Source organism: Paenibacillus paludis (genome assembly GCF_042610515.1).
Lineage (GTDB): Bacteria > Bacillota > Bacilli > Paenibacillales > Paenibacillaceae > Paenibacillus_AQ.
Window position 1 is genome coordinate 1 of the sequence record NZ_JBGJZP010000006.1, and the last position, 230,686, is coordinate 230,686.

Annotated in this window: 182 protein-coding genes, 7 tRNA genes, 2 rRNA genes, 1 other RNA gene and 2 pseudogenes (1 of these 194 cut by a window edge); 162 read left to right on the top strand and 32 right to left on the bottom strand. The window is 50.8% G+C overall.

Annotation, left to right across the window (positions count from 1 at the left end; all coding sequences use genetic code 11):
- From ACAN56_RS12880 to ACAN56_RS12925, 10 genes are all read left to right on the top strand, one after another.
- Positions 1-99, top strand: a 23S ribosomal RNA gene (locus ACAN56_RS12880); the annotation flags it as partial.
- Between the two features lie 146 nt (positions 100-245).
- Positions 246-362: ribosomal RNA gene (rrf, locus tag ACAN56_RS12885) — 5S ribosomal RNA — on the top strand.
- Between the two features lie 95 nt (positions 363-457).
- Positions 458-985 carry an AAA family ATPase gene (locus tag ACAN56_RS12890; protein WP_379143255.1) on the top strand — a complete coding sequence of 176 codons (528 nt, stop codon included), beginning with the start codon at positions 458-460 and terminating at the stop codon, positions 983-985.
- Between the two features lie 141 nt (positions 986-1,126).
- Positions 1,127-1,198, top strand: a tRNA-Glu gene (locus tag ACAN56_RS12895).
- 81 nt (positions 1,199-1,279) lie between these two features.
- Positions 1,280-1,355: transfer RNA gene (locus tag ACAN56_RS12900), tRNA-Val, on the top strand.
- A gap of 67 nt (positions 1,356-1,422) precedes the next feature.
- Positions 1,423-1,496 (top strand) — tRNA-Met (locus tag ACAN56_RS12905).
- A gap of 6 nt (positions 1,497-1,502) precedes the next feature.
- Positions 1,503-1,580, top strand: a tRNA-Asp gene (locus tag ACAN56_RS12910).
- Between the two features lie 46 nt (positions 1,581-1,626).
- Positions 1,627-1,701: transfer RNA gene (locus ACAN56_RS12915), tRNA-Gly, on the top strand.
- 6 nt (positions 1,702-1,707) lie between these two features.
- A tRNA-Arg gene (locus ACAN56_RS12920) sits at positions 1,708-1,784 on the top strand.
- A gap of 25 nt (positions 1,785-1,809) precedes the next feature.
- Positions 1,810-1,888 (top strand) — tRNA-Leu (locus ACAN56_RS12925).
- A gap of 492 nt (positions 1,889-2,380) precedes the next feature.
- On the opposite strand, the gene ACAN56_RS12930 is transcribed toward ACAN56_RS12925, so the two are convergent.
- On the bottom strand, positions 2,381-3,988 hold the full coding sequence (locus tag ACAN56_RS12930; protein ID WP_379143257.1) for a response regulator: 1,608 nt from the start codon (positions 3,986-3,988) through the stop codon (positions 2,381-2,383).
- Positions 3,981-5,810, bottom strand: coding sequence for a sensor histidine kinase (locus tag ACAN56_RS12935; RefSeq protein WP_379143259.1), 1,830 nt, complete (start codon positions 5,808-5,810; stop codon positions 3,981-3,983). Before ACAN56_RS12935 ends, ACAN56_RS12930 begins: the two co-directional genes overlap by 8 nt.
- Before the next feature lie 318 nt (positions 5,811-6,128).
- Here ACAN56_RS12935 and ACAN56_RS12940 point away from each other — a divergent pair, with 318 nt between their 5' ends.
- The 3 genes from ACAN56_RS12940 to ACAN56_RS12950 are packed head-to-tail and all read left to right on the top strand — an operon-like array spanning position 6,129 to position 9,265.
- Positions 6,129-7,490, top strand: a complete 1,362-nt coding sequence (locus tag ACAN56_RS12940; RefSeq protein WP_197073621.1) for an ABC transporter substrate-binding protein — start codon at positions 6,129-6,131, stop codon at positions 7,488-7,490.
- A 54-nt stretch (positions 7,491-7,544) separates the two neighbouring features.
- On the top strand, positions 7,545-8,420 hold the full coding sequence (locus ACAN56_RS12945; RefSeq protein ID WP_038595646.1) for a carbohydrate ABC transporter permease: 876 nt from the start codon (positions 7,545-7,547) through the stop codon (positions 8,418-8,420).
- Positions 8,421-8,440: 20 nt separating this feature from the next.
- Complete coding sequence (locus ACAN56_RS12950) at positions 8,441-9,265, top strand: carbohydrate ABC transporter permease (protein WP_081965943.1); 825 nt, start codon at positions 8,441-8,443, stop codon at positions 9,263-9,265.
- Positions 9,266-9,558: 293 nt separating this feature from the next.
- Here the strand turns inward: ACAN56_RS12950 and ACAN56_RS12955 are convergent, their stop codons facing one another.
- Together ACAN56_RS12955 and ACAN56_RS12960 are read right to left on the bottom strand one after the other, a co-directional pair.
- A complete protein-coding gene (locus ACAN56_RS12955; RefSeq protein WP_379143262.1) occupies positions 9,559-13,245 on the bottom strand; it encodes a CBM35 domain-containing protein in 3,687 nt (1,228 codons plus the stop codon).
- Positions 13,246-14,270: 1,025 nt separating this feature from the next.
- Positions 14,271-15,146: a LysR family transcriptional regulator gene (locus tag ACAN56_RS12960; RefSeq protein ID WP_379143264.1), complete on the bottom strand. Its 876-nt coding sequence runs from the start codon at positions 15,144-15,146 to the stop codon at positions 14,271-14,273.
- Between the two features lie 133 nt (positions 15,147-15,279).
- Between ACAN56_RS12960 and ACAN56_RS12965 the strand changes: the two genes are divergently transcribed.
- The 4 genes and pseudogenes from ACAN56_RS12965 (at position 15,280) to ACAN56_RS12980 (ending at position 18,893) form a co-directional block, all read left to right on the top strand.
- Positions 15,280-16,134 (top strand): alpha/beta fold hydrolase, encoded by an 855-nt coding sequence (locus ACAN56_RS12965; RefSeq protein WP_038595642.1) that lies wholly within the window; start codon positions 15,280-15,282, stop codon positions 16,132-16,134.
- 430 nt (positions 16,135-16,564) lie between these two features.
- The gene (gene murI, locus ACAN56_RS12970; protein WP_379143266.1) at positions 16,565-17,350 is read left to right on the top strand and encodes a glutamate racemase; all 786 of its coding nucleotides are present in this window, start codon (positions 16,565-16,567) and stop codon (positions 17,348-17,350) included.
- A gap of 16 nt (positions 17,351-17,366) precedes the next feature.
- A pseudogene (locus ACAN56_RS12975) lies at positions 17,367-18,463 on the top strand (NAD(P)H-dependent flavin oxidoreductase).
- Between the two features lie 37 nt (positions 18,464-18,500).
- A complete protein-coding gene (locus ACAN56_RS12980; RefSeq protein ID WP_342436913.1) occupies positions 18,501-18,893 on the top strand; it encodes a tautomerase family protein in 393 nt (130 codons plus the stop codon).
- 200 nt (positions 18,894-19,093) lie between these two features.
- Here the strand turns inward: ACAN56_RS12980 and ACAN56_RS12985 are convergent.
- From ACAN56_RS12985 to ACAN56_RS13000, 4 genes and pseudogenes are all read right to left on the bottom strand, one after another.
- Positions 19,094-19,279, bottom strand: a pseudogene (locus ACAN56_RS12985) (YxeA family protein); the annotation flags it as partial.
- Between the two features lie 15 nt (positions 19,280-19,294).
- Positions 19,295-20,026: an ABC transporter permease gene (locus ACAN56_RS12990; RefSeq protein ID WP_379143268.1), complete on the bottom strand. Its 732-nt coding sequence runs from the start codon at positions 20,024-20,026 to the stop codon at positions 19,295-19,297.
- A 12-nt stretch (positions 20,027-20,038) separates the two neighbouring features.
- On the bottom strand, positions 20,039-20,791 hold the full coding sequence (locus ACAN56_RS12995; protein WP_379143270.1) for an ABC transporter permease: 753 nt from the start codon (positions 20,789-20,791) through the stop codon (positions 20,039-20,041).
- Positions 20,788-21,723 (bottom strand): ABC transporter ATP-binding protein, encoded by a 936-nt coding sequence (locus tag ACAN56_RS13000; protein ID WP_379143272.1) that lies wholly within the window; start codon positions 21,721-21,723, stop codon positions 20,788-20,790. The genes ACAN56_RS12995 and ACAN56_RS13000 overlap by 4 nt, the downstream gene beginning before the upstream one ends.
- Positions 21,724-21,862: 139 nt before the next feature.
- On the opposite strand from ACAN56_RS13000, the gene ACAN56_RS13005 reads away from it, so the two are divergent.
- The 6 genes from ACAN56_RS13005 to ACAN56_RS13030 all read left to right on the top strand — a co-directional run bounded on the left by ACAN56_RS13005 (position 21,863) and on the right by ACAN56_RS13030 (position 28,474).
- Positions 21,863-22,576, top strand: a complete 714-nt coding sequence (locus ACAN56_RS13005) for a response regulator transcription factor (protein WP_038595627.1) — start codon at positions 21,863-21,865, stop codon at positions 22,574-22,576.
- Positions 22,576-24,000 carry a sensor histidine kinase gene (locus tag ACAN56_RS13010; RefSeq protein ID WP_379143274.1) on the top strand — a complete coding sequence of 475 codons (1,425 nt, stop codon included), beginning with the start codon at positions 22,576-22,578 and terminating at the stop codon, positions 23,998-24,000. Before ACAN56_RS13005 ends, ACAN56_RS13010 begins: the two co-directional genes overlap by 1 nt.
- 46 nt (positions 24,001-24,046) lie before the next feature.
- Positions 24,047-24,751: a response regulator transcription factor gene (locus tag ACAN56_RS13015; protein ID WP_379143276.1), complete on the top strand. Its 705-nt coding sequence runs from the start codon at positions 24,047-24,049 to the stop codon at positions 24,749-24,751.
- Positions 24,748-25,743, top strand: a complete 996-nt coding sequence (locus tag ACAN56_RS13020; RefSeq protein WP_038595622.1) for a sensor histidine kinase — start codon at positions 24,748-24,750, stop codon at positions 25,741-25,743. Before ACAN56_RS13015 ends, ACAN56_RS13020 begins: the two co-directional genes overlap by 4 nt.
- 108 nt (positions 25,744-25,851) lie before the next feature.
- On the top strand, positions 25,852-26,619 hold the full coding sequence (locus ACAN56_RS13025) for an ABC transporter ATP-binding protein (RefSeq protein WP_038595620.1): 768 nt from the start codon (positions 25,852-25,854) through the stop codon (positions 26,617-26,619).
- Positions 26,591-28,474, top strand: a complete 1,884-nt coding sequence (locus ACAN56_RS13030; protein ID WP_379143278.1) for an FtsX-like permease family protein — start codon at positions 26,591-26,593, stop codon at positions 28,472-28,474. The genes ACAN56_RS13025 and ACAN56_RS13030 overlap by 29 nt, the downstream gene beginning before the upstream one ends.
- A gap of 81 nt (positions 28,475-28,555) precedes the next feature.
- Here the strand turns inward: ACAN56_RS13030 and fabV are convergent, their stop codons facing one another.
- Complete coding sequence (gene fabV, locus ACAN56_RS13035; RefSeq protein WP_379143280.1) at positions 28,556-29,746, bottom strand: enoyl-ACP reductase FabV; 1,191 nt, start codon at positions 29,744-29,746, stop codon at positions 28,556-28,558.
- 204 nt (positions 29,747-29,950) lie between these two features.
- On the opposite strand from fabV, the gene ACAN56_RS13040 reads away from it, so the two are divergent.
- The 8 genes from ACAN56_RS13040 (at position 29,951) to yajC (ending at position 37,822) form a co-directional block, all read left to right on the top strand.
- Complete coding sequence (locus ACAN56_RS13040) at positions 29,951-30,721, top strand: BofC C-terminal domain-containing protein (RefSeq protein WP_052092264.1); 771 nt, start codon at positions 29,951-29,953, stop codon at positions 30,719-30,721.
- A 200-nt stretch (positions 30,722-30,921) separates the two neighbouring features.
- Positions 30,922-31,425 (top strand): crossover junction endodeoxyribonuclease RuvC, encoded by a 504-nt coding sequence (ruvC, locus tag ACAN56_RS13045; RefSeq protein WP_038595613.1) that lies wholly within the window; start codon positions 30,922-30,924, stop codon positions 31,423-31,425.
- Positions 31,422-32,039 carry a Holliday junction branch migration protein RuvA gene (ruvA, locus tag ACAN56_RS13050; RefSeq protein ID WP_341095693.1) on the top strand — a complete coding sequence of 206 codons (618 nt, stop codon included), beginning with the start codon at positions 31,422-31,424 and terminating at the stop codon, positions 32,037-32,039. Before ruvC ends, ruvA begins: the two co-directional genes overlap by 4 nt.
- A 54-nt stretch (positions 32,040-32,093) precedes the next feature.
- A complete protein-coding gene (gene ruvB, locus ACAN56_RS13055; RefSeq protein ID WP_038595609.1) occupies positions 32,094-33,101 on the top strand; it encodes a Holliday junction branch migration DNA helicase RuvB in 1,008 nt (335 codons plus the stop codon).
- A gap of 44 nt (positions 33,102-33,145) precedes the next feature.
- Positions 33,146-35,248: a SpoIID/LytB domain-containing protein gene (locus ACAN56_RS13060; protein ID WP_038595608.1), complete on the top strand. Its 2,103-nt coding sequence runs from the start codon at positions 33,146-33,148 to the stop codon at positions 35,246-35,248.
- A 9-nt stretch (positions 35,249-35,257) separates the two neighbouring features.
- Positions 35,258-36,286, top strand: a complete 1,029-nt coding sequence (gene queA, locus ACAN56_RS13065) for a tRNA preQ1(34) S-adenosylmethionine ribosyltransferase-isomerase QueA (RefSeq protein WP_038595607.1) — start codon at positions 35,258-35,260, stop codon at positions 36,284-36,286.
- Between the two features lie 21 nt (positions 36,287-36,307).
- Positions 36,308-37,444, top strand: coding sequence for a tRNA guanosine(34) transglycosylase Tgt (gene tgt, locus ACAN56_RS13070; protein WP_076109167.1), 1,137 nt, complete (start codon positions 36,308-36,310; stop codon positions 37,442-37,444).
- Positions 37,445-37,504: 60 nt separating this feature from the next.
- Complete coding sequence (gene yajC, locus ACAN56_RS13075; RefSeq protein WP_379143285.1) at positions 37,505-37,822, top strand: preprotein translocase subunit YajC; 318 nt, start codon at positions 37,505-37,507, stop codon at positions 37,820-37,822.
- A 110-nt stretch (positions 37,823-37,932) separates the two neighbouring features.
- Here the strand turns inward: yajC and ACAN56_RS13080 are convergent, their stop codons facing one another.
- Together ACAN56_RS13080 and ACAN56_RS13085 are read right to left on the bottom strand one after the other, a co-directional pair.
- Entirely contained in the window at positions 37,933-38,772 is an 840-nt protein-coding gene (locus tag ACAN56_RS13080; RefSeq protein WP_379143288.1) for a phosphatase PAP2 family protein, read from the bottom strand.
- A 96-nt stretch (positions 38,773-38,868) separates the two neighbouring features.
- A complete protein-coding gene (locus ACAN56_RS13085) occupies positions 38,869-39,261 on the bottom strand; it encodes a TIGR04086 family membrane protein (RefSeq protein ID WP_038595602.1) in 393 nt (130 codons plus the stop codon).
- A 228-nt stretch (positions 39,262-39,489) separates the two neighbouring features.
- Here ACAN56_RS13085 and ACAN56_RS13090 point away from each other — a divergent pair, with 228 nt between their 5' ends.
- Positions 39,490-40,254, top strand: a complete 765-nt coding sequence (locus ACAN56_RS13090; RefSeq protein ID WP_038595600.1) for a YetF domain-containing protein — start codon at positions 39,490-39,492, stop codon at positions 40,252-40,254.
- 7 nt (positions 40,255-40,261) lie between these two features.
- On the opposite strand, the gene spoVB is transcribed toward ACAN56_RS13090, so the two are convergent.
- Positions 40,262-41,866, bottom strand: a complete 1,605-nt coding sequence (gene spoVB / locus ACAN56_RS13095) for a stage V sporulation protein B (protein WP_379143291.1) — start codon at positions 41,864-41,866, stop codon at positions 40,262-40,264.
- A gap of 224 nt (positions 41,867-42,090) precedes the next feature.
- Here spoVB and ACAN56_RS13100 point away from each other — a divergent pair, with 224 nt between their 5' ends.
- The 6 genes from ACAN56_RS13100 (at position 42,091) to ACAN56_RS13125 (ending at position 48,828) form a co-directional block, all read left to right on the top strand.
- Positions 42,091-42,342 (top strand): post-transcriptional regulator, encoded by a 252-nt coding sequence (locus tag ACAN56_RS13100; protein ID WP_038595596.1) that lies wholly within the window; start codon positions 42,091-42,093, stop codon positions 42,340-42,342.
- A 215-nt stretch (positions 42,343-42,557) separates the two neighbouring features.
- Complete coding sequence (gene secD, locus ACAN56_RS13105; RefSeq protein ID WP_379143294.1) at positions 42,558-43,811, top strand: protein translocase subunit SecD; 1,254 nt, start codon at positions 42,558-42,560, stop codon at positions 43,809-43,811.
- The gene (gene secF, locus ACAN56_RS13110) at positions 43,801-44,703 is read left to right on the top strand and encodes a protein translocase subunit SecF (protein WP_052092263.1); all 903 of its coding nucleotides are present in this window, start codon (positions 43,801-43,803) and stop codon (positions 44,701-44,703) included. The genes secD and secF overlap by 11 nt, the downstream gene beginning before the upstream one ends.
- Before the next feature lie 118 nt (positions 44,704-44,821).
- Positions 44,822-45,784, top strand: a complete 963-nt coding sequence (locus tag ACAN56_RS13115) for a cation diffusion facilitator family transporter (RefSeq protein ID WP_038595593.1) — start codon at positions 44,822-44,824, stop codon at positions 45,782-45,784.
- A gap of 29 nt (positions 45,785-45,813) precedes the next feature.
- Positions 45,814-48,216: a single-stranded-DNA-specific exonuclease RecJ gene (recJ, locus tag ACAN56_RS13120; protein ID WP_379143298.1), complete on the top strand. Its 2,403-nt coding sequence runs from the start codon at positions 45,814-45,816 to the stop codon at positions 48,214-48,216.
- A gap of 93 nt (positions 48,217-48,309) precedes the next feature.
- Positions 48,310-48,828 carry an adenine phosphoribosyltransferase gene (locus tag ACAN56_RS13125; protein ID WP_038600521.1) on the top strand — a complete coding sequence of 173 codons (519 nt, stop codon included), beginning with the start codon at positions 48,310-48,312 and terminating at the stop codon, positions 48,826-48,828.
- A 280-nt stretch (positions 48,829-49,108) separates the two neighbouring features.
- On the opposite strand, the gene uraA is transcribed toward ACAN56_RS13125, so the two are convergent.
- Complete coding sequence (gene uraA, locus ACAN56_RS13130) at positions 49,109-50,419, bottom strand: uracil permease (protein ID WP_379143300.1); 1,311 nt, start codon at positions 50,417-50,419, stop codon at positions 49,109-49,111.
- Between the two features lie 341 nt (positions 50,420-50,760).
- Here uraA and ACAN56_RS13135 point away from each other — a divergent pair, with 341 nt between their 5' ends.
- The 10 genes from ACAN56_RS13135 (at position 50,761) to ACAN56_RS13180 (ending at position 63,483) form a co-directional block, all read left to right on the top strand.
- Complete coding sequence (locus tag ACAN56_RS13135; protein ID WP_038595588.1) at positions 50,761-52,941, top strand: RelA/SpoT family protein; 2,181 nt, start codon at positions 50,761-50,763, stop codon at positions 52,939-52,941.
- Positions 52,942-52,962: 21 nt separating this feature from the next.
- On the top strand, positions 52,963-53,406 hold the full coding sequence (gene dtd / locus ACAN56_RS13140) for a D-aminoacyl-tRNA deacylase (RefSeq protein ID WP_038595586.1): 444 nt from the start codon (positions 52,963-52,965) through the stop codon (positions 53,404-53,406).
- A 182-nt stretch (positions 53,407-53,588) separates the two neighbouring features.
- Positions 53,589-53,744, top strand: a complete 156-nt coding sequence (locus ACAN56_RS13145; protein WP_156130950.1) for a hypothetical protein — start codon at positions 53,589-53,591, stop codon at positions 53,742-53,744.
- A 158-nt stretch (positions 53,745-53,902) separates the two neighbouring features.
- The gene (locus ACAN56_RS13150; RefSeq protein ID WP_076109157.1) at positions 53,903-54,409 is read left to right on the top strand and encodes a type 1 glutamine amidotransferase domain-containing protein; all 507 of its coding nucleotides are present in this window, start codon (positions 53,903-53,905) and stop codon (positions 54,407-54,409) included.
- A gap of 48 nt (positions 54,410-54,457) precedes the next feature.
- A complete protein-coding gene (locus tag ACAN56_RS13155; protein ID WP_038595583.1) occupies positions 54,458-54,907 on the top strand; it encodes a hypothetical protein in 450 nt (149 codons plus the stop codon).
- 809 nt (positions 54,908-55,716) lie between these two features.
- Positions 55,717-56,970 (top strand): histidine--tRNA ligase, encoded by a 1,254-nt coding sequence (gene hisS, locus ACAN56_RS13160; RefSeq protein WP_038595581.1) that lies wholly within the window; start codon positions 55,717-55,719, stop codon positions 56,968-56,970.
- Positions 56,971-57,068: 98 nt separating this feature from the next.
- On the top strand, positions 57,069-58,847 hold the full coding sequence (aspS, locus tag ACAN56_RS13165) for an aspartate--tRNA ligase (RefSeq protein WP_038595579.1): 1,779 nt from the start codon (positions 57,069-57,071) through the stop codon (positions 58,845-58,847).
- Between the two features lie 65 nt (positions 58,848-58,912).
- Positions 58,913-59,668 (top strand): tRNA threonylcarbamoyladenosine dehydratase, encoded by a 756-nt coding sequence (locus ACAN56_RS13170; protein ID WP_379143305.1) that lies wholly within the window; start codon positions 58,913-58,915, stop codon positions 59,666-59,668.
- Between the two features lie 158 nt (positions 59,669-59,826).
- On the top strand, positions 59,827-61,128 hold the full coding sequence (locus tag ACAN56_RS13175; RefSeq protein ID WP_038595576.1) for an NCS2 family permease: 1,302 nt from the start codon (positions 59,827-59,829) through the stop codon (positions 61,126-61,128).
- A gap of 159 nt (positions 61,129-61,287) precedes the next feature.
- On the top strand, positions 61,288-63,483 hold the full coding sequence (locus ACAN56_RS13180; RefSeq protein ID WP_379143308.1) for a HelD family protein: 2,196 nt from the start codon (positions 61,288-61,290) through the stop codon (positions 63,481-63,483).
- Positions 63,484-63,557: 74 nt separating this feature from the next.
- Here ACAN56_RS13180 and ACAN56_RS13185 read toward each other — a convergent pair whose 3' ends face one another.
- Positions 63,558-65,576: a methyl-accepting chemotaxis protein gene (locus tag ACAN56_RS13185; RefSeq protein ID WP_379143310.1), complete on the bottom strand. Its 2,019-nt coding sequence runs from the start codon at positions 65,574-65,576 to the stop codon at positions 63,558-63,560.
- Between the two features lie 501 nt (positions 65,577-66,077).
- Here ACAN56_RS13185 and ACAN56_RS13190 point away from each other — a divergent pair.
- From ACAN56_RS13190 to ACAN56_RS13230, 9 genes are all read left to right on the top strand, one after another.
- Entirely contained in the window at positions 66,078-66,359 is a 282-nt protein-coding gene (locus ACAN56_RS13190) for a CD3324 family protein (protein ID WP_038595570.1), read from the top strand.
- Positions 66,360-66,506: 147 nt separating this feature from the next.
- On the top strand, positions 66,507-67,811 hold the full coding sequence (locus ACAN56_RS13195; RefSeq protein ID WP_342436879.1) for a replication-associated recombination protein A: 1,305 nt from the start codon (positions 66,507-66,509) through the stop codon (positions 67,809-67,811).
- Between the two features lie 379 nt (positions 67,812-68,190).
- A complete protein-coding gene (locus ACAN56_RS13200; protein WP_038595564.1) occupies positions 68,191-70,923 on the top strand; it encodes a glycoside hydrolase family 9 protein in 2,733 nt (910 codons plus the stop codon).
- Between the two features lie 31 nt (positions 70,924-70,954).
- Entirely contained in the window at positions 70,955-73,939 is a 2,985-nt protein-coding gene (locus ACAN56_RS13205; RefSeq protein WP_379143787.1) for a glycoside hydrolase family 48 protein, read from the top strand.
- 346 nt (positions 73,940-74,285) lie between these two features.
- Positions 74,286-75,302 carry an ABC transporter ATP-binding protein gene (locus ACAN56_RS13210; protein WP_076109149.1) on the top strand — a complete coding sequence of 339 codons (1,017 nt, stop codon included), beginning with the start codon at positions 74,286-74,288 and terminating at the stop codon, positions 75,300-75,302.
- Positions 75,289-76,224 carry an ABC transporter ATP-binding protein gene (locus ACAN56_RS13215; protein ID WP_379143314.1) on the top strand — a complete coding sequence of 312 codons (936 nt, stop codon included), beginning with the start codon at positions 75,289-75,291 and terminating at the stop codon, positions 76,222-76,224. The genes ACAN56_RS13210 and ACAN56_RS13215 overlap by 14 nt, the downstream gene beginning before the upstream one ends.
- Positions 76,225-76,229: 5 nt before the next feature.
- Entirely contained in the window at positions 76,230-77,192 is a 963-nt protein-coding gene (opp4B, locus tag ACAN56_RS13220; protein ID WP_342436876.1) for an oligopeptide ABC transporter permease, read from the top strand.
- Between the two features lie 27 nt (positions 77,193-77,219).
- The gene (locus ACAN56_RS13225; RefSeq protein ID WP_076109146.1) at positions 77,220-78,125 is read left to right on the top strand and encodes an ABC transporter permease; all 906 of its coding nucleotides are present in this window, start codon (positions 77,220-77,222) and stop codon (positions 78,123-78,125) included.
- Positions 78,126-78,145: 20 nt separating this feature from the next.
- Positions 78,146-79,987 carry an oligopeptide ABC transporter substrate-binding protein gene (locus tag ACAN56_RS13230; protein WP_379143317.1) on the top strand — a complete coding sequence of 614 codons (1,842 nt, stop codon included), beginning with the start codon at positions 78,146-78,148 and terminating at the stop codon, positions 79,985-79,987.
- Positions 79,988-80,154: 167 nt separating this feature from the next.
- Here the strand turns inward: ACAN56_RS13230 and mnmA are convergent, their stop codons facing one another.
- Positions 80,155-81,276: a tRNA 2-thiouridine(34) synthase MnmA gene (gene mnmA / locus ACAN56_RS13235; protein ID WP_379143319.1), complete on the bottom strand. Its 1,122-nt coding sequence runs from the start codon at positions 81,274-81,276 to the stop codon at positions 80,155-80,157.
- Positions 81,277-81,589: 313 nt separating this feature from the next.
- Between mnmA and cymR the strand changes: the two genes are divergently transcribed.
- The gene (cymR, locus tag ACAN56_RS13240; protein WP_038595549.1) at positions 81,590-82,009 is read left to right on the top strand and encodes a cysteine metabolism transcriptional regulator CymR; all 420 of its coding nucleotides are present in this window, start codon (positions 81,590-81,592) and stop codon (positions 82,007-82,009) included.
- Positions 82,010-82,453: 444 nt separating this feature from the next.
- On the top strand, positions 82,454-82,906 hold the full coding sequence (locus tag ACAN56_RS13245; protein WP_379143321.1) for a hypothetical protein: 453 nt from the start codon (positions 82,454-82,456) through the stop codon (positions 82,904-82,906).
- A 216-nt stretch (positions 82,907-83,122) separates the two neighbouring features.
- Here the strand turns inward: ACAN56_RS13245 and ACAN56_RS13250 are convergent, their stop codons facing one another.
- Complete coding sequence (locus tag ACAN56_RS13250) at positions 83,123-83,470, bottom strand: hypothetical protein (RefSeq protein WP_038595544.1); 348 nt, start codon at positions 83,468-83,470, stop codon at positions 83,123-83,125.
- Positions 83,471-83,642: 172 nt separating this feature from the next.
- Here ACAN56_RS13250 and ACAN56_RS13255 point away from each other — a divergent pair, with 172 nt between their 5' ends.
- On the top strand, positions 83,643-84,329 hold the full coding sequence (locus tag ACAN56_RS13255; RefSeq protein WP_038595542.1) for a hypothetical protein: 687 nt from the start codon (positions 83,643-83,645) through the stop codon (positions 84,327-84,329).
- A gap of 334 nt (positions 84,330-84,663) precedes the next feature.
- Here ACAN56_RS13255 and ACAN56_RS13260 read toward each other — a convergent pair whose 3' ends face one another.
- Positions 84,664-85,479, bottom strand: a complete 816-nt coding sequence (locus ACAN56_RS13260; protein ID WP_379143324.1) for a DUF2935 domain-containing protein — start codon at positions 85,477-85,479, stop codon at positions 84,664-84,666.
- A gap of 204 nt (positions 85,480-85,683) precedes the next feature.
- On the opposite strand from ACAN56_RS13260, the gene ACAN56_RS13265 reads away from it, so the two are divergent.
- Positions 85,684-85,788, top strand: a complete 105-nt coding sequence (locus tag ACAN56_RS13265; RefSeq protein ID WP_218642507.1) for a YjcZ family sporulation protein — start codon at positions 85,684-85,686, stop codon at positions 85,786-85,788.
- A 122-nt stretch (positions 85,789-85,910) separates the two neighbouring features.
- On the opposite strand, the gene ACAN56_RS13270 is transcribed toward ACAN56_RS13265, so the two are convergent.
- Positions 85,911-86,579: an SOS response-associated peptidase gene (locus ACAN56_RS13270; protein WP_038595537.1), complete on the bottom strand. Its 669-nt coding sequence runs from the start codon at positions 86,577-86,579 to the stop codon at positions 85,911-85,913.
- A 139-nt stretch (positions 86,580-86,718) separates the two neighbouring features.
- Between ACAN56_RS13270 and ACAN56_RS13275 the strand changes: the two genes are divergently transcribed.
- The 9 genes from ACAN56_RS13275 (at position 86,719) to ACAN56_RS13315 (ending at position 100,565) form a co-directional block, all read left to right on the top strand.
- A complete protein-coding gene (locus ACAN56_RS13275; protein WP_038595535.1) occupies positions 86,719-87,198 on the top strand; it encodes a 2-thiouracil desulfurase family protein in 480 nt (159 codons plus the stop codon).
- A 147-nt stretch (positions 87,199-87,345) separates the two neighbouring features.
- The gene (locus ACAN56_RS13280) at positions 87,346-88,497 is read left to right on the top strand and encodes a cysteine desulfurase family protein (protein WP_379143327.1); all 1,152 of its coding nucleotides are present in this window, start codon (positions 87,346-87,348) and stop codon (positions 88,495-88,497) included.
- Between the two features lie 92 nt (positions 88,498-88,589).
- Positions 88,590-89,111, top strand: a complete 522-nt coding sequence (locus tag ACAN56_RS13285) for a PRC-barrel domain-containing protein (protein WP_038595530.1) — start codon at positions 88,590-88,592, stop codon at positions 89,109-89,111.
- Between the two features lie 14 nt (positions 89,112-89,125).
- On the top strand, positions 89,126-89,335 hold the full coding sequence (locus tag ACAN56_RS13290; protein ID WP_020428077.1) for a hypothetical protein: 210 nt from the start codon (positions 89,126-89,128) through the stop codon (positions 89,333-89,335).
- A 233-nt stretch (positions 89,336-89,568) separates the two neighbouring features.
- On the top strand, positions 89,569-94,122 hold the full coding sequence (locus ACAN56_RS13295; RefSeq protein WP_379143330.1) for a carbohydrate binding domain-containing protein: 4,554 nt from the start codon (positions 89,569-89,571) through the stop codon (positions 94,120-94,122).
- A gap of 133 nt (positions 94,123-94,255) precedes the next feature.
- The gene (locus ACAN56_RS13300; RefSeq protein WP_052092261.1) at positions 94,256-95,653 is read left to right on the top strand and encodes a sugar ABC transporter substrate-binding protein; all 1,398 of its coding nucleotides are present in this window, start codon (positions 94,256-94,258) and stop codon (positions 95,651-95,653) included.
- A gap of 75 nt (positions 95,654-95,728) precedes the next feature.
- Positions 95,729-96,709, top strand: a complete 981-nt coding sequence (locus ACAN56_RS13305; RefSeq protein ID WP_379143333.1) for a carbohydrate ABC transporter permease — start codon at positions 95,729-95,731, stop codon at positions 96,707-96,709.
- Positions 96,706-97,563 (top strand): carbohydrate ABC transporter permease, encoded by an 858-nt coding sequence (locus ACAN56_RS13310; protein ID WP_379143335.1) that lies wholly within the window; start codon positions 96,706-96,708, stop codon positions 97,561-97,563. The genes ACAN56_RS13305 and ACAN56_RS13310 overlap by 4 nt, the downstream gene beginning before the upstream one ends.
- A 32-nt stretch (positions 97,564-97,595) precedes the next feature.
- The gene (locus ACAN56_RS13315; RefSeq protein ID WP_379143337.1) at positions 97,596-100,565 is read left to right on the top strand and encodes a GH36-type glycosyl hydrolase domain-containing protein; all 2,970 of its coding nucleotides are present in this window, start codon (positions 97,596-97,598) and stop codon (positions 100,563-100,565) included.
- A 5-nt stretch (positions 100,566-100,570) separates the two neighbouring features.
- Here ACAN56_RS13315 and ACAN56_RS13320 read toward each other — a convergent pair whose 3' ends face one another.
- A complete protein-coding gene (locus ACAN56_RS13320; RefSeq protein ID WP_379143340.1) occupies positions 100,571-102,178 on the bottom strand; it encodes a response regulator in 1,608 nt (535 codons plus the stop codon).
- Positions 102,156-103,901 carry a sensor histidine kinase gene (locus tag ACAN56_RS13325; RefSeq protein ID WP_052092260.1) on the bottom strand — a complete coding sequence of 582 codons (1,746 nt, stop codon included), beginning with the start codon at positions 103,899-103,901 and terminating at the stop codon, positions 102,156-102,158. Before ACAN56_RS13325 ends, ACAN56_RS13320 begins: the two co-directional genes overlap by 23 nt.
- 116 nt (positions 103,902-104,017) lie before the next feature.
- Here ACAN56_RS13325 and ACAN56_RS13330 point away from each other — a divergent pair, with 116 nt between their 5' ends.
- Positions 104,018-105,598: an extracellular solute-binding protein gene (locus ACAN56_RS13330; RefSeq protein WP_038595523.1), complete on the top strand. Its 1,581-nt coding sequence runs from the start codon at positions 104,018-104,020 to the stop codon at positions 105,596-105,598.
- Between the two features lie 65 nt (positions 105,599-105,663).
- Here ACAN56_RS13330 and bglS (ACAN56_RS13335) read toward each other — a convergent pair whose 3' ends face one another.
- Positions 105,664-106,371, bottom strand: coding sequence for a beta-glucanase (bglS, locus tag ACAN56_RS13335; protein WP_489685700.1), 708 nt, complete (start codon positions 106,369-106,371; stop codon positions 105,664-105,666).
- A 217-nt stretch (positions 106,372-106,588) separates the two neighbouring features.
- Positions 106,589-107,305: a beta-glucanase gene (gene bglS, locus ACAN56_RS13340; protein WP_038600501.1), complete on the bottom strand. Its 717-nt coding sequence runs from the start codon at positions 107,303-107,305 to the stop codon at positions 106,589-106,591.
- A 203-nt stretch (positions 107,306-107,508) separates the two neighbouring features.
- Between bglS (ACAN56_RS13340) and ACAN56_RS13345 the strand changes: the two genes are divergently transcribed.
- The 6 genes from ACAN56_RS13345 (at position 107,509) to leuS (ending at position 115,835) form a co-directional block, all read left to right on the top strand.
- Positions 107,509-108,576, top strand: a complete 1,068-nt coding sequence (locus ACAN56_RS13345; protein ID WP_038595522.1) for an AI-2E family transporter — start codon at positions 107,509-107,511, stop codon at positions 108,574-108,576.
- Positions 108,577-108,626: 50 nt separating this feature from the next.
- The gene (locus ACAN56_RS13350; protein ID WP_379143343.1) at positions 108,627-109,640 is read left to right on the top strand and encodes a helix-turn-helix transcriptional regulator; all 1,014 of its coding nucleotides are present in this window, start codon (positions 108,627-108,629) and stop codon (positions 109,638-109,640) included.
- Positions 109,641-109,766: 126 nt separating this feature from the next.
- Entirely contained in the window at positions 109,767-110,516 is a 750-nt protein-coding gene (locus tag ACAN56_RS13355) for a CPBP family intramembrane glutamic endopeptidase (RefSeq protein ID WP_379143345.1), read from the top strand.
- 70 nt (positions 110,517-110,586) lie between these two features.
- Positions 110,587-112,035 carry a serine hydrolase domain-containing protein gene (locus tag ACAN56_RS13360; protein ID WP_379143347.1) on the top strand — a complete coding sequence of 483 codons (1,449 nt, stop codon included), beginning with the start codon at positions 110,587-110,589 and terminating at the stop codon, positions 112,033-112,035.
- The gene (locus tag ACAN56_RS13365; RefSeq protein ID WP_379143349.1) at positions 112,032-112,784 is read left to right on the top strand and encodes a CPBP family intramembrane glutamic endopeptidase; all 753 of its coding nucleotides are present in this window, start codon (positions 112,032-112,034) and stop codon (positions 112,782-112,784) included. The genes ACAN56_RS13360 and ACAN56_RS13365 overlap by 4 nt, the downstream gene beginning before the upstream one ends.
- Positions 112,785-113,384: 600 nt before the next feature.
- Positions 113,385-115,835, top strand: coding sequence for a leucine--tRNA ligase (leuS, locus tag ACAN56_RS13370; protein WP_379143351.1), 2,451 nt, complete (start codon positions 113,385-113,387; stop codon positions 115,833-115,835).
- A gap of 127 nt (positions 115,836-115,962) precedes the next feature.
- On the opposite strand, the gene comER is transcribed toward leuS, so the two are convergent.
- Complete coding sequence (comER, locus tag ACAN56_RS13375) at positions 115,963-116,814, bottom strand: late competence protein ComER (protein WP_038595512.1); 852 nt, start codon at positions 116,812-116,814, stop codon at positions 115,963-115,965.
- A 192-nt stretch (positions 116,815-117,006) separates the two neighbouring features.
- Between comER and ACAN56_RS13380 the strand changes: the two genes are divergently transcribed.
- The 6 genes from ACAN56_RS13380 to ACAN56_RS13405 all read left to right on the top strand — a co-directional run bounded on the left by ACAN56_RS13380 (position 117,007) and on the right by ACAN56_RS13405 (position 122,918).
- On the top strand, positions 117,007-117,684 hold the full coding sequence (locus ACAN56_RS13380; protein ID WP_052092259.1) for a ComEA family DNA-binding protein: 678 nt from the start codon (positions 117,007-117,009) through the stop codon (positions 117,682-117,684).
- A gap of 106 nt (positions 117,685-117,790) precedes the next feature.
- A complete protein-coding gene (locus tag ACAN56_RS13385; protein ID WP_038595511.1) occupies positions 117,791-118,309 on the top strand; it encodes a deoxycytidylate deaminase in 519 nt (172 codons plus the stop codon).
- Positions 118,310-118,421: 112 nt separating this feature from the next.
- Positions 118,422-121,091 (top strand): ComEC/Rec2 family competence protein, encoded by a 2,670-nt coding sequence (locus tag ACAN56_RS13390; protein WP_379143355.1) that lies wholly within the window; start codon positions 118,422-118,424, stop codon positions 121,089-121,091.
- A 129-nt stretch (positions 121,092-121,220) separates the two neighbouring features.
- Positions 121,221-121,427, top strand: a complete 207-nt coding sequence (locus tag ACAN56_RS13395) for an RNA polymerase sigma factor (protein ID WP_379143357.1) — start codon at positions 121,221-121,223, stop codon at positions 121,425-121,427.
- Positions 121,428-121,499: 72 nt separating this feature from the next.
- Positions 121,500-121,733 (top strand): hypothetical protein, encoded by a 234-nt coding sequence (locus tag ACAN56_RS13400; RefSeq protein ID WP_379143359.1) that lies wholly within the window; start codon positions 121,500-121,502, stop codon positions 121,731-121,733.
- 165 nt (positions 121,734-121,898) lie between these two features.
- On the top strand, positions 121,899-122,918 hold the full coding sequence (locus ACAN56_RS13405; RefSeq protein ID WP_379143361.1) for a LacI family DNA-binding transcriptional regulator: 1,020 nt from the start codon (positions 121,899-121,901) through the stop codon (positions 122,916-122,918).
- Between the two features lie 132 nt (positions 122,919-123,050).
- On the opposite strand, the gene ACAN56_RS13410 is transcribed toward ACAN56_RS13405, so the two are convergent.
- Positions 123,051-124,004 (bottom strand): sugar kinase, encoded by a 954-nt coding sequence (locus ACAN56_RS13410; RefSeq protein WP_038595506.1) that lies wholly within the window; start codon positions 124,002-124,004, stop codon positions 123,051-123,053.
- A gap of 343 nt (positions 124,005-124,347) precedes the next feature.
- Here ACAN56_RS13410 and ACAN56_RS13415 point away from each other — a divergent pair, with 343 nt between their 5' ends.
- From ACAN56_RS13415 to holA, 5 genes are all read left to right on the top strand, one after another.
- Positions 124,348-124,989, top strand: coding sequence for a bifunctional 2-keto-4-hydroxyglutarate aldolase/2-keto-3-deoxy-6-phosphogluconate aldolase (locus ACAN56_RS13415; RefSeq protein ID WP_038595505.1), 642 nt, complete (start codon positions 124,348-124,350; stop codon positions 124,987-124,989).
- Positions 124,990-125,157: 168 nt separating this feature from the next.
- Positions 125,158-125,391, top strand: a complete 234-nt coding sequence (locus ACAN56_RS13420; protein ID WP_038595504.1) for a hypothetical protein — start codon at positions 125,158-125,160, stop codon at positions 125,389-125,391.
- A 289-nt stretch (positions 125,392-125,680) separates the two neighbouring features.
- Positions 125,681-126,232, top strand: coding sequence for an RNA polymerase sigma factor (locus tag ACAN56_RS13425; RefSeq protein ID WP_038595503.1), 552 nt, complete (start codon positions 125,681-125,683; stop codon positions 126,230-126,232).
- Complete coding sequence (locus tag ACAN56_RS13430; protein WP_379143366.1) at positions 126,229-127,449, top strand: anti-sigma factor family protein; 1,221 nt, start codon at positions 126,229-126,231, stop codon at positions 127,447-127,449. The genes ACAN56_RS13425 and ACAN56_RS13430 overlap by 4 nt, the downstream gene beginning before the upstream one ends.
- 326 nt (positions 127,450-127,775) lie before the next feature.
- Positions 127,776-128,795, top strand: coding sequence for a DNA polymerase III subunit delta (holA, locus tag ACAN56_RS13435; RefSeq protein ID WP_379143368.1), 1,020 nt, complete (start codon positions 127,776-127,778; stop codon positions 128,793-128,795).
- Positions 128,796-128,977: 182 nt separating this feature from the next.
- Here the strand turns inward: holA and rpsT are convergent, their stop codons facing one another.
- Entirely contained in the window at positions 128,978-129,250 is a 273-nt protein-coding gene (gene rpsT, locus ACAN56_RS13440) for a 30S ribosomal protein S20 (protein ID WP_038595494.1), read from the bottom strand.
- Positions 129,251-129,522: 272 nt separating this feature from the next.
- Between rpsT and gpr the strand changes: the two genes are divergently transcribed.
- The 11 genes from gpr (at position 129,523) to tnpA (ending at position 142,443) form a co-directional block, all read left to right on the top strand.
- Positions 129,523-130,533, top strand: coding sequence for a GPR endopeptidase (gene gpr, locus ACAN56_RS13445; protein ID WP_038595493.1), 1,011 nt, complete (start codon positions 129,523-129,525; stop codon positions 130,531-130,533).
- A gap of 190 nt (positions 130,534-130,723) precedes the next feature.
- Positions 130,724-132,115, top strand: coding sequence for a stage II sporulation protein P (locus tag ACAN56_RS13450; protein WP_379143371.1), 1,392 nt, complete (start codon positions 130,724-130,726; stop codon positions 132,113-132,115).
- Positions 132,116-132,196: 81 nt separating this feature from the next.
- The gene (locus ACAN56_RS13455) at positions 132,197-132,691 is read left to right on the top strand and encodes a hypothetical protein (protein WP_340896919.1); all 495 of its coding nucleotides are present in this window, start codon (positions 132,197-132,199) and stop codon (positions 132,689-132,691) included.
- 203 nt (positions 132,692-132,894) lie between these two features.
- Positions 132,895-134,709, top strand: a complete 1,815-nt coding sequence (gene lepA, locus ACAN56_RS13460; RefSeq protein ID WP_038595489.1) for a translation elongation factor 4 — start codon at positions 132,895-132,897, stop codon at positions 134,707-134,709.
- Between the two features lie 183 nt (positions 134,710-134,892).
- Positions 134,893-136,065, top strand: coding sequence for a radical SAM family heme chaperone HemW (gene hemW / locus ACAN56_RS13465; protein ID WP_038595488.1), 1,173 nt, complete (start codon positions 134,893-134,895; stop codon positions 136,063-136,065).
- A gap of 92 nt (positions 136,066-136,157) precedes the next feature.
- Entirely contained in the window at positions 136,158-136,649 is a 492-nt protein-coding gene (locus ACAN56_RS13470; RefSeq protein WP_052092669.1) for an N-acetyltransferase, read from the top strand.
- A 255-nt stretch (positions 136,650-136,904) separates the two neighbouring features.
- Complete coding sequence (hrcA, locus tag ACAN56_RS13475) at positions 136,905-137,936, top strand: heat-inducible transcriptional repressor HrcA (protein WP_038595487.1); 1,032 nt, start codon at positions 136,905-136,907, stop codon at positions 137,934-137,936.
- 49 nt (positions 137,937-137,985) lie between these two features.
- Positions 137,986-138,576, top strand: a complete 591-nt coding sequence (grpE, locus tag ACAN56_RS13480; protein ID WP_038595485.1) for a nucleotide exchange factor GrpE — start codon at positions 137,986-137,988, stop codon at positions 138,574-138,576.
- Between the two features lie 103 nt (positions 138,577-138,679).
- Positions 138,680-140,515: a molecular chaperone DnaK gene (dnaK, locus tag ACAN56_RS13485; protein WP_038595484.1), complete on the top strand. Its 1,836-nt coding sequence runs from the start codon at positions 138,680-138,682 to the stop codon at positions 140,513-140,515.
- A 120-nt stretch (positions 140,516-140,635) separates the two neighbouring features.
- Positions 140,636-141,760, top strand: coding sequence for a molecular chaperone DnaJ (gene dnaJ / locus ACAN56_RS13490; protein ID WP_379143376.1), 1,125 nt, complete (start codon positions 140,636-140,638; stop codon positions 141,758-141,760).
- A gap of 248 nt (positions 141,761-142,008) precedes the next feature.
- Positions 142,009-142,443: an IS200/IS605 family transposase gene (gene tnpA / locus ACAN56_RS13495; protein ID WP_379143792.1), complete on the top strand. Its 435-nt coding sequence runs from the start codon at positions 142,009-142,011 to the stop codon at positions 142,441-142,443.
- 258 nt (positions 142,444-142,701) lie between these two features.
- Here the strand turns inward: tnpA and ACAN56_RS13500 are convergent, their stop codons facing one another.
- Positions 142,702-147,237 (bottom strand): S8 family serine peptidase, encoded by a 4,536-nt coding sequence (locus tag ACAN56_RS13500; RefSeq protein ID WP_379143378.1) that lies wholly within the window; start codon positions 147,235-147,237, stop codon positions 142,702-142,704.
- A gap of 273 nt (positions 147,238-147,510) precedes the next feature.
- On the opposite strand from ACAN56_RS13500, the gene ACAN56_RS13505 reads away from it, so the two are divergent.
- From ACAN56_RS13505 to ACAN56_RS13595, 19 genes are all read left to right on the top strand, one after another.
- Positions 147,511-147,870 (top strand): hypothetical protein, encoded by a 360-nt coding sequence (locus ACAN56_RS13505; RefSeq protein ID WP_379143380.1) that lies wholly within the window; start codon positions 147,511-147,513, stop codon positions 147,868-147,870.
- 40 nt (positions 147,871-147,910) lie between these two features.
- Positions 147,911-148,090, top strand: a complete 180-nt coding sequence (locus ACAN56_RS13510; protein WP_038595479.1) for a YfhD family protein — start codon at positions 147,911-147,913, stop codon at positions 148,088-148,090.
- Positions 148,091-148,335: 245 nt separating this feature from the next.
- A complete protein-coding gene (locus ACAN56_RS13515; RefSeq protein ID WP_038595478.1) occupies positions 148,336-149,442 on the top strand; it encodes a GntR family transcriptional regulator in 1,107 nt (368 codons plus the stop codon).
- Positions 149,443-149,592: 150 nt separating this feature from the next.
- Positions 149,593-151,554: an ABC transporter substrate-binding protein gene (locus ACAN56_RS13520; RefSeq protein ID WP_379143383.1), complete on the top strand. Its 1,962-nt coding sequence runs from the start codon at positions 149,593-149,595 to the stop codon at positions 151,552-151,554.
- A 147-nt stretch (positions 151,555-151,701) separates the two neighbouring features.
- Positions 151,702-152,673 carry a FecCD family ABC transporter permease gene (locus ACAN56_RS13525; RefSeq protein ID WP_231578511.1) on the top strand — a complete coding sequence of 324 codons (972 nt, stop codon included), beginning with the start codon at positions 151,702-151,704 and terminating at the stop codon, positions 152,671-152,673.
- Entirely contained in the window at positions 152,670-153,683 is a 1,014-nt protein-coding gene (locus ACAN56_RS13530) for a FecCD family ABC transporter permease (RefSeq protein ID WP_379143385.1), read from the top strand. The genes ACAN56_RS13525 and ACAN56_RS13530 overlap by 4 nt, the downstream gene beginning before the upstream one ends.
- Positions 153,684-153,892: 209 nt before the next feature.
- Positions 153,893-154,582: an L-ribulose-5-phosphate 4-epimerase gene (araD, locus tag ACAN56_RS13535; protein ID WP_038595473.1), complete on the top strand. Its 690-nt coding sequence runs from the start codon at positions 153,893-153,895 to the stop codon at positions 154,580-154,582.
- A 27-nt stretch (positions 154,583-154,609) separates the two neighbouring features.
- Positions 154,610-156,283, top strand: coding sequence for a ribulokinase (locus ACAN56_RS13540; protein WP_038595471.1), 1,674 nt, complete (start codon positions 154,610-154,612; stop codon positions 156,281-156,283).
- An 80-nt stretch (positions 156,284-156,363) separates the two neighbouring features.
- Positions 156,364-157,854 carry an L-arabinose isomerase gene (gene araA / locus ACAN56_RS13545; RefSeq protein WP_038595469.1) on the top strand — a complete coding sequence of 497 codons (1,491 nt, stop codon included), beginning with the start codon at positions 156,364-156,366 and terminating at the stop codon, positions 157,852-157,854.
- Positions 157,855-157,996: 142 nt separating this feature from the next.
- Positions 157,997-159,175 carry a sn-glycerol-1-phosphate dehydrogenase gene (locus tag ACAN56_RS13550; RefSeq protein WP_379143389.1) on the top strand — a complete coding sequence of 393 codons (1,179 nt, stop codon included), beginning with the start codon at positions 157,997-157,999 and terminating at the stop codon, positions 159,173-159,175.
- 458 nt (positions 159,176-159,633) lie between these two features.
- On the top strand, positions 159,634-162,066 hold the full coding sequence (locus tag ACAN56_RS13555; RefSeq protein ID WP_379143391.1) for an EAL domain-containing protein: 2,433 nt from the start codon (positions 159,634-159,636) through the stop codon (positions 162,064-162,066).
- 329 nt (positions 162,067-162,395) lie between these two features.
- Complete coding sequence (locus ACAN56_RS13560; RefSeq protein WP_379143393.1) at positions 162,396-162,956, top strand: RNA polymerase sigma factor; 561 nt, start codon at positions 162,396-162,398, stop codon at positions 162,954-162,956.
- Positions 162,916-164,577 (top strand): DUF4179 domain-containing protein, encoded by a 1,662-nt coding sequence (locus ACAN56_RS13565; RefSeq protein WP_379143395.1) that lies wholly within the window; start codon positions 162,916-162,918, stop codon positions 164,575-164,577. The genes ACAN56_RS13560 and ACAN56_RS13565 overlap by 41 nt, the downstream gene beginning before the upstream one ends.
- A 191-nt stretch (positions 164,578-164,768) precedes the next feature.
- Positions 164,769-165,347, top strand: coding sequence for a DNA-3-methyladenine glycosylase I (locus ACAN56_RS13570; RefSeq protein ID WP_379143397.1), 579 nt, complete (start codon positions 164,769-164,771; stop codon positions 165,345-165,347).
- 146 nt (positions 165,348-165,493) lie between these two features.
- Positions 165,494-166,552, top strand: coding sequence for a 50S ribosomal protein L11 methyltransferase (gene prmA, locus ACAN56_RS13575; protein ID WP_379143399.1), 1,059 nt, complete (start codon positions 165,494-165,496; stop codon positions 166,550-166,552).
- Positions 166,553-166,554: 2 nt separating this feature from the next.
- Positions 166,555-167,238 carry a site-2 protease family protein gene (locus ACAN56_RS13580; protein WP_038595457.1) on the top strand — a complete coding sequence of 228 codons (684 nt, stop codon included), beginning with the start codon at positions 166,555-166,557 and terminating at the stop codon, positions 167,236-167,238.
- Positions 167,239-167,392: 154 nt separating this feature from the next.
- Entirely contained in the window at positions 167,393-168,157 is a 765-nt protein-coding gene (locus tag ACAN56_RS13585; RefSeq protein WP_379143402.1) for an RsmE family RNA methyltransferase, read from the top strand.
- Between the two features lie 3 nt (positions 168,158-168,160).
- Positions 168,161-169,507 (top strand): tRNA (N(6)-L-threonylcarbamoyladenosine(37)-C(2))-methylthiotransferase MtaB, encoded by a 1,347-nt coding sequence (gene mtaB, locus ACAN56_RS13590; RefSeq protein ID WP_379143404.1) that lies wholly within the window; start codon positions 168,161-168,163, stop codon positions 169,505-169,507.
- A gap of 304 nt (positions 169,508-169,811) precedes the next feature.
- Positions 169,812-172,046 carry a hypothetical protein gene (locus tag ACAN56_RS13595; protein WP_379143406.1) on the top strand — a complete coding sequence of 745 codons (2,235 nt, stop codon included), beginning with the start codon at positions 169,812-169,814 and terminating at the stop codon, positions 172,044-172,046.
- Between the two features lie 197 nt (positions 172,047-172,243).
- Here the strand turns inward: ACAN56_RS13595 and ACAN56_RS13600 are convergent, their stop codons facing one another.
- On the bottom strand, positions 172,244-173,233 hold the full coding sequence (locus ACAN56_RS13600; RefSeq protein ID WP_379143408.1) for a Na/Pi cotransporter family protein: 990 nt from the start codon (positions 173,231-173,233) through the stop codon (positions 172,244-172,246).
- Positions 173,234-173,331: 98 nt separating this feature from the next.
- Between ACAN56_RS13600 and ACAN56_RS13605 the strand changes: the two genes are divergently transcribed.
- The 11 genes from ACAN56_RS13605 to ACAN56_RS13655 all read left to right on the top strand — a co-directional run bounded on the left by ACAN56_RS13605 (position 173,332) and on the right by ACAN56_RS13655 (position 192,880).
- Positions 173,332-174,732 (top strand): class I SAM-dependent rRNA methyltransferase, encoded by a 1,401-nt coding sequence (locus ACAN56_RS13605; protein WP_379143410.1) that lies wholly within the window; start codon positions 173,332-173,334, stop codon positions 174,730-174,732.
- A 402-nt stretch (positions 174,733-175,134) separates the two neighbouring features.
- Positions 175,135-178,656 (top strand): helicase-exonuclease AddAB subunit AddB, encoded by a 3,522-nt coding sequence (gene addB, locus ACAN56_RS13610; protein ID WP_379143412.1) that lies wholly within the window; start codon positions 175,135-175,137, stop codon positions 178,654-178,656.
- Positions 178,653-182,840 carry a UvrD-helicase domain-containing protein gene (locus ACAN56_RS13615; RefSeq protein WP_379143414.1) on the top strand — a complete coding sequence of 1,396 codons (4,188 nt, stop codon included), beginning with the start codon at positions 178,653-178,655 and terminating at the stop codon, positions 182,838-182,840. The genes addB and ACAN56_RS13615 overlap by 4 nt, the downstream gene beginning before the upstream one ends.
- Before the next feature lie 112 nt (positions 182,841-182,952).
- On the top strand, positions 182,953-184,134 hold the full coding sequence (locus ACAN56_RS13620; protein ID WP_038595441.1) for an exonuclease SbcCD subunit D: 1,182 nt from the start codon (positions 182,953-182,955) through the stop codon (positions 184,132-184,134).
- Positions 184,135-187,563, top strand: coding sequence for an AAA family ATPase (locus tag ACAN56_RS13625; RefSeq protein ID WP_379143417.1), 3,429 nt, complete (start codon positions 184,135-184,137; stop codon positions 187,561-187,563).
- A gap of 888 nt (positions 187,564-188,451) precedes the next feature.
- Entirely contained in the window at positions 188,452-188,811 is a 360-nt protein-coding gene (locus tag ACAN56_RS13630) for a histidine triad nucleotide-binding protein (RefSeq protein ID WP_038595438.1), read from the top strand.
- 138 nt (positions 188,812-188,949) lie between these two features.
- The gene (rpsU, locus tag ACAN56_RS13635; RefSeq protein ID WP_005547957.1) at positions 188,950-189,123 is read left to right on the top strand and encodes a 30S ribosomal protein S21; all 174 of its coding nucleotides are present in this window, start codon (positions 188,950-188,952) and stop codon (positions 189,121-189,123) included.
- Between the two features lie 15 nt (positions 189,124-189,138).
- A complete protein-coding gene (locus ACAN56_RS13640; protein ID WP_036683862.1) occupies positions 189,139-189,582 on the top strand; it encodes a GatB/YqeY domain-containing protein in 444 nt (147 codons plus the stop codon).
- Positions 189,583-189,860: 278 nt separating this feature from the next.
- Positions 189,861-191,192, top strand: a complete 1,332-nt coding sequence (locus tag ACAN56_RS13645) for an NfeD family protein (RefSeq protein ID WP_341119153.1) — start codon at positions 189,861-189,863, stop codon at positions 191,190-191,192.
- 61 nt (positions 191,193-191,253) lie between these two features.
- The gene (gene floA, locus ACAN56_RS13650; RefSeq protein ID WP_076109091.1) at positions 191,254-192,255 is read left to right on the top strand and encodes a flotillin-like protein FloA; all 1,002 of its coding nucleotides are present in this window, start codon (positions 191,254-191,256) and stop codon (positions 192,253-192,255) included.
- Positions 192,256-192,271: 16 nt separating this feature from the next.
- Positions 192,272-192,880, top strand: a complete 609-nt coding sequence (locus tag ACAN56_RS13655; RefSeq protein ID WP_379143423.1) for a hypothetical protein — start codon at positions 192,272-192,274, stop codon at positions 192,878-192,880.
- 107 nt (positions 192,881-192,987) lie between these two features.
- Here the strand turns inward: ACAN56_RS13655 and ACAN56_RS13660 are convergent, their stop codons facing one another.
- Positions 192,988-193,119, bottom strand: a complete 132-nt coding sequence (locus ACAN56_RS13660; RefSeq protein WP_379143425.1) for a hypothetical protein — start codon at positions 193,117-193,119, stop codon at positions 192,988-192,990.
- Between the two features lie 205 nt (positions 193,120-193,324).
- On the opposite strand from ACAN56_RS13660, the gene yqfC reads away from it, so the two are divergent.
- The 19 genes from yqfC to rnpB all read left to right on the top strand — a co-directional run bounded on the left by yqfC (position 193,325) and on the right by rnpB (position 212,820).
- Positions 193,325-193,618, top strand: a complete 294-nt coding sequence (yqfC, locus tag ACAN56_RS13665; RefSeq protein WP_038595431.1) for a sporulation protein YqfC — start codon at positions 193,325-193,327, stop codon at positions 193,616-193,618.
- Positions 193,615-194,805: a sporulation protein YqfD gene (gene yqfD, locus ACAN56_RS13670; protein WP_379143427.1), complete on the top strand. Its 1,191-nt coding sequence runs from the start codon at positions 193,615-193,617 to the stop codon at positions 194,803-194,805. Before yqfC ends, yqfD begins: the two co-directional genes overlap by 4 nt.
- A gap of 6 nt (positions 194,806-194,811) precedes the next feature.
- Positions 194,812-195,783, top strand: coding sequence for a PhoH family protein (locus ACAN56_RS13675; protein ID WP_038595428.1), 972 nt, complete (start codon positions 194,812-194,814; stop codon positions 195,781-195,783).
- A gap of 17 nt (positions 195,784-195,800) precedes the next feature.
- Positions 195,801-198,056, top strand: a complete 2,256-nt coding sequence (locus ACAN56_RS13680) for an HD family phosphohydrolase (protein WP_379143430.1) — start codon at positions 195,801-195,803, stop codon at positions 198,054-198,056.
- Positions 198,053-198,550, top strand: a complete 498-nt coding sequence (gene ybeY, locus ACAN56_RS13685) for an rRNA maturation RNase YbeY (RefSeq protein WP_379143432.1) — start codon at positions 198,053-198,055, stop codon at positions 198,548-198,550. The genes ACAN56_RS13680 and ybeY overlap by 4 nt, the downstream gene beginning before the upstream one ends.
- Entirely contained in the window at positions 198,550-198,945 is a 396-nt protein-coding gene (locus ACAN56_RS13690) for a diacylglycerol kinase family protein (RefSeq protein ID WP_038595423.1), read from the top strand. Before ybeY ends, ACAN56_RS13690 begins: the two co-directional genes overlap by 1 nt.
- A 449-nt stretch (positions 198,946-199,394) precedes the next feature.
- Positions 199,395-199,814 (top strand): cytidine deaminase, encoded by a 420-nt coding sequence (locus ACAN56_RS13695; protein ID WP_038595422.1) that lies wholly within the window; start codon positions 199,395-199,397, stop codon positions 199,812-199,814.
- A gap of 747 nt (positions 199,815-200,561) precedes the next feature.
- Complete coding sequence (era, locus tag ACAN56_RS13700; protein ID WP_231578510.1) at positions 200,562-201,392, top strand: GTPase Era; 831 nt, start codon at positions 200,562-200,564, stop codon at positions 201,390-201,392.
- Between the two features lie 107 nt (positions 201,393-201,499).
- Entirely contained in the window at positions 201,500-201,643 is a 144-nt protein-coding gene (locus tag ACAN56_RS13705; RefSeq protein WP_076109086.1) for a YqzL family protein, read from the top strand.
- A gap of 36 nt (positions 201,644-201,679) precedes the next feature.
- On the top strand, positions 201,680-202,435 hold the full coding sequence (gene recO, locus ACAN56_RS13710) for a DNA repair protein RecO (RefSeq protein WP_038595420.1): 756 nt from the start codon (positions 201,680-201,682) through the stop codon (positions 202,433-202,435).
- 471 nt (positions 202,436-202,906) lie between these two features.
- Positions 202,907-203,794, top strand: a complete 888-nt coding sequence (gene glyQ, locus ACAN56_RS13715; RefSeq protein ID WP_038595418.1) for a glycine--tRNA ligase subunit alpha — start codon at positions 202,907-202,909, stop codon at positions 203,792-203,794.
- Positions 203,787-205,868, top strand: coding sequence for a glycine--tRNA ligase subunit beta (glyS, locus tag ACAN56_RS13720; protein WP_038595417.1), 2,082 nt, complete (start codon positions 203,787-203,789; stop codon positions 205,866-205,868). The genes glyQ and glyS overlap by 8 nt, the downstream gene beginning before the upstream one ends.
- Positions 205,869-206,048: 180 nt before the next feature.
- Positions 206,049-206,522, top strand: coding sequence for a YaiI/YqxD family protein (locus tag ACAN56_RS13725; protein ID WP_038600475.1), 474 nt, complete (start codon positions 206,049-206,051; stop codon positions 206,520-206,522).
- A 39-nt stretch (positions 206,523-206,561) separates the two neighbouring features.
- Positions 206,562-208,382 (top strand): DNA primase, encoded by a 1,821-nt coding sequence (gene dnaG / locus ACAN56_RS13730; protein WP_038600472.1) that lies wholly within the window; start codon positions 206,562-206,564, stop codon positions 208,380-208,382.
- A gap of 40 nt (positions 208,383-208,422) precedes the next feature.
- Positions 208,423-209,556, top strand: coding sequence for an RNA polymerase sigma factor RpoD (rpoD, locus tag ACAN56_RS13735; protein WP_038595416.1), 1,134 nt, complete (start codon positions 208,423-208,425; stop codon positions 209,554-209,556).
- Between the two features lie 95 nt (positions 209,557-209,651).
- Complete coding sequence (locus tag ACAN56_RS13740; protein WP_038595414.1) at positions 209,652-210,476, top strand: hypothetical protein; 825 nt, start codon at positions 209,652-209,654, stop codon at positions 210,474-210,476.
- Positions 210,473-211,252, top strand: a complete 780-nt coding sequence (locus ACAN56_RS13745) for a tRNA (adenine(22)-N(1))-methyltransferase (RefSeq protein ID WP_379143438.1) — start codon at positions 210,473-210,475, stop codon at positions 211,250-211,252. The genes ACAN56_RS13740 and ACAN56_RS13745 overlap by 4 nt, the downstream gene beginning before the upstream one ends.
- A complete protein-coding gene (locus tag ACAN56_RS13750) occupies positions 211,228-212,343 on the top strand; it encodes a Nif3-like dinuclear metal center hexameric protein (RefSeq protein WP_038595412.1) in 1,116 nt (371 codons plus the stop codon). Before ACAN56_RS13745 ends, ACAN56_RS13750 begins: the two co-directional genes overlap by 25 nt.
- A gap of 62 nt (positions 212,344-212,405) precedes the next feature.
- Positions 212,406-212,820, top strand: an RNA gene (gene rnpB, locus ACAN56_RS13755) — RNase P RNA component class A.
- A gap of 499 nt (positions 212,821-213,319) precedes the next feature.
- Here rnpB and ACAN56_RS13760 read toward each other — a convergent pair.
- Positions 213,320-214,552 (bottom strand): aminotransferase-like domain-containing protein, encoded by a 1,233-nt coding sequence (locus ACAN56_RS13760; RefSeq protein ID WP_038595411.1) that lies wholly within the window; start codon positions 214,550-214,552, stop codon positions 213,320-213,322.
- 92 nt (positions 214,553-214,644) lie between these two features.
- Between ACAN56_RS13760 and pdxR the strand changes: the two genes are divergently transcribed.
- Complete coding sequence (pdxR, locus tag ACAN56_RS13765; RefSeq protein ID WP_379143441.1) at positions 214,645-216,084, top strand: MocR-like pyridoxine biosynthesis transcription factor PdxR; 1,440 nt, start codon at positions 214,645-214,647, stop codon at positions 216,082-216,084.
- Here the strand turns inward: pdxR and ACAN56_RS13770 are convergent.
- Complete coding sequence (locus tag ACAN56_RS13770) at positions 216,081-217,970, bottom strand: S8 family peptidase (RefSeq protein WP_038595409.1); 1,890 nt, start codon at positions 217,968-217,970, stop codon at positions 216,081-216,083. The genes pdxR and ACAN56_RS13770 overlap by 4 nt on opposite strands.
- A gap of 225 nt (positions 217,971-218,195) precedes the next feature.
- Between ACAN56_RS13770 and ACAN56_RS13775 the strand changes: the two genes are divergently transcribed.
- The 6 genes from ACAN56_RS13775 (at position 218,196) to thiI (ending at position 223,161) form a co-directional block, all read left to right on the top strand.
- Positions 218,196-218,693 (top strand): YpuI family protein, encoded by a 498-nt coding sequence (locus tag ACAN56_RS13775; protein ID WP_038595408.1) that lies wholly within the window; start codon positions 218,196-218,198, stop codon positions 218,691-218,693.
- 304 nt (positions 218,694-218,997) lie between these two features.
- The gene (locus ACAN56_RS13780; RefSeq protein WP_038595407.1) at positions 218,998-219,219 is read left to right on the top strand and encodes a DUF1540 domain-containing protein; all 222 of its coding nucleotides are present in this window, start codon (positions 218,998-219,000) and stop codon (positions 219,217-219,219) included.
- Between the two features lie 11 nt (positions 219,220-219,230).
- Entirely contained in the window at positions 219,231-219,632 is a 402-nt protein-coding gene (locus tag ACAN56_RS13785; RefSeq protein ID WP_038595406.1) for a hypothetical protein, read from the top strand.
- A 202-nt stretch (positions 219,633-219,834) separates the two neighbouring features.
- Positions 219,835-220,545, top strand: coding sequence for a lytic transglycosylase domain-containing protein (locus ACAN56_RS13790; protein ID WP_379143447.1), 711 nt, complete (start codon positions 219,835-219,837; stop codon positions 220,543-220,545).
- A gap of 174 nt (positions 220,546-220,719) precedes the next feature.
- Positions 220,720-221,871, top strand: coding sequence for a cysteine desulfurase family protein (locus ACAN56_RS13795; protein ID WP_038595404.1), 1,152 nt, complete (start codon positions 220,720-220,722; stop codon positions 221,869-221,871).
- A 3-nt stretch (positions 221,872-221,874) separates the two neighbouring features.
- Positions 221,875-223,161, top strand: a complete 1,287-nt coding sequence (gene thiI, locus ACAN56_RS13800) for a tRNA uracil 4-sulfurtransferase ThiI (protein ID WP_379143450.1) — start codon at positions 221,875-221,877, stop codon at positions 223,159-223,161.
- Between the two features lie 72 nt (positions 223,162-223,233).
- Here the strand turns inward: thiI and ACAN56_RS13805 are convergent, their stop codons facing one another.
- Complete coding sequence (locus tag ACAN56_RS13805) at positions 223,234-223,929, bottom strand: TerC family protein (protein WP_340896949.1); 696 nt, start codon at positions 223,927-223,929, stop codon at positions 223,234-223,236.
- 169 nt (positions 223,930-224,098) lie between these two features.
- Between ACAN56_RS13805 and ACAN56_RS13810 the strand changes: the two genes are divergently transcribed.
- From ACAN56_RS13810 to ACAN56_RS13835, 6 genes are all read left to right on the top strand, one after another.
- The gene (locus tag ACAN56_RS13810) at positions 224,099-224,758 is read left to right on the top strand and encodes a TerC family protein (protein WP_038595402.1); all 660 of its coding nucleotides are present in this window, start codon (positions 224,099-224,101) and stop codon (positions 224,756-224,758) included.
- 213 nt (positions 224,759-224,971) lie between these two features.
- On the top strand, positions 224,972-225,484 hold the full coding sequence (locus ACAN56_RS13815; RefSeq protein WP_076109027.1) for a hypothetical protein: 513 nt from the start codon (positions 224,972-224,974) through the stop codon (positions 225,482-225,484).
- Positions 225,485-225,735: 251 nt separating this feature from the next.
- Positions 225,736-227,580, top strand: a complete 1,845-nt coding sequence (typA, locus tag ACAN56_RS13820) for a translational GTPase TypA (protein WP_038595399.1) — start codon at positions 225,736-225,738, stop codon at positions 227,578-227,580.
- A gap of 248 nt (positions 227,581-227,828) precedes the next feature.
- The gene (locus ACAN56_RS13825; protein ID WP_038595398.1) at positions 227,829-228,125 is read left to right on the top strand and encodes a YlaH-like family protein; all 297 of its coding nucleotides are present in this window, start codon (positions 227,829-227,831) and stop codon (positions 228,123-228,125) included.
- A gap of 83 nt (positions 228,126-228,208) precedes the next feature.
- The gene (locus ACAN56_RS13830) at positions 228,209-229,300 is read left to right on the top strand and encodes an LCP family protein (protein WP_379143454.1); all 1,092 of its coding nucleotides are present in this window, start codon (positions 228,209-228,211) and stop codon (positions 229,298-229,300) included.
- Between the two features lie 98 nt (positions 229,301-229,398).
- Positions 229,399-229,854: a PNPOx family protein gene (locus ACAN56_RS13835; RefSeq protein ID WP_038595395.1), complete on the top strand. Its 456-nt coding sequence runs from the start codon at positions 229,399-229,401 to the stop codon at positions 229,852-229,854.
- A 36-nt stretch (positions 229,855-229,890) separates the two neighbouring features.
- Here the strand turns inward: ACAN56_RS13835 and ACAN56_RS13840 are convergent, their stop codons facing one another.
- Positions 229,891-230,460, bottom strand: a complete 570-nt coding sequence (locus ACAN56_RS13840) for a YhcN/YlaJ family sporulation lipoprotein (RefSeq protein ID WP_379143456.1) — start codon at positions 230,458-230,460, stop codon at positions 229,891-229,893.
- Between the two features lie 105 nt (positions 230,461-230,565).
- On the opposite strand from ACAN56_RS13840, the gene ACAN56_RS13845 reads away from it, so the two are divergent.
- Positions 230,566-230,686, top strand: partial view of a PhoH family protein gene (locus ACAN56_RS13845; RefSeq protein WP_076109033.1) — the 5' end (the start) only. It continues 1,211 nt past the right edge of the window; 121 of the gene's 1,332 nt are visible here — the first part of the coding sequence; it begins with the start codon at positions 230,566-230,568; its stop codon lies off the right edge, out of view.

Sequence of the window (230,686 nt, forward strand, 5' to 3'; positions counted from 1 at the left end):
TAGTAAGACCCCTTGAAGACGACGAGGTAGATAGGTTGGAGGTGGAAGTGCAGCAATGCATGGAGCTGACCAATACTAATCGGTCGAGGGCTTATCCAACAATTTAAAACGCAGATTTGTTTCGGATTCAGTTTTCAGGAATCAAGTTCTGATTCATGAGGCCCAAGTGGCCAAGTGATGAAGATTTGTTTTCAGCATTTGGCGATGCTGAGACCTGAATTTAGCATTTGTACCGCAAATGCCCGTTTGGTGGCGATAGCGGAGGGGTTCCACGCGTACCCATCCCGAACACGACCGTTAAGCCCTCCAGCGCCAATGGTACTTGGACCGAAGGGTCCTGGGAGAGTAGGACGCCGCCAAGCACAGAGACCACTGTTGATTTAATCAGCAGTGGTCTTTTGTTTATGCTACGCTTTGCCAATACTAGGAATGGAAAGAACTCAAGGGGAGACTTTTAATGATCATCTGGATTAATGGTGCATTTGGATCTGGAAAGACGGAAACGGCTTATGCACTAAACCGCAGAATACCACAATCTTTTGTGTTCGATCCGGAGAATACAGGATATTACATCCGAGATAACATTCCGCACGAGATATCCCAAGATGATTTTCAGGATCATCCTCTTTGGCGCGAAATAAACTATTCCATGCTAAAATACATAGAATCTCAGTACAGTGGAACTATTATTGTACCTATGACCATTACGGATTCCGGCTACTTTATGGAGATTGTTGGCAGACTAAGGCAAGAAGGTGTAGAGGTTCATCATTTCACCTTATGTGCTTCCCAGGAGACGCTGCTTAGAAGATTGAATAGCCGGGGGGACTCTAATAACTCTTGGCCCGCCCAACAGATTGAGCGATGTCTCAAGGGCCTTGGCCAGGAGATATTTCAATGCCACCTGGATAATGACCAGTTGACAGTTGAAGAGGTAGTAGAGGCTATAGCGTTGCAACTGGGTATCACCCTGTTACCCGCATAATTTCAGCTCTAATTATTGCAGATTAGCTAGCTTGAAGATCTTACTGAAAGAAATAAAATTATAAAATCCTTATAAACTATTGCTATATAGTCTTATAATTGATATAATACTTTTTGTTGTCACAAAAGACAACTTTATTGTGGCCCGTTGGTCAAGGGGTTAAGACACCTCCCTTTCACGGAGGTAACATGGGTTCGAATCCCATACGGGTCATCAACTTTTTATCGAATTCCGCTGATAAAGATTGCTTTTATCAGAAGAATGTGTTAAGATCATTAAGTTGCTTCTTTCATTGGAGGCTTAGCTCAGCTGGGAGAGCATCTGCCTTACAAGCAGAGGGTCGGGGGTTCGATCCCCTCAGCCTCCACCAGAGGATTCCTTAAATAGCGGAATGTTGTGCTTCTGGGAAGATCAAAGAAATAAACACTTTTTACTGACGCGGGGTGGAGCAGCCCGGTAGCTCGTCGGGCTCATAACCCGAAGGCCGCAGGTTCAAATCCTGCCCCCGCAATTATTTGGAACCGTGGTGTAGTTGGCCTAACATGCCTGCCTGTCACGCAGGAGATCGCGGGTTCGAATCCCGTCGGTTCCGCCATTTATGGCAACGGGTTAGAATCTCAGCAATATCATACATACTGTGTGCGGACGTGGCTCAGCGGTAGAGCATCGCCTTGCCAAGGCGAGGGTCGCGGGTTCGATTCCCGTCGTCCGCTCCATAATATGCGCCCTTAGCTCAGCTGGATAGAGCGTTTGACTACGAATCAAAAGGCCGGGAGTTCGAATCTCTCAGGGCGCGCCATTTTTAATCTAATAATTAAATATACGCCGGCGTGGCGGAATGGCAGACGCGCTCGACTCAAAATCGAGTGGGAAACCGTGGAGGTTCGAGTCCTCTCGCCGGTATTAGCTAAAAGGCTTATGAAATTGTGGTTTACACAATTTCATAAGCCTTTTTTATATATTTTGATTGTCTGACTTATCGTTTTTGCAAAAGAAACTTTTGGTCTCAATTTGAGATGGGCTTAAGGTTTGCAATTGTTAAATAATCACTATGACCGAGCCATTCCTGAACATCCTTAATGCAGACCCCATTGCATCATATTGAGATAGTCCAGGTAGTCCTTACAGTAAGAATCCTTGCAGAAGTGTCATCTTATCCTATTGTTGTTTAAGACGCAGTAGCAGTTCGTAGAAAGCGTCTACCAGTGGCAGCGCCAGCCGGCTTGCCTTATTCTTTGATCGACCCATCGCAATCGTGATTAACTTTCCATTAAGCTACCTTTCACAAATGCGCTGGGCAGGGCACCCGGAATAATCACCGGCGCATCCGCAGTCCTGTGGGTGCACCAGTGATTGACTGGAAAGCAGGAAGATGATAATGAGCAGCGGCGGCTTTTATCCCAATTCTGTCTGTGAATAATTCAGCTTGTATTCCTTGGGACTCATCCCTGTGTATTTGGAGAACACATGGGTGAAATAAGCAGGTGTCTCAATACCGACTGCTTCCGCGACTTCAAATACTTTACTCGCCGGATTCCTGAGTAATTTCTTGGCCATTTCAATCCGGTACTTGTTGATCGCGTCGATGATGGACTCGCCGGTTACTTTCTTGTAAAGGCGGCTGAGGTAGCTGCTGTTGATATGGATATGGTTCGCAATAATCTGCAGATTCAGGTTCTGGTTGTAATGCTCTCTTATAAATTTCTGGCATTCTATAACAATGTAATTGGGCTGCTTGTCATTAAATGCCACTGCCCTCGAGCAGCTTCGAATCAAGCGCTTTAAGGTGTCTGCCAACAACTGAATGCTCTTGCTCTCCTGGATTTGCTTATAAACCATGGATTGGCTTTCTTCCAACTCCGGTGCGAAGGGGTGGCTGGCGCTTAGCAAGCGGAAACAGTATGAACCGATAAGCAGACAAGCCACCTTTACATTCTCAATCGGCTCTTTGATACTCCTGTAGCTCTCAAGTAACTGATCCAGTTGTTTAATTGCCAGATCACTTTGTCCTTGTTGCAGATATTCAACAATTTGCTCTGCGGCATGATGGGGAGGAGCTCCGGGAGTGAGTGTCTGGTTAGTATGAGGCATATAAACAGCCACATAATTATCGCTGTAAAAGCTGCCTTGCAGCGCTTCTCTTGCCTCACGGTAAGCCTTTGACAGCGTCAGCACATCCCGGTGTATCAAACTGATGCCGATATTGAGATGGAATCGTCTAAAGTTCTCTGCCATGGCGAGAACTTCATTGCAAATCGTGAGCAAGGCTTGTGTGGAGACTGCTGCGTTGCCGCCGCCCATGGAGACAATAGCCAGCAAGGAGTTTTTTTTCATTGGCATTATATAAGAGGGCCGTTTCTCGAAGGCTAGCACAAGGAATTGGCGAATGGAAGCCAAGAACTGGTGATATTCATTCGTTGGGGGGGAGCTGAGCGTATCCTTAACCTCCAGATGGACCCCGAAATAGTTCTCCAATTGTAAACCAAGCTCTCTTGAGCGGCTGAACAAACTCGCTTCATCGCTGATCAAGCCTTCAACGGCCTCCTTCAGAAATTTCTCACTGATTTCAGAAAGATTGTCGTTGATCTTGCTCTCCAGCTGTCTCAATTTCTGCTTCTGTTCTTTCTCCTTTTCTAGCAGCCGCGTTGCTTTTTCAATCGCCCCGGGAATCTTCTCTGTGGGATTGGACTTGACCACAAAATCTACTACTTCATACTGAATGGCAGTTTGGGCATAGGAGAAGTCAGCGAAGGCTGTAAGGAGGATGACCTTGATCTGCGGAAAGTTCCGGTGTACATGGTCCGATAAAGCAAGACCGTCCATCCCCGGCATGCGGATATCGGTTACAATAATATCGATATCATAATGGCTGAGCAGCTCCACAGCTTCTATCCCATTGGAAGCTTCACATATTACCTCACATTGGAGAGCCTCCCAATCAATAAAACACTGCAGCCCTTTTTTGATAACAGGCTCATCATCAACGATCATTACGTTATACATGCGATAGTTCCCCCTGATCTACTGGTATGTGAAGGGTAACTTTGGCTCCCGCCCCAAATTCGCTCTCGACATCAACTCCATAAGGCTCGCCGTAGACCAGCTTGACCCGTTTATGCGTATTGATCAGGCCAATATTGTTGTGGCCTTGTTTGCGCATGGTCATGCTTTCGAAATTACTCCAATTCCGGGGGACATACTCAAATCCATTGCCATTGTCCGTAATCTCAAAATAGATCGAATCGTTTCTGCGGTAAATGTGGATGTGGATGATTCCTTTGCCCAGCTTTTTTTCCACACCGTGAACAACGGCATTTTCCACCAAGGGTTCGACACTGAGCTTGGGAAGCAACAGATCCAGTATGGCCTCGTCCTCAATATGGATCGTATACTCAATTTTATCCTCAAACCTTTCTTTCTGCAGATAAAGATAAAATTTGATATAATCCAGTTCCTGACGAATCGGGACCTTGGCCAGACTATTGGAATAAATACCTGCCTGCAGCAGCTCCGTAAGCGACGTCACCATTTTGTAAACGGTCTCATCTTTAGACAATTTTGCTTTGTAGCCAATGGTAATCAACGTATTGAACAGGAAATGGGGATTCATCTGGGCTTGCAAAAATTTGATCTCCGACTCTTTGATCAGCAGGTGATTCTCATAAACTTCCTTGATGAGATAATTGATTTCTTCCGTCATTCTGTTGAAGGTGGTACTCAACTGATTGAGCTCCACATCTTTGTAGGCCGGCATCCTTGTGTTGTAATCACCTTTCTTTACCTTACGGATACTCCGCAGCAGATCACGGATGACTCGGGTAAAGCGAAGAGATAACAGGACGCCTGCTGCGAGGGATATGAAAGCAATCAGAGCGATAATCCAAATGTAATTACGCATGCTTTCGGACAACTTGGAGAGTACTTGCTTCTTAGGGATGCCTGCAATGAAGGTAAGCCCGGTTGTGCCGATACTGCGGGAAACGGCCAGGTAGCTTTCCTGGTTGATCTTGACTTCACTTACTTCGGAATTGTCTTTCAACGCATAGACAGCGGGAGAAACGATAGAACCCAACTCTTGCTTATCGGCACTGGAATAGATGGCTCCCCGGTTATCAATGATGTATGCCATAGCACCCGGGAAGGCGAGCAGCCCGGAATATTTTTCTGCTAAATCCGCCTCATTCGTGCCGAAAATCAGCACAAGGCGCTGCTGGGGAAGGTTGATATTGGATACAATTCGTGTGAAATAGATGGTACGGTCCTCGAGGTTTGGAGTGATAATTTCCTTGCCCCGAACGATGCCATTAACCGAATGATAGACAGCGAGATTGTTCTTATTAATTTGTTCAAGGTTGGGCTGTGACTTTAGAACGGATATATAATTGTCCGCATCAAAAAAAACATAAGCCGTTGACAGCAGGCTGATATTCCAAGCGTTGTAGAACATAAGGCTGTATCTCAGGTCTTCTTCCATTTCACTTTTATTGATAAATATTTTGTAGTAGTCGTCTCCCGGAGACACATCCTCGATTGACCAGGTTCGTACCGTTTTATTGGCGAGGAAATGCAGAGAGGTATTATCAATAATCTGAAAAGATTTCTCGATATTGTCGTTGGTCTGGCGGATCAGAAGAGACAGATTATCATTGGCATTCCTCGTCAGAATCCCGGAGATGTTCCAATAGAAATAGCAGCCGGCGAACGTCATCGGCAGAAGAATAAGAAGAAAGATTATAATCACAATTTTATTCCTTACCGGAATGCGGGAGATAACTCCATAAATTGGGCGAAGGCTGAGACGTCGCATGATCTGTTCATTGGACATGCTATCTGCTCCTTGATGGATGATACTATAGTAAAGCTATTATATAATCTTTTTTTTGTGGCGAATACCCGAACAGAACGAAATACAGCCATTTCCGGCCATGTGGTAAAGAAAACAACAAAGAGTTAAAGAAATCTGAAAGCCCTTTCAGTTGTCCCGCTGCTTTGCCATATTTGCTCAAGATATTATAAAAGATAATACCGAAAAACCAATTCTTTCGCATTTTTCTTTGTTCTACAATGAGAGCTGTAACAAACCGCAATTGGCCGCAGCGTTACGACCCTGCATCAAGCCATCATTATTAAAGGGGGATTTGATTTGAGAAAGCCATTGTACAAAGCGAGCTGTACCTTAGTAAGCACTCTGATTCTGGCCATGTCCATTTCGGCATGCGGATCACAGAATTCATCAGAAAACAGCGGGGAGCCCGCAACTGCTGCACCATCCGCCTCGGGTCAGGCAAGCACTGCTCCTACTGTCAAGACGCCGGTGAAAATTTCTTATCTTACCTTCCGGGTAGGCACTCATGCATCAGCCAGGCTGGAGGAGGAACAGATCAAGCAGTTTAACGCCAAGTATGGTGATGAAGTGGAAGTTGTGGTTGAGGAAATCCCAAGTGATTCCGCGTATGAGGACAAACTGAAGATTCTGGCAGCCTCCGGGGATGTTCCGGATGTCGTCATGGGCAAGAACGGAATTAATGACATTTTGATCAAGGGTAATCTTGCAACCCCTTTCAATGACTATTTGGATAAGGACCCGGAATGGAAGGCAGCGGTCGGTGAAGCGGCGCTTGCTGCCAATACCCGGGATGGAAAGGTCTGGTCGATCAGCGATCAGAAGCAGAACATCGGTTATTTCTACAACAAGGAAATGTTTGAGCAGGCAGGGATCAAGCCGGCGCAGACGTGGGATGAATTTATGAGCAACAATGAAAAGCTCAAGGCAGCAGGCTTTGTTCCGCTCGCGTTGATGACCGGGGAGAATGCCTGGACGACCAACCTCATTCTCGCTGCCATCGTCGGCACAAACGGGGATAATGGCAATTCGTTCATGAACACACTGCACCCCACCAACTTTAATACCCCAGAAATGATTCAAGCGCTCAACTTGATGAAGACGATACTGGAGAAGCATACGACCAAGGATGCGCTTGGTGCCGGATACGCCAATGCAGCGAACACCTTCTGCCAGAACAAGGCGGCTATAATTGCCAATGGTCCCTGGATGATCGGTGACTTTAGCGACCCGGCCAAATCCAGTGAAGGGTTCGACAAAAAGGTGGGTGTCGCAGCATTTCCGAACAACAGCATGATCTCGACATATGAGGTTGGCTATATGATCGGAGCCAAAACACCGGAAACCCGCGACGCCGCCGAGAAATTCATCCGTTTCAAGACGGGGTTGGAGGGACAGAGCATCGCGCTTGAATATGGCAATGTGATGCCGGTATCCAATGAGATTCAGCCTTCGGATGCGCTGAAGCAGAAATATCCGATTTTTGTTGAAGCCATAGCTGTAGCCCAAAAGACGCAGGTTCATTATGCATCGTTTGACTCCATAGTCTACCCCAACATAACCGACGCCTGGAAGAACCTCTATCCGAAGCTGGTATTCGGCCGATCGACGGCAGAGGAGATTACCAAGGATCTGACGGATCTTGCAGCCAAAAGTAAATAAACAGCAAGCTGACAATTGAGAGTACGAATTGTCCGATTGGGGAGGACCATATGGATGGTTAGGAAAAATAGAGGGTACATCACACTTTTCTTGTTGCCGGCTGTTGCACTGTTTATTATTGTCTATGCCGTATCGCTTGTCATTCTGTTCGGTACATCCTTTACAGAATGGTCGGCCGGACGAAAACCGGTTTTTATCGGTCTCGTCAATTATATCCAACTGTTTACTGACGATTCTGATTTTCGTAAGAGCTTTCTGAATACGGTTGTCTGGGTTTTGCTTCAGTCCACGATCCACGTTGCCATCGGTACAGTATTCGCGATTATTCTCAGTATGAAAGAATTCTATTGGAAGTTTGCGCGAACGGTTTACATGTTTCCCAACATCATCTCAGGCGCAGCCGTTGGTATGCTGTTCTTATGCATGCTCAATCCTGATTTCGGTGCAGTGAACAGCATTGTCCGCTTGTTTGGTAATGCGGATTACGCTCAGAACTGGTTCATGGATTACGCAACCGCCTTCTTCTCTGTCACAATGACCTGGTTGCCCTATGCGGCTGTCGTTACCATTCTGATTCTGGCCGAGATTGCAGCAATTCCGGAAAGCCTGTTTGAATCGGCGCGTATCGACGGGGCCAGCGAGTTGAAAATCAATCTGTATATCATCATTCCTATGCTGCGTAATATTATTGGCACCTGCGTGATTTTAGCCGGAACAAGTATGCTGCAGAAGATGGATATTATTATGATGACGACAGGTGGCGGACCCGGCAATGAAACAATGAATCTGCCCATTTATATTTACAAGACCGCACTCATGGACAATAACTTTGGTTATTCCAATTCGGTGGGCGTCTTCCTAATCGGCTTTGGCTTGCTTTTTGTCCTGCTTTGCCGAAATCTGTTCAGAATAGGCAGCTCCCATAACTGAATGGAGCGACTGGGGTGAGAATGTTGAAAAAAGGTTTGGTTGTGCTCAAGTATGGTTTTGTGCTCCTGCTCGTACTGTTATCGCTTGGTCCGTTCCTGTGGGTGCTGATGGCTTCATTTAAGACAAATGCCGAGATTTTGACCAATTCGCTCGGCTGGCCAAGCAGCTTCCGCTTTTCCAATTACTCCATGGCCTTCAAAATTGCGCCGATTTCCCGGTTTTACATCAACAGTGTGATCGTTGGTATCTTCGGGACATTATTAAATTTGCTTCTTCTCGGAATGGCAGCCTATGTCCTGGCACGCTTTCAATTCCGCTGCAAGAAGCTGCTGATGGGAGCATTCTCCCTTTCTCTGCTGATTCCGGGTGCTGCCATGCTGCAGCCGCTATATTTGACGGTTAACACGTTGGGGCTTTACGACAAGCTGATTGGACTTATTATCGTTTATGCCGGCTTTGGTTTGCCGGTCTCGCTCTATATTCTATCAAGCTATTTCCTGACTATTCCCAAGGAAATGGAGGAATCGGCTTATCTGGACGGTGCCAGCTTCATCAAGACGTTCTTCAAAATTATTTTGCCCATATCGAAGCCGGGCTTCGGCACGGCGGGTGTGATGCAGTTTCTGCTCTGCTGGAATGAATTTCAATTCGCTATAATTCTGACGACGGGCAATCAAAGCCGTACACTGCCGCTTGCGCTCTATTATTTCAAAAGCCAATTTGCCAGTGATTATGGAGTCATGTTTGCTGCTACGATGGTCGTTATCATACCAAGTATCCTGGTTTATATCGTGTTGCAGAAGCAAGTTGTATCCGGACTTGCCGCGGGAGCGGTCAAGGGATGATGAACCGGATGATGCCGCAGCCTATGTGATTCGTTCCCTGCAATCGTGGACAGTGTAACGGCTGGATCATCTTGGGGGCGACACGTGATCCGCAGGAAATTACAGCCCTTACGCACTTGATCCGAAGTGCTGCGAAGTGAGACAAAACAAAAACACCTTCAAGAGGATGGAACCCTGTCGTAAGATAGGGGATAACCTTGGAGGTGTTTTCACGTTCGGATTTAAGCGAAAAAATAACCAGTCACCGGTGGACTTCCGGTGACTGGTTGCTTAACCCCTGCAAGGTGTTTTCTTTAACTTGCCCCAGGGCTCTCCTCAAATATGGCCTTAACAGTCACCGCCTCATCGGGCATGGTAAAGGTATTTCCGGCAATGTTTAACCCTATTGGACGGATAACCTTCCATTCTTTGAAGATATAGCCCGCCTCAGGTGTGGCTGTTAGCGTAACTTCCGTATCCTTTGCCGCAGAAGCTACATTGGCGCTTGCTGTGCCGCGACCCTCGGTTTCGACTGTGATGCTGTGACTGACCGGTGGAGAGCTATCAACAATGTTGGCGGTGAACTTGACCGGATTCCCTGTATCAAAGGAGATTGTAAATTCCGCCTTATTACTCTTTTCAAGTCCAAGTGCAGCCAGATATCCGCTCTTGATGGTCAAGGTGTTTCCTGTGACGACGTAGCCATCCGGTATTACCGGATTTCCGTTGTATACCACTTCCGTTACAGAGCTTGCTTTATTCCATGTGATAATGGTGCTTGCATCACCGGGGGCATGGAGATCGTAGTTTACACTTTCGGGATTGATTTCCGCATCATCTGCCGTAACCTTGCTAATCTCGGTCACTGCGCTGAATTCACTGTAGCTGAGGTTACGAATTTCAATTCTCATACGTTGATTATCTTTAGCCTGGTCATCAGCTAACCTTACAGTTGCACCGTCATTATTGGATGCTCCTTCTACAGTGATTACTTTTCTATTACTTTTGTTAATTATTTTATAGTAGTCACCGTCTTTCTCCAATTTCCACTGTTGAGTATCAGGTATGGAGTCTCCGGAAGCTTTTATATTTTGACAGATTTGCTGTATGGCTGAACCCGGAAGAATGTCGATTACATGACCGCTTTGAACAGACTGTATTTGGTAATATCCTGTGCCGAGATCCAAGAATCTCCACAATTGATTATTGCCATCACCATTTGCCCATTGGTTAATCACCGCTTTCGGATCACTTGAAACTTTGTCAACATCCAGTGCTTTTCCGCTGTGCTTGGGTTGGATTTTAACGATCTTTTCAGGAATTATTTTCTTAGCATTCGAACTCATATATCCGCCGCTGAATTTATCAATTGTGAGACTGTCGATATTAAATTTTCCGGTATCACCTGCTTTACGTATGAATTTAATTACATTTTTTCCGGCTTTCAAGTTTACTGACTCTGTTGCATCCGTCCAGGTATCCCAGTTCGCTGTCGGAGGTAATGAAACTTGTTTTATTTTCTCTTCGTTAACATACATGGTCATTGTTATATTTGACTTCTGCGCGCCAGAATATCTCAAGGTTGAAGTATATGAAGCTGTATTTGGTACGTTTACTTCGAACTTGATTGAATCTCCTTCTTGCTCAAAGCCAGCTACAAATCCGTTGCCTTCATACCATAAATGATCCTTAGCAATCTTTAAGCTCCCTTCTCGGGTTGCTTCCTCTGCCTGATATCTCCAGGGAGTACGTTTGTTAAGATGGATACTGTCCATATTTATAATGCCTGAGTTATCCGTTTCAGATTTATAAGTGATGGTGTTTTTTCCCTCTTTCAGGCTTAAGGTCTCAAGCTTTTCTCTCCAGACAGTAAGTCCTCCAGTAGCCGGGAGGGTTATATTTTTAACATATGTTCCATTCAAATACAGACCTAAGGTTTTACCTGCAGTTTCTTTTGCATATCTCAGCTTTACATCATAGGACGCTGCATTCTCAACATTTATAGAATACTCCACCGATGAGTTAGCTTTTGATAGCCCGGTTACATAACCGATTCCCATATTGCCATCTTTTGCGTAAACTACTTTAGCATCTGTTGATCCCGTAGTTTTTGCATTTTCTGCTCCATAATGCCAGGTAGTTGCTTCGGTAACGGTTATATAATCAAGATTTACATTACCGGTGTCGCCCTGGTCATATTTATACATGATGGTATTTTCCCCTTCATTAAGGAAAATGTTGTCATAACGATCGGCCCAGTTGTTCCAGCTTTTTAGACTAAAGAAATCTACCTGTTTGATTTTTTGGCCATTTACATACATACTCATGGTTCTGTCATCATTAAACCCTAAGCTGTAGCCCAGCTTAACCGAATAGTTGCCTGCATTAGCGGCATTTACCTTAAAGGTGACCGCAGAATTTGAAATCCATAATCCGCCGACAAAACCGGTTCCGCTATATCCCGGATGGTTTTTATCTACCTTTGCATTTCCGGACAATTCGGCACTTTCTGCTTCGTACAATGTGCTTCTTTTTATAATCATGGCATCCAGAGCCAACGTGCTCTTGCCGAAAAGACGGATCTTGTTGCTTCCGGCGTTAAGCTTAATGTTATAAGCTGATTTAATATCGAAGTTTGCATCAAAGCCTGCATTGGATGCAAATGAAATTGTTCGGGAAGCCTCTTGGTTGACGCCCAATTTCATGTTAACAGTATCCGCCGTATTATTATTGTATCTGAAATCCAGTGAGTAGGTTCCTGTAGCGTTCGTGTTTACAGTAAACTCTACATAGTCATTGTCGCTGCTGTTATTGAATTTTTCATATACGCTGCTCGAAGCAAAAGCACTTTTCCCAACTACTTTTGAAACTCCTGACAACCTTGCATCCTCAGCTTCATAAATTTCGCTTTTTTCCTCTCCTGAGGGTCTGCTCAGAATGGTGCCGGGATTTGAAGGGATTCCGGGATTTATGAAATCATTATCATTCCAATTTATACGTTGAGCTCTTATTCCTCTGTTTCCGCCGCCTTGTCCATGGGTCGGTATGCCATGGTACATGATCCAATCCTCTGTACCGTCCTCGGACTTAAGGAACAAAGGCGATCCAGGTCCATAAGAACTGTTTTCATCCGATCGTTTCATGACAGGTTCAGGATATTTCTTCCAGGATTCGGCTTTCATTACATCAGATGTTGCATCAGCTACGGATACGCCGACAGAATAGTTATCATTCATAAAGCTGCTTGCGGAATAGGCGAAATAGATCTTGCCGTTTCGTTCAACTACTGCAGCGCCCTCATTTATACTGTCGTGATGTTTTTCCCAGTCATATTGCGGCATTGCCACTGTAGCTTCTTCGCCTTCCAATGTCCACGGGTTCTTCATTTTGACAATCGTTGGACTCTCGTCAAATTTGGTTTTTGCAGGATCATTAGGGTCAGGATAATAGTAGTATTTTGTATAGGTGAAGTAGCTTTCCCCTTTAATGGATACAACGCCGCATGCCAAACCATAGCCTTGCGTATTCAGAAGTCCCTTCTTGGTGGTAATCTGACCATCGCTGTCTGCATTAGCGGATTCTCCCTTGAGCTCCCAGGTTCCTTCAAAAGGATCGGGAGAGGAGTTCTCCAGGACGTAGGAACTTGGATGTCCATATCCAAAGCTTTTCTCTGGACCTGAAGAGAAATAAATATACCATTTTCCTTCCAGTCTATATATATATGGGCCCCACACAAACCCGAAATTACCCGGTTTCTTCCAAACGATTTTGCTTTTTGCAGTGGATACGCCCAGAATGGTTTCATGTCTTTTTAATGTGATATTATTATCGCCAGAAAAAGCTGAATAGTAATAACCGTCTGCAGCCCTGGCAATTGTAGGATCAGCACCGCCCATAAGCGGGTTTACATAATTAGAAGTTACATCTGCATTAGAGATGCCTGACAGCAATAATGAAAGTATTATCGCAAAAGATAACATAATAAAACTTTTTTTCTTCATAGTAATCTCCTTCTCTAATTAATTTTTAATAAGAACGAAGGATAGCTTTCATGCAATCATGGTGCCAGGTTTTAAAAACGGTATGTTCACTTTACACCCCCCATAAAGATACGGATCAACGATTGTAACCGCTTGCATATTTTTCCTGTAGCGCTACGCATTCATTATAAAATAAAAGCGGAACTGTTTTTCGGCATCATGTTTTGCGATATTTTGAGGGATTATATTTGCAGGAGAAGAGGCGTGAATAGAAACTCGATTTCCTTGCTTTTTTTTTAGCTTTCTTATGTTATTTTTACTTTATGTCTGATACGCGAAATCTACGGGTTCAGACTTTTACATCGTCCCCAGCATGTTGAAATAGACCATACCTTGGTCACCGGATGACGCATACTGTATTTTTTAAGACAAAGGAAAGTGCTGAGAGATGTAGTTCTTCCGCCGCGTTGGAGCGGTTGTACAACCGTCCCAACCCGGTTTACTTACTGAGTCTTAATAATGAGCTGACCGCCGCTGCGGTGTTACAAGAGAGGATGCGGTAGTTAAAAATACGGAATTTTGTTTAAAAAATAAAATGGAAACAAGAGCTTATTACGGAACATGTGAGATTAATGGATATTACTGTAATAGAAATGACAGATCATTTCCTTTCAATAATAAAGGACATGTCTTGCAATTTAGAGATACTTCAAATTATCCCTTGGTGAGCTTAATCAATATAGCTTGTCATCCAACGGTTTTGGCAAAAGATATTCTTTTCATTTCAAGTGATTAAATAGGTGAATTGAGAGAAGAATATGCTCGTTTAACTCAAGCCCCGGCCATAATCGTGAATGGAGAATGCGGAGACGTTAGCACACGGTTTACCCGAAAAGGTGATGATTTCGAAGAAACTCGCAGAATTGGAAAGGGGATAGGAGTATTGAATTTGATTAAAGCAAAAAGTTAAACTGAAGAGATATTCACTTGAATTAAAAACGGAAGAAGCAGTCAGCTTTCTGCTGGCTGCTTTTACTTTTGGCAGGTTAAGTAAGATTGAACCTCTGTCTTGAAATCCGGATAAATTCGGACATAGCTGCAGTTTCATAAGTATCTCTACGACGTATGAATAGAGTCGGGGTTTTATAGAACTCGTCCGAGATTTGTTGAGATCGCAAGTTATATTGAACCATGGCTCTTTCAATCACCGAGCGAGGTAAAAGGGATACCCCGAGACCAGCATGAATACATCCAAGGATTCCTTCCAATGTTCCGAACTCCATGATTTTAGCAGGAATAATTCCTTGTAAATGTAACCAATCCTCAAGTTTTCGTCGGTATGAACACCCAACACGAAATACTAGTAAAGTCAGATTTTGCAATTGTTCCGGCTGGTCTATTGAGGGGAATTGCCCTCCCGATATGAACGCAAGCTCCTCAACCCCCACCTCAGTAATAACGAGCTCAGCATGATCAACTGGCGCAGCTACGAAAGCTCCGTCCAACTCGTATTTCAACACTAAATGAATAAGTTCTTCTGTCGTTCCAGTTTTTAAAGCCAAATCCACCTCTGGATAAGCTTTAAGGTAATCGGTAAGAATAGATGGTATCCGAACCGCTGCTGTGGTTTCGGGCGATCCGATCCGAAGTGGCCCTCTTGGGATCGAGTTATCTGCCACGACCCGTTCTGCCTCTTGAGTAAGAAAGACAATTTTCTCAGCATAGGACTTGAGTGTCTCTCCAGATGTTGTGAGCCGGACTCCTTGCCGCCCACGACGAAATAGCGATGTTTTCAGTTCTTTTTCAAGCTGCTGGATACGGATACTTATACTCGACTGAACATATTCCATTTTTTCGGCTGCTTTGGTAATGCTTCCTTCGTTTGCAACTGCCAGAAAAATCTGCATGTCCCGGATGTCCACCGTCATTCCTCCATCTAATTATTGATAATTTTAATATTACTTATCGTTTAGATTCATTTTACACGATATCTTTAAAAAGTTACAATTAGTTTAGAAAGAGGCGGGTCTTATGAAGAAAACAGGAGGTTACAAAATGACAACTTATCATTCATTAGAGATAGAAGGGTTAAACATATTTTATCGTGAGGCTGGTAATCCGAATAAACCAGTCATTTTATTGCTTCATGGCTTTCCGTCCGCAAGTCATATGTTCAGAGAACTAATACCTATTTTAGAAAAAGACTACTATTTAATTGCTCCTGATTATCCGGGGTTCGGGAATACCTCATCGCCTGACAGAGAGGATTTCCCGTATACATTTGACCATATCACTGAAATTATTGAAGCTTTCATTGATAAGCTAAAACTTACCAGATATGCGTTATACGTCTTTGACTATGGAGCCCCCATTGGCTTTCGTATAGCCATGCACCATCCTGAACGTGTGACAGCAATAATAAGCCAAAATGGCAACATTTATCGTGAAGGATTAGGTGAGAAATGGACGGTGCGAGAAGAATATTGGCAAAATCCTACGCAAGAAAAAAGAGAAAGTTACCGGACAGCGTTTGCGCCCAACACGATCAAGAGCCAATATGTTGATGGAACAACGGAGAACCAAGTTTCCCCAGATGGTTATACTCTTGATATTGCTTATATGTCCCGGCCAGGAAATGATGAGAAACAATTGGATTTAATTTTTGATTACCAAAATAATGTAAAAATGTACCCGGAGTTTCAACAGTATCTCCGTGAATATCAGCCACCCTTATTGGCAGTGTGGGGTGAAAATGATGTTTCCTTTATTCCGGCTGGTGCTGAGGCTTTTAAAAAGGATTTACCTAAAGCCGAGATTCATTTATTAGATACTGGGCACTTTGCATTGGAAACACATGCATATGAAATTGGAGAACTAATGCTAATTTTTTTGAAAAATAATGGAATTTGAAAAGGGGTAATTTGAATTTAGAAGGGTGCCAAGTCAGTTTCATGGAGAATTCAGGAGCTAAAAATGCGAAATTGTTTAATTCCACAAAGACCATGGTCGGTGGATTAGTTATGCTCATCATTGCAATGGGAATCGGACGTTTTTCATATACTTCCATTGATGCAATCACAAGCTCATCTCTCCGTTGCGGAGTCCGGATATCTGGCAGGAAGTAATAACATGGGTTACCTTATCGCTGCCTTTGGTGCTTGTTGCTGCTGCTATAATATTGCTATCCGGTACAGTCATTTCAAGTCAAAAAGAAACGATAGGAAATTTGAACTATGCTCGTATTCATCCTGATCAAGAGCTTAGTTAGATCCTGGACAATTTGTATTGGAACCAAGATACAAATGGAATTGGTAAATTGATTCCTATTGGAGGAATAGAGATGCAAATAGGTTTTTTTGATTCTGGTATTGGAGGCATTACTGTATTGCATGATACATTAAAAGTTTTACCTAATGAAGATTATTTGTATTACGCAGATACATTAAATGTTCCATATGGGCACAAAACGAAAGCTGACGTTAAAAAGTATGTTTTAAATGCTATAGAATTTATTAGCCAGCAAAAAGTAAAAGCTATAGTAATGGCTTGTAATACTGCCACAAGCGCAGCAATCGAAGAAATAAGGGCAAAATACAGTATTCCAATCATTGGTATGGAGCCTGCTGTAAAACCAGCTGTTAAAACAAAAAGAAATATAGATAAACGAATTTTGGTAACTGCTACTGCTTTTACTCTAAGGGAAGAAAGACTTCAAAATCTTATTACTAAATTAGATAACGAACATGTTGTTGATTTATTACCTCTTCCGAAATTAGTTCAGTTTGCAGAAAGTTTTGAGTTTAACGAGCAAATAGTGCTACCTTATCTTCAAGAACAATTGTCTATATATGATTTAAGTAAGTATGAAACTATTGTTTTAGGATGTACTCACTTTTCTTACTATAAGGATATATTTAGAAAATTATTTTCATCGGATGTTAATATAATTGATGGAAATAATGGTACTGCAAAAAATCTAAAAAAAGTACTGGAAGAAATGAATTTTTTAAATGAAGGCAACGGTAATATTTCTTTCTATTGTTCAGGGGTCAAAGTCGAGGATAAGGCTAAATTAAAAGAGTTCGATAAATTGTTCAAAAGATTGGATGCTATTAACGAAATGTAATTAAAAGTCTGAGATTATGACTGATTTGACGCGTACTCTTAAAATTCGATACCCGATTTATCAAGCGCCGATGGCAGGTGGCGTTTCGACGCCCGAATTAGTAGCGGCTGTTTCAAACGCCGGTGGGAGGCAACCTGGGAGGCGGATACCTAACGCCTGAACAACTCCATAGCGACGATCCTAAAGATCAAGATCAAGATCAAGCAACGAACAGACCAGCCTTTCGGAGTAAACTTGTTTGTGCCTGAACAATCAGAGGAGTCGGAAGAAGCGATCTACCGGATGACAGATTATCTCAATAAATACCGCATCAAACTTGACACTGCTCAAAATCCATCGATTTTGAAGTCTTCAGAATCATTTGAGGAGCAAGTACAGGTACTGTTGGAGGAGCGTGTACCCGTATTTAGTTTCACTTTTGGCATACCATCACAAGCCGTGATCCAAACCATGAAACAGCATGGGATATTCATCATTGGAACTGCAACAACTGTTGATGAAGCCAAACAATTGGAAGCAGCTGGTGCAAATGCTATTGTGGCTCAGGGGAGCGAAGCAGGCGGGCATAGGGGGACCTTCATGAAGGACCCTTTCCACGCTTTGATAGGCACTATGACTATTGTTCCGCAGATCGTTTACCATGTGTCGATCCCGGTCATCGCAACAGCGGGAATCATGGATGAGCGGGGACTTGCAGCCAGCCTTGCATTAGGAGCCGCTGCAGTACAAATGGGCACTGCATTTCTAGCATGCCCAGAGAGCGGCGCCCACGAAACGTACAAACAGAAAATCCTCTCGACAAATGAGGATTCCACTGAAATTACACGTGCATATTCCGGAAAAGCTTCAAGAGGCATTCAAACAAAATTTATGATTAACATGCATCAGTACCCAGGAACAATCCCAGCTTACCCTATTCAAAACGCGATGACCCGGGACATTCGTCAGGCCGCTGCAAATTCGAACAACCCCGAGTATATGTCACTTTGGGCGGGCCAGGGTCTTCGGTTAGCAGGCGACCAACCTGCCGCTTCAATTGTAAAACAAACCATTGATCAAGCCAGTGTTCTTGTCCAAAGACTTTCTATTCTTGGAATAGTTGACAACATATGAGGAAAAACTATTACTATTGTTTAAAGGGAGGAAGTTAATGCCATTACTTCGTTTTGACCTTATTGAAGGGCGAGATAAAGCAAGCCTGAAAAAACTTTTGGATGTTGCCCATCAAGTTGTTGTTGAAGCTTTCGACGTTCCTGAGCGAGATCGTTACCAAATCGTTCACGAACACCCGGCGGATTATATGATTATTGAAGATACAGGGCTAGGCTTTAACCGTACCAATAATCTAGTTGTTCTCTCCATAATAAGCAAAGCCCGGCCAAAAGAGAAGAAACAAAAGCTTTATTCCTTACTGGCTGACAGGTTAGAAGCTGAATGCGGCATCGCACCAACCGATTTAATGGTATCTATTGTTGAAAATAATGATGATGATTGGAGTTTTGGACTAGGGGAGGCACAATTTTTGACCGGTAAGTTAGGCTGATTCAACACTAGTCGTATCATTAATAGCAATCGCCCTTAAATTGGCTCTGTAGGCTAGTTGAAGGGCGATTTCCATGAGGTTTGGTATTGAGGTGATAAATAGGGCTTATGGATGTTCAAAAATTACAATTACATACAAAGGGGATTGACCGAGTATAGGAAAAACTATATTAGGAGGGCTAGCGGTGCACCGCCAATAGCTTATTGGGTAGGGCAAGCCTGCTTTACTTGCTCAGGAAGCTCTTCTGGCGATATTTCTTCCCAATGTGTTACACCGCGCAGAAAGGCTGCAAACAGCTTCAAACTCGCATTCTTCTGAAGCTGTTTGCTGGCAGTGAAGCTTAATTTCTTGGTATTCCCCTGAGCTGTGTATCCGGTAAGTTCATAATTGTATCTGCTGTATCAGGATAAAGCCATATCTTTATGCTTCAGCCGATGAATTGACCACGCCGCAAACAACGCAATAAACGTAACATTCATGAAGAAAAAGGAAAGGTTCTCTGCAGGTGTCAAATCCCGCTGGCTCAGCACACTCATACCGATGGTCAACAGGGAGTAGGGGAACAACATACCGATTTTCGCTACATACATGACCAGACCAAGGAAGACTGCACAGAGACTGATTCCGATCGGGGCAGCGAAGCTGCGTATGCGTATGGAAAAACCTAATTGCAAGGCGGCAATAGCCACCGAGGAAAGCCATCCGCGAAAGCCCCAGACTATTGTTTCAGTTGGAAAGGCTCCGGAAATGGAAAACAGCTGACCAGCTGACCAGTACATCACCATGAATAACGTCTGCACTATGAAGATAAGTAAGCTTACGATAATAAGCTTGGCCATAAATACGCTAGAAACAGATACGGGGGAGGTTAGAATCAGATTCCAGTTCCGGTTGTTATGTTCTAGCCTGCATACGAATGCACAACAGATCGCAATGAGTATCGGCAGGAAAAATTCTCCGTAAAATAGACTGACCTGTGTCCACAAGCTGTACCATCCATTTTGCAAGGCTGCTTGATTAAAATAAAAGTTAAAACATCCGATCACCAGACTCATGACGGGCAGGATGGCCAGCACAAGGCTGATGCGGGAATGACGGAGCTTGAACCATTCAGTTATAACGCTTCTGAGCATCTTGTTACCTCCTTAGATGTCTTGCCTTGAAATGTGAAAATTGCCGCCTAAATAAAAGATAAGAGCCATGAATAATACTGCAAGCAGCAAGCCAAGGTGTATCGTTCCGCTCAAATACGTTCCGGAAGAGGCGTTATAAACATACATCACCGGGCTCAAATCCATATAGTAGGACCAGATGAAGAAATGGCGAATGGAAGAAGGAAACAGGGTTAGGGTTGTACCGAGAAAACCGCCCAACATACCCAGACTCAAGGCAAAGGCTTGATTCTTTACGGCCAGTGACAACCATTGCTGCATGGAGGTGATTGCCAAATTGGTGAGCAGCGTTCCGGCAATAAATTGCAAAAGCAGAGACACCGGCAGCGGCCCCGCGAAGTTGTTGAGGGATCCGAAGCCGATGATAAATCCCGCCTGGATGACGATGCCGTACAAAGCCAAGCTGCTGGCACACATGTACTTGGCTGCATAGACATGATTGCGGCCTATAGAGGTTGTCATAAGCATTTTCCAGGTGCTTCCCTTATGTTCCATATCACAAATCCTGGAAACGATAATTGCTGATATAATGGGCAGAAAAAGTCCATTCATAGAAGATAGGGTGAAAATCAGTGCTTCCCAAGAGGCGTTGTTCGGACTGCGGGAGATCGAGATGCTCATAGACAGCGAAGCCCACACCAATTCCGCAGCCAGAAACAAGGTCAGCATCACCCATACTTTTTTACGGCGGATTTTAAAATACTCCAAAGCTAAGGCCTTTATCACAGACTCCGCTCCTTTCCGGTAAGATCAAGAAATATATCCTCCAGACTTTTTTGATGCTCCTGAATTCTTGAAACAGAAAGGTTGTTTTCGACCAGAATTCGATTGATCCGGGACACCTCTCCGTCATCCAAGTATTCGAACATGAGATGCTTTTCCTGAAATCTAGGCATATATTCATGCGCAAGCAGTATTTTTGCGGCTTTGGCGTTATCATTTGTCTGGATGTGTATCGTTGCCTGGTTATTCTTTCGAAGATCTTCCATCGTTCCCTGGAACAAAAGCTTGCCTTGACTGATAATTCCAACGGAACTCGCAATCTGCTCGATCTCCGACAGCAGGTGGCTTGAGAGTAGAATGGTTATTCCATATTGCCCGGGCAGGGATTTAATCAGTTCCCGGATTTCACCGATCCCCGCAGGATCCAGTCCATTTGTAGGTTCATCGAGGATCAGCAGACTCGGAAAGGCAAGCAGAGCCATGGCAATCCCAAGACGCTGCTTCATACCCAGCGAATATTGGCTGGCTTGTTTGTGTTTTTGATTTTCAAGACGTACGATCTTCAGAACTTCATCTATATTTTTGTTGGGCACGTTCCTCAGACGCTGCATCACCCGCATGTTCTCTAACCCGGTGAGATGTCCATAGTAGGACGGGGATTCAATCAGTGAACCCGTTTGGTTAAGGATAGATGCCCGGCTGTTCTCCAAGTCATTACTGAAAATCTTGATCGTTCCTTCCGTAGGTTTAATAAGACCCAGCAGCATTTTTAAAGTAGTGGTTTTCCCCGCTCCGTTAGGACCTAGAAACCCATATATCTCACCTTTCTCAACAATCAGACTAATTTGATGTACCCGGTGTACACCGTCATAAGTTTTGGAAAGATTATGCGTCTGCACGATAGGGGACGAATTTATCAAGCCTCTCAACTCCATTTCTATAATTGTTCTTCAGTAATTAATATAGAGAGGTCTTCTTGCTTCCGGCTGAAGATAACCTTACAGTTACCTTAAATGAGAATAGAAAATATCGAGTTTCCGGCTAGATCAGGTATACTAAACAGGGTGATGCGAATTGGATATCATAAAAAATAAAAAAGTACTGATCGTGGATGACGAACCAAAAATCCTTGAAATGATAGAGATGTTTTTACGTAAAGAAGGTTTTTTTCGTATTTTCATAGCCGGTAATTATGCTGATGCGTTGAGGATCTGCAGGATGGAAAAGCCGGATGCGGCCATTCTGGATGTTATGCTGCCTGACGGAGATGGATTTTCTCTTCTTTCCGCAATCCGAACATTTTCGGACATGCCGGTGCTGTTTCTCTCCGCGCGTGGAGAGGATGAAGACCGATTGCTTGGCCTTGGGCTGGGCGCGGATGATTATATCGTCAAGCCTTTTCTGCCGAGAGAATTGATTTTACGGCTGATGGCCATTTTAAAGCGGGCATATGCCTTCAATGCTCCCGAGAGGCTCCCTGTCTTCCGGCTGGGCGGGCAGGTGATAGATTTGGAAAGCGCTGTTGTGCGTAGAGAGGGCACCGAGCTTCCTCTGACAGCCAAAGAACACGCAATACTGATTAAACTGCATGAGAACCAAGGAAGAATCGTAACAAGCGACGCCCTATGTCAGGCGGTATGGGGAGATGACAGCTTCGGCTATGAGAATACATTAATGGTACATGTGCGGCGAATCCGGGAAAAAATAGAAGAGGAACCATCCAAGCCCGTGCATTTGCTTACGGTAAGAGGACTTGGTTATAAGCTGCTTGTACAGGGGGACCGGTAATGGATGGGGTTATCCGGATTTTACGGAAATTTGTTGTAGCGACGATTCTGGTTTCCGTCATGCTGCTTCTGTTCAACTTCATTATGCTGGGCTCGCTGGTATTCAAGGAAGTGCATAAAAGGCCTTCTCCGGAGACCGTTGTACAGCAGATTGCTGAAGGACTTACGGGAGAGAACGGAAAATATATTTTAGATGCGCAATCGGCGAATCTCCTGAAACAGGATCAAGCATGGGTTATGCTGCTGGATGAGAAGGGGGAGGTAAGGTGGAGTGAGAAGTTGCCTGAAGAAATTCCGCGTTCCTATACTCTTATTGATGTGGCTAAATTTTCACGCTTTTATCTCAAGGAGTATCCTGTGTACGTCTGGGAACATAAAGAGGGGCTGCTTGTCTTAGGGTATCCGAAGAATACGTATGTAAAATACCCGCTTGAATTTTTAGTGGATTGGCTCAAGTCACTGCCTATACGAATTGTGCTGGTCTTCGCAGCCAATATAGCTCTGGCTTTACTGTTATCCTTATTCACGGGGAACCGCTTAATCCGCAGCATTCGGCCACTGATTGAGGGGATTCATGCCCTGGCGAAGGAGAGGCCGGTCCATGTGGACAATGGTGGCATTTTCCGTGACCTGTCAGAAAGCATAAATTCAACATCGGATATGCTGCAGAATAAAAATGACGCGCTTAAGGCCAGAGATGGAGCACGCTCCAATTGGATTGCAGGTATTTCCCATGATATCCGTACGCCGCTTTCTATGATTCTGGGCTATGCAAGTGAACTGGAAGAACAACCCGGACTGACAACTGAACAAAAACAGCATGCAGCCATTATCCGGCGGCAGGGAGAGATTCTGCGATCTTTGGTGAATGACCTGAATCTGGTATCCATGCTTGAATACGATATGCAGCCGCTGCATCTAAAACAGATCCGGCTCTCAGTTCTGGCAAGACAGGTGGCTTCCGAGTTTTTGAATAACGGTCTGGATGAGCGCTATCCCATTACAATCAAGATCAGTGATGAGGGCTTGAGAATTATGGGGGATGAGAGATTGCTGTATCGTGCGGTAAGCAATCTGGTTCATAACAGCGTACGGCATAACCCGGAAGGCTGCCGGATTATACTAGAGACGTCAAGTTCTTCTGAAGGTGCCTTCTATCAATTTGTTGTTGCGGATAACGGGACGGGCATTCCTAAGGAGCATTTATCAGAAGTTGTTGTTTTGCCCTATACGGCTGGGCGGATCCGCCCTGTTCGTCAAGGTCATGGATTGGGACTTCCTATGGTTGCACGAATCGCACAGGCCCACCAAGGCATGCTTATTCTGGAAAGTGATAAAGGCCAGGGGTTAAAAGCAACATTGAGATTGCGGGCGCACATTGTCCTTGAAAAGGCGGGGAACCCGATGCCGGAGCCGACGCTTTGAGCTGATTAATATTAACATTGATGAATCCATAAGGAGTGCCATGAATATGTTCAAAATTATGATTGTGGAGGATGATCCCAAAATTGCGGATCTTCTGCTGTCTGCTATTTTAAAGTACGGTTATGATGTGGTACGGGTGAAGGACTTTCAACAGGTGTTTGAGGAATTCCAGCAGGTTAAGCCGGAGCTGGTGCTGCTTGACGTGAATCTCCCGAGTTACGACGGTTATTACTGGTGCCGGCAAATCCGCCGGATTTCCACCTGTCCGGTACTGTTTATTTCGGCCCGTGAAGGTGAAATGGATCAGATTATGGCACTTGAGAATGGCGGGGATGATTATATCACCAAGCCATTTCATTCAGGGGTTGTTCTGGCTAAGATTCACAGCCATCTCCGCCGTGCCTACGGGGAGTATGCGGCTAGACCCGAGGAGACGGTGATAGAGCTGGAGGGGCTTACTCTCTATCCCGAAAGGCTTGAGCTGCAGCTGGGACAATCCATGGTGACCTTGACTAAAAAAGAATCGGATATAATAGAGAGCCTCATGGAGCGCTACCCAAGGGTGGCCAGCAGGGAGGCTTTGCTGGAGAAGCTGTGGGATCCGCAAGCTTTTGTGGATGAAAATACGCTCAACGTAAATATTACACGGGTCCGGAAGAAGTTCCAGGAGCTTGGCATCGAGGAAGCTGTGCTTACGGTCAGGGGATCAGGCTATAAGTTGAACATCACCTGGACAGAGGGCAGCCAATGAAGCTGTTTATCCGGGAGCATACTTTGTTGATTGCTGTTCAAATTGTTCAATTTGCTGCAATACTATCGATCTACTGGCTCGATGGCTATAACCATCTTTCGACTGCTCTATATGCGGCCTTCATAGGTTTTTTCTTCCTTGGCTGTTATCTGGTTCGGCATTATCTTACCCGGCGCCGCTACTATCTTCGCCTGAGCCGGCCACTGGAAACGCTGGACGAATCTTATCAAAAGATTGATAACACACCTGTATCCAAAGCGCTTGAAGAATTGCTGCATGCTCAGTACCGCCATTCCATGCAGCAGCTCATAGCGGTGAAAAAGCAGCAGGAGCAGCACTTAACCTTTATTGATCAATGGGTCCATCAGATGAAAACGCCGCTTTCGGTCATTGAGCTCACGGTTCAGAATATGGATGAGCCTGAGTTTGCCAGCATCCGTGAGGAGCTGGAGCGGATGCGCAGCGGCCTGCATACGGTGTTATACATGGCCAGGCTCCGTGCCTTTGAAAAGGATTTTCATGTCAAACCTGTCGTTCTGCCGCAGCTCGTGAACGAGGTTGTGCATGACCACAAACGCCTGTTCATCCGCAACCGGATATTTCCCGAGGTTCTGGCTGCGGATCCCGGGATTACTGCCCAGAGCGATGAGAAGTGGCTGTTCTTTATGCTGTCCCAAATCATTAACAATGCCATCAAATATTCAGCTGCCAAAGATACAGAGGATAAAAGGATTGTCGTTTCCTGCTATTTACGGAACGCTGAACCCATCATTGAGGTCAGAGATCAGGGGATAGGGATCCAGGCGTCTGATCTCAAACGGGTCTTTGACCCTTTTTTTACTGGCGACAACGGGCGGGGGCTGCGTGAATCTACGGGGATGGGACTGTATTTGACCAAGGAGTCTGCCGACCGTCTCGGGCACCGGCTTGAGCTGGAGTCGGAGGTTGGCGTAGGGACAGTGGTGCGCATTGTATTTGCAGCCAATCATTAGCTTACATCCGTGTAATAAAAGTGAAACCTAAATCGATAGTTGATGTTCTGTGTCTCCGGTATAGTGGTTTATAGAAGGATTTAATGCAGGAGAGGAGATAGAAGCATTATGCTGGAGGTAAGACAGGTTAGTAAAATATATGAAGGAAATGTGGCCTACCGGGCTTTGACCGACATTGATTTAACTATCGACGCTGGAGAATTCGTCGGGATTATGGGTCCTTCCGGAAGCGGTAAAACAACTCTTCTTAATATGATTGCTACAGTCGACGGCCCAACCACAGGGGAAATTATCATCGACAACAAGGATATAGGAAAGCTGAGCAAAAACGATTTGGCGGTATTTCGCCGCCGGCAGCTAGGTTTTGTTTTTCAGGACTTCAATCTGCTGAATACCCTGACCGTGGAGGAGAATATTGTGCTGCCGCTGACACTGGATGGAACCCAGATCAGCGAAATGAAGCAAAAGGCACAAGCGATTGCCGATAAGCTGGGGATTACCGCCATCATGAAAAAACGTACCTATGAAATCTCCGGGGGGCAGGCCCAGCGGACGGCAATCGCCAGAGCTATGATTCATTCACCCAAGCTGCTGCTGGCGGATGAACCCACCGGTAATCTGGATTCCAAAGCGGCAAAGGATGTCATGGATATGCTGGAAACCATCAACAGGGAACAGAAAACGACCATGATGCTTGTTACCCATGACGCTGTGGCGGCCAGCTATTGCCATCGGGTAGTGTTCATTAAAGATGGCAGATTTTATACGGAGATCCACCGTGGGGACAACCGCCAAAGCTTTTTCCAGAAAATCATTGATACACTTTCGCTGCTGGGGGGATATGGAAATGACGTTCCGTCAATTCGCATTCCGTAACGTCAGCCGGAATAAACGGCTCTACACCGCGTATTTCTTGAGCAGTATGTTTACCGTAATGGTGTTTTTCACCTTTTCCATCTTTGCGTTTCATCCGATGCTTAGTGAAGATCGTATGCAGTCGAGTGCGGTGGTTGCCCTTTCGGTGTCGAAATGGATTATCTATGTGTTTTCCTTTTTTTTCGTGCTTTACTCGATGAGCGCATTTCTGCAATCGCGGAAAAGGGAATTCGGATTAATGATGATGCAGGGTATGACTACCCGCCAGCTGCGGACGATGATTTTTCTGGAGAATATGATTATCGGGTTCGGAGCAACTATTAGTGGTATCGGTCTGGGAATTGTGTTTGCGAAGGGGATTTTGCTTGCCGGAGAGCAGGCGCTTGCGCTCAATGAGCAGCTGCAATTCTATTTTCCGTTCAAGGCGATCTTCCTCACGCTGGCTTCATTCCTGCTGCTGTTCATCCTGATCTCCCTGTTTATTTCAGTGGTGCTGCGGAGCGGCAAGCTGATCACTCTCATCAAGGCGGATCGTCAGCCCAAGCGGGAGCCGAAGGCTTCACTGCTGCTGTCACTGCTTGTGGTGGCATTGCTAGGGACCAGCTATTTCCTTGCTTTACGGGCAAGCGGCTTGGATGTTGTGTTCTTGCTTCCGCCTGTAGTAATTATGGTGACTATTGGTACGTATCTGCTGTTCACACAGCTCAGTGTATATCTGATCCGGAAGCTGAAGGGAAAGGAGCGTTTTTTCTGGTTTAAGACCAATATGCTGCTGTTCTCCGATCTCTCCTACCGGATGAAGGACAATGCACGCTCCTTTTTTCTGGTCGCCATCATCTCTACAGTTTCCTTTAGTGCCATAGGCGCATTGTACGGATTTCAATCCATGCTTAATGGGGCAATGACGAAGGAAAATCCTTATCTGTTCACATACCTGGCCGCTGATAGCGACAGTAAGGAACAAGCCCATGTACAACTGATTGATCAGAGCTTAAGCGAATCCAAGGTTACCGCTGAAAAGACTTTACTTGAGCTTAATTATTATAATACTGCCGAAGGCAATCAAACGCTTACCCTAGTGAAGCAAGCCGAGTATAACCATCTTGCGGAGCTGCTTGGAATCAAACCTATAAAGCTTTCTGACGGGAAGGCGGTCATCGTTGATTTTGGGTTGTCACGGAAAGGTGAAAAGATGCTCCACCAGCCTGTAAAGCTACAGTCCGGGATAGTCATCGAAGCAACCCAGGCGGTTGTATCTCCGGCGATACGGGGTTTGAGCGGCTATTACATTGTCCCTGATGAACTGTTTGCAAAACTCGCCCCGCCGGATCAAGAAAGTCATTATTATGCCTGGCACGGGCCGATTAAGCAGCAGGGAGCGGTGGCTGCGGGCGGAAAGCTGACCAACAAACTTCCATATGACGAAAATTACGAATTTTATGCACTTGAATTTCAGACAAACCGGATTAATGAAAGCTTTGGGCCACTGATGTTCATCGGTTTCTTTATCGGAATTGTGTTTTTTGTCTCTGCCGGCAGCTTTCTTTATTTCCGGCTATACAGTGACCTGGATGAAGATAAACAAAAGTTCAAAGCCATTTCCAAGCTTGGACTAAGCGAAAGAGAGCTGGGCAAGATATTGAACCGCCAAATCAGTCTGCTGTTCTTCGCTCCTATCGTTGTCGCACTGGTGCATGGAGCGGTGGCACTTACCACCCTATCCCACATGTTCAATTATTCAATGTTTAAAGAATCGGTTCTTGTGCTCAGCCTGTTCTTTATCATTCAGCTCGTTTACTTTTGTGTTGTCCGTCTGTTCTACACCAGACAGATTAAATCGGCACTGGCCGGATAATGCTTATGCCTGTAAATGCACGCAAAGAAGCCGCTCCTGTAAGGGAACGGCTTCTTTGCTATTTATAAACGCTGAATACACTTATACCAGGTTGGGAATATCCACTGCAGGCTCACTGTCAGCTTCGTAATCCACACCTTCTGTGCGGAAGCCGAACAGATTGAAAAAGTCTTCCTGATATCCGGCAAGGTCGGCAAGTTCAGGGACATTATCCGTTTCCAGCTCGGTCCAGCGGCGCATCACTTCAGTCTGAATATCCTCACGCATTTCCCAATTGTCGATCCGGATCAGGTGGCTGCCATCAGCAGCAGCCCCGCCGCCGTTGTACAAATGCTCGGCGAACAAACGGTACATCTGCTGGATGCAGTTCTCATGCAGCTCTTTTTCCTTCATCACTCTGTATAGTGCTGAAATATAGAGCGGTACCACAGGAATAGCTGAGCTTGACTGAGTAACCAGAGCTTTGTTGACGGAGACAAAGGCACGACCGCCTTGTGGCTTAAGCTGGTCATTTAAAGAAACTGCTGTTTTTTCGAGATCATTTTTGGCTTGGCCGATCGTTCCGTCCTTATAGATCGGGTGGGTAACTTCCGGCCCGATATATGAATAGGCAACGGTAGTAGCTCCATCTGCAAGAACGCCTGCTTCCTGAAGCTGATCGATCCACATGCCCCAGTCTTCACCGCCCATTACGGCTATGGTCTGGCGGACCTCATCGTCTGTCGCTGGCTCAATGGTGACGGTAGAGACTTCACCGGAGTGGAAGTTCATCGTTTTGTTCGTATACGCGCTGCCGACGGGTTTGATCACAGAAGAGAAGGTTTCTCCCGTTACCGGATGAGTGCGGCGGGGGGAAGCTACACTGTAGATCACGAGATCCACTGTGCCGTATTCGGCTTTAATGAGCTCGATCGTTTTTGCTTTAATCGCATCAGAGAAAGCATCGCCGACGATGCTGTGTGATTTGAGGCCAAGCTTCGCCGCCTGCTGCTCAAGTGCTGCGGAGTTATACCAGCCGGCAGAGGCGGTGCGGGCACCTTCAGCAGGCTTGTCAAAAAATACGCCAATCGTATTCGCGCCTGCACCAAAAGCGGCGGTAATCCGCGAAGCCAGACCGTATCCGGTAGAAGCGCCGATCACGAGAACATTAGCCGGACCATTCAGTTTCTTCTGTGCTTTTACATAGTCAATTTGCTGCTCCACTTGCTTGGCGCATCCTTCGGGATGGGCAGTGGTGCAAATAAAGCCGCGGGTTTTGGGCTGAATAATCATCAAGGAAATCCCCTTTGTTTAGTTTTTAACTTAATTTTCGCTAATATAGAGTATAGCAAATGATAGCTTAGAAAGATAAGTTTTGAAATTAAATTATTTTGCTGCAGGACAGCGGGAAGCGTTGAAGATCAATTTTTCCTCTTAAGCGCATAATTGCTTCCTTCACAGGTCACAATAGGGAAAAAGCAGAATGAAGGGATTAACATGAATGCTTTTCGTTTGAAAGAACAACTGTGGCGGCGGTGGAGACGTTGGAAAAAGGCTCCCTGGGTGGGAGCGGCTTGTATCGCTTTGACGGTAGTGGCCTGGCGCGGCATGCAGGTTCCGGAGGAGATCAGCGGATTGTTAAGCAATTCAGACTGGGCGATACCGGTGGAGTCATTAAGTGAAACATACAGCCCGGAGCAGACCGGAGGGCAGGGTGACAGCGTGGCCGCGGTGGCAGCCGTTTCTAATAATATCGGAAACAGCGAAGAAGACGGCAGTGCTGCTGTAGAGAGCAAACAACTGCTGGAAGCGGTTAGCCAAGACGCTGTCAGCAGAACGGTACATTTGAAGACGGTCTATGTTACGGGCGTAGAAGTACAGACCCTTTCAGGAGAGCGGAATCCGGGCCAGCTTAAAGTGCTGATAGAGAAACATCCGGGCTGGAACGGCTGGATTAGCCAGGAAGGCGACTTGTGGCTGGAGCATCGAGTCAATGATCTTTCGCCGCTGACCAAAAAGGATGCTTATATCGGTGTAGACGCACACGGGAATTTAAGCCTGTTCAAAGGTCCGCCGGCAGCGGAAAAAGTGCTGAAGACCTTTTTTCAGATGGACATAGGCTCCATGAAGTCTTCGCTCCCGGAAGGGATCATGAAACAGCTGCATGAAGGAATCCGGGTGCAGGACATTGAGGAATACAACAGCGTGCTGTCGACATTCAGCGATTATGCACGTGATTCGGCGGAGCAGGCAATGCAGTCGGAATAAGCAGCAGAGAATAGTACTGGAAGGCCCCTGATCTTATGATCGGGGGCTTTTTGGCATGAGGGTTACAAATGAGGCAAATTTTTTTCTCTGCTAGAGGGATTTTTGCTATAATGGGTAGAAGGAATACATATGTTCGCTTTAAGAGCGGGCAATGGATGAATACGGTGGAATATCCTGCCTGTTAGAAGGAGAGATTGGGCTTGCGCATCTTAGGAATAGACCCGGGGCTGGCGATCGTCGGCTTTGGCTTCGTAGATAAGGAAGGAAATAAATTGACGCCGGTTCAATATGGCAGTATTCAGACCGAGGCGCATACGCCTGAGGAAGAACGGCTGCTGCATGTCTATGAGGGCATGGTGCAGCTGATAGATAAATATAAGCCGGACGCAGTGGCAGTGGAAAAGCTGTTCTTCGCCCGCAATGTGACAACTGCGCTTCCGGTGGCCCAGGCACGGGGTGTGCTGATTCTGGCTGCCGTGCAGCGCGGGCTTCCCGTCGCCGAATACACACCGATGATGGTGAAGCAGGCTGTGGTCGGTTATGGCAAGGCTGAGAAGAAGCAGGTACAGGAAATGGTGAAGCTGTTGCTTAAGCTGTCCGCTGTTCCTAAGCCCGACGATGTGGCCGATGCGCTGGCGGTGGCTGTTTGCCACGCCCATTCGGTGAGTCTTAATTCCAAATTAAATGAGGTATTGCGAAAATGATAGATTACTTAAGAGGACCGGTAGTACATTTGGAGTCGGAGTATGTGGTGCTGGATGTCCAGGGTGTAGGGTACCGGGTGTTCTGCCCGAATCCTTATGCGTTCGCCAAGTCGGAAGGACCCGTGACCATTTACATCCATTATCAGACACGGGAGGATGCCACACTGTTGTTCGGATTCCCGACAAGGGAAGAACAGAAGCTGTTCCGCAAGCTGATTGAGGTATCAGGTATCGGACCGCGTGTGGCGCTGGGGATTCTGACCGGCGGCACGCCGGACCAACTGATCTCAGCGATTTATCAGGAGAATATCACCTTCCTGACCAAGCTGCCGGGTATTGGCAAGAAGACGGCGCAGCGGATGATTCTGGATCTGCGGGACAAACTGGACGGTTTGAGCGCCGCCTCCATGCAGACCGGGTTATTTGCGGTGCCGATGGAAGAGCAGAATGCCGCCCTGCCGTGGCAGGAAGCCAGAGACGGTCTGAAAGCGCTCGGTTATACCGAAGCAGAGCTTGACCGGGTATGGCTGACGATGAAGAAAGAAGGCACAGATACAGGGACTGTCGATGTGCTGATGAAGAAGGCGCTGGGGCTGCTGTATATCGCCAAATAAGCCATAACGCAGCTGCCTAAAGGGACAGCCTTGAAGAACGGAGTGAGGAAATAGATGGATGACCGGATTATATCGGCGAATCTGATGATGGACGAGCAGGCGGTGGAATTAAGTCTGCGTCCCCGTTATCTGGGCGAATATATCGGACAGACACAGGTGAAAGAGAACCTGAAAATATATATTGAAGCAGCCAAAATGCGCAGTGAGGCACTGGATCATGTGTTGTTGTACGGGCCTCCGGGTCTTGGCAAAACCACGCTCGCGAACATTATCGCCAACGAGCTTGGTGTGAATCTGCGGACGACGTCCGGGCCGGCCATTGAGCGGCCAGGGGATCTGGCAGCGTTGTTGACCAACCTGCAGGAAGGCGACGTGCTGTTTATTGACGAAATTCATCGCCTGCACCGGACTGTGGAAGAAGTCATGTATCCGGCGATGGAGGATTTCGCGCTCGATATCATGATCGGCAAAGGGCCTAGCGCCCGTTCGGTGCGGCTGGATCTGCCGCCCTTTACACTGATCGGAGCCACCACGCGGGCCGGGCTGCTGTCGGCGCCGCTGCGTGACCGCTTCGGGGTAGTCAGCCGTTTGGAATATTATACGATTGATGAGCTGAGCTTCATCGTCTCCCGCAATGCCGAGCTGCTTGGCATTGAAATCCTGGGCGATGCCGCTGAAGAGATTGCCCTGCGTGCCCGGGGAACACCGCGGATTGCTAACCGCTTGCTGAAGCGGGTCCGCGATTTCGCCCAGGTACGCGGTGACGGAATCATCACCCCCGATATTGCGGGTGAATCGCTGAAGATGCTGCAGGTCGATCCGCGCGGGCTGGACAGCATAGACCATAAGATGCTGCACTCGATGATCACCGCCTTTCGCGGCGGTCCTGTCGGGCTGGATACGATTGCCGCCACGATAGGCGAAGAGAGCCAGACTATTGAAGATGTGTATGAACCTTATCTGCTGCAGATCGGTTTCCTGCAGCGCACTCCCCGGGGACGAGTGGTAACCCCGGCGGCTTATCATCACCTGGGTCTTCCGCTTCCTCCGGAGCAGCATTAAAGTTGAAATGCTAGACCCACAACATACTTTTAGGAGGCTTCACGATGAATCATGCGAGGCGCAAACTGACAGGAATGGGACTGCTGGGCCGGGGATTGCTGGCGGCAACACTGATTGCGGGCAGCTTCCTGGTTCCTGCAGGTGATATCCATGCTGAATCCAGTGCAAACATCCGGGTTGCGATATATGCTGATATCGGCAGCAAATATAAATTAACCGTACCATACGTGACGCTGCAGTCTGCTAAGGACTTCAATTTTCTCTCCGGCCAGAGTGGGGCAGCCTCATTGCTGCCGGTTCCGGCCAACAGCAAAATACGCGTAAGTCTGGATAGCTACAAGGTTAAGGTTATGGAAGCTGCCACCTGGCAGGCAGCTGCCGATGCCGCCAAGAAGCTGCAGTCTACATCCGATAAGCCGCAGTTGCTGGTAACCTCACGGAATGGGGTTAATGCATACCAGCTGTACACAGGTCCGTACGCCAGTGAAAATGCTGCCAAAGAAGGCCTTACCCGCGTAGGGAAAGCGGGACTGTCCATCCCGGCGGGCCAAACGTCAGCCGTGAAGGGCAATAAACACTTGTCTGCCGGAGAGTTCGCTTCCACTCAGGAAGCAGATGCTGCTCTCCAGGCACTGACGGCAGCCAATTTCGATGCCTGGAAGGTAATGGTGGCTGGAGCGGACGGCAGTGCCAAGACGCAGGTATGGGTCGGCGAAGCTGCTGGCGAAAGTGAGCTTTCCGCCCTGCAGACCGAAGTTGCGGCTGCACTTCCCCAGCTCGTCTTGTCTCCTGCTTCGGCACCCGGGTTAATTATCCGCAGTGACGCAGGATTGGACCTCAGCAAGGAGGGACAAGCGTTTCATTACAGTGTGTCCGGAGCCAATGCCAAGTTTATTGCTGCAGGCAATGAATCGGGGATTCAACTGGAGGAGAGATCCAAACGTACGTATCGCGGCAGCTTGGAGCTAAGTGGTTTAAACGGCTCATTGGCTGTCATTAATGAAGTACCGCTGGAGCAATACCTGTATGCGGTAGTCGGCGGAGAAGTCTCCTCGAGCTGGAATGAAGAAGCGCTTAAAGCCCAGGCAGTCGCCGCGCGCAGCTATGCGCTGTTTCAGGGCAAACGTTTTGATGTGGCCGATGTGGTCGATACGACACTAAGCCAGGTATATAACGGTATCGGGGCCGAAGCACCTACAATTATCAAGGCGGTGGATGCCACAGCCGGTGAAGTGCTGAAGAGCGGCGGGAAGATTGTCGAAACTGTCTTCTCCTCCAACAGCGGCGGCCGCACTGCGGATCCGTCAGAGGTCTGGGGCAATGGCGGAGCTGCTTTTGTCAGTGTGCTCAGCGCTGAGGATGCTTCGGCCGCTGCCTCATTTAAGAAGTGGTATTATGTGCTGCTGTCCAGCGGTGCCTCCGGCTATGCCCGTGAAGATAATATGAAACTGACCGGCAGTAAGACGGCGGCAGGACTTCCCCTTGCGACAGCTTCGACCAGTAATGTGAACATTCGGCCGCTGCCTGTTATCGACAGCAGTGCAAGTCCGGTAGGCAAACTGAATCCCGGTGAAAATGCCGTCGTATTGGATCAAGTCTATGAATCCGGGAGCTATAGCTGGATTAAAGGACCGTACACCTCGGCGGAGCTGCTCAAAAGCTTAGCCGGCAAGACAAGCAGTACACTGCCGTCATCCATTACCAGCCTGCAGGTTACCCAGCGCGGGCCTTCAGGAAGAGTCACTCAGGTCAAAGCCAACGGTAATATTCTGCAGGTTAAGTACCCGGATCTTTTCCGCTCCGCCTTTAATGGACTGCCCAGTACTTTGTTTGATATTGTACCTTCCGGCAGTTATACTGTATTAGGCGCTGACGGCTCTACTGCAACCATTGGCGGAACACAGTCTGCGGGTGTGCTTTCTGCATCCGGCAAGGTTACTGTCCAGAGCAGCGGAACGGTTGTAATGGGAGCTGATTCTTCGGCAAGAGTGGTTACAACTAACCCGGGATTTTATTTTATCGGCTGGGGCAATGGCCATGGGCTCGGCATGTCGCAGTGGGGCGTGAAGGGTATGGCCGATAACGGGTATGATTACAAGCAAATATTGCAACACTATTTTAATAACGTTACTATAGTTAAGGAATGAAGACTGACCATGAATGTAGACGATTATGATTTTCATTTGCCGGAGGAGCTGATTGCCCAGACTCCACTTTCTGACCGTAGCGCCTCAAGGCTGCTGTTGGTAAACAAGGAGAACGGAGAGCTTGCTCATCGGCATTTTACCGATATACTGGAGCAGTTTCAGCCGGGGGATACGCTTGTTCTGAATGATACGCGCGTTATTCCTGCCAGACTGTTTGGGATTAAGGAAGACACCGGAGCCAAGGCGGAAGTGCTGCTCCTGAAGAATCTGGGAGAGGACCGGTGGGAAGCGCTGGTGAAGCCGGGCAAGAAGCTGAAGACCGGCGCGGTCATTATTTTCAGCGATGAACTCCGTGCGGTGATCGAAGACGAGGCCGATATGGGCGGCCGGACATTGCGCTTCATGTATGAAGGAATCTTTCAGGAGATTCTGGACAGACTGGGGACGATGCCCCTTCCACCCTATATTAAGGAAACACTCGATGACCGGGAACGGTATCAGACGGTGTATGCCCGGCATGAAGGCTCAGCAGCGGCACCGACGGCAGGACTGCATTTTACAAAGGAACTGCTGGAGCGTATTGCCGCCAAAGGTGTGAATATTGCTTACATTACACTTCACGTTGGACTTGGCACATTCCGACCGATGTCAGTGGAGAAGGTTGAAGAGCATGTCATGCATGCCGAGTATTTCGAGCTGTCACGGCAAACTGCAGAGCTTCTGAATGATGCGAGAGCAAGAGGCGGCCGTATTATCGCTGTTGGCACAACCTCCTGCCGGACTCTGGAGACCGTGGGCAATAAGTTCCAGGGCGGACAGATTGAAGAATGCAGCGGGTGGACGGATATCTTCATTTATCCCGGTTACGCATTCACAGTTGTTAATGCATTGATTACGAACTTTCACCTGCCAAAGTCCACTTTGGTTATGCTGGTGAGCGCTTTAGCAGGACGTGAACAGATTCTCGCCGCCTATGAGGAAGCGATAGCGCATCAGTACCGCTTTTTCAGCTTTGGTGATGCGATGTTTATTTATTAAGCAAGAGGAAGGGTTAAACAAATGGCAGCAATAACTTATGAACACATTAAGACCTGCAAGCAGTCCGGAGCCCGGCTCGGCAGAGTCCATACCCCGCATGGTGTCATCGAGACACCTGCCTTTATGCCTGTTGGCACACAAGCTACAGTCAAGACCATGAGTCCTGAAGAACTGAAAGAAATGGACGCTCATATTATACTGAGCAACACGTACCATTTATTTCTGCGGCCTGGCCATGACATTATCCGTGAGGCCGGCGGTCTGCACAAGTTTATGAACTGGGACCGGCCGATTCTGACGGACAGCGGTGGATTCCAGGTATTCTCACTGAGCGATATGCGCAAAATCACCGAGGAAGGCGTACATTTCCGCTCCCATCTTAATGGAGACAAGAAATTCCTTTCGCCGGAGGTGGCGATGGAGGTTCAGAACGCACTTGGCTCCGATATCATGATGGCATTTGATGAATGCCCGCCTTTCCCGGCAGAATATGATTACGTCAAAAAGTCATTAGAACGTACCTCCCGCTGGGCAGAAAGATGTCTCAAAAGTCATGCCCGTCCCGAGGATCAGGGGCTGTTCGCTATTGTACAGGGAGGCATGCATGAGGATTTGCGCCGCCAGAGCGCGGCTGATTTGACTTCCATGGATTTCCCGGGGTATGCTATTGGGGGGCTCAGCGTCGGAGAGTCCAAGCAGCTAATGTATGAAGTGCTGGATTATACTGTTCCGCTGTTGCCGCAAGGGAAACCGCGCTATTTAATGGGTGTCGGTTCACCGGATGCGCTGCTTGAAGGGTCAATCCGCGGAGTTGACATGTTCGATTGTGTTCTGCCTACCCGCATTGCCCGTAATGGAACGACAATGACCAGTCAGGGAAGACTCGTTGTACGCAACGCACAGTATGCACGTGATTTCGGGCCGCTTGATCCGGAATGCAGTTGCTATACCTGCCGGAATTATTCCCGGGCGTATTTGCGCCATTTAATCAAAGCCGACGAAACTTTTGGCTTGCGGTTAACGACATACCATAACTTACACTTCCTGCTGGATTTGATGCGTAAAGTGCGTGAAGCCATCAGAGAGGATCGGCTGCTTGATTTTCGCGATGAGTTTTTTGCACAATACGGATTGTATGATAATCTCAAAGGCTTCTAGTACGCCTGTAACAGAAGAACTGGATTGTGCTTTAATGCATATCGAAAGGGGGGAAAGGATATGTTAAATTTTCAATTTGCAGCAAGTCAAGGGGGTACCGGCAGCATTCTAGGTCTCGTAGGCCCGTTTGTACTTATGTTTGTGGTGTTCTATTTCTTGCTCATTCGTCCGCAGCAGAAGAAAACTAAAGCACGTAACGGAATGTTGAAAGCTCTGAAGAAGGGCGATAAGGTAGTCACTATTGGTGGCCTTCACGGGACGATCATGGAGATTTCCGACGACATCGTCGTTTTGCGCGTTAATGATGTGACCCGTTTAACCTTTGACCGGGGCTCTATCAGCCATGCTGTGGCACTGGAGACGGAAGGTAAGGAATAGTATTTCTTTACAACCTACATAAAAAGCGGCGTATCTCCTTCCGGAGAACGCCGCTTTTTGGCATGCTATCACATAAATCTCGTATTCATCACCCTGAGGGAATTGAAAAATTAACGGGCATCTGTGGCGCGGCCTCGGACTGGAAGCGATGTTTCCTCGCTGCGGAGTGTCAGCTTGGCCAGCTGTACTGCAACAGAGGTGGACACAACAGCCAGCAGAGTGCCGCCCAGCATATCAATCAGCCAATGAATGCCGAGATAGAAGATTCCGAACACAATAGCTACTGCTGAAATCGTCGAGATGATCTTCCAGCGGTTGTTCCCTGACCGAAAGGCGAGCAGCGCCGTAGCTACAGCGATGGCCGTGTGCAGACTAGGGAAACAGTTGTTTAGACCGGAGAGCGGCCGGTATTCCTGTTCAAAGTTTGGAAAGACATCCAACATGATGAATCTTACACCTGCCGGAGCATAGGACCAAACTTCGTTGATTGGAAAATATAAAAAGAACGGAATGGCGACTGTGTAAATTAGCATGACCGTGTAGCAGGTGGCATACAGCATCAGGCGGTTCTTCTCCAGCAGATAGACTCCGAGTGAAGCAGCCAGCACGGCTTGGAGCATAAAGATATAGAAGAAAACGACAATAGGTGTAAGCCAGGGAGCGTAGAATATTTGCTGCAGCGTCTGGACAAAATGTCCTTCAAGTCCAAAGAATACAGAAGTATAATCAGATGCCAGATGCATGTTCTGCTCAATCTGCAGCTCATATTTATTCAGAAGGAGAACACTGATCATTCCGATAATAACCAGCAGAAATTTATAGGAGTGCAGCAGTTCCTTTCCGAGTTCTACAAAGGCCATTAAAGGGTTGCGCCTGGTACTGATCCAGATCAGCAGAATTACTATTACAACAGTGTACAAAACAACATGGTTCATGGATTGGTAAAGCAAAGCTATCGAAGCCTCCTCAAGCTCTTACGAATTCAGATGAAACCAGTGTAACATATTTTTAAGAGAATGGTTTCAAATTTTATGGATTCTAATAATTTAGTTTTTTTGTAAATTAACTCCAAACATTCCGCCGAGCGCTCCGATTGCCGCAGCAGCCATAACCCACAAAGCATCAATGCCTGCAGGGGCACTGTCAAGCGCCAAAAATCCGACCAGCAACACAATGATTCCGTAAAATCCCCCCGTAAGGGATCCTTGATACCAACCCTTACTGGTTGCCCTGCGTCCTGCCGTCAGTCCGCCGAATGCGGCGGCGATGCCGTGTACGATGTAGGTATACGTTGTAAGATCCTGTTCCTTCAGACCGCTGCCCCACAGCAAAAGTGAGAGGACAAACGCGCCCAGCAGCATCCACAGGAAGGATCGGCATAAACCGGATAATACAGGACTCGTTATTCTCCACGAGAACAGGCGCCGAATGAAGTACATGGTAAAACCTCCTAAATGTTTTTTGACGATCACCTTAAGTTAACTATTATTCATTGTATGGGGAGGCTTGCCCCAATAGTACAAGAATGGCAAGGCCTGCTCATTTACCATTAATTATTAAGACCATTTCCGAATGTTCCCTTGGCAGGGAGGCCAGAATAGGGGTACATTAATCCGCCCGTAAGGCAAACTGCCCGGGCGAGAAGCGGAAGGGGGAGCGAAGAGAATATGTTCCAGCATATTACTACCCATATCTTTCTGACCGTGCTGATGTATATCTTCATTTTCCTGAGCATGCGGATTATGGGGAAACGGGAAATTGGCAAGCTGTCTGTATTCGATTTAACGATTTCGATCATGATTGCTGAAATTGCTGTGTTTGTCATTGAAGACATCGAACGGCCGGTCTATGACGGAATCGTGCCCATGGCAACCTTGGTACTGATTCAGGTACTTGTGGCACAGATCAGCCTTAAGAACAGAAAGCTGCGGCTGCTGATTGACGGCAAGCCTAGCGTACTGATCTCAGATGGCAAAATACACCGGGGGGAAATGCGCAGGCAAAGATATAACCTTGATGATTTGCTGCTGCAGCTGCGGGGACAGAACATCGACAGCCCCGCTGATGTGGAGTTTGCCATTCTGGAAACCAGCGGCCAGCTTACCGTCATCGAGAAGAACAAGGGTGCGTCGTCATCCAACCAATCGGGAAACAGCAGTTCTAATGCTGAGCATAATGAACAGGGCAACAGTGGTGGTGACAGTTCCGGCGGCGTCAAGCTGCCGAAGCATAAAATCAGGTATGAAGGCTTGCCGATTCCGCTCATTATGGACGGGAAGGTGCAGGATACCAATCTGGAGCTAATTGGGAAAACAAGATTCTGGCTGAGAACCCAAATCCGCCAAAAGGGCGTATCTGATTTCCGCGATGTTTTTCTGTGCTCGATTGATCACAAGGGTGAAATTTATGTAGACCGCCAGCGTTCCAGATAGAGTATGGTTACCGCCGGCGTTTGAAGAACGGCACACGGTCCAGGTCGCGGACAGAGATCAGGCCTGAAAGCAGGCAGATTCCCAGGTAGAGAGCCATCCCGCAGGCGGCGGAGAGCAAAAATTGCAGCCACTGGGCATCGGCGATGGGCACTGAGGTATAGATGTAAGACATGCCAGCGGCCATGATAATCACCGCGGTCAAGGTTTTGAGTGGATCGGAAACTCTAATGGACAATTTAATCAGCTTAACCACACTGAAGCCGTGCAGCAAAGTTACAAAAATGCTGTTAACGATAATTGCGATTATTGCGCCATAAATCCCGTATTCGGGCTGTGAGGCCAAAACGAGAATGAGCAGGATTTTGATCACCGCACCAACCAGCGTATTAATAAGCGCCCTCCCGGGGCGGTCCATAGCTTGAAGGGCAGCCTGCAGCGGTGCTTGGACATAGAGGAAGAGTGCAAAAGGCGCCATCATCCGCAGCATCGGTGCGGTGTCCGCATTGCCGTACATCAGCGTACATAGCGGTACGGCAAGGATGTACATAATTGCAGCAAAAGGGGCTCCGGTTACTATAGCGAGCCTCAGGGCCTGATGCATTCTTTTATGAATGGTTGCCAAATCATGGCGCGCTGCCGCCTCTGACAAGGAAGGAACGAGCGAAACAGCAAGGGAAGAGCTGAGCACTCCCGGCAGCAGCAGCAGTGGAATAACCATCCCTTGTAAGGAGCCGTACTGCGCGGTTGCAGCTGCGGTGGCAATTCCGGCAAGTGCCAGACTGCGAGCGGTAATAATCGATTCCAGAAGATAGGAAAAAGAGCCGACGAGCCTTCCGGCCGTGACGGGAACAGCAATGCCTAGCAGGCGTTTCAGTACAGAAGCTTGCTTGCCCGCTGAAGGTTCTGGGATAACCGGATCTGGAATGTTATTTTCCGCGGTAACAGGGTCAGGAAGATCCTTCTTGTCCTTTTTTAGGATGTAATAATATTGCCATAGCAGCACCAGCATGCCGACGATTTCTCCAACGGTTACCCCCAGCATTGCACCTGCTGCAGCAAAGGCAATACCCTTCGGAAGCAGCAGCCAAGAGAACCACAGCATAAAGATAATGCGGATTACTGACTCCAGAACGGAGGAGAGTGCGGAAGGAATCATGTTCTGCCTGCCCTGAAAGTAGCCCCGGTATATGGAAGATACGGCAACGATAGAGATCATCGGCGTCATGCTGACAAATGTATAATACACACGACTGTCCGTAAGGAGCACATTGGATACCCATGAGGCGCTGAACAGGGCGACCAGGGTGAACAAGATGCCGAGCGCCAGACTGAGGGTAAGTCCGGTATGCAGAATACGGCGTGACTCTTCAGGACGGTTCTCCCCCTCTGCTTCCGCTACCATTTTGGCGATGGCCAGCGGAATCCCTCCAGTGATTACAGTGATCAGCACGATGAAAAAGGGATAACCCAGCTGATACAGCCCAACGCCTTCAGCACCGACAATACGAGGTAATGCAATACGCGGAATAAATCCAAGCATCCGGTTAATAATGCCTGCAGCAAGCAGTATAAGCGTTCCTTGGATAAAGCTTTGTTTCCTTAGATTACTCAAAGGGCACTCCTTCTTCCCGAATTGAAATAAAACGCTGGCGTTCCTGTCTGTCCAAAAGGTAAGCTTGTGGATGTAGGCTTGTATATTGATATGCGGTACCCTGTCTACTCCATGACAAGCTTTGGAAATGACAAGTTTTAACCCGGAAGAAGGAAAGCGGGGGAGACTGGTCGAATACTAAAAAGTAACATGCGAAAGCGAGCGAACTTTGGAGGTGTCAACACGTGGAATCGATAGAGTGGAGTGATGATGAGCTTGGTGAAGATATCGAAGCCATGTGCCGCAGCAAAGCGGAGGAATTCCGACTCCTCGGCTATGAGTATGTAACAGGCAAGGATATCTGGGATTGCATCAGCCGCAACTATGCCAAGGAGGGCAACCCTCCCCTGCACAAGCTTGTGAACGATATCTATTCCTTGAAGGCCACTAGTTATATGAATTATTTAACGATTGCCGCTTATCGGGGATTAAACTGATACAAGGAACGATTTTCTTTTGCAAATGGCTATAGGAAGCAGTAAAGTAAGAGAAGACCAATTTTGCTTTTCCTATCAAACGGATGGCTTGCCTTGGGCAGAGCCGGCCGTTTCTTTGTGTGAGTATAACACCGTCGTTCCTCCACGAATTGACGGTGATTTCGCACGTAGCTATAATAGGAATATTGAGTAATGAAAGGGGAACTAGCAAGAGCATGAAGAGACTTTTGAGCTTTATCATTACCGTGCTCGTTTTAACAGGCGTCATGGCATTTAGTACTCCCGGACTATTGGACAAGGTTCGACTGGGGCTTGACCTGAAGGGCGGCTTCGAGATTTTGTATCACGCGGAGCCCATGGAAACAGGAGGAGAACTAACCCGTGCCTCGCTGCAGAAAACAGCGGAAAGTCTGGAGAAACGTGCCAATGCGCTTGGAACAAGCGAACCTGAAGTAACCACTGAGGGAACTGACCGCATCCGTCTGAAAATTGCGGGCGTTACCGACGAGGCCGAGGTGCGCAAGAAGATGAAAGAACCTGCGGTTCTGACCTTCCGCAGTGCTGCAGAAGGCGATGCTCCAGGGGTTTACAGCAAGATAGAACTCGTGGGCAGTGACTTTGTTGAGAATGCTGCCGAGGTTCAACGCAACAACTTGAATCAGCCTGAGATCGGCATTACGGTAAAGGATAAGGATAAATTTGCGGAAATTACCAAGCGCCTGCTAGGTAAAGAACTTGCTATTTATCTTGACGAAAATTTGTTATCTGCTCCGCCAACGGTAAGAGCAGTACTTACGGATGGGAAAGCTTCGATTTCCGGAGGTTACACTATAGAACAGGCACGTGAACTGGCCGATACGATTAACCTCGGTGCCCTGCCGCTGAAGCTGACAGAGAAATATTCGCAAAGCGTAGGCGCTACCTTGGGTAAACAATCCCTTGATCAAACGATCAGAGCGGGACTTGTGGGTTCCCTGATTATCTTGATCTTTATGATCGGCATGTACCGCTTGCCAGGCGTGCTGGCCAGCTTCGCGCTCATCCTGCACACATGGCTGCTGATTCTGGTATTTGTCGTTGCCGACTTTACTTTGACACTTCCCGGTATTGCTGCGTTCATTCTCGGTATAGGGATGGCGGTTGACGCCAATATCATTACCAACGAACGGATAAGAGAAGAAATGCGCAGCGGGAAGAGTATATTGTCTTCCGTCAAAGCGGGGAATAAAACCTCTTTCCGGACCGTTATGGACGCCAATGTGACAACTATTATCGTAGCGGCCGTTATGTTCGCATTTGGTACGGGTGCGGTTAAAGGCTTTGCTCTGATACTGATTGTGGAAATTGTGCTCAGTATCGTAACGAACCTCTATTTTGCCCACTGGCTGCTCAGTACACTGGTCAAAGCCGGCGTTCTGAAAAAGCCGAAGCAATTTGGGGTAAAGGAGAGTGACATCCGTGCGCTTTAAGAAAGAACTTGATTTTGTACATTTGAGTAAGTTTTTCTATATCTTTTCCATTGTCCTTACGATACTCGGCTTAGTGTTCCTGGGCTTTCTTGGACTGAATTACAGCGTTGATTTCAAGGCCGGCTCCAATGTTGACGTGGCGCTGTCCAAGACGATTACACAGGAAGAACTTAATCCTGCGCTCAGCGGTCTGGGCCTCTCCCATGAACCAAGCATCACCATTGGTGAGAAACGGGTGAATATCCGTTATGATGAGGTTCTTAAAGAGGAACAGAGCGAGCAGCTGCAGGCTGCAATTAGCAAGATTGATGATAAAGCTTCCTTCGAGATTAACACGGTGGATACAGAAATGGCCAAAGAGCTGGCGCGTAATGCGATCTATTCTGTGCTGATTTCCTGTCTGGGGATTATCATTTATGTAAGTATCCGCTTTGAATGGCGTTTTGCCCTGGCTGCGATTGTAGCGTTGGCACATGATGCGTTTATGGTTGTTGCGATCTTCTCGATTTTCCGCCTTGAGGTGGATTTGACCTTCATTGTCGCGGTACTGACCATTATCGGTTATTCCATCAATGATACCATCGTTATCTTTGACCGGATTCGCGAGAATTTGCGCTTCGGCAAGCAGAAGACGTATGAGGACCTTAAGGGGCTGGTGAACAAAAGTGTGAGCCAAACCCTGATGCGTTCCCTCTACACAGCGTTTACGGTATTTATTGCTGCATTCTTCCTGCTTATCCTTGGCGGAGAGTCCATCAAAATGTTCTCACTTGCGATGGTTATCGGTTTGCTCTTCGGAGCCTATTCCTCGATCTTTATCGCGAGTCCGCTCTGGCTGCTGCTGAAGAAGCGCCAGAAGACTCCAGTGAAGAACAATCCGGCCAAAGCTTAAAATTTCCTGTCCCGAAAAGCCGCGTCAAAGGCGACGCGGCTTTTCGAATCTTTGGAGTGGAATGAGCAAACTTCAATCATCATGAGATTACTCGCTACCCGGCAAGGAGGGCCTCGTTATGAATGACAAACAATCACCGCAAAGTGAGACGGTTGCCTGGACCGGAATCGTCAGCGATGTTGCATTAGCTTTGGCTAAAGGAAGTGTTGGCTATTTCTCCGGCAGCAAAGCCTTGCTGGGTGATGCTTTATATTCCGGAGCAGACGCTGCAGCCAAGCTGGCGGATATTCTTCCGTGGCGCTCAGAACTGGTTAAGAAGAATAAAGAAACAGAGCGTACCCAGAAAGGGCAACGTAATAAGGAACCGATTGTCGCGATCCTTTTTTCAGTTCTTATTCTAATGGGCGGGCTGCAAATTGCCTTCTCGGCAATTCGCGATTTAACCCGGGGACATTTATCACCCACTGGAGAGGCGGCGATTGTCACCGTCCTGATCTCCATCGCATTTAAAGAGGCTATCTTTCAATATCAATATCGTTATTTTAAGAAAATTGGCGATGGCAGCCATGCCGCATACGCGGATAACCACCGCTTCAGTCTATATACTTCAATTACCGTATTCGTCGGGATTGCCGGGTCGTTTGCTGGAGGATATCTCAACTGGAATCCGCTGCTGTATATGGACCCGATTGCCGCTCTTCTAACCAGCGCACTAATTATCCGCAAAGGGTATTCGCTGATTACGACTTCTGTATTGGCCCAGAGGGATCAGGAACTTCCTTCCGCGGAGACGGCCAGCTTTATTGAAACCGTGGAACGGGTGCATGGTGTTATTCGTGTAGAGTATTTAAAAGCACTTGAGCAGGGGCGTTACGTGAACCTCCAAGTTAAAATCAGCGTTAACCCGCGGATTACCGTGACGGAAGCCCAGGATATTTCGGAATGCGCCAGGAAGCTGCTGCAGCACCGTTTTGTCCATGTGGGCGAGGTTCATATGGATGTTGTGCCTTATGATCCGGGTTATCCTTACAAAAGCAACTATGAGCTCGTGGACAACGATAGTCCCACGCTGCTCCAGTAGTTCGCAGGGTGAGAGAAAGGTGAACTCATTTGCTTCATTCAAAAACAAGATGGCATTCTCCGGCAGCCGATCCCATTGCAGTAGAGGAATTGGCCCGGAGCCTTTCTATTTCTCCGCTCCTTTCATCACTGCTGGTAACCAGAGGTTTGGGGACGGCTGCTGATGCTTTGCAATTCATGGATGGAGGCGCGGAGGATAGACATGATCCGTTCCTGTTGAAGGGAATGGCCGAAGCGGTTCCACGGATCAAAAAAGCATTACAAGAAGAAGAACATATTCTCGTGTACGGTGATTATGATGCGGATGGAGTGTCCAGCACCGCACTGATGATCTACCTGCTGCGTTATCTGGGGGCATCCTTTGACATTTATATTCCCCATCGTTCAAATGAAGGCTATGGGCTGCACAATCATGCGCTGGACTGGGCGGTACAGCAGGGAGTGTCGCTGGTCATTACCGTAGATACCGGAATTAGCGCTTATCATCAGATTGCTTATGCTACAGAGCTTGGAATCGATGTGATCGTAACGGATCATCACGAGCCGCCTGAACTGCTGCCGGAGGCCTTTGCACTGATTAATCCCAAGCTTCCTGACTGTCCTTATCCTTTCAAGGGTTTGGCGGGTGTAGGGGTTGCCTACAAGTTGGCCGAAGCCATGCTTGGGGATGAGGTACCGGAGGAATGGAGCGAGATCGCTGCCATTGGTACAGTTGCTGATCTCATGCCGCTGCTCGGTGAGAACCGCAGTCTAGTGCGCAGAGGACTCTCTAGTATGCGGCATTCACCTTTTCCGGGGATCCGGGCCTTGCTTGATGTCAGTGGTGTAACGATGAGTACAGTAAGCGCTGTAAATATTGCCTTTGGCATGGCGCCGCGCATTAATGCCAGCGGCCGGCTGGATCACGCAGGCCGTGCTGTGGCCTTGCTCACGACCACAAATTCCGGGGAAGCTGAACAGCTTGCCGGAGAACTGGATCTGCTTAACAAAGAGCGTCAGCTGGTCGTGGAAAGAATCGTCACGGAAGCCACCGCTAAATTTGAACAGCAGACCGCAGAGGGAACACTGCCGGACATTATTGTTCTTGCTGATCAAGGCTGGAATGTCGGCGTGGTGGGTATTGTGGCCTCTAAGCTGCTGGAGAGGTATTACCGTCCGGTGATTATACTGGATGTTCACCCCGAAACCGGGATGTGCAAAGGTTCTGCCCGCTCGATTCCCGGTTTGGATATTTATGCGGCGCTTTCTTCCTGCGCCGGGCTGATGGATCATTTCGGAGGCCATCCAGCTGCAGCAGGGATGAGCCTGCATCGTGATAAGCTGGAAGCCTTCGCGGCTGCGCTTAATGAGTTTGCAGCCTCCGTTCTGCAGCCGGAACATTTCATGCCTGTGACCGCTGCGGACGGTGAAACGGCGATCTCTGATTTAACGCTGCAGGCCGCACTGGATTTGGACAGACTGGCTCCCTTCGGGATGGCCAATCCGCTGCCCAAGTTTATTGTTCGCGGAGCTGCGGTGAAGGAGACCCGCAAGATGGGTCAGGATGGCAAACATCTCAAGCTGGTCTTGCAGCAAGGCAAGCATACGATTGAGGCGGTAGCCTTCGGCAAAGGTGCGTTAGCCCAATTGCTGCCAGGAGGCACTATGGTTGATGTCCTGGCGGAGCTTTCGGTGAATGAATGGAACGGCTCGCGCAAACCTCAGCTGATGCTGCAGGATTTGGCAGTCCCGAATGCGCAGCTGCTGGATTTGCGCGGGACTGCTGATGCAGTGAAGCAGGCGGCCACCCTCAAAGAGCTGCTGCTGCAATACAGCAGCGGAACTTCCTTCAGCGCTGCAGCTGTGTTTCACAACAGCCGCATGACGCCGCTGAATCAATTGAAAGGCATGACGCTTTGGGTATATGATGAGAATGCTGGGATCTCCGTGCTGAATCAAGGACAAGCCGAAACTGGTGAAGGCAAGGTTTCCCTGCTTTGCCTGCTGGACATGCCGGATACACCAGAGCAGCTGGATGCGGTGCTTGCTGCTTTTCCACAAGCTGAGAATATCGCATTGCTGCACTCCATTCGGGACGGCCGTGACCGGCTGCAAATACCGACACGTGATCATTTCAAGTCGTTATATAAATTGCTGGCTTCGATTGCTGCTGCGGCGACACCGGAGCATGAGGTGCTGCTGCGGCTTAGCCGCCAGTCTTCACTTAGTGTGCGCATGCTGGGCAAGATGCTTGAGGTGTTTGAGGAACTTGAATTTATCAAGCGCAGCAACGGGACCATTACCTTTGTTACCCAGCCTGCGGCGAAGAGTCTTACGGCCTCACGGAATTTTGTCAGACTGGGTGAGACTGCGGAAATGGAGCAATATTTCATGGAAGGCAGCCTCAGCGAGCTGCAGGAATGGATGCTGTCCCGCCGTTTAGGAGCATCCTAGGGCGGAATGGATCGGAGGCTTTGCTTCCGAAGAAAGTGTGTTTGAAGAGAATTCAGTGAGGGAACTGCTCACAACCTTTAGGAGATGATCATGTTGGATTTAAAAGACAGTATTCGTGTGATTCCGGATTTTCCGCAAGTGGGAATCAGCTTTAAAGATATTACTACATTGCTTAAAGACGGCGACAAATACCGCCAGGCGATTGATGAGCTTAAAGCGCTTGTGTCACATCTGCAGATTGACGTAATTGCCGGTCCTGAGGCACGCGGTTTTGTAGTCGGCGCACCGCTGGCTTACGCGCTGGGGGTCGGATTTGTACCGATTCGCAAGAGTGGGAAACTTCCTTACGAAACCATTGAAGTGGGTTATGATCTGGAATACGGCAAGGATAAACTGGCCGTACATACTGATGCCATCAAGCCGGGACAAAAGGTGCTGATCGCTGATGACTTGCTGGCTACCGGCGGTACCATTGCCACATCAGTTAGTCTGGTGGAACAGCTCGGCGGCAAAGTTGTCGGCGCTGCTTTCCTCATCGAACTGGTAGAGCTTGCCGGCCGCAACAAACTTTCGGATATTGAAGTGATATCCCTGATGACTTACGAGGACTAATTTCAAACGGGATAACTTTTCCCGGGAAATAAAAAGCGGACCGCTGTCGAATGAAGACAGCGGTCCGCTTTTATTAATATAATTGATTCGTTTTCCACCGCATATAGCGGGTACAATCAAGAAATTCTTACGACAACAGCGGCCGGAAGGCCAAATATTCACCGTAGCTACGTCCTCGCCCAAATGGGGACAGCTTAAATCAATCTGTATATTTACTATAAACGGATGCCATCCTGAAGGAGATGAGCATCCGTTTTCTTCATATATAAGTATTCGGGGTCTAATGGGCGGATTTCTCTTTTTCCTGCTCGTTTGACCAGCCAAGAACCTCGAACAGCTTGAAGAGCAGAGACAGAACCATACCAACAATCGTAGCCAGCGCCATTCCTTTAAGCTCCACTTTGCCCATGTTCAGGGAGATGCCGCTGATGCCGACAACAAGCACCAAGGTAGCCAGAATCATATTGGTTGCTTTTGAGAAGTCGACCTTCTGCTCTACAAAGATCCGCAAACCGGAAGCCGCGATAACCCCAAACAGCAAGAGAGAGACTCCGCCCATTACCGGTGCGGGGATATTGGCAATGATAGAAGAGAAGGTGCCGGAGAACGAGAGCAGAATGGCAATGACAGCTGCTCCGCCGATCACATACACCGAATACACTTTGGTTAAGGCCATAACACCGATGTTCTCGCCGTAAGTAGTATTAGGAGTAGAACCCATGAATCCGGAGAGGACGGTGGAAATCCCGTTCCCCATCAGCGAGCGGTCAAGACCAGGATCTTTCGCCAGATCTTTGCCGACAATGTTGCTGGTTACGAGCAAGTGGCCGATGTGTTCAACGATAACGACAAGGGATACAGGAATAATGGTGAAGATTACATCCCAGTCAAAGGATGGGGTGACGATCGTCGGGTGGGAGAGGAACTGTGCGTCGGAAATGGCACCCGTGTTAACCTTGTGCATAATATAGGCCAGCACATAACCGGTAACAATCCCGATCAGAATATGAATGATTTTGGGGAAGCCCCGGAAGAGTACTGCGCCAATAACCGTTACACCCAGCGTTACCATAGACAGCGTAATTGCGCTTCCGTCCGGTGTCCAGTCGGCAGTACTTACACCTTCAGGAGCGATCAGTCCGGCCATACGTGCGGCAACCGGCACCAGCTCCAGTCCGATGGTCGCCACGATTGCGCCCATAACCGCCGGAGGGAACACCACATCAATCCAGCCTGTACCGGCATAACGGACGACTAAAGCGACGAGAATAAAGATAATACCGGTAACAATAAACGCTCCCAGTACAAGCGAATATCCATGCATATGATCGCTCTCGTTTTTGGTAAGCACGCTGAGTACCGGTGAGATAAAGGCAAAGCTTGATCCAAGATAAGCCGGGATTTTGCCGCGGGTAATCAGGATGTAGAGCAATGTGCCGATACCGTTCATCAACAGGATCATGCCAGGGTCTACCCCAAACAGGTTGGGGACAAGCACCGTGCTGCCAAACATGGCGAATAAATGCTGAAGACTTAGCAGAAATCCCGGGCCCCAAGGGAGTTTCTCATTAACTTGAAATTCGCGTTGCAATGGAGTTCACTTCTCTTTCTTTTATGTAGTTTTAGGTTAGGTCGCGGAAAACCGCTTTTACTAGATTAAATAGTACGGCGACTTTTTACAACAACAATTTTACAGATGCCACGAAATTGCCCATTCTTTGAGGCCTAAGCCTGCAGGAATGCCACACTATGGCAAGTGTTGACGTAATCCATCGTAAGCGTCATAATTATAAACAACTTTAAACTGCGTGTAGTGTAGCCTGGAATAGCTGATAACCCTGCAAACCGGACACACCTTGCGGGTTCATTCATTAAATAGATAAACTCCATTACGGAATTTTTCTTTATAGAAAGGAAACGGATACGACGAGAATGGGCATAGAGCAATTAATTGAAAAGGCTAGCGCCTATATAAAAGAAAAAGATCTTCTCCGCATCCGGGAAGCTTATGAATTTGCCGATCAGGCTCATCACGGGCAGGTTCGGAAATCGGGGGAGCCATACATTCTGCATCCGCTCGCGGTCGCAGATATTGTCGTGAATATGCAGATGGATGTCATATCCATTATTGCAGCGCTGCTGCATGATGTCGTAGAAGATACAACGGTGTCACTGGAGCAGATCCGCGAGAATTTTGGCGATACCTGTGCCATGCTGGTGGATGGTCTGACGAAGCTGGAACGCATCCGTTTCCGTTCCAAGGAAGAGCAGCAGAACGAGAATTACCGCAAAATGTTCATTGCTATGGCTCAGGATATCCGCGTTATTGTGATCAAGCTGGCGGATCGTCTGCATAATATGCGGACACTGAAGTACCAGTCAGAAGAAAGCCAGCGCCGCATTTCTTATGAAACGCTGGAGATTTTCTGTCCCATTGCAGACCGTTTGGGGATATCGGCGATTAAATGGGAAATGGAGGATATCGCTCTCCGTTACCTGAATCCGCAGCAATACTACCGTATTGCCAATTTGGTGCATAAAAAGCGGGCGGAACGCGAAATGTTCATTGAGAGCGTAATCGGCCGCATTCGTGCCAAACTCGATGAAATGGGCATTGAAGGCGATCTGTCGGGACGTCCCAAGCATATTTACAGTGTCTATAACAAAATGAGCACCAAAAACAAGCAGTTTAACGAAATCTATGATCTGCTCGCTATCCGCATTATCGTCGACAACATTAAGGATTGTTATGCCACATTAGGGATTATTCATACTCTTTGGAAGCCGATGCCCGGACGTTTCAAGGATTATATAGCCATGCCCAAAGCGAACATGTACCAATCGCTGCATACGACGGTAGTGGGTCCAGGCGGAGAGCCAACGGAAGTGCAGATTCGTACCTGGGAGATGCACCGCACCGCCGAGTTCGGGATTGCCGCCCACTGGGCTTATAAAGAAGGAAACAGCAATAACGTCAATCCGGAGAACCGGATGCCGTTTTTCCGCGAAATCCTGGAACTGCAGCATGAAGCCAAGGATGCGGAAGAGTTTGTGGAATCGCTCAAAATGGATTTTTTCTCCGACCTTGTCTTCGTATTTACCCCGAAGGGCGAGGTTGTGGAGCTGCCGGCAGGTTCCGTTCCGCTTGATTTTGCTTTCCGTATCCATACGGAGGTAGGTAACCGGACTATCGGCTCCAAGGTGAACGGGCGGATCGTGCCGCTGGATCACAAGCTGAAGACCGGGGATATCGTGGAGATCCTGACCTCGAAGAATTCGTATGGTCCCAGCCGGGACTGGTTGAAGATCGCACAATCTTCGCATGCACGGAGCAAGATCAAGCAATGGTTTAAGAAGGAGAAACGCGAGGAGAACGTTGAAAAAGGCCGTGAAGCGATCGAACGCGAGCTGAAGCGCCTCAATGTTGAAGTATCGGATTGGCTTACGGAAGATAAGCTGACTGAAGTATCGAAGAAATTCGCTTTTGGCGATTTGGAAGATATGCTCTCGGCAGTCGGTTTCGGGGGGATTACCGCGGCGCAGATCGCCTCCAAGCTTACGGAGAAGCTACGCAAGGATCAGGAAGAGGCCGCGGGGCATCTGGAGCTTACTTCTGAGATGAAGGAGATTAAGTCCAGCGGAGAGAAACGGAATCAGCCAACCAACGGAGTGCGTGTAAAAGGAATTGATAATCTGCTGGTCCGTTTTGCACGATGTTGCAATCCGGTCCCTGGCGATGACATTATCGGTTATGTGACGCGCGGACGCGGCGTTTCCGTCCACCGCGAGGATTGTCCGAACATTCCGGGCGATGGTGACGGAGAAGAGTCGGCACGTGTGATTGAAGTGGAATGGGAAGGCAGTATGGAAGCCAACTACAGTGTTGATATTGAGATTACCGGCCATGACCGCAACGGCCTGCTCAATGAAGTGCTGCAGGCGGTGTCAGAGAGCAAGACTAACATTTCTGCGGTCACCGGACGCTCCGACAAGAACAAGATGGCGATGATTCATATGACGATCCTTATCCGCAATACAGACCATTTGCAATCAGTGGTCGATCGGGTGAAACGGGTCAAGGATGTATATACGGTTAACCGCATTATGCAATAAGGCAAGGAGTGGAACGCACCAATGAGAGTGGTCGTGCAGCGCTGCAAGGAAGCAAAAGTTACCGTGGATGGGACAGTCACTGGAGCTGTAGGCCAAGGCCTGATGCTGCTTGTCGGCGTTACTCATGAGGATACGGAGAAGGATGCTAAATATTTGGCCGACAAGATCGCCGGATTGCGCATTTTTGAAGATGAATCCGGCAAAATGAACTTCAGCGTCACCGAGACCGGCGGAGCAATCTTGTCCGTGTCGCAGTTTACGCTGTATGGAGATTGCCGTAAAGGCCGGCGCCCCAACTTTATGGCTGCCGCAGCACCCGCTGAGGCAGAGCGGCTCTACGACTATTTCAACCATGAGCTGAGAAATGGCGGACTTACGGTGGAAACAGGCGTGTTCGGCGCAATGATGGATGTATCACTGACCAATTGGGGCCCGGTCACCCTGATTCTGGACAGCCGGGGTTAGCTGTGAAATTTAATTGCCGCTTTGGCTTAATTTAAGATGTTTACGTGCATCGAGGATGCCGCGTGGGGTTCCGTTCCAAGGACCCTATGCGGCATCCTTTGCTTTTTCCCTGCGGATAGAGGCGTTCTGGGCTGGATAAACTAAGGGAGAGTCATAATTCGCCGAGGAGCAGGGAGTCCAGCATGAGACAATCACAGAAAGCATGGGTATGGAGCGTCTTGCCGGCATATGCGGCCGGAAGTTCTGCAGAAGCCGCTGCTGCGGCCAAAGGGACCGTGGAGCAACAAGAGACTGACGTGTTGAAAGGAAGAAGCCGCAGCCTCCTGCCGCGCACTTGAAATGCTTGGGAGGCTGCGGTTTTTGGCATATTGGGCGTAACTCTTTTTATAGCGTAAAGGGATGAAAAGAAAGGTAAGCCGCTGCACTTCGTTAGAAAGCGCTGCAATAAGGGTAATAAGAAGACGAGAACAGAAAAGTGGAGAGGAGAATTAATCTCATGAGTAAAGTTGCATTTCTGCTCGCCAACGGTTTTGAAGATTCCGAAATGAAGGTACCTTACGATGAAGTCATAAAAGCAGGGCATCAGGCGGAGATCATCGGTCTGAAGAAAAACGAAACCTTGCTCGGCAAAAAAGGCAGTGTGTCCTATGCAGCCGATAAAGCCATCAGCGAGGTGAAAGCCGCAGACTATGACGCTGTGGTTATTCCCGGAGGCTCGTCCCCGGAAAATTTACGGCTCGATCCTGATATCCTGAGCTTTGTGAAGGAAGTAAGTGGAACAGGCAAGCCGATTGCCTCCATCTGCCACGGACCGCAAATCCTGATCAGCGCAGACTTGCTGCAAGGCCGCACGGTGACATCCTACCCGCCCCTTAAGGATGATGTGGTTAACGCAGGAGCGGAATTTAAGGATGAAGAGGTCGTCGTGGACGGCAATTACATTACTTCACGCACACCAAAAGATGAGCCCGCATTTGTGCGTGAGCTGTTGAAGGTGTTGTAATAAAAGCTGGGCCCCCAAAATCAAACAACAATCCAAGGAGGAACGACAATGAGTAGAAGAATCCAGGCTTATTTCAGAACAGAAGATGAAGCAGAAGGCGCTAAGACGGCATTGATTCCTTACGGAGTGGATAATCTGGAAGTATCCCCGCTGACGGATCCTTTAAAAACAGACGGGAATTACAGAAATAATATCCTGATTCCCTTGGTTCCTTATAACAACTCCGCGATGACCGGAGGCGCATTTGGCGCTACGGGTGCGGTTGCAGGCTCCGGCCCGATTGCCGGTGCCCCTATTGTACCGGCAATCGATGTGAATGACGGTCCTGATGATTTGGATAACCGCAGTGCGGGTGATGTCCGGAATCATGCTGAATTTGACGACAGGGATTTGGATGATCTTCGTTATGTCATGGAAGTTAAGGTGGCTGACGGCAAACAGGATGAGGTTATCGAGGCGCTGCGCCGGAAGCGTGCTTACGTGGAAATCTTTGATTAAAAAGAGAGCACGCTCTCTCGCAGATGAATAGTTGCGAAACTACAGCTCCGCCGATCCGTTACAGGGATTGGCGGAGCTTTTTAAAATCCAAGAACAGTAATATTTCTTTTTTTTCTCTGGACAGGGAATTATGTTGTAGTGTAAAGTAATCCTTGTGTTTCAGTAGGGGATTGTCCAGATTTATAAAACGCTTTCTTTTCTGTAATACAACCGTAATATTACATTCATGATTCCTTAATATAGCGTGTTTATAATAGAAGCATGACCCCCTTTTTTATAATATATGATGATGGACCTGCAGCAATCGGCTGCAGGTCACTTTTTTTTGTAATAGCTTTTTTTATTGGATTCCTTGACTTTAGCGCAGTGGTTCAGTAGAATCTAACAATATACAGATTGTCATAAAGTTTTGATGACGGGACCAAGTAATCCGTACCCCACAACCCCAGAGAGGAATCCCCCGCAGAGATGGATATCGTCCTACCGTAGGATGAGCTTACCGTTTCCGCCCGGCTGCAAGGATTCTGTTGATGAACGGATGAATGACCTCCCCGAGAACGCACGGCGAAAGCAGGCAATGAAGATTGCCGGGAGTCAGTAGCCGATTGCGCGTAGGCGGGCGTTAACCGCTTAGAGCGGATTCAGGCAGTTGCATGGATTCGGAATGTGGGTGGTACCACGGGTGTATTATTAGGTTGATAATAATCCCTCGTCCCTGTTTGTTATAAACAGGGCGAGGGATTTTTTTGTTTTTTTTAGAAGTTGACAAACAGACAGGCAAGAGGGGTTATTTTCAGGAGGGATAGGCTGTGGCTAAAGAAAGATTCGAGAAACCGACAGGCACGCAGGATGTGCTTCCGGGTGCGGTTGAGAAATGGCAGTATGTTGAAGGGAAGGCCAGGGATCTTTGCCGCCGGTTCAATTACCGGGAGATCCGCACTCCTATGTTCGAGCACACGGCGCTGTTCGAACGTGGTGTAGGGGAAACAACGGACATTGTGGAAGGCGAGATGTACACCTTCAAGGATAAGGGCGACCGCGATCTGGCACTTCGTCCGGAAGGAACAGCCGGTGTGGTCCGTGCTTATGTTCAGAACAAGCTTTACGGTGAGCCGGATGTAAGCAAGCTGTATTATATCGGTCCCATGTTCCGTTATGAGCGTCCGCAGGCGGGAAGATACCGCCAGTTTCACCAATTTGGCATCGAGGCATTTGGAGCAGTGGATCCGGCGATTGATGCGGAAGTGATTTCCCTAGGGTACCAGTTCTATAAGGATCTGGGACTGAGGGATGTAAGGGTAGAGCTGAACTCCGTGGGCAACGTACCTAGCCGTGCGGCGTACCGGGAGAAGCTGCTGGATTTCCTGAGACCGATGAGGGATAACCTTTGCAGTGACTGCCAGCGGCGTATGGACCGCAACCCCTTGCGGGTGCTGGATTGCAAGGTCGACCAGGACAAATTCGGCGGTGCGCCTTCCATTCTGGACAGCCTGGATGAAGAATGCACAACTCATTTTGAGAAGGTCAAAATGCATTTGGATATCATGGGTGTGGAGTACAGCATCAATCCCCGTCTGGTACGCGGACTGGATTATTACACGCATACAGCGTTTGAATATAAAGCAGCCGGCATCGGATCTATCGACACGGTCGGCGGCGGCGGCCGTTACAATGGTCTGGTGGAGGAAATCGGCGGTCCGGATCAGCCGGGCATCGGTTTTGGCATCGGGCTGGAGCGGATCCTGCTGATTCTGGAGAATCAAGGGGTAGAGCTGGAGACGGTGAAGCCGCTGGATGTATACTTCGTGGCACTTGGCGAAGCGGCCGATCTGGAGATTACGAAACAATTGTTCATTCTGCGCAGTCTTGGCTTTTCTGCAGAACGGGATTATCTGGGCCGTAAGATGAAGGCGCAGATGAAATCGGCCGACCGCATGTCGGCTCGGTACACAGCGATTCTCGGTGAAGATGAGCTGAACAGCGGCGTCATTGCCCTGAAATCGATGGCTACTGGCGAGCAGCGGACCATCAAGCTGGAAGAGCTGGGACAGTCGCTGGACTAGACAGCTTGGCATGAAGTAATTGTATTGTTGCAAGAGGAAGAAACTCACTGATTCATATAAGCGCAGTTACTTTTAACCATGAAGGGGTAGAATATATTATGACTAGAAGCCATCACTGTGGACAATTGACGCCGGAGCATATCGGCCAGACCGTAACTCTAAACGGATGGGTGCAGACCCGCCGCGACCTTGGGGGCGTACTTTTTATTGATCTCCGCGACCGCAGCGGAATCGTACAGGTCGTTTTCAATCCCGACTATTCCGGCGAAGCGCTGCAAATTGCAGATAAAGTGCGCAGTGAGTATGTGCTCGCTGTTACGGGGAAAGTGGTTAAGCGAGACGAAGAAACCATTAACCGTAACCTGCCTACAGGAGAGATAGAAGTGCAGATTACGGATATTGAAGTACTCAATGCTGCGAAAACGCCGCCGTTCTTCATCGAAGACGGTGTGGAAGTGGATGAATCCTTGCGGATGAAATACCGCTATCTCGACCTGCGTCGTCCGGAGATGTACAAAACGATGCTGCTTCGTTCCAAATCGGCGAAGATCTTCCGCGACTTCCTGGATAACGAAGGTTTTATTGATATCGAAACACCAATCCTGACCAGAAGTTCACCTGAAGGCGCCCGTGATTATTTGGTACCGAGCCGGGTGCATGAAGGCGAGTTCTTTGGACTTCCGCAATCGCCGCAAATCTACAAGCAGCTGCTGATGGTCGGCGGTATTGAGCGCTATTATCAAATTGCCCGCTGCTTCCGTGATGAAGATTTGCGCGCTGACCGCCAGCCGGAATTCACCCAGGTCGACATCGAGACCTCCTTCATGCCGCAGGATGATCTGCTGTCGATGATGGAGACCCTGATGCAGCGCCTGCTTAAAGAAACGATCGGCGTCGAAATTGCCCTGCCGTTCCAGCGTTTGACTTATGCCGAAGCCATCGGCAAATACGGCTCAGATAAGCCGGACCTGCGTTTTGGCCTGGAGCTGGTAGAAATGAATGACATCGTGGCCAGCAGCGGCGTCAAAGTATTCGCCTCTGTGATCGAAAAGGGCGGAGAAGTAAAATGCCTCAACGCCAAAGGCTGCGGTACCTGGACCCGTAAAGAGATCGACGATCTTGGACCTTATGCCGCGCGTTACGGAGCTAAAGGACTTGCCTGGATTCAAGTGAAGGATGGCGAATTCAAGGGGCCTATCGTGAAGTTCTTCACCGAGGAAGAGATTGCTGCCGTGAAGGAACGTACCGGTGCCGAAGAAGGCGACTTGCTGCTCTTCTCTGCTGATAACAAAAAAGTGGTAGCCGATGTACTGGGTGCGCTTCGCCTGAAGATCGGACGCCAGCTTGGTCTGATTGACGACAATGTGTTCAAGTTCGCATGGGTTACTGAATTCCCGCTGCTTAGCTACGATGAAGACCAGAAACGTTATGTGGCAGAACATCATCCGTTCACACGTCCGATGGATGAAGACCTGCACCTCTTTGAGACTGATCCGGGTGCTATCCGTGCCCAGGCTTACGATATCGTGCTTAACGGCTACGAGGTAGGCGGCGGTTCCCAGCGTATCTACAAACGTGAGGTACAGGAAAAAATGTTCGATGCACTCGGCTTCTCAACGGAGGTTGCTTACGAGAAATTCGGCTACCTGCTGGATGCATTTGAATACGGCACACCTCCGCACGGCGGGATTGCCTTTGGTTTCGACCGTCTCGTAATGCTGCTTGCCGGCCGCACCAACCTGCGCGAAACCATTGCCTTCCCTAAGACGGCAAGTGCGACTGACCTGCTGATGGATGCACCGGCACCGGTAGATGCAATACAATTGGAACAGCTGCACATCAAGCTGGCTCCGAAACCTGAGAAGGTAAAGAACTAAATCTAACCAGGCCTAAGCGGAGCGGCAGCGCTGCTTCGCCGGCTTTTTGAAGGAGGCGCTACATCATGCTGCATCAGTTCTCGCGTACGGAGCTGGCCATCGGACCGGAAGGTCTGGAGATTTTGAAGAACAGCACAGTGGCCGTGCTCGGCATTGGCGGCGTAGGGGCCATGTCGGTTGAGGCTCTGGCCCGTACAGGTATCGGCCGCATTATCCTGATTGATAAAGACGCAGTGGATATCACCAATATCAACCGCCAGATTCATGCGCTTACGACAACCATCGGCCAGAATAAAGCGGATTTGATGGTGGACCGTGTCAAGCTGATCAATCCGGAATGCGAAGCCATTGCCCTGAATATGTTCTACACGGAAGAAACCTATGAGGAGCTCTTCAAATACAAGCCCGATTTCGTCATCGACGCTTCGGATACGATTATTTACAAGATCCATCTCATTAAAGAATGCCTGAGCCGGGGAATCCCGATGGTTTCCAGCATGGGCGCAGCTAACAAAATGGACCCGACACGCTTTAAGGTGGCTGACATTTCCAAGACGGAGATGGACCCGATTGCCCGTGTGATCCGCCAGAAGCTGCGCAAGGATGGGATCAAAAAAGGTGTGAAGGTTGTCTTCTCCACGGAGAAGCCGGTGAAACCGCGTGTGGATGTGACCGAGCAGATCGTTCCTGAAGATGCGCCGGACAGACGCAAGGCTCAACTGCCGCCTGCCAGCAACTCGTTTGTGCCTCCGGTAGTTGGACTCATTATGGTGAGTGTAGCCGTACAGGACCTTTTGAAGGCTGGCGGAGTAAACGTATAAACGAAAGCAGGCCTATCTCAGCTCGAACTAACCAAAGGACAAAAGGGCGTGCAGCCGGAATCCGGCTGCTTACGCCCTTTTATTGTGATTTTAAAATCCGGAAACAACGCAGGAATGCTGTATTGGCAGCGGAATTTACCATCAGTGGAGGTATTTACATGAAATCGAATTTTTGGCGAAATAGCGTAGGTCTGGAGCCGGGCGACAACTGGAAACAGGAATGGGCGGCAGGGATCCTATCGTATTTTGCTTCTGTATATATTGTTATGGTCAACGCTGCTATTCTGCATGATGCGGGGATGCCGCTGCGGGCCGGTATGGTGGCTACGCTGCTGACGGCAATTACCGGCTGTCTGCTAATGGCCTTCGGCGGCAAGACACCAATTATCGTCGTTCCGGGAATGGGGATCAACGCCTTTTTCACCTATACGCTGGTGCATTCCATGAAGCTGGATTGGCGGGAAGCGCTTGCTGTTGTAGTTGTGACCGGAGTGCTGTTTGCGATTGTGGCGTTCACCTCGCTATACCGTATTCTCAGCGACGCGATCCCTCATAATCTGCAGCATGCGATTACTGTCGGAATCGGCTTGTTTCTGACCTTCATTGGCCTGCAAAAAAGCGGAATCGTCATCGCTCACCGGACGACATTTGTCGCGATCGGACATTTCAGCGACCCTGCCGTGATAACCTCTTGCGTAACCCTGGTTCTGGCACTGGTGCTGTTCATCCGCGGAACACGCGGGGGACTGCTGATCAGCATGATTGTGGGCACAGGACTTGCCTATCTGTTAGGTGCGTCGCATGCCCCGGGTCAGGAGGATTCCGGCCATGTGTTTTCCGGCTATGGCGATGTATTTGCCGGAATGGACTTGAGCCGGGGGATCAGCCTTGTGTTCTGGATTGCCGTGTTCCTGCTGCTGTTGATTGTTGTGTTTGAAAATATCGGGCTGATCTCTTCCCAGACATTGATGGCAGGACGTCCGGAGCGATTCAAGAGCAGCCTGCGCGCGTTGTCCATCGCTAATATTGCGGCCGGCCTGTTCGGCAGCAGTCCGGTAGTCGCTGCCGCAGAATCGACTGCAGGCATCGCGGCCGGCGGCAAGTCCGGGCTTACCTCGCTGGTTACCGGCATGTTGTTCGGGGCAACCTTCCTGTTCATCCCGCTGCTGGCTTATGTGCCGGACAGCGCCATCGCACCGATCCTGATTGTAATCGGCGGTCTTATGGTGCAGAGCGTACGTGAGATGGATCTCAGCGATATGACCGAGCTGTTTCCGTCCTTTCTGATCATGGTAATGATTCCGTTCACCTATAGCATTGTCGACGGAATGGCTTTTGGCTTCATTACTTACCCCATCGTTAAACTCGCTATGGGCCGGGGCAAGGAAGTGCCGCCTGCGCTGTACGGCATCGCCGGACTTTTTGTGGCGAATTTTGTATTGCATGCCTTAATGGGTTGAACCTGGCGGAGCAGCTTATCCAGACTCGCCTGTATACTAGAATTTGAAATATGTGGATTTCACCGGTCTGTTGTGATATGATGAGTATCCTTTTTGTGTGAGTGAAGCCAGTCTTGCACGAGATCAATCTTTAAGATTACTTTTAGGAGGTAACTGAAATTGGAAGACGACTTTCAAAGTGCCTATCAAGAGGAAGAAGACAGGCTTAACGGCGCGCTTACAGAAATCGACACTGTCCTGGAGAGACTGCGCAGCATACCGGTGTACACAGGAAGCGAGTATACGGAACAAGTGCTGGAGGATTCCAGAGAACAGAGGCGCAAAGATCTTGCCAAGCTTAGGCAGGAGCCTTATTTCGGACGGCTTGATTTTCAGGGCAATGACGAGGACGAACGCAAGGCACTATATATTGGCAAAATCGGCGTAGACCGAGAACAGGTAAGCGACCGTCCGCTAGTCATTGACTGGCGCGCACCGGTAGCAAGCCTGTTCTATTCGTTTACAGGCGGAACGGAGCCGGCCTCCTATGAAGCCCCGGAGGGGCTGATTGAGGGGCTGGTATATTTAAAACGCAACGTGGTGATCCGCAAGCAAATCCTGGAGCGGGTGGCGGATACCTACAACCGCGACAGCGACGCCCCGGCCGTATCCGATGAATTTCTCGTATACCGCCTGGGCGAGAATAAGGACAACCGTCTCCGCGATATCGTCTCGACGATTCAGGAGGAGCAGGACAAGATTATCCGTGCCGCGAAGAATACGGCGCTGATCATTCAAGGTGTGGCCGGAAGTGGAAAAACAACGGTTGCGCTGCACCGCCTGGCTTTCCTGCTGTATCAATACAAGGAACAGGTCTCCGCGGAGAAAATGATTATTTTCGCCCCGAACCGGATGTTCCTGGATTATATTTCGGATGTGCTGCCGGAGCTTGGCGTGGGCAACATTGCCCAGAGTACCTTCCCGGATTGGGCTGCGGACGTGCTGGGTATCACACTGCCGGAGCAAGATACAGCGGAAACGATGAACCGCTGGTTCGAAACGGCTGGCAGCATGCCGGAGATTACTGAAGAAACACCGGGCCGCTTCAAGGGTTCAACGGTGCTGATGGAGATTATTGAAGCCACGATCAAGCTGCTTGAGACCGGTGCGGTGCCGGAGGGGGATTTCATTCCCTGGGAAGGTGCGGTACTGCGGCGTTCGATGATTCTGCGCTGGCATAACGAGGAATACGCCCCCTATCCGCCGGCCAAACGCAAAGAGCGTGTGATGGCCAGAATTCACCGCTGGATTGAGATGGAGCTGAAGAAGAGCCCTTCGCAGGCAGCGCTGAAGGAACGCAAGAAAAAAGCGGCGGCACGCGAGAAGACCTACAGCGGCAAGTGGCCCAAATATGATCCGCTTATGATCTATAAGCAGATTTTCCGGGCGGCAAAGGTTCCGGAGCATTGGCCGGCTGCAGCCCCGGAGATTATTCCGCAAGGCGTGCTGAAGGAAACGGTCAAGGAGCTCAAAAAAGGCATCCTGCGCGAAGAGGATCTGCCGCCGCTGCTCTATATTCATTATCTGCTCAGCGGAAATGAAGGCGGGGACCGCTTTGACCATATCGTTATTGATGAGGCGCAGGATTTCTCGCCTTTCCAGATTGCAGTGCTTGATTTGTACGTGAAGGGTCATTCCTTTACCATTTTGGGCGACTTGTCACAGGGGATACATGCCTACAAGGGTGTACATGCCTGGGAAGAAATGCAGACGTTGTTTGCACCGGAACATACGGCCTATCATGCACTGACCCGCAGCTACCGGTCCACCATGGAGATCATTGAATTTGCCAACGGCATATTGTCTTCCGGTGTTGGCAGCTCCCTGCTCGCCGTTCCGGTCTTCCGCAGCGGCAACCCGGTCCGGCTGATCTCTTACGCCGATCGTCAGCCGGCAGCGGCAGCAGCCGGGAGTGAGCGCCTCAGTGCCGTCAGAACGGCTCTGGGGGCCCTCTCCGGGCGTGAATACCGCACAGTGGCTGTCTTAACCCGCAGCCTGCGGGAAGCTGCTGAGCTGTACGACGCGCTTGCCGGACAGTTTGAGGATCTTCACCTGATTGACGGCAGCATGACTGAATACCGGGGCGGGTTGTCTGTGCTGCCTGTGTATCTGTCCAAGGGGCTGGAGTTCGACGCCGTCATCTTGGCAGACGCGGACAGCGGACATTACGGGGAAGCGGCCTGGGACGCGAAGCTGATGTATGTCGGCTGTACCCGTGCGCTGCATGAACTGTGGCTGCTGCATGACGGGCAGCTGCCGCCTTATGTACAGCTGCTTGGAGAAGAGACAGTCTCCGGCTGGCCTGAATCGCAGTAGTGCAAATATAAAAAGCGGACCGCCTGTCATAAACAGGGCGGTCCGCTTTTTATATTCTATAGGGCGATAACGTCTTATTTCATCTCGTTTTGTTCCGTGATATGGAACCGTTCCACCTGCTGCTGCATATCGGAAGCCATAGCGGACAACGCTGCAGAGGAGGCCGTAATCTCCTCCATGGAAGCAAGCTGTTCCTCCGTTGCAGCTGTAACGCTCTGGAAGGAATCCAGCGCCGCCCGCGAGATGGCAGCCATCTCCTGTACGGAGGCGGCTACTTCAGCCGAGCTGGCAGACATTTGCTCGGTAATCGCCGAAACCTCATGAATTTGTTCGCCGACATGCCGGGTGGACTGCTCAATCTGGATAAAGGCATCGCTCGCTTCCAGCGCCAGATTCATGCCTTGTTCAACGTCTTCGGCCACTTTATGTTTCATTACGTCGTAGGCGCTGGCAATCAGGCCGACCATTTCGGAAATGGTCTCCTGAATTTGACCCGCGCTGACATGCGAGGCTTCGGACAGCTTCCGCACCTCTCCGGCAACAACGGCGAACCCTCTGCCCTGTTCTCCGGCACGGGCAGCTTCAATAGCTGCATTGAGCGACAGTAGATTGGTCTGCTTCGCGATCGCGGAGATCGCTGTACTTGCTTCTGCTACCTTTGTGCTAAGCCCGTTAAGTTCGGAAATCAGTCCGCCGGACTGCTGAACGGACTGGCGGATCGTCTTCATCTGCTCGCTGACATGCTGCACTCTGGTGCTTCCGGTGTTAACAACCTGCTCAGTCTGCACTGCGGCACTTACAATGGCCTGGGAAGCGGAAGCAATTTTATGGATGGCTTCGGACATTTCATCCATAGTTACGGCTACCTCGGAGGAAGCATGGGCCTGGGTTTCCACACCGCGGGTGGATTCCTCCACCAGTCCGGTGACATACTCCACAGCCTTGCTGTTCTCGCCGGTGCTGGCTGTCAGCTGCTCACTGGCAGCTGCGAGCTGGCCTGAGGTTTCGGCCACATCCTGCACCATCTTTCGAAGCGATGCTACCATGGCGTTATAGTTGCCCGCAAGCTGCCCGATTTCATCTTTACGTGTGGTGTTGACCACTTCATCCAGATAGCCTTCGCTGACGCGCTTTGCCGAACGGTTCAGCTGCTCAAGCGGCTTGGTGATGCGGCGGATGATGAAGAACGTTACTGCAGCGGCCAGAAGCAGCGCAACCAGCAGAACGATAGCTGAGTTATACAAAATAGGATAAACGGCCTCTGCATACTCGCTCTCGGGCAGCACACCAACCAGCTTAAAGCCGCTAAGTTCATTCGTAATGTAAAAGCCATCCATTGCCTGGTCTGTGGCACTGTCTTTGTAGGACACTTTGCCTGCCGGGGCCGCATTCAGCGTATCCAGCAGCCCGCCTGTAACGGGGCTTCCTACCTCCAGAGCGGGATGGTAGATAACCTTATTGCTGCTGTCCAGTATATATACATAACCGCTGGAACCGAGGCTGACATTCTGCGCCAGTTCCATAAGCCCATTCATGCTCAAACTGATTGTAGCTACCCCTTTGCCGTCCTGGAAGGCTTTGGAGATCGGCAGGATGAAGGAGTTTGTAACCTTGGAGAAAATCGGGTTGATAACGGATGTGCGGTCCGGTGTCTTCAGTGCGTCAATATACCAGTCGCGGACCCGGGGATCATAGTCGTTTGGTTTAGAATCAGGCGCTAACATAAACTTGCCATCGCTGTTGCCTAAAGCGACGATATCGATTTCAGGATGCTCCGCTTTGAATTTGTTGATCTGATTCCGTACGCGTGGAGAGTTCGCAGTCAGATCAGCTGCGGTAATTTGATAGGCAAGCTGATTCACATTGCTGCTCTCCAGCTGTATTAATTGCTCAAGTGTCTTATCGAGAAGATGAATGCTCGATTTTGTAGTTTCCTCCATTTTGCCCTGCAGCTCTGTTTTGGAAGTTTCCGAAGAGTTGACAGCTAGTACAAGCGAAGGAACTGCAATGGCGGTAATGATAAAAGCCATTAGTTCGGTTCTGAGTTTCTTGATGCCGAATACTTGTTTGAGGATGTGCCTTTTAGCTGTCATATTATATTCCTCCTGCTTTTAATTACTTCCATATCTATTAGTTAATAGATAATTACTTTTATATTTCGACACTAATCGACTTATTTTTTAGATTTTTCTTAAAAAAATAAGTTCCCATCTGGTGAAGAACAGTTATAACTGTTCTTGAACTTGTAACCTATCCCTGGGTATGGCTTAATAATAAGTGTCCGGCCGGGCAGATTACTCTGGAAGGAGGCTGATTGAAATGATTTCAGTATACGAGGTGGTTTCCGTCTAAGACGGAAATCCGCATAACCGGAGGAGGCCGAAAGGCCTCCTTATTTAAAAAGCATAGAAATAAATAATTCACATAAAGTTGTGATCAAAACCGAATGTAGACGCTATCCAATGGTTTTTATATAATGAACTTACGGTATTTACCAAATATGAGCTGAAGAAAGGAGGCAGGTGACGTGATCAATTCATTACAAGCAGTCGTCGGACACAAAGGGACACACCTGTTGAAGGAGGAAGTAAAAAGTGAGTTATGTAAATGGGAAGGATGTGCTCCCCCCGGGCCTGCTCGAAGAGCTTCAGGGATACATCCAGGGTGAATTGCTATACATCCCCAAGAAAACCGAGCAACGGGTAAGATGGGGCGAGAACAGCGGATCCAGGCAGGAGATTGCCAGCCGGAACGAGGAGATATTCTGCAGTCACAGCAGCGGCTGCTCGGTGAACGAGCTGCAGAAGAGATACCACTTATCCGAAGAAAGCATCCGCAAGATTATTTCAAAAATGCGGCTGGCGCTGAACCGCTAGCCTGAACTTTGAACAAAGAGCATGGCACCGCCGGAGGAGGCGAGGTCATGCTCTTTTTAAATATAAGGATGTATACGCAGTATGGTATGATAGTGGGAGGTATTCTAATAGTGCCGACCTACAAGATTACAGCAAGGAAGTGGAAGAATGGATTTATTTTCGCTCGGGGAAGACACCGGCAGCGGCCGCCTGCTGGCGGACCGCATGCGTCCGGCGAATCTTGATGAATATATAGGACAAGAGCATATTGTTGGCCCGGGGAAGCTGCTGCGCAGAGCCATTGAGGCAGATCAGGTCTCCTCTATTCTGCTTTACGGCCCTCCAGGCTGCGGAAAAACAACATTAGCCCATATTATTTCCCATCATACACAGGGGGAATTCGTCCGCCTGAATGCGGTCGAAGCCTCGGTCAAGGATGTGCGGGAAGTGATCGAGCGTGCTCAGAGCAATAAGGCATTGTACGGCTCTAAGACCATTTTGTTTCTGGATGAGGTGCACCGCTTCAACAGCTCCCGCCAGGATGCACTGCTCCCCGCTGTGGAGAAGGGGACCATCACCTTTATCGGCGCGACGACGGAGAACCCGTTCCACTATGTGAACGGGGCGTTATTGAGCCGCTCCACGCTGTTCCAGCTGGAATCGCTGACCAGTGAGCACAGTCTGATTGCTATGAGACGGGCGCTTACCGATGAGAAGCGGGGGCTTGGGTTCATGCAGCTGCAGGTGGATGAAGAAGCTTTGCAGCATATTGCAACGATGGCCAACGGCGATATCCGCCGGGCGCTTAATGCACTTGAGCTGGCTGCCATGACCACTGCGCCGGAACCGGACGGAAGTGTGCATATTACGCTTGCGGTGGCTGAAGAATCCATCCGCCGCCCGATTGTCAAAGCGGACGAATCGACGCAATATGATGTATTGTCTGCGTTTCACAAAAGCATCCGCGGCTCCAGCGATGCGGCGCTGTTCTGGTTTCTCTATGCTGTGGAGAAGCTGGGGATGGACCCGATGACATTCATCCGCCGGCTGATTGCTGCCAGCAGTGAGGATATCGGTCTGGCCAATCCGCAGGCGATGGTCCAGGCGGTCAGCGCACTGGAAGCCTACCGCAATAACGGCTGGCCGGAAGCCAAGCTGAATATTGCCCAGGCGATCCTGTTTGCGGTGGAAAGTCCGAAATCGAATGCCGTGACCGTGGCAATTTCGAATGCCATGGCCAGTATCGACGAGTTGAAATCGGCTGAAGTACCACTGCATCTGCGCGATACGCATTATAAAGGAGCCGTGAAGCTCGGCCATGAGGGCTACCAGTATCCGCATAATTTTCCGGGCCATTATGTCAAACAGGATTATCTGCCTAAGGCTATTGCACGCCGGGTCTTTTATCAGGCTACTGAACAGGGCAATGAAGCGAAGATCCGCCATAACCAGTCGCTTCGGCGCGGACAGTAGTCAAGTAAGAGTTCGATTGTACAACGTTCTCCATTTTATGCATCAACCGCTTATTTTACAGGGGGAGATTTCATTCCTTTTGTAAAAGAAGCGGTTTTTTGTTTAACGGGCTCGCGGTTTTTCTGATAGACTCCAATTTTTTTACAAAAATATCTATTTTTTATTACATTTTTGCTATTTTGTATATAGAATTCCATTCCTATATATGGTATATATTTACATAGGATGCAAATCATCCTAAAGACACCCGGAAAGAAGGTGGAAAACTTTATTGGGAATGAATAAGAGTTTGGAGCCACGGTTTGAAGAGTCTGTGCAGAGATGAAATTGAACACAAGGACAAGAAGGACGAGAAGGACAAGAAGGGAGAAGGGCTAAGATGGGCAAAGGGATCAGGAAGGGCTGGGTTTTGTCCTTGAGCTTTATGTTAGCGGTTACATGTTCCGGAGCTGTATTTCATCCATCTGTGGGCACAGCAGCGGCTGCCGGCTACAACTACGCAGAGGCACTGCAAAAATCGATTTATTTCTATGAGGCTCAGCGTTCAGGCGATCTGCCGGAAGACAACCGGGTCGAGTGGCGGGGGGACTCCGGACTTCTGGATGGCGCGGATGTCGGCCACGATTTATCCGGGGGCTGGTATGATGCGGGGGATCATGTCAAATTTGGTTTTCCAATGGCTTATACAGCTACGATGCTGGCCTGGTCGGTCTATGAATACAAGGATGGTTACGTGCAGTCCGGCCAGCTGGAGGAGATTCTGGATAATATCCGCTGGGCTACCGACTATTTTGTCAAAGCCCATACAGCTCCAAATGAGCTATGGGGACAGGTAGGGAACGGAACGGCCGACCATAATTGGTGGGGAGCAGCGGAAGTGATGCAAATGCAGCGGCCCTCCTACAAAATTGATGCAACTCATCCCGGCTCTGATCTGGCGGCAGAAACCGCAGCGGCGCTGGCTTCGGCATCGATTATCTTCCGGGATTCGGATGCTGTCTATGCGGACAAGCTGCTGCTGCATGCCAAACAGCTGTATCAATTTGCGGACACTTACCGCGGCGCCTATTCGGACAGTATTACCGACGTCAAGCAGTATTACAATTCATGGAGCGGTTATGCCGATGAGTTGAGCTGGGGCGGTGTATGGCTCTATTTGGCGACCGGTGAGCAGACGTACCTGGATAAGGCAGTTGCCGCAAGCAGTCTGTGGGGAACGAACCAATCGGGATTATGGGGTTACCAGTGGACACAATCCTGGGATGACAAGCATTACGGTGCGCAGCTGCTGCTGTCACGGATTACCGGGGATGCCAAGTTCATTCAATCTACGGAACGCAACATGCAGTATTGGACAACTGGTGTAGGCGGGACTAGCGACCGGGTCGCCTATACACCTGGAGGGTTGGCACATCTGGATCAGTGGGGAGCCCTGAGATATGCCGCCAACCAGGCATTTTTGGCGTTTGTTTACGCGGACTGGGTAAGCGACCCTGTCAAAGGCGAAACGGCCCGTTCTTTCGCGGAACGGCAGATTACGTATATGCTGGGCGACAACCCGCGGAACAGCAGCTATGTGATCGGGTATGGCAACAATTCGCCGCAGCATCCGCATCACCGGACCTCACATGGTTCATGGAGCGACAGCCAGTCTACTCCTTCAGATCACCGTCATGTTCTATACGGAGCGCTGGTCGGGGGTCCATCCAAGACGGACACGTATACCGATTCGATCAACGACTATGTCTCGAATGAAGTGGCAACCGACTACAATTCCGCCTTTACAGGGGCGCTGGCCAAAATGATGCTGCTCCACGGGCAAGGGCAGCAGCCGCAACCACAGTTTCCTGCGGCAGAGACCCCTGAGGATGAAATGTTTGTCGAGGCTTCCGTAAATGCCAGCGGCAGCAATTTTGTAGAGATCCGGGCACTGCTCAACAACCGTTCCGGCTGGCCGGCACGGGTCAGCAAGTCGATGTCCTTCCATTATTATCTGGACCTCAGCGAAGCAATTGCCGCAGGGTACGGTCCGGAGGATATTACGGTCACTGCCGGTGGCTACAACCAGGGAGCAACGGTATCCGCACTTCAGCCTTATGATGAAGAACATCATATTTATTACACCAAGGTTGATTTTACCGGCACTTCGATCTATCCGGGCGGTCAATCCGCTTACCGGAAGGAAGTCCAGTTCCGGATCGCCGCTCCGCTCAACACGCTCTTCTGGGACAATACAAATGACTATTCATTTAAAGGCGTGGCAACGGGAGGAGCGCTTCCGGTAAAAACGGCGTATATACCGGTATACGACGCCGGGGTGCTTGTATTCGGTGAACTGCCTCCCGGAGGCGGACATCCGGGTGAACCGAAGGTGCCCGCACAGCCTTCCGGTGTAGCGGCTGCTGCTGAGAACGCCAGCGTAAAACTGTCCTGGAACACAGTCAGCGGGGCAACGGACTATACAGTTAAACGGGCTGTAACGAGTGGCGGGCCTTACACTGTAGTTGCAAGCACAACAGGGGCCGTGTATTCCGACAACGGGCTGGTTAATGGTACTACCTATTATTATGTAATCACCGCCTCGAACAGTGTTGGCGAGAGTACGCCATCTCTGCAGGTTAGTGCCCAGCCGCGTGAAACACCTACTCCGGCAAAAGGTGATTTAAGGGTGGAATACCGTACTAATGACAACAATCCCGGGGACGGACAGATGCGCCCGCAATTCCGGATTGTGAACACGGGAACTGCCGCGGTACCGTTGAGTGGTCTTAAGCTCCGCTACTATTTTACCGTGGACGGAGACAAAACCCAGCAATTCCACTGCGATTATGCCGTTGTCGGCAGCGGAAATGTAAGCGGTTCCTTTGCGAAACTTAATCCGTCCCTAACCGGAGCGGACTACTATCTGGAGATCACTTTTGCTGAAGGTGCCGGAAGCCTTGCTCCCGGAGGGAACAGCGGAGAAATTCAGGTGCGCACCAACAAAGAGGACTGGACGAATTATAGCGAGGGCAATGACTATTCCTACAGCGGAACGCAGCTTGCCTTCGCCGAATGGGAAAAGGTGACACTGTATCGTGACGGAACACTTGTGTGGGGTTTAGAACCATAATTTATCTACAGAGAGGGAGCTAGCCAAAATGATGAAATTGAGCTTAAGCAAGAAGCCTATTTCCGCTATAATGGCCTCGATTCTGTTTCTCTCACTCATAACCGGATTGTTTACTGGTAGCCCCGGAACTGCAAAGGCCGCTTCGGCGGAGGAGACCCGATTTCTGCAATTATATGCTCAGCTAAAGGATCCGGCGAACGGCTATTTCTCGGCTGAAGGCATTCCCTACCATGCGGTAGAGACATTGATGAGCGAAGCGCCTGATTACGGGCATATGACCACTTCGGAAGCTTACAGCTACTGGATGTGGCTCGAGGTGCTGTATGGCCATCATACTGGCGACTGGAGCAAGCTGGAAACGGCTTGGGACAACATGGAGAAATACATTATTCCTGTTAATGAAGGCGACGGCAAGCAGGAGCAGCCGACGATGAGTTATTACAATGCGAACAGCCCGGCTACCTACGCTTCCGAGTATGCGCAGCCGGATCAGTATCCAAGCCAGCTTAGCGGAAAGTATACGGCAGGCAAGGACCCGCTTGATTCCGAACTGAAAGCAAGCTATGGCAACAACCAGACCTATCTTATGCATTGGCTGGTGGATGTGGACAACTGGTACGGCTTCGGCAACTTGCTGAATCCTACACATACAGCCGCTTATGTAAATACATTCCAGAGGGGCGAACAGGAATCGGTGTGGGAAGCTGTCCCGCATCCGTCCCAGGACGACAAATCATTCGGCAAGACAGGTGAGGGCTTTATGAGCCTGTTCACCAAAGAAAGCAATGCGCCTGCAGCACAGTGGCGTTATACCAATGCTACCGACGCAGATGCACGTGCAGTTCAGGCTATGTACTGGGCCCGGGAGCTTGGCTATAATAATTCAGTTTATCTGAATAAAGCCAAGAAAATGGGGGATTATCTCCGTTACGGCATGTACGACAAGTATTTCCAAAAGGTCGGCAGCGCAGCTGACGGCACACCGGAAGCGGGAACCGGTAAGGATTCCAACCAATACCTGCTTGCCTGGTATACCGCTTGGGGCGGCGGGCTTGGTTCAACCGGCAATTGGGCCTGGAGAATCGGCGCCAGCCATGCGCATCAGGGTTACCAGAATGTCGTGGCAGCCTATGCGCTTTCCAATCCGGACGGCGGTCTGGTTCCGGCATCAGCAACAGCAGGGCAGGACTGGAGCAACTCGCTGAAGCGCCAGCTGGAGTTCTACACCTGGCTGCAATCTGCCGAAGGCGCGATTGCCGGCGGAGCAACGAACAGTTACGACGGTGCTTATAAGGCCTATCCTGCCGGCACAAGCACCTTCTACGGCATGGCATATGATGACGCGCCTGTCTATCATGATCCGCCGTCCAACAACTGGTTCGGAATGCAGGCCTGGAGTGTTGAACGTGTGGCCGAGCTGTATTACATTCTGGCTGCAAGCGGCGACACAACCTCCGAGAACTTCCAGATGGCCAAGCAGGTGGTGAAGAACTGGGTGGACTGGTCCACGGACTATGTCTTTGCAGGCAGCCGGCCGGTTACGGATGCAGAGGGCTATTATCTGGACAGCCAGGGCAACCGCATTCTTGGCGGTGATAATCCCCAAGTGGCTACAGTTGCTGCTCCGGGAGAATTCTGGATTCCGGGCAATGTGGAATGGCAGGGGAAACCGGATACCTGGACCGGTTTTGCAAGCAGTGACGGCAACAGCAATTTAAAGTCAGTCACCAAGAGCCCGAGCCAGGATACCGGTGTACTCGGCAGCTATATCAAAGCGCTCACCTTCTTTGCCGCAGGTACTGAGGCAGAAAACGGCAGTTATACCGCGCTTGGCGGGAAGGCTCAGCAGCTGGCTAAATCCTTGCTGGATACAGCTTGGGGATATAATGATGGTGTCGGAATAGCAACTAAGGAGAGCCGTGGCGATTATGCCCGTTACTTCACCAAGGAGGTCTATTTCCCAAGCGGCTGGACGGGTACCTTTGGACAAGGCAATACGATTCCGGGAACAGCGACAGTACCTTCCGATCCTGCCAAAGGCGGAAACGGTGTCTACGCCAGCTATACTGACATCCGGCCGGATATTGTGAATGATCCCGATTGGCAGTACCTGCTTAACAAATATAATTCGTCATATAATACGGCTACCAAGCAATGGGAGAATGGAGCACCTGAATTTACGTATCACCGCTTCTGGTCCCAAGTGGATATGGCCACGGCCTATGCCGAATATGACAGGTTAATCAACAACAGCAGCGGTCCGGTCGAGCCCGTTGCCCCGAAAGCGCCCTCCAAACCGGCTGTTGTTGCCGGCGACGGTGTTGTACAGCTTAGCTGGAACAATGTAACTGCTGCCGACAATTATACAGTTAAGCGGGCCACTGTCAGCGGAGGTCCTTACAGCGATGTATCAGTAGTTACCCAGGCCACTTACAGCGATACCTCTGTAGTCAATGGAACGACCTACTTTTATGTTGTCAGTGCGGCTAACAAAGTAGGAACAAGCCCGAATTCACCCGAGGTCAGCGCCAAGCCAGCAGCGGTTCCCGAGCCGCCTGTGGGGGATCTGATCGTGCAGTATCGGACCAATGATACGAATCCGGGCGATGCCCAGTTCCGTCCGCAGCTGCGGATTGTGAACAGCGGGGACACTTCGGTTGCACTTAAGGATGTAAAGCTGCGCTACTACTACACGATAGACGGCGAGAAGGCGCAGCAGTTCAATGTAGACTATGCCGCTATAGGCAGCGGCAATGTGCAGGGAACATTCGTGAAGCTGACTCCCTCTGTGACAGAGGCAGATTATTATGTGGAGATCTCCTTTACTGCGGCTGCGGGCAGCCTTGCTCCCGGAGCCAACACCGGTGAAATTCAGCTGCGGATCAACAAAACCGATTGGAGCAATTATAACGAGATCGGTGAGTATTCTTACGACCCGGCCAAAACCTCGTTCACTGATTGGGCACGTGTACCGCTCTACCTGAATGGAACGCTGGTCTGGGGATTAGAGCCTTAAAAGTGCAATAGAAGGTAAAATGAAAAGCCGCAAATCCCCAATACTCCGGGACATTTGCGGCTTTGTTATTAATATCACATTTCATGTGCGAAACTGTGAAAATATGTGACAAAAAAATCTAATAGATGAGTCGAATTTTGTCGTATTTGTCATGTTACTTAACACAACAAAAATTTTTTATGGAAAAATCATTGATAATTTACCATAAGTCAATTAGAATAAACTCTAACATTCAGGGATTAATTCCAATATAATCCTAAAAGGCAATTCGTAGTTGATAGATAGGGTTACTGTATATCACATAGGTGCTCCTTGCTAAAAAAATCCTAGTGTTAGGGTGATGAACTTGAGTGAAGATTTGCTGCGTATTGAGAATTTAACGACATCCTTCAAGATTGCAGACGATTATTACGCTGCGGTCGATGATGTGACGCTCACGGTGAAGAAGAACGAAATCCTCGCCATCGTAGGAGAATCCGGATCAGGCAAAAGTGCGTTGGCTTTCTCAATAATAGGGCTGCACACCAAAGCAAAAATTGATGGACATGTGTATTACAAAGGTCAGGATATTGTCAAAATGTCCCCAGGCATGCTGAATAAGGTCCGCGGTAAGGAAATGTCGATGATTTTCCAGGACCCCTTAGCTGCACTAAATCCGCTAATGATTATCGGACGGCAGATTGAAGAGGTACTTCTCCTTCATGATACCGGCCTCTCCAAGAAACAAAGAAAAGCAAAGGTCATCGATTTGTTGACCAAGGTTGGAATTCCCCGTCCCGAGCATACATATCAGCAATACCCTTATGAATTATCCGGCGGAATGCGGCAGCGGGTAGTTATTGCCATCGCAATCGCCAACGGACCACAGCTGCTAATCGCCGATGAACCGACAACCGCACTAGATGTAACGATTCAACTGCAAATTCTTGAACTGATCAAGAAGCTCAAAAATGATATGCAAGCGGGAATTATCCTCATTACCCATGATCTGGGCGTAGTCAGTGAAATGGCAGATCGCGTAGCTGTTATGTACGCCGGGCAAATTGTCGAAATTGCTGATATTTATACGCTGACCTCCAACCCGCAGCATCCTTATACAAGATCTTTATTTAATTCGATACCTACGGTTAAGGAAGCGAAGTCCAGACTGCATGTGATTCAGGGAATCGTTCCGTCGCTCAAAAACTTGCCGCGTACAGGCTGCCGTTTCTCCGCCAGAACCCCATGGATTGATGAAACAGCCCATGAGGAGAATCCACAGCTGCATGAAATCGCTCCGGGTCATTTGGTCCGCTGCACCTGCTACAGACATTTTCATTTCCCCGAGAGCGTTGAGGAGGCTGACAGCCATGGCACTGCTTGAAGTTAAGGATTTACAGGTTCATTTCCCGATTAGAGGCGGCATATTCAGCAGAGCGGTCGGTGAGGTAAAGGCGGTCGACCGGGTCAATTTCAGCATTGAGGCCGGGCAGACTTACGGATTAGTCGGTGAATCCGGCTCAGGTAAGACAACGACAGGAAGAGCGATTATCGGGCTGAACGAGATTACGGGCGGCAGCATTCTTTTTGAAGGCGCCGATTTAGCCCTGAAGAACTCACGCAAGCTGAACAATGTACGCCGCGACGTCCAAATGATCTTTCAGGATCCCTATTCATCGCTCAATCCCAAGAAGCGTGTGCTCGACATCATCGCCGAGCCGCTGCGTAATTTCGACAAACAGTCCCCCCAGGAAGAGAAACGGAGGGTTCAGGAGCTGCTGGAGCAGGTCGGCCTGAGTCCGGACAACATTTATAAATATCCGCATGAATTTTCCGGCGGACAGCGTCAGCGGATCGGAATCGCCAGGGCGATTGCGCTGAAGCCCAAGCTGATCATCGCCGACGAGCCGGTGTCCGCGCTGGATGTTTCGGTTCAGGCACAAGTGCTTAACTTTTTACGGGACATCCAAAAGGAATTGAATTTAACCTACCTATTTATCAGTCATGATCTCGGAATCATCAGACATATGTGCGATCATATCGGCATCATGTACAAGGGACGGCATGTTGAGCAGGGGACCCCTAAGGATATTTTTGACAATCCGCGACATATTTATACGAAACGTCTGATTGCCGCAATCCCGGACATTGACCCATTGCAGCGTGACGAACGGACCCGGTTCCGCAAGTCCGTAAGTGAGGAGTACGAGGGAGCCTACCGGAATTATTTTGACAATGACGGTTTAGCTTATCCTTTACAACCCATTTCCGATACCCATTTGGTGGCCATGCCCGAGAAAGGTTGAGACGTATGTGGAAGATTATTGCACGAAGAATATTGATTATGATCCCTCAAGTATTTCTGCTCAGCATTCTGGTATTTCTTATGGCCAAAGCCATGCCCGGAGATGCGCTCACCGGTTTGCTCGATCCGAACATTGATCCGGCAACCATTGAAGCGATGCGGGAACGGCTCGGCCTGAATGATCCGTGGTACATCCAGTATTGGGATTGGATCACTAATGCCCTGCAGGGAGACATGGGCCAGTCCTTCCGCTTTAAGATGCCGGTAACTGAGCTGATTGGCCAGCGGCTGATGAACACGGTGTGGTTATCTGTGACGACCCTGGTCATTACCTATTTAATTGCAATACCGCTCGGCATCATTAGCGGACGTTTCAATGACACCTGGGGCGACCGGTTGATTACAGGATATACCTATGTCGGTTTTGCGGCTCCCTTGTTTATCGTAGCCCTGGTTATGCTCTGGATGTTTGGTTTCTACTTTCATTGGTTCCCTACCGGAGGAAGCGTATCACCGGGCGAGGTCCCCGGGACGATGAGTTACATTCTGAGCAAGTTATATCATTTACTGCTTCCGGCCATATCCATCGCGCTGATTACTACCGTCGGGACGGTCCAATATCTGCGGAACGAAATCATTGATACGAAGCAGAAGGATTTTATCCTTACGGCAAGAGCAAAAGGTGCCTCGGAATCACGGGTGTACAACCGCCACATCTTACGCAACTCCCTCCTGCCGATTGCCGCTTTTTTCGGGTATGAGCTTACGGGATTGATTGGCGGTACCATCTTTGTAGAGAGTATTTTCAGCTATCCCGGCATGGGCCAGCTGTTCCTGAGTTCCATCGTTATCCGCGATTTCACCGTTGTAACGGCACTTGTGCTGCTGTATGGGATTGCTCAAATCATCGGATCCCTGCTCTCGGATATCATATTAGGCATTGTTGATCCCCGTATCCGGATTAAATAATGATCAGAACTTGTTGAGGTGAATGTAATGGCAAAATCAAGCGCTGAGCTGTCGCTCCCGCAGGATATGGAGAAGAGCCCATCCGGATGGAGAATCCTCTGGAAGGAAATTTTCAGAGATAAACTGGCTTTGGTCTCCCTGATTTTTCTAGGTGTAGTTGTATGCGGAGTATTTGGCATCGCCCTGTTTCTGGATCAAAAGCAGATTGTAACCGTCGATCTGTTCGCCTTATATGAGAAGCCTTCGGCTAAATTCTGGCTGGGCACCGATTACGGCGGACGCGATGTGTTCGGCCAGCTCATTATCGGTACGCGCAACTCGCTCAGTATCGGTATTATGGTCACTCTGATGACGGGTGTTATCGGTATTCTGGTAGGTCTGATCTCCGGCTATTTCGGTGGATTCGTCGATAATATCTTTATGCGTTTCGTGGATTTCTTTATGATCCTGCCGATGCTGATGATTGTCATCGCGTTTGTTACGGCGGTTCCCAAATATAATACCTTGTCCTTTTCACTGATCATGACGGCATTTCTATGGATGGGCATCGCGAGGCTAATACGCTCGAAGACACTGCAGGAGAGGGAACTGGAATATGTCCAGGCCTCCAGAACGCTGGGCTCCTCCCATCTTAAGATTATGTTCAACCAGGTACTGCCGAACTTAAGCTCCATCATTATTGTTACGATGACGCTGAATTTGGCCGCCAACATCGGCCTGGAGTCGGGACTCTCGTTTCTCGGCTTCGGTTTTCCTGAAAGCACGCCTAGTCTGGGGACGCTGGTCAGCTATGCCCGGAATCCGCAGACGCTGCAATCGAGATGGTGGATATGGTTACCCGCATCACTGCTGATCCTGGTATTGATGTTGAGTATAAATAATGTCGGTCAGGCGCTTAAGCGTGCGACGGATGCAAGACAAAGAAAAGGATAATAAGGGAGGAAGAAACAAGAATGAGAAAAAGAAACTCTGGCAAGACCATGCTCTTCACATTGATGCTTGTCCTGACGCTTGCGGTTACGGCCTGCGGCTCAGGCAACAACGAAGCGGCTGAGCCTTCAACAACAGCCAAGACAGATGCAGCTGCTACTGCTGCTCCAACTGCAGCACCGGCAGCAGAAGACGGGCTGTACAACATCGCAGATTTCAGCAATGTTAAGACGAACCAGGGTGAAGCCATTGAAGGTGGCACACTCAACTTTGGCCTTGTATCCGATACTCCCTTTGAAGGAACTTTGAACAACAATTTCTCCTCCGGTGTTCCGGATTCTCAGGTGCTGGACTGGTTTGACGAAGGCTTGCTGACCTGGGATAAGAACTATGTGTATACCAATGACGGGGCGGCTACCTATGAAGTCTCTGAAGATGGACGTACCTTCACTTTTACCATCCATGACAATGTAAACTGGCATGACGGCAAGCCTGTTACTGCCGAAGATTGGCTGTTTGCCCATGAAGTTATCGGTAATCCGGCCTATGATGGCCCTCGTTACGGCTCTGATTTCACTAATATTGTAGGTATGGAAGACTACCATGCCGGCAAAGCAAAGACCATTTCCGGAATCAAAGTACTTAGTGAGAAAAAACTGGAAATCACTTATGTAAAATCCACTCCATCCCTGCTGACAGGCAGTATCTGGATTTATCCGCTGGCTAAACATATTTTCGGAAATATGGATGTAGCCAAAATTTCCGCTTCCCCTGAGGTCCGTCAAAAACCAATTGGTTTCGGTCCATTTAAAGTGGAAAGTATTGTACCTGGTGAATCCGTAGTATTTGTCAAGAATGATGACTACTGGCGCGGCGCTCCAAAGCTGGATAAAGTTGTCCTGAAAGTAATTCCACCGACTACGGTTGTGCAGGAGCTGAAAGCCGGAAATATCGATTTGGTCGACAGCTTCCCGATTGACCAGTTCCCTGATAACTCTAAATTGTCCAACGTTGAATACCTTGGAGCAATTGACCGTGCTTATACTTACATTGGCTTCAAGCTTGGCAAATGGGACGCGACCAAAAAAGTGGTTGCTCCAGATCCGAAGGCGAAGATGGGCAATGTAGCTCTGCGTAAAGCGATGTGGCAGGCAGTGGATAATGATGCCGTCGGCAAGAAATTCTATCATGGTCTGCGCTGGAACGCGACTACGCTGATTCCGCCATCCCATCCTGAATTCCACGATGACAGCAATCCTGGAGTAACGTTTGATCAGGAAGCAGCAAAGAAAACACTGGATGATGCAGGCTATAAACTTAACGGAGAATTCCGTACCAATCCGGACGGCACGCCGCTGACGATCAATTTCATCTCCATGACAGGTTCTGATATCGCTGAGCCGCTGGCCCAATATTATGTGCAGTCGTGGAAAGCCATCGGTCTGAATGTAACGCTGGAAATGGTGGAGTTCAACACCTTCTATGACCGCGTAGGTTCCAATGGTGAAGATGATCCTTCTGTTGATGTATACCAAGGCGCTTGGACAGTCGGTATCGACGTGGATCCACAAGGACTGTATGGCCGCGACGCTATCTACAACTTCCCGCGTTACGCAAGTGAAGAAAGCGACCGTCTGATGAAAGAAGGCGTATCGGAAGCAGCATTTGATGTAGCGAAGCGTAAAGAAATCTACAAAGAGTGGCAGCAGCTGATGGTTGACGAGATTCCTGTATTCCCAACCCTTTATCGTGCAGAACTCGTTCCGGTTAATAACCGCGTTCTGAATTACGCTATTGGCGATGGAACAGGTATTTACAAAAATGAGCTTGCACTGTCCGCCGACAAGGGGATTGCTGCACAGTAATTTTCCGGGATTTAGCAACCTGTAATTCAAAACCTCCTTGCGGCTTTTGCAGCTGCAAGGAGGTTTTTGTATACACATCGGGCTAAACGCTATCGCCTTAGCCACATAGAAACGGCTGCCGACCTTGGTGGGGTCAGCAGCCGTTTTTAGGTGTGTTCATTCGGTTCTTATTGCTGCGGCTGCGGTATTACCTTCTCTGCAGCTTCAATCGTACCTCCGCCGAGGCATTCCTCGTCCAGGTAGAAGACAACAGCTTGGCCCGGTGTGATCGCCTTTTGCGGCACATCGAAGGCAACATGCACGGTACCGTCTTCCTGTGTTGTTAGTGTTACGCCCTGATCAGGCTGGCGGTAGCGGAACTTGGCGGTGCACTTCAGCGGTGCATCCGTAAGGGGAAGGCCGTCTATCCAGTTGACACCGGAGGCGATCAGACTGGTGGAGTAGAGGCTGTGGTGCTTGTCCCCTTGGACTACATACAGGATGTTGCGGTCCAGATCCTTCTCAGTCACAAACCACGGCTCACCATTGCCGGAGCCGCCAATTCCCAGCCCCTGGCGCTGGCCCAGTGTATAATACATCAGGCCCTCGTGGCGGCCCTTCACCTCGCCTGTGGCGATATCGACCATGTCTCCGGACTGGGCAGGCAGATACTGGCTTAGGAATTCACGGAAGTTACGCTCCCCGATGAAGCAGACGCCGGTGCTGTCTTTTTTCTTGGCTGTGTACAATCCGGCTTCCTCGGCGATTCTCCGTACTTCAGGTTTTGGCAGATGTCCGATCGGGAACATCGCTTTGGAAAGCTGGTACTGGTTCAGCGCGTTCAGGAAGTAGGTCTGGTCTTTATTGCTGTCCACGCCGCGCAGCAGCTTGAACTTGCCGTCTTCCTGAATGACCCGTGCATAATGCCCGGTAGCCACGTAATCGGCGCCCAGTTGTAGTGCCTTATTCAGGAATTCTCCGAATTTGATCTCGCGGTTGCACATCACATCCGGATTTGGTGTGCGTCCGGCCTTATATTCATCGAGGAAATAGGAAAAGACTTTATCAAAGTATTCCTTCTCGAAGTTAACGGTATAGTAAGGAATATCGATCTGCTCACACACGCGGCGGACATCCTCTGCGTCAGTCTCGGCCGTGCATACGCCAAACTCATCGGTGTCGTCCCAGTTCTTCATGAAGATACCGATGACGTCATAGCCCTGCTGCTTCAGCAGAAGTGCCGTAACGGAGGAATCAACCCCTCCGGACATGCCGACGACGACACGTGTGTCTTGGTTTGCCTTTGTCATCGTAATCACCATTTTCTATACAAAAAATACCGGTTATTGATACAAACACCCGGCTCATTTTGTATTATAACACACCTGTCTAGCTTAAACTGCCCGTGAGGACGGGAAAATGCAGCAGAAAAGACGTTAAAATTGACAATTTGTCCACCACTGGCGAACATTCATGTGAAAAGTTACTTTTTTGGCTCCAAATATGTCCATAAATATGATAACATAAGCTGAGAGCAAACATCGGAATACCTTGATATGACATATCTCATGTCGTAGCAATGGATTATGATTCTATCAGCAACTAAACCGAAAGAGGTGCCCCTTGAAGATATCGACAAAAGGACGTTACGGATTAACCATTATGATGGAGCTTGCCCTGAAATTTGGCGAAGGTCCAACCTCACTTAAAAGCATCGCCGAGAAAAACGGACTATCCGAGCATTACCTGGAACAGCTCATTGCCCCACTGCGCAACGCAGGGCTTGTGAAGAGCATTCGTGGTGCTTACGGCGGCTATATCCTTTCACGCGAATCCATCACCATTACAGCCGGTGATATTATCCGGGTGCTGGAAGGCCCCATATCGCCAGTTGATTTTACAGAAGAAGATGATCCGGCAAAACGCGACCTCTGGTTGCGCATCCGCGACAGCATTGCCGATGTGCTGGATTCCACCACATTGTCCGACTTAATCAACTATAAGGAAGAAAGCAAGGCTGACAACTATATGTTTTATATCTAACAGGAACTAAAATTCCGTTGATTTCAAAGGGATTTTTGAAAAATGTTACCCGCCTGGCAGAAATCTCAACTCGTCCTTCTCAAGAAATTTGAGGAGGATTTTTTTTCTCCGATTTTACGTGCCGTCTTTTTCTCCTTAGGTATTACCACATCCTCAGTCGGGTCTGCTTCAATTAAACCCTTGCGTCTTGCATGTTTAAACATAAGTGAGGTCTAGGAAAAGGACGAAAGCTTAGCGGTTCTTTTGTCCGGGTTGCAAGCAACTTCATCCTATTAGGCGGTTCCATAAATTTTATTGATATCAGAATCGACTAAGATTGCCGGTTCCCACTATGTGTGAGATCGATTTGAAATTAGAGCATACATAAAATAACCCGACTAGAGACTGAGGTGTGGATTTTGACTTTGTAATATACTCTACCAATAAAGACTTTGGGAGGGTGTTATGAGAAATTATGGACTTCAATTTTCGTTGACAGGCCTTTTATTATACGCATTACAGCTACTTCCTAATATAATCTGGATGCTAGTGCCTCCAACAAATAATGTGCTTACTGGAAATAGTTCTGCCTATAAAACACTGAATATTATAGAGGGATTGTTTGGGGTGTTAACGGTTATTCTAATGGTTGTTCTGATAAACAAAGGCGAAGGAAGTAACAGTAACTTTTATATTAGACTAGCAGTTTTGTTTTTAGCAGCCTATTATATTTCTTGGGTTTTCTATTATAATGGCGTGGTTGCTCCGTGGTTACTGATACTAGGAATTGCATGCATGCCGCCTTTGTATTTCTTTTTTGTCGGACTTTGGATGAAAAACTATGTCCTTCTTGTTCCATGTGCTATTTTTGGAATTACCCATATTTTGATTACTTGCATGAATTATTTGAGACCATAAAGTGTATTAACGGAATACAGTGACTAGACACCTAGTATCCAACTTATTGAAGATCCAGATTCTATAGGCCATCTGATGGAATGTGGAGGGATTGAAGAAGGATTTACGTCAGGGTCCATTAAAATTGATGGCGCCCGATTCGTCAGGAAACATTTTGAATTTAGAGCATACATAAAATAACCCGCCGGTATTTGATTGAGCTGGCGGGGCTTGATTTCATTCACAAACAGAACTAGGTTCATTGTAGACAGTAGGGTAGAGCTCCATCAATTTGCTTTCCATTTCACAGGCTTTAACTATAGTTTCCTCTAACTCGCTTGATGCAATATCATCGTCAAGGATAGATTCCATTAGATTTGTGTATTCCTCAGCTAAATCCTGATTTTTATCTATCTCGTTAATAGTATTCTCGTAGTCAGACCAAGCTTTGTCCAGTTCATCCCCCATATGAATCAGGTCTTGACGATCCCGTTCCTTTTTCGCGTCATAAAGAAGTTTCCCACCAATGCTTCCCCCAATTAATACGAGTATAATAATCAATGTCCACCAATTCTTACTATTCATAGCTCCCCCTAAATCTGATAATAAATTCAGAATCATTCTATCAGAATTGGGTAATATTTACTATGTGCTTTATAGAGAACGATACAGATTCCTAAATAACCCGTCAACCTTAAGTGGTGCGGGGATGTTGGACATTTGGGTAATAACTACTATTCAGATGAGGAGGTATAAAATGAATAAAACATTGATTGCTACAGTTACCAGCATTCTTCTGTCCGCCTCAATTCTCGGTGCATGCAGTAACAATGAAACAGTAAACGAGGCAGAGCCTACAGCGTCAAGTGCAGCGACTATGCCTGTTATTGAAGCTACAGCCACTCCTGAACCTTCTGCTACTCCCGCAGCCACGGAGGCGCAGGAGTCCGCCAGTCCGGACGCTACTGATCCTCAGACATCCAAACGTCCGGAGACCCAGGCATTTGGTGAACAGGAGGGAGGGGTCTCAGGGCAAGAAGGTACACTTGAGCAAGGTGATGGATATTCCCTGTATGTCTTTGAGGATTTCATATTCGATGAACAGTCTGGCCGTTTATCACTCACTGAGGACCCCACCTATTATGCCGAGATTGAACACTTGCCATCCGGTTACGATCTCACCGCTCTGAAGCAACAGGGACAAACTGAGCTTTCTGCAATGGGTAAGGCTAACGATCATAGCGGGGAGCTGTTTGAGCATCCTCTGGGTTTTGCAGATTTATATCTGCAGGCTACCGGTGATAAGGGAATAGAGGATTATATGGTGTGGAAGAATCAAGCGGGGGAAGCTTTTCTTTTCCGGATACACAATCCTAAGGGTGAACTGTCGAATAAATTTGCTCCATGGGTAATGGTTTCACTGTCAACGCTTGAAAGGAATTAAGAGTTGCCATAGCTTTTAATAAAAAAGCAAAAGGTTATTCCATATTAAAGCTATATTGACTAACGAATTCACTTATGATTTTCAGCGGGTTTATTCTGAGGTGATGCGGCTGGTCCGGTGAGGCTTGGGACTGGGGCGAAATGTGGGGGATATGGCTGCATCTTCAAAGCATAGTAAAGCCCTGCTACCGTGATGGTCAGCAGGACTTTTTGTTAATGAACGGGAGGGTAGTGATTGTCGGAAAACCGGAACATTAACTGTCAGCAAGCCCATGTTGTATGTAAAGAAATTTAAGGCTCTATTGAAGCCTGAAGAACTTGGTACCAAGAAGGAGCTAATGGTGGATCATTGGTGCATTCCCTTTCCCGGTTAAAGAGTTTTCGAACATATCAATAATCTCCAAGAATCTCTCTGCTTCACGGAAAACGTGATCCGCAAGCAGCGGGTGTATGATGCTTTTAATTCTGCATTGTTCGATTAAATCCCGGGCTGTTTTCTTAAAATCCTTTAGTGATTTCACTGATACTCTATTCTGATCAAGAAATTGGCTTAAGATAGGACCGGTTTGCGATTGAGGTCTCATGGATTCAATATCTCTAGCCTGAAATAATAATTGATCAAAATCTTGACTGAATTCTCGGGCCTGCTCGACAAGCTTCCGTTCTGAAGGATCTAATAGATGACCTATAAATTTGGCGTGGTCGGCCATAATTCTTAAGAAAAATACATTTTCATCAATAATAGCATCATATAATGGCTCTAATTTGCCTTGGTTTAGCTCTTCCAGCCGATTTCTGAAATAATTGGCTTCTCTACTTACATGATCCACTAAAAGTGGGAAATTCGTTTGTCCAGGGAGCTTGCAACATAGAATTAAGCCAAGTACTTTTCTTTTGAACGCCCATATGTGACATACTGCGGTATGAACCTCCTGATTAAATTGGTGAATCGTTGCAGGGTCTGTATCAAGGGAGAAAGCATGCACCCGTCTCTCAATGTCTTCGAAAATCCGGTAAAAGTGATTAGCTTCTTGTTTCAGGACTGTATCTTCCGCCCGGAACCCCAATCCTAGAAACAAGGAATGTTCTTTCATAATTCTTGACCAAAAGCTGACCTCTTCCAGTGACCGGGCGACAAACATGTTAGACATAATATCCCTCCTTAACATCTTTATAGACCTTATGCTTGTTAAGCTTGGATGGATACCTAATTATTTATAGAGGATGGACACAGCTTGGTATTGAGGATAAGAACATGAATTTTAATGTTGTTATCGGAAGCTTACTGATTGCCCAAGCAAAGAGATTATGCCTGCATACCCTAAGCTGTATTCTATTTTTAAGGAGGAATCGTTATGAGTGAAAATGTCGGTGGATACGGCGGAGCGTGGACTTCTACGGGTGCTATACTCGTGTTGTTTATATTGTTGGTAATTATCTCTAAGACAATCCTGCTGTAAGCTTTAAATCGCTTTAACTCTAAAATAGTCTCCGCCAGCACCCAAGCTGGCGGATTTTTTGCTTGCGATTGAATTTTCAAACCCAAAAAGCCCTTGATCCGGGTCATTGCTGCGATTCTTCGCTATGCTTCTTTAATTAACTCCTTATAATCGTTGCGGACGTTGCCCACTGCCGGTGAGACGGGATAAGCCCGCATATGCTCTGCATTATATGGCCGCAATAGCTTCATTAGAGCGGGGACGTCATGATTGTGCCGGTCAAGCCACGCTGTCTCAGCTTCAGAGGTGAGGATAACCGGCATGCGGTCATGAATCTCAGCCATCAGGCTGTTGGATTCTGTAGTAATAATTGTGCAGGTGCTGAGCTTATTGCCGCTCTGATCCATCCAAATATCGTACAAGCCGGCCATGGAAAAAAGCTTCCCGTCACGCAGCGTAATTCTCAGCGGCTGTTTGCCGCCTTCCTGCGGCTTCCAGTCGTAGAAGCCGTCCGCAGGAATCACGCAGCGGCGCGAGCTCACCAGGTTTTTGAAGGATGCTTTTTCCAGAAGGGATTCTGCACGGGCATTGATCATTTTGCTGCCGCTTTTGTCATCCTTGGCCCAGGACGGGACCAGCCCCCAGCGTAATTCCCCAAGCTTATTATGCTTGCCATTATGAATAACTGCCGGGATATACTGCATCGGGGCCGCGTTATATTTTGGGGCATAGTGGACAATGGTGGTGTCATTCGTAAAATAACGCAGCATCAACTCATCCATGGTTACGGTAATTGTGTATCTTCCACACATGCTGATTTAGCCTCCCGGTTCATTTATGATGTGGTCTGAATTTGTTTACAGTGCTGTAGCCCTCATGCTATGCTCGGAGTATTTCACATTATTATAAATGAAGAAACGGATGATAGCGAAACGAAGGAGAGGATTCCGCATGATTATCGTAAGCTCCTGTCTCGCAGGAATGAAAGTAAGATACAACGGCACGGATTGTCTCGATACAAGCCTTCAAAAACTGCTGGATAACAACAAGGCAGTTGCTGTGTGTCCAGAATTGCTTGGCGGATTCTCGACACCGAGGGAACCGGCGGAAATTATCGGCGGCGGCGGGGAGGATGTGCTGGAGGGGAAGGCCAGGGTAATGGACCGGTCAGGAAATGATGTAACCGAAATGTACCTCAAAGGAGCCTATGAAACGCTGGAGAAAGCCCGGGAGATCGGAGCCACCACCGTAGTACTCAAAGAAAACAGCCCTTCTTGCGGCAGTGCGATGATCTATAACGGACAATTTGCCGGTGTGAAAATTCCCGGGCAAGGTGTAACGTCCGCCCTGCTGAGAAGAAACAATATTGAAGTGATTTCTGAGCAGCAGCTCTCCGCTCGGCTGGAAGCTTTGGAATGTGCTGGAAAGTGAGTGGCTTAGCGGGAATTCCCACTAACAGACCCCTAAAGGTTGTTACAATATTGTGTTTATTCTCAGGTGGTAAAAGGCGACATTCAGCAGTATAATCGAGTAGTCCTGTAAGAAAATCCTGAATTTCAAGAAGCGGAGAATTTAGTCATGAAACCCATCTATTTGGACCACGCCGCCTCAACCCCGGTTCATCCGGAGGTGGCCAAGGTTATGTACAATATGCTGCTTGAACAATACGGCAATGCGTCCAGTGTGCACACGTTCGGACGTTCCGCCAAAAAGATTGTGAACGGGGCACGCGATACCATCGCGGGCTTTTTAGGCTGTGCTCCCGATGAATGGGTGTTCACCAGCGGAGGCACGGAGAGCGATAATCTGGCGCTGTTTGGAGCTGCAGCTGCTACCAGAGAGAAGGGCGAACATATCATCACCACAGCAATTGAGCATCATGCCGTTCAACATACGTGCGAAGAACTGGAGAAGCAGGGCTATGATGTTACCTATCTTCCGGTTGATTCGACAGGTCTCGTCTCGCTTTCAGATGTGGCAGCCGCTTTGCGAGATGATACGGTATTGATCAGTGTGATGTTCGCGAATAATGAGGTAGGAACAGTAGAACCTATAGAAGAGATTGGCCGTCTCGCTGCCGAACGGGGCATTTTGTTCCACGTCGATGCTGTACAGGCTCTCGGGATGATTCCCATTACACTTCGCGAGCTTCCCGTTGATTATATGAGCTTTTCCGCCCATAAAATAAATGGCCCGCAGGGCATCGGTGGATTGTATGTACGGCGCGGTGCGCCGCTGCATTCCAGACAGCACGGAGGACTCCAGGAGCGCGGCAGACGGGCGGGAACGGAGAGTCTTGCTAGCACAGCAGGTTTTGCCAAAGCGGTGGAGCTGGCGGTGCAGGGGCTTCACGGGCGGCAGGATAAAGCGCTTGAGCTGCGGAATGTGCTGCTGCAGGAGCTGGACAGCCGTATCGGGCGGCAGAACTATGTGATTAACGGAAACGAGCAGCATTTTTTGCCTGGAATTCTGAATGTGAGTTTTCCGGGAGCCCGGACCGATGTGATGCTGATGAACCTTGATATGGAGCGGATTGCTGCTGCCAGCGGCTCAGCCTGCACCTCTGGTTCACTGGAGGTTTCGCATGTTCTGCAAGCGATGAATCTTCCGGAAGAAGTTTTGGACTCGGCGATTCGTTTTAGCACAGGTTTGGGTAATACTAATGAAGAAATAAAGCTTGTTGCAGAAAAAGTTGAAACCATCCTGAGACGGTTGCGTAGTGTAGACTAGGATTTTTTTCGGTCTCGTATCCGTTTTGGTATTTGGCTCTTTAACCATAAGTGATTTGAAAGTACACTCAAAGCGAGGGGACTAAAGCAGCCATGAAACTTCAAGATATGATCGGCCTGGCTGTATATGAAGTTGAAGAAGGTAATGAAATCGGCAAAATTGTCGATGTTGTACTGGATTCAAACTGGAATATTACGGGTATTGAACTGGAAAGCAAATCTTTTTTTTCCAGTCATGTGAAAGTTGTGGCATGGGAAGATATTGTCGCTTATGGCGAAGATGCTGTCATGATTCGCAGTAAAGAGTCGATACTAAAGGCCGACACTGACCATATACCCTATACTTTTCTTTTAGGAAAGAAGAAATTGAAGGATTTGCAGGTACTGACTGCATCCGGAACGATACTTGGAAGAATATCCGATGTTTATTTTGACCAGAAGTTGGGAAACACAATAGTAGCGCTGGAAATCAGTGACGGGCTTGTAACTGATTTGATCGAAGGCCGCAAATGGCTGCCTTGTTCTGAAGAAATGTCCATTGGGGAGGATTCCGTACTGGTTCCCGCGATGAGCGAAGAACGGCTCCAAAAAGCCATTAATATTGTTAACGGATAGGTGGAATGTATTATATGAAGTGTCCAAACTGCAACTCCAAGGATATCGGCAAGATCGGTTCCCACCAGTTCTATTGCTGGGGCTGTTTCATCGAACTTACGGTTAACGGCGAGAAAATGTCGGTTTATCAGGTTGAAGAAGACGGCACGCTCAGTTCGCTTGACGATCTGTTCTCCGGGGAAGAAATTGCCCAGGATTATCCGCAGATCCATGCATCTTCCTGATCCTTAGCCTGGTTCATGCTCCAAAAGAGTTACATAGGTTCACCGCGCCCAATCCTTGGGCGGCTGCTGCAGCCGCTTGAGGATTGGGCTTTTTGCTTTTTTTACGAAAGTTGCATCTTTGTTATACGCGCTAAGGAATTGGTATGTTACCTGCAGGGAGCAGAACCTATACTGAAATCGACCGGCAGCAACGCCGGGATTCTACTAGGATCTGCACAAGGGGGAATAGTTAGGTGAACCGTAGAGGAATATCCAAACTTCTAATTGTGGTTATGCTGCTGTCAGGGCTTCAGCTTCCGGGAAACACGGGACTGGCACAAGCAGCAGCTGGGATGGACGGGCTTCCCGGATCAGCCGCAAGCGCAAGCGGCGCTGCTGCAGCCGGAACGGCAGTGTTTGCCGATATGAACCAGCATTGGGCTGCGTCGGCGGCAGACAGACTGGCAGCCGCCGGGATTCTGCAAGGCGACGGCCAAGGACAATTTCAACCGGGCCGGGCAGTCTCCCGCGCAGAGATGGCAGTCATACTGAGCCGGGTGTTTAGCTATACAGATCCGGGCATTGCTGTTTTCAGCGATGTAAGCGCTTCTTCTTGGTATGGCAAGGATGTGGCCGGGGTCAACGCAGCGGGGATAATCAAGGGCTACACGGACGGTAGCTTTCAGCCGGGAGCGGCTGTAACGCGACAGGAAGCAATGACGATGCTGGGCAGGGCTTTTCGGCTGGAGGCTGCCTCCCAGACTGTGCTGGCTGCGCAGGCGGACGGGACAGCGGTCAGCGGCTATGCCCGGGAAGCAGTGAGCGTTATGCTTGACGCCGGCTATATTCACGGTGACTCGGCGGGAAGGCTGAATCCTCAGGCTCCAATGGCCCGAGCTGAGCTGGCTGTGCTGCTTGGCCGGATGATCGGGTGGGTCAGTCCGGGCGAAGGCAGCTATTCAATTGGCGAGGTGTCCGGCAGCGTTATTGTCAATCGGGCGGGTGTACAGATTGAAGGCGGATCGGTCAACGGAAATCTCTATGTGACTGCCGGAACTGGAGAGGGAGAAGTATCGTTCTCCGGAATCAAGGTGAAGGGTACCACCCGAATCTCTGGAGGCGGCGGACATTCGGTGATCTTTCGCAAATCTGCCCTGGGGCAGACGACCGTAGATAAGCCAAAAGCGCCTGTGCGGCTCGTGCTGGAGGATGGAAGCTCGGCGGTCCGGATCGAATTGACCAGGCCGGCCAAAGTAGAGATTGGGGCCGGCTCAAAGGTTGATACCCTGATTGTTGGGGCCGGTGCTGCCGGATCAGAGATCGTGAACCGGGGGCAAATCGGCTTGCTTGAGACACAGGCCGACAGTGTGCTTAACGGTACAGCGCTCAAATCCGGAGAGATGCTTCGCGGCTTGACGGGCAGTGTATCCTCGCCTCAGGCAAGTGCTGTGGTTACCTTCGCAGCGGGTGGCGGGAACGCCGGAGGCGCGGCACCAACGCCTGCACCTGAGACACCTGTACCCGCAACGCCGACACCGGCCGCGACGGCCAGCGCCACGCCAACAGCGAGTGCAACGGCGACATCCACTCCGTCAACAGAGCAGAACCAATGGGAATTGGTCTGGAACGACGAATTCGACGGTCAATCCATTGACCAGGCTAAATGGAATGTTCAGGATACCGGAACGGTATACAACAACGAATTGGAATATTATCATCCGGACAATGCTTCGCTCGAAACCGAGAGCGGACAGGGGGTACTGGCACTGGAAGCGCAGAAGGAAGCTTACGGCGGGAAAGAGTATACTTCCGCTAAGCTGACCTCCAAGATGAAGGGCGACTGGACTTACGGCAAATTCACGGTACGCGCCAAGCTGCCGATTCAGCAGGGGATGTGGCCCGCCATTTGGATGATGCCAACCGATGATGAGAAGCAGTACGGACCTTGGCCGGGAAGCGGCGAGATGGACATTATGGAATTGACAGGACCGGTTGCCGGTGATACAGCGAAAGCTGATCTTTACCCGAGAACGGTTCATGGCTCGATTCATTACGACATTCCACATATGTCCCAGTCTAAAACCTATATTCTGCCGGAAGGCAAAACCTTTGCTGATGATTATCATAACTTCACGCTTGAATGGCTTCCGGGCCTGATTCGGTATTACGTGGATGATAAAATGTATTTCGAAACAAGCGATTGGGGAACGAAGGCTGAAGGCCAGCCGGATTACTTTACGTACCCTGCACCGTTTGACCGTCCATTCTATATGATTCTCAATTTGGCAGTGGGCGGCGACTGGCCGGGTGATCCGGCAGCAAACTTCAAGTCGGACAAGATGTATGTCGATTATGTCCGGGTCTACAAGTATAACAAGCTGGATCAATGGCCGGACGTAACGGGCAAGCGGCCAACGAAGCCTGAGACCTCGGCTCCGCAGCGCCCAGCTCTTGCAGATGGAAATCAGATCTATAACGGAGATTTCAAAGGCGATATAGCTGCCGACGGGTTGCCTAAATATTGGGAGCTAATTGAGAACGCAGGCGGAGCAGCTACATCCTCAGTCATTGAGGATAAGGATAAGGGCAAGGTGGTCAAGGTTGCCGTCAAAGATGGGGGAACCAAAAATTATTCCATTCAGCTAACCCAGAAGCCACTTCTAGTGGAGAAGGGTAAAGCCTACAAGATAACATTCGACGCTAAAGCGGACGTAACTCGTCCGGTGATGAGCAAGCTGACTGAATTTGGCGGTGGATGGACGGCGTATTCCAAGGAACGCAATTTCCAGCTTACGCCGGACTGGCAATCGTTCGAATACACCTTCAACATGGTGCAGGCTACTGACAACAATGTCCGCTTCGAGTTCAATCTTGGTCTGAATGACATTGCAGCCTATTTCGCCAATGTTCGAGTGGTAGAGACGGAGCCGCTGCCGGTGGTGCGTACACCACTTGCTGATGGCAACCTTATTTATAATGGAGGTTTCGAGCTGGGAGAAGGGCGTCTGGGCTATTGGGCATTTGCCGTTAAGCCAGACGCAGGAGCAGTAGCGCAGGCTAGCGTAACCAATGCTCTGGAGCTGCCGCTCATGAAACGGGAGTTCAGGGCAGACGTCAGCCACACCGGCGGATCTCCGGAGGATGTGACGCTTACCCAGACAGGCATACCTATGTCAGCAGAAGGGGTCTATCAACTCGCCTTCGACGCTAGATCCGATAAGGCGCAGCCGGTTGGAATCAAGCTGGAGAACAGCGGTGGAAATACTGTCTATCCTGACGGGGCAACGTTCAATCTGACGCCGGAGTGGAAGAGCTATACAGCGGAAATAGCGCTATCCGGCGCGACCGGTACTGAAGGTTCATTGTCGTTCCTGCTCGGCCAGACTGCCGGACAGACCGAAATTGACAATGTGCGTCTGGTCCGGATGGTGAATCCACCTGTACTCAACAGCTACCTGCATCTGCGGGGAGATCAGTACTGGAGATCATCGGGAATCAGTCTGGTCCCAAGCGGAGAGGGTGGCAAGGACACCACCGATATGGACAAGGGTGACTATGTCGAATACAAAGTGGTTCTTCCTCAGGCGGCCAGCATTATTCCGGTAGCCCGGGTATCCAGTGTACATGCGGATTCGGAGCTGGAGCTGTCCGTTCTGGATGCCAGCAAGCACAGTGTGGTGACGGCATCTGTCTATAGCACTGCAATTGGAGATACCGGAGGCGTTCAATCCTACCGCGCTATCATCGGGGCGCCGCTGGAGCTGCCTGCGGGAAGCTATTATTTCCGTCTTGGCGGCAGCGGCTACAATCTGGCTTGGCTGGATCTTTCCCGCGAACTGGTGATGAACGGCAGCCTCAAGGGTGATTCCACTGAAGGCTGGACGCTGTTCAAGAAGGACTGGGACGATGCTCCAGTGAAGAATACCGTTATGAAAGCTGTGTATGGAGCGCTGCGGGTTGACCTTGGGGGCACCGGTGAAGAGGACTGGAACGTACAGGTGAAACAAGGGGCAATACCGGTAGAGCAAGGCAAGAAGTATCTGCTTCGCTTCGATGCGGATTCCTCGATAGCCAGATCGATTCGGGTGCTGGTCCAGCATGACGGCTCTGTGGACAAAGATTGGACGGCTTATACGAATGAGAAAGTGAGCCTGAGCGAAACCGGCGGACATTATGAATACCTGTTCACCGCTCCGGCAAGCGATCCTGATGCCCTGCTTCAGTTCAGTCTGGGCAAGATTTCCGAGGAATTGGGAGAACACACGGTTAAGCTGAGCAACATTTCCCTGATTCAGGTAAGTCCGGTGATGGCTGGAGAGGCGTATGGAGAGAATCTGATCCCTAACGGAGACTTCTCCGCTCCGCTTAAGGGCTGGAGCAGCTATTCCTCCGACAATGGCGAGTTGTCCATTGACAATGTGGATGGGTCGCTGCAAATGCAGGTTGGTTCCACAGGAACGAACAGTTGGGATCGGCAGATCTATTATGAGGGAGTAGCCTACAACGAAGGCAATCATTATACGCTCACCTTCAAAGCCAAAGCAGGAGCACCACGCAAAATGAACATCAGCATTGGCTGGCTGGATGTCGCGAACAACTACACCTGGCATGGGTATGCGAATAAAATCGTCGATCTTGGAACGGAATACACCGACTATACCCTGGAATTCGACGTTGCCGGAGGCAGCACATCCATCGGCCGCATCTCGTTCGAGCTGGGAAATATTAAGGATGGCGGCACAGGACATCTCGCGGTAAACGTCGATGATATTGTGTTGATGAACAACGGAACGGTAGCTGCACCTTGAGACAAGCTTTATAATTTGTTATCCAGGCTTGGGATTTGGTATTTAGACCGGCAAGAAACGCTTTTATAATCAAACTATGGAGGACGGGCAACCGTTCTCCGAGATCTTCAAAAGACAATGGGGGAGATTTATTGTGAAAAAGACAGCAGTATCCATTAGTGCGCTGCTCCTGGCATTCTCAGTAGTTGTCAGCGGATGTGGAGGCAGCAACAATCAATCTAATTCTGCTAACAACGGAGGAAAGAAAGAAAATTCCAGCGCGACTACGGCTTCTGAAGCTCCAAGCACAGAACCGGTTACCCTGAACGCTTGGGTGATGCCGAACAGTCCCAAACCGGATCAGGACTTCCTGAAGACCCTTGATCCCTACCTGAAGGAGCATCCGAACGTCACCGTCAAGGTAACGGTGCTTGACTGGGGTTCTGCTTGGACCAAGATTACAACGGCGGCTACAAGCGGCGAAGGCCCGGACCTGCTCCAGCTTGGGTCGACCTGGGTGCCGGCCATCGCCAGCATGGGCGGCATTGACAAAGTCACTGACAAGGTGGCAGATGTAGGCGGCGCCGAGGCTTTCCTGCCGGCCATCTGGAAAACAACCTCCATCGCGGGCGACAGCGAGGTGTACGGAGTGCCGTGGTTCGTGGATGCACGTGCCATTTACTACCGGACGGATGTTTTCAAGCAAGCCGGAGTAAATACGGAAACTGCGTTCAAGGATTGGGATTCCTTCAAAAGTGCGCTGGAAGCGGTCAACGGGCAAACAGTCGATGGCAAGAAGATCGCTGCACTGGGACTTCCGGGCAAAAACGACTGGAACGTTGTGCATAATATTTTCCCTTGGATCTGGGCTGCAGGCGGCGACGTTCTCTCGGAAGACAACAAAAACGTAGTCTTCAACGAAGAGAAAGGTCTTAAAGGCGTAATGTTCTACACAGGACTCGCGCAAGAAGGTCTCGTCGATAAGTCCTCGCTTGAAAAGAACTCGTCGCAGATTGAGAGCGATTTCGGCGACGGCAAATCGGCAGTGATTATCTCCGGACCGTGGCTGGCCAAAAACTTTGCTACACCAAAAGCAAACGGCGGCATGGATGACAAGAAGGCAGCGAAAAACTTCGCTGTGGCACCTCTTCCAGCCGGTCCCGAAGGACAAGCCACCTTTGTCGGCGGCAGCGAGCTGACGGTGTTCAGCGGCTCCAAGAAGAAGGAAGCCACTTGGGAGGTTATCAAATACCTGACTGGGGATGAAGCACAAAAAGCCTATGCTGCGGTATCCGGCCAGCTTCCTGCCAGATTGTCTCTTCTGGAAGCTCCAGATCTTGATGCCAATATGAAAGCATTCTCCGAAGCAACAAAATACGGCAGAACCTATCCGTCCATCCCGCAATGGGGACCTACAGAAACTGCACTGCAAAAGCATTTTGCCAACGTTTGGGATATTGTCGCCGGCGTGAAGGGCACATACAGCGAAGAAAGCGTCAAGGAAGAGCTGGACTCCGCAGCGGCTGAAGTCAAAGCGATTATTAATCAATAACTACTAGAATTTTGGGAGGCCGCCGCGCGATTAGGGCACGGCGGTTTCTTCCATTAACAAAGCGAGGGATACGAGATGGGACTCCATACTGAAAATAAGCTTCCCGCAAAAGCCTCTTTAAGCAAGCGAGAGCTGTGGCGCAAGCGGGTCAAAGATAATAAGTTCGCTTACATGCTGATGGTGCCGACCATCATCTTCATGATGCTGGTGCACTTGCTTCCGATGCTCCAGGGAATCTGGATGTCATTTTTGAAGCTGAACCAATTTACACTGGTTAAATACTTGAAGGCCCCGTTTGTCGGAATGGACAATTATATCGGTTTGTTGTTCAACACCGATAATCCGGTCCGCCAGGGGTTGAACTTTGCAATACGCAACACCGCGATTTATGCGGTTATCGTAACAATTGGTGTAATGATTATGGGGCTGATGATGGCCATGCTGCTGAACCGTGATTTTCCCGGCCGCGGCATCGCCCGCACAGCCATGCTGCTCCCCTGGGTCATTCCGTCTTATGTTGTCGGCGTGCTCTGGGGCTTCATGTGGCAGCAGAACGGTATTATTAACTATATTCTGGTCGATGTTCTGCACATCTTCTCGGAGAAGCCCTTCTGGCTGCTGGGACCGAATACCATCTGGGCAATCATTATCCCGACCATCTGGCGAGGCTGGCCGTTCCTGATGGTTATTTTTCTGGCTGGACTGCAGACCATTCCCGATGATATCTACGAAGCGGCGACCATTGACGGTGCCAGCAAGTTCCGCCAGTTTTGGAACATGACGCTGCCGATGCTCAAGCCGGTTATTGCGGTACAGCTTTTGTTCCAAATCATCAATAATGTCTACTCCTACAATATCGTTTCCACGATGTTCGGCAACGGTGCCGGGTATCCGGGGGAGTGGGGAGATCTGCTGATGACGGCCTTAACCCGCCAATCCTTCGGCTACTGGTCATTTGGTTCCGGTTCTGCCGCTTCCATGATGCTGATGTTCGTAATGCTGATGGTAGTCGGCGTTTGGTATCGTGCCTTTAGAACGGAGTTGAATGCCCAATGAGTACACACCGTAAACGTTCTGTCTCTTCGTTTCTGCTGACTTCATTGACCTGGTTCATCGTAGTCGTGACGGTATTTCCGATTCTGTGGATGATTTTTACCTCTCTGCACTCGAATGACCAGATTTTGAACGGCATCACTACCTTCAGCTTGCCGAAGCCGCAGTGGGTCAATTATATCAACATGTGGGATACGGTCAATTTCGCCGTATATTTCCGCAACAGCCTTCTGATCTGTGGCGTAACGACCCTGCTTGCCGGTTCTTTTGCCGTGCTGGCGGGATATGCGCTGGCCCGGTTTGATTTTCCGGGATCGAAGCTGTTCAGCATGAGTATCATATCCACCCAGCTTATTCCGGGCATTATGTTCCTGTTCCCGATTTATCTGATGTTCCTATGGATTAAGAATACGTTCGGTTTGCCGATGATCAACACGTATTGGGGAATGATTCTCGTCTATACGGCGTTCTATACCCCGATCAGTATCTGGATCATGCGCGGTTTCTTTGTCTCCATTCCAAGAGATCTGGAGGAGTCGGCGTCAATTGACGGCTGCTCGAAATTCCAGGCCTTTTGCAAAATTATTCTGCCGCTGTCTGTGCCCGGCATTATTGCGACCGGTATCTTTATTTTCCTTACGGCGTGGGATGAGCTTCTCTTCGCCTGGGTACTCACGACCAGTTCGGATGTACAGACGATTCCAGTGGGAATCCGCCTGTTTGTCGGCCAGTACAACACCCGCTATGATCTGCTGATGGCGGCTTCCACTGTTGTAACAGTGCCGGTAATGGTGATATTTTTCATGACGCAGAAATACTTTATTAGCGGTATGACTGCGGGGGCCGTGAAGGGCTGATCCGCAATATGACAGGAAAGGTGAGAGCTATAATGCTGAAACTTAATACCGCAAGAGAAACAAAGGCTTCGGCCGAAGATATCCTGAGACAAGTGTTTGCCGACCGGATTGGCACCGGCGCGAACGTTAGCGCCCTCTTTACCGATTCGGAACGCCGTGGGGCTGTAGGGATAGCAGGTTTGCCGCTTCGGCTGCCTGCCATTCAGGAGCTGCTCAAGCTGCCCGCCGTGGCTGCGCTGCTGCCGGCTGAAGCCGGCGCGTCCGCGCTGTTCACCGTAAACAGCGCGGGAACAGAACTGTCGCTCTATATCCGGCATGCCGGAAGGCAGGAACAGACGGTCCAGATCCCGGAGGCAACGGCAAGCGAGGCTCTGGCGCAGCTGCAAGCTGCACCGGGCTGGGCCGGAGCGCTTAACGCTGAGGGTGAGCATGTAGTTGATTTGCGTTCACCCGTTCCGGGTCCGCATTTCGCGGTTAATCTGCTGCTGGGCAACCGTCTGCAGTTTCCCCATCCGCTCCAGACCACGCCCAAGAGCGTGGTTGACCGGTTCGGCGGCGGCAGCTTCCGTTCGCACGCCGCAACCCAGGTGCTGGCTACCCGCTGGGATATGCGCCAGGAGGAGAACGGCTTCCCGGCCAACCGGCAATTTTATCTGTTCGAAGACGGGAAGCAGATCTTTTATTCCGCAGACCCCGGAGATGAAGGGATTGAATCGGCGGTCTGCCGGCATTCCCAGAATGCAACCGTCATAAGCTACCGCACCCGCTGCGGTCTGGAAATCACCCGTACCATCTTTATTCTGCCACACTCCGAAGGGTTGCCTCTGGCGACTGAAGCGCAGCGGATTGAGGTTGTGAACCGCGGAGAAGCTGACCGCCGTCTTCGGATTGTCTATACGGGGATGTTCGGTTCCGCCGCTCCGGGGGCGCTGTTCGAGGATGTGCTGTACAGCAATGTCATCATGCAAGGCGGCGTGCTTCAGGATGAATCGGGAGCTGTGGCGGCTATCAGTCCCGATTATTATCCGGAAGGCGGCCGTCACGATCTGCGTTTCCACACGATGATCGTGCATGGAGAAGGCGGGCCGGTGCTGCCGCGCGAATACTGCGTCAGCTACAATGAATTCGTCGGTACAGGCTCGCTGCACCGGCCGGCTGGAGCGCTTAAGCTGAGCAGTATTCTGCACCGCAAGGGACCGGGCTTCTTCGCCGTAGCCGGCGAGATCCATGTTCCTGCCGGAAGCGCGGCAACGGTTGACCAATTGACCGGACTTGTCTCCGACAAGAGCGGCGCGCCTTGGAACGACACGGTGCTGGCGGACGAAGTGGGGGCGCTGGTCGCCCGGTTCTCCAAGCGCAGTGCGGCGGAATCGGCGTTGGCCGAGTCGTCCGGCTTCGTGCGGGATTATGGCAAGTTCCTGCAGGTATCCTCCGGTGACGGGAACTTCGATGTGTTTGTCAACCGCAACCTGCCGTTTCAGGTGCTCTACCAAACGTTCGTCTCCCGTTCCTTTTGCCAGACACAAAAGGGGTATAGGGAAATTGGCTTCCGCGAAATCCAGGATTTGTACGCTTCGATGTATTATTTTGTCGGTATGGGCCGAAGCGCTCTGGTGAAAAGTCTGCTTAAAGAATGGACCGGCATGGTGTTCGAGCTGGGCTATGCGTATCACAATTTCTTCTGGGTCGGCAAAGAGCCGGGCAAATGGTCCGACGACGCGTTATGGCTTGTTCAAGCCGTCTACCGCTATGTCATGCTCACAGGAGATCTTGAGTTCCTGGATGAGTCCTGCCCCGTGGCGGGACAAGAAACCAGCCGGCCGGTCTTCGAGACACTCAAGGCAATTATTGTCTATTCGGGGCAGATTTCGATCGGCCGCCACGGTCTGCCCTTGCTGGACTTCGCAGACTGGAACGACTGTCTGAAGCTGGATGATACGTATCTGAACGGTCCGGCCAAGGAAGAGCTATACCGGAAGCAGCTGCAGGCAGGCGGAGTCTTCGGGGATTCGCTGGAAAGCGATTATTCCGAGAGCGTTATGAACGCCTTCCTGCTGAAGGTGGCGGTAGATGAACTGTCCATACTGGCCGCCCGGAAGGGAGAGCAGGACTATGCCGCGGAGCTGGACCGCTTTGGAGCAGAGCTGCGGGGACGTATTCAATATCATGCCTGGAAGGATAACTTCTTCGCTCGCGTTCTGTTCAACCGATATGCCAACGGCGAATACACGTATTTGGGAGCTGCCGGGGACGGTCTGTCTTCAGATCCGGCGTCCGACGGTTCTTACTTCCTGAATTCCTTCAGTTGGAGCATCCTGGCCGGCTGTGCGGATGAAGCACAGATCTCGGTGATGCTGGACACTATGAAGTCGCATCTCATGACTCCTTTTGGATTGAAGCTGGTCTCGCCTGTTGCACTGGGCCGGGTGTCCTCCCACACGGCTTCGGACGAATACTTTCCGGGCGACCGGGAAAACGGCGGTGTGTTTAAGCATGCCTGCATGATGGCCGCTTCAGCGATGTTTAAGGGAGCCAAGGAAGTGTCGGATGCGGGACTTGCCGCTGAACTGGGCCGCTTCGGCTATTGGCTGCTGGACCGGATCATGCCGTTTAAGACGATGGAAGATCCGTTCGCCATCTGCGGGAATCCGAGATTCTGCACCCAATACAATAACAGCGAGACCGGTGAGAACATTGGTCCGATGCTAAGCGGTACCTCGACCTGGCTCACCCTCTCGCTGATGGAAGCGCTTGGGATTGAATATACGGCGCAGGGCATTGCGCTCAATCCGATCCTGCGGGAGGAGCAGACAGAATTCGCCTATACGCTGAAGCTTGGCAGCTCCTCCTACCGGATCCGGATCAGCAAGCCGGAGGGCTTCCGCCGGATGCAGGACGGCACAGCCCGTCTGACGCTGGATGGCCGGACGCTGGAGGAAGGGCTTGTGCCGACCGCAGATGACGGGCTCGCCCATGAGGTAGAGCTGCGATTTGAAGGTTAAGGGCGTTACAACGACCGATCGCGGAACTCATGCGGGGTCATACCGGCGTATTCCTTGAAGAGCTTAATAAAATAATGGGCGTTGGAGTAGCCAAGTTCGGCGGAAACTTCATAAATTTTAAGCGGCGTATGGATCAGCAGATACGCCGCTTTTTCCATCTTTACCTGGCTGATATAGTCGCTGATTCGCTTGCCTGTCTCCAGCTTGTACATTTTGGACAGGTAGACCGGATGCATCTGGACATGATCGGCGATGGCCTGGAGTGAGACATAGTGGAGATTGCTGTTGATATATTCATGGACGTTCCGAATCAGGACGGTGCGGCTGTCCCGGCGTTCTGATTCGAAATGCTCTCTCAGCAAAGCGATGACCTCCAGCGCCCATTCCCGCAGCTTGTCCGGCGTCTGAAAGGGGGCCTGCTCCAGCAGCGGATTGCCGACAATCTCGCTCAGCATTTTGTTGTTCTTATGGGCAAAATAATAGAATGCCGTCTCCAGATGCAGACGGGCTTCGTGGATATGCTCCAGCGAACGGTCCGGATTTCGGGCCAGCTCCGAAGCGATGGCATTCAGCTTGTCCTCGATGCCCTGCCAGTTGTTCGCTTCGAACATATGAAAGAACAGCGGAGGCTCATAGAGCGGCTGCAGAATCTCCACAGGCTGGGGGCCGCTGTTGTCCGTTGCGTCCAGATAGATGCCTGTTTCGCTGCCGATATGCTGGCGGATGGCCGAGATGGCGGATTGATAGAGCGTGTAGACCTGGTCGGGGAAGCTTCCCCAGCCTGTAGTCACCACGGAGAGGCCGCCTCCAATCAGCGTGCCGACATGGTTCTGCAACTGATAGGCTGCCTGGGCGACATCATCGCCCGGATTGCCGCCGGGTTCAATATCATCCTTGGGCTGCAGCAGAAATACGAGATAATCATGCACATCTTTGCAGGACCAGATGCGGAAACGGTCTTGGAACAGCTCCTGTGCGATATTGATAATCGCATATTCGAACAGCAGCATGCTGCGCATGTCCTGGCGCCGGAAGAATTCCTCCGGTCTGACCACTGCGAGGCATACCGGCAGGTCGGTTGAGAGCGGCAGATCGAACTGTGCCAGCCGTTCTTCCAGTTGCGGCTTAGGCAGCTTCCGTCCCTGCAGCAGCTCCCCGAGCAGGCGGTCCCGCAGGAGCGGAAGATGCTCGCGGAAGGTCTGCATCGTCCGCTGATAGGAGGACCATGTCTCCCATTCGCCGCGCAGCTCTTCCTGAAGCCTCGCGATCACGGTGATCAACTGGTCATTGGCAATCGGCTTAAGCAAGTAGGCGCTGGCTTGCTCCTCTATCGCCTTGCGGGCATATTCGAACTCAGCATAACCGGTTAGCATAACTACCCGGATATGCTTCCAGCGGCTGCGGATAGAGGCAATCAGTTCGATGCCCGAGATTTCCGGCATATTGATGTCAGTAACTACAATATCGATAGGATAGCGCTGAAGCAGTTCCAGCGCCTCGTAACCCGAATAAGCTTTATGAACCTGTTCGAATCCCATTTCTGCCCAAGGAAGCGAGATGGATAGGTCATCGACGACGTAGGGTTCGTCGTCAACCAGCAGAATTTGGTGCATAGGGTTCCTCTTTCTTCTCCATACGGAGAGTGATTTTTAGGCCGCCGTCAGATGAAGGAGCGATCAGAAGGCCGGAAGAATCGCCATAATAAGATTTGAGGCGCTGCTGGATATTCCATAGCCCGCAGCCTCCGTCCTCGCGCGTCGATTCAGACATTCTAACATGCAGAGCAGCAATCGCCTCATCGGTCATGCCGGCTCCATTGTCTTCAACAGTGACGGTGACCATTTCTTGCGTTTGGCTGGCGGTGATCCGAATAGAGCCTTGGCCGATTTTTTTCTCAATGCCATGAATAATGCTATTCTCGACCAAGGGCTGAATCAGCAGCCGGGGAATGTTCAGGCCCAGCAGATCATCGGCGATATCCATCTCATAGCAGATGCGCTGTTTCCGCAAATTCTGTATTTCCAGGTAGTTCTCCAGCAGCTTCAGTTCTTCCTGAAGGGTGGTGAGAGAATGGTCGACTTTGGTGATATAACGGTAGTACTCGCCTAGATTAAGCGCCATGGCCTCCACTGAATCCGTATCGCCGACAACAGCCTTGCTCTTGATAAAGAATAGGCAATTGTAGAGAAAATGCGGATTGATCTGCGATTGAAGCTGCTTGAGGTGGGCGTCCTTGGCCCGGAGCTGCTCCAGATAGACCTGTTCAATCAGCAATTGAATCTTCTCAGCCATTTCATTGAACTCCTCGTTGAGCATCGTGAACTCGGGATTGGTCTTGGTATGAATACGGGTAGACCAGCGTCCTTCCTTCATTCTGTTGAGGGAACGCAGCAAGAGGCTTACCGGACGCTGTACTTGACGATAGAGCTGCAGCGAGAACAGCAGGCTCATCACCAGCAGTATGGCCGATCCCGTCAGGAAGGAATAACGGCTGCTGCGGATCGGCTGAAGAATCTGCTTCAGCGGCGAATAATGCACAACCTGCCAGTTAATGGCCGAAGATGGAACCGAGCTGACAAGAAAGCTGCCTTCCTTGAGACTGAAGATGTCCGAGGTCCCTTGTCCGGTTGAAGGAGTCAGCGTTGCCACAATCCGCTTCGCCATTTTCCGGTCGGTATTGCGGGAGAGGATTATCCCAAAAGCCGGGTGGAACAGGAAGGTGTCGCCCTTGTTTTGCGACTGGTAGGCATCGAACATCCGCTCAATATTGGATATGGGAAAATACATCGACATCAGCAGTTCCGCCTCGCGGGGGGCATTTCTTCTCTCGATGGGGTCCGACAGCAGCAGACGGAAGCCCGCTTCGGCGCTGCCCTTGTCCTCCGAAATATACTCCCAGCCAGCCGGCAAAGGCTTTTCAAGTATGGAGGAGTCAAAGGAGAGCGAGGAATCCGACCCCAGGGTCTCGCCGCTGTGCGGCTTGTACAGGACAATCCGGTTCTCCCATGTGCTGGAGCTGGTCTGAAGGGACAGCTTCTCCAGAACGGTCATAATGGTCTGAGGGGGATCAATAAGGTGGCCCAATTGCCGGATCTGCTCATAGTCGCGGACGGTCGGATCTCGCTGAAGTGCATACATGCTGCCTGCCAATTGGTTGATATTGTTGTCCATCTGCTGGGTCAGGAACTCCAGATGATTCAAATCGGTCGTTTTAATCTGGTTCGTAATGACTCCGATATCCTTGCGGTAGGACAATCCGTAGAATAAGAGCGTGACTGAAATAAGGGAAATAAGAATCGCAACCATTTTTATAAATAGGTTCGGACGCCAGGCCATAAGATCATCCTTTTCAAAGACTTCGCTGTATAAAAGAATTGTATCATACGATGCTGAAGACGATTATGATACAATTTGTTGGGCTCCCCAGAACATTACGAAAAGCAGGTGGTTCCATGAAAATCCGTTTACCGCTATTCCTACTGCTCTTGTCGTTGTCGGGATGCGCGTTCCGCAGCGCCGGCGAAGGTCTCCCGGCGGGCTCCCCGGAGAGCACAGCGCCTCATTTCGACGTCAAGGCGGGCAAATATAATCCTCCTGTAGACCTGTATACGGTAGGTTCCGTGAACCCCAATCTGACCTTCAAAAAAGGCGAGAGCCTCGAGCATAACGTGCATACCATCTGGGCCGAGAACCGGCTCGGCATCCGTATCCGTTATCTTTGGACCATCTCCGGCACCTCCGAGACCTATGCCAACAAGCTGAGGCTTGAACTGGCCAAAGGCAATATGCCCGATGTCGTAACGACCCGGGATGCCGACATCATCCAGGAACTGATCGACTCCGGGCAATTCATGGAAGTCGGTGATTTATTTGAACAGTACGCTTCCAAGGTGTGGAAGAAGGCTGTGGCCGAGGATGCCTCGGCATGGGATACTTTCGTGCGGGACGGGCGCAAGTATGCCATTCCCATCATGGATTACGAATATAACTCCGATCCGCTGCTCTGGGTCCGCCAGGATTGGCTGGATAAGCTGCATCTGGACGCGCCGCGGAATCTGGACGAACTGGGACGGGTCATGGATGCCTTTGTCAACCGGGACCCGGACGGCAATGGTCTTAAGGACACTTACGGCCTTGCCGTTGGATTCCGCAACGGTCCGAACACCTGGATGGGGGACAGCAGTTGGGTCTTTGGCGCGTTCGGCACGGTTCCTGAGCAGTGGAACCGCATGAGCGACGGAACACTGGAATACGGGTCCGTGCAGCCCGGCGCCCGCAAGGCTGTTGCACTCATGAAGCATTGGGTGCATCAAGGATACTTGTCCACCGACAGTGCGTGGCTTGATGAAGAGGGCGCCGCCAATCTGTTCGTCTCCGGCAAGGCCGGCATCATTGCCGGTCCGTACTGGATGCGTGGCTGGCCCTTGTCCTTCCTGACCGCCGCTGACCCGCAGGCACGCGTCAAGGCCATCGCCATACCTTCGGGACCAGGCGGTATGGCCTTGAGAAGGGGCACCCTGCCTGTCAATGGCGCTATTCTGATTAGCAAGAAAATGAAGCATCCGGAAATCTTTTTTACCTATCAAAATTATTTGTTTGATTATTACGCCACCTCGACCGGCGAGTTCATCCATGGTCTTGCCGAAGACTATGATTGGGCAATGGTGGGCGGCAAGCCGACAATTATGCCTTCCGCTCTGCCGCTGGGCGGCATCCGGGTCGCTTCCTACACGCTAACCTTCGATGGAGCAAGAATTCCCTCCAAAGTCATCAAGGAAATTCCGGAGGACATTGCCCCTGTGCTACTCAGCCAGAAGGAGGCTTCCCGCAAGGAGCAGTTCACGGGACCGCCAACCGCGACGATGAAGAGCGACGGCGAGCTGCTGAAGAAGCTGGAACAAAAAAGCTTTCAAAAAATAATCTTCGCGGACAGCGGCATCGTGGAATTCGATGAATTCGTCGACAAATGGAAAGCCTACGGAGGGTTGACCGAAACCTCGGAAGTCAACGTCTGGGACCGCAGCCGCCAATGAGTGCCGCAGGGACAAGAAACCGCCTTGATTAAGGCGGTTTCTTGTCGGAGAGGCGCCGGAATTTCTTACTTGCCCGACGATTGATCCGGAGTATAGCGGAACTGGTCATAGTAAGCATGGAGCGGGGCTTTTCCGTCATACGGCTCCAGCCAGGAATCCACGCCTGTTCCGTTCCAGAGATTCATCATAATGCGGCCCGGAGTGGAGGGAAGGTTCTCGGTCGCCGTGTGAACAGGACGGCCGTCGATGTACCAGGTAATGGAATCCTTTTTCCAGTCGAATCCGTACCAATGAAATTCCTGTGAAGCGTCAAAACCGAGGTCGATCACCTTCTCGTGCTCCCCCACGCCACCCGTGAAGTAATTCAACTGTACCTGCCGGGTATTTTTACCCAAAAATTCAATGTCGATTTCGTCCCAAGGCTCGCCTTCCGAGGGGCCGGTATAAGTGAAAAAAGAAGAGACTACACCGGGATTGGCCGCCGGCTTCATCCGGATTTCATACTTGCCATAGCTGTACTTCTCCAGCGAACGGTACTCCGCACCGTCGAACTCGCCGGGAGACGTACTGGTGAGCGACAGGGTCAAAAGTCCGTCACCGGCAAATGAGATGTTGTTCCCGCGCCAGGTGCAATTGAACATGTCTCCGTTGGAATAGCCATCCGTTTTGTTCCAGAACTCCGTATTGAACTCTGTAAAATCGTCCTTCACGCCTCCGGCGCTGGATTTCGGTACTGAAGCGAAGGCCCATATGCCCCACACGGCGGCTGACAAAGCTGCGACCGCTGCGGACGCCTTGATTAACCTGCTGCGTATCAATTCTGTTCCTCCTGTGATGTTTTCTTACTATTATCGTACTGAATGGCGGCTGCAGCCGCCATACCAATGTGTCAATCCGGATAACAAATTCTGAAGATAACGGATTTTTAATAGAAGCAAATGGACCCCGGCAGACGCGGAATGCTCAGCGGCCAGGGTCCAACACTCGCTTTTAGTTGCTTGTATATTTCAGCCAATCGTAATAGGCGTACAGCGGATTGGCGCCGTTATATGAACCGAGCCAGGAGTCTACACCGGCTCCGTTCCAGAGATTCATCATAATTTTACCTGGCTGGGAGGGGATATTGCTCGTTGCCGTATGCTTCAATGCACCGTCCACATACCATTTAATGTACCCCGGCTGCCAGTCGAAGGCGTACGTATGATAACTTTGAGAAGCGTCAAAGCCAAGATCGACGATCTTCTCATGACCGCCAACGCCGTTCGTATAATAATTGAACTGGACCTTGGTGGTATCTTTGCCCAGAAACTCGATATCGATTTCATCCCAGGGGGTGCCGTCGGAAGGACCGGTATAGGTGAAAAAAGAGGAGACGATTCCGCTGTTTTTGGCCGGCTTCATGCTGACCTCATATTTGCCGTAGCCATACTTGTACACGGACCGGTATTCTGCACCGTCAAACTTGTTGTTGCTGGGGCTGGTCAACGCCAGGCGAAGCTGTCCGCCGCTGGTAAACGAGATATTGTTTGCGCGCCAGGTACAATTAAACATACCGCCATTGGAATAGCCGTCGGCTTGTTGCCAGGTTGCGGAATTGAAGTAGGTCAGAGGTTCATCGAAGACGGTGGCTGCCGAAACAGACGGAGCCCCCGCCAGCAATCCGGCAAGCAGCAAAGTTAGACCTGCACCGTACAATTTTTTCAGCATTTTCATAGAAAAACATCCCTCCTTAAAATGAAAGCGTTTTTACAATATGATTTTAGCCAGCGCCAACTCTGTCCGCCATACCATCTACTGAAGCTGGATAACAAAAAAACAACTTTTGTCTGAAAAAAAGGTTATTTCGTCACCCTCCCACACATACTGATATTGCATGCCTGTCTTAGGTGAATACGATCAGGAGGGATATTATGGAGGAGTGGTCACACAGTAAATGGTTCCGCTGGATGATCGGAGTGCTGCTCACCCTGATCATTTTGTATTTTGTGTGGCAGCTTCGTCCGATGCTGCAGGGGATATTCCAGTTTCTAAAAGCGATTCTTGCGCCGTTTCTGGCGGCCATGATCATTTCTTATGTACTGAATCCGGTGGTCAGTATGCTGGCGGGACGGAAGATGCCGCGCAGCGTTGCCGTTCTTCTCATCTACGCCGTATTCCTGACTTCAATTGCGGTCATTGCCATCAATCTCATACCGATGTTTATCGAGCAGCTTGAGGAGCTGAACGAACATCTGCCGGAGATGACACTGCATGCGCAAGGTCTCATGAAGAATATGAATTCCCGGCTGATCCCGCCCGGTGTTGAGATGGGGATGAACAATTGGTTTTTTCAGCTGGAGGAACGTCTGGCAAAAGGAATATCACATTTTCTCGACAATATCGGGACAACGATAGGTGTGCTGTTCAATGCATTTATCGTTCCGTTTCTCGTGTTCTACATTCTCAAGGACTTTGAAGTGTTTGAGCGGACCGTAGTTTCCTGCCTGCCCCGCTCGCGCCGCAAATCGATTGTGAAGCTGCTCAAGGATATTGATGAAGCGCTGGGCAACTATATCCGCGGACAGTTCCTCGTCTGTATTATTATAGGCGTGCTGGCATATATCGGTTATGCAATCATCGGGATGCCTTACGCGCTGCTGTTTGCCTGTGTAGTCGCTGTGTTCAACATCGTTCCATACATGGGCCCGTTTCTGGGGGCGGCTCCGGCCATTGTGATGGCCTCAACCCTGTCCCTGCGCCTTGTCCTGCTGGTGGCAGTAGTGAATACGCTATGCCAGATGCTGGAGAGCAATGTGATCTCGCCCCAGGTGGTCGGACGGAGACTGCATCTGCATCCGCTGCTGATTATTTTTGCCCTGCTGGTCGGCGGAGAGGTGGCCGGAATGATTGGTCTTATTCTGGCGGTGCCGTGTTTTGCGGCCGGAAAAGTCGTAATTCAGCACTTAATGGCTTATTATATTAAGCGAAAGCCGGTTTAGCCGGAGAGACCAAACGATCCTACAATATAACATTATGAAAGGGAACACTCATGCAAACGTTGCAGTCCCTGCAGTCCCTGCAGTATGAAGAGCTTCATTCCCATTACAACAGATATTTGTCTCCGTTTCTCCCTTACAGCTCAAATGATCGATATACCGATCGGATCATTCTGCCTGAATCCATAGGAAGCGGCAGCATCAGCCGGACACGCCTGAGACCCGGCATGGAGGTTATCATGGCCGACTGCCAGATGAAGGACGTTCATACCATGCAGCTCAACGGCAATCTTCCGATGGTCGATCTGACCTTCTGGATTCAGGGCAATATTGAAATCCTTCATTCGGGAATACAAGAGCAGATTTCCCCAGGTCTTGGCCACCTTACATTTGGCCTGGAGCAGCAGCTTGAACTAAAATACGCGGCAGGGATGCCAATAGCCATCTGTGAAATTCGTTTGTCTACAGCTTTATTTGACGAATTAATGGATGAACTTGGACACGCGCGTTACAGCTCTGCATTGATTCTTGGTGGGCGCGAGAATCTCATATTCCACCACTCGATATTACCCAAGGTGCAGGCTATTCTGCAGGATATTCGCTCCCATCCCTTTGCCGGACCGATGCGAAAAATGTTCCTGGAAGGAAAAGCTCTGGAGCTGCTTGCCCTCTGGCTCCAGCAAACCTTGTTTGAAGACGAAGTGCCCGCGCAGCGGGGCAGAATTCGGCTGCGTAAAGAGGATATCGCGAGAGTGCGCGAGGCGAGCGGGATCTTGGAGAAGCGGATGGAGCAGCCCCCGTCATTACTGGAATTGTCCAAGCTGGCCGGAATCAGTGATTCCAAGCTAAAAGCCGGTTTCAAGGAACTCTTCGGCACTACCGTCTTCGGATATTTAAAAGAAAAGCGGCTGGATAAGGCGAAGGAGCTGCTTGAAATGGAACGAATCAATGTGTGTGATGCAGCGATTATGGTAGGGTACTCCAACCCGAGCCATTTTGCAGCGAGCTTCCGAGAGAGGTTCGGATGTAATCCGCGGGATTGGATCATTGAATCCCAACGCTTGTAATCCGCCCAACGTCAGCACTCAACCCTACACTGTTACTTATTGAACGTACCGGGGCGGACACCCTCTGCATAGGATGATAGACTGAATGCAACCGCGGTTACATTCACATCACAATGGAGGTCCGCCTTGAGTACTCACCCTATTAGCCTGGTAGAAACAGAGCAGCATTCGTTGGCAAAATCAATAGCACATCATCTCTTCCCCGGTATAATAGCCTTTCTGTGTGTCCTATTCTTTACTCCATTGTTAATAAAGTCAGGCCTGACGATTGGGTTGGCACTCAATCTTGCGCTGTTCCTTTCGATTGTTCCGGTCCAGCTCGGGCTTCTGCTCTATACCGCCAAGAAGCAGACCGGGAGATTTACGTTACAAGGTATTCTTCCATACCGTCAAAAACTGCCCTTGCGGCAATATTTCATTTGGGTTCCTGCACTGCTGGGCTGGATTATTTTGGTCTTCTTCCTGCTGGAACCGGTAGGCAATTATCTGCTTCAGTATGTGTTTAATTTCTTCCCGGCAGGGTTCAATCCTGCTGCTGATGTGCTGTCCCGGTATTCAAGTGGCATGCTGCTCGCATCCTGGGCCAGTGATTTGATTTTGCTTGGAATTTTTGTGCCGATTGTGGAGGAATTCTACTTTAGAGGGTACTTGCTGCCCAGGCTGAGCAGATACCGGGGAGCAAGTGTCTTCATCAATGTGGTTTTGTTCGCCGTGTATCATTTTTTCTCCCCCTGGATGGCCATTACCCGAATTATCGCGATCTTCCCGATGTGCTTCATCGTATGGCGTACCAAGAACATCTACGTAGGCATGGCAGTCCACGTTCTGCTTAACCTGATTTCCTCATTGTCACAGTATAATCTGTACATAGGCTGACTGTGCTAAATACATTCAAATACCCGGGAGTGATATCAGGATCGTGCTATGCATATGAAGGGGAAGGGAAATGAAAATAATTCGTAAAACATATATGGCCTTATTGACGCTGGTATTATTTGCTGTCTTGTTCTCGCGAACAACCGCCGGTGCTGCTTCAAGCTTCGACGGGGCCGGGGTGGACCAGTACATGAAGAATGCTATGGAACGGCTGGACATTCCAGGTGCATCACTTGGCATCGTAAAAGGAGACCGGATCATTTATTTGCAGGGATACGGTATATCAGGTCCGGAACAGAAGCCGGTAACACCGCAAACACCATTTATTCTAGGTTCTACCAGCAAGTCCATTACAGCCCTTGCTGTTATTCAGTTGGCAGAGGAAGGCAAGATTGAGCTTGAAGCACCTGTACAGCGTTACTTACCATGGTTTCATTTGGCAGATGCAGAAGCTTCTGCCCGAATTACTGTCCAAGATTTGCTGCACCAGACAAGCGGCATATCTGAGTATGAGGGCAGAGCAACTATGGCCTCGGATGATCTTCCGCTTGAAGATTATCTCCGCGGAATGACAGGGGTTCCCCTTGCTCAACCGGTCGGAGCAAAATATCAATATTCAAATTTAAACTATGATATTTTGGGTGGCATTATTCAAGAAGTCTCGCAGCAACCGTATGGTGATTACGTGAAGGAGCACATCTTTAAACCGCTAGATATGGAGCATAGTACTGCCTACGTTGAGGAGGCTCAAGAATACGGGCTGGCTTCTGGCTATCAGCCTGTTTTTGGGATTATGATGTCCACTCCACGAATAGATCATACTGCCTCAGTACCGGATGGCAATCTGATCTCAAGCGCGGAGGATCTGTCCAAGTATTTAATCGCCCAGATGAATGGCGGCCATTTTGAGGATCAAAGGGTGCTTTCAAAGGCAGGCATGGACCGGATGCATCAACCTGCTTCGCTGATTAAGCAAGGCGAGTATTATGGAATGGGCTGGATAATCTCTGATGAAACGGTCTGGCATAATGGTACAACGGAAAGTTCTTCTTCCTATTTGTCGATGGATGGAGAGTATGGGATCGTATTGCTGTTCAACTCCGTGGATTTTTTAGCAAGTTATGATTATATCCTGCAGGGGATTGGAGAAGTGCTTCACGGGCAGGTGGCTTCTGTAGATAAACTGCCTCATTATAATAAAATACACATGACTATTAATGCTGTTCTGTTACTGTTTGTTATTTTATATGTATGGTCCTTATACGGATTGATTAAATGGAAAAATACAAAACAGTTGACAAAGCCGGGGCGCTACATCCGTTCTATGACTCTACTCTTACTCAATATTGTTCTTCCCATTGCCGTACTGATTGGTATTCCCATGCTACTGCTCCCTTGGCCGGTAGCTTTATTGTTTCTTCCGGGCATAGCGCACTTTATTTTGATCTTCTGTCTGTTATTGATAGCCGCCGGAGTTGTTAAGATCGTACGGATAGGAAGAGATAGGAGGTCCTTTTGAATACTCACGCAATTCGAAACGAGCAGGAAACAGAGCAGCACTCGCTGCTGAAAGCAGCAGCATTTCATCTTATCCCAGGTGCAGTCACTTTTCTTTTTATTTTTTTTATTTCGCCAATATTACATAAAGCTGGACTTACAATTGCGCTTTCCATCAACTTAGAAACGATACTTTGGCTCGCTCCAGCCATGCTTGGGGTTCTGATCTATCAAGCCCGGAGACAGACCGGCACATTTTCGTTAAAGGGCATTATGCCATATCGTCAAAAACTGCCCCTGCGGCACTATCTCATTCTCGTCCCTGTAGTGCTGGGCTGGGCGGTTCTGATCTTCTGGCTAATGGAACCGGTAAGCCGTGTTTTGCTGGAACATGTCTTTTCCTATTATCCTGACTGGTTCGATGCCAGTACTGATGATATGTCCCGCTATTCACATGGCATGCTGGTGGCAACCTGGGTCAGTGATTTTATTCTGATTGGCTTGTTGGCACCGGTCGTAGAGGAATTGTATTTTAGAGGATATCTACTGCCTAGGCTGGGAAGATACCGGGGCTGGGGGTTGCTGATAAATGTGGTGCTGTTTGTCGTGTATCATTTTTTCTCTCCTTGGATGATTATCACCCGGCTGATTGCAATCTTTCCGATGTACTTCGTCGTATGGCGGACCAAAAACATTTACATAGGCATGGTTGCCCATGTATTACTCAACCTGATTTCCGCTCTGTCGCTCTACAGCTTGTATTTCGGATAATTCCACGTTGACTATAGTCAACGTTTTTGGTTATAATGTTGTGTAATATTACGATTATGTTGTGATGAATAGCAGTTCGATGAAGAGGAGTATTAACTCACGCGACGTTATAGCAGAGAGCCGGTGCATTGGTGCAAGCCGGTTAACGGAACGGAATGAACTCACCTCCGAGTAACGGCGCAAGCCGCAGGTTTCGCAGGGCAGATGCTGCGAAAGGCCAGTGTGTGAACCGTCGTCGCCTCACCTCCGTTAAAGGGTGTCAAAGTGAGTGGCAGAATAAAGCATGTTCAGCCGCTAACTAGGGTGGTACCACGGGAATTCAAACCTCTCGTCCCTAGCGATCATACGCTAGGGATGGGAGGTTTTTTTGCGGAGTTGGGCTTATGCCCCGGTAAACAACAAGTCTGCCTGAGACGATCGAAGGCAGACATCTCCCAGCGGAGCAGCGAGTCTTTTTCAACCGCTTAGTGTGAGATCAGAAATCCGAGTATAACAGCGGGCGGAAGCCCAAAACTTTTTTGCAGCGGAGTTTTATTCCCTGAATTCTTTTAAGAACAGCAGGTTTAACTAAGTAAGCAACACTCCAAGGAGGAGCATAAGATGAGCGAAAACAAAGTGAGCACCCCAGCTGGGGCCGGCTACCGCGCCCAGAGCATTGAACCCAAATGGCAGAAGTTCTGGGATGAGCACAAAACGTTTAAGACAGGTGAGGATTCAAGTAAACCGAAATTTTACGCCCTGGATATGTTTCCGTATCCTTCAGGCGCAGGGCTGCACGTAGGCCACCCGGAAGGTTACACGGCGACGGATATTGTCTCCCGCTACAAGCGGATGCGCGGTTATAACGTGCTGCATCCAATGGGCTGGGATGCCTTTGGACTTCCGGCAGAGCAGTATGCGATGGATACCGGACAACATCCGCGTGACATCACTTTCAAGAACATTGACAATTTCCGCCGCCAGATCAAATCGCTGGGCTTCTCCTATGACTGGGACCGCGAGATCAGCACAACCGATCCGGGCTATTACAAATGGACACAATGGATCTTCATCCAGCTGTACAACCGCGGCCTGGCATATGTAGCTGAGGTATCGGTGAACTGGTGCGAAGCTTTGGGTACGGTGCTGGCCAACGAAGAGGTTATCGACGGCAAAAGCGAGCGCGGCGGTCATCCCGTCGTCCGCAGACCGATGCGCCAGTGGATTCTGAAAATTACAGAATACGCCGAACGCCTGCTGGAGGATCTGGAAGAGTTGGATTGGGAAGAAAGCATCAAGGATATGCAGCGCAACTGGATCGGCAAATCAACCGGAGCGGAAGTCAATTTCGCGATTGATGGACATGACGCAGCATTGACTGTGTTCACAACCCGTCCGGATACCTTGTTCGGCGCAAGCTACTGTGTGCTGGCACCAGAGCATAAACTGGTAGATGCCATCACGACAGAAGCTCAGCGTGCTGCGGTCGCGGAATACCGCGACAAAGCTGCCCGCAAGAGCGATCTGGAGCGTACGGATTTGGCCAAGGAGAAGAGCGGTGTATTCACCGGCGCTTACGCTATTAACCCGGTCAACGGAGCACAGGTGCCGATCTGGATCGCCGATTATGTACTGGCCGGTTACGGAACCGGAGCTATTATGGCGGTTCCGGGACATGATACCCGCGACTGGGAATTCGCCAAGCAATTTGGCTTGAACATCGTCGAAGTAGTACAGGGCGGTAATGTGGAAGAAGAAGCCTATGGCGGTGATGGCCCGCATGTAAATTCCGATTTCCTGAACGGTCTGGATAACAGCGAAGCCATCGTGAAGATGATTGCCTGGCTGGAGGAAAAGGGCAGCGGCCAAGGCAAGGTAACCTACCGCCTGCGTGACTGGCTGTTCAGCCGCCAGCGCTACTGGGGCGAGCCGATTCCGATTCTTCATTTGGAAGATGGCACGATGAAGACTGTTCCTGTGGATCAGCTGCCGCTGGTGCTGCCTGATGTGGACGCGATCAAACCTTCGGGTACGGGCGAATCCCCGCTGGCCAATGTCACCGAGTGGGTGGAAACCGTTGATCCGGAAACCGGGATGAAAGCCCGCCGCGAGACGAACACAATGCCGCAATGGGCCGGCAGCTGCTGGTATTACCTGCGCTATATTGATCCGCATAATGACAAGGAGCTGTGTTCGCCGGAGAAGCAAAAGGAGTGGCTGCCGGTTGATCTGTACATTGGCGGAGCTGAACATGCAGTGCTTCACCTGCTGTACGCCCGTTTCTGGCATAAAGTATTGTATGATATCGGTGTAGTGGATACCAAGGAACCGTTCCACAAGCTGGTGAACCAGGGCATGATCCTGGGCAACAACAACGAAAAAATGAGCAAATCACGCGGCAATGTCATCAACCCGGATGAAATTGTGGAAGCTTTTGGCGCAGATACACTCCGTGTCTATGAAATGTTCATGGGGCCGCTGGAAGCAACCAAGCCTTGGAATGAAAAAGGTGTGGAAGGCATTCACCGCTTCCTCTCCCGCGTATGGCGCCTGTTCGTGAATGAGGACGGCAGCCTCAGTGCCAAGATTTCCGAGGATGGCGGTACAGACGAGTTCAAACGCACCTGGCACAAGACACTGAAGAAGGTTACAGAGGACTTTGAGAATCTGCGCTTCAATACGGCGATCAGCCAGCTGATGATCTTCATCAACGATGCCTATAAGCAGGATAGCTTGTCCCGTGAATCGGCAGAGCATTTCGTACAAATGCTGTCGCCGCTGGCACCGCATATTTCCGAGGAGCTCTGGCAGCTGCTGGGCCACGAAGGCAGCATCAGCTATGTATCATGGCCAGCTTATGATGAAGCTTTGACGGTGGATGCAGAAGTGGAGATCGTTGTACAGGTTAACGGCAAGATTGTGGGGCGTGCACAGATCCCGCAGGATATGGGGCAGGAAGACATGCAGAACCATGCACTGGCTCTTCCTAGTGTGAAGGCGGCTGTAGAGGGCAAAACCGTACGCAAGATCATTGCGGTTCCCGGAAAGCTTGTAAATATTGTAGTGGGTTAAGCGAAGAACGCATTTTTACCCGCAGCTACGGAGCATTCCGTGCTGCGGGTTTTTTGTTAAGGATTCAAAATTCATGGATGTTCCAATGCAGCTCGCAGGCCCGCTTTTTCTCAAGCCGTTCAGGCTTCTAGCGATCCAAAGGGCCTTGCACAATACCGTCCCGGCCGAAGAGTGAATTAAGCCTGTCGACATCCTCATCATATTTATCATGCGTTGTGGTAATCAGCCGCTCGAATACACCTTCCAGACTGCTGCGCAGATGATTCAAGGCTTCCGCTGTAATGCCTCCGCGGACAGCGACACGTTCCTGCAGCTCCTGCGGGGTGAAGTCTGCTTCTGTCAGCAGCTTGCCTGTCCCGAGCAGCATTTCTCCGGCCAGACGGCTGACCAAGGCTTCTTCAATGCCTGTGGCTTCCACCGCTGCGGCGATCCAGCGTTCAATGAAATAGCTGATAAATGCAGGACCGCAGCTGGAGAAATCCGAAGCAATTCGGGTATGGCTCTCCAGGATTTCCGCCGGAACACTTATGAAAGACAGCAGCCTCAGGAGCAACAGCCTGTCTTTTTTATTAATTCTGCTGCCGAAAATGCATAGTGAAGTTCCGCTTTTGACACTGTGGGTGATGCTGGGGATGACCTTGGCTATTTTGGACGGTAGAACCGATTCCAGATGATACAGCTGGACCGGACTGGTAATGGATACGACAATCTGCTCGCTATTCAGACAGGGTGCGATTTCATCCGTCAGCGTTTTGAATTCCAAAGGTTTGACACATAAAAATACAATGTCGCTGCCAGTCGCGGTGTCCCTGTTGCTGCCGCATATGGTGATGCCAGGGTGGTCCTTCTGAAGCTGAATCAGCCGGGTTGAACTGCGGTTGCTGGCCAGCACGTCACATGCATCAAGTGCTCCTGAAGAAAGAAAGGCGTCAATGAGCAGACTGCCCATGCTGCCTGTTCCGATAAATCCCACTTTCATTCTGTGGTTACCTCCTTTCCCTGAGTTGCTGGGCTTGCAGGAATACTCTTCGTTAAATGTATGCAGCGTACACTTGGACACATGACAGGTTTCGCCCGCATTTTTGAATAAAACTCCAGAAGTTGCGTCATATTTGGTTTTGCATAAGGATTGCATAAATAATCAGGGCAAATTGTAGAGGAGGACAGGTACTTGAATAAGAGAATGATAGTCAGTGGTATCGTAGCAGTATTGCTGGGAGGAGGGCTGGTCTGGGCTGCGGATCGGGAAGAAGACAGCGGCATCTCCGGGTGGGAGACGATGGATACCTCTATGGCGCTGGCGGTTGGCGGAGCGAATGCAGAGGAACCGCTTCCCGCTGGAAAGAGCGGCAAGTCAGCTGCGCTGCAGGGTGAGGTTAGTAAAGAGGGGATTGAAGTAAACGGAGGAGCCCAAAAAGCCGGAGCAGCAACACAGGCTGGTAATACTACAGTTACTGGAGCCGGGGCGGACAGCGCTCCAAATGCTGCTGACCCCGCTGGAGGAGCCGCATCTCTGGATAATAGCGGGACAGGAGGGGGCAGCGCGGCGGCAACGGCGGGCACACAAACGGCTGGGACTACTGCAGTGGCAGGCGGAGAGGGTATCCCATCGGCACAAGGCGCAGCTTCCACGGCACAAGCTAATGAGAAGACGGAAGGGAAAATCAATGTGAACACCGCCGGAGCCGCTGAGCTTATGGATTTGCCGGGAATCGGCGAGAAGAAGGCGCAGGCGATTATTGATTACCGCAGCAGCAAGGGGGCTTTCCACAGCTTGTCCGAACTAGGTGAGGTGAAGGGAATTGGACCAAAGATGCTGGAAAAGCTTGAGCCTCTGGTAGTCTTTTGAAACGGGAGATGCGTTTCCGGAGATGAGGAGACTGTTCTCCTAGTGAAAGCAAGCTGCAATATGCTACAATAGTGAACAACTATTGAAGAGAAAGCGGAGATTACTGATGAGTGTGGCCTATCGCAAAAACTGGGATACATATTTTATGGATATTGCCTGCATGGTTTCTACACGTTCGCGTTGCAACCGCCGCCATGTCGGTGCTGTGCTGGTGCAGGGCAAGAAACTGCTGGGTACCGCGTATAACGGAGCGCCCATGGGAGTTCCTGACTGCTCGGAGGCGGGCTGCATGGTCTCCGAACAATATGAGCGGGAGATCGTAGACGGTGTGGAAACGATGGTGAAGAAGCAGCGCTGCATCCGCACGATTCATGCCGAGCAGAATCTGCTGCTGTTCACCGACCGGAGCGACCGGGAAGGAAGTACGGTCTACGTCACCGATGAGCCTTGCTGGACCTGCGCCAACATGCTGGCCAACAGCGGTATTGTGGAGATTGTCTATTTGCGCCCATACCGCAAGGATATGGAGAAGGTAGAGAATATGCTGACCACCAAAGGGATCATTTTCCGCCAATTGGAGAATTATGAGCCGCCGGCAGAAACGATGATCACCGTCTCGGAGTAACAGAATCCATGCGAAATTAAATGAGTAAAGGGGAAGAACCTCTGTATGCGCGGATGTACGCGTATATTGGGGTTCTTTTTGTTGTCTGGTCAGTTCAGAAGGAGGGAAAGAAATGAAGGGAAGGCCGTTGTTAGGGTTTACAGTCTGCTGGATCACAGGAAGTGCTGCAGCCTGCCTGTTCTCGGGCTACAAGCTGCTGATTCTGTGGGCAGGCTGTCTGCTGCTGCTCGCGATCTATGCGGCCTGTGGGAGATTGGGCTGGAAGCAGCTTGCTGTATTCGGAATATCACTTGCTGTCGCCGCCCTGTATTGGGAGTGGAATGCAGGCCGCAATGTCAGTCAGCTGCCAGAAACGCTTGCATCGCAACCGGCAGAGCTGCAGGAGAGTAATGTGGAAGCCGAAGGCATGATTGTGTCTCCTGTGGAACGGGACGGGGACCGGGTGGATTTTACGCTGAAGCTGTCACAGATACGGAGCAATGCAGCAGGGCAGACTGCAGCACAGGTGAAGGGGGAGCTTGTCGCTGTTCAGATCAAACTCCAAGCTGAAGCGGAAATTGCCGTGGCCGCCAATTGGGCAAGAGGAGACCAGGTGATGCTGGCGGGTGAACTGGTACTGCCGGCGGAGGCACGTAACTTTGGAGGCTTCGATTACCGTGCTTATCTTCATACCCAAAGAATCCACTGGCTCCTGAAAGGAAGCGGGGCCGGAAGCGTGGAGGCTACGCCTCCAGAGTCTTGGGGAGCTTCAACCCTGCTGCGCTGGAATGATGCGGCGCGTCTTGTGCTTGGAGCTGAAATGGACCGCTTGTTCCAGGACCGGCATTCGGGATATATGAAAGGGCTGGTGATCGGAATCCAGGACGACCTGGACCCGGAGACCTTCCGGCAGTTCTCACAGCTGGGATTGACCCATATTCTGGCGATATCAGGCATGCATGTGGCGGTGTATGTTGCAGTGCTTTTATTTATTCTCAGGCATTGCCGGGTAACAAGAGAAACGGCGCTGACTGTCACGCTACTTCTGGTTCCTGTATATGTGCTGTTATCCGGGGCAGGACCGTCAATTGTGCGGGCGGGACTGATGGGCATGATCGCGCTCCTTGCCGCGCGGCTTGGGATGCTCAAGGACGGACTGAATATTCTAGCCGCTGCGGCACTCATTATGCTGGTCTGGAACCCGTATTTGCTGCTGAGTGTCAGCTTCCAGCTGTCATTTCTGGTGACGGCAGGTTTGATGGTCTATGTGCCGCTTGCCAACCCTTTGATGAGGCGTCTGCCGAGCTGGCTGGGAAGTTCCATATCGGTAACCCTGATCGCCCAGCTGGTTTCCTTTCCCCTGACGATTTATTACTTTAACCAGTTTTCGCTGCTGTCCTTTGCTGCAAATCTGGTGCTGGTGCCCTTCATCACTTTTTTGGTACTGCCGCTGGGAACATTGGCTCTCCTGCTGGGCTGGTTCTGGGAAGCTGGTGCAGGTGTGGTCGCAGATGCTGCCGAACTGCTGAATAATGCCACTTTTGGAGCGGTGGAATGGGTTAACGGATTCTCCGGCGGGGTGCTGATCTGGCGCTCACCTACACTGCTGTGGATTTGCGGCTATTACCTCCTGCTGTATGGGCTGCTGTACGCCTTGAAACAGCGGGCAGGGGCACATGCACGGGAGGTTCCGCAATATATGGAGGATGAAACCAGGCCGCTGGCCGAAATGGCCCCGGAAGGCAACGGCAAAGGCAAAGGAAGAAGCCGGGAACGCGATGCCCTGGCGTTATCCTTCCAGTCCCGGGGCCGAATGGGACTGGCCGGATCTGCGGTTCTGATATGTGCTGCCGGGCTGTTGCTGCTGCTCTACAGGGGCTACCATGCAGTGAGCCTTGAGGGTGCGGGAGCCATCAGTTATCTGGATGTCGGGCAAGGTGACAGCATCCTGATAACAACCCCCGGCGGGGCGCATATTCTTGTCGACGGAGGAGGTACGTTGAGCTTTGGGAACAAGGAGGAATGGCGCATCCGCCGTGATCCCTTTGAAGTTGGAGCGAAGACATTGCTCCCGTTGCTGAAGCAGCGCGGCATCCACCGCCTGGACGCCGTTATTTTGACGCATGGTGATCAGGATCATGCCGGGGGACTGCAGGCAGTGCTGGAGGGAATGCCCGTGTCGGCTGTACTGTTCAATGGCACGCTGGCTGAGCGTGAGCCTTACAGGAAGCTGATGAGGACCGCTATTGCGAAGAAGGCCCGGCTTTACGCTGTGCAGCAGGGGCTGACACTGGCTCCGGATGATCAGACGAAGCTGTTTTTTCTGTGGCCGGAGCCGCAGCAAACTGACGGGCAGTCCGTACTTCCGGCAGTGGAAGACCAGAACCACGAATCGGTGGTGTTTCGTCTGGAGATGAACGGACGTAATTTTTTGTTTACCGGAGATATGGATAAAGCGTCGGAGCAGGCGGTAATTCTGGCAGTAGAACAGACTGGACTAGACAGCGGCGCGAAGATCGATGTACTAAAGGTTGCCCACCACGGAAGCAAGACTGCGACCGGAGCTGAATGGCTGGAATTCTGGAGGCCGGCTTTTGCTGTGGTTTCAGCAGGTGTCAATAATCTGTACGGACATCCGAACGGCGACGTATTGCAACGTTTGGCGGAATCGAATACTGCGGTGTACCGGACTGATTTGCATGGGGAAGTTCAATTGAAGGTGCAACAGGAGGGGATTGCAGTTCGCCGTAAGCTTAGGGTAGAGCAGGAGGAACAGCCAACACCGGAGAAGGAGAAACGATGATTTTCCTGCTTTTAAGGAGGGGCTTATAAAGGGATAAAGGCAAACGGCGGCAAATTATTAATTTTAGAGGAAAATGATGGAACCATTTGTGCGCTGGAGAGTCTTATTGTGCGAGAGGTGATAACAAAGATGCACAGCGAGAAATTGTCCTATACAATGGCGTGTACACCGTCAATGACGCTGCGGGAAATGATGGAGAGTTATGGCTCCGATGTCTGGCACTATGCTTTTTTTCTGACAGGCAGCCGCGAGCAGGCGGATGATATCAGTCAGGAGGTCTTCTTGAAAGCCTATCGAAATATAGGCAAATATCGCGGCCGCTCGACGCTGAGATAAATCCCGCAATCCTGCTGTTCGGGGTATTGGTTTGTTGCCCACAATAAGCTTTATGATATCGAGACAGGCAAGGTGCAGATTCTGGAAGGCACCATCAGCGTGGATGAACAAGTTACAGATGCCAAAATAAACACATCTTTTACGGATAGCAACATCAATACGTTAAAGAAGAGATTAATATTGACCGCGCATTATGAAGTGCAGGGCGAGAAACGGTCAACAGAAATCACCTTGCCGATTGGAGAGCATTGGTTATTTGATTGGTGGGAACAAGAATATGGGTTGAATATGGACCCCTGGAAATGAATATTTATCTTCTTCATCTTTCTGCTCTGATCGATTACTAGATAATTTACTAAAAAAAAGCTATACTTTTTGATAATATCAGAAAGTACAGCTTTTTTGCTGCTGCTCTCTGACTGTTCGTGAATAACAAGTATTTTTTCTATGAGGAAGAGTGGAGCGGAAAAGATGAAGAAGCTGACAATTGAGGATGTTGCCCAAAAGGCGGGAGTGTCGAAAAGCACGGTCTCGCAATTTTTGAATAAACGGTTTAAATATATGAGCGAGGCGACCAAAAACCGGATTGCTGCCGTCATTGAAGAGCTGAATTATCAGCCGAACGGGCTGGCCCGCAGCCTGAAGCAGAATCGCACGTTTATGGTCGGTGTCATTGTGGCCAATATAGATTATTCGCTGTCGATACAATGCATCAGGGCAATTGAGAATGAGCTGCAGCGCCACGGGATACAAGTCATTATCTGTAATGCCGACGAGAATGCCGATAAGGAAAATACTTACGTGGAGACGCTGGTGGCCCGCCAGGTGGACGGCCTCATCATCTTCCCGACAGGAGACAATCCTTCCGTCTATACCCGGCTTATTGAAGCCCATTACCCGCTCGTATTTATGGACCGGCTGGTGGAAGGGGTCACTACGCAAAGCCTGCTGCTGGATAACGAAATGGCGGTGAAGACTGCAGTCAAGGAGCTGGTGCGGCATGGCCATGAGGCGATAGCCCTGCTCTCGCTGCCGCTCGGTGAGCATGCCATTACGCCGCGCAGGGAACGGATGAGCGGCTTCAGGAAAGCGATGGAGGATGCAGGGCTGGCGCTGAACGAACAGTATATGCGCAGCGTCCCAAGGGAAGAAATCGCTTCGGCCCTGGATGCGCTGCTCGCTCTGCCGCAGCCGCCGACAGCGCTGCTTGCAGCCAATGATCTTGTGCTTGGGGAAATTCTCAAGTACGCCAACCGCCACTCCATTGCCATTCCCGGCCGGTTGTCCGTCATCGGCATTGACGATGCCGAGTTTGCACGGATTTATAACCCGGATATCACGACCATCCGGCAGCCGGCCTATGAGATGGGGATGCAGGCAGCCAAAATCATGCTGTCTTTAATTGAGAACGAGGATGCTTCCGTTCCGATCACCTACCGGTTTCCTCCCGCACTCCAGCAGGGGCAGTCCGTACAGGCACCGGCTAAATAAAACGGTTTATAAAGCATTGTTAATCACAATCTGATCTGTGCAGCCTCACAATGAAAAGCCCTACACAATCCCTTTAAAACTGTGTAGGGCTTTTCATTCAGTTATTTTTACAGTCAGTGGGTATTTGCCTAATTACACGCTGGCGTTCATAAACTTTTCCAGCCCGTGCCGTGTAGGCAGTCCGTCCATATCACCTGGCGACATTACAGCCAAAGCGCCGATGGCATTGCCTCGCTTCACTGCTTCCCCTACCGGCAGCTGCTCCAGCAGCGCGCTGATTACGCCGACGGCGAAGCCGTCACCTGCACCTACGGTATCAATAACCTTTTCTACCTTAAAGCCATCGACATAACCTTCTTCTCCACCGGAGGTTTTGTAATATGCACCTTCAGGTCCCAGCTTGATCACGACCAGAGATACGCCCCGATCCAGGTAGTAGCCGGCAATATCCTCCGGTGTGTCCAGTCCGGTCAGAATCTTGCCTTCCCCAAGCCCTGGCAGGAACCAGTCACAACGTGTCGCCAAGTCGTTGATCGTTCTAACCATAGTCTCCTTGTCCGGCCATAGTGTGGGGCGCAGATTGGGGTCAAGAGAGACGGTTTTTCCGCTCTTTTTCATAAATTCCATGGCATGCAGGGAGAACTCATGACAGGTCTTTGAAAGTGCAGATGAGATGCTGGTGACATGCAGGTGACCGGCGGAGGCGAAATATTCTTCATTGAAGTCGGCCAGACTCAGCTTGGAGGCTGCGGAATTTTTGCGGAAATACTCCACTTTCGGATCACCGGTCAGTACCTTGGATTTGATTAGCATACCGGTCGGGAATTCCTTGGTGTACGTAATACTCTTTGTATCAATCCCCTCTTTCTCCAGCGCCAAGGCAATGAACTGGCCGAAGTTGTCTTCACCAAGCTTGGTGACATAGCCGGTCTTGTGTTCCAGGCGCGACAACCCGGTCGCCACATTGCTCTCTGCCCCGGCGAGCGCCTTGGAGAATGAAGTGGCCTCATGCAGCGGTCCGGCCTCATTAGCATAAAACATCGCCATCGGTTCCCCGAATGTGACTGCGTTTAATGGTTTGCTCATGGATAATTCCTCCTCAGGGTAATGATCTAAGCCCTGTATAAATGATTTGTAATTTGAAATTATCATATAAATCGGTTTTGTACAATAAGTTATTACGCTTTCATCGTAGCCTGTGTATAGAATTTAATATTGTATATTACATAAATCCTTTATTTATAAGCATTTTGTGACTGAGTCAAAGAATTAATTCGTTATTCACATAAATATATATTGACTGTAGACAGCATTGTTATTACTATTTTCATATAAGGTTTTGAGCTGATGTTAGTAAATTAGATAAATTAATTTATCTAAAGAAGTATTTCTTACATCCTATATTCGAATGAAGAAAGGGAGTTAACCGATGAAGAAAATAAAAGTATTGCAAAACATCACATCCGTTGGCGTAGTTGCCGTTATCCGTGCGGACAATGCCGATGATGCTTACCGGATGTCTGCCGCCTGTATTGAAGGCGGACTGAACAACATTGAGGTAACCTTTACTACACCGGATGCCGATGTGGCAATTAAACGGCTGGTAGCCGATTTTGGAGGCCGTGCTGTGATTGGTGCAGGCACGGTGCTCGACCCGCTTACCGCAAGAATTGCTATTCTGGCAGGCTCGGAATTTGTGGTCAGCCCTTCCTTTGAAGAAGAGACGGCGAAGATGTGTAATCTATATGGGATTCCCTACATGCCGGGTTGCTTGACGCTGAATGAAATGAAGGAAGCGCTCAAGCTGGGTGTGGATGTTCTGAAGCTGTTCCCGGGCAGTGCATTTGGACCGGATTATATCAAAGCGGTCAAAGGTCCGATGCCGCATGTCAACATCATGCCGACAGGCGGCGTGGATCTGAACAATATGGAGAAATGGATTGCAAACGGCTGCATCGCTGTAGGCATTGGCGGCAACCTTACCGCCCCCGCCAAGCATGGCCGCTATGATCAAATCACCGAGCTGGCTGCCCAGTATGTAGCCAAGTTCAAGGAGATCAAGGGCGTATAAACCTTGAAATCCCAAATGGTACAAAACAGAAGCCGTTCGACCGGGTACTTGCCGGCCGGACGGCTTTTGTCGTTCTTTTCAAAGCTTCATTGTATAGAACAGGGACAAAAACAATAAACTGTAGAGTAGAGAGCGGCGTTATAATTTAGTTTGCCGGGAGTGAGTTGGATGTCTGCCTATAACAATAAGCTGCTAAGCCCAGCTACTGAGGATGACGCGCAGTATGTCTGTATTAAATGTAGCAAGCATGGCTGCAAGGTGACGGTGGGCCGGATTTACAGGCTGGAGCGAAACTACAACAACCCGCAGCTTTTTGTGGGCGGTGAAATCTATATTGTGGATGATGAGCAGAAAGACAACTATTCCATTTTAATGCTGTGCCAAACTGTCTTGTATAAATAGGATGTAATGATTGCCAAATACATAGATTTAGCCGTCAGCCCCACTCCGTGGGGCTATTTTGTTTCAATTTTGTAACGAACTTCTATAAAAGAGTATTTGAAGATTCAGTGCTTCCCCTGTATGCTTAGTAAGGATTATAGACCGTTCCGGTGGAAGCTAAGGGCTGAAACCCTTGCGGCCGGAAAGACGTAATAAACAAAGTTTGGTATCCTAAAAATAATGATTACAGGCTTGCAACAAATCCGCAGTCTTGCGCGTCAGTAAGATTGCATAGAGAGGGGGAACCTTCGTGGTGGAGCAGGGACTCATCAGAGCCGCTCAAGCGGGCGATCGCGACGCTCTAATCACCCTATTGCGAGAAATTGAGGGACATGTATATAAAACAGCCTTCTATATTCTGCATAATGAACAGGACGCTCTGGATGCATCACAGGAGGCACTCATCAGAGTGTATACCAAAATTGGTTCATATGAAGAGAAGGCACAGTTCAAAACATGGGTTCAGCGGATCGTTACCAACATTTGCATCGACAAATTCAGGAGAACAAAACCTACAGTTTCAATTGATGAACACGAAATGGTGTTTCAGGACAATAAACATAATGTGGAGCGCGAAGTGATGTCCGCCTATTTGCAGGAGGATATCCGTGAAGCGATTGACCAACTCCCTGAGCATCACCGCACCGTAATTGTACTGCGATATTTGCAGGATTTTTCTTACAACGAGATAGCAGACTGTTTGGATTTGCCTTTGAATACAGTGAAATCTTACCTGTTCCGGGCAAGGCAGCAGCTGCAGAATAGACTTCAGGAGTACCAGAAAGGTGGTGTATCAGGATGAAATGCGCGGAGGTGATGGAATGGATGCACCGCTATTTGGATCATGATCTCAGTCAGGACGAGATGATTGAAATGTTCCGTCATATTGATGATTGTTCTTCCTGCGCGGAAGTCTTTGACCGGCTGAAGATGCTCTCCCAGCAACTGGAGCAGCTGCCGGACGTGAAACCCCCATTCAGTCTGGTTGACTCAATCCTGCCTCAGCTTGATCAACTGGACCTAAACATCCAGGGGAAAAGCGCAGATGCGGTAAGCCCTGAAGAAGATCCAAAGGTCGTGCCTTTTTCCCGCAAGAGCACCCATGGCAAAGCTTCCAAGGGAGCTTCCCTGGCAGCGCGGACAGGCATAGGAGCTGCTGCGGCAGCGGTTATCCTGCTTATTGCTATGTTTAATATGCCGGGCAGCATGCCGACGGCGGATGTGGAGCAATCGCTACAACAGACAGCTGAGAACAACGCCGGCAATGATGCCCTGAGCATAATGTCCTCGGCAGCTACGGATTCCGCTGAGGAGGATGCTGCACCGGGCGAGAGCAAGCAAGAGTTGGAGAACTCCGAGAAAGTGGATCCTACTTCCGCTGGCGGGGGCCAGAATACCGGCGGTAGTGCCGCACCGGCAGAGACTGCTGCTGCTCCAACCGCAGAAGCAACGGATAAAGCTCCTGCCATGACCAAAAAGTCTGGATCAGATAAGCGGACTTCAAGCAGGAAGGTCACTACCGGAACAGCAACTCCGGCACCCGGGGCTGCGGATATGGACTCCAAAAGCAGCAATAACATGGAATTGGACGAAGGCGGGGATCCGGCAGCAGCCGACAGCCGGGAGTTTCTGGATGCCTCCCATGAGCCCGGGGCGGGGGAAGATAGAAATATGGGCTTTTCTGCTCTCAAAGCCCAAGCTTCGTGGACCTCACCCGATGGTCTCTACACAGCTGAACTGGCCGAACAGCAGCTGGTAATTTATAAGCTTCCTTCAAACGGACCAGAGCAGGAAAGGACGGTCCTGACCTCACTTCCACTGGAAGGAGCGTGGGTTTCCGGTAACTGGTCGGCGGACGGACTGCAGTTCTCCTATGTGACCGAGCAGAACGGCGCTGAAGTAGCCAATGTATATACAGTTCCTGAAGCCGGTGTCTCTGCCTCACCGGCAGCATCACCGGAGCCTACGCCGGTAGCTTCACCTGCTGTTACCCCGGACGCGGCAACGTCCAATAAATAATTGCAGAGTGGAACTTTTTGAGAGCTAGTGGAATATGCTATGGTAAGAGGACAGGAATTTCAGGATTGCGAGTTTCATCGGTATGACCGTCGGAAGGGAAGTTTCTAGAGCTTTTCCTTCCGTCGTTTATATAGATGCGCCGCTGAAACGGAGCAACTTTGGTCAACGCTGCCGAAGTTGCTCCGTTTTTGCATGTCATGCTGCAGGAAGCTTGGACGGATAGAGGGAAAGACGCCTATGTTTATAGCTGCTTTTTTGTTAAAATATAAAAATGGATTGGATTCATACAAAGCTTTGAGGAATGCAATGGAAAAGGAAGTGGCGGGATGGATGCCAAAACGGCGGCCAAGGACATCAAGCAGGGGAATATTTCACCGCTGTATGTTTTGTATGGCAGTGAGAAGTTCCGGATGAATGAATTTGCGGCCTTTCTGGAGGAGCATCTGATTGCCAAAGAGGACCGTGACTTTGCAGTGATTCCCTTCGATCTCTCGGAGACGCCCGTGCAGGCGGTTATAGAAGAAGCGGAGACTGTGCCGTTTATGGTGGAGCGGAAGCTGCTGCTGGTGAGAGATGCTTCCCTGTTCACGGCGGGGAAAGAGAACGCAAAGATTGAGCATCGTGTAGAATTGCTTAGCGATTATATGCAGCAGCCGGCGGAATTCAGTGTAATCGTATTTATGGTCAATAATGACAAGCTGGATGAACGTAAAAAAATCGTCAAAGCGGCCAAGGCCGCAGGCACGGTTCTGGCCTTCAATCCGCTGGGTGCGGAAGAGCTGCTGCGCTGGGTGGAGAAGGGCTTCCGTGAGCGTGGCTGCAGCGCGGCGTCTGGAACAGCCGAGGCGCTGGTGGCCAGTGCCGGGACAGGGCTCCAGGGTTTGTCTGCAGAGATGGACAAGCTGTGCTTGTTCGCAGGTCAGGGCGGAACCGTGGATGCCGCAGCAGTGGAGAGTCTGGTACACCGCGGCACTGAGCAGAATGTGTTCACCCTGGTGGAGGATATAGCGAACTTACGCCTCGACAAGGCGCTTAATACACTTTACGAGCTGCTGAAGCAGCGCGAGGAACCGATCAAGATTGCCGCGCTGATCGCCCGGCAGTTCCGGATCATTCTGCAGGTTAAGGATTTGTCCGCGCTGAGCTACTCACAGGGGCAGATTGCTTCGCAAATTGGACTGCATCCCTATGCCGTCAAGCTGGCTGGTGAGCAGGCCCGTAAATTTGAAAGCCAGCGCCTGCGGAGTATTCTGAGCACCCTGGCCGATTTGGATTACAAGATGAAGACAGGAGCTATAGACAAGGTGCTTGGGCTGGAGATGTTTATGCTGCAGCTGGGCGCTTGAACCGGAACAAGACCATTCATAGAACATACTGCAAAAAAGCCTGCCCCGTGTTGCGTAATATCACCGGGCAGGCTTTTGCAGTTCCTACTATTATAAAGAGGTAAATGGGCACAAAAAAACCTAACCGTATGCAGCATAGCGGTCAGGTTCTTAGAATGCTCATTATGAATGTCGCCCTTGGCTTAGGCTTCTGCCTTAAGAGCGTTCAATTTCTTCGCCAAGCGGGATTTTTTGCGGGCAGCCGCATTTTTATGAACCAGACCTTTACTTACGGCCTTGTCCAGCTTTTTGGAAGCAGCTTGGAAAGCAGCTTGAGCAGTTTCAACTTCCGTTCCTGTCAGTGCTACATCAGCAGTTTTCACAGCTGTACGAAGCGCGGACTTCTGGGAAGCGTTCAGTGCACGGCGTTTTTCGGTCGTCTTGACGCGTTTAACCGCGGATTTGATATTTGGCATTGCATTCACCTCCTGGAAGACATTCGAAATCATCATATGATTCACAACTTAAAATAGTTTAGCATGACCGTTAGCAAAAAGCAACACTAAAAGCTTTTGAAAATCGCATTCCAATGTAGCTGATCCTCTCAGTACCTTAATGCGAAATGTTATACCTATTTTGAATTTGAATTAAACCTTGCTGCCCTGAATAAACCACAGCTATCTCTCGCACACTATCGACAAAAAGCAAAAGCTAATGCTCATTAAATTATAAGGAGGCTGAACTATCAATGGAACTGGATCTTCAGCTGTATTCGGTACGTACGGATTTGGCGGTAGAGGCGAAGGAAATGGCCCAGGGACCGCAAAAAACGCCGATTCCCGGTGTGAATGAAGAGGTGGAAGAAGAGGGCGGAATCAAGGTAACCCGGCTTGGAGTAGCCAATAATGCAGGATCACAGGCTATCGGGCGTGCGATCGGAAATTATGTGACGCTGGAAGTTCCGGCACTTCGCGGCGGAGATACCGGTCTGCAGCAGAAGGTATCCACCGTGTTTGCCCGCGAATTTGAACAGTTCCTGAACCGGATCGGAATCAACAAAGAATCCTCCGTGCTGATAGTGGGACTGGGCAACTGGAATGTAACTCCGGACTCGCTCGGCCCGCTGGTGGTGGAGAACGCACTGGTTACGAGACAGTTCTATGAATTGGTTCCGGATCAGGTCTCTCCCGGCTACCGTAATGTGAGTGCGATTGCCCCGGGTGTGCTCGGACTGACCGGCATTGAATCGAGCGAGGTTGTGCAAGGGATCGTGGACCGCACGAAGCCGGATGTCATTATTGCGATTGATGCCCTGGCCTCCCGTTCACTTGAGCGGATCAATACGACGATTCAAATTGCCGATATCGGGATTCATCCGGGTTCGGGAATCGGTAATAAACGGCGTGGACTGACTCAGGAGATTCTGGGGATTCCCTGCATTGCTATCGGCGTTCCTACCGTTTGTTATGCGTCCACCATCGTCAATAATGTGCTGGAGATGATGAAGAATCACTTTGCACAGGTTGGAGACGGGGCAGCCCATACGAAAGAAATCATGGGTATGCTGGATGATATCTCCGAGCAGGAGCGGCTTGCGCTGGTCAAGGAAGTGCTTGAGCCGCTGGGACATGATCTGATTGTTACCCCTAAGGAAATCGATGAGTTTATTGAGGAAATTGCCAATATCGTTGCCAGCGGACTGAATGCTGCATTGCATGAAGCCGTGGATCCAGGCAATGTCGGAGCCTACACGCATTAATTTTCACCTGAATATAGAGCCCGTACCGGCTGCCGAACGGCAAAGCCTGTGCGGGTTTTTTTCTGTTACCGGCTGGCAGATTCCACCGCTGCTGTTTCTACTTATCTCTTTTTCGGTTCTAGTATTCCTCCCTGGCTCATAGATTTGAAATATAAGAGATTACAGAGGGCTGGAGGAGGACATAACAATAATGAATAGAAAATGGTTTCAGCTGTGGAATATCGGCCGGCTGCGGGGAAAGCTGCTGGATGTTCTGTCGCTGGGGAGAACAATGCTGCTGCTGGCCGGAGGTTCACTTGTGTTTTTCATGCTGCTTGGAGCCGGTGGATTAGCCGGACAGAAGCTGAACTCTTCACCCATTCCTTCTATGAAAGGATTGGCTGCTTCGCTTTCCAGCGGATTCTTTATGGAGCTTCTGGGCATGGAGGTTCCGCATTTGCCTAAAGGGGACGAGCCTTCGGCATTTTCGGGCCCAAAGGTCACCTCCTTCGTGTTCCGTCTGCTGACAAGCGTCGATCCCGGTGATCCGAAGAGTCTGCTCTCGCGTGAGGTGCCGGGGCTGGCAGCGGATGATCCATTCCTGCTCCGTAAAGGCTCAGGCGGTGCTACGGGAGCACCGGCTGATTATCATCCGGGCAGTGATGAGCTGGCCTCGGACGGCAGAACAGGGACTGGCGCAGAGGGTGTGGTGGATGAACATGGACCATCTCCGGCGGAAGACACAGACAACCCGGGTACAGAGGCTTCTCCGCAACCTGAGGCTACGGTGACGCCTGACTCTCCCGAGACCGGAGGAGACGGGGGCAACAGCAGCCCGGGTGATAACGGGGGGAATGTGCAGGATACATCAATTAAACGCATTCTGGTCTACCACTCCCATCCCCGCGAGGCTTACAATCCTCTGCTGGGGGTGCAAAGCGACAATCCAAGCTCCGGCGTGCCTTCCAAAAATGTAATGCTGGTAGGATCATATATAACAAAGCGGCTGGAAAAGCGGGGAATTGGAACGGTGCATGCACAGGAGGATTACGCGACGAAGGTACCGGATTACAGCTGGAATTTTTCCTATAAATATTCACGGATGACTATTAAGTCAGCGCTTGCCGGGAATCAGGAAATGACTGAGCTGATCGATATACACCGTGATTCACAGCGCCATGGCAAAACGACTGCAGAGATCGGAGGCAAAAGCTACGCCCAGGTCTATTTCATTCTTGGCCATGCGAATAAGAACTGGAAGAAAAATGAGGCTTTCGCCAACGAGATTCATCAGCTGCTGGAGAAAAGCTATCCGGGTCTCTCACGGGGCATCTGGGGCAAGTCGTCCGGAAACGGAAACAACGGGGAGTATAACCAGAGTCTCTCACCAAACAGCGTGTTGATTGAGGTTGGCGGAATTGACAATACTGCCGAGGAGCTGAAGCGTACAGCAGACGTTCTAGCCGATGCCATCGCCGATGTGTACTGGAGCAGCCATGACGCCGAAAAAGCTGCCGCCCCGGACAAAAGCGCCGATACGCAGACGCAGGAAAGCGGAGCTGAGGGCGTCCAGGGATCAAAAAGCACAGGCGGCGTTTCTTAATTCATACAGCGCTATTAAATCGGGCGGGCTTTACAGCAAGCATTAACAAGTATCAGCAAGTATTAAAAGGGAGTGACAGCTATGTCGCGGTTCGGGAAAAAACTGACGATGGTCGGAATTTGGGCGGGAATCGGCATATTGATTGGCATGCAGTTTGGCGGAGTTGGCAGCAGCGTCGCTAAGAACTCCGCGGTGCTGCCGGGCTGGAACGGAATATCCGGGACCCCCCAGACCGGACAAGCAGCAGGAGCTTCCGCCGTGACGGGAACAGGGGCGGGAGCCGTTAAGGGTGGGCAGGCCTACGTTTATGTGCCTGTGGCTATAGATCCGGCAACAGGTGCTTACACGGTGCTTCCGGGGGTCCAGACGCAAACTGCGGTGCCTAATGGCACCGAGCAGCTCCCGCAGCAGGAAGTGAAGGATTACAGCACGCTGACCCCGGAGCAGATTCTGATTCCGGAGGAGCAAAACAGGGGAGTGGATGTGCTGGCGGATAAGACGGCAGGCCTGCTGCAGCAGGCTTCGCAAAAAAGCATCCGCTGGGTAGTCTCCTTGTTCGACTCTGTCGAAGAGTGACAGGCACCCCGCACGAAGAATGCATCATGTTTATTCGTTGCAGCTGTAAAAGGCCAGGAAGAGCCTTTATAACATAGGCCTTATATGAAAAGACATCAACCGGATGTCTTTTCTTTATTTTCCTGCGGGGGACGGGATTGATGGGGGAAGCGCGTACTGTTATAATAAGTGGATTAACATTAGGCTGTCTGTGGGGGTAAGGAATGACTGACGTTCAGAAAAGACAACAACAAATCCGCAATTTCTCGATTATTGCACATATAGACCATGGTAAATCGACACTGGCTGACCGTATTCTTGAGTATACAGGTGCACTTAGCTCGCGCGAAATGCAAGAGCAGGTGCTTGACCAGATGGATCTGGAGCGCGAACGCGGGATTACAATTAAACTGCAGGCTGTGCGTCTCACCTACCGTGCTGACGACGGCCAGGATTACTTGCTCAACCTGATTGACACACCGGGACACGTCGATTTCACCTATGAGGTTTCCCGCAGCCTTGCCGCCTGTGAAGGCGCATTGCTGGTCGTGGATGCGGCGCAAGGAATTGAAGCGCAAACGCTGGCTAACGTGTATCTGGCATTGGACAACAACCTGGAGATTCTGCCGGTTATCAACAAAATCGATCTGCCAAGCGCCGACCCGGAACGGGTTAAGCAGGAGATTGAGGATGTGATCGGACTGGATGCCAGTGAAGCGGTGCTTGCTTCTGCCAAAGCCGGTATCGGTATCAAGGAAATTCTGGAGCAGGTCGTCAAACAGGTTCCTGCACCGACCGGCAACTCTGAAGAACCGCTGAAGGCATTGATCTTTGACTCTCACTATGATCCGTACAAAGGCGTTATCGTCTATGTACGTGTTATGGACGGAAAGATCCGTACCGGTTCCAAGATCAAGATGATGGCAACGGAGAAGGTATTCGAGGTTATCGAAGTCGGGGCGTTTATGCCGCGCATGACCATTGTCGATGAGCTTAACATCGGCGATGTCGGCTTTATCGTAGCCGGAATCAAACATGTAGGCGACACCCGTGTCGGGGATACGGTGACGGATGCCAAGAATCCAACCCCGGAACCGCTGCCTGGTTACCGTAAGATCAATCCGATGGTATATTGCGGTCTATATCCGATCGAAACATCGGACTACAACGACCTGCGCGAAGCGCTGGAGAAGCTCCAGCTTAATGATGCGTCGCTCAGCTTTGAGCCGGAAAGCTCAAGCGCGCTCGGTTTCGGCTTCCGCTGCGGCTTCCTCGGACTGCTGCATATGGAGATTATTCAGGAGCGGATTGAGCGTGAATTCAATCTGCCGCTGATTACGACAGCCCCGAGCGTTATTTACCGGATTATGCTGACCAACGGCGAAATGCTTCAAATCGATAATCCGTCGCATTATCCGGAGATCGGTACTATTGATTACGTGGAAGAGCCGTACGTTAAGGCCGCGATTATCGTCCCGAACGATTACGTGGGTACCGTAATGGAATTGTGCCAGAACAAACGTGGTGAATTCGTCAACATGGAGTATCTCGATTCCAATCGGGTGACGATCACTTATCAGATTCCGCTGTCCGAAATCGTATATGATTTCTTCGACCAGCTTAAGTCAGGCACGAAGGGCTATGCTTCCTTCGATTATGAAATTTCCGGCTACCGCCAGTCCAACCTGGTGAAGATGGACATTGTCCTGAACGGAGAGCAGGTCGATGCCCTGTCGTTCATCGTCCACCGCGACCGCGCGTACAACCGCGGGCGGATCATTTGCGAGAAGCTGCGCGGCATCATCCCGCGGCAAATGTTCGAGGTGCCGATTCAGGCCTCTGTCGGCACGAAGGTTGTTGCCCGTGAGACCGTTAAGGCGATGCGCAAGAACGTTCTTGCCAAATGCTACGGCGGGGACATCTCGCGTAAGCGGAAGCTGCTGGAGAAGCAGAAGGAAGGCAAGAAACGCATGAAGCAGGTCGGCAGCGTTGAGGTGCCGCAGGAAGCGTTCATGGCCGTGCTGAAGATTGACGAGTAAAACTGTCTTAAAGGATGTCAATGGCAAGTGATCGCTCTGCAAGGGAAGCCGTCAGGCTTCCCTTTTGTGATAAGAGAAGTAAAGATATATGGTAAATCAAGGCCTTTCCAATATAAAGGCGTCAAGATTTCTTCACAATCAAGTCAGCTTTGCTGACGACTTTAGTATAGTAAGGAGACAGCTATGAACACAGAAAACAATGGCCGTCCCCCTGAGGCCGTATATATTCATATCCCGTTTTGCACGAACAAGTGCTTTTATTGTGATTTTAATTCCTATGTTCTGAAGGACCAGCCGGTGATGGACTATCTGCATGCCCTGGACCGGGAGATGGAACTGACGGTGAAGAACACCCCTCCGGGTGTCATCAAGACGATCTTTGTCGGCGGCGGAACACCGACGGTGCTGAAGCCGGACGAAATGGCCTACTTTCTGAAGTCAGTACGCAAGCATTTCCCGCAGTGGGATGAGAATATCGAGTTCACGATGGAGGCAAATCCCGGTACTACGGACAAGGATAAGCTAATGGTAATGAAAGAAGGCGGAGTCAACCGGGTTAGCTTTGGTGTCCAGGCTTTCCAGAATGAGCTGCTTAGCGGCATTGGACGGATTCATAATGTGGATGACGTGTACCGCAGCCTGGAAAATGCACGCGCGGTCGGACTGGATAATCTCTCTGTTGACCTGATGTTCGGATTGCCGAACCAGACGGTGGATATGCTTAGAGAAAGCATCCGCAAGGCGCTGGAGCTGGACCTGCCCCATTATTCCATCTACAGCTTGAAGGTGGAGGAGAACACGCTGTTCCACACGCTGTTTAACAAGAACAAGCTTCCGCTGCCAAGTGAAGAGGATGAGCTGGAGATGTACCTGCTGCTGATGTCAACGATGGAGGCCGCGGGCTACACGCAATATGAGATCAGCAACTTCGCCAAGCCGGGAATGGAAAGCCGCCACAATATTACGTACTGGCGCAATGAAGATTATTACGGCCTGGGCGCGGGGGCGCATGGATATGTGAAACGGCAGCGGCATATGAATATTAAGGGTGTTAATCCGTATATCGAGGCTTCGCGCAGCGGGCTGCCGCGGCTGGATTCCTTCCCGATCTCCGAACAGGAGGCGATGGAGGACTTCATGATGGTCGGTCTGCGCATGCGTGAAGGCGTGTCGGACCGGGCGTTCAAGGCTCAGTTCGGCAAATCGCTGGAGACTGTTTTTGCGGACTCGCTGCATAAAATGCTGCATGCCGGGCTGCTTGAGCAGGACGGGGATGTCTACCGTCTGAGCAAGCAGGGAATCCTGTTCGGGAATGATGTATTTGGTGAATTTGTCGGTGCTTTGACAGAGGTTTAATTTTAAAATACCCCTTGAATTGTAATTCACTCTGTTGTATATTTATTCATATTAACAACGAGGGGTGAGTCAAAGTGCTTGTCAAAACGGAAATGATCCGCCATTCGGTTCCTGCAGGAGATCAGAAGGTGATATGCAGAAATGCTACAGTGGAGGATGTTGAGCCGCTGTTTCTAATGATTGAAGAATACGCTCAGAGCGGTATCATGCTGCCCCGTTCCAGGCAAGCGCTGGCCCGCCAGATTGATCAGTTTGTGATCGCTGAAATCGGCGGCACATTTGTCGGCTGCGGATCGCTTTTCAGACTGGGCAATGATCTTGTCGAGGTTCGTTCCCTCGGTCTGCGTGATGAGGGTAAGGGCAAGGGAGTAGGCTCAATGATTCTGGAGAAGCTGACGGAAGAAGCAAGGCGTCAGGGGATTCCGAAGATTATGGCCTTGACCTATGCAGTTGATTTTTTCCTCAGAAACGGCTTCACTGTCGTAGAGAAAGAAATCTTCCCAGAGAAGGTATGGACCGATTGTGTCAACTGCAAGAAGCAGAATGCATGCGACGAAATCGCTGTGCTTAAGATGCTGAATTGACCGGGCCGCAAGTAGCCTGCAACATAAATATAGAAGCTGATATTAAGTACTCATTCCTGGATTGCACTGCAAGGTGTGGCAAGTGACCGGCAGACTTTCCGGGGAATTCAGGAATGAGTCGAATAATGACTGCACCCAAGATGCTGAACTGACTTGACAATGTCAAGGTCAGTTTGGTATTTTTGTATTAGTGGTTAGCACTCATCTGACCAGAGTGCTAACGAATCGGAGCCACAGCCGATAGGAGGGAATTACATGTTAACCGAACGCCAGAGAATGATACTTAACGCTATCGTTGATGATTATATATCTTCCGCTGAGCCAGTGGGCTCGCGCAGCATTTCCAAACGGGGGGATGTAGGTTATAGTCCTGCTACTATCCGCAACGAAATGGCCGACCTGGAGGATTTAGGATATCTCGAGCAGCCCCATACATCGGCAGGGAGAATTCCTTCCCATAAAGGCTACCGCTATTATGTGGATCATTTGGTGCCGTGGAATTCCGCCGAGTCGGCAGAAATGGGCACGATCCGCGCTTTTTTCGCAGAGAAGCTGAATGCGACGGAGCAGGTAATCCAACATGCGGCAATGATCCTTTCCAATATGACGAATTATACTTCCATCCTGCTGGGACCGGAGGTTTTTCATACATCATTGCGCCATTTTCAGCTGCTTCCGCTCGATGGCAACAACGCCGTGGCGATCATCGTTACAAGCACCGGACAGGTCGAGAACCGTACGGTTCAGATCCCTCCAGAGATTTCCCTCTCCGAAATGGAGAAAGTGGTTAATCTGCTGAACAGCAAGCTGGTGAACGTACCGCTCTATAAGCTGAAGAGCCAGCTCTATTCCGAGCTTGGTGAGGAAATGCAGCGCCACATCTCCCATTATGAAGAATTAATGAAAGTACTGGACACGGCGCTGGAAAGCGATCATGAACAGCGCATTTATCTCAGCGGGGCGACGAATATGCTGACCCAGCCGGAGTTCAAAGACGTCGACAAGGTCAAGAATATTCTGGATTTGCTGGAGGAAACGCCGACCCTGCTCAAAATGCTGGCCCCCGCATCCGGCGGAACCGGTATGCAGGTGCGGATTGGTACCGAGAATAAGCATGAGGCCTTCGCCAATTGCAGTCTGATTACCGCTACTTATTCGCTCGACGGCAAGGCGCTGGGAAGCATCGGCATCCTTGGCCCGACCCGGATGGAATACGCAAGAGTAATGGGCATACTGGGGATTCTGTCCCGGGATTTGACAGCAATGCTGGCACACTGGTATAAGTGAACAGAGTGTTAAAGATTAACGTGACTGATTTTAAGGAGGTGAAGACAACTTGAAAGAGGATCAAGTGCAAGATTCAAATGAAATTAAAGATCAGGCTATAAATGAGAACCAGGCAGCCGATGAAGCAGAAGCAGCACAGGAAACCGGTTCGTTTACGGGGGAAGAGACCAGCGGGGAGGCTTCGGGCAGCGGTGAAGCTGCTAAGCGCCTGCAGGATCTGGCTGAGGAGTATCAAGCGCGTGCGCTGCGTGTGCAGGCCGATTTTGACAACTTCCGCCGCCGTACGCAAAAGGAGAAGGAAGAGCTGGCGCAATACGCCACTTCCAAGCTGGTCGGTGAACTGCTTCCTGTACTGGATAATTTCGAGCGTGCACTCGCCACGGCTTCGGCAAGTACAGAATCCGAGGCCTTCGGCAAAGGTGTGAACATGATTTTCCGCCAGCTTGAAGGGGTATTGAAGTCCGAAGGACTTACAGCCATGGAAACAGTAGGACAGCCTTTTAACCCTGAATATCATCAGGCGATTATGCAGGTGGAGAGCGACGAGCACGAGGAAGGTATCGTGACGGAGGAGGTCCAGAAGGGCTATCTCCTGAAAGATAAAGTTCTTCGTCCCGCCATGGTCAAAGTCAGCATGTAGTCCTGTCTATATAGCCGGGTATCACCCTGCTGCATGATCGTCATAAATAACTAACTATTATAGGAGCTAGGGCTCCATATCATTTTTGAGGAGGCACATTACAGTGAGTAAAGTTATCGGTATTGACCTTGGAACCACCAACTCTTGCGTTGCCGTTATGGAAGGCGGCGAAGCCGTCGTTATCCCGAATCCGGAAGGCGCGCGTACAACCCCTTCGGTTGTAGGCTTTAAGAAAGACGGCGAGCGCATTGTCGGCGAAACAGCGAAACGCCAGGCTATTACGAACCCTGACCGTACAATTGCTTCGATTAAACGCCACATGGGTACGAGCCACAAAGAAAGCATTGACGGCAAAGATTACTCCGCACAAGAGATTTCGGCCATGATTCTTCAGAAGCTGAAATCCGATGCAGAAGCATATCTGGGCCAGACAGTAACCCAAGCGGTTATTACAGTTCCTGCATACTTTAATGACAGTCAGCGTCAAGCTACGAAGGATGCGGGCAAAATCGCCGGTCTGGAAGTGCTGCGTATCGTCAACGAGCCGACAGCAGCGGCGCTTGCTTACGGTCTGGAGAAATCCGAAGACCAAACGATCCTCGTTTATGACCTTGGCGGCGGTACGTTCGACGTATCGATCCTTGAACTGGGCGATGGCTTCTTCGAAGTAAAAGCAACCAGCGGTGACAACCGTCTCGGCGGTGACGATTTCGACCAATTGGTTATGGATTACCTCGTAGCAGAATTCAAGAAAGAGCAAGGAATTGACCTGAGCAAGGACAAAGCTGCTGTACAACGTCTGAAGGATGCTGCGGAAAAAGCGAAAAAAGAGCTTTCCGGCGTACTGACAACTACAGTATCGCTTCCGTTCATCACTGTTGTTGACGGAGTGCCTCAGCACTTGGAGATCAACCTGACCCGTGCTAAATTCGATGAGCTGACTGCCAGCCTGGTAGAACGCACACTGGGACCTACCCGTCAAGCGCTGAACGATGCTGGCATGACTCCGGCTGATCTTAACCGTATCGTACTGGTCGGCGGTTCCACACGTATTCCTGCTGTACAGGATGCTATCAAGAAGCTTACCGGCAAAGATCCGCACAAAGGCGTTAACCCGGATGAAGTAGTAGCCCTCGGTGCTGCTGTTCAAGCTGGCGTATTGACCGGCGACGTGAAAGACGTTGTACTGCTTGACGTAACTCCACTGTCCCTCGGTATTGAAACTGCAGGTGGCGTGTTCACGAAGATGATCGAGCGCAACACTACGATTCCTACAAGTAAATCGCAAGTGTTCTCGACCTTTGCTGATAACCAGCCGAGCGTAGAAATTCACGTCCTGCAAGGCGAACGCCAAATGGCGAACGGCAACAAGACGCTGGGACGCTTTATGCTGAATGAGATTCCACCGGCACCGCGCGGTGTACCGCAAATCGAAGTAACCTTCGATATTGACGCCAACGGTATCGTAAATGTATCCGCAACAGATAAAGGCACGAACAAGAGCCAGAAGATCACGATCACTTCCTCCAGCGGCTTGAGCGATGCGGAAGTTGAACAAATGATGAAGGATGCCGAACTGCACGCTGAGGAAGACCGCAAGCGTAAAGAACTGGTGGAAGCCAAGAACTCCGCTGACCAGCTCGTGTATTCCACAGATAAAGTGATCAAAGACCTCGGCGACAAAGTGGATGCTTCCGAAGTTGAGAAAGCAAACGAAGCCAAGGATAAGCTCAAAGCGGCACTGGAAACTGACAACCTGGAAGAAATCAATGCAGCTACAGAAGCGCTGACAGAGATCGTACAGCAGCTGTCCGTGAAGTTGTATGAGCAGGCTGCACAGGCTGAACAGGGTGCTGAAGGTGCTCCAGAGGGTGCAAAGAAAGACAATGTTGTTGATGCCGATTACGAGGTTGTTGACGACGAGAAGAATCAAGGGTAACCTTAAACGATAAATGTATTTCTGTAAGAAGGGAAGGTCAAAACCGGGGCATCCCGTGTTTTGGCTTTCCTTTTAACATGTTACAGGAATTATGGAAATTGATGTACGGAGGTGAAAGCAGTGGCAGACAAACGCGATTATTATGAGGTTCTGGGCCTCGGTAGAGATGCTTCAGACGAAGAAGTGAAAAAAGCGTACCGCAAAATGGCGCGCCAGTATCATCCGGACGTTAACAAAGCCAGTGACGCCGAGGCGAAATTCAAGGAAGTGAAGGAACCCTATGACGTGCTGAGCGACGGCCAGCAACGGGCGCGTTATGACCAGTATGGTCATATTGATCCTAACCAGGGAATGGGCGGCGGCTTCGGCGGAGGTGGAGATTTCGGCGGACTCGGCGATATCTTTGATATGTTCTTCGGCGGCGGGGGCGGACGGCGTGATCCGAATGCTCCGCAGCGCGGCGGCGATTTGCAATACACGATGACCATTGAATTCAAGGAAGCGGTATTCGGTAAAGAAACCGACATTACCATTCCACGCACGGAGTCCTGTGATACCTGCTTCGGCTCCGGGGCTAAACCCGGCACCAAACCGGAGACCTGTTCCGTATGCCACGGCAGCGGCCAGCAGGAATTCGTGCAGAATACACCGCTGGGACAAATGCGCAACCGCCGTCCCTGCTCCCATTGCAGCGGCACAGGCAAGATCATTAAGGAAAAATGTACGACTTGCGGAGGTCAAGGCAAGGTCAAGAAGCAGCGTAAGATTCATGTGCGCATTCCGGCCGGTGTCGATGACGGCGCACAGCTGCGCATGACCGGAGAAGGCGAAGGCGGCACACGCGGCGGCCCTGCCGGCGATTTGTACATTGTCATCCGCGTGAAGACCCATGATTTCTTCGTGCGTGAGAATGATGACATCATGTGCGAGGTTCCGCTTACGTTCGCTCAGGCAGCGCTTGGCGACGAGATCGAGATTCCTACTTTGACGGAAAAAGTAAAGCTTAAGATTCCTGCCGGAACACAGACCGGCACCTTCTTCCGTCTGAAGGGCAAAGGCGTGCCACGCCTGCGCGGCAACGGAACAGGCGACCAGCATGTCCGTGTCATCGTAGTCACTCCAAGCAAGCTAAGTGAAGAGCAGAAGGATCTGCTCCGCCAGTTCGCTTCTTACAATGGAGAGAACACACATGAGCAGGAGCAATCCTTCTTTGACCGTGTGAAACGTGCATTCCGCGGGGACTGATTTATTCACCTATGATAACCTTAATAGCCCCCTGTTTCCGCTGTGCGGAGGCTAGGGGGCTATTTTATTATGGCTTTAGCCAGTTGAGTACGCGAAGCGTGCGAAACAAAAAACCACCTGCTATGCGGGTGGTGTAGTGATGCTTATAGCAAAAAACCACCTGATGCGAGCGTTATAATAGGAGTGTTCAAGCTACTATGTATAACGAAAGGAGAAGGTGGTTTTTTGTGGCACAAGCCAGAGAAGGCATGGCACACACCAAATGGATGTGCAAATACCATATCGTATTCACCCCAAAGTATAGACGAAAGGTGATCTACAATCAATACAAGGAAAGTATCCGTGATATCCTAAAGCAACTCTGTGGCTATAAAGGGGTAGAGATTATCGAGGGACACCTCATGCCAGATCATATCCACATGCTGGTCAGTATCCCACCGAAAATGAGTGTATCTAGTTTTATGGGATACCTAAAAGGGAAAGGTGCGCTGATGATCTTCGATAAGCATGCAAATTTAAAGTATAAGTATGGAAATCGTCATTTTTGGGCGGAAGGCTATTACGTAAGCACCGTAGGACTCAACGAGGCAACAATTAAGAAATACATCCAAGAGCAGGAAAGTCACGATATTGCGCTGGATAAGCTGAGTGTGAAAGAGTACGAAAACCCCTTTAAGGGGTAGCCGGTAGTCCAAGCACCCCTTCAGGGGTAGGCAAAAGAGGCAAAGGCATAGTAGCTTGAACGAAGTGAAAGCCAGCGCCTTTAGACGCTAGCCGGCACCAGAGGCTTATAGCCTCAGAGCAAACCACCCGTTTGACGGGTGGTTTTGATTGTAATGGATGAAGTGCTTGAGACTTCACTTGCACACACAAAACGGCTGTACCCCCTTAAGTTTCAGGATGGTGCAGCCGTTTTTTTGATTTTTTAGTGAATGGTGATCTTAAGAGCGCAGATCCTCAAGCACTCGTTGCAGAATGGATGCTGCTTGCGCGCGGGTCAGGGTGCCTCCAGGATTGAAGGTGTTGGCCCCTACTCCTTTCAGGTAGCCCTTGGCTACCGCGAAGGAGATTGCGCCCTTGGCGGCGCCTGAAATCTTGCCTGTGTCCTTGAAGGTTAAGGCAGTGCTAGAAGTTTTGTCTGCACCTAGAGCTTCTGCAACAATGATTGCAGCTTCTTCACGAGTCAATACCTCACGAGATCCGCTCTCCTTGCTGCGGGACGACCAGGTATCTCCCTTGCCAAGCAAGCGGTCGAAGAGTGTCAACAATTCGGCCCGGCTCAAGGTATCGGATGGCTTGAAACTGCCATCAGTGCCTTTGCCGGCTACGATACCGTGAGCGGCCAGAATTTCAATATCTTCCTTGGCCCAGTGTGCGCCGATATCTTTGAAGCTTATATTGCGTACGGCAGTGCTGTAGGTACCATCAGCGGTAATGGTAAATTGCAACACCCCTTCTTTAGGAAGTGTACCTGCCTGCAGATAAGCCCATTTTCCGTCAGCATTTTGCTGATAGGCCGCTGTCTTGCGGACATCCTTTAGACCGTCTTTATTGAGGGCAAGCTGTAGAATCACAGGTTTTCCGGTAGTCCAGCCATTTTTGAGAATAAGAGTAGCAGAGCTCAGGTCAATGGCTGTGGTGCTTCCCGCCAGGGTGCCCGTATCGGCGCCTTCGGCAAGACCAAGGCTGAGAGTAAGCCCGCTGCCGGAAATGAAGCCGGGAAGTGTAGCTGCCGGAACGAGCAGCGTAAATCCAGTACCTGTGAGACTTAGCGCTTTGGCTGAAGTCTTAAGCTTCTCAGCCTGAGCTGCGGTAAGGGTAAAGCTCACTTGACCATATTTCGCAAAATCCACATCGCCGAGATCAAGTGAAACGGCTGTTTCGGATGCATTTTGCAGGGCGGCAGTCAAAGCCGCCTCGGAAATGCTGAGCACAGCCGTCGGCTTTCCGCCAGCAGGATCAGCCTTTTCTACCAGCTGCCCGGACTTAAGCGATGTGCCGGCAGCCGGAGCCGGTGTAGAGGCAGGTGAACCCGGATTAGCTGGTGAGCCCGGATTGGTTGGTGTTTCCGGATTCGTTGGTGTCTCCGGGTTAGTCGGTGTTTCCGGATCGGTTGGTTTAACCGGATCGTTAACGGTCACCGTCACTGTAGAATAGCTTGACGGAACGTTATCCTGTTTCTTCTCATTCCAGGTAAGCAAATCATTCAATTCAAAGGAATAGATCCCGGCAGTCTTTGGAGTGAAGGTGAACTGTACCAGTGAGCCGGTACCACTATATGCTCCTCCTTCTAATTGAACTGCATAAGATGTCAACTTCAGTCCGTCGGCAGACGGGGTAGTCGTATCCGTTTGTAACAATGGAACCCCCGGGAACTTTTGCTCCTGGTACGTAGCGAGCTGTACGCTCGGTGTAATTAACGGTGCAGCCAGCTTTTCATCGTAGACGATGTTGACTCCAGCGCCGTTCACACCATAGACCGCATCCGTTGCCGAGAAATACACATCTACCGTAACCGTTTGACCGGTTTCGATGGTCTGTGCTGAGAGTTTAGGAGCAACAAGAACACCGCCATTGGTGTTGTATACCAGATGCTGGCTGTAATCCTCTTCAGCAGCACCATTGCCCAGGGCATCAGTCACATAAACAATGTAATCATTAACGCCTTCATTGACCGGCACATCAATTTCGAAGTAACCGTCAGGGGCGATAACTCCTGGGTAGGCTGATACTTCTCCGTTTTCATCTTCGGCAAGTGCATACACGCTGAAGAGAGAAGACACAGGTCTGGAGGTGGAAATCAGATCGGCCAAAAGGTCAGAGTCAATGGTTGCACTAATATTGGCCACTCTTGCATCATCAGGTGACTCCAGCTCATATTCCTCGACTGCATATCCGGAAGAGAGCGGCTTCTCAGTATCTACTGTGAATGGAATGGCTTGATCAGTAAGCCAAATGTTGCCTTGCAGAACAGGCGTGATATTGTAGTGTCCATCCGGCAGCACACTTACTTTAGAGGTTGCAGGATCTGTTACCGTTCCGCCCCAATCCAGGAATTCATGCGCTCCCCGGTAGATGGTCCCTTGGGCGGAATACACATCACCGATTACCGTAGCCGGCGCATCTTGGGCCGTTACGGCAAACCGGATATTCTGCAGATCTTTGTTTACCGAGAAGTAGAAGCCTGTCTTATCGAACAGTCCGTCTCCGTTTGGTGAAATTTCGGCATCATCCAGGCTGAGCTGGTTTACTGGATCCAGATTGAATTTGTCGCCTACCAGAACGTTGAGCGGTAGACGCAGAACCTCAGCTCCGGAGGTAAGCTTCAGAATGCCTTCATAGGCTCCGTCCTGTGCTGTTGCGGAAACGCCCAGCACAACGGGAATATAACTGCTGTCTCCGCTTCCGGAGGTAATGACATTAGGTGCTGTGGACACCGAGATGTCACTAGGCTTGTTGGTCAGCCATTCAAGAGAAAGATTATAGCTCTTTCCGCTGTCCTTAAAGTTTTCCACATAGACGGCTTTCGTCACGCTTGCACCTTTCGGCTGCAGGCCGAAGGACAGGGAACCCGCATAATATGGAATTTCGGCAGAGCCTGGAAGGCCGCTGTAAAAAATCTCTCCTACCTTGGCGATAGAGCCTGCTTCAACTGATTTCACCAGATTGATTAAACCTGCTCCTTGCTGATAGAGGGAATAAGAGCTGCCGCCCCGGGCAAATATAGGATCAGCATTATTCATCAGCAGGGATTTGATCTGGTCAGGTGCAAGATCCGGGTATTTGCCCAATAACAGGGCAACAGCTCCAACCACATGCGGAGTTGCCATACTTGTTCCTTGCTTCAGACCGAAGGCGTTATCATACGTCTCGTCCGTGCTCTCCCAAATAGGTACGGTGGAATTAATACTTACACCGGGAGCAACCACATCCGGCTTCAGCAAATAGTCTGGCAGTCCGGGGCCGGTAGAGCTGAAATCGGCCAGCTGATTCTTTTCCGCTACGGGAACATAGCTGATTGAATTTCTGCTCGCGTTCAGCTCATCCTTGATCTTTTTGCCGTTCTCCTGATTGATGCCGAAAGTAGGAATATAGTCTCCGGGTGCTCCTAAAGTGGCGTTCAATTCACCGGTGGTATTGTTGGCAATCAATAGAACCTTGGCACCGGCAGCTTTGGCATTCAGCGATTTCGCGCCGAAGTTGATCTGTCCGCGGTCCACTAGTACTGCCTTGCCGGTAACATCGACATTTGCGAAGTCAGCCTCAGTGCCCAGGCCGGCATAAACGATCGTCAAGTCCGAGATATCTTCAGTCAACTCCGGGGAGTATGTGGAAATCAGGCCGGGGATACCTTTGAGATTACCAATATCAAAGAAAGGAATGGTGACCGGAATAGTAGAGGCGCCGACCGTAAGCGCCAGCTGTGCGCCGCCAGGGGAGCCCAGCGTCGATTCGTCAGGACCGGCGTTACCGGCAGCAATAATGACATCTACACCGGATTTCACGGCATTGTCAATCGCAATCGAATCGGCGGAATAACTTTGGTTCATGCTTGAGCCCAGTGAAAGATTGATGACATCCGCACCGTCCTGAACGGCGCGTTCGATGCCGGCGATGACATCCGCTGTTGTGCCGCTGCCATATGGACCAAGCACACGATACACATATAAATCCGCTTCAGGCGCTATATCGAGAATGGTGCCCGATACATGTGTACCATGCGAGGTATCGTAAGAGCGGGTGCCTTTGGGCGGTTTGGTGGGATCGGGCTCTGTTTCGTATGGATCGTTATCCTTATCCACCGCATCATAGCCGCCCTTATAATTATCCTTCAGGAGCGGGTGCTTATAATCAATACCGGTATCAACAACGGCAACCTGAACGCCTTTGCCGGTATAACCCTGCTCGTGAAGCTTGTCTGCTCCAATCAGTTCTCCGGTATCAGAGTAGCTGCGAGTTGCCGGAAGAGTGGCAGTGTCAGTGCTGTCTGCAAGCGCGTGGACTTCCTCATTCGGATAGATAGCCGCCACTCCAGGCAGCTTGAGCAGTTTGTCGACCTGATTTCCCGGCAAAGTCACTGAATATCCGTTAAATATGTCGCTGTATTCATTTTCAATAGCAGCTCCGAGCTGTCTTGCTGCAGTTTTGAAAGAGTTGTGTTCGGTAAGGATTTTGCTTCGTTGAGAGGTGGAGGAACGCGCAGCCGAGGTTTTGGCTTCACTCTCGTATACATTGACCGGCTTATGGGTCAGTTCAACAATCACTGTAACAGGAGCTGATCCGGCAGTTACTCCCGCATAATTTTGCGGGATCACCTTCTGGGCCTGTTCTAGGGTTGTTTGGGCAGATAGCCCTGAGGATGACTCAAGGGATGAGTTCGCAAAGGCGGAAACGGGAAACAATAGAGAAGCGGCCAAGCTGAAACTTGCTGCGCCAATACCAAATCTTTGAATAGAATGCCTTAATGGTTGTTTCAAAATAGCTTCATCCTCCCAAACATGAATTTAACTGCCGTGTGATTGCTGTCCTCCTTCTAAAAAATGGAATATAAATGAAAATTACATTTATTCTACAGGTTTAATCCGAAATAGAATATAGCACTTTTGTACCATATTATGGTGAAGTTGGCCCCGCATTTAAATTCCAGCCGGATAGTAGAATTAATAACAGCAGAAGCATAAAATAGGCTTGCCTGAGACAACCTAACCAAGCATCCAGTGTTATAAATTAAAGGCGAGAGCAGGGATATAATGTCGGAGAGATCTATATTAGCCTACTTCAAGGCTCCCGAGGAAGCCGAGGGCGTCTCCCGCAAGCTTCAGGCGCTGCGCGTCAGCGAGCTATCCATTGACCGTTTCAGCAGATTTGGCGGAACCGGGCTGCAGGCAAGCGTGAATCCGGTGACCGGCAATCTGGCAAGTATGGATTCCATGACCTCTGTCAGCCCGCACACAGGTATTTTGTCTGCAGCGCATACAAGCGGCAGCGGCATGAGCCACGGCGGTGACGGCGGACCGACAGGCCGGAATATTTTGCTGACAGTTATCGTGGACCAGAATTCCTATAACCAGGCATTGACCATAATTGAAGAGGCCGGCGGAATGGTCTAAGTCTTGACACATCAATACAAATCAGGAGGATGGACAACCGATGGATAGAGAAAACTCAAAGATCTTCTCTAAAACAGACAAGCAGAAGATGCTCTACGAAGCGAAATTGGAAGATGTGGAATTCTCAGCGGCGGAAGCGGATCAGGATGATCTGGAGGCGCTTGAGCGGTCACAGGAAGCCGATAAACGTCAGCTGCACGAAATTATGAAGAAGGAATAGCTGACAGGGGTACAGTACGAAGCGTATTAAATGAAGCGAAAGGAATGGCAAAGCTGCTACATCGGGATGCCCCACCAGTGTGGGGCATTTTTGCGCGAAACGGCAGGATGCCGGAATCCGCTTGTTAAATCAAATGGATAAAAGGGAGGCTGAAGATTCAAAAAAGTAAAGACTTAACATGTACATACAAGTGGCTTATGTTATAATGACTTGTATTACTCTATATAAGTAGCCTGAGGTGTACCATGACGGATAAACCGATACCGAAATATATGCAGCTAAAGGGTGAACTGCTGTCCTGGATGGAGTCCGGGCGGCTGAAGCCGGATGACCAGATCCCATCCGAGAATGAAATTGCCGTACAATTCGGGATGAGCCGACAGACGGTTCGCCAAGCGCTTGGCCAACTGGAGAAGGAAGGCTGGCTGTACCGCCTGCAAGGGAAGGGAACCTTTGTTGCCCGGCAGGAAACGCGGCCGCTGCAGACCAGCAGCATGATTGGCATGATGACGACACATATTTCCGATTATATCTTTCCTCATCTTGTACGCGGCGCAGAAGCGCAGCTTCGCGGCAGCGGATACAGCATGATGTTGTCGAGCACCGACAATGACAAGAATAAGGAGCGGGAGAACCTGGAGATGCTGTTGGGCCAGCCGTTCAAGGGACTGATTATTGAGCCGACCAAAAGCGCACAGGGCAATCCTAATCTGCCGCTGTTTCTGGCGCTTGAAATCCACCGTATTCCGTTCATCATGATCAATGAGCGGTATCCCGAGCTGCATTGTCCCTGTCTGAAGCTGGATGACGAAGCAGGGGGATTTATGGCTGCGGAGCATCTGATTGAGCTGGGCCACCGGGAGATTGCCGGTTTTTTCAAGACAGACGATCTCCAGGGAGCCAACCGGTTAAAGGGGTTTACACGGGCGCTGCACAAACACCGCCTTCCCCTGGGAGCGGATACCGTGACCCATTATACGAGTGAACAGAAGCATAGCGTGCCTTATGAAGCGGCATTAAAAATGCTGCAGGGACGCCAGCGGCCTACAGCCTTCGTCTGCTACAATGACGAGCTGGCAGTGCTGCTGCTGGAGGCCGCGCGCCAGACGGGATTAAGCGTGCCCGACGATCTGTCGATTATCGGCTTCGACGATTCAACGCTGGCGACGGCGACAGAAGTGAAGCTGACCACCCTAAAACATCCGAAAGAGCTAATGGGTATAGAGGCAGCCAACATGCTGATTGACATGATTGAGCGTAAAAGTGCGGAGCCGCCGAAGGACAGGATTTATAAGCCGGAGCTTGTTCTGAGAAGCTCAACGAAACGGCTGGAACAGTTAGACCGCAGTTGAATAACAGTAACGGAAGTCCGCACAGGGTGCGGGCTTTTTTCGCGTTTAAGTTATCTGGAATTTAAGGAATATATGTGTGCGGGTTGTTGTTGAGAATGGTTATCACTATAATGGTTTAAAATGACTATATCAAAGGAAGTGCCGGAATCAATGGATTGGAATGAACATCTGCTGGTGTGGAACCATGCGTCCGTCAAAGTGATGGATGTTCGCCGGGTGAGAATAGGGGAAGAGGAAGAGGAAGAACTGTATTCTTACCGCCTGCCAGCCAGCGCTTTTATCTATGTCATTGAAGGAGAAGTGGGGGTATGTCTTGAAGGAACGTTCCTTGAAGTCAGCGGTGCTTATGTTCTTCATGGAGGCAAGGGTATGCGCCTAGACATTGTGGTGGAAAGAGGGACGAGGTTCGAATATTATCTCATCTTGTACAAGGCTGTGGTTCCTGTGTCCGAGAGGAAAGATATCCCGCTGATTATGGAGCACAGCAACCCCTTTCAGCAGCAGTATGGGGTGCAGGCCACCCACAAACTGATGCTGTTCAACACGGCCCGGGAGATGGAAACCGTATGGAAGTCCAATGAAGGACTGGGGCGCTTGTACGTAAAGTCGCTGCTCTACAGGTTCGTTTATGAACTGCTGAAGCATCTGCAGCTTAAGGGGCATACCGCGGCCAAGACGGATCTGGCTGAGCAGGCCAAACGTTATCTCCTTGAACAATACAGACACTCAGTCACACTGAAAAGCACTGCTCAAGCTCTCGGGTGCAGTCAGGGGCATTTATCCAAGCTGTTTAAGAATAAGGTAGGTGAGAGTCCCATGCGTTTCTTAACACGTGTGAGGGTAGAGAAAGCGTCGCAGCTGCTGCTCAAAACAGAAGCGAATCTGCAGGGGATTGCCGAAAGTGTGGGTTATCCGGATGGTTATACGCTCAGCCGCAGCTTCAAAAAGCATATGGGTATCTCGCCCTCCAAGTATAGATCAGAAGGACTTCAGACAGCCGTAAATGAAGATATGCCATCCCCGGAGCAAGGATATGCCATTCAAAAGGATGAGTTTTGGTCTTATATTGATAATGATTATCATAATCAACAAGTGGAGGGGGATCATTTTCAGATGAGACAAAAGAAAAAAACAATAGCCGCCACAGCAATGCTGTGTATGGCCTTGCTGCTTAGCGCCTGCTCAGGCGGTTCGGCCGCCACGGGTAATGCAACAACTGGAGGGAACGCGCCGGAGGGGGCGGGAAGCGGCGGAGCTGCTACTTCTGCACCTGAGGATGTGGCGGACACCGGAACACGGACAATAACCACTGTACTTGGTGATGTAGAAGTGCCTGCCAATCCGCAGCGTGTGCTGGTCCAATACTTGATGGGTGATGTGATTGCTCTGGGTGTGCAGCCTGTTGGAATTTCTGAGGCGTATGATGGTGCGGCTTTTAAGGAAGAGGTAAAGGAAAGCACCGATCTGGGGCATTGGGCAGAGTGGGATATGGAAGCCGTCATGAAGCTGGACCCTGATCTGATTATCACGGCTGGTGAGGAGCAGGCCAAAGAGATGTCCAAAATCGCTCCGGCTATCTATGTGCCTTACGGGGAGATTACCCAGGAAGAAAGAGTAAGGCTGATCGGACAAGCACTCAATAAAGAGAAGGAAGCCGAGCAGGTGCTTGCGGATTATGATCAGAATGTAAAAGAATCTGTCCAGAAGCTGCTTGATGCCGGCTTTGGTGATAAAACGATTTCTGTATTTGAAGGCGGTAATGATTCCATGACAGTCATGGGCAAGTTGTTCGGAGCGGGCAGAATTGTCTACGATGTGCTCTCACTGAAAGCGCCAAAAGGTGTGCAAACGGGAATTATCGATAAGAACACTTATTCTGAATCAGTATCCCTCGAGGTGCTTCCCGAATATGCAGGGGATTATATCATTCGCAATACCTATGATGGCATGGATGATTTGAGCCAAAATCAGGTATGGAGCTCTCTGCCGGCTATCCAGAACCATCATCTGATCGAGATGGAATTCGGCTTAAGCTATTATACCGACATTTATTCCGCTAAGGCGCAGGTTAACTTTATTGTAAATGCACTGCTGGATTCTCCGCAGTCATAACAGCTTAGCCCACAGGCTTCGGCCGGTGGGCTCTTAACTATGAAGCTGTGAGAGACAGCAAATTACTGATGAAGGACGAAGGGTATGATGAAAGATGTGGATACAGATACATATGGGAAAAAAAGGGGAGTACCCTTTTCACTGCTGATGGCCGCAGGATTCCTGGCGCTCGTGCTGATAGTGGCTGCTTCCATTTCCTTCGGATCTGCTGATATGCAGTTGCATACAGCTTGGGCGGCGATTTTTAAATTCGATCCCGCTAAAACGGAGCACCAGATCATTCACAACCTCCGGTTTCCACGCACAATTGCGGATGTTATCGTCGGCTGCAGCCTGGCGATGACAGGAGCGATTATGCAGGGCACTACCAGAAATCCGCTGGCCGATTCGGGACTGATGGGCATCAGCTCTGGTGCGGGACTGGCAATGGCGCTTTGCATGGCTTTTTTGCCGGACCGTACTTATGCACAGACAATGCTATATGCCTGTCTTGGGGCAGGTGCAGCAACCGGGCTGACCTATGGAGTCGCTTCTTTAAGCAAAAGGGGGATGACCCCGCAGCGGCTTGTACTGGCGGGAATGTCGGTATCCATGCTATTTGCCGCGTTTAGCAGCTTTGTTGCCATTAAATACAACATCGGACAGGCCCTTACGTTTTGGACGGCCGGAGGGACAGCCAGCACCACATGGAAAGAGCTAAGCATTATCTCGCCGCTGTTTGCCGTCGGCGTGCTGGCTGCTATTGCTTTGGCCCCTTCGGTTACGCTGCTGAGTCTGGGAGATGATGTTGCGTCCGGGTTGGGGCTGCCAACCGGACGGATCAAGGGGATTTCCACACTTATTGTGCTGGTGCTGACCGGATTGTCGGTATTGATCGTCGGCCCCATCAGCTTCGTGGGCCTGATTATCCCGCATGTAGTCCGCTATATGGCGGGTGTGGATTACCGTTACATTATTCCGCTGTCCGGGCTTTATGGAGCGACCTTCATGGTGGGGGCTGATTTGTTCGGCCGGCTCATTAACCGCCCAAATGAAACACCTGTAGGGATTATTTTTGCAATCATCGGCGTTCCCGTTTTCCTCTATCTGTCACGCCGGCAAAAGGGGGAATTAGGATGAAGCAGCGTGCTTATACCGTTTCCCGGGGAATTGGTTTGTGCCTTCTACTAGTAGTACTGGTCATTCTGATTGTGGTGATAGGAATGAATTCGGGCCAAATGAACCTGTCTCCCATGGAGGTGCTGCGTGTACTGCTGCTGAAAGGAACAGACAAGCAGAATCTGATTGTCTTCGAATTCAGGCTGCCGCGGATCGTGCTTTGTATACTGGTTGGCATCGGAATGGGCGTTGCTGGGTCTATCATGCAAAGTTTGCTGAGGAACGACATGGCTAGTCCGGGAACGCTGGGTATCAGCTCCGGGTCCGGGCTGTTTGTGCTCATCTATATCGCGATTTTCTCCGTTAAAGGTGTTTCCTCGGCGATTGCGCTGCCGGTGCTGGCTTTTATCGGTGGCATGACTGCAGCGGTGCTGATCTTCTTGCTGTCCTACCGCCGGGGCAGGGAGATATCCCCCACTGGATTAATCCTTACGGGGGTAGCCATGTCAAGCGGCTATGGAGCGCTGTCGCTGATGATTACACTCCGGCTGGATCATACGCAGTTCGAATTTGCCCAGCGCTGGATGGCGGGCAGCCTCTGGGGTGATGACTGGAAATATATATATGTGTTGGCCCCATGGACAGTGCTGCTGGTGGGCTATGCGGTTTACAAGTCGCGGGTTCTGAATACACTCAATCTTGGCAATGAGACAGCGACGGGCTTAGGGCTTGCGGTAAAACCGGAATTTCTTGGACTTACTCTGGCTTCAGTGGCGCTCTCCTCCGGAAGTGTGGCATTGGGCGGCAATTTTTTCTTTGTCGGTCTGATTAGCCCCCATCTGGCGCGCAGGCTGGTTGGCCCGAACCACAAGCTTCTCCTCCCGGCCTCGGCGCTGACCGGGACGCTGGTGGTACTTATTGCGGACACAATTACCCGCACGGTCAGTTTCGGAACAGATATACCGACCGGCATCATCATCACTATGCTGAGTACACCTTATTTTTTGTATTTGCTGGCCAGGTCAGAATAAACAATGGGGAAGCAACCGTTGCTTGGATCCGTCCATTGCGGCTAAACAGGCTCTTATCATCTGGTACTAGGATGATGAAGCCTGTTTTTATTTGTATGTACCTATTCTCCGTTTTATTAAAAAACTATAGATTAATTGTACGTACAAGTGTATAATGAGGTGGCAAAGCAAAAGAACGATCATACCTAAGACCATAGGGAGGATTACGAATGTTGGAGCAATTGAAACAAGAGGTACTGGAAGCCAATCTTGACCTGCCCCGTTACAACTTGGTAACGTTTACATGGGGGAATGTCAGCGGCATTGACCGGGATAAGGGACTGGTGGTTATTAAGCCGAGCGGTGTGGAGTATGACAAGCTGCGCCGGGACGACATGGTTGTACTTGATCTGGAAGGCAATATTGTTGAAGGCAGCTACCGCCCTTCTTCTGATACAGCTACTCATTTGGTGCTATACAAGGCATTTCCGAACATCGGCGGCATTGTCCATACCCATTCACCATGGGCAACCGGCTGGGCACAGGCAGGCAGAGGCATTCCGGCGCTCGGAACCACCCATGCCGATTATTACTACGGTGAAGTTCCCTGCACCCGCCCGATGACGGACGAGGAAATCAAAGGTGCGTATGAGCTGGAGACCGGCAATGTGATCGTGGAGACATTCAAGGATCTGAATCCGGACATGATTCCGGGTGTGCTTGTACATTGCCATGCTCCCTTCAACTGGGGGAAGGATCCGCATAATGCGGTTCATAACGCCGTTGTGCTTGAGGAAGTTGCGAAGATGGCAACACAGACCTTCCAGCTGAACCCGAATGTGCAGCCGATGAGCCAGACGCTGCTCGACCGTCACTTCCTGCGCAAGCATGGAGCAAATGCCTATTACGGCCAAAGCTAATTACTATATATAAAGGAGAATTCGTACATGAGTAAAAAATATGCAATCGGCGTCGACTACGGTACCCAATCCGGACGCGCTGTGCTGGTAGATCTGGCCGACGGAACGGAAGTCGCGGATCATGTAACGCCTTATCCGCATCACGTGATTGACGAGATTCTGCCGGGAACCGGCAAAAAACTGGAATATGACTGGGCGCTGCAGCATCCGGCAGACTACATTGAAGTATTGAAGCGTTCGGTGCCAGAGGTAATCCGTGAGTCCGGCATAGATCCTGCGGATGTCGTGGGTCTTGGCATAGATTTTACCGCTTGTACGATGCTTCCGGTTAACGAACAAGGACAGCCGCTCTGCCTGCTTCCTGAATATCAGGAGAACCCGCATAGCTGGACGAAGCTGTGGAAGCATCATGCCGCACAGCATGAAGCGAATGAAATCAACCGCATCGCCGCTGAACGCGGCGAGAAATGGCTGCCGCGCTACGGCGGCAAAATCTCCTCCGAATGGATGATGGCCAAGGTTTGGCAAATCCTGGACGAAGCGCCTGAAATCTATGATGCGGCTGATCAGTTCCTGGAAGCTACCGACTGGGTGATCTCGCAAATGACCGGCAACATTGTTCGCAACAGCTGTACGGCCGGTTACAAGGCCATCTGGCATAAAGCGGACGGATATCCGGACAAGGAGTTCTTCAAAGCGCTTGATCCGCGCCTCGAGAACCTGACCGAAACGAAGCTGCGCGGGGATATCGTTCCCCTGGGAACAAAAGCCGGGGAACTGACTGCCGAGATGGCACAGCAAATTGGCCTCGTGGCAGGTACGGCCGTGGCCGTCGGCAACGTCGATGCGCATGCTGCTGTACCCGCTGTAGGTGTAGTTACCCCGGGCAAACTGGTAATGTCCATGGGTACCTCAATCTGCCATATGGTGCTGGGTGATACTGAACGAGAAGTTGAAGGCATGTGCGGTGTGGTGGAAGACGGAATCATTCCGGGATATTACGGGTATGAGGCTGGACAATCCGCTGTTGGCGATATTTTTGAATGGTATGTGGAAGAAGCGGTCCCTGCCTATGCGAAAGAAGCTGCGGCGGAAGAAGGCGTAAACATCCATACTTGGCTGGAAGCACGGGCTGCGGCCTACAAGCCGGGCCAAACCGGACTTCTCGCACTGGACTGGTGGAACGGCAACCGCTCCGTGCTCGTGGATACGAACCTGACCGGATTGCTGCTCGGCTGCACGCTGCTGACCAAACCGGAAGAAATTTACCGCACGCTGCTTGAAGCTACAGCTTTCGGCACACGCAAGATTGTGGATGCATTCCACGGAAACGGTGTAGCCGTTGATGTACTGTATGCCTGCGGCGGACTTCCGCAAAAGAACCGCCTGCTGATGCAGATCTACGCTGACGTTACCAACCGTGAAATTAAAGTGGCAGCAAGCAAGCAGACGCCTGCGCTCGGCGCGGCAATGTTCGGAGCAGTTGCAGCCGGTGCTCAAAAAGGCGGCTACGATTCGATCGTAGAAGCGGCAGAAAAAATGGCCCGTATCCGCGAAGAATCCTATGTTCCAATTCCGGAAAACGTAGCAGTTTACGAAAAGCTGTATCAGGAATATTCCAGACTGCATGACTATTTCGGCCGCGGCGAGAACAATGTCATGAAGCACCTTAAGGCGATTAAAGAGGATGTTACGGAATAGTACTTTGATACATTCGAAGTCAGTGTAGTACGAAATCATCCAGTAAAATTACGTTCACAACACTTTTAGGAGGTAATTACATGTTATCCATTAAACCTTATCAATTCTGGTTCGTAACCGGAAGTCAGCATTTATATGGCCCTGAAACGATCGAGGAAGTAGCGGAGCACTCCCGCCAAATTACCGCAGGCCTTAACTCGGACGACGCGGTTCCCTTTGAAATAGTATTCAAACCGGTTCTGACTACAGCGGACGAAATCCGCAAGCTGGCAATTGCTGCGAACAGTGATGAGAACTGCGGAGGGATCATCACCTGGATGCACACCTTCTCCCCGGCCAAAATGTGGATCGCCGGTTTGTCGCAGCTCCGCAAGCCGTTGCTGCACCTGGCAACCCAATTTAACCGCGATATTCCATGGGATTCCATCGACATGGATTTCATGAACACGAACCAGTCGGCACACGGCGACCGCGAATACGGCTTCATTGGCGCGCGTATGGGCATTGCCCGTAAAGTGGTTGTCGGCTACTGGGAAGACAGTGAAGTTAGAGGCCGCATCGGCGGCTGGATGAACACCGCTGCTGCCTTCAATGAGAGCCAAACGCTGAAGGTTGCCAGATTCGGCGACAACATGCGCTCGGTGGCTGTAACCGAAGGTGATAAGGTAGAAGCACAAATCAAGCTGGGCTGGACCGTTGACGGCTATGGTGTAGGCGACCTCGTGGAACGTGTGGATGCCGTTACCGAAGCGCAGATCGACGATTTGATGGCAGAATACGCGAAGGCGTATGACTTTGCCCAAGGCGGAGATCAGGATGGACCTGTGCGTGAATCCATCCGTTACCAGGCCCGGATTGAGCTGGGGATGAAAGCTTTCCTGGAAGAAGGCGGATATACAGCTTTCATTACTACTTTTGAAGATCTGCATGGACTGAAGCAGCTTCCGGGTCTTGCTGTACAGCGCCTGATGGAGCAGGGCTACGGCTTTGCCGGAGAAGGCGACTGGAAGACAGCGGCGCTTGTCCGCCTGATGAAGATTATCGCCGGCAACAAAGGCACCTCCTTCATGGAAGATTACACGTATCACCTTGATCCGGCCAATGAGCTGGTGCTTGGATCGCACATGCTGGAGGTCTGCCCGACCATTGCTGTCGACAAGCCGAAGCTTGAAGTGCACCCGCTCGGTATCGGCGGCAAAGAGGATCCGGCCCGCATGGTCTTCAACGGACGTTCCGGTGCAGCGCTGAATGCCTCGATCATCGACATGGGCAACCGTTTCCGCCTGCTTGTGAACGAAGTGGAAGGCGTTGAGCCTACCGAAGCTATGCCGAACCTGCCGGTTGCCCGCGTATTGTGGAAAGTGCAGCCAAGCCTGAAGGCAGGCGTGGAAGCCTGGATTCTGGCCGGCGGCGCGCATCATACCGGATTCTCGTATGTGGTGACTACAGAGCAACTGATTGATTTCGCCGAAATGGTTGGCATCGAATGTGTAGTCATCGACAAAGATACTAATACACGCTCCTTCCGCAATGAACTGCGTCTGAACGATATCGCCTGGAAGCTGCTCTAGTTCTCTCTATATTCGTGTGATGACAAGAAACGGGTACCGCGCTCGCCCAGAGTGCGGTACGTCCGTTTCTTCCTGTATATTGGACATCTGATAAAATGTATAAGGAAGCTTTTGCTAACAAAACTTTTAGGAGGAATTCGATATGAGCAGCATACTGGATAATATAAAGGCAGCCGCAGCTGAAATAGAAGGAGGGGCAGCTTTTGCTCTTCCGCAGGTTATTCATGTAGAACCGGGTGCCCTGCAGCAGGTCATTCCTTATGTGGCCGCACAGGGCTGGGAACGGCCGGTGCTTGTGGCAGATGAACATACACTGAAAGTAGCGGGAGCAAGTCTGGAGCTGGCGTGCAGGGAAGCCGGGATTTCGGTCCACACCACCTTGGTGCTGCCCAATGCACAGGGCGATGTTATCGCAGATGAAGCCTCTGTAGTGCAGGTGCTGTTGGATATTCAAAAAGTTAAAGCAGATTCCGTCATCGTGGCAGGCTCGGGCACACTGCATGATGTGGCGCGTTATGCGGCTTATACAGCAGCCATCCCTTTTGTGTCGGTCCCGACGGCTCCTTCGGTAGACGGCTTCACCTCGAACGGCTCGCCGCTGATTATCCGCGGCAACAAGATAACGATTCCTGCGGTCGGTCCAGTCGCTATCTTCGCCGATACAGAGCTGCTGCGCAAGGCGCCGGCTCCCATGGTGGCGGCAGGCTTTGGCGATATGCTGGGCAAATACACCTCGTTGTTCGACTGGAAATTCGGCCGCCTGACGGCTGACGAGCCGTATGCTCCGGCGGTTGCCGCCATTACCGAAAAGGCGCTGTTGGCCTGCGTAAATCATGCAGAGGAGATCGGAAATCATACCGAACTGGGAATCCGTGTACTGACCGAAGCGTTGATTGAATCCGGTCTGGCGATCCTGCTGTTTGGGCAATCCCATTCGGCATCCGGTGCAGAACATCATCTGTCCCATTATTGGGAGATGGAGTACATCCGCACCGGACGCAGACAGCTGCTGCATGGCGCCAAGGTCGGTGTGGCCTGTGCGGAAATTTCCGCGCTGTACCATGAGCTGGCGGATACGCAGGGTTTGGCGGACAAGGAGCAGTGGGCGCAGGTGCTTAAGGAAATCAGCGGACTTCCTTCACCGGAAATGTTGCGCGGCCTGTTGCGCACTGTACATGGACCCTCTACCTTGGAAGAGCTTGGTGTGGATGCTGGTCTGCTGCGCCGCAGTCTGCAGGAAGCGCATTTCATCCGGATGAACCGTCATACCCTGTTGCGGGCGCGCAATGAAGGGAAGATTGCGGGAGCTGCTGCGGAATAGACAGGTGATGCTGAAGAATCTGGAGCAGATACTAACCTTCTGAAGATTTAAGTAAAACTTTAGGAGGACTTAATACTGTTTTAAGCTTGGGACTGTATATTAGACACATACCCCCTTATTACATACCTTGACCCCGCCAGCTGCTGGCGGGGCCCTTTTTTTTGTATACGCACAATAAATGGAGGCGGGAAACGGATTCCGGGAGCGGGAAACTTTCATTTCATAGGATTCCATTCATAGGATTGCACCTCTCTACACGGCGTCTAACAAGGAGCTTGAGAAGGCTGAGTTATAGTGTAAATTTTTTTATAAAAACTACTCTCTAATCTGTCGATTTAGGTCTATTTATGTCGATAATAATAGTGAAATAGTGCAAATTTTAAATATTTACTATCGGGAGAAGATCAGGGGAGTTCTTAGAAACGAAGACAACGAAGACAGAGAGGGGGGGGACTTAAGTGGAGCATATCTATGGTACTCATGATAGGGTGCTTGTATTATTTTCATATGTAATTGCGGTAGCAGCTTCATATACGGTTCTAAGTCTGGCAGGGGCAGTAGGCAGATCTAAAGGGAAGAAACGTTGGCTATGGCTGATGTGCGGTGCAGTAATTATGGGCGTGGGGATCTGGTCAACGCATTTTGTCGGAATGCTGGCCATATCGCTGCCGTTTCCGGTTGCTTATAATCTGAACACCGTATTGTTGTCAGTAGGGGGTTCTGTCGTTGCCTCTTTCATCGCCCTTGTCGTGATTAGCCGCTGCAAGCAGGGCATTCTTCAATTTCTTGGAGCGGGCGTATTTTCCGCGATTGGAATTTCAGCGATTCATTATATCGGCATGTCGGCGATGCAAATTAATGTTACCTATACTCCCGGATATGTAGTCCTGTCCATCGTGATAGCTTTTGTTGCATCCTATGCAGCGCTCGGGTTATTTTCCTATATTATTGATCATGGCGAAGAAGACAATCATTGGAGGAAGCTGGGCAGCGGTCTGATCATGGGAACTGCGATTGTTGGCATGCATTACACCGGTATGCTGGCAGTCCACTTTGAGCCGCGGCATCATACTGCACGGATCACCGGTGTTGTCCTGGATCAGAAATGGCTTGCCTATGTCATTGCAGGCGGGACTTTGTTCACGCTGTGGTTATCAGTTGTCGGAATGTTCATCTCCCGCCGGTTCTCGAACAAGGACACAGAGATACTGGTTACTGAGAAATGGTACAGGTCGTTATATGAAAATAACCAGGACGGCATTATCTCGATTGACCTGGACATGCGCATTATCGGATTTAATCCTGCAGCCTCAAGAATCACGGGAATCAGCTCAAGTGCCTTTAAGGATCAGAACATGATGTTCATTCTCTCGATTGTGGCTGTGGAGGAGCAGGAGCGGATGCAGAAGCTGTTCTCAAGATCTTTTGCCGGAGAGGAACTGAGCTATGAAACAGCGATCATCCATCAGGACGGGCACCGGGTAGAGATCAGTGTGGTTAACGCTCCGGTCATGGTCGACGGGCAGGTGGTCGGAACCTATGTAATTGCCAGAGATGTGACAGAAGAAAAGCGGGCCAAGGAGAAAAATCATTACCTTGCTTTCCACGACGAGTTAACCGGTCTGCCGAACAGAAGAATGTTCAATGAGCTGCTGTCGCAAACCATTGAAGCGCATAGTGAAACGATGGAGCCGTTTGCTGTTATGGTTATGGACCTTGACCGGTTTAAAATCATCAACGACTCATTGGGGCATATGTACGGCGATCTGTTCCTCCAGGAAATGAGCAGCCGTATCCGGCATAGTGTGGTGAACGAGAATGTGACGCTGGCCCGGATTGGGGGAGATGAGTTTGCGATGTTGTGCCGGTTCTCCCGGAAGAACATGAATGTAACAGCCATTGCGGAGCAGATGGTTGCAGCGATTGAGCAGCCGTATCGTCTGAAAGAGCAGGATTTCTACGTTACGGTAAGCATCGGAATCGCCTTCTTTCCCTGCCATGGTCAAGATGAGGTACAGCTTCTCAAGAATGCAGACACTGCCATGTACGAGGTTAAGAAAAACGGTAAAAATGATTATCAGTTTTTCTCAGACGATCTGGATGAGCAGCTGCTCCAGCGGATTAAAATGGAAGGCGATTTGCGGAAAGCGCTGGAGCGCGGTGAGTTTATTCTGTACTACCAGCCGCAAATCCGGGCGGATAACAATCAAATTATCGGAGTAGAAGCACTGATCAGGTGGCAGCATCCGGACAAAGGGCTCCTGCCGCCTGGCCTGTTCATTTCGCATGCGGAGGAGACCGGCCAGATTGTTGAGCTCGGAAACTGGGTGCTGCGCGAAGCCTGCCGCCAAATGCGGCTATGGCAGGATGCAGGCGGCCCGCTGATTCCTGTGGCGGTGAATTTGTCGTCCCAGCAGTTCCACCAGTACAATTTGCATGGGGAGATTATGGGGATTCTGGAGGAGAGCGGGCTTGCTCCGCAGTATCTTGAACTGGAGATTACGGAAAGTATGATGATGAATGCTTCTGCATCTGCCGGAATTCTGAACAATCTGACCCGGAACGGAATTCGTATCAGCCTTGACGACTTTGGGACAGGCTACAGCTCCTTCAGTTATTTGAAATTATATCCCATTCATAAAGTGAAGATTGACCGTTCCTTCATCAAGGATATTGTCGCAAGCAGCGATGACCGGGCCATAGTGTCCACCATCATTACTATGGCAAGGCATCTGAATATGCAGGTCATTGCCGAAGGTATAGAAACCAAAGAGCAGCTGGATATTGTGGTGGAGAGCGGCTGCAGAAAGGTGCAGGGCTATTATTACAGCCGTCCTTTACCGGCCGACGAGATCGGGAGGTTATTTCTGAACCTCGTACAGAGTGTATAGGATGGGAATCTCCGAAAGTTACAATTCGCAAAAGAGGATAAGAGGAAGCCAGGAAAGCCGCGGACGCCATATTTATGGCTTGCGTGACCATCTCCTGGCTTTTTATTTTTATCAGGTTGAAGCCTTCAAGCTGTGATCTGCCCGGACAAGCGGGAATTGAGGTAAAGCCCCCGCTCAAACCCGTTGTCTCCTATGCCACTACGCTGCCTTTACCGAGCTGCTCAAGTATGGATTTCTTTGCATATGAGTTGTATGATTTCCAGAAATGAACCTTTTTGCATGTTTGATTGTTATATAGACAACTCAGACAAGAAAGGAGGGGGCGTGCTTTGCAAAGCCATAGGGAATTGTTCGAAGCCTACAACAAGGCTGTCTACCGGACCTGCTACTATATGCTGCATGATGCTGCAGATGCCGAGGATATATGCCAGGAGGTGTTTATCACCGTATTCCGCAGCCGCTGGCAGGAAGTCGAGCATGTCAGGGCATGGATTATGAAAATCACAGTCAATACCTGCCTGAATCACTTGAAACGCCGGCGCAGTCTGCAGCAGAAGGTAGCTGAGCATATGCATCTGCTGAAAGGCCGTGCTGAAACTCCGGTAGAGCTCTTAATTGAAGAAAAAGAAACGGCGCTGGAATGGAGCAGTTACATGTCCAGGCTTCCTGCGAAGATTCGCGCGGTGCTTACGTTAAGGTATATGCATGATTTCAGTCTGGCCGAAATAGCGGAGGCGTTGTCCATCCCGGTCGGGACGGCCAAATCCAGACAGCATAAAGGATTGAAAATGATGAAAAAGATGCTGCAGGAAGCAGGAGAGCATGCAGAGGCAGGGGAGGAGGTTTTGTATGAAATCGGTGGAAGATGCGCTGAAACTGCGCTTAAATAATGATCACGGAATGGAGTATCCCGATTTTGCAAGCATGTGGGAACGGATGGAGCAAGCTGGACATACTGGGGATTCGGACAGCAAACGGGCACGGGGGAGATCGGTCCAGCGCCAGGGACGGAACTTACGGAAATCAGTTGTCGCGCTCTCTCTTGCAGCCCTTCTGGCTGCAGCTCCCGTATATGCAGCGATTCAGGTGGACTGGAACGGGCTGCTTCATGGCAAAAGCGGGATTCAAGCCGCACTCTCCGAGCACCTAGGCCAGGAGCTTGAACAGTCGGTGACAAGAGATGGGGTCACGCTGACCTTGCATACGGCGGTTGTGGATGAGAACCGCACGGTGATTCTGTACAGCCTGAACCCCGGTGAACATAACCGGGCTGAATTCATGAAGTTCAAAGGAATCTCTCTGAGGGATGAACAGGGAAAGCTTAGCGAAGGGATTCTTAGAGATATGGTGTGGGATGCCGGCAGCGGCAGATACACCGGCTATGTAGAGAGCAACTGGACACCGGAGGGGGATACGGCAAAGGTAGAATTTATAGCAAGGGATCTGCAAAGCTTCACCCGGCAGGAGCAGGAGCTGGAGGTGGACAATACGACCGGGGAAACGCAGAGCTTCAATATTGCGCAGGACGGCCTGCAGGCGCTTCATGTGCAGATGTTTCCCCGGGAGGATAATAGGCTGCTCGTCTACAGTGAGATTACCTTTGAACAAGAGGAGGCTGCAGCATGGGCCAAGCCGCAGGTTGTTGCTTACCGGGATGGAGCTGTCGTAAAGGAACTTACTGACAGCCTGCAAGTGCGGCCGGGTGATAACGGAGAATATATCAGCCAGCAATTCTATAGACATAGCGACGTTTCGGATGAGAGCACAGCCTATCGGCTGCAATATATGAAAGAAGAAGAGCGACTGGACGGGAAATGGTCATTCGATCTGAACCTGAGCAAGAAGCAGATGAACACAGGGACAGCGAAATATGCTTTGAATAAGCCGCTGGAGACTGGCAGCGACGATATCACCCTGGAGCAAATGGTGGTTACTCCGACCCAGATCCGGATCAGCTACCGGACCAGAGAAGCCTATGCTCATCTGCCCTATGAGAAGATAACTCTTGAAGTACAAGGTATGAGCCTGCAGGGTGAATTATGGCCGACAGCTGAACGGGATCCGAATAAGGGAGCGATTCGCTTCGAACGGCCTTCGGGTCTCGTAATGAACGGGAAAACCCCTGTAACTCTAACAGGAAAATACAAGATTACCAATCATAAGGGGGAGCGGACTCCCATCCGTTTGACAGCTATCAGCGGGAAGCGGCAATCGGTAACATCGCAGGTAGGCGGTTATCCGGTAGAATGGATATACTACACTCTCGATGGGGATTTATATGTGGAGACCGGGAGCCAGACCCCAGGCTTTGGCGGAATCGTTTCGTTCGAAACGACCCGGAACAACTCCTATTTTGCAGGCGAAACGCTGATAGCCAATCACTCCGGGGATGATGACAACACGGCTATAAAGAGGTATAAGGGGTATGAGCAGACGAAAGCATCCATGTATGTCAGCAGTTATATTACGGTTGAACCGGATCAGATGATACAGGTGCAACTGCTGCCTTAACCGGCAGGGTGATGAAGCGGAGACAATAATTGAAAGAGAAACCTTTAATAGAAGAGGTTGTCCGGCCCTTGGGGGAAACGGAGGCCTCTTTTATTTGTGTATACAGGGTAATGGCGCTTAGAATATAAAGAGATGATAGAAATAGTCTATGAATAATGTTCTTCGGACATAAAAAGGAGAGAAGGAGACAGGTGAACGAGATCCGCTGTGACTGGGTGAATGAAGATCCACTATATATTGCTTATCATGATGAAGAATGGGGCAAACCGCTGTATGATGACCGGAAGTTGTTCGAGCTGTTGATGCTGGAGGGAATGCAGGCCGGACTAAGCTGGTACACCGTCTTGAAGAAGCGGGAGCATTTCCGCAAAGTATTCGACGAATTTGATCCGGTGAAAATCGCGGAATATGATGAAGCCAAAATAACCGCACTGCTGGGCGATCCGGGCATTATCCGCAACCGCCTCAAGATTAACGCGATCATCCGGAATGCGGCCTTGTATTTGCAGATCGTCCAGGAGGAGGGCGGCTTTGCAGACTATCTCTGGAGCTTTACCGGGGGGGTGCCGGTGATCAATAACTGGAAGAGCAGAGCGGAAGTGCCGATTACAACCTCCCAGTCAGACCAAATGAGCAAAGCACTGCGTAAAAAAGGCATGAAGTTTGTCGGCTCAACCATTTGCTACGCGTTTATGCAAGCTTCCGGAATGGTGGACGATCATATACAGGAATGCTTTTGCCGCAGCAAAAGTCAGCTTTCCGGAAGCTGATCCGCAGTTTGGCGCTACCCGGGGAAGAAATGGTATACTGTTAAGCAGCGCTCACAAAACTTTTTGTGTATGCTTCCGAAGCCATTTTTGCTCGAAGAATAACCACGTAAGCTGCGCTCACAAAACTTTTAGGAGGATCCACAAAGATGTTATGGCATGAACTGACAGTACATACAACAGAAGAGGCGCAGGAGATGATTTCCAATCTGCTGTATGAGGCCGGTGCAGGCGGTGTTTCCATCGAGGAATCCGGAACCCTGAATAAGGTACGGGATACACGTTATGGTGAATTATACGACGAGCCGCTGAATGATATCCCTGAAGGGGAAGCGGTGATTAAAGGATATTATGCCGAAACCGTCCCGATGGATGCCATTATCGAAGAGCTGGCTCCACGGATCGAAGAGCTGAGAGAGTTCGGGATTGATCCCGGCAAAGCACTGATTTCGTGGAAAACTGTGGATGAAAATGATTGGGCGCATGCCTGGAAGCAGTATTTCAAGCCGCTTCGCGTATCGGACCGGCTGACGATTAAGCCCACCTGGGAGGAATATACCCCTGCCGGCCCGGAAGAAAAAATTATTGAGCTTGATCCCGGCATGGCATTTGGAACCGGAACCCATCCAACGACAGCACTGTGCCTGCGGGCACTGGAGAAACATATCAGCGGTGATGAGGAAGTGATTGACGTTGGAACGGGCTCCGGCATTCTTGCTGTAGGCGCGGTGCTGCTGGGTGCCAAGTCTGTGCTGGCGCTGGATCTGGATCCGGTGGCTGTGGAAAGTGCCCGTGAGAATGTGGCGCTGAACCGGCTGCAGGATTCCATTACGGTAAAAGAAAGCGACCTGCTGTCACTGCTAGGCGGTGAAGGCGCGGCAGATACGGCGGCGGGAGATATGTGGCCATCGGCAAGAGCCAGTCATACGGACGCGCAGCAGGCTGTTCCGGCAAAGCCAAAAGCTGAAGACAGTCTTGGTGTCACACTGCCGGTGAAGGTTGTGGTCGCCAATATTTTGGCAGAGATTATCGTGTTGTTCACCGATGATGTCTACCGTGCCCTGCAGCCGGGTGGCATCTATATCACCTCCGGCATTTATAAAGATAAGGAAGGGCTCGTGGCGCAGGCGCTGGAGTCGTCCGGGTTTGAGATTAAGGAAGTATCCCGTGAAGAAGATTGGGTGGCCTTTACAGCCGGAAAGAGGTAGAAATGGATTTTTTGGATAGAATTTTAGTAGTACCCCTGCAGCAGCTTCCGTTTTTCCTGATTACCCTGGTGATCGCATTTACTGTGCATGAATTCGCCCATGCCTATTTTGCCAATAAATTTGGTGACCCAACTGCAAGGCTGCTGGGCCGCATGACGCTCAATCCCGCAGTGCATTTCGATCTATTCGGTATCATCCTGCTGCTCATTGCCGGCTTCGGCTGGGCACGTCCGGTTCCGGTGAACCGCGACAACTTCAGACGCCCCCGGCTGATGGGGGTTATCGTGTCTGCGGCAGGTCCGATCAGCAATCTGCTGCTCGGTATTCTCGGTACTCTAGTATATGCCGCCCTGCATGCCAGCGGCGCCATTGAGTCCATTACGAATGAACAGCTGCTGCGGGCAGTGTACTGGTTCTTTGGCATGTTCATTCAATTTAATTTCTTCCTATTCCTGTTTAACTTAATTCCGCTGCCTCCGCTGGACGGCTACCGGATCGTAGAGGATGTGGCACCGCGTCCGATCCGTGCAAAATTACAGCAGTATGAGCAGTGGACGGTCTTTATCTTTTTGCTTATCATCTTTATCCCCGGCCTGCGTGCCTATACGATCGAACCGCTGAACAGCTGGGCACTGCAAATTGGGAACGACTTTTTCCGGTTGTTCTTCAATCTGTTCGGAGGGTAAAGCCTGAACAGGGGCTGTTCACAGGCAGGCAAACGTTGTATGATGTAATGTGAATTTTTAGACGGTTTACAAGTGCGTAGAGCGGCGGCTGGAGACCTGAACAGCAGGATCGCCGCCGCTTTTACGCTGAATAATGGACAGGATGAGGATGAAGATGCAGCGTTATTTCGTAGCACCGGAGCAGTTCGGCCCGGAACAGGTAACCATTGACGGCGAAGATGCCCGCCATATTGCTAAAGTGATGCGCGGCAAAGCCGGAGACAAGCTAATTGTCAGCGACGGCATTTCCCGCGAGGCGCTGGCGGAGATTTCTTCGATTGAGATCGGCGAGATTATAGTGAACATACTGGAATCTCTGGAGATGACGCATGAGCCGCGGATCAAGATTACGGTGGCCCAGAGTCTGCCGAAGGGAGACAAGCTGGAAACCGTCATTCAGAAGTGCACCGAAATCGGTGCGGTGGCCTTTGCCCCGTTCCTCTCAGAGCGCACAATAGTGCAGTATGACGAGCGCAAGGAGAATAAGAGACTGGAACGCTGGCGCAAGATTTGCAAGGAGGCAGCGGAGCAGGCGCACCGTAATATAGTGCCGGCCGTGCATGCGCCTTTGAGCTGGAAGCTGCTGCTGCAAAGCTTCCGCGACTATGATGCCGTTTACTTTTGTTATGAGAAGGAAGAAGGGATGCAGCTGCGGAGTGCCGCCGCACCTTGGTTGTCTTCGCTGCCGCCGGAATCACCGGGCCGGGTAATGATCGTTGTCGGTCCCGAAGGCGGCTTCAGCCCGGAGGAATGCCTCGCGGCCGAAGAGGCCGGAGCGGTACCGGTAGGCCTTGGGCGGCGTATTCTGCGCTGCGAGACGGCCGGCATGGTCGCTGCAGCCTGCATCCTGTATGAATCCGGAGAAATGGGGGGAGCTTGAACAATGCCATCCGTAGCATTTTATACTTTAGGTTGTAAAGTGAATTTCTATGACACTGAAGCCATCTGGCAGCTATTCAAAAATGAAGGTTACGAGCAGGTTGATTTCGAAGGGCCCGCCGACGTATATCTAATCAACACCTGTACGGTAACCAATACCGGCGACAAGAAAAGCCGCCAAATGATCCGCCGCGCCGTGCGCCGCAACCCGGAGGCTATCGTCGCCGTAACAGGCTGCTATGCGCAGACCTCACCCGGCGAGATCCTTGATATTCCCGGGGTCGATCTCGTGATCGGCAACCAGGACCGTGAACAGATTATGACTCACGTCAAAAATATCCAGGGGTCCCGCCAGCCGGTGAATGCCGTCCGCAACATTATGAAGACGCGTGAATTCGAAGAGCTGGATGTGCCGGGTTTTGCTGACCGGACGCGGGCGTTTATGAAAATCCAGGATGGCTGCAACAACTTCTGCACCTTCTGCATCATTCCATGGTCACGCGGACTGTCGCGCAGCCGTGATCCGAAATCAATTGTCGCCCAGGCGCATCAGCTGGTGGAGGCCGGTTATAAGGAGTTTGTTCTGACCGGAATTCATACCGGAGGTTATGGCGACGATCTGGAGAATTACCGTCTCGCCGATTTGCTGTGGGAGCTGGACAAGGTGGACGGGCTGGAGCGGGTACGCATCAGTTCGATTGAAGCCAGCCAGATTGACGATAAATTGCTTGAGGTGCTGAACCGCAGCTCCAAGATGTGCCGCCATCTGCATATTCCGCTGCAGGCCGGACATAACGAGGTGCTCAAAGCGATGCGCCGCAAATACACCACCGAAGAGTATTATGCCAAGATGGAGCTGATCCGCCAGGCGATGCCGGATGTCGGAATCACCACCGATGTTATTGTCGGATTCCCCGGCGAGACCGAGGAGATGTTCCGCGCCGGCTATGATTTCATGAAGGCCGTGAATTACTCCGAGATGCATGTCTTCCCTTATTCGAAGCGCACAGGCACCCCGGCGGCACGAATGCTGAACCAGGTTGACGAGGAAATTAAGAACGTCCGCGTACAGGAACTGATCGACCTATCCGAGGAGATGCAGCTTGCCTATGCGCGCAGGTTCGTCGGCAAGACATTGTCTGTTATTCCTGAACGGTCGGCCAAAGGGGCCCCGGGCCGCAGCACACAGCACGGCTTCAGCGACAATTACCTGCAGGTTTTCTTCAGCGGCGATGATTCGCTGCAGGGACAGCTGTGCGAGGTGAAGATTACGGAAGCTGGCGTCAACGAGTGCAGAGGCGAGCTGGTTGGCATGTCACAAGCTGGCCTGAAACAGGCGGTCCGCCAATAAATACAGCTTGGAACCAAGGATTTCGTCCCCTGCAAGGGATGAAGTCCTTGTTGTTTGTTGGGGGACATGTTTGCAGCAGACTGGATCATAAGAGCCTGCCGCGCGTATGCGAATCATTCTGAATTTCAACATGAGGCGCTGGTACTGGAACATATGGGAAACACTGGTTATAAAGTCCCTAATTGGGCTTTTAAGACCCCTGATTTCAAGAAAAGTTAAAGTCTTCAGTGCTAAATGTCGATAGTAGTGGAAGAGTGTGGGAATGTACCCTCCCAGAACAACATCACAATGAAGGAGAGAAATGATGACTGTGAACAGGAAAATGACGAAGTTGCTTCTCATCATAGCGCTGCTGGCTACCGTAGTATTTCCGGTAAGTGTCTTTGCAGAAAAGGGAGATATCAACTCGATTGAGTTTGAGAGTTCGGCCAAATTGGATATCGTAGTCGGCCAGACACCGAAGCAATTGAAGGTGTTCGCCAATGTAGAAGGTTCTTCTTCCAAGAGAGATGTAACGGGTGCGGTGACCTGGAATTCTTCCAATACCACTGCTGTAAAGGTTGTAAACGGCCTTTTGACGCCGTTTGACAGTGGCACGGCTATTATTACAGCTACTTATAATAGCATGCTTACTACGATTGAAGTTTCTGTGACTCATCCATTCAAGGATTTGAAGATTGAGCATAAAGAAGGCAACTATAAGCTGGGAGACAGTGAAGAGAAGCGGACTATCAAAGCTAAGGTACTCGGAGGAAAGTCCATCACCGAAGCGACTGATGTTACGAAAGATGTTGAATGGTCCAGCTCTGACACCAATGTATTGACGATATCGGACGGTAAAGTCAACCTTCTTAAAGAAGGTAAGGTAACGATCACTGCGAAATACAAAGGCCTGACGGCTACATATAAGACAGAAGTTGAAATGGCTTTTACCGACATCGACATCAAACAGAATGATAAGGTTGTGAAGGATGTCGAGACCCTTATGGGGGATAGCGCGATTAAGCTGACGGCAACTACCAAAGCCGCTACCCAAGCGGAGTCTGAGGACGTGACGGCTAAAGGCGACTGGAGTTCTTCAAATACTGCTGTAGCTACCGTCAAGAACGGAGAACTCAAGGTTCTGGCTACGGGTAAGACTGTAATCACGATTGCTTATCTGGGTGTGAAAGCTTCCGTAGACGTATACGTCCGCTCGTCGTATGAAGCGATTCTATTGACGCCTTCCAAGGAACAGAAGCTGTTCATGGGTGAAGTGCTGGATGTGAAGGCTGAGGTCAGAGATGCTGCCAACTCTACGCTGAATGTATCCCAGAACGCCACCTGGACATCCAGTGATCAACTGGTAGCCACAGCCAAATCCGAAGCAGACGCTGCGGACATTACGGCTAAGGGTGTGGGCGACTCTACTATCAAAGCGGAGTATAAAGGTGTCAGCAGAGAGATTAAGCTGAAAGTGCTTCCGACCATCACGGCCATAGAGGTTGAGAAAGCAGAGAATGAAAAGTCCGAAAAGGAAATGTTCAAAGGTGACACTTTAAGCTTGCCTAAGGTAAATGGCACCAAGCTCGACGGTACCAAACTTGAACTGAGCCAGGAGATAGAGTGGACTTCTGACAATGCAGAAGTTGCTACCATCAAGGATGGCAAGATTGAAGGTAAAGCAGCCGGTACAGTTACACTGATCGGTAAAATTAAAGAAAGCAACGTCAGTGCCTCAAAAGCGGACATCCGCAACAAGAGCGTTGAATATAAGCTTACTGTTCTGGATAAAGTGCTGGTGCTGATCGGGCCTGAGGACAACCTGGTGGTTGTTACTGGCGAAGAGAAGGCTATGCCTTCAGTTAAAGTAGTTATGGAAAACGGCGATGAGCGTGAGACCTCCGACAAGATTACTTGGGAGATTACGGGCACGAATGCCGTGATCAAATCAGGCACAAGCGGAAAAACGGTCAGAGGATTGGTAAAGGGCAGTGCAAGCCTAAAAGGGACCTATGCCAACAAGACAATCACCATTCCGGTGACCATTGAGCAAAAGATTACCAAGCTTGAAGTTGAGCCGGCATCGCTGGAGATGAACATTAAAGCCTCCAAATCGGTAAAAGTAACAGCTTATTACTCCAACGGAAAAACAGCCAACTTCTCGAATACGATTAATTGGGAATCCTCCAATCCGGCAGCAGCGACTGTCAAGGGCGCTTCCGTGAAGGCCGTGGCTGAAGGCACAACTACGTTAACGGGATCTTATCAGGGTATTAACGTCAGCCTCAAGGTCAACGTGATTCCCAAGCTGACCAAGCTGACAGTGAATGAATCACGCCTGAAGATGGCTCCGGGAGGCAAACAGACCGTTGTGGTAACCGCCTTGTATGATACTGGTAAAACGGCAGACGTGACTGGTCTGATAACCTGGACCAACTCGAAGCCGTCTGTAGCCAAGCTCTCCTCAGGCAGCATCACAGCGCTGGCCAAGGGAAGCACTTCTTTCAAAGGCAAATACAATAACAAGACCGTGACAATTTCGGTTATAGTCAAGTAGCAGCAACAAACTGCTGTATGCAAAATCAAAGAAAGACCAAAGAACTGCAATGCCGCCTTGGGGCACTTTGCAGTTCTTTTTTTTCTGGTGCGCTCGACATTTCGTCTTTTCATTAGATGAAAAGGCTCAATTGAAGTATAATAGTACAGCGATAGCGCATGCGTCCGGGGATAGCCCGATCGGCCATGCGCATGTTCTCACGGCTGGAGCCGGCTTTCCAGCCTGGACCATAAAGGAAGGTAGCACAACGGGAGAGCCAACAGCGAGCAGACCACATTGAAGATCGTCTGGGCATGGGCGAGCTGTGCGGCGGGACCGCCGCCGATCCAGGCGGCGAGGCTCTGCAGCGGCCCTATAAAGGGCAGGAACAGCAGTGCGCCACCGACGTTGAGCGCCACATGCGACCAGGCGACGAATACCCCGGAAGGCGAGCCGCCGATTGCGGCAATTACGGCGGTGACACAGGTGCCGACATTTGCGCCAAGCACGATGGCGATGCCCAGCTCCGGCGGCATCACGCCGGTGGAAGCCAGGCCCATCGCCATCCCGATGACCGCCGCGCTGCTGTGCAGCATTGCGGTCAGACAGGCTCCGGCGGCAAGCCCCCAGAGAGCGCTTGTGGCAGCATGGCCAAGAAACCAGTGGAACAGTCCGCTGGCTTGCAGCGCGGGGCTGATCGACTGCATGACGGCGATGCCCCACAGGACAAGCGCGAAGCCGGCCACCGCGAGGCTGATGAACTGAAGCGGCCCGGAGAATTTACGGCAGGCTCCCGCTGCCCGCCAGGAGTAGGGCGGCAGTTCGCCGATCATGACTGCCACGGCCCAGACGCAGAGCGAGGCAGCCAGCAGCGGCGTGGCCATCGTGCTGATCTGCAGTCCAATCAGCTCGGTGGTTAAGCAGGTGCCAATGTTGCTGCCGAGAATGATGCCCAGGGTCCGGGCATACGTAAGCAGGCCGGCATTAACCATGCCGATGGTCAGCACCGTGACGGCAGTACTGCTCTGCAGCAGTGCCGACAGCAGGCTGCTGGCTATGAGGCCTTTTACTGGCGTAGATGTGGCCTTATGCAGGCCTCGGGATAGCAGGGGTCCAGCAAGCCGCGACAGCGCGGCTTCCATAAGCTTCATGCCGGCAAGAAAGATAACTAGACCATATATAATAGGGAACAGCAGGTCACGGATCATAAGGACAGGCTCCTTTGAACGGGGGTTGTACACCAATATATGAAAGCATTGCAGTGGACATGTATGAAATCATTAACACGAACAGGGAGTTGAAGTCATTGGCATCGGTTATTCTGGAACGAAACCGCAAGAAAAGACTGGAGCAGGGTCATCCGTGGGTCTACGCCAGCGAGGTGGCCTCGGTGGATGGAGATCCGCAGGCAGGCGGATTGGTGGATGTGCTAAATCACCAGGGGCGTTTTTTGGGTGCAGGTTATTATAATCCGGCTTCGCAAATCCGGGTGAGAATTCTCTCCCAGAGTCCGCTGGCCGTCATGGATACGGCCTTTTTCGCGGAACGGTTCTCAAGCTGCCTGCAGCATCGGGAACGTTTTCTGCCGGGAGCAGACGCGTACCGGCTTGTGTACGGCGAAGCTGATTTTCTGCCCGGCCTGATTGTTGACCGTTTCGGCGAGATTCTTGTCGTTCAGCTCTTGACGCTGGGCATGGATCTGCACCGCGCCGAGATTGTGGAGGCACTGGTGCAAGTGATGAATCCACGCGGGATTTATGAGCGCAGTGATGTTAGTGTCCGGGAGCTGGAGGGTTTGGAGCAAAGAACCGGAGTGCTCTACGGGGAATGTCCGCGCCACATTACTGTAAGCGAGAACGGTCTGAAGGTAATCGTGGACATCGAGCAAGGCCAGAAGACGGGCTACTTTTTCGACCAGCGGGAGAATAGAGCTTCCATCGCTCCGCTGATCAAAGGCTGGGGCGGCCGCAGCGGAATTACGCTGCAGGAGATCGAGACGGATGAAGGTCTGGTTCAGACCCTGCCGGTGAACAAAAGCGGCAAGCCGGTTACTTTCCCGTATTGGGACGGTGCGACAGTGCTGGAATGCTTCGCGCATACGGGCAGCTTCACACTGCATGCCTGCAAATACGGAGCCAAAAAGGTTACCTGCCTCGACGTATCCGCCCACGCGATCGAAAGCGCCAAGGCCAATGTGGAACTGAACGGATTCACAGACCGTGTGGAATTTGTGGTGGATGATGCTTTTGCTTTTCTGCGCAATCAGGTTAAAGGGCTGGAAGAGCGGACGGAGCGGGCAACCGGTGCAGGAGAGGCTAAGACAGGAGCCAAGCCAGCGGCTAAGGCCGATACGGCGAAGCCGATGACCGCTGGCGGCGGACGCACATGGGATGTCGTCATTCTGGATCCGCCGGCGTTTGCCAAAACCAAAAGCGCTGTTGCCGGTGCCTGCCGTGGTTACAAGGATATTAACCTGCACGGCATGAAGCTGGTCAATGAGGGCGGTTATTTGGTGACGGCAAGCTGCTCCTACCACATGCAGCCGCAACTGTTCCTGGATACCATTGCTGAAGCAGCGAAGGATGCCGGTAAGGTCCTGAGACTGATTGAATGGCGGGCCGCGGGGAAAGACCACCCGCAAATTCTCGGTGTTGACGAAGGGCATTATCTGAAATTTGCCATTTTCGAAGTGCGCAGCAAGAAATAACGAACCTGGCCCCTAGGCCGGCTCTGCGGGAGTCTCTGTAAAGAGGCTCTTTTTTTCGTTTTTCATTGATAATCATTCTGGCGTTCTCTTCTGAAGAAGAGGCGGCCCGGTGGCTGGAACTGCTGCAGATGAAGAAAGGGGAGGGCAGCAGGAAGTGAAGCTGGACCATGCTTATTTGTGAATATTACCGTGAATGATCAAGAGACTGCCGCAGCTTAAAAACGCGGCAGTCTCTTTGTGCTGTACATGCGGATATCCATCCGCTGAAACTTGAAAACAATGGCAAACGTATGTTCCGTTTGGAAGAGATATGCTATAATGTTGGGACGGATTCATCAACTGGGTTTAGAAATTTGATACCGGTTGTATTCATAGATTTGGCCACGGAAGGAGTCTACTGCAATGACGGTAAACTTTTTGATAGGCCGCTCGGGCAGCGGCAAGACAACAAGAATATGGGAAACGGTATCCTCAAAGCTGGAGTCTGAGCCGCTGGGCGCACCGATCATTGTACTTGTTCCGGAGCAGGGCTCGTTCGGGGCGGAGAGAGGCCTGCTGGCAGCAGGCAGCGTGAATGGCAGCATCCGGGCCCAGACCTTGAGCTTCTCGCGGCTTGCATTCCGGGTGAAGCAGGAGACCGGGGGCAGCGCCAGTCTGCCCATCAGCGAAGAAGGCAAAAAAATGCTGATATACAAGATCATCAACCGCCGCAAGGAAGAACTGAAGCTGTTCGGCGCTTCAAGCGACAGACCGGGCTTTGTGGAACGGCTCAGCGCACTGCATACCGAGCTGAAACGTTGCTGCCTGGGTGCTTCCGATCTGGAAGGACAGCTGGCAAGAATGCGCGAGGCCATAGGAAGCAGTCCGATTCTGGCCGGCAAGCTGGATGATCTGCATATCGTATTCAGCGAGTTGGAGCAGGAAATGTCACAGCTGTATATAGATCAGGAAGACCGGCTGGCTGAACTGGCGGAGCATATTGCGGATTCCTCTTACATAAGAGAAGCCGAGATCTGGGTAGACGGGTTCCATGGTTTTACCCCGCAGGAATTTATGGTGCTGCGCGAGCTGATGCAGCATGCATCAAGGGTGACAGTGGCCCTTACGCTTGACCGGATTTATCCAACGGGGCTGCAGCCGCATGAACTGGAGTTGTTTCACCCCTCCGCAGTTACGTATATCAAGCTGCGCGGGATGGCCGAAGAGCTGGGCCTTGAGGTCTGGGACGAGCTGCTGGCGCCGCCTGTGCTTCCGCGTTTCGCCGGAAGTCCGGCCTTGGCCCACCTGGAGCGCGGATTTCACCGCCGCAGCCGCTGGAGCGGCGATATCGGGCAGGCTGCGGAAGCCATCACGATCAGCGCTGCAGTCTCGCATAGAACAGAGGTCGAGGGCGCGCTGCGTGAAATGATCAGGCTGGCCCGGGATGAAGGGGCGGAGTACGGCGAGATGGCTGTATTCATGCGCAACATTTCAGATTATGAGCAGCTGATTACCCCGTTGTTTCAAGACTATATCGTCCCGTTCTTCCTGGACCAGAAAGTTAATGAGCTGCATCATCCGCTGGTGGAATTTGTACGGTCTGCACTTGATGTAGTGCGCCGCCGCTGGCGGTATGAGGATGTGTTCCGCTGTGTGAAGACCGAGCTTCTGCTTCCGCTTGACGGCAGTATTACCCGCGAGGATATGGACGCGCTGGAGAATTATGTGCTGGCCTGCGGCATCCATGGATACCGCTGGACCGACGGACGTTCCTGGAAGGGAATCCCCAGTCTTTCGCTGGAAGGCAGCCGGATTGTGGATGAGGAGCTGCTTCTGAAAATGGAGCGGTGCCGGGAGTGCATTACCGGTCCGCTGTATGCTTTTGAGAAAAGAATCAAGAAGAGCCGCAGCGGTCTGGAGCTATGTACAGCGGTGTACCTGCTGCTCCGGGAGTCGGATACCGCCCGGAAGCTGGAGAAGCTGAGCAGAGAGGCGCTTGAGCTGGGACAGCCGGAACGTGCGCGGGAACACAGCCAGCTATGGGATGCAGTGCTCGATTTGCTGGATCAGATCGCGGAAATGATGGGATCGGAGAGAATGGAATTCGAGCTGTTTGCCGGGGTGCTGGAGACCGGACTCAGCGAGCTTAAGATGGGTTTGGTTCCGCCTGCCTTGGATCAGGTGCTGGTCGGAAGCATGGACCGGACGAGGGTTTCAGGTGTGAAATATGCTTTCCTGCTGGGATTCAACGAAGGGGTTGTCCCTGCACAGTTCAAAGAGGACGGCATCCTGTCTGAGGGAGAACGGCTGCTGCTGGAGAACAGCGGAATGGAGCTGGCTCCGGGATCCTCGCGCAAGCTGCTCGATGAGCGCTTCCTGATCTATGGCGCGCTGACAACGGCCAGCACCAGACTGTGGATCAGCTATGCCACAGCCGATGATGAGGGCAAAGCGCTGCTGCCTTCGGAAATCATCCGCCAGCTGCATGGCATGTTCCCGGATGCTTTGCAAGAACGGTCCCTTTCCGGGTTCCCCGCAGCGGTATCTCCTGACGAAGCCGATGCAGGTGAAGCTTTGCATCTGGGCTTTGTGGGGCATCCCGGACAAAGTCTGCGCATGCTGATTATGCAGCTGCGCCAGTGGCGGCAGGGAGTGGAAATCCCCGGACTGTGGTGGGATGTCTATAACTGGTTCGCGGAGGATGAGCATTGGAGTCCGAAGCTGCAGCAGCTGCTGGGTTCGCTGTTCTACCGCAATGACGGCATTCCGCTCAAGCGGGAGACCAGCCTCCGTCTATACGGAGGCAGAACACTGCGCGGCAGCGTGTCGCGTATGGAGAAGTTTGTTGCCTGCTCCTTCTCCCATTTTGCTTCATACGGCTTAAGTCTGAAAGAACGCCAGCTCTATAAGCTGCAGGCGCCGGACATTGGACAGCTCTTCCATGCCGCGCTAAGCGATATGGCCAAGCGGCTGCAGGAGCAGGGCCGCGGCTGGGGGAGCTTGACGGCTGAGGAATGCCGCCGGGAAGCCGGAGAGACAGTAGACAGGCTGTCGCCGCTCCTGCAGGGCGAAATTCTGATGAGCAGCAAACGCTACGGATACATTTCCCGCAAACTGAAGAATATTGTCGGCCGCGCTTCCGTGATCCTCGGCGAGCATGCCCGCCGGGGCAGCTTCGAGCCGGTGGGGCTGGAGCTGGACTTTGGCCCGGGTAAAGATCTCCCGCCGCTGAGAATTACATTGCCTAACGGCTGTGTAATGGAGGTGGTGGGCCGGATTGACCGTGTCGATATGGCCGAAGGAGAGCATGGAGTTCTGTTGCGGGTTATTGACTATAAATCAAGCCAGAAGGATCTTAAGCTGCATGAGGTGTACTATGGGCTGTCGCTGCAGATGCTGACTTATCTCGATGTGCTGCTCACCTATTCGGAGCAGTGGCTGGGCAAGGCTGCGCTTCCGGCAGGAACCCTGTATTTCCATGTGCATGATCCGCTGCTTTCGTCGCCAAACGGGTTGAACCGTGAGCAGGCGGAGCAGGAGCTTCTGAAACGGTTCAAAATGAAGGGTCTGCTGACTGCGGACCGTGAGGTCGTTTCACTGATGGATACTACGCTTGATAAAGGGCATTCCTCAATTGTGCCGGTAGCGCTGAAGAGCGACGGCAGCTTTTACAGCAGCGCCTCTGTAGCCACGCCTGAGCAGTGGGGGCATTTGCTGTCCTCGGTGCGGAGCAATATTTCCGATATCGGGACGCGGATTACGGAAGGCGATGTGGCGATCCAGCCATACCGGATTCAGCAGGAAACGGCCTGCACGTTCTGTTCCTTCCGGCCGGTATGCCAGTTTGACGAGGCTGTGGAGGGCAATGGCTATAACAATCTTGCCAAGCCGGGCAAAGACGTGATCTGGGATCTGCTGTCCCATAAAGGAGGAGAGAAGCCGTGAGTATTAGAGCTGAAATAGAGGCCAAGCCGGAAGGCAGCCTGTGGAGCGATGATCAATGGCGCGCTATTGCCGAGAGCGGCGAAGATATTCTGGTTGCGGCAGCGGCAGGCTCTGGCAAAACAGCCGTACTGGTCGAGCGGATCATCCGCAAGATCAGCAACGAGGAGAACGGCTTCAGCGTGGACCGGCTGCTGGTGGCCACCTTCACGAAGGCGGCAGCCTCCGAGATGCGGCAGCGGATCCGCGAGGCACTGGAGCGGAAGCTGGAGGAGCAAGAGGGTGCGGAAGAGGGCGGAGCAGCGGGCAATGACTACTTGCGCCGCCAGCTTGCCTTGCTGGGAAGAGCTTCGATCACGACCCTGCACTCCTTCTGCCTCGAAGTTATCCGGCGTTATTACCAGCAGATCCCCATTGACCCCGGATTTCGGATTCTGAATGAGCATGAGGCGGAGATGATGCGCCAAGAGCTGCTGGAGGAGCTGCTGGAAGAGAAATACGGTGAGGTCTCTGAAGACGGAGAAGATGGCATTTTCGTAAAGCTTGCAGACTGGTTTAGCGGCGAGCGTACCGATGATGCGGTGCATGCGCTGGTCCAGCGGCTGCATGATTTTGCCCGCAGCCATCCCTGGCCGGCACAGTGGCTGAGGGATACTGCGGCTGATTTCTCGCTGCCGGACACGGAAGCTCTGAGCCGCACGGCTTGGGTGCAGAGTATTCTTGCCGAGGCGAAGCTTACGCTGGACGGCGCGGCCAGCCAGCTTATTCAGGGGCATGAAATCGCCTTGCAGCCCGGCGGTCCGGCTCCCTATGCGGAGAATCTGACTGCGGATCTGGAAATGGTCCGGGCGCTGCAGGATGATCTGCTAAATAAACCCTGGGCAGAGCTCTATAATATATTCATAGAGATATCCTTTGGCAAGCTTAAGGCTTGCAAGAAGGATGCAACCGATCCCGGACTGCAGGAGACGGTCAAGGAGCTGCGGGACAATGTGAAGAAGAGCCTGCTGGAGCTGCAAAAATCGCTGTTTGGGCGTCCAGCCGAGGTTTTTCTGGCGGAGCTGCATGAGGCGGCTCCGCTGATGCAGGAACTCGCTGAGACGGTCATCGAGTTCGGTGAACGTTACCGGATTGAGAAAGCAGGCCGCGGTCTGGTCGATTTCAGCGATCTGGAGCATTACTGTCTGCAGATTCTGCGCCATCCTGATTCTGCGCCGGGCCATTCGCTGCCATCGGATGCGGCAATGGAATACCGCGAGCAGTTCGACGAGGTACTGCTGGATGAATACCAGGATACGAACAGCGTACAGGAAGAGATCGTGCGGCTTATCTCCCGCGAATCGCCAGGCAACCGGTTCATGGTCGGCGACATGAAGCAGAGTATTTACCGCTTCCGTCTGGCGGAGCCGGGGTTGTTTCTGGACAAGTATCTCAGCTTTGGTGCGTCAAATAACGGGGCTGGCCGAGAGGGGATTCTCGGAGATGAGGAAGAGCAGGGCGGAGCAGCTGCTGCCCGGGGCTCGGTGATCGATCTGGCGCGTAATTTCCGCAGCCGGATGGAGGTTGTGAATGCCGTCAATATGATTTTCCGCCAGATCATGAACAGGACCGTTGCAGAGATCAGCTACGATGAGCGTGCCGAACTGGTCTACGGGGCGAATTTCCCGGGAGCGGAGGAGAACCGGCCGGATACTTATTTCGCGCCGGAGCTGCTGCTGATTGACCGGGGGACTGCACCGGCGGGCCGCATGGAGGAAGCCGCTGAAGACGGGGAGCTTCCTCCCCAGGAGAGCGAAGCCATCGAGAGCGAGACGGCGCAGCTGGAAGCGCGGGCCATTGCCCGGCGCATCTCGCAGATGACCGGGATGACCGGTGGCGCGCCGCTGCTTATCTATGACAAGTCCTTGCGTATCATGCGTCCTGTAGTGTACGGCGACATCGTTATTTTGCTGCGTTCTGCGCGGATATGGACACCGCTGATGATTGAGGAGCTCCGCCTGGAAGGCATTCCGGCCTACGGCGATCAGAACAAGGGGTATTTCCAGGCAACGGAAGTGGAAATTGCCCTGTCGCTGCTGCAAGTAGTGGATAATCCCCGTCAGGATATTCCGCTGGCGGGGGTGCTGCGCTCACCTGTAGTCAATTTAAGCGAGGAAGAGCTGGCAATGGTTCGTCTATGCAGCCCGGGTTCTTTCTATGATGCCCTGATGGCGGCTGCAGGTGACTCGGCTGCGGGCAGTACCGGTGAAGTCATTATGGCCGAACAGGAGCTTACTGCTGCGGCTGAGGTTGCTGCGGCTGTATCCCCCCTTAATAACGTTTCTGCAGCTTCCGCAGAAGAATTTGAATCCGGTGGTGCAACCGGTGCGCTGCAATTAGGCGGCGCCGGATGGGGAGCCGATGAAGCAGCGGTATCACAGATTCCGCCTGCACTGCGGAAGAAGCTGCAAGCTTTCACAGCATTATTGGAGGGTTGGAGAAATGCAGCCCGTCAGGGCAGTCTCAGTGCGTTGATCTGGCGCATCTACGGCGAGAGCGGCTATCTGGAATGGGTGGGCGGACTACCCGGCGGATTTCAACGCCAGAACAATCTCAAAGCACTGTACGACCGGGCGGTGCAGTTCGAGAAGGATACCTCCGCGCGCGGACTGTTCCGCTTCCTGGTGTTTATCTCCCGGCTGAGGGAGAACGGCGGCGATCTGGGTGTTGCCGGGGGAAGCGGCGAGGAAGCCGGTGGCGTCAGAATCATGACAATTCATAAATCCAAGGGCCTGGAATTCCCGGTTGTCTTTCTGGCCGGGATGGCTAAGCCCTTCAACCGGCAGGATCTGTATTCCCCGTTTCTGATGCACAAGGAGCTGGGCTTCGGCCCGCGGTTTGTGGAGCGGGAGACGCGTGTCAGCTATCCGACTCTCCCCTATCTGGCTATTAACCGCCGCTCGCGGCTGGAACTGCTGGCGGAGGAAATGCGGGTGCTCTACGTCGGGTTAACCCGCCCGAGAGACAAAATGATCCTCGTCGGCACTGTAAGAGATTTGCCGCGTGCCGTTTCAGGCTGGACGGGTATGCAGGGGCGCGAGGAACTGCTGCTGGCCGACCATCTGCTGGCCCGGGGCCGCAGTTATCTGGATTGGGTAGGTCCCGCTTTGATCCGTCATCCCGGCGCAGCTATTCTGCGCAAGCTGGCGGGAGTGGAAGGCACAGTCTCATCGGTGCTGCATGGCGATGCTTCCAATTGGAGCATCTCTGTGCTGGCTGCTTCCGGACTTGGGTCAGGTTCTTTTGCCGGCACGGCGGATGATGCTGCAAAAAGTGAAGAACGGCAGCTTATCCAGGATGCGCTTCGCACGGGCAGTGCACTGCGTTCACTAGGAACACCGGATGAAACAGAAATCTCCGGAAGACTGAAATGGGAGTATCCATACGCGGCAGCATCCGGCATTCCGGCCAAAACATCGGTGACGGAGCTGAAGGCCATGTTGTCTATGGAGGAACAGCCTTCCTATGACCTGCTCGAAGAAGGGTATTCTGCAAGCCGGGGTAACGGGTCTGGCCGCAGTAATGCACTGGCGGAGAGTCTCCATTTACGGCGTCCAAAGTTTATGGAGAAGAGGGGCTTGTCAAAGGCAGAGCGTGGAACGGCGTACCATACGGTGATGCAGCATGTCCCGCTGGACGGGCCAGTGGACCGTGCTGTTCTGGAAGCTGTGATGGCGCACCTGACCCGGGTCGCTATTCTGAACGGGGAGCAGGCGGAGGCGGTTGACCTTGCCGAGGTGGAAGCTTTTTACGCCGGTGAGCTTGGGCAAAGACTGCTGGGAGCATCATGGAAGCGCAGAGAGCAGCCGTTCAGTTATATGGTTCCGGCAGGCGAAGCCTACCGGGGACTTGATTATTTTGACAGAGAGCTGTCTAATCTTTCGATGGACAACGGCCGCCGGACGCTTGACGAGTCAGTGCTGATTCAAGGGGTGGTTGACTGTCTGTTCCGCGAGGAGGGACGGCTGATTCTGCTGGATTATAAAAGTGATGCCGTGCTGGAGCATGAAGGCGGACTGGACGGGCTGAAGGAAAAGTACCGGTTTCAGCTGGAGCTGTACAGCAAGGCGCTGAATGATATTTTAGGCGAACCGGTCAGCGAGATTTGGCTGTACTTTTTTGACGGCGGACATGCTGTGAAACTATAAATCTACTATAGAAGATAAACTGAAAAAACTAACCCAAAAGGTGAGATTGACGGCAGTTGATCTTATATCACCTATATGATGGCCGCGTGAGGGCGGGGAAAAGAGGGCGAAAATGCGCATATTGCATACGGGCGACTGGCATCTGGGCCGTACGCTGGAAGGACGGAGCCGGCAGAAGGAGCAGGAGCAGTTCATGGATGAGCTGGTGGAGATTGCCGATGACTCCAAGGCCGATCTTATTCTAATGGCGGGGGATGTTTATGATTCAGTCAACCCTCCGGCTGCGGCGGAGCAACTGTTCTATGATGCCGCAGCCAGACTGACGGCGAACGGCAGGCCGCTTGTTGTCATCTCCGGCAATCATGACCAGCCGGAGCGGGTAGCTTCCGTGTCTCCGCTTGTGCGCAGACAGGGCATCACCCTGGTGGGGCTGCCTACCTCGGAGCCGGTGACGGTACATGCCGTCCGGACCGGTGAAATTGCCAAAATCGCAGCACTTCCCTATCCCTCCGAAGCCCGCCTCGGGGAGCTGCTCGCCGGGGACAGCGGTGAGGATGAACTCCGGCTGGCCTACAGTGCGCGGGTAGGCAAGCTGATGAAGCTGCTCGGCCGGGAGTTTACACCGCAGACGGTGAATCTGGCCATGAGCCATATCTATGTGCTTGGAGGCGTGGAAAGCGATTCGGAGCGCCCCATTCAGGTAGGCGGAGCGTATACCGTAGATCCTTCGGCTCTGTCCTGCGGTGCGCAGTATACGGCGCTCGGACATCTGCACCGCGCCCAGCGGGTCAAAGGCGAGGGCATGATCCGCTACAGCGGCTCACCGCTTGCCTACAGCTTCTCCGAAGCGGGCCAGGCCAAATCGGTGACGATGATTGATGTGGCACCGGGCGGGGAGCCATCCTTTGAGGAAATCTATCTCCGCTGCGGCCGTCCGCTGGTTAACTGGAAATCTTCCGGCGGACTGCAGGAGGTATATGGCTGGCTTGATGAAGGCAGGGATGCCTCCGCCTTTATCGATCTGGAGCTGCGCCTGAGCGAAGCGATGTCGATGAATGATATTCAGCGGCTCCGCAAATCACGGGAAGGGATTATACATATCCGCCCGATCTATCCGCAGATGGAGCTTGAGCTGGAGGAAATCTCCCGTTCGCGGATGCCGGTCCAGGAGCTGTTCCGCAAGTTCTACCAGCGGCAGACCGGCGGTGCGGAGCCGGAGGACAGCCTGATCGAGCTGTTCCTTGAACTGACGGAAGAAGAACGGCGCCAGCCGGAGGAAGGGGAGGAGAACTAGGTGAAGCCGATTCTATTAAAAGTATCCGGGCTGCAAAGCTATCGGGAGCAGCAGGAGATTGATTTTGCGAGTCTGACGGAAACCGGGCTGTTCGGGATCTTCGGACCGACCGGCAGCGGGAAATCCAGTCTGCTGGATGCTATTACATTAGCGATGTACGGCAAGGTGGAACGGGCAGTGAACGGAACGCAGGGAATTATGAACCATTCCGAGGATCAGCTCAGTGTGGCTTTCACCTTCGAGCTCACTTCCTCCGCCGGTGTCCGGCGTTACCGGGTGGAGCGGAAATTCAAACGGACCGGGGAGCAGTCTATCAGCAATACAATCAGCCGGTTCATCGAGGTCACGGAAGACGGAGACCAGGTTATGGCTGACAAGCTGGCCGATGTTACCCGCTGTGTAGAAGAGCATATCGGACTGAAAATGGATGATTTCACCCGTGCGGTGGTTCTGCCGCAAGGCAAATTTGCCGAGTTCCTGTCGCTGCGGGGTGTGGACCGCAGGCAAATGCTTCAGCGGCTCTTTCACCTGGAGCAGTATGGCGACCAGCTTGCCCTCAAGCTTAGCCGCCGGGTCAAGGAGAACGAAGCGGCGCTGCGGGCGCTTGAAGCGGAGCAGCAGGGCCTTGGCAGTGCAGGGAAGGCGGATGTAGAGGCCGCAGCGGAGCGGCTGCAGGAAGCGGTCCGCCATGCGGAGGAATGCCGCAAGAAGCTGGAGGCGGCTATGCAGCTTGCCGAGCGCTACGCGAAGATCCGCGAGCTGCAGGAGGACCGTACCCGCCGTGAGCGGCGGCGGCAGGAATTGCTGTCGCAGGAGGAGAACGTCCTCCTGCTGGAGCAGAAGCTCGTCAAGGCTGACGAAGCCGAGAAGGGGCTGCCTGTGCTGAAGGCGTGGCGAAGCGCCGAGGACGCCTGGCGGAGCCGGCTCGCTGTTGCCGAGAGCCGGGAGACCTTGGCAACCGCCGCCGAGCATGAGGCGGCGGGGCTTGCAGCGGCCGAGGCTGCGGCGCAGGCTGCGCTGGCCGCCGAGGAGCCGGCCCTCCGGCAGGGGGCCGATACCTACCGCCGCGCGCTGGAGCTCGAAGCCGAGCTCAGCGAACTGCGGCGTGAGCGCGCTGCGGTGCAGGCGCGCCAAGGCGAAGCCTCCCGCGGGCTGGCTGCCCGGCGGGAGAGCATGGCCCGGGAGCGTGAGCTTTTGGCCAAGGGCCAAAAGCGCCAGCAGGAGCTGCAGCAAAGCCTGCAGCCGCTTGCGGTCCGCTCCCAGGAACGGCAGTCTCTGCAGGAAGCGATGCAGAGACTGCAGGAACTGAGCTCCGCCGAGTCCCAGTGGGAGACGGCGGAGCGGGAGCGCCGCGAGCGCGCGGCGGTGCTCGCGGCGGCAGAGGCGCGGCTGGCCGCCGCCGAAGCCCGGCGGCAGTCGCTGGCCGCAGCCCGCGGGGAGCACATTGCTGCGGCTGCGCTGCACCAGGAGGAGCTGCGGGCTGCAGAAGCCGCTGCAAGAAATGCCGCCGAGCGCCTGGAGCTGCACGGCAGCTCGCTGGAGTCTGCGCTGAAGGAGCAGGAGCTGCACAGGCTCTCGCTTACCCTAGCCCGTGAGCTGCAGGACGGGCAGCCTTGCCCGGTCTGCGGCAGCGGGCATCATCCCTCGCCTGCGTTGTCCCAGGACAGCGGCGGGGGGGAAGGGCTGGAAACCCAGCTCCAGCATATCCGTGCGCTTGAGCGGCGCGCGCTGGAAATCCGCCATCTGTTCCGCAGCCTGCTGGAGCAGGATGGCGCATGGCTGGAACAGATTTATGGTGAAGGGGTTATAGGCGACGCTCTGAAAACACCTGCGGCTGCAGGACTGGAGCAGGACGGCACGGATGCCTCAATGCATTCAGCTTCCACCGGGACCATCCCGGATGAAAGGTCCTTATCCGGGGTGGAGGCACAGCACGTGGCCCTGAAAGCCCGCTCCGGCGAGCTGCGCCGGGAAGCGGCGGAATGGCAGCGGGGGATGCAGGAACAGCAGCAGCTATGCCACCAGGAAGCGGCTGCGGCCACTGCCGAGACGGCCTGGGTGGAAGGCCTTGCCGTCAAGGCTGGCGATCTGGCCGCCCGGTTGGGCACCTTGCGCCAGGAATGGGCGCGGCTGTTCCCTGAACTGGCCGCGGATGAGGCTGAGAATGCCTATCGCGGGATGCTGGCAAAGGACGAACAGGCCGAGGAAATCAGAGGCCGGCTCGACATCAGCGTGAAGTTTCTTGAGGAGAAGGGCAATGCTGTACAAGTTCTGCAGGAAGAGATTGCCCTGCTGGATAAAGAGCTGGCCCAGTGGAATGCCCAACTGGAAGGCAAAGAAGCGCTCGAGCGCGAGAAGGAGCAGCGTCTGCTCCAGTGGACAGGCGGCCGTTCCGCCGCCGCCTTGCTGGAGGAATGCGAGCGGCGTCTTCAGGAGCTGCAGGCGGCGCTGGACAATAATAAGCAAAGGCACCGGCAGGCAGCGGACAAGGCGCAGCATGAGGTGAAGGAGGCGGCCATTGCCCGCCAGGCGGCGGAATCAGCGCGTGAGCATAGCGCTGCGGCCGCGGCCCACTGGGAAGAGAGCCTGAACTCTTCTCCGTTTGCTTCCGCCTCTGAGGTTGAAGGGGCGGCGCTCATGCCGGAAGAACGCAGCGGAGCCGCTGCCCGTATTCGGGCTCACCGGGAGGAAGAAGCGGAAGTGACGCTGCAGCTGCGGAGCATTGAGGAGAAGCTGTCCGGAGCCTCCTTAAGCACTGAGGAATGGCAGGAGAGCCAGTCTGCCCTGCAGACATGCAAGGAAGACGATGAACGCTCGCTGCAGAGCCGTGCGCGCGCAGAGCGTGATCTTGAGGATCTGCAGCACCGCCATATCCGCTGGATGGTGCTCGAAGGTCAGCGTAAGGAGCATGCGGCGCAGCAGGAACGGCTGTCCAAGCTGCAGGCTGTGCTGCGCGGCAATGCCTTTGTGGAATATATCGCCGAAGAACAGCTGATGCAGGTATGCCAGGCCGCTTCACAGCGGCTGCGGTTCCTGAGCAAGCAGCGTTACGCACTGGAAGTTGACTCCGGAGGCGGCTTTGTTATCCGCGATGATGGAAATGGAGGAGTCAGACGTCCGGTCTCGACGCTGTCTGGCGGAGAAACCTTCCTGACCTCCCTCTCACTGGCGTTGGCCTTATCGGCACAGATTCAGCTGCGGGGTCAGTATCCGCTGCAATTCTTTTTCCTTGATGAAGGCTTTGGTACTCTTGATCCGGATTTGCTGGACACCGTCATTACTTCACTCGAAAGATTGCATAATGACCAGCTGTCCGTCGGGATCATCAGCCACGTTCCTGAACTCCGGGCGCGATTGCCGCGCAAGCTGATAGTCGTGCCTGCAGAGCAGGGCGGGGGCGGTTCGCGTATTCTTTTGGAAAAAATGTGAAAGCGGGTTGAAGGTGTGATGACAATCACAGATACACCTTCAACCCCCTGTTATAATACAGCTAAGCCGACATCATTTTGAAACACCTCGGCGGACGTATGACCGGGAAACGCTCCTTTTCATACGTCCGCCGCCGAATCAGCTTTTTAAGCTGGTAGGGTGTTTCTTTTTTTTTGCTTTTTTTTATGAGTCTAATGGGTCCCGAAGTTCGAGATCCCTGCCAGATATGGGATTAGATTAAGCTATCATTACCTTGTTCCCCTGTACCGAACCCGCAACTACACATAGAGAAGCGCCTCAGCAGTGCCTTTTTGACAACGATTACTTTGTATGACGATCACCCTGAATGTTGGATGCGGATGATGTGGGACAAACAGAATACACTTTTCCTGTATCTGATACAGATAAGCGGGATATAAAGCTCCACATAAATATATATGGGCTGATAGAACACAGTCCGTGCGTAAAAAGTCCGAAGTCTGAAGTGCGTCGTGGGTAACAAAGGAACCGGGCAGATAGATGCCTCCGGGAGTCAGGCCACAAGGGAAATAAATAAAACAATGCCATCCCGTTTGCCAGCAGCTAACACTGTCTATAATACAGCCATGGTGATAAGCAGAGTTCTGTATTATCCCTAGTACACATTTTCACTAAGCAATGTCCCAATACATGTTTGACCTATCCTCCTGCTTGCGTGTGTATTCATTTCATTTGACTCATGATATGATCTTTCCGGCTTCCCTGCGTTGTATTATTCTTGTGCCGCTTTCGTAATCCATGATTATCCTGTATGATTAGAGAACATAAAAACTAATTGTGGCGAAGAAGGCCGGTCTGAAGAATTACTACGGAAGTATCGCTCCACAAACTTTTAGGAGGAAGCGTTGTATGGAAACTGTCTTTAGCAAGATTATTGAAGGCTCAATCCCTTCCAAAAAAGTGTTCGAGAACGAGCGGATACTGGCATTCTACGATATTGAGCCTGCCGCACCGGTGCATGTGCTGATTATCCCTAAGAAGTTCATCGCTTCGATGAATGATGTCACGGCTGAAGATCTGCCGCTGATCGGTGAGATTCACGCTGTAGCGCAGCAAATTGCTATTCAGTTGGGAATTGCGGAGACAGGCTACCGTCTGATCAACAATTGCGGTCCGGACAGCGGACAAGCCGTGCCTCACCTTCATTATCATTTGCTTGGCGGTGCCAAACTGGGCGCACTTGTCGGCAATTCCGCATCACATGCTTAGCAGATATTTCAAATTCTGATAACCTGCCTAAAAAAAGAATAACACGAAGGTTGACACCTTATTTCGGTTTGACCTATAATGAAATATGATGAACCGTGTTATGCTCTTGGACGGTCTGGTCGGAGGGAGGGAAAACTGGTGTCTGAAACGAAAGTTCGTAAAAACGAGACAATTGATGCTGCACTTCGTCGCTTTAAACGTTCCATCGCTAAAGATGGTGTCTTGGCTGAGGTGAAGAAACGTAAGCATTATGAGAAGCCAAGCGTAAAGCGCAAGAAGAAGTCTGAGGCTGCTCGTAAGAGAAAGTTTTAGGAGGATTACCCACGCATGAATCTTAGCGAACGATTAAACGAAGATATGAAGCAAGCGATGAAGAGTAAGGACAAGTTCACACTCTCCACCATTCGAATGGTTCGTTCTACAATAAAGTATCTTGAAATAGATTTGAAGAGAACATTAGACGACAACGAAGTGCTTGATATCCTTAGTCGTGAAATCAAACAGCGCAAAGATGCCCTCCAAGAATTTGAATCAGCGGGTCGCGACGAGCTTGCCGCGAGTACGAAGGCAGAAATCGAGATTATCATTAAGTATCTTCCCGAGCAGCTTTCCGAAGAAGAAATTAAAGTAATTGTACAGCAGACCATCCAGGAAACCGGTGCTTCTTCGAAAAGTGAAATGGGTAAGGTCATGAGCGCACTGATGCCTAAGGTCAAAGGTCGCGCCGATGGTAAACTCGTGAACCAGGCGGTTCTGCAATTTCTGCAATAATATAACGCTAGCACCCCTTGAATAAAGGGGTGTTTTTCATTATCGGTGGATAAAATGAAGGGAGAAAGTAAAGCGCAGCTTACTTCCTCCCTTTTTTTGTTGCTCCGCCCTGTTTCCGGTAATGTGTTCCTGAACAGACCGAACGATTGTTTGAAACATATTTCCGGGAATGGCGTACTAAGGATTATGTGCTGGAGTTATTTTTAGAGAAAGGAGGTTTACAAGTGAAAAAAATCCGTAAAATTGCCTTTTCGGGCATAGTCACCGTCCTGCTGCTGATGCTCTTGACGCCGTTTGCAGCTTACACGCAAGCAAAGGGGACCTCTTCGGCTGCAGGAGGAACGGCTGCGGAAAAGCTGAAGGGCGGGCCGGTGTTCATTATCCCGGTTGACCAAGAGATTGAACGCGGACTGCAAAGCTTTTTGGAGCGGGGATTTGAGGAGGCGGCAAAATACGGGGCGGTTCTGATTGTACTGGAGATTGATACACCAGGGGGACTTGTCGACTCTGCGGAACAAATCGGGCAGATGGTCAGGGACAGTGAAATTCCTACAGCTGCTTATGTTAAGGGAGATGCTGCGTCTGCCGGCAGTTATATTGCCCTGAACGCCAACTCAATTATTATGAAGCCCGGAAGTATGATCGGCGCTGCATCGCTGGTGGATATGAACGGAAAAAGCGTGGACGACGCAAAGATGGTATCCTACTGGAAATCCAAGATGGTTGGCGCCGCTTCACTGAATGGACGTGATCCGGAGATTGCTGCAGGAATGATGGATGTGAACCTTGTCGTGAACAAGCCTGAACTCGGGGTGAACAAAGCGCAAGGCCAAATTATTGCTTTGACCAGCGATGAAGCGCTGAAAGCCGGATATGCCGATCATCTTGCCGATACGCCGGAAGAGGCCATTACTTTGCTTGGTTATTCCACGGACGACATTTTTCGAGTCGAACATACCGGAGCAGAAAAAATGTCGCATTTTCTGACAAATCCGATTATTATGACGATATTGCTCTTCATCGGCATCGCCGGAATTGTCATTGAGCTGCTGGTGCCGGGCTTTGGCGCTCCGGGAATTATCGGCACTCTCGCATTTGCCCTTTATTTCTTCGGCAACTATGTGGCGGGCTTCGCTGGAGCGGAGACCTGGCTGTTGTTCATTCTGGGACTTGTCATGCTTGTGCTGGAGCTGTTTGTCCCAAGCTTCGGGATTCTGGGTTTGCTGGGCTCTGTAAGCCTTGTGGCAGGCGTTGTTCGGGCTGCGTTCAGCTTAGAGCATGCATTCTTGAATCTGGGAATAGCCTTTGCGGCAGCCACGGTAGTTATCGCCATCGTAGCTGTGGTCTTCAAGGAACGGGGCATCTGGAACCGGTTTATTCTGCGTGACAGTCTAACCAAAGAGCAAGGATTTGTTCCGGTGCTGGAGAAACTGAGTCTGATTGGTGCCTCGGGCGTCAGCATTACACCGCTTCGTCCGGCCGGAACGGCCTTGGTCGGCAATGAACGTGTGGATGTGGTAACCGAAGGGAGCTTCATCAGTTCGGGGGTTCCAGTTTCCGTGGTGAAGGTCGAGGGAGGCCGTGTGGTTGTGAAGGAATCCGAGAAATAAGCGGAGCCTGCAGCCAGTATGTTTATGAATTTTAAAAATGTAACGGAGGTTGACAAAAAGTATGGGCGAAGCGTCTTTAATTCCGATTTTGCTGATCGCGGTTGTTGTGATCATTGTACTGAGCGTGTTCTTCAGTTTCTTCCCGGTGATGCTGTGGGTTTCCGCATGGGCATCCGGAGTAAGAATCAGCATTATTACCCTGGTGGCTATGAGACTCCGCCGGGTTACTCCGAGCCGGATTGTTAATCCGCTCATTAAAGCCACCAAAGCAGGGCTTGGCCTGAATATCAATCAACTGGAAAGCCATTACTTGGCAGGCGGTAACGTCGACCGGGTTGTCAATGCCTTGATTGCCGCCCAGCGGGCGGATATTCCGCTTGAATTCACACGCGCCGCTGCCATTGATCTTGCCGGACGCGACGTGCTGCTGGCCGTACAGATGAGCGTTAATCCACGGGTGATTGAGACCCCGATTGTCGCTGCTGTTGCCAAGAACGGGATTGAAGTCAAGGTTAAAGCGCGGGTTACAGTCCGGGCGAATATCGACCGGCTCGTCGGCGGTGCGGGGGAAGAAACAATCATTGCCCGCGTCGGCGAGGGGATTGTTACGACAGTAGGTTCCAGTAATTCGCATAAAGACGTATTGGAGAACCCGGATTCGATCTCGCGGACCGTTCTGTCCAAGGGTCTGGACTCCGGCACGGCCTTTGAGATTCTCTCGATCGATATTGCGGACGTGGATGTCGGCAAGAATATCGGAGCCTATCTGCAAACCGAGCAGGCTGAAGCGGATAAACGCATTGCACAGGCCAAAGCGGAGGAACGCAGAGCGATGGCCGTTGCCCATGAGCAGGAAATGAAAGCCCGTGTCGTTGAAATGAAGGCGCTGGTCGTCGAAGCTGAATCCCAGGTACCGCTGGCTATGGCTGAAGCGCTGCGTGCCGGTCAACTCGGGGTGATGGATTACATGAACCTCAAAAACATTGAAGCCGACACGCAAATGCGCGGCTCGCTCGGCAAATTAAATGATGGCGATGATTCGAGCCGTCCGACCAATAAATAAGGGGATGTGAGATCCCATGAGCAGTTTGATTTATATCGCCGTAGTCATTGTGATTGCGATCTTTTCCAACATGAACAAAGCGGGGAAGAATAAACAGAAAAATGCTCCGCGCGGCGGTATGCCGACTTTTGGCGGCGGAGGGGACGCCAGTCCTCTCCGCCGTGCACGGCAGCAGGAACGGAACCCTGAGGATGAAAGCCCGGCCCGTCAGGGCAGCGGGTTTCCTGTTCCGGGCGAGTCTTCTTATCCGGGCCAGCCTTCCGTGTCCTATGAAGAGCGTGAGTACGATTCTTCTCCTGTCTGGAAGGAGTCTCCTGAGCGGCCTTCTCCCGACTATGATACAGGTGAAGGAATGTCCCTTGAGCAATCGGGAGAAGACAGCGTACAGGCGCGTACAGAACGGATGCAGCGGGAGCTGGAACGCCTGCAGGCGTCGTTTGACGGCATGGCAGGCGCTTCAGAGGCAGGGGACGCAGGGACTGCTAGTAAGAGCGGTGCTGTCTCCGCGCGATCTGCTGCCCGTCATGGTTTGGCAGATAATCGTGAATCGCTGCGGAACGGGCTGGTATGGGCCGAAATCCTTGCTCCTCCCCGCTCACGCAAACCGCATTCTTCGCGGCGTTAAGTATAGTTATGAAGTATTAAGCGGCAATCAGCCGCCGGTATTCCACCGGTGCTGATTGCTGCTTTTTTTTATGAAGTCCTTCTTGGGGTTGCGGGGAGGATATGCGTTTACGGAGTCAGAGCGGGAATTGTGGTCAGTTGAGTGTAGAGATACTGCTGGTTGTCCACTATTTTGCCGCCAGCGTCCGCGCCTATGGTGGTTACGACTACTTCAATATCAGGGTTAGGCGTAGCTGCCATAGTAAATTTCTCCGTTCCTGTCAGATAGATTATTATATTTTGAGATTTTCATTTTGGATTGTATGTTCAACCAATTTCAAATGGAACGGGGATGCCGGATTCTGTGCTGATATTGAAATTATAGTAGGCAGGGTGAGTTCTTCTCATAAAAAACAGCATTGCCGCATAAGGTGTACAGAAGGCAGGAAGGGGGAGAAGTCTACATATGACCCGTATCGGCCGCAGGCTGCGGGGATGGACAAACGGGGTATTGGATCTTCCGCAGGATGTGCTGCAGGAGATGCCCCGAATCACCCTGATCGGCAATAAGGAGCTGTATATTGAGAACCATCGCGGCGTGCTGCATTTTTCCTCCGGGCAGCTTAAGCTTGCGTTAGTCAATGGTTATCTGGAGATTTCCGGAGAGGGATTAGTGATCCGGAATATTCTTGGCCAGGAACTGGCTGTAGAGGGTTTAATCGGGGAGATCAGATATAAGGGAAGCGAGGAGAAACCATGAAAGAACCGCCTCTGGCATCTCTGCGGGGGTTCGTTACACTGCATGTGACGGGACCGCAGGTGGAAAGGTTTATCAATGCAGTGAACGAACAAGGCATCGTCATATGGGATGTGAGGCCTGCGGGGGATGGCGCTTCCCTGAACCTGCTGCTGAATGACTTTTTTGTCCTTCGGCCGCTGTTAAAAAAGACAGGCTGCCGCATGCATGTGACAGGCAGGAACGGTTTGCCCTTCCGGCTCGCGCGGTTGTGTAAACGGAAGTTTTTTGCTGCCGGTTTATTGCTGTTTGGCATTGGCCTTCTGCTGCTTTCTTCAATGGTGTGGAGCATCAAAGTCGAAGGGAATCAATTCATTGCCTCCGAAGATATTCTGGACGCTGCTCGTCAAGAAGGCATCTATCCATTCCAGTGGATTTGGCGTATGGAGGAGCCGGACAAGCTCTCCAGGCAGATGACCTCGCGGATGCCGGGGCTTTCCTGGGTAGGGGTGCAGCGGACGGGGACGAGCATTACCATCCAGGTTGTCGAGGCTGACAAGCCTGAGAACAAGCCGCTGCTCAGCCAGCGTCATCTGATCAGCAGAACCGATGCGGTGGTTACCGAGATATACGCCGAGCAGGGCAGACCGGTTGTAGCGCGCAATTCGCGGGTCAAAAAAGGGGATATTCTGATCTCCGGCACCCTGGGTGATGAAAACAATATGCAGACGGTGGTTGCCAAAGGCGAGGTAAAGGGTCTAGTATGGCATGAATACAACATCGAGGTGCCGCTCAAAACAACCGGCAGTTCATATACAGGGGACCGGAAAGACCGCACATATCTGGTGATCGGCAATTGGGCGGTTCAACTTTGGGGATACGGGAAATCCGGATTTGAGAAATCACGGACGCTTACTGAGCATGATCTGCTGTCCTGGCGTTCTTTGCAGGTGCCGCTTGGACTGATGACTGAGAAGGAAATGGAGGTCAAATATACTTCCGGCACCAAAACTCCGGAGGCTGCCCGGCAGGAAGGGATTACCCGGGCAACTAATGATATTTTGGCCCGTTACGGCACTGACAGCGTTATTAAAAGTCAAAAAATTTTGCATGAGAAGAAAGAGAATGGTAAAGTTTATATGAAAGTGCTGTTTGAAGTGGAAGAGAGAATCGCGGAAGAACTTCCGATAGTAAACAACCGAGGAGAATGAGGCTACTTGTCAGAACAGACTGCAAGCATTCGTATATCTTTGCAAAATGCGGGAGAAGCGCAATCCCTGTTCGGCCCGCAGGATGGTTTTCTGAAAATTATCGAGAGTGAAATACCGGCGGTTATCGACTCGCGTGAAGCTGAAGTTACAATACGCGGGGCGGAGCGGGAAGTGGACATGCTGGGACAGCTGTTCAATGTGCTGCTGTCTCTGATCCGCAGCGGTTACATACTTAGTGAACGTGATGTGCAGTATGCGGTGGAGCTGGCAAAGGATTTCCGCGCCGACCAACTGCTTGATTTGTTCAAAGGTGAAATTACGACAACCTTCCGCGGCAAGCCGATCCGTGTCAAAACGATTGGCCAGAAGCACTATGTGACTTCGATCAAGAAGCGCGATATCGTCTTTGGCATCGGACCTGCGGGAACAGGGAAAACCTATCTCGCCGTTGTGCTTGCCGTCACCGCACTGAAGGAAGGTTCCGTGAAGCGCATCGTGCTTACGCGTCCTGCAGTTGAAGCAGGAGAAAGCCTGGGCTTCCTTCCCGGCGATTTGCAGGAAAAGGTTGACCCGTATCTCCGCCCACTCTACGACGCCTTATACGACGTTATGGGCCCCGATCAGGTTGCCAAGGCACTGGAACGGGGATTGATCGAAATTGCACCGCTCGCGTATATGCGCGGACGCACGCTGGATGATTCTTTTATCATTCTGGATGAAGCCCAGAATACGACTCCTGAACAGATGAAAATGTTCCTTACCCGGCTTGGATTTGGCTCCAAGATGGTTATTACGGGTGACGTTACCCAGATTGACCTGCCGCGCGGCAAAAAATCCGGGTTGATCGAAGCGAAGGCGATTCTGTCAGGCATCGAGGAGCTTGGGTTTGTTTATTTTGCGGAACAGGATGTCGTACGGCATTCCCTGGTGCAAAAAATTATCGTCGCCTATGACCGCTCTGCCGAAAACCAGGAATAACAAAGGGGACTGTCTCCATGGCCTCAAAGCAACCATCGAAATTAAGCGGATTTGTATATAGCAACAACGGCTGGAAGTATAGCGCGGCGACGCGCTATGCTCTTTTCCTGTTATTGGGGATTGTTTTCTACTTCAGCCTCTCGTCTGATTTGCTGCCTAAACGCTATGACATTAAAGAAAACACCAAAAGCGCCAAGGAAATTACTGCACCGAAGCAAATACTCGACAGCAAGGCTACGCTGAAGGCTCAGGAAGCAGCTGCTGAGACTGTGCAGAACAGGTATGAGATTATTCCGATGAGGCTCGATAATCTGGTAACCTTGCTGCTAGACCGGATAGACCGGCTCAATCAGGATGATCTGATTTCACAAAGTGAGAAGACCGACATTTACAAGGATGTCATTCCGCAGCGGGCCAATGATTTTATCGTGAACTTTGTGAATTCGAGCCGTAACTCCGGCACGTATTCCACTACACTGCTTGATGAGATGCAGTCCGTCATCAAAGAGCAGACCTACGTCATCCCGGAAGAGACTTATATCAAAATTCCGCGGCTGACCTCCCAGGACATCATCGAGATGAAGCCGGTTGCCCGGGATATTGTCACCAAGCTGATGAACGACCAGATTGTGGATGCCCAGACTGCGCGCGCGAAGGTAGCGGAGCAGGTCAGCGTCAGCTCGCTAAGCCAGCGCACAGCCCGTGAGGTGGTGCAGGAGCTGGTGCGGCTGGTGATCACGAGCAATAAGTTTTACGATGAGGAAGCTACCAAGGAAGCTAAGGTGCAGGCCCGCGAGAACACGCCGGATGTGTTCATTGAGCAGGGGGATGTGCTTGTAGCTAAAGGGGATTATATTACACCTGAGTTGTACGCACTGCTGGATGAGAGCGGCCTGCTGAGCAATGAGGTCAATTATTGGCCGCAGTTGGGCCTGTTCCTGCTGTCAGCTATGCTCTCCGCCGGTCTGCTGATGTTCATCCGTTATACCGGGGGGACCTCCGGCTTCAAGTACAATAATTCCCAGCTGCTTATGCTGGTGCTGGTGTTTATTATTACGATCATCTCGATGCGGCTTGCCGCGTTTTTACAGACCGATGTCCGGTCTTATGTCGGGTTCCTGGCTCCGGTAGCCATTGGCGCTATGCTGATCGCAATGCTGCTGGATATGACGCTGGCTTATTTCTGTTCCATCCTGTTCAGTATTCTATCCAGTATTATATTGAATGTGCAGCAGAATACGGTATTTGATTTCAACTTCGGCTTTTTTGCGCTTATTGTTTCCTATGTGGCAATTTTCGCCACCCACCGCGCCGGGCAGCGCTCTACGCTGCTGAAAGGCGGGATCATGGTGTCCCTGTTCGGTTGTGTGGCTGTGTTTATGCTGACGCTGCTGAGCGGCGGAGACTGGAATCAGACGCAGACACTGTACGCTATCGGCTTTGCCTTTGCCAGCGGTCTGCTGACCGCGGTGCTGGTAATCGGCCTAATGCCTTTCTTCGAGGCTACCTTTGGCATTCTATCGGCACTCAAGCTGGTAGAGCTGTCGAATCCGAATCATCCTTTGCTGCGCAAGCTGCTTACAGAAACGCCCGGAACCTATCATCACAGTGTAATGGTCGGCAATCTGTCAGAAGCTGCGGCGGAGGCGATCGGGGCGGACGGGCTGCTCTGCCGCGTAGGCTCCTATTATCATGATATCGGCAAGACAAAGCGGCCGTTTTATTTTATCGAGAACCAGAACAACATGGAGAATCCGCATGATTCGATTGAACCGAAGCTGAGTAAATCAATCATCGTGGCCCATGCCCGCGACGGGGTGGAGATGCAGAAGGAGTACAAGCTGCCCAAACCGATCCGCGACATTGCCGAACAGCATCACGGCACGACATTTCTGCACTATTTTTATCATAAAGCATTGAAGCTGGCCGAAGAGAAGGGTGTGGAGCCTGATTTCACGGAAGAGGATTTCCGTTATCCGGGGCCGAAGGCGCAGTCGAAGGAATCTGCAGTTGTCGGAATCGCCGACAGTGTGGAGGCTGCTGTACGTTCACTTCGCAAGCCGACAGTTGTGCAGGTGGAGACGATGATCGAGAAGATTATCAAAAGCCGGCTGGATGACCATCAATTCGATGAGTGTGATCTGACGATTAAGGAATTGGATATTATCGCCCGGACGTTGAAAGAAACGGTTATGGGGATTTTTCATTCCCGGATCGAATATCCGGAGGATGTGAAGAAACCTAAAAAAGAGGAAGGAGCCGTAAATACATGAGTCTTGCAATCGCTTGGAGCAATGAACAGGAAGAACACGAGATTAATGACGAGCTAATATCCCTGCTGGAGCGCATTTTGCAAAAAGCGGGTGAAGCAGAAGGTATTGAGGGCGGCGAGGTGGATCTTACCTTCGTTAATAATGAACGGATCCATGAGCTCAATCGGGAATACCGGGGAATTGACCGTCCGACGGACGTGCTTTCCTTTGCCATGAACGAAACCGGCGAAGATGAGCTGGAAATTATATACGGACAAGATGAGAATGAAGAGCTTGAAGATGTGCCGAATGTGCTCGGAGATATCATTATCTCTGTCACCCGCGCGCAGGAGCAGGCTTTGGAATATGGCCATTCCCTGGAGCGTGAGCTGGGTTTCCTGTTTGTGCACGGGTTTTTGCATCTGCTGGGCTACGATCATCAGGATGCTGCTTCTGAGACCGAAATGATGTCCAAGCAGGAGCATGTGCTGGCTCAGGTCGGGTTAACACGCTAATGGTCAAAAATACGGCGGTAGGCCACAAAAAGTTCTGGCATTCGTTTCGATTTGCAGCGCAGGGCATTGCCGGAGCGTTCAAATCCGAACTGAATATGAAGGTACATAGCGGCTTGGCTGTTCTTGTGCTTGCCGCTGCCGCCGTATTCAGACTTCCTGCGGCAAGCTGGATGCTGTTGCTGCTGGCAATTACGCTCGTTTTGACCGCTGAGCTGCTGAATACGGCTATTGAAGCGACGGTTGATCTGGTCTCACCGGAGATTCATCCCCTGGCCAAGACTGCCAAAGATACCGCCGCAGGTGCTGTGCTGCTTACGGCGGTGTTTGCTGTGATTACGGGAATCTATGTTTTTTATCATCCGGTGATGGACTGGATCACTGGACTTATGTCATAATCAGTTTACAACTTCAGCTCGGGGAGAGGCGGATCGGCGTTTTGCGCTCCGCCATCTTTGGTTAGACCCATACTTCTCGCAGTAAGAATCCTGTATGTTGAACAAATTTAATGGTGTGTAGGGGAAACGGTTTTGCCCGAATCAACTCAATGAAATTTATGCTTACAAAACTTAGGGTTATTTGCTTCCGAAGCAAGTTTTGTCCGAAGTTGCTCGATGAAGTCTATGCTTACAAAACTTAGGGTTATGCTTCCGAAGCGAGTTTTGTCCGAAGTTACTCAATGAAGTCTATGCTTACAAAACTTAGGGTTATGCTTCCGAAGCAAGTTTTGTCCGAAGTTGCTCAATGAAGTCTATGCTTACAAAACTTAGGGTTATGCTTCCGAAGCAAGTTTTGTCCGAAGTTGCTCAATGAAGTCTATGCTTACAAAACTTTTAGGAGGATCACTATGGATTCTGCGCTACTTCTTCAAGAAGCGATAAAGGCACGAACTAGTGCCTATATACCTTATTCCCGCTTTGGCGTCGGTGCTGCGCTGCTGGATCAGGACGGCCATGTCCACCATGGCTGCAATATTGAGAATGCTGCTTACGGGCCGACCAACTGTGCGGAGCGAACTGCGATGTTCCGCGCCATCGCGGACGGCCATAAAGCCCGCAGCTTCCAGGCGATCGCGGTTGTTGCGGATACCGATGGCCCCGTATCACCCTGCGGTGTCTGCCGGCAGGTGATGGTGGAACTATGCGGTCCCGACATGAAGGTCATCCTCGGGAACATGAAAGGCGATATCGTGGAGACTACCGTGCGTGACCTGCTCCCGGGCGCTTTCGGTCCGGACGATCTGGAGCAGGGCCAGGCTCCTGAGTAGATATTTGATAGGTAACCTTGTTTACAGCGTTATTAACTTGGAATGGTGGCAGAGCGGGAGGGTTGACGTTTGCGGCAATTGCAGAACAAATGTGTGGCGGAAGCTCATTTTGCCTTTCCCGTTACGCTTGCCTAGTTTAGTTGTATTTTGTACAGCTAAACTAACCTGTTTTTTGCAAGATATGTGTTTAGTTGTATAACCTGCAACTAAAATCAGCATAATGGCTCCAAACAGCGGTTTTTGCCAATTTTAATTGTACTTAATGCAGCTAAAATCATAGAGGTAACGATTCAAGGGGATTTAACTGTACAAAATACAATTAAACTGATTAAACCGAAGGATTGTCCAAAAAGCCGTAGAAGTATGAGTTATCTGTTCCATCGCCGAACAAGCAGCTTTACCGCTGCACTGCCGCATATGCAGCTAACTAATTTATCCGCACCGGCGTCGAACAAACAGTTGACTAGCTTTCCCGCTCAGCCGTCCAAGCGTGTTCCCGCAGGGAACGAAAGCGCTCCAAGCACGCCGCCTATTCCAAGCGCCGATCCTAACTGTGCCATCCCATTCCGGGTGTCCAGAGGGCTGGAGCCCTTGGGGTCCCCCTTGGCTAAGGGGGATTTAGGGGGATCGAAAAAAGCTTTTGAAACAGTTTTTAACGTTTTTGAAAAAGGAAGGAAGATTATATTGAAATTCAAATCAGGGTTTGTCGCCATTATCGGCAGACCGAACGTAGGCAAATCGACACTTATGAACCAGGTGATTGGCCAAAAAATTGCCATCATGTCGGACAAGCCGCAGACAACCAGAAACAAAATCCACGGGGTTTACACTGCCAACAACTCGCAGATCGTATTTTTGGACACGCCGGGTATCCATAAAAGACAATCCAAGCTGGGCGACTACATGAACCAGACGGCGATGAGCACGCTGCATGAAGTGGAGGCCGTGCTGTTTCTGGTGGACGCATCCGAAGGACTCGGCGGCGGCGACCGCTTTATCGCCGAGCAATTACACAGTATCAAGACACCGGTTATTCTGGTGATGAACAAAATTGACAAGATCGAGCCGGAAGCGCTGCTGCCGCTGATTACACAGTACAACAAGCTGCATGAGTTTGCCGAAATCGTGCCGATCTCCGCCAAGCTGGGCAACAATGTGAATACCCTGCTGGATCAGGTGGCGAAATATTTGCCGGAAGGTCCGCAGTATTATCCCGACGATCAAATTACCGATCATCCGGAGCAGTTCGTCTGCGCGGAGTTGATCCGCGAGAAGATTCTCCATATGACCCGCGAAGAGGTGCCGCATTCCATTGCGGTGGCCATCGAGGATATGAGTGTAGAACCCAATGGAGTTGTGCATATTTCCGCCGTTATTTTTGTGGAGCGCGATTCCCAGAAGGGGATCATTATCGGCAAGCAGGGTGCGCTGCTGAAAGAAGTGGGCCGGCGCGCCCGTACGGATATCGAGAACCTGCTGGGATCGAAGATTTTTCTGGAGCTATGGGTAAAAGTGAAAAAAGACTGGCGCAATCAGGACCGCGTACTGCGGGATTTGGGCTTCCATAAAGACCTTTAATCTTGGGCTCCGCAGCTTCTTGGCAGGAATTGCAAGGATAGAACCTGGCACATCGCACATCCTATTTCTGAAGAGACATCGTGTTTCCGAAGAAAGGATGAATACGAATGCGAGACTTTTCGTGGAAGTATTTTGCAATGACTGGAGATGTCGATGCTTATCTGCTGTACAGGGAAGCCGTAGATCCGCTGGATGAAGGCGGACTGCTGCTTGCAGAGGAAGAGAAGGCCCTTGATGAAGAAGCGCAATAAGGACTGGTTGCTTGCCGAATGGTTGGGGGAAGAGGCATGCTACACAGGGTGGAAGGGATCGTCATCCGCAGCATGGACTACGGCGAGGGGAACGCGATTATTACGCTTTGCACCGAGAACGCCGGCAAAGTAGGCGTTCTGGTGCGTGGCGCCAAGAAGGTCAAAAGCCGCCATGCTGCCCTGATCCAGCTGTTCACTGTAGGGGAATTTGTGTTTTTCCGCAACAACGGGGGACTGGGTACATTAAATGCCGGGGAAATTACACAGTCTCACCATCCGCTGCGCGGGGATTTGTTCAAAGCGGCATATGCTTCATATGCCTGCGAGCTGCTTGACCGTGTGCTGCATGATGAGGAGACGGGAAGCTTTTGGTTCCGCCAGCTTTCAGCCTGCTTGAATGCACTTGAGGACGGCAAGGAACCCGGCGTCATTATAAATGTTTTTGAGATGAAAATACTGCAGGCGGCCGGATATGGTCCGGAGCTGGATGCCTGTGTCGTATGCGGGTTGGACAAACCTGATGAAGAACTCAGAATAAGCCCCCGTCTCGGCGGGGTGCTCTGCCGCAGCTGCAGGCATAATGATCCTCCAGCCATGGAGATTTCTCCGCGGGCGCTGAAGCTGCTGCGTTTATTCGCTGCACTTGATTTAACCCGGCTTGGAAATGTCGACGTGAAGGAAGGCACCCGCGCAGAACTTAAAAAGATTATGCGTGCCTTTATGGACATGCAGCTTGGGCTGAAGCTGAAGTCGCAAGGGTTTCTTGATCAGCTCGACAAATATGATATTTGACGAAATCCAAATTTTCCGTTACTATGGTGACAGTTTCTTCTTGTTGTATACAGCCGTTGTTGCTCTGACATTTGGAGACGTACAGTGATCGGGAAAGTAATGGGCAAATTTGTCGCTTAAGCGAGCCGGGGATAGTGGAAGCCTGGCGGGACAAGGTTCATGAACACGGCACCCGGGAGTACGGTAACGGCAGAATGAAAAGTGGATTGCGCTCATCGGATGTGGCCTGCTTTATTGGCCGGTTACCGGATGCGTAATCAAGTAGGGTGGAACCGCGGGAGAATAAGTTAAGCTCTCGTCCCTATGTCTGTATATCAGGCATGGGGGCGGGAGCTTTTTTGCCTTGTGGTGAGGATATTAGCCAAGAATCCTGTATCGCCGCAAGTATAAAAGAGTGCCGCCTCCATCGCGCAGGAGCAAGAGCTTCAAGGCACAGCGTGCCAAAAACTTGTAAGCGAAGGAGTCGGTAGTATGAATTTTCAGCAGATGATTTTGACACTGCAGCAGTTCTGGGCAGCAGAGAATTGTATTCTCGTCCAGCCGTATGATACGGAAAAAGGGGCGGGCACGATGAACCCCATGACGTTTTTGCGTTCGCTTGGACCGGAGCCGTGGAAAGTAGCTTACGTTGAGCCTTCCCGCCGTCCATCGGATGGACGTTATGGCGAGAACCCGAACCGCCTGTACCAGCATCACCAGTTCCAGGTGATCATCAAGCCTTCACCGGACAACATACAGGAGCTTTATCTGGAAAGCCTGAAGGCGCTTGGCGTAGATCCGCTGCTGAATGATATCCGGTTTGTCGAAGATAACTGGGAGAATCCGTCGCTGGGTTGTGCAGGCCTTGGCTGGGAAGTATGGCTGAACGGCGAAGAGGTTACTCAGTTTACTTACTTCCAGCAAGTCGGAGGAATTGAGACCAAACCGGTTGCTGTTGAGATCACATACGGATTGGAACGGTTGGCTTCCAACATCATGAAGAAAGAAAATGTGTTTGATCTGGAATGGGTGGACGGCATGACCTATGGTGATGTATTCCATCAACCTGAGGTTGAGCACTCCACCTATACATTTGAAGTCTCCGATGTCAAAATGCTGTTCACACTCTTTAATACCTACGAAGAGGAAGCACGCAGAGCTATGGAGCACCATCTGGTGTTTCCGGCTTACGATTATGTGCTGAAATGCTCGCATACCTTCAATCTTCTGGATGCACGCGGAGCGATCAGCGTTACCGAACGCACGGGCTTTATTACGCGGGTGCGGAATCTGGCCCGTACCGTTGCGGCGACATATCTTGAGGAACGCGAGAAGCTTGGCTTCCCGCTGCTGAAGAAAGAAGGTGCTGACCTTGTCTAAAGATATATTGTTCGAGATCGGTTTGGAAGAGGTACCTGCACGCTTCATCCGCGCTGCGATGGAGCAGTTGAAAGACAGAACAACTAAATGGCTGGAAGCTTCGCGTATTTCCCATGGCGGAGTCAACGCATATGCAACACCGCGCCGCCTTACGGTTCTGGTGAAGGATGCTGCCGAAAGGCAAGAGGATATCAGCGAAGAGGTGAAGGGCCCTTCTCGTAAAATCGCGTTGGACGCGAGCGGCGAGTGGAGCAAGGCCGCACTCGGCTTTGCCCGCAGCCAAGGGGTGTCGACGGAGCAGTTTACCTTTAAAGAATTGGCCGGAGTGGAGTATATCTACGCCACCAAAAACAGTGAAGGTGTAAATACTTCCTCGCTATTGTCCGAAGGACTCAGCGGCATTGTCAGCTCGATGACCTTTCCGAAAAATATGCGCTGGGGAGCGTATGATTTTAAATTTGTCCGTCCGATCCGCTGGCTGGTTGCCTTGTTTGGGCAAGAGATCATTGATCTGGAAATTACAGGGGTTAAAGCAGGCAATACCAGCCGTGGCCACCGTTTCCTTGGAACGAATGTTGTTATTGCTGAACCTGCAGATTATGTGGAAGCTATGCGTGCGCAGCACGTGCTGGTTGATGTGAAGGAACGCGAAGAGCTGATTCTGAACCAGATCAACAAGCTGGCAGCAGAGAAAAGCTGGACAATTGCCATCAAAGAAGATCTGCTGGAGGAAGTGCTGTTCCTGGTAGAAACACCGACTGTGCTGTTTGGCACATTCGATCCTTCCTTCTTGAACATTCCGCAGGATGTGCTGATAACTTCAATGCGCGAGCATCAGCGTTACTTCCCGGTCTTAGATAGCGCAGGCACACTCCTGCCGTTCTTCGTTACCGTGCGTAACGGAAATGCAGAATCGCTGGACGTCATTGCCAAGGGGAACGAAAAGGTGTTGCGTGCCCGCCTATCGGATGCGAAGTTCTTCTATGGGGAAGATCAGAAAATGCAGATCAGCGATGCGCTGGCTAAGCTGGAATCAATCGTGTATCACGAAGAGCTGGGCAGCGTTGGCGATAAGGTCCGCCGCATCCGGGCCATTTCTGACAAGCTCGCTGCGAAGCTGGGGCTGTCCGCAGATACCGCGGCTGAAGTCAGCCGTACGGCCGATATTTGCAAATTCGATCTGGTGACGCAGATGGTCTATGAGTTCCCTGAGCTTCAGGGCACAATGGGTGAAGATTATGCTCGCAAAGCGGGAGAAGCGGAAAATGTGGCAAAAGGTATTTTTGAGCATTATCAGCCGCGTTTTGCCGGAGATGCAGTTCCTTCTACGCAAGCTGGTCTTATAGTCAGCCTGGCCGATAAAATCGATACGATCGTGGGCTGCTTCTCCATCGGTATTATTCCGACCGGTTCACAAGACCCTTACGCGCTTCGCCGCCAGGCGGCAGGCATCGTGCAGATGGTGCTGGAGCATCAATTGCCAATCTCTTTGCAGGAAATTTTCGCTGCGGCTTTGGAAATTCATGAAAATTTGCGCACAGAGAAACATTTTGCCCCTGAACTGCGTATAAACCTTTACGAGTTCTTCGGTCTGCGCGTAAAACGACTCTTGTCCGACGACAATATCCGCTACGATGTGGTGGATGCAGTGACTGCCGCTGGTTTTGATGACATTGTCGCTGTTGTAGGCAGAAGCCGTGCGCTTACCGATGCTGTGAATGAAGTCGCTGATTTCAAGATCACTGTGGATTCGCTGACTCGTATCAGCAATCTGGCAGCGAAGGCGCCGGAAGGCATTGTGGTTGAGCCTTCATTGCTGAAAGAAGAGGCTGAGCTTAAGCTGTACGAAACATGGCAGGGTATTCACACGCCGTATCATGAAGCGCTCACTGCCCGAAATGCAGCTGAAGCGCTGCGGATTCTTTCCGGCCTTAAGGATGCCGTTACCGGGTTCTTCGATTCCGTAATGGTTATGGCTGAAGATGAGGGAATACGTGCGAACCGTCTTGCGCTGCTGGCCGGCATTGATGCCGACTCCAAATCTTTTGCCGATTTCGGTAAGCTGGTTTGGTAAAACCCGGCAGCATTCAAGTAATGTTTGTGATTTTTATGGTATAGATCGATGGTTTAGGGTATAAATATACGGAACGGTGCCAATGCGTAAGTTGACATTCGTTCCGTATTTATGCTTTATCAAAGAAGGATTTTTCGTTTGGCAAAGCGTATATATATTACACGGGAATTTGGTGATGTCATGTTGAGATCCCAAGAAAGAACAATTGTAGTCGACGGGGACGCGTGCCCGGTCAAGAAGGAAATCGTTGCTGTAGCCCGTTCTTTCGGCATTCCGGTATTGATGGTTTCTTCTTTTGACCATGTGCTGCAAGCTGAAGAAGGTGTTACTGTGGTGCAGGTGGACCGCGGCGCAGACAGTGCAGACCTGTATATTGCCAATCATGTTTCTGCTGGAGATGTAGTCATTACACAGGATTACGGCCTGGCGGCACTTGCGCTCGGCAAACGTTGCAAGGTGCTCTCTAACCGGGGACAGGAATATGACAATTCCAACATGGATTTTATGCTGGAGAGCAGGCATGCCAGTGCGGTGGAACGCAGGCGGGGGCACTATTCCAAGGGTCCAAAAGCCATCACCGCAGAGGAAAAAATGAATTTTCAACATAAACTGACAAAACTTTTAACAATTTTGCAGGAGAATGTGGAGCTATAGCGAATTATATTTATTTGTTAAGAGATGAAGGTGGTTGAAGTGGCTAGCGGACACGGTAATATTCCAGAAGAAGTTATCGAGAGCGTGCTGGCGCGGCATGACATTGTCGATACCGTCGGTAAGGTTGTCCATTTGTCCAAGCAGGGGAAATATTTATGGGGCCTCTGCCCGTTCCATTCGGAGAAATCCCCTTCCTTCACCGTAACCCCGGACCGGGGAGTTTTTCATTGCTTTGGCTGTGGTATGGGCGGAAATGCCATCAAATTCAGGATGGAAATCGAAGGGTTATCCTTCCCCGAAGCAGTCAGAATAATGGCGGAAGAAAGCGATATTGCTATTCCCGAAGGCAAAGGAGGCACATTATCTCCTCCCGATCCTGAGCGGGACCGGCTGATACAGGCTTATGAGTTGTCGGCCAAATTTTATCATTTTTTGCTGAAGAACACGGAATACGGCACTGCCGCAATGAATTATTTAAGATCCCGGAACTTCAGTGATAAAATGATCGACCAGTTTCAAATCGGCTATGCTCCAGACCGATGGGACACCCTGCTGCAGTTTCTGGAGAAACGGAATTTTGATCTTGCTGAAATGGAAAAGGGCGGGCTGTTGTCTGCCAGGGGCGAGGGCAAAGGGTATCTCGACCGTTTTCGCGGGCGCGTTATTTTTCCGATTGCGAACCGCACAGGCAAGACCATCGCTTTTGCCGGAAGAATTCTTGGGGAAGGTCAGCCGAAATATTTGAATTCCCCGGAGAGCAGACTATTTAACAAAAGCCGGATTCTGTACAATTTGCACCAGTCCAAAGCATCCATCCGCAAAACGCGGCAAATCGTCCTCTTCGAAGGATACGGCGATGTCATTTCGGCCTGGGAAGCAGGTGTGCATAACGGCGTGGCTACCATGGGAACCTCGCTGACTGAGGGACATGTAGCCCTGATGAAAAGTCTGGCTGACGAGATTGTTCTTGCCTACGATGGCGACCGGGCGGGACAAGCTGCAGCGATGAAGGCGATCCCGATGCTGGAAAGCAATGATCTGCGGGTGAAGGTTGCCGTGCTGCCGAGCGGTCTGGATCCGGATGAATTTATCTCCCGTCACGGCGGGGACAGATTCAAGGAACAGGTGATGGATTCGGTGGTATCATCCATAAAATTTAAGCTTATATATCTGAAAAAAAACCATATACTCCTAGAGGAAGACGGCAAAATCGCCTATGTCAAGGAGGCATTGGAGATTATTGCATCACTGCAATCTTCGACCGAGCGTGAAGTTTATCTGCGGGAAATATCCTCAGAGCTGGAGCTGTCATATGATAGCTTAAAGCAGGATTGCAACTTGCTGCGGGCGTCGATGCAAAAAAACATCCCCGAAGGGGATAATAACGATAAAAGGTGGAATAATGGTAGGCATAAAAAAGGGCAAGTGCAGACACCTACTTTACTGCCCGCTTATCATGTTGCGGAACGGCGCCTGCTATCCTTTATGATTCAGGACCCGGAAGCTGCTACTTATGTAGGCGAACGCCTCGGAGAAGAGTTCAACATCGATGATCATGCGGCAATCGCCGCTTATCTATATGCCTATTATGCGCAAGGCAAACCACCCGGCATCAGCCGTTTTTTATCATCACTACAGGATGATCGTCTGGAGAAGACTGCAACAGCGATATCCATGATGGACACACCGCCGGATTGGAATACGCAGGTTTTGGACGATTGTATCCGTGAAGTGAGGAAGTACCCCCTGCAGCGCAGGATGGAGCAAAAACGCGAAGAAATGATTCAAGCGGAGAAATCCGGTGACTTTTTGCGTGCGGCACAAATTGCAAGTGAGATTATAACCCTAGAGAGACAATAAGGAATTGACAGGATGTACCTAGGGAGGAGGGAGTCGAATTATGGCGAACGATCAGCACACTGAACTGGAAGCAGAATTTACTCTGGATCAGGTTAAGGACCAGCTTATTGAGCACGGCAAGAAAAGATCATCATTGAACTACAAAGATATTATGGAGAAATTGTCGCCGTTTGATCAAGACCCCGAGCAGATGGAGGAATTCTACGAGCAGCTCAGCGACCTCGGTATCGAGGTTGTAAATGAGAATGACGAGGAAGGTTCACCGCTCCGCCAGAGCGAGGATAACGAGAATAGCGACTCTGACGACTTCAGCTTTGACGACGATTTGTCGCTGCCGCCGGGAATCAAAATTAACGACCCCGTCCGGATGTATCTGAAGGAAATCGGACGTGTGCCGTTGCTCTCGGCTGACGATGAAGTCGAACTGGCCATGAGAATCAAAAATGGTGATGAGGAAGCGAAACGCCGGCTGGCCGAAGCGAATCTGCGGCTCGTTGTCAGTATCGCCAAGCGTTATGTTGGACGCGGCATGCTGTTCCTGGATTTGATCCAGGAGGGCAATATGGGTCTGATCAAAGCGGTTGAGAAATTTGACCACAATAAAGGGTTCAAATTCAGTACCTATGCTACTTGGTGGATTCGCCAGGCCATTACGCGCGCTATCGCCGACCAGGCGCGGACAATCCGTATTCCAGTGCATATGGTGGAGACCATCAACAAGCTGATTCGTGTCTCCCGTCAGCTGCTGCAAGAGCTTGGACGCGAGCCTTCGCCGGAAGAAATTGCGGCTGAAATGGAATTGACGGTTGAGAAAGTCAGAGAAATCATGAAGATTGCCCAAGAGCCGGTTTCCCTGGAAACACCAATCGGTGAAGAGGATGATTCGCATCTGGGCGATTTCATTGAGGATCAGGAGGCGCTTGCTCCTGCGGATGCAGCAGCCTATGAACTGCTGAAGGAACAGCTGGAGGATGTGCTGGACACGCTCACCGAGCGTGAAGAGAACGTGCTTCGTCTTCGTTTCGGTCTGGATGACGGCCGGACGAGAACGCTTGAGGAAGTGGGTAAAGTATTCGGCGTAACCCGTGAACGGATCCGCCAGATTGAAGCAAAAGCGCTGCGTAAGCTGCGCCACCCAAGCCGCAGCAAACGGCTTAAAGATTTCCTCGAATAGGTTTCATAAACCGGACCTTCTGCTGCACGGTGGCAGGAGGTCCTTTTATCTTGAGATACACCTAAGTAAAGGTGTGAAAAGAGAGGGATTAGCCGTTGAATTTGGAAAAACGAGAAATTATATTAAGAGAAATTCATTACTGGAGAAGGAGCAAGCTACTGCCTGAGCAGTATTGCGACTTCTTGACCAACCTTTACGATGATGAGAAGGAGATCAAAGACAGCAATCCGATCTCGCTGAAAAATCTTCAGCAGGGCAGCATCAAAATATGGTTGTTTGGTTTTGGAATTATTTCCTTGATTTTCTTGATTAGTCTTTATTTTAGCGTTTTTCCTTGGCCTTTGCAACTTGCCACAGCTCTATGTGTACTAATTGTTTGTTACGGTTACTCGGCTATTTACCGGGACCGAAACCACATGATCAGTCTTGTTTTGGCAGGAGTTGGCAGTGTACTGACGATAGGATTTGGCCTCTGGCTCATTGCTCTGCATGATCTGAACGCGGACTTTTGGCGGCCGCTGCTGATCGCAGGATGCGGCCTATTGTGGGTGATACTCGGATTCACATTGCGTATAGGCTTGCTGCACTATTGCGGGTTTGCCTTCTGGGCCCTGCTCTATGCCGGGTTCTCCGGCCAAATGCGCCCTGATGCTTCGGTCCTGGAGCTTGAGCTGCTCTGGCTGCCGCTCTGCATACTGATGGTCTGGCTGAGCTGGTTGTTGTACCACAGGATCAAAGGGGTTTCAGGGGTATATTTGGGCGTCGGAGTGTCGCTGTGGCTGATGCCGGAGATTGATGCGCTGTGGCTCAGACCGGATTATCCGGAATGGGTGTCGCTGGTGTTAATATTCAAGATTGCAGCCGGCCTTGCGCTGCTGTTTATTTTCCGAAAAAAATGGATAACGTGGGTGGCCTCATGAACAACGTAAAATTATCAAACCGGCTCCAGCTTGTGCTGGAGCAGATTCCAACAGGCAGCAAACTTGCCGATATCGGCTCGGATCATGCCCTGCTTCCGGTAGCAGCCTTGAGAAGCGGGAAAGCGGTCTCTGCAATAGCAGGTGAAGTCAATCCAGGACCTTATGAAGCAGCACGTAGAGGTGTGGCGGAGGCGGGTCTGGGCAAACAGATTGAGGTGCGGCGCGGAGACGGTCTCGAAGTGCTGGAGCCGGGTGAAGCTGACAGCATCTCCATCGCCGGAATGGGCGGCGCATTGATTGCCGCTATCCTGGACCGCGGCAAAAGCCTCGGCAAGCTTGCAGGTGTGAAGCTGCTTGCGCTGCAGCCAAATGTGGGCGAGGATATTCTGCGCCGCTGGCTGCTGAACAACCACTGGGTGCTTACAGCAGAGCATATCCTGGAAGAAGACGGGAAAATATATGAAATACTGACGGCGGTCCCTGAGGGTGAAGCTGCAGGGATCACAAATGAGCAGCTTTATCATGAACGGCAGCTTGCCGGTGGCAACATGGTATGCAGCAAGGAGCTGCTTCTGCAAATGGGGCCTTGGCTGCTGCAAGCGCCAAACGCCGTATTTACTGCCAAATGGCAGAGTGAGATTGCAAAATTGGAAGGGATTCTGGCTTCACTGTCCCGCTCGGAGCTTGAATCGGCGGAAGAAAAGCGCAGCAGGATCACGGCACAGATCACAACAATCTCGGAGGTGCTGAAATGTACGCCAAAGGACAAACTGTAATCGGGTATATGGAGCAGCTTGCCCCGAAACATCTGGCTGAGGAATGGGATAACATCGGCCTTCAGCTGGGCAGCCTGCAGAAAGAAATTACCGGCGTGCTGGTTGCACTGGACGTCAACGACGACATTGTGGACGAAGCGATTGCTCAGGGCTGTAACCTGATCATCGCCCATCACGCGATTATCTTTCGTCCGCTTAAGGGGATACAGACCGAAACACCGATGGGCAAGCTCTATGAGAAGCTGATCAAAAATGATATTGCCGTATATATCAGCCATACCAACCTGGATGTCGCTGAAGGCGGGATGAACGATTGGATGGCGGAAGCGCTTGGCATCGAGAACGGTGCGCCGATCAAGGACATTCATACCGAGCAGCTGTCCAAGCTGGTTGTATTCGTGCCGAAGGATCATCACCAGAAGGTGCTGGACGCCATCCTGAATGCCGGTGCAGGCTGGATTGGCAACTACAGCCATTGCAGCTTCAACATCGAAGGCTACGGCACCTTCATTCCGCGTGAAGGCTCGCAACCTTATATTGGAGAAGCGGGTAAAATGGAACGCGCCGAGGAAGTCCGCATCGAAACGATCGTGCCGCTGTCTATCCGCAATAAAGTAGTTCAGGCGATGCTTAAAGCTCATCCTTACGAAGAGGTGGCGTATGATCTTTATTCCATGGACCTTAAAGGCCGCAGCCTTGGACTCGGCAGAGTAGGCAAGCTTAAGGAGCCAACAACGCTTGGCGAATTTATCGAGACGGTCAAAACCGGCCTGAAGGTCGATCACGTTCGTGTTGTGGGCGATTTGAACCGCCCCATCCGCAAAGCGGCTGTAATGGGCGGCTCGGGGGCGAAGTATTATAACAGCGCCATCTTCAAAGGAGCCGATGTACTGGTGACTGGCGATGTCGATTATCATACGGCTCAAGATGCTTACTTGGCCGGCATCTCATTAATTGATCCGGGACATAATGCGGAGAAGATTATGAAGGAGAAAGTGGCCGATTGGATTCAGGGTAAGCTGGCTGAGCATAAGTACGGCACAGCGGTGTATGCTTCGCAGATTGATACAGAGCCTTTCAAATTCCTGTAGATTCCCTTTATTTACACTTGTGCAGGTTGCGGCAAATCTGTATAATATACAATGTTGATCGGGAAGTTTGACAGACAATCGCCGGTGTGCGTGAAGACGCCGCGGGAGGAAAGTCCGGGCTCCACAAGGCAGGGTGCTGGATAACATCCAGTCGGCGCGAGCCGAAGGATAGTGCCACAGAAATGGACCGCCGATGGCCGCTTTCGGGCGGCACAGGCAAGGATGGAACCGAGGTGTAAGAGACCCCGAGGAACGCTGGTGACTTCGTTCCTGGTAAACCCCATCTGGAGCAAGACCTAATGAGACGCAGCGCTTCCTTAACCGGAAGAGCAGCCTTCGCCTGAGGCGTGTCTAGGTTGGTCGCTGGAGCTGTGCAGTAATGTATGGCCTAGATAGATGATTGTCGCTTATGGTGGGAGGGTAGTTCCCGTTTGAACCACGACGAGCACAGAACCCGGCTTACGGCAAACTTTCCTAACTGACAACTCTTATGAACTGTTATACTGTGAATTATATACGACAGACAGCGGCCTTCCTTTGGAAGGCCGCTTTTTTAACGCCTTAGTTCAAAGATGAAAAAGACCGCATCGCTCCCTGTTTGCACGAGGACGGTACGATCTTTTTTGTTGTTTTAGATGATCACTCTGGCGGACCTCAGTGACGTTATTTACGCGATAATACTCTTTTTGTCGTAGAAGCGGACTCAGGCGGCGTTATTTACTAAAATAGTGAGGTTAATAGCGGTTCTATTGCTAAATAACTGCACTGGAGTCCGCACCAGGCATTATTGAGCTGATTTTTGACAAATTAGGTCTCTGGAGTCTGTGCCGAAAGCAGATCATGTAGAGTCTTCGGATAAGAGCAGTGTTTTTCCGAAATTCTACCTTCAGACTAAGCACTAACGTGCCGGAGTATTCCTGGCTGGCTGTTCTAGCAGAAGCAACAATATCTGACAGGCAACGCAGCGGGGTCTCTGTTATTCCAGCGTCGGCATGAGCGTTGTCTCCAGGCTCTGGGAGTACTGGCTGATGGCCTGTTCCAGCCGCCCTACAGCGAGCGGAACCAGCTCCGGCGGAGTATGGGTGAAGTTAAGCCGCATTGCATTTCTCACCGGCTTGGCGGAATAGAATACTTCACCGGGTACAAAGGCTACACCTTGCTCCACGGCGAATGGAAGCAGCCTGGCAGTGTTAATAGTGGTGGACAGCTTCAGCCACAGGAACATCCCGCCTCGTGGTTCTTCGAACTTTGCGTCTTCCCAGCCGCGCGACGACAGCTCGGCTGAGAGCTGTTTCATCCGTGAGTGGTATTCGCGGGAGATAAGACGGATATGTCCCTCAAGGTCAAAGACCCGAAGCAGTTCATAGAGGGCACGCTGGTCTATGGTGCTGGAATGCAGGTCGGCTGCCTGCTTCGCTTTGGCAACTACCCGGATCAGCTCAGCCGGGCCGATAATCCAGCCGGTACGCAGGGCAGGTGCGACTATCTTGGAGAATGTTCCCGTGTAGACGACACAGGAATCCTCTCCGCAGCTTCTGTCGATCGCTGCCAGTGATGGAGGATAAGCATCAGCGGAGTCGTCGAACTTAATTTCACCGTAAGGGTTGTCTTCAAGAATCAGCACGCCATATCGTCGGCACAGGGAAACAACTTGTTCGCGGCGTTCCTTGCTCCAGGTGGCCCCGGAGGGGTTGTTGAAGGTAGGGACGGCATAGAGCAGCTTGGGGCGGTGTGTGCGAAGCTGCTCCTCCAGATGGTCCGGCAGCATGCCGGATTCATCGCTCTGAACAATGTGAATGTCCGCCCGGTAGGAGTTCATCACCTGCAAGGCTGCCATATAAGTTGGAGCTTCCACGAGGACTGCGTCTCCGGGATCAAGCAGTATTTTGCACAGCAGGTCGATGGCTTGCTGGGAGCCTGTGGTGAGGAGCATTTCCGAGATATCGGTGGGGATACCCTGACGGGTCAGCCTGGCCACAACCTGCTCACGCAGCGGAATATAGCCTTCGGTCAGACCGTATTGCAGTGCCGATGTCTCGCCGGCAAGGGCGCGGCTGTAAGCCTCACGAACAGCTTCCACCGGGAAGAAGTCTTCGGCGGGCAGCCCGCCTGCCAGCGAAATGATGTCTTTGCCTTGGGTAATCTTCAGAATCTCACGAACTGCCGAGGATCCCAGATGTTCCGTCATCGTAGAGTAATTGATCTTCATAAAAATGCTCCCCGCTTTACAATTTTGTTGTATCATAACGGCATAGCGGTATAACAGTAAAGCGTTGAATATAACAGTGGGGGGAAGCGCAGATGCATATTGATTTACTCCGCAGCGGCAGTAAATCTCTGCCGCAGCAAATCAGCGAAACGATGGCCCAGCGGATCACTTCGGGATTGCTGCAGCCGGGAGCCCGCCTGCCTTCCGTGAGAAATCTGGCATCTTCCCTGAAGGTAAGCCAGGTAACGGTAAGTAAAGCTTATGCTGAATTGGAAAGTCACGGGCATATCAGCTGCAGCCAGGGAAAGGGCTGCTTTGTAGCCGAGAGAGCGCGAATGTCCCTGGATGCTGGAGCGGGGTGGCAGGACGGGTATGACGACTTTTTGCCGCGGGCTCAGCTATGGCGTAATTTTGATTATTCCAAGGTGGAATATCCTTTTCATATGGCAGCGATTCATGGTGATCTGCTTCCGCTGGATTCTATCGGTGCGACCATGTCAACGCTTGTGACCGAACAGCCGGAGCTAATGGCTTCGTACGGCAATTTCCAGGGGGATCTGGAGCTGCGGGAAGTGATGTGCAGACATCTGCAAGGTCATGGAATCCATCTGCGCTCATCTGATTTAATGATCACGAGCGGAACCCAGCAGGGGATTGATCTGGTGGCCCGGACGTTTGTCGGCCCCGGGGATACCGTGTATCTGGAAGCGCCCAGCTATACGGGGGCTATAGATGTTTTTGCCGGCCGGGGGGCGGAGATGATCTTTGTGCCCATGGACAACGAAGGGATGAAAGTGGATGTGCTCACTAAACAATGCGACCGGAGACCGCCGAAGCTAATCTATACCAATCCTACGTTCCAAAATCCGAGCGGCGTCACGATGAGCATCACAAGAAGACAGCGGCTGCTGGAACTCGCCAGAAGCTACCGCTGTCTCATTGTGGAGGATGATCCGTTCAGTGATCTGTATTTCCGTAAGCCGCCTCCGCCTTCGATCAAATCGATGGATGCAGAAGGGCATGTTGTGTACATGAAAAGCTTCAGCAAAGTCATTGCCCCAGGCTGCAGAATTGCCTGCGTTGCCGCCGGAGGCAACATTCTCTCCCGGCTGATTGCCGCCAAATCGGCGAGTGATCTCGGGAGCCCCCTGCTGACCCAGAAGGCGGTGCTTCCGTTCATCGCGCGCAAATATGAGACTTACGCAGAGCAACTGCGAACCGCGTTGCGGGGACGCATGGAGAAGGCGGCAAAGCTGCTGAAACAGCATGCCCCTCAGGGAGTGTCCTGGAATCTGCCTGAGGGCGGGCTGAATTTGTGGCTGCAGCTGCCTACGGCCAGCGGCATCGGCAGGCTGCATGAGCTGGCAGAGCAGGAGGGCATCTCTTTCCTTCCGGGCGATGTCTGCTACTCCGGAGAGGTCCCTTCCCGGCATATCCGGCTATGTTATTCGCAGATGAAGGAAGCAGATATGGAACGCGGGCTGCGGCTGTTCCTGAAGCTCTTGGACAAGCATCTCAGCTCTGTCCGTTAATTGCTGTTCTCCAGACTGTGCTGCATGGATTTCAATTGACGATCGACATGCTGCGGGAATAGCTGCAGCGGAACTACACTTCCTCCGGCTGCCCGGAGTGTTCTATAGATGTCGACCTGACCCCAGCCATAATATTTATCATGGCCGGTATCGCCGAGGTCGACGGCGTTCGAGATCATCAGCTCCATGACCTCCTTATTGGTCAGCGCCGGGTTGAGCGAACGTACAAGTCCCGCGAGTGCAGCTACATGGGGGCTGGCCATAGAGGTGCCGGACAATGCTGCATACTGGTTGTCGGGGTAGGTGCTGGCGATGCTTTCCCCGGGTGCGGTGACATCGATGTAATCCCCATAATTGGAGAAAGAGGCTTTTTCTCCATTAGCGTTAGTCGCGGCAACCGCCAGAACCTCCTCATAAGCAGCGGGAAATCCCGGACGTTCAGTGTTATCGTTGCCCGCTGCGGAAACGATAACGACATCGCGGTCATAGGCATACTTAATCGCATCATGCAGAAACTGCGAATCGGCATAGTTGCCGAGGCTGAGATTGATCACCTTGGCTCCGTTGTCGGCTGCCCAAATAATACCCTCAGCGACGGAATACGTGGTGCCTGCGCCGGAGTTGTCCAGCGCTTTGACTGGAAGGATTTTGTTGTACCAGCTGATGCCGGCCACTCCCTCCTCGTTGTTGATCACTGCGCCGATAATGCCGGCTACATGGGTTCCATGCCCCACATCGTCATCCGGTGTCGAACCTTTTGCGACCGCGTTATATCCCGCCAGAAGCTGGCCCTGCAGATCCGGATGGCTTGCCTGTACGCCGGTATCGACCACAGCCACAACCACTTCCTTGCTGCCCTTGGACAAATTCCAGCCTTGCTCTGTTTGAATAGCCGGCAAATTCCATTGGTAGGTAGAGAACAGCAGATCATTAGGTGTAATTACACTGGCTCCTGTATTTTCGACTGCAGTCTCATTGGTTAAATACATATAGTGAGGCTCTGTATATTCAGGCTGCCATTTAGAGGTGAAGTAGGTTTTAAGCTCGGCATAGTTCATTTTATCCGAACGGAAAATATAGGCATATCCCAATTTGCGCGGCTCCTTGCAGCGGATGTCCGCAGTTATAGTCTGGATCTGTCCTGCAGTGAGATGACCGCTCTTAAAGCGTACGACGATTTCATTCTCGTAGAAATGGCTGGCGTTCTCATTATCATGGCCGGTCTTGACTGTGATATCCTTCAGCGTATCAGCATGAACCGATTCCACCCGGTACTTACCTTCCTTAGGATAAGGGATCAGCCGCAAATTTTTGAGCTGATGATCGGCGACACGGTCAAGGATCTTCTGATTAATCAGGGCAATGACACCAATTTTTCTATCCTGATCACGCTGAGCCATGAAATAATATTTCTTCTGACCGATGATGAAGGAAGGGGATTCATAGGATTGATGACCTCTGATCGCTGATTTTGCCGTATTCAGGTACTTCAGCAGCTGTTTGTTCTCCTGATCGCTGCCCTCCGGCAGTGAGGATTTGAAGGTGTGTGTTTGCTGGGTAACGAAATCGATCCAGATGAGCATGGTGATATGCCCGTGTCCTTGCTGCAGACGTTTGGCATATGCTGAAATATCTCGGGGTGCTGCACCATGCGTATCAGCAAGCATTGTTCTTAGGTGTTTACCGACGTCGGTCCGGTTCAGCCGGTCTGTAGCCTTAACATCCTGAACCAGGGAAGTTTTCTTGAATGTTTTTTCCTGTGAGGGATTAGGCACGGCTGCTTGTTTCAGCTTCCCGTCTCCTTCAGGCCGCAACGCAAACGTCAGTAGAACTACCGTGAACGCAGCGGTGACTAAACCGGCGACGGTTAAATTTTTACGGGACATATTTTCCGCTCCTTCATGGCATCGTAATAGCTATAGGTTTAGAAGAGAGCGCCCGTTTTATGCATCACAGAAAAGGATACCGCGTCCCAAGGTTTTATGTTAATATCAAAAAGAGTAATAGGAATAATTAAGTTACAGGGAAATAAGCAATACCTATTGTAGAATGACTACAAGAAGTTGAAAATGACTACAAGAAGCAAGGACTAATAAGGGGGAGCACTCGCCATGTCAGCAGCCAATGTGCAGAAATTGTGTGAAACGACGAGAGAAAAACTTAAATCCGTGATCGGTAAAATGGAATTATTCCTCAACAACCATGCCCTGCCTCAGCTAGTAACCGAAGAAGATGAAGAAACGGTAGCTTTTTATCAAGGTTTCCTGTCCGATCTCCGCCACCTGCTGGTATTCTCGGAAATGTCTTATGAGAAGCTGGGAGTTGCCCTGCGCCGCGCCACATTTGACGAAGCATTCGCGCAAAAAGCGCTATATAATGTATATCATTATGGAGTCAACAATTTCTTTTATCCAAAGAATGAGAGTTACTCCGAGGACGGCCGTTACGCTTACACAGGCCAGGATGCCATCCGTTTCCGCAAAAAGCCTGTTCGCCCGGCCCGTGATATTATTATGGAGATTACCAAAGTCTATGAAGAGCTGCGCGATGACCTCAATTATTATGAGAATGATTATTTAACTGAAAAGCGTATGCAAAACCAGGTTTAACATCTTATGTCATATTTCGCGAAATTCAAAGGATCGTTTCTGTCATGTACACATGGCGGAACGGTCTTTTTTGTAAATATAAGTTAAGCATTTATATGTTTCACACGATAAATTATCCTTCTATTTCTCGCTGAAACGGTACCGTCCTTAAAAAGGACGGCGAAGCCGTTTCCACTTGATTGATTAAGCTTTCTGCAAAGCATTGGGACACAGTGTTTTTTGTGGGTTTTGTGGAGGGGACTGGCACCTTGTCTACCGCATAGAGATGAAATTCCACGGACATAATGATTCCTGAGGTGATCACATGACAACCGCAAAACCGCTTGTAAGATGCAGTGTGAGCAACTGTCATTATTGGGGTGAACAGAACTTATGCCGGGCCGAGGAGATCGTTATTGAAATCGACAAGCATGCAGGCAGCGGGTTCAAGGAAGAATATGCCGAAGAGATGATGGCTAACAATCATCATGATCATGCCGGAACTTCGTCCGCGACCTGCTGTCTGACCTTCAAGCCTAACAACTAGGAGGCCTGAAAATGGACAAACACAGTGATAAATCCAAACTTGACCCATCCGAAAGGAAAAAAATCATCCTGCGTCCGCGTAGAGTGGATTTTCCCCGGCGGGACCGGACCCACAATGAAGAATATGCCGCGGAGGTAAGCCCGCTTCCGGCACATATTCACAGCACAGGCGGCAAAACAGCCGAGACCAAGGAGCACAGTGAAACAGAGACCGGCAGTAAAAGTATGGGGAGGGTCGGGCTGGGCTTCGGGATTGCCTCCTTGTTCATCTGGTCGGTCATTCTTGGTCCCGTAGCTGCCATACTTGGGTACTATGCTTACGCCAAAGGGCAAAAAACTACCGGCGCATGGGCAATGGGACTGGGGATTGTATCCACACTCAGCTATTTTGTCATGATACCATTTGCCCGCTAGCGTAAGAAGAAACCAGAAGCAATGGATTCAAAACAGGCTTTTAGACCTAACTATGAGGGTCTGAAGTCTGTTTTTTCATGTCAGCATATAGCAATTATTATGATTCGACTGTAAAATAAAGTCGTATTTTAAATTTAAATTGAGTTTCTTTAAGGTTAGGAATTTTATATAGAGGATCAGCAGAAGGAAAGGAAAGTGCAATATGGCGATCAATCCGGCTTCAGGGAGCGGAGTTGGGCAACTAAGATGGGTGAACTTAAGAAGTTCAAGCCTCAAAAGTGAAACAGGGAAAAATTCCAGTGAAGTATCGGGTTCAACGTCAGCGGAGTTTTCCGCTTTGCTGCAGGAGCGGACGTTGCAGCCGGAGGATAAGGACAGCGCCACTGCACTGAATTCCCTTGGCGACAGCTCCTCTCTAAGCGGTCTGCTGTGGCAGCAGCTTGGTGGGACAAGCGATTCTTATAACGCAATTTCCGGGGAAATAACGGAAACCAGGCCTACCGATTATGAAGAGCTGATTCAGACGGCCAGTACGAAGTACGGTGTGCCGGTCGACTTGATCAAGGCAGTAATCGATACGGAATCCTCGTTCAACCCGAATGTCGTTTCTTCGGCGGGAGCGAAGGGATTGATGCAGCTGATGGATGGCACGGCGAATGGCCTAGGTGTTTCCGATCCCTTCGATCCGGCTCAGAGCATTGACGGCGGAGTGCGTTATTTATCGTATCAGCTGAAGCGTTTTGACGGGCAGGAGAAGATGGCGCTGGCCGCTTATAATGCCGGTCCGGGACGGGTAAATAAGCTCGGAGTCAACAGTGACCAGGAGCTGATGGAGAAGCTTACCCAGCTTCCGAAGGAAACCCAGGCCTATATTCTCAAAATAGAACGCGCCCGAGCTGAGTACGGGGTATAATAAAAAGGATCAAATGGTGTCGTCTGGACCACTCTGGTGGCGGGACCCGTTTGATCCTTTTTTCCGGATATAAGAAAGTACAGGCACCTAGACTTTATAAGTTCAGCCGGATCAGTTATTCTATATTCTCGCGCATGAGCTTATCAGCACAGAAGCAAAGGAGAGATCCGATATATGCTGTACTGGGATTATGCCGCTGCCGCACCCCCTTATGAAGAAGTAGTGCAGACGATGGAGCAGATTATGAAGCAGCATTATGCCAATCCCTCGTCGCTGCACCGTGCAGGTACGGAAGCGGACCGGCTTATCAAACGTTCAAGGGAAGTCTGCGCAGCCGCGCTCGGAGTGAAGCCGCAGGAAATTCTGTTCACCTCTGGCGCTACCGAAAGCAACAACCTCGCGGTAAAAGGCGCAGCTCTGCAGTATCAGAGCAGGGGACGCCATATCGTGACTACGGAAATAGAGCATCCTTCGGTCTATGAGAGCTGCCTGCAGCTGCAAAACATGGGCTGGGAGGTCACCTTTGTAGCACCGGATAGCTCAGGAATGGTTGAGCCCTCCCGTATTGCCGCTGCGGTGCGCCGGGATACTGTACTTGTCAGCGTGATGCATGTCAATAATGAGGTTGGAACAGTGCAGCCGCTGCTGGAGATCGGACGGCTGGTGAAGGCTGCCAACCACCGGACGCTGTTTCATGTGGACGGAGTGCAGGGCTACAGCGGGTTTGAGCCAAGACTGGGTGAGTGGCAGGCTGACCTGTACAGCTTGTCCCCCCACAAAATCCGCGGCCCGCGCGGAGTAGGGCTGCTGTATGTAAGAGAAGGGGTTACACTATTTCCGTTGCTGACTGGCGGCTCCCAGGAGAACGGACTCCGCGCCGGTACGGAAAATGTGCCGGCGGTTGTGGCTTCCGCCAAAGCCATCCGCATGAGCGGCGAGCGGAGGGAACAGTTTAACCATGTGATGATTCCGCTGCGCAACCGGCTGTTGAAGTTTGTGGCAGGCATCCCGGAATTGAAGGTCAACAGCAGGGAGGACGGAGCTCCGCATATTGTCCATTTCTCTTATCCCGGCATGAAGGGGGAGGTGCTGGCCCGCAAGCTGGAGGAACTGGGGATGGTCGTGTCCACCCGTTCGGCCTGCTCTTCGCGGCTGGCCGAGCCGAGCCGGATTCTGCTGTCCATGGGCAGGGATGTTTCTACGGCACTTGGCGGAATCCGCATTAGCCTTGGCGACAGCCATACGGAAGCTGATATTGCCCTGCTGGAGCAGGCGCTGCTTAAGGCTGTACAGGCTTTGAAGATTGTTGAAGGAGGCATGAGATAACCGATGAAAGAGCAGGAAACTGGAACTGCCATAAGCGGCGGAAGCAGTATTGAATATGCAGATATGCTTATACTGAGGTTCGGGGAATTTACACTGAAGGGCAAGAACCGGGCCCGGTTCGAGAAGACGGTGCTGCGCCATGTGAAGGAGATGGTCAAGCCATATCCCCAAGTGGTGCTGAGCAAGGAATTCGGACGGATTTATGTGCAGTTGAACGGTGAGCCGGCCGGCGAGTTGGCGGCGTCGCTGAAGAATGTCTTCGGCATCGCCTCTATTAGTCCGGTCAAGGTCTCTTTATCGGAGTTTGACGATATCCTGTCCGCCAGCCGGACATTCCTGGAGATTATCGCTCCAGCCCCGGGTACTACCTTTAAGGTCAACGCGCGCCGGGTATGGAAAGAGTTCCCGCATGGCTCCATCGAGATGAATAAGCTGATCTCGACTCCGCTGCTGCAAGGCTATCCCGGCCTGATCGTGGATGTGAAATCACCGCAGATGGAGCTCAAGATCGAAATCCGCGAGGGGCATACTTATATTTTCTGTGAGAATATCCCCGGGGTCGGAGGGTTTCCGCTGGGAACCAACGGAAAGGCTATGCTCCTCCTGTCCGGCGGTATTGATAGTCCTGTGGCAGGCTGGTCTTCGATGCGCCGCGGTTTGGAAGTGGAGTGTGTCCACTTCTACAGTTATCCTTATACGAGCGAGCTTGCCCGCCAGAAGGTCGTGGATCTTGCCCGGGTGCTGTCGCGTTATGCCGGGGTGATTAAACTGCATCTCGTTCCGTTTACGGAGGTGCAGACCGCTTTTACGGGGATTGGCCAGGATAACCTGATTATTACGCTGATGAGGCGGGCGATGCTGAAGATTACCACCCGGCTGGCTGAACGGGAAGGGGCGCTTGCGCTTGTTACCGGGGAGAGTCTGGGGCAGGTGGCCAGCCAGACGTTGTCCAGCATGAATGTCATCGGACGCGCTACAACGCTGCCGCTGCTGCGGCCGCTGGTCATGATGGACAAAAGCGAGATTGTCGAGCTTTCCCAAATGATCGGCACTTATGATTTATCTATCTTGCCTTACGAGGATTGCTGCACGTTATTTGTGCCAAAATCGCCTACGACCAACCCGAATCAGCGGATCGTAGACAAGATTGAAGCGACGTTGCCCGGATATGCCGCACGGCTGGATGCTGCTGTCGCGGGGACAGAGACGATTTCCATTACGCCTTACGGGGATGAGAAACCAAGCGATGTAGTTCCGGCGCAAGCCGGGCTGCAGGAAGAGTGGTTCTAACGCAATAGCAGGTGGCCCGAAACCGTTGACGGATTTCGGCCCCCCTTTTTTTTGTTGATGAAATGTTATGTCTTAGCCCGAGGTCCCGCTATGCGGGATCTTTTTGTGCTCCAGCCGCCGTTTCCAGTGCCCTGCAGCGAGTATGCCTGCAATCACAAGGATGATGAAGAGAACATGGAGCAGCGGGTGCTGCTCAAAAAAAGGCTGGAGCTTCTGTTCACCGGTAATCATGGTGGAGGCGGTGTACCCCAGCACTGCGGAACCGATGTAAATAATCCAGGGATACCGGTTAATCAGCTTAATAAAAAGCGTACTGCCCCAGACCACAATGGGGACACTGATAAGCAGTCCTACCACAACCAGCGTGATATTGTGATTGGCTGCTCCGGCAATGGCGATGACATTGTCCAGACCCATGGCCGCGTCGGCAACAATAATTGTCCGCACAGCCGCCCACAGTGTGCCTCCGGCCTTGATATCCGCATCGTTATTTTCCCCGCTGAGCAGCTTGTATGCAATCAGAATCAGCAGCAGACCACCGAACAGCAGCAGCCAAGGGACTTTCAGCAGCCAGACAACCAGTATGGTAGCGATGATCCGCAGCACAACGGCTCCGCCCGTTCCAAGCAGAATAGCCTTTTTCTGGGTGTCTGCCGGTAAATTTCGTGCAGCAAGCCCGATGACAATAGCGTTGTCCCCCGCCAGAATCAAATCGAGAAAAACGATATTCAGCAAGGGCAATATAAAATCGGTAACGGTTGTATTCAAGCCGGGTCACTCCCATAGTTTGTTGGTCAGAGCATTAGACAGGTATAGTTTTGTATACGCAAAAAAGGGGCCGGACATGCATCAGCCGGGAAAAAAGTTGGACAGGAAGCATAGCTTGTCGCCATTCCACATACATGTAATTACATGTAGTCCGGGGAGGTAAAAGCTAATGGATTCCTTGTTGCTGCTTGGGGAAATATTGATGATCAATCTTGTGCTGAGCGGAGATAACGCGATGGTCATAGCGATGGCCAGCAAAAGTCTCCCGGAGAAGAACCGCAAAACTGCTGTCTGGTGGGGGGCTGCGGGCGCTGTCATTCTGCGGTGTGTGCTGACGTTTGCGGCTGTGCTGCTGCTGAAAATCCCTTATATTGAAGCAGGCGGAGGCATTCTGCTGCTATGGATTGCCTTCAAGCTGCTGCTGGAGGAAGAAGAGGAGGTTAGGGTGGAGGAAAGCTCTACCGTGTGGAGGTCCATCCGCACCATTCTGTTGGCTGACTTTATCATGAGTCTCGACAATGTGCTGGCGATTGCGGGAGTAGCCAAGGGTGATTTGGCCCTAATCGTCATCGGGATCGCGTTAAGCATTCCGATCGTCGTCTGGGGAAGCGGTATTATCGTCGGCTGGCTGCACCGGTTTCCTGTACTTGTCTTCATCGGCGCCTACATACTCGCCCATACTGCTGGAGAAATGCTGCTGCAGGATGCCAAGTTTGGCGCGGTGCTCTCCTTTATGCTGCCGTCTTTACACTCCATTTTGCCGCTTGCACTTGGTGTTATCGTTGTCCTGTCCGGCATGATTAAGCGGAGGACCGTATCCGCAGGTTAAGAAGCGGCAATACTAGAGGCTGTGCCAAAAGCTGGATAAGCTGGGGCGCAGCCTCTTTAGACTGAGCAGCTTTTTCATCATCTTCTAAAATATGAAGAATGATGGTGTTTTATTTATTTTTCAGATAAAATATAAAGGGAATCCTGTCGCAGGAATGAACTTTCGAAGTGACGAGGCAAGGAATAGACGTGAATTTGAAGGGATGGGTGATTGATGTCTTCCAAAAACGACATGAAACTGGGTATTTTTATTGCCGCCGCCGGCATTGTGATTCTATTCGGAAAGCTGGGGGTGTTCGGGTTTCTCGGGCGGGCCTTATGGCCACTCGTGATACTGGTTCCAGGCCTGTTCCTGCATGTGCTTTTCTTCAGCCGCCGCGCTTCGGCAACCGTGTTGATTCCGGCCGGAATATTGACTGTATATGGGTTGCTGCTCGGGTTATGTAATACCTGGGGCTGGGGGCTTATGACTCATCTGTGGCCGCTGCTGCTGTTCGGCATCGCTGTCGGGCTGTATGAATATTCGCTGTATTCTTCGGCGCGGACCGGCGGTCTGATGACTACGTCTGTCATATTGGGAGCACTGAGTCTGGTGCTGTTTATCTTCAGTCTGCTGGGCACAGGAGCATTGTATTTGTTAGGTGCGGTACTGATTGCTGCCGGGATTTGGCTGATGGCCGGGCGCGGAAAACCGGGAAGCCGCAAGAAGTGGAACGGGGGCTGGTGAGTGAACCGGCAGCTGTGAAATTTGCGGATCTTCTCAAGGAAAAAAGGGTCTGACTCGAAATTAGAAAAATTAAACGAAGTTGGAAATCGTTTTTTCAGAAAAAGACTTGCTTTTCATAGTGCTTTCACTATAATATTAAGGAATGTTGGAGCGTCGGCTTTCTGCCAGGCGCTTCTTTTGTGAGACTGCCGTGACATGCTATAAATTTAAACATTTTTAATTTGATAAATGAGAGGATTTGGATACAAATCATGCATTCAAGAAAAGATATTCGCAACATTGCGATCATTGCCCACGTTGACCATGGTAAAACAACACTTGTCGATCAGCTTTTGCAGCAATCAGGAATTTTTAGCGCGCATGAGCACCTGCAAGAACGTGCCATGGACTCGAACGACCTGGAGCGGGAACGCGGAATCACCATCCTAGCCAAAAATACAGCAATTACCTATAAAGAGTTCTTGATCAACATTGTAGATACCCCGGGCCATGCTGACTTCGGCGGCGAAGTGGAACGGATCATGAAGATGGTTGATGGTGTACTGCTTGTTGTTGACGCATATGAAGGCTGCATGCCGCAAACGAAGTTCGTTCTGCGCAAAGCGCTGGAACAGCACCTGACACCAATCGTTGTAGTGAACAAGATTGACCGTCCGGCTGCACGTCCGAAGGAAGTTATTGATGAAGTGCTGGATCTGTTCATTGAGCTTGAAGCCAGTGACGATCAGCTGGAATTCCCGGTAGTTTATGCATCCGCACTAAACGGCACATCGAGCATGGATACTGAGAAACAGGATGACAACATGCTTGCTTTGTATGAAACCATTGTTGAGCATATCCCGGCTCCGACTGAAAAAGTTGAAGAACCTCTGCAGTTCCTTGTTACGCTGATGGATTACAATGAATACCTTGGCCGTATTGCCATCGGACGTGTAAACCGCGGTGTTATCAAGCAAGGCCAATCCGTAACTGTTATTATGCGTGACGGTAAGAGCAAGACGGCACGGATCGAGAAGCTGTTCGGCTTCCAGGGCCTCAAGCGCGTAGAAACCGAAGAAGCGGGCGCAGGTGACATCGTTGCTATCGCCGGCATCAAGGATATCAACATCGGTGAGACGATTGCCGATCCGCAGCATCCTGAAGCTCTTCCGGTTCTGAAGATCGATGAGCCTACGATGCAAATGACGTTCCTCGTGAACAACAGTCCGTTTGCCGGTAAAGAAGGCAAATGGGTAACTTCCCGTAAGCTGCGCGAGCGTCTGTTCAAAGAGCTCGAAACAGATGTCAGCTTGCGTGTGGATGAAACGGATTCTCCTGACGCCTTTATCGTATCCGGACGCGGTGAGCTTCACCTCGGTATCCTGATCGAGAATATGCGCCGTGAAGGTTATGAAATGCAGGTTTCTAAGCCTGAGGTTATCGTCAAAGAAATCGACGGAGCCAAGATGGAGCCGCTTGAACGTCTGATGATTGACGTTCCGGAAGAAAGCATGGGCGCCGTAATGGAGAGCCTGGGCAGCCGCAAAGCCGAAATGGTCAACATGATCAACCACGGTACTGGTCAAGTTCGTCTGGAATTCCTGATTCCTGCACGCGGCCTGATTGGCTACAATACACACTTCCTGACGCTGACACGCGGCTATGGTGTAATGAACCATGCCTTTGACAGCTATGCTCCACTGATCGGCGGCCAGGTTGGCGGACGTCATCAGGGCGTGCTGGTGTCCAGTGAGACCGGAAGTACAACGTTCTACGGTATGATGGGCGTAGAAGACCGCGGTATTCTATTCCTTGAGCCAGGAACAGAAATCTACGAAGGTATGATCGTCGGTGAGCATACCCGTGATAACGATATTATCGTTAACATCTGTAAGGAAAAAGCACTGACCAACGTGCGTTCCGCTACAAAGGATGAAACGGTAAAAATGAAGACCCCACGGATGTTCTCTCTGGAAGGTGCGCTTGAGTATCTGAACGATGACGAATATTGTGAAATCACCCCGAAATCCGTTCGTCTTCGTAAGAAGATCCTGAACAAGGGCGAGCGTGAACGTGTAGAAAAGCAGCGTAAGTCAGCACAAGCCAGCCAGGCCTAAGCTGATATAGAACAAGCCGCCGGATGTTGAATCCGGCGGCTTGTATTTGTTTAAATATAAAAATTTATATGCTTCACGCTATAAATTATCCTTCTATTTCTCGCTGAAACGGATACCGTCCTTTTGAGGACGGCGAAGCCGTTTCCACTTGTGAGGCGATCTTTTAAATTGCAGGGATTATTTGCGGATTAAAGCTCCCGGGGATGATATAATGTAAGCGATACATACCTTGGGAGGAGTGGTGAGCTGTGCAGAGATGGTTTGCGGAGCATCCTATTGTGGCCTATATTGTCATTTTTATATTGCTGACTTATGTGTATAACCGTGTATTCCGCGTGAATCAGAAGCTCCCCATTGGTAAAGAAATCGTGCTCTATCTGATGATGGCACTTGGCTCAGGCATGCTGCTGATTTTTCAGCATGACAAACTGCCGATCATTCAGTGCCTGCTGGTGGCTGTAGGACTTATGCTGCTCGTGCGGGTCCGTTATTTTGTGGAGGCCCGGCAGAAGCGCAAGGCTGCTGCAGCAGCCAAAAGACAATAACCGCAACTTTTACCGTTTGAAATCGTCTATAGTAAGTATAAATCAACCTAATCTATGCGAAATGAAAAGGACCTTATTCTATTATGAGTACAAGCAAGGGAAGTTTACCTCCAAGAAGACCCGCTGGACCCCAACAAACGGGCAGAGGGCAGCAGGTTAAGGCTGCTCCTGGAAAACAGGGCAAGAAAAAAGCAAAGAAACGGGGCTTTGCAGCCCGTTTGGGAAAAATGCTATTAATTATCCTTCTGGTTGCGATCCTGGCTGTGCTGGGTTACGTAGGGTTTCTGTACTATAAGTTCGAGCAGGGAGGATTTGGAGTGGACCAGCCCGTCCAGGACAGCCAGCTTGCTTCGTCTAAGCCGCTGACTATGCTGCTGCTGGGAACCGACAACCGCCCGAAGCATCCGTCCAATCTCACGGATGTTATTATGGTTGCTGCACTGAATCCTAAGACGCATTCGGTGACGATTGTCTCGCTTCCGCGGGATACTTACGTCGAGCTGAGCGGTTATAAGAAGACCAAGATCAATGCGTTTTACCCCCGCTTCAAGAGCAAGGAGAAAACCTCAGGCATTCTAGCTGAGGATGAGATGAAGACGATGATGAGCAAATATCTGGACATTGATGTCGATTATGTCACCGTGCTCGATTTTCAAGGCTTCCGTGATATTGTGGACGAATTTGATGGAGTAGATGTCAACATCAGTGCCGACATGTGCTATACGGACAGTGTGGACGGAACAGATATTAATCTGAAGAAAGGCCCGGCCAAGCTGGATGGGGATGAGGCGCTCGATTATGTGCGTTACCGCAAGTCCAACTGTAGTCCAAGGACCCAGGCTTCCGATGACTTTGACCGCAATAAACGCCAGAACGAGGTATTGAACGGACTGGTTGGACAAATGCAGTCCCTTGGAGGAGTGCTCAAAATAGGCAAGGTTTTTGACGCCGTGGGCGACAACATGCAAAGTGATATTGAGAATGCACAGATCAAAAGCTTGATTTCTACTTATTGGAAAATATCTAAAGAGAATATTGAATTTGTGCCGGTGACCGGAACCTGGCGCAGCCCGTATGTATATATTAACGATAAAGAGCTTGAAGCGGCAAAGAAAAGCCTGCAGAACCGGATTGCCGGGGTTTCCTCCGCTGCCTCAGAGTCTACTGCTCCTTAACGAAGGTCTGGAAGCAACTCTAAATTGAATGCAAGTTTGGGCGTGTGCTATAATATAATAAAGTGAACGCACATTTGCCGCATAGGGGGCCTGTACTTATGTCCGAAGCCGTTGCTCAGCTCAATGAAACCTTGCTATCGATGCTGCAGTCGGAAACGTTTGTCCTGCTTAACACTGTTGATGCGGAATCCGGAGGCCCTACGTCTACGGCAATTTCGTGGATTTATGCAGTGAGCCCTTCTATCGTGCGTCTGGCGGTAGACCACCGCTCCAGACTTGTGAACAACATGAAGGTGAATCCAATGGTAACCGTAACAGTTTTTGGCGAGGGCACCGTTCATGCCATTAATGGGCGTGCTGTTGTGAGGCAGGATCCGCTGCCGGATGTTCCCTTCAAGATGTGCTGTTTTGATGTTGAAATTGAAGCGGTACGCAACGCGCTGTTCTATGGCGCGCAGCTGGAGTCCGCTCCAAAATATGCTAAGGTATACGATGCGCGTGCGGCTGAGAAGCTGGACGGCCAAGTATTTGCCGCCATGCAAAAAGCCCAGTGAGGATCTCACTAGGCTTTTTTTGTCCAAAGAATCAGGTTATTGATTGTTGCCTTTCGGCTTGGTATCCTCTGGCAGCTGCGGTATGATGCGGCCGATGATATCCGCCATTTCTGCAGCGAAGCCGGACACCGGATTTCCCTTAGAGATATGACGGCCCATTTCGTTCAGTCTGTTGGAGATATCCATATCGGCAGTGACGAAGGCCTTGACGCCACGCGGATCTTTACGGATGGCTTCAGCCACCGAATATTTGATGCTTCCGACACGCGAACGTTCCAGCTTCCCGTCAACATCAATGCCAACCACGGCGACATTGTTCATTACGACACAGTGGGCACCGTTGACGCCTGGAACTCTTTGGGCCAGCTGTTCAAAATGATCCTTGAGTGCAACATCGCTGTCCCCCTTGCCGTCAGAAGCTTGTCCGGCTTCAGCGTAAGGGGCCATATTACCATCATTAGACAATGACCGTACCTCGCGGTTTCCCTGGCTGCTTAAAGCCTTGGCCGATTGTTTATCCTGAGGAGAGGGTGATGTCTCTTTATTAGCGATACCGCAGCTTGTCAGCAGCAGCAGTACCAGCAACAGACACATTGATTTTCTCATATGTGCTTACTCCTTTCAGTCAGAAATCAGTTCTTTACTTTATCTTGCCCTTGCTGAAAAGAGTTATGTATGATCAATCAAACCAGGCGCTGTGGAGGGGATAGCATGAAAAAGATATTTGTACTAGACACCAACGTGCTTTTGCACGACCCCAATTCGATCTTTGCTTTCAAGGAGCATGAAGTAGTCATTCCGGCCGTGGTTCTGGAAGAGATCGACTCCAAGA

Coding starts and splice junctions, on each gene's coding strand:
- ACAN56_RS13775 (WP_038595408.1), top strand. CDS start 218,196: ATGTCAGCAGCCAATGTGCAGAAATTGTGTGAAACGACGAGAGAAAAA.
- ACAN56_RS13815 (WP_076109027.1), top strand. CDS start 224,972: ATGTCTTCCAAAAACGACATGAAACTGGGTATTTTTATTGCCGCCGCC.
- ACAN56_RS13390 (WP_379143355.1), top strand. CDS start 118,422: ATGAAGGGAAGGCCGTTGTTAGGGTTTACAGTCTGCTGGATCACAGGA.
- ACAN56_RS13115 (WP_038595593.1), top strand. CDS start 44,822: ATGAATGACAAACAATCACCGCAAAGTGAGACGGTTGCCTGGACCGGA.
- ACAN56_RS13010 (WP_379143274.1), top strand. CDS start 22,576: ATGGATGGGGTTATCCGGATTTTACGGAAATTTGTTGTAGCGACGATT.
- ACAN56_RS13385 (WP_038595511.1), top strand. CDS start 117,791: ATGAGTGTGGCCTATCGCAAAAACTGGGATACATATTTTATGGATATT.
- ACAN56_RS13245 (WP_379143321.1), top strand. CDS start 82,454: ATGAGAAATTATGGACTTCAATTTTCGTTGACAGGCCTTTTATTATAC.
- ACAN56_RS13175 (WP_038595576.1), top strand. CDS start 59,827: ATGAAATCGAATTTTTGGCGAAATAGCGTAGGTCTGGAGCCGGGCGAC.
- ACAN56_RS13325 (WP_052092260.1), bottom strand. CDS start 103,901: ATGGCCTGGCGTCCGAACCTATTTATAAAAATGGTTGCGATTCTTATT.
- rpsT (WP_038595494.1), bottom strand. CDS start 129,250: ATGCCAAATATCAAATCCGCGGTTAAACGCGTCAAGACGACCGAAAAA.
- ACAN56_RS13725 (WP_038600475.1), top strand. CDS start 206,049: ATGTTGAGATCCCAAGAAAGAACAATTGTAGTCGACGGGGACGCGTGC.
- ACAN56_RS13145 (WP_156130950.1), top strand. CDS start 53,589: ATGAGACAATCACAGAAAGCATGGGTATGGAGCGTCTTGCCGGCATAT.
- ACAN56_RS13830 (WP_379143454.1), top strand. CDS start 228,209: ATGAGTACAAGCAAGGGAAGTTTACCTCCAAGAAGACCCGCTGGACCC.
- comER (WP_038595512.1), bottom strand. CDS start 116,814: ATGAAAGTGGGATTTATCGGAACAGGCAGCATGGGCAGTCTGCTCATT.
- ACAN56_RS13585 (WP_379143402.1), top strand. CDS start 167,393: ATGCAGCGTTATTTCGTAGCACCGGAGCAGTTCGGCCCGGAACAGGTA.
- ACAN56_RS13690 (WP_038595423.1), top strand. CDS start 198,550: ATGGTCAAAAATACGGCGGTAGGCCACAAAAAGTTCTGGCATTCGTTT.
- bglS (WP_038600501.1), bottom strand. CDS start 107,305: ATGCTGAAAAAATTGTACGGTGCAGGTCTAACTTTGCTGCTTGCCGGA.
- ACAN56_RS13640 (WP_036683862.1), top strand. CDS start 189,139: ATGAATCTTAGCGAACGATTAAACGAAGATATGAAGCAAGCGATGAAG.
- mnmA (WP_379143319.1), bottom strand. CDS start 81,276: ATGACAAAGGCAAACCAAGACACACGTGTCGTCGTCGGCATGTCCGGA.
- thiI (WP_379143450.1), top strand. CDS start 221,875: ATGAAAGAGCAGGAAACTGGAACTGCCATAAGCGGCGGAAGCAGTATT.
- ACAN56_RS13680 (WP_379143430.1), top strand. CDS start 195,801: ATGGCCTCAAAGCAACCATCGAAATTAAGCGGATTTGTATATAGCAAC.
- ACAN56_RS13360 (WP_379143347.1), top strand. CDS start 110,587: ATGAAAATAATTCGTAAAACATATATGGCCTTATTGACGCTGGTATTA.
- ACAN56_RS13195 (WP_342436879.1), top strand. CDS start 66,507: ATGGATTTATTTTCGCTCGGGGAAGACACCGGCAGCGGCCGCCTGCTG.
- ACAN56_RS13645 (WP_341119153.1), top strand. CDS start 189,861: ATGCTCTTGACGCCGTTTGCAGCTTACACGCAAGCAAAGGGGACCTCT.
- ACAN56_RS13695 (WP_038595422.1), top strand. CDS start 199,395: ATGGATTCTGCGCTACTTCTTCAAGAAGCGATAAAGGCACGAACTAGT.
- ACAN56_RS13470 (WP_052092669.1), top strand. CDS start 136,158: ATGATCCGCCATTCGGTTCCTGCAGGAGATCAGAAGGTGATATGCAGA.
- yqfC (WP_038595431.1), top strand. CDS start 193,325: ATGACCCGTATCGGCCGCAGGCTGCGGGGATGGACAAACGGGGTATTG.
- ACAN56_RS12945 (WP_038595646.1), top strand. CDS start 7,545: ATGGTTAGGAAAAATAGAGGGTACATCACACTTTTCTTGTTGCCGGCT.
- gpr (WP_038595493.1), top strand. CDS start 129,523: ATGGAACTGGATCTTCAGCTGTATTCGGTACGTACGGATTTGGCGGTA.
- ACAN56_RS13155 (WP_038595583.1), top strand. CDS start 54,458: ATGAGTAGAAGAATCCAGGCTTATTTCAGAACAGAAGATGAAGCAGAA.
- ACAN56_RS13745 (WP_379143438.1), top strand. CDS start 210,473: ATGAACAACGTAAAATTATCAAACCGGCTCCAGCTTGTGCTGGAGCAG.
- ACAN56_RS13530 (WP_379143385.1), top strand. CDS start 152,670: ATGAAGCAGCGTGCTTATACCGTTTCCCGGGGAATTGGTTTGTGCCTT.
- ACAN56_RS13660 (WP_379143425.1), bottom strand. CDS start 193,119: ATGGCAGCTACGCCTAACCCTGATATTGAAGTAGTCGTAACCACCATA.
- ACAN56_RS13345 (WP_038595522.1), top strand. CDS start 107,509: ATGGAGGAGTGGTCACACAGTAAATGGTTCCGCTGGATGATCGGAGTG.
- ACAN56_RS13170 (WP_379143305.1), top strand. CDS start 58,913: ATGCTGCATCAGTTCTCGCGTACGGAGCTGGCCATCGGACCGGAAGGT.
- ACAN56_RS13655 (WP_379143423.1), top strand. CDS start 192,272: ATGAGCAGTTTGATTTATATCGCCGTAGTCATTGTGATTGCGATCTTT.
- ACAN56_RS12890 (WP_379143255.1), top strand. CDS start 458: ATGATCATCTGGATTAATGGTGCATTTGGATCTGGAAAGACGGAAACG.
- ACAN56_RS13780 (WP_038595407.1), top strand. CDS start 218,998: ATGACAACCGCAAAACCGCTTGTAAGATGCAGTGTGAGCAACTGTCAT.
- ACAN56_RS12930 (WP_379143257.1), bottom strand. CDS start 3,988: ATGTATAACGTAATGATCGTTGATGATGAGCCTGTTATCAAAAAAGGG.
- ACAN56_RS12980 (WP_342436913.1), top strand. CDS start 18,501: ATGCCATTACTTCGTTTTGACCTTATTGAAGGGCGAGATAAAGCAAGC.
- ACAN56_RS13030 (WP_379143278.1), top strand. CDS start 26,591: ATGACGTTCCGTCAATTCGCATTCCGTAACGTCAGCCGGAATAAACGG.
- hrcA (WP_038595487.1), top strand. CDS start 136,905: ATGTTAACCGAACGCCAGAGAATGATACTTAACGCTATCGTTGATGAT.
- murI (WP_379143266.1), top strand. CDS start 16,565: ATGCAAATAGGTTTTTTTGATTCTGGTATTGGAGGCATTACTGTATTG.
- ACAN56_RS13225 (WP_076109146.1), top strand. CDS start 77,220: ATGGCAAAATCAAGCGCTGAGCTGTCGCTCCCGCAGGATATGGAGAAG.
- ACAN56_RS13185 (WP_379143310.1), bottom strand. CDS start 65,576: ATGACAGCTAAAAGGCACATCCTCAAACAAGTATTCGGCATCAAGAAA.
- ACAN56_RS13595 (WP_379143406.1), top strand. CDS start 169,812: ATGACTGTGAACAGGAAAATGACGAAGTTGCTTCTCATCATAGCGCTG.
- ACAN56_RS12950 (WP_081965943.1), top strand. CDS start 8,441: ATGTTGAAAAAAGGTTTGGTTGTGCTCAAGTATGGTTTTGTGCTCCTG.
- ACAN56_RS13305 (WP_379143333.1), top strand. CDS start 95,729: ATGGGACTCCATACTGAAAATAAGCTTCCCGCAAAAGCCTCTTTAAGC.
- ACAN56_RS12965 (WP_038595642.1), top strand. CDS start 15,280: ATGACAACTTATCATTCATTAGAGATAGAAGGGTTAAACATATTTTAT.
- ACAN56_RS13405 (WP_379143361.1), top strand. CDS start 121,899: ATGAAGAAGCTGACAATTGAGGATGTTGCCCAAAAGGCGGGAGTGTCG.
- ACAN56_RS13540 (WP_038595471.1), top strand. CDS start 154,610: ATGAGTAAAAAATATGCAATCGGCGTCGACTACGGTACCCAATCCGGA.
- ACAN56_RS13265 (WP_218642507.1), top strand. CDS start 85,684: ATGAGTGAAAATGTCGGTGGATACGGCGGAGCGTGGACTTCTACGGGT.
- ACAN56_RS13315 (WP_379143337.1), top strand. CDS start 97,596: ATGCTGAAACTTAATACCGCAAGAGAAACAAAGGCTTCGGCCGAAGAT.
- ACAN56_RS13060 (WP_038595608.1), top strand. CDS start 33,146: ATGAATCATGCGAGGCGCAAACTGACAGGAATGGGACTGCTGGGCCGG.
- ACAN56_RS13330 (WP_038595523.1), top strand. CDS start 104,018: ATGAAAATCCGTTTACCGCTATTCCTACTGCTCTTGTCGTTGTCGGGA.
- ACAN56_RS12955 (WP_379143262.1), bottom strand. CDS start 13,245: ATGAAGAAAAAAAGTTTTATTATGTTATCTTTTGCGATAATACTTTCA.
- hemW (WP_038595488.1), top strand. CDS start 134,893: ATGAACACAGAAAACAATGGCCGTCCCCCTGAGGCCGTATATATTCAT.
- ACAN56_RS13025 (WP_038595620.1), top strand. CDS start 25,852: ATGCTGGAGGTAAGACAGGTTAGTAAAATATATGAAGGAAATGTGGCC.
- ACAN56_RS13600 (WP_379143408.1), bottom strand. CDS start 173,233: ATGATCCGTGACCTGCTGTTCCCTATTATATATGGTCTAGTTATCTTT.
- ACAN56_RS13510 (WP_038595479.1), top strand. CDS start 147,911: ATGGATAGAGAAAACTCAAAGATCTTCTCTAAAACAGACAAGCAGAAG.
- ACAN56_RS13090 (WP_038595600.1), top strand. CDS start 39,490: ATGTTCCAGCATATTACTACCCATATCTTTCTGACCGTGCTGATGTAT.
- ACAN56_RS13275 (WP_038595535.1), top strand. CDS start 86,719: ATGATTATCGTAAGCTCCTGTCTCGCAGGAATGAAAGTAAGATACAAC.
- ACAN56_RS13250 (WP_038595544.1), bottom strand. CDS start 83,470: ATGAATAGTAAGAATTGGTGGACATTGATTATTATACTCGTATTAATT.
- ACAN56_RS13395 (WP_379143357.1), top strand. CDS start 121,221: ATGCACAGCGAGAAATTGTCCTATACAATGGCGTGTACACCGTCAATG.
- prmA (WP_379143399.1), top strand. CDS start 165,494: ATGTTATGGCATGAACTGACAGTACATACAACAGAAGAGGCGCAGGAG.
- ACAN56_RS13320 (WP_379143340.1), bottom strand. CDS start 102,178: ATGCACCAAATTCTGCTGGTTGACGACGAACCCTACGTCGTCGATGAC.
- lepA (WP_038595489.1), top strand. CDS start 132,895: ATGACTGACGTTCAGAAAAGACAACAACAAATCCGCAATTTCTCGATT.
- ACAN56_RS13310 (WP_379143335.1), top strand. CDS start 96,706: ATGAGTACACACCGTAAACGTTCTGTCTCTTCGTTTCTGCTGACTTCA.
- ACAN56_RS13415 (WP_038595505.1), top strand. CDS start 124,348: ATGAAGAAAATAAAAGTATTGCAAAACATCACATCCGTTGGCGTAGTT.
- opp4B (WP_342436876.1), top strand. CDS start 76,230: ATGTGGAAGATTATTGCACGAAGAATATTGATTATGATCCCTCAAGTA.
- ACAN56_RS13750 (WP_038595412.1), top strand. CDS start 211,228: ATGTACGCCAAAGGACAAACTGTAATCGGGTATATGGAGCAGCTTGCC.
- ACAN56_RS13200 (WP_038595564.1), top strand. CDS start 68,191: ATGGGCAAAGGGATCAGGAAGGGCTGGGTTTTGTCCTTGAGCTTTATG.
- ACAN56_RS13135 (WP_038595588.1), top strand. CDS start 50,761: ATGGGCATAGAGCAATTAATTGAAAAGGCTAGCGCCTATATAAAAGAA.
- ACAN56_RS13840 (WP_379143456.1), bottom strand. CDS start 230,460: ATGAGAAAATCAATGTGTCTGTTGCTGGTACTGCTGCTGCTGACAAGC.
- ACAN56_RS13000 (WP_379143272.1), bottom strand. CDS start 21,723: ATGGAGTTGAGAGGCTTGATAAATTCGTCCCCTATCGTGCAGACGCAT.
- ACAN56_RS13280 (WP_379143327.1), top strand. CDS start 87,346: ATGAAACCCATCTATTTGGACCACGCCGCCTCAACCCCGGTTCATCCG.
- ybeY (WP_379143432.1), top strand. CDS start 198,053: ATGAGTCTTGCAATCGCTTGGAGCAATGAACAGGAAGAACACGAGATT.
- ACAN56_RS13150 (WP_076109157.1), top strand. CDS start 53,903: ATGAGTAAAGTTGCATTTCTGCTCGCCAACGGTTTTGAAGATTCCGAA.
- ACAN56_RS13505 (WP_379143380.1), top strand. CDS start 147,511: ATGTCGGAGAGATCTATATTAGCCTACTTCAAGGCTCCCGAGGAAGCC.
- ACAN56_RS13230 (WP_379143317.1), top strand. CDS start 78,146: ATGAGAAAAAGAAACTCTGGCAAGACCATGCTCTTCACATTGATGCTT.
- ACAN56_RS13085 (WP_038595602.1), bottom strand. CDS start 39,261: ATGTACTTCATTCGGCGCCTGTTCTCGTGGAGAATAACGAGTCCTGTA.
- ACAN56_RS12990 (WP_379143268.1), bottom strand. CDS start 20,026: ATGCTCAGAAGCGTTATAACTGAATGGTTCAAGCTCCGTCATTCCCGC.
- yajC (WP_379143285.1), top strand. CDS start 37,505: ATGTTAAATTTTCAATTTGCAGCAAGTCAAGGGGGTACCGGCAGCATT.
- ACAN56_RS13040 (WP_052092264.1), top strand. CDS start 29,951: ATGAATGCTTTTCGTTTGAAAGAACAACTGTGGCGGCGGTGGAGACGT.
- rpoD (WP_038595416.1), top strand. CDS start 208,423: ATGGCGAACGATCAGCACACTGAACTGGAAGCAGAATTTACTCTGGAT.
- araD (WP_038595473.1), top strand. CDS start 153,893: ATGTTGGAGCAATTGAAACAAGAGGTACTGGAAGCCAATCTTGACCTG.
- ACAN56_RS13785 (WP_038595406.1), top strand. CDS start 219,231: ATGGACAAACACAGTGATAAATCCAAACTTGACCCATCCGAAAGGAAA.
- ACAN56_RS13525 (WP_231578511.1), top strand. CDS start 151,702: ATGGCCGCAGGATTCCTGGCGCTCGTGCTGATAGTGGCTGCTTCCATT.
- ACAN56_RS13420 (WP_038595504.1), top strand. CDS start 125,158: ATGTCTGCCTATAACAATAAGCTGCTAAGCCCAGCTACTGAGGATGAC.
- dtd (WP_038595586.1), top strand. CDS start 52,963: ATGAGAGTGGTCGTGCAGCGCTGCAAGGAAGCAAAAGTTACCGTGGAT.
- ACAN56_RS13450 (WP_379143371.1), top strand. CDS start 130,724: ATGAATAGAAAATGGTTTCAGCTGTGGAATATCGGCCGGCTGCGGGGA.
- ruvB (WP_038595609.1), top strand. CDS start 32,094: ATGGATGACCGGATTATATCGGCGAATCTGATGATGGACGAGCAGGCG.
- ACAN56_RS13290 (WP_020428077.1), top strand. CDS start 89,126: ATGAAGTGTCCAAACTGCAACTCCAAGGATATCGGCAAGATCGGTTCC.
- pdxR (WP_379143441.1), top strand. CDS start 214,645: ATGCATATTGATTTACTCCGCAGCGGCAGTAAATCTCTGCCGCAGCAA.
- ACAN56_RS13760 (WP_038595411.1), bottom strand. CDS start 214,552: ATGAAGATCAATTACTCTACGATGACGGAACATCTGGGATCCTCGGCA.
- ACAN56_RS13455 (WP_340896919.1), top strand. CDS start 132,197: ATGTCGCGGTTCGGGAAAAAACTGACGATGGTCGGAATTTGGGCGGGA.
- fabV (WP_379143280.1), bottom strand. CDS start 29,746: ATGATTATTCAGCCCAAAACCCGCGGCTTTATTTGCACCACTGCCCAT.
- araA (WP_038595469.1), top strand. CDS start 156,364: ATGTTATCCATTAAACCTTATCAATTCTGGTTCGTAACCGGAAGTCAG.
- ACAN56_RS13215 (WP_379143314.1), top strand. CDS start 75,289: ATGGCACTGCTTGAAGTTAAGGATTTACAGGTTCATTTCCCGATTAGA.
- leuS (WP_379143351.1), top strand. CDS start 113,385: ATGAGCGAAAACAAAGTGAGCACCCCAGCTGGGGCCGGCTACCGCGCC.
- ACAN56_RS13835 (WP_038595395.1), top strand. CDS start 229,399: ATGTCCGAAGCCGTTGCTCAGCTCAATGAAACCTTGCTATCGATGCTG.
- ACAN56_RS13260 (WP_379143324.1), bottom strand. CDS start 85,479: ATGTCTAACATGTTTGTCGCCCGGTCACTGGAAGAGGTCAGCTTTTGG.
- era (WP_231578510.1), top strand. CDS start 200,562: ATGAACCAGGTGATTGGCCAAAAAATTGCCATCATGTCGGACAAGCCG.
- ACAN56_RS13270 (WP_038595537.1), bottom strand. CDS start 86,579: ATGTGTGGAAGATACACAATTACCGTAACCATGGATGAGTTGATGCTG.
- ACAN56_RS13620 (WP_038595441.1), top strand. CDS start 182,953: ATGCGCATATTGCATACGGGCGACTGGCATCTGGGCCGTACGCTGGAA.
- tnpA (WP_379143792.1), top strand. CDS start 142,009: ATGGCACACACCAAATGGATGTGCAAATACCATATCGTATTCACCCCA.
- recO (WP_038595420.1), top strand. CDS start 201,680: ATGCTACACAGGGTGGAAGGGATCGTCATCCGCAGCATGGACTACGGC.
- ACAN56_RS13550 (WP_379143389.1), top strand. CDS start 157,997: ATGAGCAGCATACTGGATAATATAAAGGCAGCCGCAGCTGAAATAGAA.
- secD (WP_379143294.1), top strand. CDS start 42,558: ATGAAGAGACTTTTGAGCTTTATCATTACCGTGCTCGTTTTAACAGGC.
- ACAN56_RS13015 (WP_379143276.1), top strand. CDS start 24,047: ATGTTCAAAATTATGATTGTGGAGGATGATCCCAAAATTGCGGATCTT.
- ACAN56_RS13285 (WP_038595530.1), top strand. CDS start 88,590: ATGAAACTTCAAGATATGATCGGCCTGGCTGTATATGAAGTTGAAGAA.
- tgt (WP_076109167.1), top strand. CDS start 36,308: ATGGCAGCAATAACTTATGAACACATTAAGACCTGCAAGCAGTCCGGA.
- glyQ (WP_038595418.1), top strand. CDS start 202,907: ATGAATTTTCAGCAGATGATTTTGACACTGCAGCAGTTCTGGGCAGCA.
- ruvA (WP_341095693.1), top strand. CDS start 31,422: ATGATAGATTACTTAAGAGGACCGGTAGTACATTTGGAGTCGGAGTAT.
- ACAN56_RS13520 (WP_379143383.1), top strand. CDS start 149,593: ATGGATTGGAATGAACATCTGCTGGTGTGGAACCATGCGTCCGTCAAA.
- ACAN56_RS13430 (WP_379143366.1), top strand. CDS start 126,229: ATGAAATGCGCGGAGGTGATGGAATGGATGCACCGCTATTTGGATCAT.
- ACAN56_RS12935 (WP_379143259.1), bottom strand. CDS start 5,810: ATGTCCAATGAACAGATCATGCGACGTCTCAGCCTTCGCCCAATTTAT.
- ACAN56_RS13770 (WP_038595409.1), bottom strand. CDS start 217,970: ATGTCCCGTAAAAATTTAACCGTCGCCGGTTTAGTCACCGCTGCGTTC.
- ACAN56_RS13565 (WP_379143395.1), top strand. CDS start 162,916: ATGAAATCGGTGGAAGATGCGCTGAAACTGCGCTTAAATAATGATCAC.
- ACAN56_RS13795 (WP_038595404.1), top strand. CDS start 220,720: ATGCTGTACTGGGATTATGCCGCTGCCGCACCCCCTTATGAAGAAGTA.
- mtaB (WP_379143404.1), top strand. CDS start 168,161: ATGCCATCCGTAGCATTTTATACTTTAGGTTGTAAAGTGAATTTCTAT.
- ACAN56_RS13580 (WP_038595457.1), top strand. CDS start 166,555: ATGGATTTTTTGGATAGAATTTTAGTAGTACCCCTGCAGCAGCTTCCG.
- addB (WP_379143412.1), top strand. CDS start 175,135: ATGACGGTAAACTTTTTGATAGGCCGCTCGGGCAGCGGCAAGACAACA.
- yqfD (WP_379143427.1), top strand. CDS start 193,615: ATGAAAGAACCGCCTCTGGCATCTCTGCGGGGGTTCGTTACACTGCAT.
- ACAN56_RS13205 (WP_379143787.1), top strand. CDS start 70,955: ATGAAATTGAGCTTAAGCAAGAAGCCTATTTCCGCTATAATGGCCTCG.
- ACAN56_RS13020 (WP_038595622.1), top strand. CDS start 24,748: ATGAAGCTGTTTATCCGGGAGCATACTTTGTTGATTGCTGTTCAAATT.
- ACAN56_RS13630 (WP_038595438.1), top strand. CDS start 188,452: ATGGAAACTGTCTTTAGCAAGATTATTGAAGGCTCAATCCCTTCCAAA.
- ACAN56_RS13350 (WP_379143343.1), top strand. CDS start 108,627: ATGCAAACGTTGCAGTCCCTGCAGTCCCTGCAGTATGAAGAGCTTCAT.
- holA (WP_379143368.1), top strand. CDS start 127,776: ATGGATGCCAAAACGGCGGCCAAGGACATCAAGCAGGGGAATATTTCA.
- typA (WP_038595399.1), top strand. CDS start 225,736: ATGCATTCAAGAAAAGATATTCGCAACATTGCGATCATTGCCCACGTT.
- ACAN56_RS13410 (WP_038595506.1), bottom strand. CDS start 124,004: ATGAGCAAACCATTAAACGCAGTCACATTCGGGGAACCGATGGCGATG.
- ACAN56_RS13515 (WP_038595478.1), top strand. CDS start 148,336: ATGACGGATAAACCGATACCGAAATATATGCAGCTAAAGGGTGAACTG.
- ACAN56_RS13810 (WP_038595402.1), top strand. CDS start 224,099: ATGGATTCCTTGTTGCTGCTTGGGGAAATATTGATGATCAATCTTGTG.
- queA (WP_038595607.1), top strand. CDS start 35,258: ATGAATGTAGACGATTATGATTTTCATTTGCCGGAGGAGCTGATTGCC.
- ACAN56_RS13790 (WP_379143447.1), top strand. CDS start 219,835: ATGGCGATCAATCCGGCTTCAGGGAGCGGAGTTGGGCAACTAAGATGG.
- ACAN56_RS13705 (WP_076109086.1), top strand. CDS start 201,500: ATGCGAGACTTTTCGTGGAAGTATTTTGCAATGACTGGAGATGTCGAT.
- floA (WP_076109091.1), top strand. CDS start 191,254: ATGGGCGAAGCGTCTTTAATTCCGATTTTGCTGATCGCGGTTGTTGTG.
- ACAN56_RS13255 (WP_038595542.1), top strand. CDS start 83,643: ATGAATAAAACATTGATTGCTACAGTTACCAGCATTCTTCTGTCCGCC.
- aspS (WP_038595579.1), top strand. CDS start 57,069: ATGACTAGAAGCCATCACTGTGGACAATTGACGCCGGAGCATATCGGC.